The organism is Streptomyces clavuligerus, from assembly GCF_005519465.1.
Classification (GTDB): Bacteria; Actinomycetota; Actinomycetes; order Streptomycetales; family Streptomycetaceae; genus Streptomyces; species Streptomyces clavuligerus.
Window position 1 is genome coordinate 57672 of sequence record NZ_CP027859.1, and the last position, 230686, is coordinate 288357.

Consider the following 230686-nt stretch of genomic DNA (forward strand, 5'->3'; position numbering starts at 1 on the left):
GCCGGGGCGTCGTCCTTCGCGTCCTCGCTCCGTGGGTGCGGGACCGCTTCTTCCGTGCCGACTGTCGCGGTGGTCACGTCCCCGGTGGGCGAGGGGCTTGGCGTGGAACCGTCGTCCTCGACGCTCGTCCGGTCGGAGGATGTGGTCGATGGGACCGTGCTCTCGGTGTCGGGCCTCGCGCTCTGTTCCGGTACGGGTCCGCCATTGCCCTGTTCGGCTTCGGGCAACGCGGTGTCGGTCCCCTCCTGGGCCTGCGCGGGCGCGTCCCCCACGGTGGAGAGCCCGGCCGGTTGCTGCGCGTTGGAGCCCGACGCCGACGACGGCGCCGGGGAGCCCCCTGGGGGCCGGTTGGACTGGTTCGTCTGAGTGTTCTGCGATGTACTCGCGCCGGGCGACTGCCCGCCGGCCGGAGATGGCGAACCGGTGGCGGGTGCGGTGCCGCTGCTCCCCGCAGATGCGGGTGCCGGGCCCGAGGCAGTCATGACCGGCGGGACGCCCGGCTGTCCGTCACCCGGGAGGCCGTCCTCATCCTCTCCGGACGGCGGCGCGTCCTCTTCACCGACGTCCAGATACTGGAGGTCGTCCTCGTCCTCTCCGTACAGCGACGTGTCGTCGTCGCCGACGTCCAGGTACTGGAGGCCGTCCTCATCGGGGCCGTCGTCCGCGGCGGACGAGGAACCGGTCCCGGGGCCCGTTCCGACACCGCCATCGGCGTCCCAGTCCGGCGTGTCCAGGCCCATTTTCAAGCGGGTGTTCATGGCGAGGTTCTCGCCGCCGGCCTCCATCATGGCGCCGAGGCGGCCCTCGACCATGCCGGAGGCGAAGGTGAGTCCGGACGTCTTGAAGGTGTGTTCGTCCGAGAAGATCAGGTTGTACATGCCCTCGGAGACCACGGCATGGGCGCCCTCGAAGACACCGCGGCCTGCACCCTCCACGATGGTGCGCATGATGCTGAGGCCGAGGGCGTCGGAGGCGCCCTTGGTCAGAACCTTGGTGAGGTCGTCTCCCAGCTCGCCCGCGATCGGCTTGAGCGCGTTGCCCAGGTCGTCCGGAAGCCCCTTGGTGCCGGTCTTCTCCAGGAGCGCGCGGGCCCAGTCCTCGCCCGCCTTGCGGGCGATGTCGTCGCCCGCCCCGTCGCCGAACTGCTTCCGGAACGCCTCGCCGACGTCCTTGACGAACTCCTTCTGCACGACCGGTCCGGCGGGCCCGTGGGTGTTCGGGAGGTGCTTGCGGAACGCCTCGGTCAGGTCCCGGCTGAAGGGAGCCGCAGGTGTCGGGGAAGGAGCCTTCTCCGTGTCGGAGTCGTTCTTTGTCGGCTTCGGCGAGGGCTCCGGGGTCTCGGTCCCGGGCTTCGGGGGGTGCGGCGGGGGTGTGGGGCCTTCCGGCTCGGGCTTCGTTCCGCCCGGTGGCGGGGTGGCACCCTCCGGATCCGGCTTTCCGGCGTTCGGCGGCGGGGTGGAGCCGTCCGCGTCCGGATCCGGCTTGTCCTTGGACAAGGGCACGTCCGGATCGGGCTTGTCCTTCGGCAGGGGCACATCCGGATCCGGCTTCTTCAGGACGCCGTCGATCTGCTTGCCGAGGTCGGGCCCGGCGTCGAGCCCGAATCGCTTCGCCAGGAACTTGCCGAAACGGTCACCCAGGAAGTTGAAGGGACCGGCCAGGAAGCCCTGGACCATACCCGACAGGGCCGCGTTCTTCGTGAGATCGGTGTCCCACTCATCACGTGTGCCCTGGTTGAGCTGAATCCACTGGATCATGGAGTCCATCGCGACGCCCATACCGACGTTGATGAACTGATGTGTCAGCAGCGTCAGGATCGCGCGGCCGATCCACGTCTTGATGAGCCATCGGACGATCGCCATCTTCTGCATGTACACGGCTATCGAGGCGCCGAAGAAGAAGGCGGTGGCCGCCGCGAAGGCGGCCTCGATCAGCAGCGCCACCAGCTGGGCGATGATCATGTACTTCATGTACTGGAGCTGGGTGGCGCTCTTGCGGGTGAAGTCGGCCATCAGCTGCGCCTGGTCGCCGACCGCCTTGAAGTAGTCCAGTCCTTCCTGGCCGCCGAGGAAGGTCTTCATCGCCTCCTCGTACATCTGCGCGGCGTCGCCGCCGAATTTGTCCTTGGTGAAGCCGAGAGCGTCGGCCACCAGCGCCTGGAACTCCCCGTTGAGTTTCCCGTTCAAATCCTGGTGCACCTGCGCGAGGGCGAACATCTTGTCCTCGTCGCCGTCGGGCGGGACCTCGCCCGTCAGAATGGCGAACAGCCAGGCACACTCGGGGGGAAACTCGATCGCCATGGGGTCAGCGCCTGCCGCTTGTGTTGCTGTGGATGTCGTCCTGGGTCTTCCGGAAGTTCGCGCCGGTGCGCTTGAGGCTGTTGGCACTGCCCTTCACGGCGGCGCTCAAGGCGTCGACGCCCTCGACGCACGGATCGAGTCCCTCGTAGTACTTCTTGGCGAAGGCCTCGCCGAACTCGCCGGTGCCCCAGCAGCCGCGATAGTGGGTGATCCTGTCGACGTACTCCTCGCGGATGACCTTGAGCTTGTCACCCGCCTCGTCGAGGGCGTCGCCGCCCTTGCCGAGTCCCTCGGGGTCGACGTCGAGTGTGCTCATCGCGTCATCCCGTCCCGTGCCACGGCGTCGCCGTCGGTCTCGTCGTCCACCAGTTCGTCCAGCAGCGCACCGGTCGTGCCCGGCCCGGTGGTGCGCGTCTCGGGCACCTCGATGCCCTCCTCCTTCAGGGGTGCGAGGAGGTCGTCCCAGGAGACCGGGGTGAATCCGGCCTCACTGTCGGCCGACATCCCGGGGACAGGGCCGAAGGGACGGTAGAGATCGAGCAGCTGGGACGCCGCCTCCCGGCGGGCCTGCGAGATGGTGCTCATCAGGACGCCGGAGAGCTCGGCCGGTGCCATCGAGCGGTAGCGCGACGTGGGGAACCGCAGGCTGCGCAGTTCGCCCTGGGCCCCGACGGTGGCCTCCACCGCGCGATCCTTCGAGGTCACCGTCACGGAGATCCGGCCGGCCTCGGCGGAGGCCCGGTTCAACTGCTCCCGGGTCTCCTGGAACTCCGTCATCGCTTCCGCGAGTCGTGCTTCCCACTGGGTGGTCATCGCTCCATGCCCGCCTGTCGTTCTCGTGACTGATACTCATGTGCCGCGCGGAGGCGCGTGGCGCTCCGCTCCCGTACGCCGGGCTCCGTGAACCGTGGGGCGGTCATCTGCCGATCACCCCGGCGACACCGCCCTCGTCGGTGCCCCAGACCTCTTCGTCCTCGCTGATCCAGGTCTGGCGCTCGCGTTCGTCGCTCTGGCCTCCCTGGCCGCCACCACCCATGCCTCCCATTCCGCCCATGGGCGGCATCATGGGCGGCATCATTCCGGGCCCCGGGGTGGACATGGTCGCGGGGCGCCGGCCGACCTCCCCGAGCGACTGGTTCGGGGTGGCCTTGGCGGCACCCGTCCCGTTCCCGGCGAGTGATCCCCCGGCGCCGGGCGGAGGCGGTGGTACGAGGCTGTTGCCGGTGGAGTTGAGGTTGAGGGAGGGGGGCTGCTGACCGCCGGACGGCCCCTGCCAGGACTTGGGGACCCAACGGTTGCCCGAGAGATCGCTGTCGCTGAACCGGCCGGAACCACTGGAGCCGAGGCCGGGCGGGGGCGGAGCCGACGTGCCGCCGGCGACGCTGATGGTGCGGCCGTCCGCGTCGGTGGTGATGACGCGGCCGTCCGCATAGCTGATCTTGCGACGGCCGTCCTTGAACTCCTGGTCGACCGTTCCGTCCGGGTAGCGGGTGGAGGTGGAGCCGTCGGCGTTGTGCGTGGTGATCGCGCCGGCCTTGCCGCCGAGCGGGTTGAGGTGCTCGGTGGTCTTCTTCCCCTCGGCGTCGGTCGTGGTGTACGTACCGTCGGGTCCGAGCCGGGTGGAGGCGCCGTCCTTGTAGGTGGTGACGACCGTGCCGTCCTTCTCGACCTTGGCGACCGAGCCGTCGGCGTACTCGATGGTGGAGGTGGACTGGCCCAGCCGGGCCACGGTCTTCGTGCCGTCGGGGTCGATGGTCGTGACGGTGCCGTCGTTGCCGACCGTGGTCCGGGTGCCGTCGGGGTGGACCGTGGTGGTCGAGCCGCCCTTGTGGTACGTCGTGGTGGAGCCGTCGGGGTTGCGGACGGTCTCCCCCGGTTCCGGGAGGCTGACGGTCTTGTTGCCCTCCGGGTCCGTGGTCGTCAGCGTGCCGTCGGGCGCGCGGCTGACCGTCGTGCCGTTCTTGTACTGCGTGACCGAACTGCCGTCCGGCTTGAAGGTGGTCCTGCTGCCGTCCGCGTAGGTGACGGACTGGCTGCCGTCCCGGTTCAGAACGGTGGTGGACGCGCCGGGGTTGGTGGTGGTCACCGTGCCGTCGCGGCCGACGGTGGTGGTGGCGCCGTCCTTGTGGGTGATCGTGCGCGAACCGTCCTGGTTGTAGGAGGTGGTGGAGCCGTCCGGGCCCTTGACGGTCTTCAGCGGGGGTGAGGGAGGGTTGTTCCCCGGGTTGCCGGGAGTGCCGGGCGGCGGGTTCAACCCCAGGCCGGGGGGCGGCTTGAGGCCGGGGGGAGGGGGCGGCGGGTTCAGCCCCAGGCCGGGCGGGAGGACACCGGGGGGTGTCGTCACCTTGCTGCCGTCGGGGCGCGTGGTGGTGTAGGAGCCGTCGGGGTTGCGCACCGAGACGGACCCGTCGGGGTTGCGGATGACGTTCTTGTCGCCGCCGCCCGGGCCGTTGGGATCGAGGCCCGGCGGGGGCTTGAGACCTCCGGGCCCGCCGACGCCGGTACCGGGCCCCCCGATACCGGTACCAGGCCCGCCGATACCGGTACCGGGACCTCCGACGCCGGTACCGGGCCCGGGTCCGTTGAGGTCCAGGCCCGGCGGGGGCTCGGGAGCCCCTGGGCCACCGATGCCGAGGCCGCCGTCCTTGCTGCCCGCGCCACCCGGGCCGAGTCCCGGCGGCGGCTGCCCGCCCCCGCCGAGCTTCTTCTCCATCTCCTCCTTCTGCCGCTCGGCCTCCCGCTGGGCGTCCGCGGCCTTGCGTTCGGCCTCGCGTACGTCGAAACGGGCCCGCAGGTTCGTGAAACCCGTTGTGAAGGCGTACGCGGAGGGAGTCGCGTTCGCCAGCGCATTCAGGGAGTTGTACAGCCGGATCGCCACTTGGCCGGCCGTCTTGTCCAGTTCGGTGAGGCCGATCGGACCGGCGGCGTTGCCGGTACCCGCCACCCAGCTCTTGTAGGCAGCCTCTCCCAGTTTCTGCCACGCCTCCGGATTGCGCAGATCACCGAAGACCGGATGGGTCACGGAGAAGCCGGGCAGCTTCCCGCGCCGCACGATGGTCTCAAGGCCGAAACCCTGTCCCCACCCGGCGATCCGGCTCACCGACCGGTCGACCGTCTTGGTGATGTTGTTCTCGTTGAGATAGACGGAGACCTCGTCGAGCCAGTAGTCGAGGTGATGGGTCTGCAGATGACCGCCGCCGGGATGGTCCCGCCATGTCCTCCACGCCGTGCAGAGCTCGTCCGCGGCTCTGTGGATCTCGTTCGCGGCCTCGATGAGCATCCTCCCCACGGCGGAGGTCGGGGTGTACGCCGGGGAGACATAGGCCATCAGCGTCGCTGGAGCGCCCGGGGCGGCCGAGAGTTCGGAGACGAGGTTCTTGTAACCGGTGTGTATTCCATCGATGAGTTCCCGGAACGCGTCGGCGCTCGTCCCGCGCCACGCGGCGTCGTCGTCACCGAGTTGCTTCATCCACTCCGCGAGGACCTTCTCCTTGTCGGCGAAGAACTTCAGGACCGCGTCGAACGCCTTCGCGTTGGGCACAAAGGACTTGAGGTCGACACTGTCCATGTCCTTGCCCATATTGCGATGCGGGCTGAAATCCTTGGCCGATCCCGTGTTCACCAGGTGCTCGACGGCCTCCCCGTACCCGTAGTTGAACCGGTTCGCGAGTCCGTTGTCGCTGAAATCCTTGAGGCTCTCCCTGTTCCAGACGGTCGAGAGCGTCACCTGACGATAGGCCGTGATGTCATTCCCGTCCCCCGCGTCGTCGTAGAAGCGGATGGCGCGGTCGGAACTGTAGGCGGGATTCTGGGTCGTCGTGTTGCCACCGAGCGCGTGCAGCGACTGCGGCGGGCTGATCGTGGCGCTCAGCCAGCTCATCCCCTCGCGTCCCGGGGTATCGACCGTGCTGCCGATCCTGCCGACCTCCATACGCGTGGGCCCGGCCAGACCGGTCATCGGCCCCGAGACCTCCTCCCAGACGGCTCCAGTGGTCATGTGCAGACACGTCCTTCGGTCGATCGAGCGGGGTGGAGGCGACGGTTGTCGCGGCGGCGGCGGAGGAGGTCGGTCCCGGTGTTCAGACGCTCTTCGGCGGGACGAGCCCCCTGTCGACGCTCGCCCAGGCGTCGAGGAACTTGCCCGCCTCCACCTCCGCGAGGCTGGAGTCCTGGGCGGACTCCATCTCGGCGATGGTGGCCTGAAGATTCAGCGAGATCCTGTCGAAGAGGATCTGCTGCTGTATCTCGATCCTCGCGAGTTCCCCGGCCGCTCCCTTGTGGACCTCGGGCAGGCGTCCGGCGCTCACCTTGTCGCCTTCCTTCGGGGCACCGAGTCTGCCGAGCTGGAGGGGGTTCAGCACAGGTTTGCCGGCCGGACCGCCGTCACCCCCCAGGATCGCCATGCCGTCAATCGGATCCTGTCCTCCGGCGGGGTCCGCGGGTGAGTTGATCAGGGTCTTGATCTCGTTGATGAACCACTGCACCCCGCTTTCCGTGTTCTGTCTGAACGCGCGGAGGTTCTCCACGTCCAGGTGGGAGAGCTTGAACGGGTCGGTACCACTCATGGTCACTCATCCGTACGACGGGCGGGCGGCTGGCAGGAGGGAGGGACGGCCGGGCCCGGGGGTTTTGGGGCGGCGGCCGTCCGAAGGCGGACGACAGGGGGTACGACGAGGTCAGACGCGGATCGAGCCCCACTCGCTCGCGGACTTGTTCTCGTGCTTGCGGTAGATCTCCACGATCTGCTCCAGTAGACCGCTGTGCCGCTGAAGGATGTCCGCGAGCTGCTTGGAGGCCGCGTTCCACGCCTCCTGCTTCTGGTCGTACGTGACGGCGTCCATGCCCTGCCAGGCGTTGCGCAGGGTGTCGAGCTCGGCGTTGAGGTTGAGCACCGTGTTCTGGATCGCCTTGGTCTGCATGCGCATGTCCTCCGCCGCCATGTGGACGGAGTTGTACTCGACGTGGATGACACCGTCGTTGAGGTGACTGTTGAACGACACGGAGGGCTCCCGCTGGTGCTGTGGGTGGGGTGACGAGGTGACGAGGGTCCGCGAGGCGGTGCCGGGCTACTTGCCGCCCATCAGGGTGCCGTAGGCGGCGTCGCCCAGATGGGCGTGCTGGTTCTTCGCCGCGGTGATCAGTTCCTCGATCTCGTTCTGGGTGCGGTTCTGCGCGAGGCCGGTGTTCCGGAGGGCCTCCATCATCTCGGCCATTCGGGCGGTGATCTGGTCGACCTGGCCGCTCCACTCGTTGAGCAGGTTCTGGAAAGCGCCGCCGTCCTTGCCGCCGTACGCCCTGATCAGGCCGTCCATCGTGGTGCGGACATCCTGCTGGGAGCGCTTGATGCCGGACTCGGCCTGCTGGAGGGCGTTGTGGCCGAGCTGGTTGGCATGCTGGCTGGAGGTCTGGAGGTTTCCGGATCCGGGAGTGCTCACAGCGGGTCCTTTGGTCGGAGCGGCGGGGGACCGCGCACATCCTCCGTTCCGGATACCGGTGGTTCCCGGGGAGCGGTGGGGTGACGCGCGGTGGTTCCGGCGGCTTTCCCGGGCTTCACCGAAGCCCTCGGACATGCCGTCGGGAGCGGAACGAGTCCGTTCCGCCCTTGAGGATATGATGTAACGTCAAGTGGTTCATCCGCAGGGCGGATTTGTCGAAACCGATCGTTGGGCGCCGCCGTTCGCGGCGGCGGAGACGCTGAGTTCGGGGCCGCTGGGCAGCATGTCCAGCAGCCGTGACGGAACCGCCTGGGCGCGCGCGCCCTTCAGTCCGAGCCGCTGCGCCGCGTCCGCGCCACCGATCCTGTGCTTCACTCCCACGTCGGTGACCAGGTATGTGGTGGTGCCGCGGACTCCGCCGCCGGCCCCCAGGGCGACGGCGAGCGCGCCGCCGCCGGGCCGGACGGTGATGCCGTCCACCGGGAGACAGGCGGGGGCGATCTCGGGCCCCCGGGCCGGGGGCGCGGGGCGGTCCCCGGCCGCGGGGACCAGGGCGAGGTGGACCCGGGGGGTGGTGGCCTCGGGACGGATATGGGCGCAGAGCTCCGTACCGGCGGCGACCGGGACCGCCTTCGGGGTGCGGTCCGGCCAGCCCGCCGGGTCCCGCGTGGTGCTGCCGGAAGGTGCCTGACGTGCGGTCAGTCCGTCGGCGGTCAGTGGCAGGGCGATGGGGGCGGTGCCCGGGTACGCCTTCTCTGCGGTGCGCGCGTCGCCCAGGACGAGCGCGGCGGCGAGGGCGCCGAGGGGGCGCAGTCCGGCCTTCTCCAGGAGGAAGTACTGGCTGTGGACGCCGGGTGACCGGAGTTGGAACACCTGGCCGACCCGGGCGTCCGTGGTGCCGATCCGGCCGCCCGGTGTGCCGCGTCCCTCGATCTCGGGGGCCACCAGATCGGGGCCGGCGGGCAGGCCGCTGAGGAAGGCAGCGGAGACGGGTACGGGGTCCGCGCCGGAGTAGCCGAGGGCCTGGAGGGCGCCGTTGCCGCCGATGCGCAGCCGTTGGTCGCCCCAGAGCAGATGCCTGGTGCCGTCGTCGGCCCGGACGAGCACGGCCCGGTCGCGGCCGGGTGCCGTGCCGTCGGCGGACGGGCCCAGCCGCAGGGAGGTGAGGGTCTTGCGCCCGGTGCCGTCGGGGCCGGTGCGCAGGGGTTCGGCGGCGCAGACCTGCCAGGTGTCGGAGCGGAGATCGGTGGGGGCGGGCAGGGCGTCCGGGGCGCCGGGGATGCCGACGGGAGTGCCCCGCCGTTCCCCCTTCAGGGAGGCGGTCGAGACGGTGACGGTGCCGGGTTTCATCTCGGCGATCAGCCGGGCGGACGCGTAGTTGCGGACCGGGCGCAGCACACCGTCGAGGTAGAGATAGCGGGTGCCGGTCTCCTTCTGGACGATGAGCGCGTTGGAGGTGCGCCAGGTCTTCGTACCGGCCGGTGAGATGAGTCCGTAGAGCAGGAAGCCGAGGACGAGGACGACGGCGAGGCCGATACCCCAGGCCAGGCCGCGGTTGGTGCGGCCGGTGGGGATGTCCGGGGAGTCGGGGTCCTGGCGGAGCATGCCGCCGGTGAGCCTGCCCATGACGAACATGTGCGCCTGGACCTGGTCTTTTCTGGACTGCACGGGGTGGTTTCCTCCGCTCTGGTCGGGTGGTCTGCCGGGAGGGGCGGACGGCGGCCGCGGGGGGCGCGCCCGCGTCGGGTCAGCCGGAGATGCCGCGCAGGCGGGCGAAGACGCCGAGCACCCACAGCGCCAGCGGGATCAGGGCGACGGCGGCGCAGGTGTGGAGGATGTCCCCGGCGCGGCCCCAGTGGGGCAGCATCCGGCGGCCGGGCACGGTCCAGGAGGCGATCGCCGCGGCGCCCGCGAGGGCGAGGACGAGGGCGAGCAGGACCGGCCGCCGCTCGGGGGCGAGTTCGGGGGCGACGGTCAGGGCCAGCAGCAGCAGCGCGTACAGGCCGGGCAGGGCGACGGCGGGGCGTTGCAGCGCGTGGCCGATGCCGCGGGAGTGCAGCAGCAGGAGCAGGCCGAGGACGGCGGCGGTGACCCGGGCGGCGGTGCCGGGGTCGTCGAGGAGCAGGGCGGTCAGGACCGCGGCGCACAGCAGGCCGATGGCCGTGTACAGGGCGGTCATCCACTCCTCGGCCAGCGCGGTCCGGGTCACGACCCGCTGGTGCGGGTGCGGGTCGATGCCCTCCTGGAGTTCCTCGGCGTTGGTGGGCAGGACCGGCAGCCGCAGTCCGGAGAGCCGGAAGGAGATGCCGGGGACCAGTCCGCCGAAAAGGACGGCGATCACGGCGACCGCGCCGGCGGCGGGACCGGCTCCCGCGTCCAGGAGCAGCATCAGCGTGCCCCAGAGGGCGCCGCCGAGGGCGAGTACGGCGAGGGAGAGCAGCAGGGGTACGTGGGCGGCGACCGCGGCGACGGCGAGCACGGCCCCGCCCGCGGCGGCGGCTCCGGCCGCGAGCAGCGAGGCGCCGGTGACATACCCGTTCGCGCTCGCGCCACTGGTCGTCAGCAGGGCTCCGGCGAGGGCCAGATAGGGCGGGACGAAGACGCCGAGGGCGGCTCCGGCGGCGGCGTCGCCGACGGCGCGGGAGGCCGCGGCGGCGCCGAAGAGCACCAGCAGTCCGGCGACCGCGGCGACGGCCGCCCGGGTGATGAGCGGGCCGCCGGGCAGGGCGCAGACCACCCAGCCGGTGGTGAGGAGCAGCACGGCGGTGCCGAGCAGCAGCCGGCGGCCGGCGCGGCTGTCCCAGCCGTACGGGCGCTCGCGCATGGTGCTGGAGACGCCGTCCACCAGATCGTCGAAGTGGATCGCGGGCAGGGCCTCCGTGCGGGGGCGCAGATGCAGGGCGTCCCCGTCGCGCAGTCCGAGCGCGTCGGGTGTGTACTCCTCGTCGAGGGGGTCCTCGCCGAGGCGCTGGAGCACCCAGCCGCCGTGCTCGATGCCCTGTTCCGCCAGTCCCTCGCCCGCGTGGTCGAGGAGGGTGGGCAGCAGGTCCGCCAGGGGTACGTCGACCGGGACCGCGAGGTCGAGCAGCCGCCTGGGGGTCTTCACCGTGAGCCGGCACAGGCCGGGGGCCGATGGGCCCGAATTTTCCGACATGTGAGTGACACACCTATCCGAGAGGCCGGGTTTCCGAAGGAGAGGAGGCGCACATTACCTTGACCGGAAGGGCTGTTCGCAGAACCACTTCGCCCGTTGTTCCCTCCTTCTCAGTGCACCCATCCGCCCTGGTTCCGGGTACGGCCGCGGCCGGGGCCCGACGATTCCGAGGAGATCCACCAGCGTGAGCACCGTGCTGTTCCGTCGGCCGGCCCGCCGCCGCGGCCCCGACATGCCCGAGGGCGAACTCAGCCTCCAGGAGCCGCCGACCCTCCCCGAGGCGGAGCCCAACACCTCGGCGATGTGGACCTATCTGCCGATGGGTCTGACCTCGCTGGCGATGCTGATGATGTTTCTGAGGCCCCATCAGGCGACCACCTTCAGCTATATCGCCATCGGTCTCATGCTGCTCTCCTCCGTGGTCATGATCCTGGCCCAGGTGATCCGCACCGCGAGTGAACGCAAACGCAAACTCAAGGGCGACCGCCGGGACTATCTGCGCTATCTGACCCAGATGCGCCGCCGGATTCGGGCCACGGTGGGGGAACAGCAGCGGGCCCTGGCCTGGCGGCACCCGGAACCGGCCGCGCTCTGGGCGCTCGGCGGTACCAGCCGGCAGTGGGAACGGCGGGTGTCGGACGAGGACTTCAGCGAGGTGCGGGTGGCCCTCGGCGAGCAGAGGCTGGCCCTTCGCCTGGCCCCGCTCGCGACCCGTCCGGTGGAGGATCTGGAGCCGCTGTCGGCACATGCCCTGCGCAGCTTCATCCGTGCCTACAGCACGGTGCCGGGGCAGCCGATCGCGCTCTATCTGCGCGCCTGGTCGCGGGTGCTGATCAGGGGTGACGAGGAACGGGCCCGGGCGCTGACCCGCGCCGTCCTGGCCCAGCTGGCCGCGTTCCACGCGCCGGAGGAGCTGAATGTCGCGCTGTGCGTCTCCGACGACCGCCGCGCGACGTGGGAGTGGCTGAAGTGGCTGCCGCACTCCCAGCACGGTTACCAGCGGGACGGGGCCGGGCAGGCCAGGCTGGCGGCGGCGGACCTCCAGTCGCTGGAGGAACTGCTGGGCGCGGACTTCACCCAGCGTCCGCCGTTCGATCCCGACACCCCGCCGACGCGCGAGGAGCCCTTCACCGTCGTCGTGGTGGACGGCGGGGCCGTGCCTTCCGGGCACCGGGTGACGGGCGCCGGGTACCGCAACACCGTCCTGCTCGACCTCAGCGGCGCGCTGGTGTGGAAGTCGGGCCGCGGCACCCTGCGGCTGCGCCTCGACGAGGAGGGTCTGCACCTGGCCCGTACCGATCGCGACCGCAAAGAGCAGTCGACGTTGCTGGGTGAGCCGGACGCGTTCGGACCGGTCGCCGCCGAGGCGCTGGCCCGGCGGCTCTCCCCGTACCGCCTCGGCGGCGGCGGGGCCGGCGCCTCCGAACCGTTCGTCACCGACACGGAGCTGACCGCGCTGCTCGGCATCACGGATCTGCGCCGGCTCGAACCCTCCCGGCTGTGGCGTTTCCCGGTCGAGGGCCGGGGCCGGCTGCGGGTCCCCATCGCGGTCGGCGAGGACGGCACGCCCGTCGAGCTCGACATCAAGGAGTCGGCCCAGGGCGGCATGGGACCGCACGGCATGCTGATCGGCGCCACCGGTTCCGGCAAGAGCGAGCTGCTGCGCACCCTGGTACTCGGTCTCGCGCTCACCCACTCCTCCGAGACGCTCAATCTTGTCCTGGTCGACTTCAAGGGCGGCGCGACCTTCCTCGGCATGGACGAACTGCCGCACACCTCGGCGGTGATCACCAACCTCGCCGACGAGGTCGCCCTGGTGGGCCGGATGCAGGACGCCCTGCACGGCGAACTCGTACGCCGTCAGGAACTGCTGCGCAAGGCGGGCAACTACGCCTCGGTGCTGGAGTACGAGCGGGCCCGGGCCGCCGGAACCCCGCTCGACCCGCTGCCGAGCCTCTTCGTGGTGGTGGACGAGTTCAGCGAGCTGCTGGCCGCGCACCGCGACTTCATGGAGCTGTTCGTGATGATCGGCCGGCTCGGACGGTCGCTCGGGGTGCATCTGCTGCTCGCCTCCCAGCGGCTGGAGGAGGGCCGGATGAGCCAGCTGGAGGGCCACCTCTCGTACCGGATCGGTCTGCGGACCTTCTCCGCCATCGAGAGCCGCGGGGTCCTCGGTGTCCCCGACGCCTACCACCTGCCGTCCCAGCCGGGCAGCGGCTACCTGAAGAGCGGGGTGGAGGCACTGACCCGCTTCCGGGCCGCCTATGTCTCCGGCGCGTACAGGGCGCCCCGGCGCGGCACCGCGCGGCAGGCGCAGATCGCCCGTCAGGTCGTGCCCTGGGGCACCGAGTGGGTGGTGCCGCGGGTGCTGCCCGCGGCTCCCGATCCGGAGCCGGAGAGCGGGCCGGACTCCTCGGAGAGCTCGGAGAACGAGGAGAGCCTGATGGGTCTGGCCCTGGCGAAGCTGCGGGGCAGCGGGCCGCCCGCCCATCAGGTGTGGCTGCCGCCGCTCGGCGCGCCGCCCGCCCTCGACACCCTGCTGCCGCCGCTGACCCCGCATCCGGAGCTGGGGCTCACCGCCGCCGACTGGCCGGAGCGCGGCAGGCTGCGGGTGCCCGTCGGTCTGGTGGACCGGCCGTTCGAGCAGGTACGCGATCTGCTCGCGGTCGATCTGTCGGGCGCGGGCGGCCATCTCGCCGTGGCGGGCGGCCCGCAGAGCGGCAAGAGCACCCTGCTGCGGGCCCTGATCTGCTCGCTCGCCCTCACCCACTCACCCCGTGAGGTTCAGTTCTACTGTCTCGACTTCGGCGGCGGAGCCCTCTCCTCGCTCACCGGGCTGCCGCATGTCGGCGGGGTCGCGGGCCGACTCGACCGGGAACGCGTCGCCCGCACCCTCGCGGAGGTCACCTCCCTGCTCAACCGGCGCGAGATCTTCTTCCAGGAGAACGGCATCGACTCGATGGCGGCGTTCCGCAGACGCCGGGCGCGGGGCGACTTCCCCGAGTCGCCGTACGGTGATGTCTTCCTCGTCGTGGACGGCTGGTCCACGGTGCGCAGCGACATGCAGGACGACGTGGAGCACTTCCAGGGCATCGCCTCCCGCGGCCTCAACTACGGTGTCCACCTCGTCCTGAGCACCGCCCGCTGGGTCGAGGTCCCGTCGTGGCTGCGCGATCAGGTCGGCACCAAGCTGGAGCTGCGCATGGGCGATCCGATGGACTCCACCGTCGACGTCCGCAAGGCGGCCACCGTGCCGGTCAGTCCCGGCCGCGGGCTGAGCGCCGACAAGATGCACTTCCTGACCGCGCTGCCCCGTATCGACGGCCAGGAGCAGGCGGAGGACCTGTCGGACGCGATCGGCGACCTCGTCGAGGCGGTCGCGGAGAGCTGGGACGCCCCGCCCGCGCCCCCGGTGCGGATGCTGCCCACCAGCCTGCCCGCCGCCGAACTCCCCGCCGACCCCGAGCCGCTGCGGATCTCCCTCGGACTCGACCAGGCGGAGCTGGAGCCCGCCCGGCACGACTTCTCCCAGAGCCCGCATCTGTATGTGGTGGGTGACACCGAGAGCGGCAAGACCAGCGCGCTGCGGCTGGTCGCCCAGCGGATCATGGCCACCCACACCCCGGACGAGGCACGGTTCCTCGTCGCCGACTTCCGCCGCGAGCTGATCGGGGCCATTCCGGAGGAGTACCGCCTCGGTCACGCGGTCTCGGCCGATCCGCTGCGGGAGTTCGTCGGCGGGGTGGCGCGCGCGATGACCGAGCGGTCCCCGGGCGCCGACATCTCTCCCGCGCGCATGCGCCGGGCGGACTGGTGGGAGGGGCCGCGGCTGTTCGTCCTGGTCGACGACTACGAACTGATCGGCTCCGGGTTCGACAACCCCTTCGAACCGCTGCTGACCCACATCCCGCTCGGGTACGAGGTGGGGCTGCACATGGTCGTCGCCCGCGCCGCGTCGGGTGCGGGCCGCCAGGACCCGCTGGTGCGCAAGATGCAGGAGGTCAACTCGTCCGTCCTGCTGCTGTCCTGCCCGCCGTCCGAGGGGCATGTGGTGGACGGTGTGCGGTCCCGGATCCTGCCGCCGGGGCGGGCGCAGAGCGTGGTGCGCCGCAAGCCCGGGATGGTGCAGCTCGCCCTGCCCGAGGAGGTGGCCGGGGAGGCCGAGGGGGACGAGGCGCGGGCCTGAGCGCCGGGGCCTCGGCGGGGGCCTTCGCCCTTCGGTGAGCCGCGAGCGCGTGAAGTGAGTGAATGAATGAGTGAGGCGATCGTGCGGGTCGTCCCGTGCGGTCGCCTCCGCCGTTCAGGCCCTCCCCGGACGTGCGGAGGAGCGAGGCGTCGTGCGCCGTCAGGCGCCCGGTCGGTCCGCCGTCTCCCAGCGGCCGGGGCGCCACCCCCGGGCACGGCCCCGGGGCAGGACCACCGCCAGGAACGCCACCAGCACGACCACCCCCACCGAGACGGCCACCACCAGCAGGGCCGTGGACCGCTGCCCCGACGTGTCGGAGGGCTTCGGCAGAGCGACGGGCCGCTCGCCCGCGGGGACGGCCGCCGCCGCGGGCCGGGCCACGCCGGACACCGCGCCGTACGGGTCGAGCGCGGGCAGCACCGTGCCCGGATACGCGCCGGACAGCATCCGCTCCCGTACCTCGGCCGCGCTGAGATCCGGGTGGTACGAGCGGACCAGCGCCGCCGTTCCCGCCGTGAGCGCGGCGGCCAGGGAGGAGCCGGAGGCCGTCCACTTGCCGTCGCCCACCGGGCCGGGCCCGACCAGAGAGCCACCGGGCGCGGTCAGATCGGCCCGGCTGTACGCGGGGGACTCCGCCGCCCGGTCCCCGCGCGGTCCGGTGTCCACCACAGCCAGCGCCCCGGGCGGGGGCACCGGGGCGGGCGGCACCGCCGAGCCGCCCCGCGGCTCGGTGTCGGCGGCGGCCGGGACGACCACGAGACTGTCGTGGCGCGCGGCGGCGGCCATCGCGGCGCGCACCGCCGGATCGGAGCCGTCCAGCGGGGCGGTCACCGTGATGACGTCGGCGCCTTCCTCGGCTGCCTCCTCGACGGCCGCGGCGAGCCGGGCGGGATCGGGTTCGCCCCGCGCGCCCGTGCCGCGCACGGCGAGGATCCGGGCGTCGGGCGCCACTCCGGAGAAGCCCTGGCCCGGCCTGCTCGCCCCGGCGACCAGCCCCGCCTGGAACGTGCCCCGGCCCACGCAGTCCTCCCCCGCCGCGCCGAGCGCCCTGACCCGGCCCGCCAGTACGGCCGGGGCGTCGCTGACCCCGGTGCCGACGACCGCCACTGTCGTGCCGCGCCCTCTGGACAGCCGCCAGACCTGGTCCAGGCCGAGCGCGCGGCGCGTCCAGGGCGCCGCCGAGGTGTCCCGGCCGCGCCGGGTGGTGCAGCCGTCCTGACCCTGGGGAATCCGTTCGGGCAGGCCCGGCAGGGTGGTCACACCGGCCGCCGTTCCTGCGGTGGGGTCGGCTGTGGGACGGGTGGGGTCCGCGAGCGCGACGGGCGCGGGCAGGAACGCGGCGAGTGTGGCCAGACAGAGCAGCGCGGTGGTGCGGCGGCGCACGGGAACGTCCTCGCTTCGGCGGTTCGGGCCCTCCGGCCCGGAGGCGGGGCGGGCGGATGCGCGGTCGGGGTGTGTCGGCGGGCACCCGGTGAGGCCCCGGGCGCGCGGTGCGGGAGCGTGTGGCGCGCGGCCGGGGGGCACCGGATGTCGCAGCGGGCGGACGGGGCAGAGGTGCGGGGGCGGGAACCCACCGGGGCGGTCGCTCCCCGCACGGTCCTGGAGGTCTCAGGAGCCCTGGAGGTCCTGCGGGAGCAGCAGCCGCAGATCGTCGAGTGTCGGCGCGGCGACCGCGCTGAGCCGCCGGGCCTGACGGGTCATCATCGTCTCCAGGGTCTGCCGGGCGAGCCGGGCGTTGCCGAAGGTGTGTCCGCGCGGGATCGTCTCGAAGTGGGTGTGGAGTCCGGCGGCGGTCTCGGGGGCGCAGTCGTAGCCGTTGTCCGCCGCGTGCCGCTGGACGATGGTGACGAGTTCGTCGGAGGAGTAGTTCGGGAACTCGACGGTGCGGGTGAAGCGGGAGGCGAGACCGGGGTTGGAGCCCAGGAAACGGTCCATCTCCCGGGTGTAGCCCGCGGCGATCACCACCACCTCGTCGCGGTGGTCCTCCATGAGCTTCAGCAGGGTGTCCACGGCCTCCTGACCGAAGTCCGACGAGCCCGGCCCACCGGACTCGGGGGTGAGGGTGTACGCCTCGTCGATGAAGAGCACCCCGCCGAGGGCGCGCTGGAAGACCTCCTTGGTCAACTGGGCGGTGTGCCCGATGTAGCGGCCCACCAGATCGGCCCGGGAGACCTCCACCAACTGGCCGCGCGGCAGCACCTCCAGGGAGGAGAGCAGTTCGCCGTAGAGCCGGGCCACGGTGGTCTTGCCGGTGCCGGGCGGGCCCGCGAAGACCAGGTGGTTGCTGATGCGGGGTGCCGGGAGCCCGGCGGCGGCCCGGCGCCGGGCGGTGGCGAGGAGGGTGACCAGATCGCCGACCTCGCGTTTGACGGCCGCCAGGCCGATGAGGGCGTCCAGGCGCCGCAGCGGATCCTCGTCCTCGGCGGCGGGGCCGCCGGCCGCCGAGCCGGCCGGGCCGATGTCCTCGGCCGTCAGCAGCGCGAGGTCCCGCTCGCCGACGTCGGCCCGGGCCGCGAGGCGCGAGGCCTGGCGGTCCACCATCTCCTCGAACACCTTGCGCGCGGTGCGGCCGTTGCCGAAGGAGGCGTCCCGGGGGATGCGCTCGAAGTGGGCGTGCAGCGCGGTGCGGGCGTCGCCGTCGAGTTCATAGCGGTGTGCCGAACACATCCGTTCCACGATGGTGACGAGTTCGCCGGAGGTGTAGTCGGTGAACTCCACACTGCGGGTGAAGCGGGAGGCGAGACCGGGGTTGGAGGCGAGGAAGTCCGTCATCTCCTCGGGGTATCCGGCCGCCACCACCACGACGTCCTCGCGATGGTCCTCCATCAGCTTGACCAGGGTGTCGATGGCCTCACGGCCGAAGTCGGCCCCCGACCCGCCGGAGTCGGAGAGCAGGGTGTACGCCTCGTCGATGAAGAGGACCCCGCCGAGCGCGCGGTTGAAGGTCTCCGTGGTCTTGATGGCCGTGCCGCCGATGATCTGGGCGACGAGATCGGCCCGCGAGACCTCCACCAGATGGCCCGAGGGGAGCACGCCCAGGGAGGCGAGGATGGAGCCGTAGAGCCGGGCCACGGTGGTCTTGCCGGTGCCGGGCGGGCCCGCGAAGACCAGATGGCGGCTCATCGGCGGCACCGGCATACCGAGTTCGGCCCGGCGCTGTGCCATCCGGTTGAGGTTGATCAGGGTGAGCACCTGGTGCTTGACGTCGTCGAGGCCGATCAGCGACTCCAGCTCGGCGACCGGGCCGTCCACGGCCCCGGCCCCGGCCCCGCCGGGGACGGACGCCCCGCCGGGAAGTCTGCCGCCCCCGGCCGCCTCCGCGTCGGCGGCACTCCCCCAGGCGTCGGGGGCGCCGTTGCCGGTGCTGGTCAGACCCTGCGCCACCACCCGGTCGCCGGCGACGGTCTGGCGCAGCCCGCTGCCGTCGTTCTCCAGGACCGCGCAGTCGACGAGGGAGACCGGGCCGGGGCCCTCGACGCGAACACCGTCGCCGCTCGCGCCGGTGACCTCGCAGGAGGTGAGCGAGGCCCGCGCGCCCGCGGCGAGCCGTATGCCGTGTTCGCCGGCCTCCCGTATCCGGGCCCGGGTGGCGGTCAGCTCGCCCTGGTCGTCGACGCGGATGCCGTCGGCGGGACAGCCCTGGACGTCGAGATCGCGGACGGTGAGGGCACCGAGGGCGCCGATGTGCGCGGCGGGGCCGGTGCCGCCGCGGAGTGTGCCCTGGCCGACGTAGAGGCTGCCGTGGCCGGTGACCTGGATTCCGGCGCCGCCGCTCGCCTCGACGAGGCAGTCCTCCATCCTGCCGCGGCCGTCCTTGAGGACCTCGACGCCGTGGCCGCCGGAGCGGGTGACGGTGGTGCGCCGCAGCAGGGGGTTGGCCCCGGTGCGGATGACGATGCCGCTGCCCGCGCTGCCGGTGACCTCCAGTCGGTCGGTCTCGGCCGCCGACTCCTCCTCCAGCAGCACCCCGGTCGACTCACCGTCACGGACGGCGGTGCCGATCAGCGCCGGCGAGGAGGATCCGGCGACGCGGACGGCCGTCTCCCGGGCGTCGGCGAAGACACACTCCTCGACGGTGCCCCGGCTCCGTTCGGTGACCAGCAGCGCGTGCCCGGCGGTGCGTTCGGTGCGACAGCGCCGCAGGGTGGGCGCCGCGCCACCGCCGACGACGAAGCCGTGACCGCCCGCGTTCCGTACGGTCACGTCCTCAATCAGGCTGGCTCCCGTGGAGTTGACGAAGACGCCGACCGCGCAGTCGGTCAGGGTGGAGTGGAGCAGGGTGACGGCGCTCTCCCCCTCGGCGGCGGCGCCGGGCTTGTCGGTGGCCGAGATCTCGCACCGCTCGACCCGCACCTGGGCGCGGCCGTTGGCGAGTACGCCGTTGCCCCGGGCGTCGCGCAGCCGCCCGCCGCGCAGTGAGAGCCGGCCGTCCTCGCCCGCGACCACGGCAGAGGTGCCGAGGTGTTCGACGACACACTCCTCCAGCAGGCTCTCGGGGGCGGAGGTGGTGACCACTCCCGCGCCCTTGGGGTTCTCGATCCGGCACTGGCGGACCGCGAGCGCGCCGTCGGCCCGGGCGTACAGGGCGGCCCAGGACGCGCCGTACACATGGCACCGGTCGAGCAGCAGCTGGCCCCGGGGGACGTCCACGACCGGCAGTTCGTCGTCGTGGCCGCGCAGAACGAGGTCGTTGACCATCGCCGAGTCGCAGGCGAGTGTCAGCGCGGTGCCCCGGCGGGGGGCCAGCTCGACGGTGCCGCGGCCCTCCTGCGCGGTGAGGGTGAGCGAGGTGGTGAGACTCAGGTTCTCCTCGTACCGCCCCGGCCGGACGCTGATCACGGCGCCGGTCCGGGCGACGCGAAGGGCTTCGGAGATGGTGGAGCAGTCGCCCGTCCCGTCCTGTGCGACGGTGAGCAGCTGGCGTGACACGTTCTGACCTCCCGGGCGCCCCGGGCACCGTTCCTCCGTACGGGGTCGGTTCGCTTCCGGGGCGGGTGGAACTGTTCCGCTCATCATGCATGGTGAGACGTCAGACTGGCCACCGAGGTCACACCGGATCTGTCACGCCGGGACGGGAGTGAGGGAATCCCATGACAGGGGACATCTCGGATTTCTCTTGCCGGATCGGGGTCGAGTTGATGAAAGCTCTGTTTCCGATCATCCGTCACATTCACCGACGCGCCCGTCCATTGCTCGTATCCGTCCGTGCGCGGATGTCGGCCCGCACTCGGACGGGGCGGCGTCCGCCCCGGCACGGCCCGCGCTGTTCCACTTACCCCTTCCTGCTGTTGAAATAGCTGGTCAGGGCGGTGTTCGGGGATACTGCGCGGGGTGCGGGGAGGGGCGCGGCCCCGGGGGTTTCCGCAGGCCGTCCACCGCGCGGAACATCCGTGTCCGGATCGGAGGCGAAAATCCGCAACCCGAACGCTCTCAACACCATCAATCCCGGTATTAGTGTGATGATGAGCGGCCCGGTCCCATGGGTCCGGCTCCGCGACGGTGCCGGTACCGGCATGGGCATGGGTGTGGGCATCGGTGTGAACACCGGGCCGGCCCGGAACAGCCCGCCCGGTACGGGCCGGGAGCCGCGCGGGCCGGGCCGGGAGCGCGCGGCGGGTCCGTGCCGGGGAGCCCGCCCGGCGTACGGCCCGCCACACCCGGAGGGGACGGGGCCGGGCCGGGCGGAGAGCCGGGGCGGTCGACCGGTCCGCGCCGGTACGGGGGTTGGGCCCCGGTGGCGCCCCTGCCGCCCCGGGGACGCGCTCAAGCGCCGTTCACCGGCACGGGGGCCGTGTCACGAGGGCGGCTACGCCCCTGCGGGCGGCACGCCATGACCGGATCGTACAAGCGAAGGGAACCAGGACCAGTGGGACACAGCACCCCGCCCGGCGCGGAGGAGAGGCGCGGGATACCGGGGCTGCTGGCACGCCTCGGCCGCCGGACCGCGCCGGACCGGAGCGTCCCGCCCACCGCCGGGGCCGCGGAATCCCCGCACACGGTCCGGGAGGACTTCCCCCACCGGTATCTGCTCAGATCCTCCGCCGACACCGACAGCGCGGTCCGCGAGCTGCTGCGGGAACTGCCCGCCGACAGCCGCCGCCCGGTCGTCGTCGTGGACGTGCCCCCGGCCGCCGCAGGCAATCTCGGCGAGGAACTCGGATCGCTGCTGGCCCGCCTTCGGGACGAGGAACCGCTCGCCGTCCGGCTGGTGATGTCCGGGGCTGCGGCTCCGGCCGGTGCGGCCGGCCCGCTCGCGCAGCGTCTCGCCGACGCCTGGCGGCTGACCCTGGAGGCGCCCGACGCCCCGGCGGTCCTCACCCCCGGGGGCCCGCTGTACGTCGCCGAGCCCGCCGCCCCGGGTGGCGGGTGGTGGCGCTTCGCGCCGGACGCCGCGCCCGAGGCCCTGGGCACCCGGCTGCCCGCGCCGCGCTGGCAGCGTGCCCTCGCCCGGGTCCCCATGGGCACGGTCGGCGGCTGTGTGGCCCGCGCCGTGCCCGCCGGACTGCTGCTGAGCCCGGCGGACGCGGGCGCTCCGCGGCCCGACGCGCCCGCCTACGCGGCGGCCACCCATCCGGAGAGGGTGAGCGTCCTGCTCGGTGTGCCCCGGGCGCGGCCCGTCCCGGCGGACGATGTCGCGACGCTCCTGGCCGGGTTGCCCGCCGAGGCACGGAGCGCCGTCCGGCTCGTACCCGCCGACGGGCGCGAGGCGGTCGTCCTCGCCGAGGAGGTGTGCGACCTGCTCGGCACTGAGCTGGAGGTGACCCTCGGTATCCCCGTGGCGGGGGGTGCGGCCGGTTCGCGGGAGGAGTCCGTACGGCTGGTCTCCGCCGAGGGCGACTTCACCTGGTCCCCGCCGCTCACCTCCCTCACCTGCTTCCCTGCTCGGGCCGACGGCTCGCGCCCCGTACCCCGGCCGCGTTCCTGGGCCCTGCCGGGAGCGCCGGAGGGTACCGGAGCCGAACCGGCCGCCCTGCGGCTGCCGTCCGGGGCGCGGGCCGTCGCCGTGCGCTCCGGACTCTGGATCGGCGACATGCCCGAGCCGCCCGGGGATGTACGCGACCGGCCCGCCGACCCCCGCGCCCTGCGGGTAACGGTCGACTCCGGCTGTCTGACGGACGGGCGGCGCGACGCGCATCTGAAGGGCGTGTCGAACCTCCTCGCGGAGCTGGAACCCACCACCCGCGCGCAGACCGAGATCATGCCGCCCCGGGACGCGTCGCCCGAACTCGTGGCCGCGCTGCGACGGTTCGCGGTCCGGGCGGGCCTCACCCTCGGAGCGGTGCCGGGGCGCGCAACGGTGACGGGCCCCGATCCCGTGACGTCCGCGGGCGGTGCCCCGGCGGCTTCCGGCACCACCACACCGACACCTGCCATGCCGACACCTGCCACACCGACGCCTGCCCTGCCGTCGGCCGCTCCGGTCACGGCGAGCGGACCGTCACGGGACGCCATGGGCGACGAGGGCGCACAGGGCCCCCCGGGCGCCGAGGACGCACGAGCGGGCAGCGGTTCCACGGGCGCCCAGGGCTCTCCCGGGGCGCAGGGTTCACCGAACGCCCAGTGCGCCACGGTCACCACCGGGTCCCCCGTCACCATCGGCTCCGGAGTGGCGGAACCACCGTCCGGTGCGCTCCCGGCCGCGCCGCCGGTCCCGGCGGCCGACTCCACTCCAACGGCCGCGCCCACCACATCCGCCGCGCCTCCCCTGACGGAATCCGCGGAGTCGGCGGTGCACGCGTCCCCGACCGGGGCGCGTGCCACCCCCACCGCCCCTTCCGCCACCGCGACGGTGGCGTCCGGCCGGCCCTTCGCCGTGCCGACACTGACGCCGGACCCGCTCCCCGGCACGTCACGCACCGCCGCACCGCCCGCCCACGCGCCCGTATACGGGGTCCGCTCCACCGCTCCGGCGCCGTCGGTCCCGGGCGGAACCCTCGCACCCGCGGCGCCCGTCACGAGTGAGCCGACCGCGGGCGCCCCCGTACGGCCTCCGACGGCCGGGGAACACCCCCGTTCCGCTCCCCCGGCCCGGCCCACGGCACACCGCTCCCCCGCCCCGGCCCCGCACCGGGCCCCGCCCACGGGTCCCAGTGGTGAGCGTGACCGGCTGGCCTTCCGCGAACTGGCCGCCGATGTGTGGGAGGAACACAGCGGACCCGTCGGGCAGGCGCTGATCAGGCTGCCCGCGCTGCGCGGCACGGAGGCGGAGGGCGCGAGCGTCGATCTGGTCGCCGTGCGGCTCTTCCTCTCCTCCGGGCCCGACGATCCGTTCGGCGCCCGTGCCCTGGCGGCCGATCCGGAGCCGCTGCGCCCCTACGCGGTCTGTCTCGCCTCCGGACTGCGCAGGCTGCCCGCGCTGCGCGGCCCCCTGATACGCGCCGTGCCCCAGCCCGGCATCCCGCGCGAGCTGGTTCCGGGCGCGGTCCTGCGCTGCGACGCGCCGCTGGACGCCGTCCAGGCGGGGCGGCGTGGTGCCCCGCTGCCGCCCGACGCGCTGGTCCGCTACGTGATCCGCTCCGTCACGGCCCGGCGCAGCTCCGTCCTCGCCCAGGACGGGGACAGTCCCGGGGCCCTGTTCGCGGCCGGGACGTCCTTCACCGTCCTGGACCGCCGGGAGCGGGGCGGCGGTCTGCCCGCGCGGGTGCTGCTGGCGGAGGCGCTCCCGGGCGACCCCGCGCGTGAGCCGTCCGCGGAGGCGCTGGAGAAGCTGGACGCCGCCGCCCGCGGCCCGGCCTCCGGCACCCCGCCCTGGCCCGGCCGGTGCACCGGCCCCTTTCTCCAGCACATCCCGTCGGCGCCCTGAGCGGGCCGGGGCCCGCGCCCCGGCCCCCCGCCGGCCCTCACCTTCCCCGTACCAGAAAGGCAGCCCCAGGCATGGCAAGCAGAGAGTCCACCCCGGACAACAGAAGCGCCGCGGCGGGTTCCGTACGGCGGGCGGCGGCCGTGGCGGTTCTGGCGGAGGAGCCGACCAGTGGTCTGTTCCCCGCCCCGGCGCCCGGCGCCGGGGCGGGCGAGGCGGAAGGGAAGCCGGGGGCCGGGCCGTCCGGAGCGCCGGAGACGGCCGGTGCGACGGCGACGGCGACGGCGAGCACGACGGCCGTCCCCACCATCAGCGGTACGGCCTCCTCGGCGGCCTCCCCGACGGTGTCGTCCGCCGCCGCCGCTCCGGCGGAATCCTCCCCGGCGACCGCGGCGGCCGGAGCGCCCGGCACGGAATCGGCGGGTACGGCCGGCACGGGTACGGCCACGACGAGCGCCGCGGACTCGACGGGAACGGGTACGGCAGCCGTGGCCGAGGGAGCCACCCGCGCCGGAACGCTGTCGGCGGTACGCGCGCGTCTCGCCACGGCGGCCCGGGCGTCCGGTCCGGGCTCCGGCCGGAACGAGGACTCCGGGGAGACCCCGCCCGGCAGGCCCAACAAGCCGCTGATCGCCGCCGCCGTGCTCGGCGGGCTGGTGCTCGTCGCGGTGCCGTTCCTCGTCTCCGGATCCGATGAGGAGAAGCCGCGGTCCTCGGTCGCCGAGGGACCGGGCGGCAGCCCGATGGATCCCGACAGCATCGGCCAGGGTCTGGTCCCGGGCGAGGAACGCGTCGCGGCCCCCGGCGCGGCCAAGGGCGCTCCCGCCCGCCCGGGCGCGGCCCCGGCGGGTGCCCCGCGCCCCGGCGGCCCGCCCGCGCTGACCGCTCCCGGTCCGCTCGGCCCGGTGCCCGGTCCCCAGGACGGTGGACTTCCCGTTCCGGGAACCGGGACCGGAGCCGGCGCCCCGAAGCCCGGCGGCGCACCGGCCGACGAGGCACCCGGCGCGCCCGACAGGAAGACCCCGGGGACCAGGGCCCCCGCTCCGGACAAGAAGCCCCCGGCGAAGCCCGCGGAACCTGCGAAGCCCGCCACGCCGAAGCCCGCGAAACCGGCGAAGCCCGCCCCCGCCGTTCCGCCGCCCGCCCCGGCACCCGCCACCTTCTCGCATCTGATCGGACTCGGCTGCGATACGCCCGGCTTCGCCACGGGCGACTGGTACGTCGACAAGAACGAGGGATGGCTCAAGCACTGGGGCAGCACCAAGAGCCACGGCTGCAACGGTCTCTTCTACAGCATGCCGATGTCCGGCAGCTCCACCTCGGACGGCATCTGGGCCCAGTGGAAGTTCTACACCGGCAAGGTCCAGAAGGGGCTCTGCGCGGTCGAGGTGTTCATTCCCGACGTCGGCAACAACGACTACGTCGGAGGCACCCCGGCCCACTACACCGTGTATCAGGCATTCAGCCAGAAGGCGAAGAACGTGGTGGGCACGTTCCGGATCAACCAGCCCTCGCGCCTGGGTCAGTGGGTGTCCGCGGGGACCTACCGGATCGGCGGCAACAAGATCTCCGTCGTGCTCGACAACCGCGGCAGCGGTGCCGACAACCGCCACGCGGCGGCGGGCCCCGTCCGGGTGAACTGCACCGCGTCCTGACCCTCCGGCCACGGGGAAGCGCCCGCCGGACCGAACCCATCGGTCCGGCGCGCCCGGTCCGGCGCGCAGCGCAGTTCTCCGCGTACGGCACCACCGAGGCACTGGGGGCCGTCGGCGCCCCCTTCCGTCACCCGGTCCCGGGCAGATGCGGATCGCCGTGCGCGCGGCCGGGGTCGACCCGTTCGGCCGGAAGCTTCTCAACGGTCTGACGCGCGACTGGACCCGTCCTTTCGCGGGTGGCTGTCTCAGGTCTGTGGCCGGCGGGTTCGTCCGATGCCGGTGGCGAGGGGACCGAGGAGGCGGAGTGGGGCGCCGCGGTTGATCCGGACGGTTGGCGGATCGGTGAGGTTGCCGATTCGCAGGGTGGGTCCGCCGAGGTGGTGGAGGATCATCCGGCTGGTGGGGCGGACGCGGTGGTTGTCCGGGTAGCGGCCGGGCACGGCTTCTGCGGGTTCTTCTGAACGGTCTTGTCCTGTGCCGCTCACCCGGTCCGAACGGGGTCGGCGCGGTCGTCCTCGTGGTCCTCACGTCTCTCGCGGTGCTGCACGGGCGGCCGGGCCGGGAGTGGGTGTCCGTATCGGCGCGGGTGCTGGTGGGGGTGCTGTTGGGGGCGCTGTTCCTGCACGCGGTCGCCGACCGATTCGGGCTGCTGGGCCCGGTGGAGGGCCGGTTCGCGGGCTGGGGGGGACCTCGCCGCCTTCGTCGACTGCGCCCGCGAGGTCACCGCGTTCCTGCCGGGCGGTCTCGTTCCCGCGCCCGCCGTCCTCGCCACGGCCGCGGAGATCGTGCTCGGCGCGGGGCTGCTCCTCGGTGTGCGGGTGCGCCTCGCGGCCTTCGGCGCGGGGCTGCTGAACCTCCCGTTCGCGGTCTCGATGTCCCTCTCGATGCCGCCGCAGGAACAGTTCCACTACGGCGTATTCGTGCCGGCCGCGGGAATGCTGGTGCTCGCGTCCGGTGAACGGCCGCCGCTGCCGGGGCGCGGGGCGGGTGCGGCGCCGGGGGCCGCTTCGCCGCGTCCCGGTTGCGGCGCCGATGTCCGGGGTTCGTGGCTCAGGGAGCCGCCGTGCCGGGCCGGGGAATCCTGTCGCCCGCCTTCGCGGCCGGTTCCGCCTCGCCCACCATGGTGAGTGACGGTGGCGGATCACCGCGTTCCCGGAACGGAGTTCACCGCGGCGCGCCCGTTCGTCGCGGTCCGGGTGCGTGCGGCCGGGCCGTGGCGGGAGCGGGGCCGGGTGAAGGCGTCGCGTTGTCCTGTGCACCCTGTGCATCCTGTGGATCACTCTTCCGGGTGACCCTCAGAGGTGATGTGGACGGTCTAGCCTTTTGTCTCCGCCGGGACGGCGGACGGCGGAGGGTTCCTGCCACGGAGGCCCGGCTGCCCCACGTCCCCGCATGCGGTGCCGCGTCCCGAAAGGCTGTGGTCATGGTGAACGTTCCGGAAGGCTCCGCCCGGGCGGTCGGGGCGGGGCGCCGGGAGGAGGCGCGGGGCGTTCCGGATGGTCTGCCCGCGCCGCCCGTCGCTCCGGGGCGGCTCCCGGTCCTGGGGCATCTCGTCGCCATGCTCCGTGATCCTCTCGGGTTCATGGCGTCCTTGCCGGCCGTGGCCGAGGTGGTCACCATCTATGTCGGGACGCGGCCGGTCCATGTCGCCAACTCGCTCGATCTGGTCCAGTCCATGCTGGTCACCGAGGCCGACAGCTTTCAGCGCGGACTGTTGTTCGAGAAGGCCGAGAAGGTCGTGGGTCCCGGTCTGACCATGGTCGAGGGGGAGGCGCACAGGAGGCAGCGCAAGCTGGTCCAGCCGGCGTTCAGCCCGCGCCGGATCGAGCAGTACACCCAGACGATGATCGAGGCGGCGGAGGCCGGAGTCGGCTCCTGGCGGCCGGGCCGGAGGATGGACGCGGACCGGGTGATGTACGACCTCGGCATGGACGTCTTCACCCGGGTACTGTTCCGCGGCGCGCTCGACGGCGCATCGGCGGACCTGGTGAAGCAGGCGACCTCCGGCATCATGGCCGGGATGGTCGCGCACTCGCTCTATCCGGCGCAGTGGCTGGAGAAGGTGCCGATCCCGCTCAATCGCCGGTTCCGGCGTGGCGACGCGCAGATGACCGAGGTGGTCGACCGGATCATCCACCACTACCGGCAGGGCGGCACGGCCGACCACGACGGGGCGGCGATCCTCGACGCGTTGATGGCCGAGAACGAGCGGGCGAGCGGTCGGCCCCTGGACTCCGTGGAACTGCGGACCGAGGTCATTCATCTCCTGGTCGCCGGCGCCGAAGGGCCCGGCGCGTCCCTGGCCTGGCTGTTCCACGAGCTGAGCCGGCACCCCGACGTCGAACGGCAGCTGGTGGAGGAACTCGACGCCGTCTTCGGGGACGGCCCCCTCACCGTGGCGGGGCTCGCCGGTCTCACCTTCACCCGGGCCGTGGTGAAGGAATCCCTGCGCGTCCACGCCCCGACCTGGCTGCTGACCCGCCGTGCCCTGAAGGCCGTCGCCCTCGGTGGGCACCGCATTCCGGCCGGTGGCGAGGTCGCTTTCAGCCTCACCGCGCTGCACCGCACCGCGCCGCAGTACGACGACCCCGGGCGCTTCGACCCGGCGCGCTGGCTGGACGGCCGGACGGCGCGTCTGCCGCGCAGCGCGTACATGCCCTTCGGAACCGGCAGGCACCGATGCGTGGGCGACCACTTCACCCTCCAGGTGGTCCTGGTCTGTGCCGTGACCATCGCCCGGCGGTGGCGGCTCGTGCCGTGCCCCGGAATCCGTGTCCGGGAGAGGCCGGTGGCGCTGGTGCGGCCAAGTGGTCTCCTCATGGACGTGGCGGCCCGGTAGGGCGGGAGGCGCACGGTATGCCCCAGGACATCGCCGCATTCATCCCCTTTCCCACACGGCTCGGCCCGGGCACCGGCCGGGCCGCCGCCGGTCATCTCCGCCGGCCGCGGTTCTTCGGCCTCCTGCCCCGGACCCACCACCCCACCGCCGAGGACCAAGCACCCCCTGGGTGGCCTGAATCCTCATCACCCTGTGCGAGGTCGACATGTCCCTGAACCACAGCGATCTGATGTTCTACTGCCCTGTGGACGATCTTCCGCATCCGGCGGCGTCGGGTGTCAATGACCGTACGCTCGACTGGGCGTCCGGGCAGGGGATACCCACGGCGGACCGGGACGCGGGCCGGCTGCGGGCGATGGCGCCGGGTCTGCTGGCGGCCCGTATCGCCCCGGACGCCCGGGGCCCGGTGCTGGACGCTTTCGCGGACCACCACACCTGGCTCTTCGCCTTCGACGACGAGTACTGCGACAGGGCCGACGGTTCCGGCATCACCGAGTGGGCGAGCTTCCTGGCCCGGCTGCACCGGGTGGTGGAGACCGGCGAGAGCGCGCTGCTGCCGGGCAATCCCTACGGCCTCGCCCTGCGTGACATCGCCTGCCGGCTCTCCACGTACACGACACCGGCCCAGCTCGCCGAATGGCTCGAAGCCCTGCGGTCCTACTTCGCCGCCCTGGTCTGGGAACGCTCCCGCCGCCGCGACGACGACCGGCTCCAGAGCCTCGACGACTATCTGCTGCTCCGCCTCCGCAACGGCGCGATGCACACCAGCATCACCCTCCTGGACACCGTCAACGGCTACGTCCTGCCACGCGAGCTGCGGGAAACACCGGGCGTACGCGCCCTGGTCGAGATGACCGCGCTTCTCGTCTCGGTGGACAACGACATCCTCTCGCACCACAAGGAGTCCACGAGCGGGACCCGGGAGGCCAATCTCCTCGATGTGCTCGGCCGGACGGGGCACACCACCCCCGGGGAAGCCGTAGCCCAGGCCGTCGCCCTGCGCAATGAGATCATGCGTCAATTCGTGCGCGTGGCCGAACGAGTCCGGACCCCCGCCGCCGTCCCGGAGCTGTACCGTTTCACCACGGGTCTCGCCCGCTGGATACGGGCCAACCTGGACTTCAGCCTCACCACCACCCGCTACACCGGTCCGGTCACCGAACGCGCCGCCCTCAGCCCGCATGAGGTTCCTCCCCTGTCGGGGCAGGGGCCCGCCCCCGCCCGGTCGGACGTGATCGGCTGGTGGTGGCGGATACCGGAGCCCCTCCCCGAGCCGGGCTCCGATGGCGCTGACACGCCGGTGAGGAAACGCCGTGCCGGGGATCGCCCACCCACGGCAGGCAGGGGCGGCGCTCCCCACCACCAGCGGACGGGGCCACCGCCACCCGTTCTCCCGGGCGGAATCACGGCCAGTCGGTCATCCGGGTTGCAGCAGTCGACATGGAGGCGTGAGCACCGGTGAACCCCACCTACACGATGGCGCAGGCGCCGGGCGCGCTGCCCGTGCTCGGCCATGCCGCCGCGTTCGCCCGCCGGCCGCTGGACTTCATCCGGGAGCTGCCCGATCACGGGGACCTGGTGCGGGTCCGGCTGGGCCCGCTGACGGCCCATGTGGTCTGCCATCCCGATCTGCTCCACCGGGTGCTGGCCGAGGACCGTGTCTTCGACAAGGGCGGGCCGGTCTTCGAGACCTTCCGCAAGACCGCGGGCAACGGCCTGCTCGGCTGTCCCGCCCGCGACCACCGCAGGCAGCGCAGACTGGTCCAGCCCGCTTTCCATCGCTCGCGCCTGCCCGGCTACTCGGCCGCCATGGCCGAGGAGATCGCGGCGCTCACCGAGCCCTGGCGGCCCGGCCAGACCCTCGACGTCCCCGCTCTGATGTACCGGCTCACCACCGCCGTGACCACCCGGTGCCTGTTCGCCTCCGCCGCACAGGCGGCCGACCTGCCCTCCCTGCACGAGAGCGTCGACATCGTCACCCAGGGCATCGCCCGGCGTGCCATGCTGCCCGTCCCCGCCCTCCACCGGCTCCCCACCCCGGCCAACCGCCGCTACCAGCGGACACAACGGTACCTGCGGCATCTCACCGACACCCTGATCGACAGCTACCGGACACAAGGCACCGACCAGGGCGATCTGCTGTCGATGCTGCTGGCTCCCCAGGACGACGGCGGACCGGGGCTGACCGGCACCGAGATCCACGACCAGATCCTCACCTTCCTCCTCGCGGGCATCGACACCACGGCCATCCTGCTCTCCTGAGTCTGGCATCTGCTCGGCACCCACCCCGACATCCGCGACCGGCTGCACACCGAGGTCGACACCGTGCTCGATGGCCGCCCCGCCCAGCACGACGACCTCCCCGCGCTCGAACTCACCGGCCGGATCATCCAGGAGACGCTGCGCCTCTACCCCTCCGCCTGGCTCTTCACCCGCACCGTCACCACCGACACCGAACTCGGCGGACACCCGCTGCCCGCCCGCAGCACCATCATGTTCAGCGCCTACCAGATCCACCGCCGCGCCGACCTCTACCCCCACCCCGACCGCTTCGACCCCGACCGATGGCTGAACGCCCCCAAACCCCCACCCGGCACCCACCTGCCGTTCAGCAGCGGCCCCCGTAAATGCATCGCCGAGACCTTCGCCCTCAACGAAACCACCCTCGCCCTCGCCACCATCGCCACCCGCTGGCAGCTCGACCCCACCCCCGGACCACCCGTCCGCCCCGCCCGCCACATCACCCTCCAGCCCAAAAAACTCACCATGCGCCTGCGGGAACGAAGCGGCTCCGGTGCGGGCACAGCGCCGTGACGGCCGCAGGAGACGACGGCATAGGCACCCCCACCAGCGCCCGCAGCGGGTACGGCGCGGGACTCTTCGACCACCGTCGCCGCCTGGAGGTACAGCGGCTGCGTGCCCTGGAGGCATACAACGACCCCGCGACCCAGTCGGTCATCCTGGCCCGGGGTGTCCAGCCGGGCTGGCGCTGCCTCGAACTCGGCGGCGGAGCAGGGTCCATCGCCCGCTGGCTCGCCGCACACAGCGCCCCCGGAGAGGTCGTCGTCACCGACCTCGACACCCGGCTGCTGCCCCGCGGCATACCCAACCTCACCGTCCTGCGCCACGACGTGGTCCACGACGACTTCCCCGCGGCCTCCTTCGACCTCGTCCACGCCCGCGCCCTGCTCGAACACCTGCCCAAACCCACGGATGTTCTCGCCAAAATGGTCCGCTGGACCGCCCCCGGAGGCTGGGTGTGCGTGGACGACCTGATCTCCATACGCCCGCCCGGCGGCCCGCGCGACGCCCATCAGCGCTGCTGGAACGCGCTCGTCACCCTCGCGGAGGGCACCATGCGGATCGACCAGCACTGGGCCGCCACCCTGCCGCGGCTGTTCGCCGCCCAGGGCCTGACCGACATCGGCGTCCACTGCACCCCCGGCCTGGTGGGAGGGAGCGGCAACGCCACCGAGTTCATCCGGATCGCGCTCGAACAGCTCGGAACGACCCTGGTCGAACGGTGCCTCATCACCGACCGTGACCTCGCCGAAGGCCGTGACCTGCTGGCGGACCCGCACTACAGCGACCTGGTCACCATCACCTTCTCCGCCTGGGGCCGACGCCCCAGTACGTAGGACGGGGCTCGACAGCCCCGGGCGGACACCCGCTGATCCCTCCGGAGGTCACACGAAGCTGAGCCCCAGCAGGACGTTGACGTCCGCGAGCGCCGGGATGTCGTGCAGGAGCGGCCGGGGGCCCGCCTGGTCGGGGCGGCTGCTGAAGCCGCCGTCGTCCTGCTGACGGTCGAGCAGATACGCGAGGGCCCGGCCGAGGACGGCGGTGTGCCCGGGGGCGCCACTCAGGGCGATGACGGCGTACGCGGTGCTGATCGGGTCACTCGGACCGCCGGGCTCGTGGCCCCAGCCCCCGTCCGTCTCCTGAGTCTCGGCGAGACGCGCGCGGCAGCGGCGCTGGGTGTTCCGGGCCGCCGACCGCAGCGAGGCGGGCGCGTCCCCGGTGAGCGTGCCGCAGGCGAGCGTGGTCCGGAAGGCGGCGTTGGTGGCGTTCCGGCTCCAGCTGCGCTCCTCGACGGGGCCTGCGGCCACGAGGAAGGCCACACCGCGCTCGGCGGCCCGGCGGTGGCTCGGGGCGAGGGCGTTGACGGCGCCCGCGGTCATGGCGATCTCGGACGGGGTGCCCCGGACGAAGCTGGGGAACCCGCCGTCGGTGTTCTGCTGGTCCAGCAGGTACCGCTCGGCACGCGTGATGGCCTCCCCGTGCCGTCCGGGTGTGACGGCCCGCAGGAACTCCAGCGTGTACGAGGTGTCGTCGATGTCGCTCTGGGTCACACCGGTGGTGAAGCCCAGCCCGCCGTCCGGGTTCTGGTGGGCCGCGAGGGCGTCCGCCATCGCCGTCAGCCGCGGATCGCGGGGGCGGACGCGGGCCAGGGCCAGCCCGGCGACGGCGGTGGCGAAGACGTCCAGACCGGTGACGAACGGAACTCCGCCACCGGGAAGCTGCTCGGCCGCTATCCGGACCAGCGTGCCGCGGACGGCCGGCCGGTGCGCGGGGTGCTTGCGCAGCGCGAACAGAGCGATCAGCCGGGCCAGGTGGTTGGCCTGCCATGCCGGGCCCGGCCGGAGCGCCGGTGCGAGCCGCGTCCAGTCGGCGTCGGTGGCCTCTTCGGGGGCGGTCATCGCCTTGAGGGCGCACATCTGCATCGAGAGCCACACCTGCTGGTCGCCGACCTCGTAGGTGTCGGGCGGCAGGCGGTGCCGGGCTGCCGTGGAACCGGCCACTTCGTGCAGCAGGGTCCGGAAGGTCAGCATCTTGCGTTCCGAGCTGAAGTGCCGGAACGGCGAGAGGGCGGCTTCGACGGCCTGGTCGGCGGCGACGGTGTCACCGAGCGCTGCCTGCGCGAAACAGTGCTGGAGCGGGTCCGGCGGATCGTGGGCGAGCGTGTTCTTGAGGTAGCGGCGGGTCAGTTCCGCCTGCTCGGGCAGGAGGTCTTCGTTGGTGAGCAGGGCCAGCAGCAGGGCGGACTCCAGCACCCGGCTGGTACCGGGGGCGTGGATCAGCCCGCCGGGGCCGATCCGGTTCAGAACGCGGCCGGCGAGCAGGTCACGGCGGACGATCAGGTCGGGACGCATGGAGCCCTCCGGGGCCGGGACGGGCACGGGCTCAGGCGAACAGCCGGTGCAGGACGTCGACCCCGGTGGGGACGAACGGCCGGGGCGGGTCGTTGAGCAGCCGTGCGAGGGACAGCAGTTGGCAGTGGTCGATCTCGGTGCGGTCAGGGCGCAGCAGACCGGTCAGCTCGCCGATGTCGGCCAGGTGCACGGCGAGATGACAGGGGCCGATGGGGGACGGCTGCGGGAGCCGCAACACCTCACGCAGCTCCGGGCGGACACCGAACTCCTCCGCCAACTCCCGCCGGGCGGCCACCAGATAGCTCTCACCGGCCCGGACCGAACCACCGACAAGGACATCGTGGTGACCGGGGAACACCCGCGCGCCAGCGGGACGGCGATAGACCAGGACCCGGTCCGGGCCCGCGGTCAGAACGGTGGCGGCGACCCGGTAGTGCAGACCGGCCCGCTGGGCCCGGCCGCGTGGTCCACGGCTGACGGGACGGTCGTCGGCGTCGACGAAGTCGACCAGTTCCGCAGGTATCCCCATCCCGTCTCCGTCTCCTCCCCGTCGAGCAGGACCCCGTCCATGACGGTACGCGTCCGATACACTACGTCACGCCATCATGGTGATCGCTTGCCGATTGCTCGCTGATCGCTCGCTGATCGCTTGAAACGCGTCAAGGCAGGGGGTCCGCAGTGGATTCTGCACGGTCCGGGACGATTCCCGAACTGGCTCCGGATGCCTTCCTCCGCTGGCGGGAGAGCGGTGCGGAGACGGTCGACCTCCTCGCGCAGGCGCGCCGGCTCGGTCCGGTCAGCGCCTTCCGGATCGGTGAACGCCCCGTGGTGCTGGCCACCGGACCGCAGGCCGTCCAAGAGGTCCTCGCCCGGTGCCCCGAGCGGTATGTCAAACGTTCCCACCGGGCCCGTGTCCTGCTCGGAGACGGGCTGCTGGCCGCGGCCGGAGAACAGTGGCGCCGACAACGACGCGTCCTCCAGCCCCACTTCACCGGACGGGCCGTCCACCACTACGAGCAGCTGATGCACGACTGCGCCGAGGAGACCGCACGGCGCTGGGCCGCCACCGCGGCCCGCAAAACCCCCCGCCGCCTCGACGCCGACCTCCAGCACTACTCCCTCGACGTCATCTGGCGCGCGGCGACCGGCCGCCCGCTCGACGACGCCACCCACCGGGCCCTGCGGGTCGCCAGTGACGTGCTCGCCGCCCTGCCCGCCCTGGCCCCGGCAAACTCCCCGCAACCCGACCTCACCGCCCAGGTCGACGAGGTCGACGCCATCGTCGAACCACTCATCGCCGCCGCCCGCACCGACCCCGCTCCCGGCCTGCTGCGCGTCCTGTTCGACAGCGCCGACCAGCAGCCCCTGTACACCGACCGGCTGATCCGCGACGAACTCGTCACCCTCCTCACCGCCGGCTACGAGACCACAGCCACCACCCTCGGCTGGCTGTTCCTCCTGCTGCACCAGCACCCCGAACAGCGCACCTGGGCCCTGGCAGCAGGCCCCGCCGGCTCACCCGCCCGGACCGAAGCCATACGGGCCCTGGTCAGCGAGACACTGCGGCTCTACCCGACAGCCTGGCTCCTGCCCCGCTACGCCGCCGAGGACGGCACCCTCGGCGGCCACCGGGTCCTGGCCGGCACCACGATCCTCATCTGCCCCTATCTGACCCACCGCGACCCGGACATCTGGCCGGAGCCCGACCGCTTCCTGCCCCAGCGGTTCCTCGACCCCCACCGCCGCACACCGCCCGGCGCGTACTACCCGTTCGGCATCGGCCCCCGCGCCTGCCTGGGCGCACAGTTCGCCGTCCGGGAGATCACCATCCTGCTGGAACGACTCCTGCCCGCCTTCACCGCCGCCTTCCCCGACATACCCGGACAGCGCTTCGGCGTGACCATCCAGCCCGACCGGGAACTGACAGCCACCATCACCACCACAACCTGACAACCGACCCCGCCGGACCCGCCCGGTGACGTCCGTCGACCCCAAGACCAACGCCCCGCCGCTCCACCGTTACGAGCCTTCGGCACAACGACGGCGGCGGACCTCAACGCCGACGGCTACCCCGACCTGGCCGTGGCAGCCGTCGGAGAACGGGTCGGCAGGGCACCAGGTGCGGGTGGCGTACACATCCTGCGCGGCAGTTCCAAAGAAAGGTGCCGTCGTGCCGCTGGCGCACCAGACGGTTCTGGCTCCATTCCCCCAGCCAGGTGCGTACCTGCCGTCCGTAGACGGCGTGCTTCTCCTCTTCCAGCCGACGGAGGAGTGCCGCGGGTGTGATGCCCACCGTGGTATCGATGTCCCGCACGATCTCCAGCGCCCGCTCCTTCGTCGTCTGCGCCAGCGCGTTCTCAACTCTCAGGTCAAGCTGCTACTACTCCTCCTCCGTCTTCCGGAGCCGGTCAGCCCGCCGGAGCCCGGCCGGGGGCCACACCTGCCCACGGCCGCAGGAAACTGAAGGAACTGATCGTGTCGTTGAACCCATGGGAATTGCCCAGATTCGCATAGGAGCCCGATTTCAGCCTGGCCGATCTGCCGCTCTGGAAGCCGTGCTCATGGATGACGATGTCGCAGCTCACGAAGATCTGCATCGAGGTGACCCGGTCGTTCCACCCCTCCGGCGCGTTCTGGTACTGGGGGACGGGGTTGCCCCGGCAGGTGTCGGCGTAGAGGGCCACGGACTCACCCTCGAAGTTGTGGTGCTCGTACAGGACCGCGACCCGGACCGCGTTCGGGGACGCGTCGGCGGTGCCGGCCGTCCCGAGGAGAAGGGCGAGACTCGCCCCCGCCGCCGCCAGACTCGCCCATCTGATCCGCTGGAACACAGCTGTACCTCCACGATCGGTTCGGGTCTTGGAAGGTCGCCCATGTCCACGGACCGGCGGACCACCCGGTTCAGCCCGGGGTGCGGAGGGCCCCGCCCGGGAGCTGTTCGAGGTTCGGATCTTCTTGGTGCTCGGTGGTGTGCTGGGTGGGGCTGGTGGGACTCGATGTGTGGCACGTTGTGATGTGACGGACGCCGGGTGGGCTGGGAACGTTGGGCTGGAGCTGGTCAGTGTGGACCCACGATCGTGCGGGCCCACCATGAATCGGCCGGGCCGGCGGCGGCCGAGGTGCTGTGGTGTTCCCAGCGCGCGAGGACGTACACCTGCGGGCCCGATACCCCAACCGCACGGGTCAAGATCCCTGACGTGGCAGAATCCCACTTCTGACAGGTGACATGTACATAAAGGCAAGGGTGGGGCATGGGGCGGTTGTCCAAAACCGTGGCGGGGACGGTGCTGGTGGGAGCGCTGGTGCTCACCGGGTGTGGTGAGGGGACCGGTGGGAAGTCTGCGTCCTCCGGGGAACGGGAGAGCGCGTCCGCCCAGGTGAAAGGGAAGACCGCGAAGGAGGTCGGTGAGGACTTCCGCGTCTCGGCGACAGGGATGGGTGAGGGGTACATCCCTCACGAGGTCGTCGACCCGGAGTACAAGGACTGCTGGGTGTCCGGCACGGTGCCGGATCAGACGATCCCGGGACGGGCCCAGGTCGAGCAGGTCGTGGAGGCGCTGCGCGAGTTCGGTTGGACCCCCAAGGGCCCGGTCCGCGCATCCGATCAGCGCGACTACCGTGCGCTGGAGAACGGTGTGGACATCACGCTGACGTCCGGCCCCTGGACGGCCCGGGTGTTCGGCGGCCGCCTGGACAAGCAGGGCCGCGCCCTCAACATGGCCAACGGCGCGGTCGAATTCGACGCCTCCGTCCACGGCTGCGGCAGACCCGCCCGGGGGACGCAGAAGTCCGGAGCACCGGGTGATGGAAAGAGGGGAATGGAGGGCCAGCGGTCCGTCACGCTCGTCGAGGACGACCTCCGGACGGCGCTGGAGGGCCTTGGTACCCGATTCGTCCCTGTCGAGCAGACCCCTCACCGGAAAAGCTGCGAGGTGTCCGGAATGATCCTGGCCCCCAAGCCCGTGGGGAAGGCGGATGTCCAGCGGATCGTCGACCGGCTGCGGGCCGCGGGCTGGAAGCCCTCGGGCACGGTCTGGAGCGACGGCGACAGCACCGCGGCCGATATGGAACACGGACGCTGGTCGGCCACCGTCATGGCCAGCCAGGTGCCGGAGAAGGCCGGGAAACCGGTGAACGCGATCACCGTGCACGTCATGGGGTACTGCGGTGGAAGCGGCAACAAGAACGAACGGTGAGCCATACGTCTCCCGGCACACGGCTCTGCCACGAGTGCCGGGAGCGGCGGCCGGAACCGGGGGCAGGCGCTGGTCGTGCTGTGCGGGTCAGATGCTGGTGCTGAGGTCGACGGCCCGCTCCGCCTCGCCGGCCGCCCGCGCCGCAGCCTGGTCCGCACGGTGCGCCGGGATCGTTCCATGGCTGAAGGCCCATCGAGCTCATGCATGGTGGCGGTGAGCCATCGAGGGGTCCGATGGGGCTCTGTCGGCTCCTGGGCTGTCGGTTCGAGTCCGGCGGCGCGGAGCAGGGCGAGCAAGTCGTGGTGGCGGTGGCGGAAGGTGTGGTTCGCGTCGGTTTCCCCGGCTGTGGCCGAGACGCTGATCGGGGTGCCATCCTTCGCGGTGTTCTTGTTGGCGGCGGCTCGCGCGACAGCACCAGGGACTCGGCGGTCGCCCCGAAGACGGTCTGCCCCCACTTCGTCCGGTCCGGGGGCGGCATGATCCACCGGTCATCCGGCAGAACCCGGGTCCGGACACCGTCGAAACGGACCTGTCCCTTGCAGAAGGTGACCGGCGGCAGGCCGTAGTTGTCGCGGACGAGGCTGACCTGCTGCGGGGCGAGCGTCGCCGTCGGGGTGCTCGACGGTTGACCGACCCGTAGGAGGCGGCGCCGCAGGCGTTGTTCCCGGCTAGGTGGCTGAACGCCTTCCGGCTGATGGCCGCGAGTTCGGGGTACGGGGCACCCCGGTCGTCGAGGTGCTGGCCCCGGGCCGGCTCCGGAACGGTATCGGAGCGGGCGCACAGCCGATAGGTACGAAGACTCGCCGGCACGGACGTCGGGGCACAGGCCACGGCGGTCGACCCGCTGGTCCGCCGCTTCGCGTGTGGCGACATCGCCTGCGCGAAACGGGCCTTCGCCGAACAGGTCGACCGGCTCGCCTTCCGCTACGGCCGGCGTACCGTCACCTTGCGACGCCTGCTGGAACGCCTGGCACGCGAACTCGCCGGCCAGGCCGGGAGCCGGATGGCCGAGCAGTTGGCCGTGCCGGTCAGCGGCTCCGCCCCGTTGACGTGCTTCCCCGACCACACATCCGACGCCTTCGCCGCCCGGCTTCGCGAGCACCCGCACGTGAAGCTGGTCTGCCGCGACCGCGGCGGAGCGTTCGCCGATGGTGCCCAGCGGGCTCTGCCCGAGGTCCCGCACGTCGCCGGTCGCTGGGCCGAGATGCACGTCCTCCGCGAGCGCGGCCCGCGGACTCAGGCGATCAGCGCGCGGCTCGGCCCGGACCGGAAGACCGTACGCAGCCGTGAGGCTTCACAGCCGGGTCCGCGCCTGGCGAACGGCGCCAGTTCGCAGAGAGCGACGGTCCTCCTGGAGCGGCTGCGGCACCGGGCTCGGGCACCCCACCGGCCCCTCCCCCCTCTTGAGGCTCAAGCCGCACATGCGCGGGATCGCCCCGGACTTGTGCGGGGGCCGACGGCATGCGGCGGGCCACGACGATCGTTGATCGTCGGCAGCGTTCTTGGGTGGATACGGGCCACGAAGGGGTTCAGTCCGATGTGCCGGGTCGAAGGACGACGGGGAGGGCCCGGTGGCCGTTGGTCAGGAACGACGGCAGCGGGGTGAGGTCGTGGGCGGGGACGGCGAGGGAGAGGGCCGGGAAGCGGGCGTCGAGCATGCGGAGGGCGATGGTGGCTTCGAGGCGGGCGAGGGGGGCGCCGAGGCAGGTGTGGACGCCGTGGCCGAAGGAGAAGTGGGTCTTGTCGGCGCGTGATGGATCGAACCGCTCGGCGGTGGGGCCGTGGAGTGCGGGGTGGCGGTTGGCCGCGGAGTACGCCGGGAGGAGGGCCTGTCCCCGGCGGATGACGACACCGTCGGGGAGGGCGATGTCGGTGGTGGCGTACCGCATCGGGAGGAAGGGCAGGGGCGCCTGCCAGCGCAGGGTCTCCTCGGCGACATCCGGCCAGGAGACCGTGCCGGAACGGGCGGCGGTGTGCGCCGCCGGATGGGTGAGGAGGCCCGTCAGGGACTGGTCGATGAGGTTCACCGTGGTCTCGTAGCCGGCGCTGATCATGAGGAGAAGGGTGTCGCGGAGTTCCTGGGTGGTGAGTCCCCGGCCGTCGCCACCGGCGTCGGTGTCGCGGGCCGCGATGAGGCGGGTGGTGAGGTCGTCGCCGGGTTCTGCGCGTTTGAGGGCGATCAGGGCGTCCAGTGCGCGGTAGAGGCCCTGGGTGTGGGCGGCTGCCTCTCCGGCTGTGAGGTCGGTGGCGAAGACGCCGTCCACGGTTCGGCGGAACTCGGGGAGCAGGTGTTCGGGGAGGCCCATCAGGTGCGCGATGACACGGATGGGGAGGGGGACGGCGAAGTTCTCCCGGAGGTCGACCGTGCCGCCCGGCGGGGTGGCGGCGAGCTTGTCGAGCAGTTCGCGGGTGAAGCGTTCGATGTCGGGTTCGAGTGCGCCGATGGCGCGGGCGGTGAGGGCGGGGGCGATCAGCCGGCGCAGGCGGCGGTGTTCGGGACCGTAGGCGGTGAACATGTTCTCGACGGCGACCCACAGAGTGAGGGGCCAGCCGGTGGTGTGGTCGGGGAACCGGTCCCAGTGGCGGCGGGCGTCCTTGGAGACCCTCCCGTCCAGGAGCAACTGCTTCAGCAGGGCGGGGTCGGTGACGGCCCACGCCTCCTCACCCAGAACATCGACCCTGGTCACCGAACCGCGTGCACGGAGGAGAGCATCCTCGGCAGCGCGGTCGCGCGCCGCCGGGTCCAGCACGTAGGGCTGTGAGGATATATCGGACATGGAAGGCTCCAGACAGTAGTGGGCCGATGAACCATGGAGTGGCTCCCGCAAGCTACCTCCGGGACAGCTGTCCAGTAACTCACTCGTATCGGTGATCTGCGGGAGTTCCGCGCTTGCCGGACCACTCGCGCCCAGGCCACCGCCCCGCCTGGAACGGCCCGTCGGGTCAGGCTTTCGCGGCCGGCGCGTGGGCGGGGAGTTTCAAGGCGTCGACGACGCGGGTCCGGTCCGCGCCGAGTCCACGCAGGGGGCGGGCCGGCCAACTCCGCCGGGGTGCCGTATCAGGCGCTCCCGACGGCCCCCTTCCACCACCGGATCGCAAGGGACCCCCTATACGCGTCGAAATCGCCGTCCTCGCCACCGCCCCCGACGGCCGCCCTCTTCTCGTCCGCGAGCCCGGTACCGCCGCTCAGTGGCGGATGCCCCGAGGCGAGGTCCACGACGGCGTCCTCCTGGGCGACGCCGCCGCCCGCGGCCTCGCCGCGGAGACCGGCATCCGGCTCACGGTCACACACTGCCTCACCCTCGACCAGACCGACACCACCGACATGCTGACCATCGTCTGCGACTGCGGCACCGTCACCGACGACATCGCGGACACCGCGACCACCACCGCCGCCGACCTGCGCTGGGCCCCGGACGGATTCCTGGACGACTACGTCCACCCCGACGAGGAAGCCCGCATCCACGCGGCCACCGAGGCCCGCGAACAGCCCATCAGCATCCGCCTCGACCTCGGAGCATCCGCATGACCGACGGGCAGCAGCTGCTGCGCGCCGGCACCTGGAACATCCTCCGCGGCGGCCTCGGCCCCGACGGCTCGGAGAACCGGCTCCACGAACAGACCGAGATCCTGGCCACCCTCCACCCCGACGTCCTCGCCCTTCAGGAGTGCAGCTACGGGGACCACCAGGGCGAGCGTCGGCTGCTCGGCCTCGCGGACGCGCTCGGGATGACCCCGGTCGCCATGGAACCCTCCCGCGTCGGCGACGGCCTGAACTTCACCACGCTGCTGTACCGGCCGGGCGCGCTGCGGCTCGTCGACCGCCGTCGTCCTGCGGCACAGTTCTTCCACCATGCCCTGATCCGCGCCCGCTTCCGCCCCGTGGACGCCGAGGACGACTCCCGTGACTTCCTCGTCCTCGCGACCCACCTGTCCCACGCGGGCGGCACGGCGCGGCTGGCAGAGGTCAGCAGCTGGCTCACGGACCACGCAGGCGACTTCCCCGGAGCCCCGCGCCGCTCCATCCTGATGGGCGACCTCAACTGCTCCGATTTCCACGATCCGGACCCGGACTGGAACAGCGAGCCTCCCACCCTCTACGCCCGCTACCGGCTCGTGAACGAGGACGGCATCTTTCGGCCCCATGGACCGCCACGCGATCAGAATGCTCCTGGAATCCGGCGGGGAGGAGGACCCGCAGACTCTGCTCGGCGGAGAACGGGCGGCCACAGTCGGCCCCTGGTGCCCCAACGAGTGAACTCGTGGAAGACCTGGCCGCGGGACTCGTCGACACGCACTCCGCCGCCCAGAGCGAAGACCCAGCGTGCCCGACCCGCCCGAAGAGGCCGCCCTCGGCAGGGCGCTCGTCCTCTTCGCCCTAGTCGCGGCCGGGCCGCTCCTGACGCCGGGGCACGGTCGCGGGTACGGGCGCACCGGCCCGGCCACCGGCACCGTCCCGGGCGCCGGGACATCAGGGGATCCTGCGCTCCGCTGCCCGAGCCCACCGCACCATCAGCTGGTGGCCGGTCGCCAGGCCGAGCACACTGCGGGGCGACAGCAGTTCCTTGCTGATGGCGCGCTCGCTGAGGTCGAGCCGCCCGGCGATCTGCCGGCCCTCCCCGGCCTCCATCTGGCGGAGGATCGCGCGCCGCCGTTCCGTGGTCACCGCGTCCGCCGTCGCTGCTCGGGCTTCCTGCCAGGACAGCGACCGGACCCACGCCTCCTCGGAGACATCCGCAGTCCAGGCAACTGCGGCTGTGTCGGTGATGTGCCACCCCGTGTCGCGCTGAGCGGGGCAACGGCGGAACGACCCCCGCGCGGGCGGGGCGGACGCCTCCAGCTCGCTCATCGAGCGTCCTTCCGGGGAACGACCCCGCGCGGGCGGGGCGGATTTCAACCTGGCCTGCTCAGCCACCCGGCGAAGACGCCCACCAGCTCCCGGCCTCGGAGGCGGTGCGAGCCGGGAACCGGGGCTCAGCGGGCCAGCAGGTCCTGGATCGCCGCCGCGATCTCGTCGGGTGCCTCCTCGGCCATGAAGTGCCCCGCTCGGGTCAGCCGGTGGTCCAGGTCCGGCGCCCACGCCTTCCACACCCCGGCGGCGTCGTAGGCCAGCCGTGCGCCCCAGTCCTGCTGGACGACCGTCACGGGCATGGCCAGCTGCGACCCGGCGTCCAGGTCCGCTTGGTCGTGGGTGACGTCGATGCCCGCCGAGGCCCGGTAGTCCGCGACGATCGATGTCACCGCGGCGGCGCTCGCCCGCAGGTACTCGGCACGCACCTCCTGCGGCATGGTGGTCGGGTCGTTGGCCCAGGTGTCGAGGAACGAGCCGAAAAACGTGTCCGCGCTGTTGGCGATCATCGCCTCCGGCAGGCCCGGCGGCTGTGCCATGAGGAAGAGGTGGTAGCCGACCGCCGCCGAGGCGCCGTGCAGGACGTTCCACATGTCGAGCGTCGGCACGATGTCGAGGATGCCCAGGTGCGTGATGGTCTCGGGGTGGTCAAGACCCGCCCGGAAGGCGACCAGGGCGCCCCGGTCGTGTCCGACGAGGGCGAAGCGCTCGTGGCCGAGTGCCGCCGCCAGGCTCACGACGTCGGCGGCCATGGTCCGCTTGGCGTACACATGGGGGTCGGTGGCCGTCGGCTTGTCGCTGGCGCCGTAGCCCCGCAGGTCAGGACAGATCACCGTGTGCTCGTCGGCGAGCCGCTCGGCGACGTGTCGCCACATCAGGTGGGTCTGGGGGAAGCCGTGCAACAGTACGACCGGGCTACCGCTGCCGCCGACGGCGGCGGCCAGCTCCACACCGTCCGTGCCGGGCAGGCTGATGTGGTCGAAGCCGGGAATGGTGAGCGTCATGAAAGGCCCTTTCCTCGGGTCGGGGGATGACGGGATCAGCATGGGCGACGCCGATGAGCAGCCGATCAGTACGGCTGGGCGCAGTGGCCCCGTGGCGCGGAGGATGGGGGCATGAGAATCGATGTACTGGGTGCCGTGCGGGCCCTCCGTGACGACGGCAGTCCGGTCGATCTGGGCGGACCCCGCCATCGTGAGGTACTCGCCCGGCTCGTCGCCGCGGAGGGACGGATGGTCACCACCGATGCCCTTGTCGACGACCTGTGGACCGATCCGCCGACCCGTGCCACGGGTGCTTTGCGTACGTTCGTCGCCGCGCTGCGCCGCGCCCTCGAACCCGACCGGCCGCCCCGCAGTCCGCCGCGCGTACTCGTCACCGAAGGCCCCGGTTACGCGCTGCGCCTGCCGCGTGCGGACGTGGACGTCTATCGGTTCCAGGACACCCTGGCCCGTGCCCGGCGCGACCCCGACGCGGTGACCGACCTCGGCGCGGCGCTCGCGGCCTGGCGCGGACCCGCCTACGCCGATGTGTCGGGCTCCGCGTGGGCGCAGCGCGAGCGCACCCGGCTGGAGGAGTTGAGGCTGGAGGGGGTGGAACTGCGCGCCCGCCTCCTTCTCGACTCCGGGAAAGGGTCGGATCTCGTCGCCGAGCTGGGTGCCCACGTGGCCGAGCACCCGTGGCGCGAGCCGGCCTGGGGGCTGCTTGCCCGCGCGCTCCACCACGCGGGCCGCCAGGCCGACGCGCTGGCCGCCCTCCGCCGCGCCCGCGCGATGCTCGTCGATCAACTCGGGCTCGATCCCAGCGCCGACCTCCAGCGCCTGGAGACGGAGATCCTCAACGGGGGCGCGCTCCTCAACGGCGCACGTACCGCGTGGACCGGCCCTGGTGCCCGGTTCGGCCCGCGCACCACCGTGGACCTGGCCCGCACCCTCGCCCTGGCGGGCGGCGACGCCCTCGTCCTCTCGCGGCGCGACCGCCTCGCCGCCGTCCAGGCGGCGGAACGCACGGGAGACGTCACCCTGACCGCCCGGATCATCGGCGCCTACGACGTGCCCGCCATCTGGAGCCGGGCCGACGATCCCGAGCAGTCCCGCGCCGTCGTCGCGGCTGCCTGGCGCACGCTCGCCGCGCTCGCCCCCGACGGCCCCGCCGACCTGACCGCCCGCCTCCTGGCCACGGTCGCCGTGGAGAGTCGCAGCGCCGATCTGTCCGGGACCGAGCGCAAACGCGCGCAGCAGGCGGCACGGCAGGCCGAGGCGCTGGCACGGGATCTGGACGATCCCGCCCTGTTGGCGTTCGCCCTCAACGGGGTGTTCCTTCAGTCCTTCACCCGCCCCGGGCTCGCAGCGGCCCGGGACGGGATCGGCGCCGAGATCCTCGACCTGGCCACCCGGCACGGGCTGTCGAACTTCGCCGTACTCGGCCGGCTCGTCCGCTTGCAATCCGCCTCGGCCCTCGGCGACCTCGACGCCGCCACCTCGCACGCCGAGGCCGCCGAACAGCTCGCCGCCACCACCGAGGCACCCCTCGTCCCCGTCCTTACCCGATGGTTCGGGGCACGGGCCACAGCCACCCGCAGCATCGACCCCGGCGGACCGACCGCCGCCACGGCCGCAGCGCACTACCGCGCTGCCGAGGACGCCCTCCGGACGGCCGGAATGCCGGGGCTGCACCGCGGCCTGTTCCCGCTCGCCCTGCTGGGACTGCGCCTGCTGCACGACCGGCCCGCGCCGACCGACCCCCACCTGGACTGGGGCCCGTACCGCCCCTGGGCGCGGCCGCTCGTGCTGCTCGCCCAGGACCGGGTCGAAGAGGCCCGTGCCGCCCTCGCCGCAGCGCCCGAGCCACCGCGTGACCACATGCAGGAGGCACTGTGGTGCCTGACCGCCCGCGCCGCCGTACGCCTCGGTGAGCGCGCCATCGCCGCACGCGCCGCGGTTGCCCTGGACGATGCCCGTGCTGAAGACGCCGGCGCCGCCAGCGGAATGCTGACCCTGGGCCCGGTGACGCGGTACCTGGCAGAGGCGGAGGCATGCGCCGGAACAGGGTGAGCGACAGCGATTGCGGACGCTGGCCGGCTGGCGTCCGCGTATCTGCACGACGACGCCACCGGCGGGACCCTCCTGGAGAACAGCCCCGACGGGCTGTGGCGACGGCCGTCGGCGTTCAAGGCGGCCGCGAGCGGGCTCGTCTCGATCGACCACCGCGGACTACCTCGTCTTCGCCACGGCCCTGCTCACCGGCGGCGCCCGCGGTGGCGAACGGATCCTGTCGCGGCCGTCGGTGACGCTGATGACGAGCGACCATCTGGCACCGGAACAGAAGGCGGTCTCCAGATTTCTCTGGCCGCCGGGGTACTTCGCGGACTTCGGCCGGGGGTTCTGCATGGCGGTCCGCACCCGGCGCACGAATCTCGGCCCTTCGGCAGGGAGTTACGGGTGGTACGGCGAGTACGGCACCGCCTGGTCCAACGATCCTGCCGAGGAGATGACGACGATGCTGGTCCTCCAGCGGACGGAGGGCAGCTCGCTGCCGGTCTTCCGCGACTTCTGGACCGCCGCTTATCAGGCGATCGACGACTGGCAGTGATGATGTTCGTGGTGATGTTGCCGGTGGGTTTGACCCATCGGCCGACTGACGCTTCAGCTGTCCTGTTCGGGATTTGTCGGCCTGTCGGCGGCATCACCGCGCACGCGGCCGGACAGGCGTTTGTGACTTCATAGGAGTTCAGCATCCGCGACGGCGGGCCGGGCCGGTGGCGGACGGTCAACGGCCCGGCGGCGCACCGGAGATCGATGGCGGGAAAGGCCCCGGGACTATAGTTACTGCTGTGACGGACACTGACGACGAGGTCACCGCGGATCTGATTACGGAGCTGCTCCGCGATCAGCATCCCGACCTGGCGGATCTGCCACTGACGTTCGGTGCCCGTGGCTGGGACAATCAGTTGTGGCGGCTCGGTGACGACCTCGCGGTCCGGCTGCCCTGGGCCACCGAGGACGCGGACGAACTGCTCCTCAAAGAGCATGCCTTGCTTCCCGCCATAGCGCCGCGCCTCCCCCTGCGGATTCCTGTTCCCCAGCGGCTGGGGCAGCCCTCCGAGCGGTTCCCGCGCCCCTGGATCGTCACGACCTGGGTCCCCGGTGAACCCGCCGACCGCGCCCCCGCGACACGCGGCGCCGAGGCGGCCGACACCCTCGCGGCCTTTCTGTCCGCGCTGCACCGGCCCGCGCCCGCCGACACGCCCGCCGGCCGGCACCGCCGGGGCGGTCCGCTGGCCGACAGCACGGAGAGCTTCGCGTTTTTCCTCAAGGAGGCGACCGAGCGCGGGCTGCTCCCCGATCCGGAGGCCGTGCGCGAGGTCTGGGACGACGCGGTGGCCGCGCCCGCGTGGACCGGTCCTGCTCAGTGGCTGCACGCGGATCTGCATCCGGCCAATCTCCTGACGAAGGACGGCGATTTCTGTGGCGTGATCGACTTCGGTGACCTGTGCGCGGGAGACCCTGCCTGCGACCTGGCTTCCAGCTGGATGCTGCTGCCCGACGGTTTCATCGACCGCTTCCACCGGAGCTATGGGCCGGCCGCAGACGCAGCGACCCTGCGCCGCGCCCGCGGCTGGGCGGTGAGCAAGGCGCTCGCCTGCCTGATCATCGGCGACAACGGCGTCCACGGCCGCCCGGGCGGGAAGCCCACGTGGGGGCCGCCGGCCAAGGCGGCGCTGCGGCGGCTCGTCGCGACACGGCCCTGACCCCCATGGGCCCCGCCCACGGCGTACGGCAAAGATCCCTGGCCAGAGGGTCGGTGTGACCGGGGGGTCCAGGGGTTGAGGCGGGGTTCGGCGGAGGTGACGCCGTACTCGTTCTTGAGCTGTTCCAGGATGGCGTACTGCACGACGCGGCCACGGGTCAGCGCGCTGGGTTCGAGGACACTGGTGAAGTGGCCGAGGCGGTCGAGGGCCCAGGCGACGAAGGGGGAGTTGTCCTCCAAGGTCTCCAGGACGCCGCAGACCGCCCCCCCCTTTCCCGCAGACCGTGCGGCAGCCGCGCTCGCGACCGGCCGCACCGTCCCCGTACAACTCGGTGTCCTCCAGGCCACCGTACTGCTTCCGGAAGGGCTGGGCCGCACTGCCGAGGACGAGACCGTCCGGGACATCGCAAACGCCACGATCGCCCTGCTCCGTACGGCCGCTGAACAGCACCCGGATCCGTTGGCCGCCGCTCCTGGCCGCCCCTGAAGAAACCGTGTGCCGGGGGCCCACCGTGCGCCCGGCCCGGGGAACGCAGCAGGGCAAGCAAGCCTCTGGCCCTCCGACCAGGGTGAGCCTGGCGCCTGGGCCCGGACTCGGCCCAAGCACCATACGAAGCCCGCCGAGATCCCTCCTCAGCTGCGTAGCGCGGCCGCACCGCCCGACGAGGTCTCCCGGGCGCACATCCGGCCAACCGCGTCACCAACTCGGCGACAGCTGGGCGTCCGATGTGGCGCTCGGCCTGCTCGACGGCGTGCCCGTGGCCGTCACCGCCGACTACTTCACCGTGGGTATCTGGGACCTCGGCAACGGCGCACGCCTGCATGAGATCCATCTGCCCGTCGATCCCCACGCCGTCGTCTTCGCCCCCGGCGGCGAACTCGTCATCGGCGCCGGGTACGAGGCGATCGTCCTGGAGCGCTGAGGTCAGGGGCTCAGGAGCACGCCCCGGGTCGCCGCCTGAGCCTCCGGACCCTGCGGCGGCGAAAACCGGTCAAACGACTCTCTCCCCCTATAGATTCCAGTCGAAAAGTATCGAATGCCTCGTGAAGATTCCATGGATGGGCTTGGCTCTGCTGAGCCCCGGCGGGCGCCGGGTGCCATGACTCCGGGGGGAATCCCATGGGTGCGCTCCGCAGAAGAACGGGTGTCCTGGCGGCGGTCTGCGCGCTGACGCTGACGCCTTCCGTCCCGGCCACCGTCACCGCCGCCACACCTGCCGACACCGGCTCCAGCACAAGCACAGGCACGAGCACAGGCACCGGCCGCATCAAGGCGCCGTCCGTCATCCGTCTCACCGAGGGGGCGAACGGGGACTCGGACAACCCCACCATCAGTGCGAACGGCCGCTATGTGGCCTTCAGTTCCCACGCGTCGAATCTGGTGCCGGACGACACCAACGAGAACGCGGACATCTTTGTCCGGGACCTGCGCACCGGCCGTACCGAGCGCGTGAGCACCGACGCCGAGGGCAACCAGCTCCCCCAGGGCGGCATCGGCGCTCCCGCGATCAGCGCCACGGGCCGCTATGTCGTCCACGAGGTGCCGAGCCTCGACCCCTACGAGCAGCGGCCCGGCTTCGTCCGCAAGGACCGGGTCACCGGAGCGGTGGATCCCGTCGCCGGGATCGACGACGTCAAGGGCGGTTTCCGCACCCTGGCGCCCAAGGCCGTCAGCGCCGACGGCAGACAGGTGGCGGTCAGCATCCGTGGCCGGGGCCCGAGGCCGAGCGAGGCGGTGGCTGTACGCGACATGGAGACGGGGGTGCTGAGCGTGCTCAACAGCCGGCTGCTCATCTCGACTCCCACGCTCACCGCCGACGGCCGGTTCCTCGCCCACATGGACCGCGACCGCTACAGCGGTCCGATCGTGTCCATGGCCCGGATGTGGGACCGGGGCAAGGACCGGATGATCCGCCTGGACACAGCCCGGGACGGCACCCCGGCCGACCACCGGACCCTGGACGTGGCCCTCAGCTCCGGCGGCCGGTACGCCGCCCTGGTGTCCCGGGCCACCAACCTGGTCCCCGGCCAGGACGCGAACGGCGACGAGCAGAACGTCTTCGTCAAGAATCTGCGCACCGGCGCCCTCCAGCGGATCGACGCCGTGGGATCCCCGGAAACGGGCTTCACCCACCTGGGCGGCATCAGCGGTGACGGCCGGTACGTACTCTTCATCTCCTATGGGGAGGGCGCCGACGACTGGTATGTGTGGGACCGGACCTCCGGCGAAAGCGTTCTCGCGTACCCGGACACGGCAGGAGGACCGCCCTCCTACTCCTCCCCCGGCCGTGTCTCCCCGTTGGACAGCTACGGGAACCTGGTCTCCACCTACCGTGAGGAGAGCGCCGACCCTGCGGCGCCCCTCCAGCGCCAGCACATCCACCTGCGCCGACTGGGGTGAGCACGCGCCCCGGGGTGCCGTCCGGGTCGAGGTCGGCCGTCGGACCCTGTGTCCCACCCACACCTGTCCGCCCCGGGGAGTGGACAGCAGTTCACGTCCCCGCTCCGGGGTCAGCAGGGGTCCGGGCACAGGGGATCGGCCACCCATCCCAGGGTCGCCAGATGGTCGGGGCCCAGTGGCTGCCATACCCGCCGAGGTACTGGTAGGGACTCGTCTTCAGCCGCCGTCATCACCGACCCCGCCAACACCGGGCGCCTGGGACTGATCGGGAACCGGATCCTGACCCGACTCCTTCCGCCCCGACTGCGGCGGGTCAGTACCCGCAAGGCCATGTCACCGATCTCCCGCCACAGCACCCGGCACGAGGAAGGCAGGCCCGACACCGGCCTCACCCGCGGACTCGGCCCCGGCCTCTGCACCGTCACCACCAGCCGCGGCCACCCCGGACCGCCGTCGCTCCCGTCCCGGACGACAGACAGTCGGGCACGGTGCCAGTGAGCGCGAGGACCGGCCCTTCGGGTCGAGCGCCTGCTCGGATCCGGCACCGGGGGTCACTCTCCGTGGAGGCCCCATGCGTCGAGGCCACCGTAGATATGGGCTTCGAGGCACTGTGGGGCGTCGAGGCCCACGGCTTCGCCCCGGTACAGGGCGATCAGCGAGTCCCTGCCGCGCCACCAGGTGTCGGTCACCCCCTGGATTTCGGGTACCGGCTCGAATCCGCCGAGGTGCAGCGAGTCGACGGCCCTGCCCGTGATCCTGGTGACGGTCCTGGCCCAGCGGCGTGCGTGGGCGGCGAGCGCCAGGGATTCCACCCATCCGTCGGTGCTCGCGTGCAGGGGCGTCCAGTGGTGGGCGTCGATACCGAAGGCGCCGTCGGGGCCGATCATGAATCCGTAGGCCATGGACACCCGGCAGTCCCCTGCCCGGAACGACCAGCCTCCTGCGGGTGCCCGCCCGGGGCGGCGGGCGCCGAGAATGCGCGGTCCGCCCTCGTAGAACGGGGCCGGGGGCAGGGCGAGCCCGCCCCAGCGATCCTGGAAGGCGATGGCCCGGTCGAACTCGGAGGCCGGGATGTGCTGCCCGGTCCACGCGTCGCGGTGTCGCCGGATGTCCTGCCGGTGGACACGGATGCCCTCTGCCTCGACGAACCGGCGGGCCCTGCGGCTCAGTCCGGCGGGCGCGACCGGGACGGGCGATACCGGGACGGGTGCCACCGGGACAGGCGGTACCGGGACAGGCGGTACCGGGGCGCCGGCCGTCACCGCTGCCTGCCGTCGCCGGAGTGGAGGACGGCCGCCGCGATCTCCCGCACGCGGTCCACAGTGATCCCCGTGCGCTGCTCGGCGGCGAGGGGGTGGCCGGTCGGTTCGAGCTCGACGAAGGGGCGCTCACCGACCGGTCGGGTGTGGAGCTTTGTCTTCAGGTTGAGGGTCGTCGGCGAGTAGACCGTCAGGTCGGTGGTGAGCCATCCGAAGTACGGCTCCTCGGACTCCCGGCCCGGGGTGTCCCACAAGTCCACGGCCCGGGAGAAGTTCTCGCGGCTGAGCGAGACCCAGACCCCCCAGGAGAACACCTCCTCGCTGCCGATGACCGGTATCTCGATCAGGCCCTTGACGAAATAGTGCCGCGCGCGGATCACGCACTGGTCCGGCGAGAGCAGGCAGTCCGAGGCGTCGGCCATGGCCGGATCCCACCCGGCCGGAGCCCGGGCCGTGTAGTCCATCGGCAGTTCAGAGTGGTGGTCACCGCAGCACGAGCAGGTGAATCCGGGATCACTGGTCATGGTGCGGAGCCTACTGATCGACACCGGTGGCGCCCCGGACGGGAGCCCCCAACCGCTCTGCGCTGCGGCGTCGGAACCTGATCAGGTTCATGCCGTAGTTGACGACGGGGCCTTGGCCGCCGCCGAGAAGTGGGGCACGGTCGCCTATCGGATCATCGCCACCGTCCACGAACACCAGCACGGCGCCGCCCCTGGCCCCGGAGCCCGTGCTCCAACCCGCCGATGCCCTCACCGCGTCCACCAGTACGGGCTGGATCGTCGGCCACATCAGCGCCTACCGCACCCCCTGGTCCGGCCGCACCCCCACCGTCGGCCTGATCACCACCCACACCAGTCACCTCCGGCACGTCAACGACCTCACCACCGCCCTGGCCTGACCGGTTGAGGGACACCTCCGGCTTCATCGTGACCCCCGCCGCCGGGCCGTCGAGAGTCCGGCCTGGATGATGAACGCCCAGCGGCATGCCCGGTCCTACGAACGGCTCATCCAGCGCTCCGAGACGCTGACCACCTGGGCGGCCACCACCCTCATGACCCGCTGCATCACGCGGCAGCCGGCTTCCGCGCCATCATCTTTCCCGACCTGCGGTGCCGGCCGCCGGAGCCCGGGGTCAGCGCGGCCGGATACCCTCGACCAGGGCTCTGACCGCGCCTGCGACCAGGTCGGATGTGGGTTTCGTTCCTGCCAGACCGTGTCCGGCCACGAACGCGAGCCCGTGCAGCAGTGCGAGGACGGCCATATGGACGGTGTCAGCGTCGGCAGTCGCGATGTCCCCCGTCCCGGCGGCCTGGCGCAGGAGTTCGACCGCCGGAGCGAAGGCCCGGTCGTTCGCCGCAATCAGGTGTCCGGCGTCGGGCCACGTCTTGGAGGAGAGCATCAGGATCATCAGCTCCTCGTTGCGCTGGGCAAAATCGACGTAGGCACAGGCGAACGCCGTGAGTCGCGCGGTGAAGCCGCCGGTGCTGGTGCTGGTGCTGGTGCTGGTGCTGGTGCTGGTGCTGGTGCTGGTCAGAGCCGATTCGATCCGGGCCCCGAGCTGTTCGTAACCCTGCTCCACGAGCGCGGACAGCAGCGCCTGTCTGTCCGGGAAATGTCGGCGCGGGGCACCATGGCTGACGCCCGTCCGACGGGCGACCTCGCGCAGCGACAGGCCGTCGGCCCCTGATTCCGACAGCATCGTCTGCGCCTCCGCGAGGATGGCCGCGCGCAGGTTTCCGTGGTGGTACTCGTTCCGGCCAGTTGGCATGACAGCACCCTATCAGCAATGTTGACAGTGACTACACTGACGATGTAGTCGTTGACTACAACGTGTTCACCATCGACACCCGAAGAGTGCGAGTCACTTTCCCGAACCAGGAGCCGACCCGATGGCCTCGACAGTTAACCCGCGCCACCATCACGTCAGCATCTCGGTCGCTGACCTCGACAGTCAGACGATCTGGTACCAGCAGGTTCTCGGATTCGAAAAGATCATCGAGCAGTACGAAGTGCCTGAGCCGCCAGTGCGCACCGCTGTCCTACAGGCCCGCACGGGAGCCCGCGTAGAGCTCATCGAACGTGCCGGCTCCACCCGCCAGCGGGTCTTCATCGACCCGCTGGACGCCTGCCGAGAGCAGGGCTATGGCCACTGGGCCCTGGAAGTCGACGACCTGGCCGCAGCATTCACCGTCCTCACCGCCGCCGGAGCGCAATCCGTATGGCCACCGGCCGACGCCGTCCAGCCGGGAGCCCGCTTCGCCTACGTCAAAGACCCCGAGGGCAACCTCATTGAGCTCATCCAGCCCCCGGCCGCTACCTGAACCCCGAGACTGAACGACGACCTGATCCACAGGCGGACGGGCCCCGGGTCGCACGGACCATGCCACCGCCCTTCGGGGTCCGTTCCGTGAGATCTTCGGGATCGGCCTGGAGGATGTGTTCGTCGGTGGTTCCGCAGAGGGCGATAGTGATTGGCGGTGTTGTGGTCCGCCGATGCCGAGCTGCCCCCGCCCCGCGGGCGGGGCGGACTTCGTGCGAACGCGAAAGCCCTGTCCTCCGTCGGCTCGGCCGACCTGGTCCTCGGTGACGGTGGTTGCCGGAGCGGGCGGGGCGGGGCGGGTTCGGTGTCTAGGGGCGGGCGTAGAGGTTCACGACGAAGTCGATGCCGTGGCTTCGCTGGCTCTTGAATCTGATCGTCACGGAGTTGTGCCCCGGCCCGCCGTTGAGGATCGAGGCGTAAGCGCCGGTGCCGTCGGTCCGCTGGTCGAGCGCCTCGACCAGGGTGATTCTCTCGTTGTGCGGGGCCTGGAAGGTCTTCGTCTCGGTCACGATCCTCATCCAGGAGGAGTTCTTCACCACGGCCTGGCTCAGGACGAGGCGGTCACCGGGCATCCGGGACCCCACGATCAGGTTGTGCGACTGAGCGGCGGCCCGCTGGGCGTTGGGCACGGTGTCGGCCACCGTGGCCGTCGACGCGGCCGAGGTGGCGGGAAGGGTCACTGCCAGGGTGAGTACGGCGACGGCGAGCATCCGCCCGCCCCGCCAAAAGCGCTGTGTGGTCATGCCTCTCACGCTCCACCGGACCCCGCACGCCCGCACTCCGGCACCGGGCCGCACTCGTCCGAACGTGGCACCCCGCCGGACCCCGAACGGTACCCGCGCAGGGACGAGCTGTCCGAGCTGGTGGACGCGTTGCTGTGTGCGGACGGGTCGGTGAGGACTCCGGTGGACCTGACGCTGTGGCCGAGCACCGCCTCGGTCCGGCCGACGACGCCGAGGTCGGCGACCGCTGGACCTGGATCATCATCGCCGCCCACACCCGCCTCCGCCTCCTCCGCCGGGCCGCCGCTGACCTCCGGCGCCCCTGAGAGAAGCCCGCCGACCCCGGCCGGCTCACCCCGGCCCGAGTCCACCGAGGGTTCAGAAACCTCCGCCCCCACCTCGTCTGCCCGGCCCATGCACCGAAACCTTCACGGCCTGGCTCCGGACGGCCACCCGGCTCGAAGAACCGGCGACCCGCCACCCGCTACGACGTGGGCAAGACCATGAAACGAGCAGAAAGGATCACTGGCCGGGATGTTCCGGCGGGGACGGACCCTGAAGGCCGGTCTCGACCGCGACTCCCTCGCCACGGTTGGCAGGTCGGCGGACCAGCCCCGGGCTCGATCGGGAGTCCGGGACAGGGTCCACCGGCCGGCCGCCGGCGAGTTTGTCCCGGTCTTCAACCCGGGCCCGGCCGAGCGCCGCCCCGCCAAGCACCGCACTCCCCCGCCGGTCGAGGCCGGTATCGTCGATGACGTCCGGGACGAGGGCGAGCGGAACTGGCCCGACCCACGACGAACCCACCCAGCGATTCCACCATCTCGTCCGGCACCTGGCTGAGGACGGCGACCGCTGCGCCGCCGCCTCCAGCCTGATGCACTCACGAATCACCTGCCGCTCAGGCGGCAGACGCCCACCCTGCGGATACCTCATACACCCGGCCTACCGCAACGCTTACCCCCCGTCAGCCTCAACGACACCACAAATACAAGGCCGGTAGAAGATCGGCGGACCACTCGTACAACGAGAGGACTCCTCTCCGGCGCCCTGTAGGTTTCCCCGCTCGTCTCAAGTCTGATGGATATGGACCGGGTTGCAGAGAATGACATTCCCCTCGTTCGGCCGGTGGTCAGCTCCGAGGTTGTCCGTGGCATCGCCGCCCGGTGTCCGCACCTCTATCTCTCAGTGCCTCGATGCCGTCCACCAACGATTGCAGGTGATACCGGATCGCCCGCCCGGCGAGGGAGTTACCCCATTCGTCCTGGGGGTGCCGAGCCGAATCGTTCAGCCACTACATCACGCCAATCCAGATCCTCGACACCGCTTTCCATCAGAAGGTCACGGTAGTCCGTTTGGGCCTCTTCGAAGATCACGCTTACAGAGTGACCCTGAAGACATTTCAGGATGATAGCCGAAGCCATTCTGTCCGGGTCCTCTCGATCGAATATCCGCTGATCCAATCCGGAGAAGCGAATATAGAGATCTTCACGGACCTCCGCATCGAACACACGATCAATCACCCCGGACGCCCATCCAGAGAGGATCATCCACATCACCTTTCACTTTCTTCGCTTCGGCGGAGTCATATAGAACGACCCCCGCGCGGGCGGGGCAGACACTTCGTGACCTGGGGCGTTGTCACGTGATCATGTTGTTTTCCTTTACCTGCATTCGGGACTGGTGCTCCGTTGGCCCGGGGCTGGGCTGGGTGTTCAACGGTATCGGGCGGTGCGGTCGTCGTGGAGGTGTCTGGGTCGACTCCGGTGTCCGGAAGGCGACTTCCCCGGCTCGGGGTGTGGTGGAGTCGGCCGGGTCCGTTGCCGGTTCAGCGGGACGGTGTCTGGCTGGGGAAGCCTGCCCGGTGGTCTTCGAGGGCGGCGTGGAGGGTGCGTACGGCGGTGGTTCCGTTGTTCTGGTTTTCGCGGGCGGCGAGTGCCGCTCGTGCGGCCTGGAACTCCGTGTTCGGCCCGGTCGCCTCACGCCCGGCCTGCTGGGGTCGGGCCCGTGGCCCTTGAGGTGCTGCTGCGCCTGGCGGTCGTGGCGGAGGAGTGCTGCGGCATTGACTCCCGGTGCGGACGATCCGGACGCCGCCGTCCGCGGCCGGTGGCTCCGATGTGGTCACCGACCCGCTGGAGCCAGAGCGGAGCCCCGAGCAGGCGGGGTGCATCTGGTCACCTGGCGCGAGGAGCACGGCATCATCGGACGACCCCGCGCGCGGAGGTCGCTCGGACCCTCGGTGGACGACCGGTCCGTAGCTGATCCACCCCACCCGCGAGGGGAGGACCGGCCAGAGCGACGGGGCGGCCTATGGGTCGTCGGCCCCGGATGTGCGGGGCCGCTCCGCTGGGGGCAACCGCTCACGGCACGCTGTACCGTCTGCCGATGGGCATGGGCGATTGTCCGACTGGCCAGGAACGGATAGGGGCAGCGTGTCACACGGAGTCAGGCTGGCACGGCAGCGACGGGAACGACGTAACCTCTGCGTACGCCGCCGTGCCGCGCCGCCCCCGTCCTCCCTGAAGGATCTGCTGATCATCGGGGCGGGTGGGATGGGTCGCGCTCTCGCACGGATGTGCAGCCAAGCCACCGACGAGGCGGGCGCTCGACGATGGCAGGTGCAGGGCTTCATCGACGAGGACAGGGAGCTCCACGGGACCCGGGTCGATGGTCTGCCGGTCCTTGGCGGACTGGAGGCCGTCGAGCGTTATCCGGGTGCGGATCTGGTGATTTCGATCTGCCATGTCGCTCATCAGGGCGCACGCCGCAGGATCGCCCAGGCACTGGGACTTCCTTCTCACCGGTACCCGACGATCGTCCACCGCACAGCGATCATCGACCCCAGCTGTGCCATGGGACATGGCACAGTGCTGATGCCCATGGTCTGCGTCCTGCCGGGCGTGACGATCGGCAACTACGTGATCGTGCGACCGCAGTCCATGATGGCGGCTGACGTCGTGGTCCAGGACTACGGCACCGTCGCGGCCCAGGTGTTTCTCGGGCGGTGCGCCGTGGTCGAGGAGGGTGCATATGTCGGTGCCGGGGCGAAGGTCAGGGAGTACGCCTCCGTGGGGCCGGGGTCCGTCGTCGGGATGGGATCACTCGTCCTCGACCACGTTCCTGGAGGGGAGATATGGGCGGGAAACCCCCTGAGACGTCTCGCCCCGGGCTCCCGGCTCACAGACCGCGGTCCGACATGACCTTTTGTTCGGCCCGCTCCACGGTGACCCGGCCGGCCGGGTCACCGCCGAGGCGTTCCACGGCACCTCGTACCAGGGCGAGATAGAAGAGGGCCGGCGCGCAGGGTGTCCACAGCGCCTGCGGCTCGTCCGCGAGGAAGCCGAGCACGGACTCCGGGTCGGCGTCCACAAACTCGAACCGGTCGTGCTCCCACTTGTCCGTGATACCACGCGTCCAGCGAAGACGCAGCGTCGGCTCGTCGAGCTCGGGCACCACCGCGCGGAAGAACGCCGCCCACTGGTGGTTGTCCAGGTCGAGCCCGAACCCGAGCAGCTCCACCCTGGGCTTGTCCCCGTCGTGCACGGCGAGTTCCTCGAAGAGGGCGCGGCGCGCCACCGCGTGCAGGCTGATCGGGCTGCCGTCCCGGGGCAGGTCGTGCTGCTGGGCCAGGCCTTCATTGGCGGAGGAGTTCCACCGCGCGCTGTTCGGCCCGGCGACCTGGGCGCTTCGGCGGGAGAACAGCATCTTGCCGTCCTTGCCGGTCTCCAGGGCCACGTTGATGCCGAAGCTGCAGTTCATCCAGGAGGGTGCGTCGGCCGGGTCCCCGCCCTCCAGATACTGCTGGCGCAGCGTGAGCCCGTTGCGCTGTCGCCGGCCGTCCAGGTTGAGCGAGGTGGTGAGGAAGTCGAAGTAGTCGGCGTCCCGCAGGGTGAGGGACACCACAGGCTCCTCGGCCAGATGCGTACGGGTGACCACCACCCGTTCGACCGCGAAACGTGCGTTGTTCCAACGGTGCTGGAGCCCGCAGGCCTCCTTGCGCTCCTCCTCCGCTTCGATGGACCGCCGCCAGGCGGCGATCTCCTGGGGGAACTGCACCCGCTTCGGCGTGTAACTGACGTGGACGTTCTCCTCGTCGATGGGCCGGGTCCCGTCACCCTCGAAAAGGTGACAGCCTGTCACCCGGCCGACTACGGTGAACCTGTCGCGCATCGTCAACTCCACTGATGAATAAACCACTTTGGGTACTCGTGAGGGGGGTCTGCCCGCCATGGTACGGAACAGCTCGGATAACCGGCTGTCATTGCTGAAGGCCGAGCGGCGATCCTCTTCCCTGGTGGGCACGATCGCCGTGCCCGAATACCTCCATCCGGACGTGGAGGAGCGGCAGAGGCTGCGCCGCCCGCAACTGGCTGAGGTGCGTGACCGCTTCACGGGGACGATGCGGGAGGGGCTGGGGTTCGGGAAGACCCTCCGGGTCGACCGGGGCGGGGCGACCCGGCAGCGTTTATGGGCTGGGCTGGAGGAGTTCCTGGCCGACGGTGCCCAGCGGAAGACCCTCTACTGGACAGGGCACGGCGTCCAGCGCGGCGACGAAGGATACTTCCTCGCCTGCGCCGACTCCTGGCAGTCGGGAGAGTTCGACCCCGCCCGCGCCGTCCCCCTGCTGGAGCTGGTGGGCCTCCTCCTGCGCCCGGAGTACGAGGCGGACACCCTGCTGATCATCGACGCCTGCTCCTCGCAGAGCTACAACTCCCTCGGCGAAGCGGTGCGGCACGCCGTGGAGCTGGAGCGGGACCCCGCGGTGATCCGGGCACGGGAGAGCCGGCGGAAGGGCTTCGCCGTCGTCGGCACCTCGGGGGCGGACGCGCAGGTGCTGGCGGGCCGCTGGGTGACATGGCTGGAGGAAGCGCTGGCGAAACCGGACTTCGTGGCCGATGACCAGGCCCGCCCCTTCGAGCCGTCCGCGCTGTATCTGCCACTGCCGTATCTCTGCCGTGCCGTGGACGCGCGTGCCGCGGACGACGGCCTGGACGAACCCGCGCAGCGACCGGACTACCGGGAGATCCGGGCGCTCCCCAACAACTTCCTCGACAACCCCCACTACCATCAGTCCGACCCGCCCGTGTACACGCCGGCCGTATTGACGCGACGGAAGCCCTGGATCGAGGCCGAACAGTTCGGCCTTGAGGAGAACAGCCACCTCAGCCGCCACTTCGCGGGCCGCCGGGACGCGCTGAGCCGGATCGTGCGCTGGATGGACACCCACCCGAAGGGTCTGCTCGCTGTGACGGGCCTGGCGGGCACGGGGAAGACCTCCTTGCTCGGCCGGCTGGCACTCACTTCCCTGCCGAGCTGGCGAGAGACCCTCGGCCTGGACCTCGACCCCGCGACGCTGCCCCGGGCGGGGACCATCCACGCGGCGCTGAGCTGCCGGGGGCAGTCAGCCCGTTCGCTGGCCGCACATCTGCGGGAGGTGCTGGCGGACATCGACGGGGCCCCGTCGATGCCGGAGGAGCCGGTGACGTCGGAGAAGTTCACCGACGCGTTCAAGGAGCTGGTCGGCCGGGCGGGTTCGGTGAACCTGGTTTTCGACGCGCTCGACGAGGCACTCCCGGACCAAGCGCACGTGATCGCCCGGCACGTCCTGGGCCCCTTGGCGAACACGCCCGGTGTCCGAGTGATCGTCGGTACCCGGACGCAGCCCCGTCGGCGCATCACCGCGCCCGCGGAGGAGGAGTCACTCCTGGACGCGCTGGAACTCAGCGTGGAACCGGTGGTCCTCGGGGACGACGAGGAGGCGCGCGCGAGCATCACCGGCATGGTGCTGTCCGTACTGGACACCGGCCACTCCCCGTACCGGGGCGGCGCCCGGCGGGAGGACCGCGACTGGACAGCGGAGATCGTCGCGGTCCAGAGTCGTGGCTCGTTCCTGGTGGCCCGGCTGGTCGCCACCGGACTCGCCCGGCGGGCCACAGTCGCCGCCGAGGCCGAACTGCTGGCGTGGCTGCGTGACGGCGGCACGGATCTGCGCACCCGCCTGGCGGAGGAGACGCGCTACCTGAGCGAGCAGCCCGGCGCGCGGCGAGCCCATGAGGTGCTGCGGGCTCTGGCGGTGGTTCAGGGCCCCGGACTGAATCCGGACGCGGCCTGGCTGACACTCGCCAACGGCCTGCGCGACGCCGGCTCACCGGAACTCACGCCAGAGGATCTGCGGCAGGTGTGCCGGAGCGCCGACGGCGGCATCGTCGCCACCCGGAAGGACAGCACGCGGCGGACGGCCGGGCGGATCCGTCATCAGCTGGCCCACCCGAGTTATGGAGAATTCTTCCTCTCCGACGCCGGACTCACCACCGCGGAGGCACACCGCAGGGTGGTCGACGCGCTGCGCGCCCGTGCCGGCGGCGACTGGCGGGGCGCCGACGAGTACACCCTGGAATATCTGGGCGCCCACGCCGCCCAGGTGGGGCCGGATGCCCTGCGGGAGCTCTTCGAGGACGTGGGCTTCCTGCCGCGTACGAACCCTGATGTCATGCTGCCGCTCGCGGCGGGTCTGGCCCGGGACTGCGACGGCGCCGCGCTGTACGGCAGGGTCGCGAACGCGTTCCCCCGCACGTCCGGCCCGCTGTCGTCGGCGGTCCTGCTGGAGCGGAAGGCCCTGCTCAGCGCGACCGCCTTCGTCAGCCACCGCGCCGGAACCCACCAGACACTGCGGCACACCGAGGGCTACCTGCCCTGGCAGGAGTACTGGACCGATGCCCCGCCGGACCCCCCGGAGTGGCGGCGCACGGCGCCTTCGGGAGGCGCGCGGTCGCTGAGCTGGCGCGCCGGGACCCGGGCGGTGGGGCTGACCCACGCGGACACCCTGACCGCCGGCGGGCTGGGGGAGATCCAGGTCCTGCACCCGGGGTCGGGCGCCCGACTGCTGACCCGTCGGCTGCCCCGGACCGGCGGGGAGCGCGGAAGCCCGCTCAACGAGGTGTGCGAGGTGGGCAACGGCGCCGACCGGGTCACTGTCGCCCGGGACGACCAGGCCGTGTACTTCTGGCGCGGGGGTGCCCGGGTACCCGATCAGGAGTACCGGTGGGGTGGCAGTGTGCGCGCCCTGTCGGTGGCTGAGCTGGACGGCGGACGGGTGGCCCTGGCGGCCGACGGCAACCGGGTGTGGGTGTGGTTCTGGGAGAGCGACACGCGCCTGGACACCCGGCTGAAGGAGGTCCGTACGGCGGATGTGCGACAGCTCGCGGCCCTCACCCTGGGCACGCGGATGTTCGTCCTGACGGCGGGCGAGAAGAGAGTGGAGCTGTTCGAGGCGTACCGCACCCGTAACGGTGACGGCGGTCTGCGCGCCTGCGGTATCGACCTCGGCGTGACCCTCGCGGCACCCGCGCTGGACGCGGCCGTGTTCACGGTCTCGCCCCGGGAGGGCTTCCTCGCCGCGGCTGACGGGACCGCTGTGTACGTCTGGCGCTGCGAGGCCGTGTCCGGTCCGCCGGTTGTGGAGAAGGTGGCGACGTACCCCTCGAACACGCGCGGCCTGACTTTCGGCCGCCACGGTGAGGAAGTGCTGCTCGCCGGATACGAGGAAGTGGCCGTCCGGATCTGGTCCGTCCGCCGGCCCGGACGCGGGGCCACGCTCGTGCTGAACGGCCCCCGGGAGGGCGCCATGGCGTTCGGACCGGACGGTCAGGGACTGCTCGCGGTCGCCGACGGCCCGTATATCCGCGTGGTGGACGTGGTCCCCGCGCTGGAGGCCGGCTACGGCGTCCAGCGGCGGCCGAGCAACGAGCGCCCGGTCCTCGCCCTGGCCGGCGCACCGGACGGTCCGCCGCTGCTGTGCCGGGCCTGGCACGACCGGATCCGGATCTCCCGGCCGGAGCAGGGCGATCCGGCCGGCCTGCCGACGACGGAGCTCGCCCATGACGGGAGCACGGTGACGGCGGTGGCCGCGGTTCGGGCGGCGGAAGGCTGGACGGTGGCCGCCGCGGCCGGCCGGACCGTACGGCTTTGGCGGCTTGACGACACCCTGTCGGTCATCACCCACCGGGACATCCCGCTCAGCGGGGACGTCGGCCAGCCGGCCCGCGCGCTGAGCCTGGTCGGCGACCCGGCCGCCGCCACGCTGCGGCTGAGTGTGGCGGACGGCCGGCGGCTGGTACGCCATGAGCTCCCGTTCGATGTCTCGTCCGCCGGAATCCCGTTGCGCGAGGTCCGGACCGACCGCGGGTTCTGCGGGATCGACACAAGGGTCCTGCGGGACGGCTCGTACTGGATGGCCGGTGATCTGAGCGACCAGTTGCGGGTCTGGGCCGAGGGCGAGCACGGCGTGGAGCAGCGCGTCCTGCTGACCGCTGCCCCCTCATGCCTCGCTCTCGGGGAGCTGTACGACGAGGAGGACGACGCCTCGATGCCCCTGCTGGCCTGGGCGGGTCACGGCAGCGTGTACCTCAAGGACTGCTCCGGCGACGCGGGCATGCACCCCCCGGAACGTTTGCCGGGGGACTTCCCCGACGTGACGTCCCTGGTGTTCGCCGGTCCCGTGGAGCGGCCCGTGCTGCTGCTCTGCACGCCGGAGGCCGTCCCGCGCGCGTGGGACGTCTGGTCCCGGGTGTGGCTCGACGGGCCGGGGATTCCCGGCCGGGGGTACGCCGTGCACGCCGTCCGCAGCGCCATGGACCCGGAGGGTCTCGTGCTGGCCCTGCAGGGGGAGGACCGCTGTGATCTGCTCCGACTGCCGTACACGTACTTCAGCGCCGGGGTATGGGGAGGGTGAGTGGAACACGATCTTGTGGTCTTCGTCCCGGGGTTCCTGGGTACCAGGCTGTACCGGGACGGCGAGGACGTCTGGGCGCGGTGCGGTAGGCGGCTGATGGACTCGGCGCCTGCGGCCCTCAGCGAGGCGGCCCTCCCGTCCGGGCTGGGGGACGCCCCGCCCGAAGGCCCCTTCCGGCTGGACGCCGGCGCGCTGCTGGATGTCCCGGACTCCGTACCCGGGCTGCTGTCCTGCATGGGCTATCCCGATATCCGTGCCGCGCTCGGCGACCCGCTCGACGCGCAGTTCGTGCCGTTCGGATACGACTGGCGGCTGTCTCACCGGCTGGTGGCCCGGCGGCTGAAGGCGCGGATGGGGCGCGAGCTCGACCGGTGGCGTGCGGAGGTCGACACGTACTACCCGGACCGCGCCGACGATCCCCGCGTCCTCCTGGTCTGCCACGCGACGGGCGGTCTGGTCGGTCGCCACTATCTGGAGTGCGAGGGCGGCCGGGAGACCGCCCGGACCCTGGTCACCCTCGGCACCCCGCAGCAGGGGCTGGTCCAGGCCGCCCGGCTGCTGTCGGGTCAGGCGGTCCCCCGCGACGCCGGCCCCGCCGCGGCCGTGACCGCCCGGCTGAACGAGGCTCTGCGCGGCTGGGCGGTCGACCTTCCGGCGGTCGTCGAGATGCTTCCGGTGCACCCCTCGGTGCGGGTCGAGGGAAAGAGCCGTGAGCGGTACATCACCGACAGCCGCCACCCGTTCCCCGGGCTGCCGGGCGGCGCCGTCCGCGAGGCGCTGGCCTTCCAGGAGGAGTTCCGGGCGGCCTGTGACGAGCACCGGAGCGCCGGCCCCCTGCCGTACGCGGTGCACTGCCTCGGCAGTGTCGACTTCCCGAGCCCCGAGGCGCTCCTGCTCGCCTCCGACGCGTCGCGGATCACCGACACCCTGCTGGGCCCCGGCGACGGGACCGTGTCGCGCCGGTCGGCCCTCGCGGACTGGACCGGCACGGACCCCATGCTGTGGAGCGGCTTCCGGAACGCGGACCTGGCGAGCGGCCTCGCGCTCCGGGACGCGATGCTCGCGATCCGTGCGGGCCGCCCGCCCGGCGGCACGCTTGCCGGTGGGGAGGGCATCGCCCTGCACTTCCCCCGGGACCTCGTCGCCGCCGGCCGCCCCTTCGTGATCGAGCTGCTCGGGCACGACCTGCTGCGGCGCAATCTGCGGACGTTCACCTGGCGTTCGGGCCGCAACGACCGGCAGCCCGTCGTCTTCCGGCAGTACGAGCCCGACCGCTACCGGGCGGAGCTGGAAGTGCCGCCCGGGCGATGGGTGGTCGAGGCGCTGGTGGACCGGCCGAAGGGGCGCGACCGGAGGGACGTCACGGTCGTGGCGGTATGAGACACGGCAGTACGAGGCGAGAGCTGGGATGACCGGAACCGACACCCCCGAGTGGCCGCGGTGCGGACACACCGACAGCGGGGAACGCTGCCGGGGGCGCACCGTGGCCGCGTACCCGGCCTGCCTGGCCCATCTGGACGGCACCGAACGGACCGCGTACCTCGCCTCGCTGACCCCCGGAGCCGACCTCGACCATCGGGGCACCCCTTTCACCCAGAGCCTGCTCGACGAACTCCTCGCACCGCTCAGGGAGCCGGGGAGCGGGCGGGTGCGTGTCGGGGAGGCGGCCTTCGACGAGGTGCGGTTCACCGGGGACGCGGAGCTCGAAGGCATCGACTTCGGCGGCTTCTGCTCCTTCGCGTCGGCCGTCTTCGACGGGGGCCTGTACGTCCAGGACGCGTGTGTCGGCGGCGACCTCCGTCTCTCCGCGGCGCAGGTCGCGGGAGACGCCTGGTTCGACGACACCGAGGTGAAGGCCGACGCCTGGTTCTTCAAGGCGCGGATCGAGGGCGCGTTGCGGTTCTGCGTCCGCAGGATCGGCGGAAGCGCGATGTTCAAGGGCATGATGTGCGGGGACGCCTACTTCTCGGGTGCGCGGATGGCGGGCGTCACCTCCTTCAGCGAGGCGGTCGTCGACGGGGAGGCCGCCTTCGACGGAGTGCACTTCGAGCAGGGCGCCGACTTCACGAAGACCCGGATCGCCGGGCGTGCCTGCTTCGACGGCGCCCGTTTCCTGGTGAACAGCGCCCGCTTCGATGGGGCGGACATCGGCGGGGACATGCCGTTCACCGGGGCCTGCTTCGAGGCGGAAGCCAGCTTCGAGGAAACGGCGATCGGCGGTGACCTGTCCTTCTCCGGGGCCCAGCTGGCGGCCGGCGTCGACTTCCGGCGGGCGGTGTTCCGGCGTACCGCCCGGATCGGCCCGCTGATCTGCCCGGGGAGGGTGGACCTCTCCGGCGCCGTGTTCGAGGCCGCGGTGACGCTTGAGGCCGCCGCGCGGGAGGTGCGCTGCCGGCAGACCCGGTGGGCTCGTACCGCCGCGCTGCGGCTGCGGTACGCCCGGGTGGATCTGAGCGATGCTGTGCTGGAGTTCCCGGTGACCGTCGTCGGCCGGTCCCGCCCGTTCGTTTCGCCGGAGGGCGGGGTGATGGCCGAACCGGGGCTCACCGGTTCCCGGGTGCGTGTCACCTCGGTCAAGGGCGTGGACGCCGCATACCTGGTGCTGGCGGATGTCGACCTGACCGGCTGTCTCTTCGTGGGGACGGTCCACCTGGACCAGTTACGGCTCGAAGGCCGCTGCCTCCTCGCGTCACCACCCCCCGGGCCGCGCTGGATACGCCGCCGGACCCTCGCCGAGGAGCAGCACTGGCGAGCGATTCGGTACGGCGGTGGCTGGACGCCCGCGCCATCGGGTGTCGAGACGTATGGACCCGGGGTGCTCGCGCCGGTCTACCGGCAGCTCCGAAAGGCGCTTGAGGACGGCCGGAACGAGCCGGGAGCCGCCGACTTCTACTACGGCGAGATGGAGATGCGCCGTCATGACGCCGCGGTGTCCCGCGGCGAGCGAACGCTGCTGCGGCTGTACTGGGTGCTCTCCGGGTACGGCCTGCGCGCCGTGCGTGCCCTGACCTGGCTGGTCCTGGCGATGACGGCCACCGTGCTTGCGATGATGCTGTGGGGGCTGCCGCAAGCCGCTCCGGACCCGGTGAGCGCGGGGACCGCCGACGGCCGCCGGATAACCCTGACGACCACGAAGCCGGAACCCGTCAATCCGGAAGGGTCGTACGCAAAGCGTCTGTCGTCCGCGAGGTTGGAGAAGTCCATGAGGGTGGTGGCCAACTCGGTGATCTTCCGGGCCTCCGGACAGGATCTGACCACTACCGGGACATACATGGAGATGACTGCCCGCCTGATCGAGCCGGCTCTCCTCGCACTCGCCGTCCTCGCCGTGCGCAGCCGCGTGAAACGATGACGTGGCCGGTCCGCGCCGGGCATGTCCTCGCGTCGCATCAGTGTGCAACCACTCCGTCGGTGTCGATCGGGCCTTGACCCCGGGTTTTGAACATGTCTATGCGGCTTGGGCCAGGGTAGTTGCTGCTGGTGGTAGGTCGTTCTCGTAGGCGATCGGAGATCGCTGGCCGAGGCGGGAGTGTCGGCGGCGGTGTTGTATCGGGTCAGCCGGCGGAAGGCGTCGAATTTTGCCTCGTGCTCGCTCGACCAGGCCTTCCGGCCTTTGAGCGTCTCCCTCTTGAAGGCAGCGTCGAAGGACTCAGCCGCGGTATTGTCGGCGCTGGACCCGATCGCGCGCACCGCGCCCGCCCCGCCGGCCACACCGCGGGGTCCGGCGACACCGGCCCGTCCCAGGGCACCGCGTCGCTGTGCCCGCCGGAGGCCGACCGGATCACCGCCCACCTGATCGCCGCGGCCTCCCCCTGCGCACCACCAGCGAGACCTGCGCCCGGGAGCAGAGCGCGCATTGGTGGACCGCCGGACAGGCCACCGACACCGCCATCGGCTCCCCCGCCGCCCTCCGGGCCACCTCCGCACCTCCGCACCCTGGACATCCGCACCCTGGACATCCTGCGCGACACCGTCGCGACGCGCGGGCGACCGTCTCCACCGGAAAGTTGGCGATCTACCAGATCACCGGCAACCGCCTGACCTGACACTCAACAGCGCCATCGGCCCCACCCCTTCCAGCGGCACCGGGGACGAGGTGCGCGCCTGCGGCGTCCTCGGGCCCGGCCACACCGACGGCCTCCCGCACGACACCCGGTAGGCCCCGCTGTGGTGCAACCGCCATAGCCGTCAGCGCCGGATCCGTCTGCGGCCGGCGCCTGGGCGGGCCCGCAGTCCCGTGATCAAGCTCCCCAGGGGTGCGATGCGATCAGGGCGCGCAGCGCTGCGGCCACGGGGCGCGGGCGTTCTTGCATGGCGACGTGACCGACGCCGGGGAGGGTGAGCAGACGGGCGTCGCGGAAGGCAGCGTGGGCGCGGGAGGCCGTGCGGAAGGGGACGAGGCGGTCGTCGCGACCGTAGACGAGGAGGGTGGGGACGGCGATCCGGCGGGCCTGCTGCCAGGGGGACCCTCCTGGGAGGGGGAGATGCGCGCGGACGACGGCGCGGACGCCCGCCGCGAGCACGGCCGGTGCGTACGGGAGCTGCGCGCGACGCTGTCGTTCCCGCGCCTCGACAGCCCGTTGCCCGTCGCCGACGAGGGCGGGATCGGCGTAGATCAGACGGTAGAGGTCGTCCAACTGGCGCTCGACGCTCTGGCCGGCCAGTAGCCGGGAGGCGCCCGGCAGCCCCAGCAGGGCCACCCGCAGGGCTTGTGGCGTCGGGAGGGCGGGCAGGACGGGCGAGACGAGCGTCAGGGTGGCCACCAGGTCGGGGCGTTCGGCGGCGAGGTGGAGCGCGGCCAGGGCGCCGAGAGAGTTGCCGACCAGATGCACCCGGCGGTGCCCGGCGCGGTCGAGGTGGCCCGCGACGGCCGCGGCCTGGCGCCCGACCGTGACGACGCCGTCGGGCGGGGGCGCCGACCTCCCGAAACCCGGCAGATCCACGGCGAGACAGTGCGCCGTGTCCCGTACGAGGTCGATCAGCGCGGCCCAGTTGTGGGTCCAGCCGCCCAGCCCGTGCAGGAAGACGGCGGTGGCCGCGCCCGGATCGGGGCCGGGGGCGTACACGGTGGAAAGGGGCTGCTGCACGGTGGTCCTCCTCCTCGCGGGGGTGTTGCGTAGCCCGGGCCGGTGGTGCCGATGGCGTTGGAGTGGTTCCCGTGCCCGCTGGGTGGTGGGGCTGGTCGTCGCGGTGCGCCGGGGCCGGGGGGGGAGCGGTCCCGGCGCGCCGCGGGGTCGGCGCCCACTCACGGACCGGCGAATCCGCCCGTCTCGACGATGGCGCGCCGGTAGTGGTCGATGAGCCGGTCGCCGACCGCCTCCCAACTGCGCTCCACCACATCGGCCCGACCCGCCCGGCCGAACGCAGTCCGCAACGCCCCGCTGTCGGCCAGCCGCTCCACCGCCTGCCGGAGACCCCCCTCGTCGTGGGGCGGGACCAGGAACCCGGTGCGCTCCGGACGCACCAGGTCCAGGGGGCCGCCGGCCGCCGGGGCGACTACCGGCAGACCGCTGGCCATGGCCTCCTGGAGGGTCTGGCCGAAGGTCTCGTACGGCCCCGCGTGGGCGAACACGTCGAAGGAGGCGTAGAGCCGGGCGAGGTCGTGACCGGTCCTGCGGCCCAGGAAGACCGCGTGGGGCAGGGCGGCCTCCAGCCGGGCCCTGCAGGGGCCGTCGCCCACGACCACCAGGCGCACGCCGGGTATCCGCGCGACCTGCGCGAGGTGCTCGACCCGCTTCTCCACCGCCAGCCGCCCCACGTACCCCACCAGGACCTGCCCCGGGCCCAGCCGCCGACGCAGGGCCTCGTCGCGGTGGCGGGGGTGGAAGCGCACGCAGTCCACGCCGCGCGGCCACAGGTGGAGGCGGGGCACGCCCTGGTCCCGCAGGGCGTCGAGGGACGCCCGGGACGGGGCCAGCGTCCGGGCGGCCGCGGTGTGGACGCGCCGCAGCCACCACCAGGCCAACCGGGCCCCGGCGGCCCGCGCCACCGGAAGGTAGGTCCTGGCATAGGCGGCCAGGTCCGTCTGGAACACCGCCACCACCGGGACCCCCGCCCGCCCGGCCGCGGCCCCTCCGGCAGCCCCCAGCGCGAGCGGGCCGGCCAGGTGGACCACATGGGGGCGGTGGCGCGCGATGGCGTCCGCCACCCGGCGCCCCGGCAGGGCGACCCGCACCTCCGGATAGCCCGGCAGTGGCACGGAGGGCACCCGCACGACCTCATAGCCGTACGGCCGCTCCCCCTGCGGCGAGGCACCTTCGCCTCCGGTGGCTCCCGGAGCCGGGGCCACCACGAGGGGGACGTGTCCCCGAGCCCTGAGGTGCTCCGCCACCCTGAGCACGCTGTGGGCGACCCCGTTGAGCTGGGGCGCGAAGGACTCGGCGACGACCACCACCCGCAGTTGCCCGCCCCCGCGCGCCGGAGCGTCGACGGCGGCCGGCTCCCGCTCGTCCAGGGCCCCGGTCATCGGGCGCCCCCGACGTCCGCGGTCCGCGCCGCGGCAGGCGAGGGGGCTTCCGCGCAGCGGCCGACCGCGCGCAGGTCCCGCAGGATCTCGCGGAACGAGTCGACCAGACCTGCCTCGGCGTACGGCACCCCCACCTCCGCGCAGTAGGCGCGCACGATGCGGGAAGCCGGGCGCAGCGCCACCACCGGCATCGACGGGAAGAGGTGGTGCTCGATCTGGTGCCCGAGGCCGCCGAAGACGGCGTGGACGAACCGGCCCGCGCGCAGATTGCGGGAGGGCAGCACCTGGCGCCGGAAGTAATCCGCGCGCCCCGCGTCCGGGCCGGTCATCGGCATGCCCTTGTGGTTGGGGGCGAAGACGCACCCCAGGTAGACGCCGAGCACCGCCCCGCACACCCCGGTGAACGCCAGGGCCTGGAGGGGGGTGAGGACGACGAGCAGCAGCGCCGCCACGAGGAGGTAGTGCAGCACGGCCAGCGTCCGCTCCCACCCCGGATGGCGGACCGTGCCCCGCACGAGGGTCACCCCGGTGACGACGGCAAGACCCAGCGCCTGGAGGGAGAGCAGCGGGAAGAACAGCTCCGCCTGGTGGCGGGCGACGACGCGCCGCACGCCCCGGGTCCTGCGGGCCTGCTCGGGGGTGCGGACGAAGAGGAGCGAATCGGCGGCCGGGTCGTACCCCTCGCGGTTGGGGTGCGCGTGGTGGCGGTGGTGGTCGCTCACCCACCATCCGTAGCTCATGCCGACCACGAGGTTCCCGAGCAGCACGCCCGCGAGGGCGGTGGCCCGGCGGCTGGTGAACACCGCGCGGTGGGCGACGTCGTGCCCCAGCAGCGCCAGTTGGCCGAGGAGAAGGGCGAAGAGGGGTGCCAGCAGGAGCTGCCACCAGCTCGCGCCGAGCGCGGCGAACGACCCGAGGAGCAGGGCCAGGGCGATCAACAGCGCCGAGGCCCGACCGGCGTAGTACAGCGGCCGTCTGCGCAGGAGGCCGGCGGCGGCGACGCGGCGGTACAGCTCGGGGAAGTCGCCGCACGCCGGGGCGGCGTCGGTGCTCCATGTGTTCTGACCGGTCATGGCACCGCCCCCTTCCGGGTCCACCGTCCCGGTCCGGGCCTTGAGCGGCGCCGGGGTCCGCGGCGGGCACGCCGGGACGGTCCCGCCGGGCGCCGGCGGACGCAGCCACTATCGCCGCGCAAGCCCCCGCCGGTGGACCCCTTCCGCCGCGGATTCACCCGAAGGGGTGATGGCGTGCGGGGCCTGTCCCCAGATCAGGCCGGTGGCGTCTTCGGCGGGGCGAAGCGGACCCGCGCCTGGAAGCGGGCGGGAGGAGGGATCGGTTTTCCCGGCCGGGTCAGTTGAGGGCGTTGTCGAGGGTGGCAAGCAGGTGCCGTTGGCAGGCTCCGGGGCCGTCGACCAGGTCCACGAAGTCGGCGATGGCTGCGAGTGCGCAGGTCATCGCGCGCGGTTCGCTGCCGGGGATCGGACCGGCACCATCGTGCCAGGCGACTGGGTCGCGCCCTTCGAAGACTTCGGTCACAATCTTGCGCACTATCGGGAGGTCGGACGGCTCGACGGCCTCGGCCCACTGGCCGATCCGTCCGGCTGGATGGCGTCGCTGACGGAATGGCGGCGGGCGGGGTACCGGATCGAGGTGGTGGCCCTGGCGGTGCCGGAGGCGGTCAGCCAGCTCGGTGTACTGGACCGGTGTCTGCGGCTCGCCGAGGATGGGGCGGCCCGGTACGTGTCCTGGGACAGCCGGGGCGCCTGCGCCGCAGCGCTCCCCCGGGCCCTTGAAGCTGTTGAGACTGGGGGGTTGGCCGACCGGGTGACCGTCGTCCGCCGCGGTGCCGGCGTCGTGTACGCCAACGAGCTCGACGGCGGCGGACGTTGGCGACGTCCGGTAGGTGCGGCGGAGGCGGTGGACACCGAGTGGGCACGCCCGTGGAGCGCGGCCGAGACCGGCGCGTTCCGCCGGCGGCTCGCCGACGCCGACCGCCGCGCTCATGATCCGCGGCTCCCCGCAGACTGGGCGCTGGCCATACGCCGTGACGCCGAGCGGGCCGCCGCGCTCGCGGAACCGGTCCGCCGTACCACCCAGCCGAGGCGGGATGCGCCCGGTGCCGACTACCACCGGCTCTCCGCCGAGGAGCACCGCTGGATCTTCGACCACCTGATCGTCCCGGACCTGCTGGAGGGCATCACGCCCCAGGAGAGTCCGATCGCCGTATTCTTCATGGGAAACCCGGTGCGGGACTCAAGCCCGGGATGACGTAGCACCCGCGCGGTGCCCCGGGCGATACCGGGGCATGACCGTACAGCCCCTTCCGTTCCCCGTACCGGACGCGTTCGACCTGTTGCGTCCGCAGTACGCACAGCGGATGCCCGCCCGGCTGGAGGACCTCACCGGCCCGGTGCACGGAACGGTCGACCTGCCGCTGCACGTGGTCTGGTCGGGCCGCCGCTCCTACGGGCTGGAACAGCCCCGCTCCCGGATGGGCCTGTACCGCACCGTCCTGGCCGAGGGACAGCGCCAGGACCTGACCGACTTCCTGAACCGGGATCTCCTCATCGCGCAGTGGCCGGTCCTGTGCACCCTGATCAGCCGTCCGATCCGGGACGCGTGGGAAGCCGCTTTCCCCAGCTCACCACCGCGACGGCCACGGCCGCCGCGTGAACCTCACAGAACGGCACCGCCGGCTCCTGGCCGACGTCCTCGCCATCGGCGCGCCCTATCCGCTCGTGATCACCGGCGGATACGCCGTACAGGCCCATGGTCTGGTCGACCGGCTCTCGCAGGACCTGGACGTCGCCACCGAGAACCCGGCTCCCATCGACGAGATCATCCGCACGGTCGGTGACGGTCTGGCCGAGCGCGGCTGGGATGTCCGGCACATCGAGTCCAGTCCGCTGTCGGGCAGGCTCATCACCACCGACCGCGCCACCGGCGAGACGTGCGAGGTCGACGTCCTCAAGGAAGCCTTCTGGGCGCCACCGACGGTCACCGAGTACGGTCCCGTTCTCGCCCTGGACGACGTGATCGGCACCACGGTCCGCGCACTCGCGGACCGCGGCGCGGTCCGCGACCTCATCGACGTCCACGCCGCGATGCGGCACCGCTCGACCGCAGACCTGGGCACCTGGGCACCTGGGCACCTGGGCACCTGGGCACCTGGGCACCTGGGCACCTGGGCACCTGGGCACCTGGGCACCTGGAATGGTCCACCGACCTCAACACCCGCCTCCACCAGGACGACGACGACAGCGAGTGACGGAGTGGAGGACACGCTGCATGCCATGCCGCCCTGCCAGGGGCTGTCCGGCGGAGATTTCGTGACGCGGCGCCCACCATTCGGGTTCGGACAGCCACTCGCGCCAGGAACCCTCAGGACTCGCCATCACCAGTAAAGCGTCGAAGGGCAAGCCTGGTCAGAGGGTGTACAGCAGCTCGACAGGGTCGCATTCATGCGGCGTTGCTCGGTGAGGAAGCCGTCGGTCTTCTGCTCCAGTGTCCGCTGTGTCCGGAGATCACCGTGGAGAACGGGTTGGAGATCCTCACCCGCGCTGGGGCCGGAGAACGGGCAAAGCGTCACCTCGACGGAACGAGAACACCCTTCGGCCTGCGCCGCCGTCCCGCCCCCACGCCATCCGTCGGGGACGGGGTGGCCCCACGTCTCACGGGCCCAACCGGAGGCTGCCCTGGTCGGATGATGTGGAGCGCAGAGTGCGGCAGCTCGCGGAGAGCGATCTGCCGCACCGAGCGGAGTACGCGGCCATGTCCCGTGCCGACCCGGTGAGAGCGCCGGCCACCGCCCGGGCGGGCGGGACGCTCAACACTCCTGCGGCTTCGTGCTGTACGGGGTGTCTGGGTCAGTACTGGATGAGGACGGCACCATTGCCGCCGCTTTTGCCGGGGTTCCCTGGGACGCCCTGCTGCTGGGGTGTGTTGCCGCCTTTGCTTCCGGCTCCGTAGGCGTTGCCGTCGATCTCGGCTCCGGCTCCGCCCGCCCCGCCGGCTACGGCCGCTCCGCCAGATAGGTGCGTGGCGCCGTTCCCGCCCGTGTTGCCGTCCTCCTCGGAGAGGGACACGGTCACGCCGCCCGCGATCGCGATGCAGGTACCGCCGAGAGGCCCGCCGCCGCCCGATCCGTAGAAGAGGGTCCCGGTCGGATTCGCGCCCCAGCCGCCGTCGCCGGGTTCCAGGCCCCCGCCGTCTCCACCGACCCCCAGTCCGGGGCGGGTCCCGTTGTCGCCGGATCCTCCGCCGCCTCCGCCCCCACCCGGGGCCTGGACACTGATCAGCTCAGTGTCCGAACCGACGGAAGTGGCGCCCCCTCCCCCGCCGCCGCCCGCGCCGGTGAAGTCAGCGGTGCCGCCCGCCTTGCCGTTGCCTTCCAGACCGCCGCCGGCGCCGCCCTTCCCGCCGGGGTTCAACTGCCGGGAGACATTGGACGCACCGGCGCTTCCCGCACCGCCCGCTCCGACGACGAAGTTCAGCACGGTGGGCCGGCTCCCGGCCGGGAGGGACACGGCGCACTGCACACCGACGCCGCTGCCCCCGCCCCCGCCGCTCCCGATGGGAGCACTGTTGATGCTGGAGCCGGAGCCGCCTCCGCCGCCGCCCGCTCCCCAGGCGGTGATGGTCACCTCGGTGATTCCCGCGGGGATGGACAGGGTGCCGGGTCCGGGCGTGGTCACGAGCGTGGTGGTCGACCGGGGCAGCGGGGCGGGAGCGGCCCCGGCGGTGGCGGGCGCGGTCAGCGCACCCCCGCCCGTCAGGACAAGCGCTCCGAGCAGAGCTGGAATGCGGTGAAGGATCGATGACGTGGTCACAGAAGGGCCCTCCCGGAGAAGCGGGACGGGATGGTGCCACGGGTTCCCGCATCCGGCGGGCGCCGCGATGTTGCCCCCGCCCGGGACAAGGACGTCACATCCCTGTGCCTTGTCACACCGGCGAAGGCGGTACACCACCACCCAGCGTGTTCCCGCCATCGGTCCCTTGGGTATCCCTCACACGGGTGCCGTGCGTGCCCGGGCCGGCGTGCGATGCACCGGTGGGGTGTCGGCGGGTGGTCTGCATCGGATGGTTCCGTGGTGTTCCGCAGGTGAGGCGGCCTTCCTCGTGTCATGATCTTCTGCGGCTTTACGTCGATGATGACTGACTGCTCCGAAACGTGGGAGAAGGCATGGCCGAGCGCCAGAACGGCACCGTGAAGTGGTTCAACGACGAAAAGGGATACGGCTTCATCACGCCGGAGTCCGGGGCTGATCTGTTCGTGCATTTCCGGGCGATCGAGGGGAACGGCTTCAAGTCCCTGAAGGAGGGCCAGAAGGTCACCTTCGAGGCTGTCCAGGGCCAGAAGGGGATGCAGGCGGACAGGGTCCAGGTGTTGGCCTAGTAGTGCTTCGTTATGTTCTCGGTGGTCTGTGGCCGGTCGGCGTCACCGTGACCGCGCTGATCGGGGGCTATGACGCGGCTGCTCGGGACCGAGTTCCCCAGCAGACGCAGCGCGTCCGCGACGCCCAGCGCGGACAGGACAGTCCGGCCGCCGCAGCGGGCGGAGCCGACCGCCCCGCGCCGGGCAGCGAGCCGACCCGGTGCGGCGGCCGACAGGTTCACGATCCTCTCGCCGGGGAACGGAGCCATCGCCGGCCCGGCCGGGCGGAGTCCGGTCAGGCGAGCTGGTGCACCAGTTGGCTGGTCAGCTCGTACCGGGCGCCCGTGATCGCCAGCCGACCCGCCGCGATTCGCGGGGCCAGATCGGGTTCCGCCGCGAGCCGCGAGCGCACGCGGCGCACCTGGGCGGAGACCGTCGCGTCGATCCGGGCGTCGCCTTGCACCGAGCGGTCGATGGCGGGTCTGATCTCGGCGGCGATGTACTGGATGTGGGCGGGCAGTTCGGCGCCCGTCTCGTCCGCGTGCACGGCCGCGGCCACCGCGCCGCACGACTGGTGACCGAGCACGACGACAAGGGGGATGTCCAGTTCGAGGACTCCGTACGCGACACTTCCCAGTACCGCCTCGTCCAGCACCTGACCGGCGGAGCGCACGGTCAGCAGATCGCCCAGGCCCTGGTCGAAGACCAGTTCCGGTGGAACCCGGGAATCGATGCAGCCCAGGACGACCGCGAACGGGTGCTGTCCGGAGACCGCTTCGCGCCGGATGGTGTGCGTCTCGTGAGGGTGCTGCTCATGGAAGGTGCGCCAGCGCTGGTTGCCCGCGTGCAGTTCCCGAAGGGCCGCTTCGGGGGTGGCGGGCCGCGGGCCGGTGGACGTACGCGGGACGGCCGACGCGGCCGGGCCGCCGAGTGCCCAGGCGCCGGCCGTGACGGTGCTCCCGATGATCGCGGCGCGGAGCAGCCCGCGGCGCGGACGTGATACCGGGGCCGGCGTGGCACCGCCCGCCGCATGCCGTTCGGAAGGGAAGGTCATACAGAGAAGGTACGGCTCGGCGGCGCCCCCGGTGCCGCCGGATTGCCGAACATGCAGCAGGTTTTTTGCCGCTGTTGAACAAGCGCCGTGATCCTCGCCGTCCATCCCGGTGGCCCGTCCCCCAAGGGTTCCCAACCTCCCTTGTGTCCCTCTGGTCCGACCCGGCCCGGCACCCCTGGGGTGACGCGGTGACGGGGGTGCCCGGAAAGCGATGAGGGCTGACCGCATCCATGTCCATGGGAAGGGAAACGCGACGTCATCGACGCTTTCCGTCGGGACCGGGGAGCCTTCGGTACCGCCGGGGCCCGGACGGAGACGGATGTCCGGGCGCCGGGCCCGGCACGGTGTGCTCGTGGCGGCGGGGACCGTTCCCGCACGGGGCGGAACCCTGGGCACCGCCGCCACGCCCTCGGCACCCGAGGGCCGGACGCACCTGTCTGCGGACGGGACCTGGCAGGTGGACGGCTACGGGACCGCTCTCACCATCAGCGACGGGGTGCTGCGCACCCGGGACACCACGGCCATCAGCTGCCGGCCCGCCCTGACCGTGCGGCAGAGCGCCGTGACCGGCCCCGACGGCACCGTCCGGTTCGCCCAGGACGGCATCGTCACGACCGTATCGCCCCGGACCGCCTCCCTGAGCCACGACTCCGCGATGAGCACCCGGCGGATGCGCCGGATCAGCGCGCTGCCGGCCCTCTCCGGCCGGGAACAGCCGACCGGTCCGGTGGCGAACTTGTACGTCTTCTGGCAGACGTTCAAGGAGAACTACCCCTTCTTCACCGAACGGGGGTTCGACTGGGACGCGTTCATCGAACGGCGCGACCTGGGCGGAGAGTCGCTGGAGCGGTACGCCGACGGCGCGATCGGCTCCGCGGACCTGCCCGGCGGCATCGGCTGTCTGCGGATGAGCCGCTTCGTCGCCTGCGCACCCGGCGCGTACGGGCACGCGACCGACTCGCCCGCGCCGCCCCGGGTTCTGGACCGGATCATCAACCGGGCCCGGACCTCGGGCCCCGGCGCCCGGCGCGGACTGATCATCGACGTGCGGGGCGACATGGGCGGGCTGGACGGTCTGGCGCTACAGATCGCGAACCGGCTCACCAACCGTCCGTACGCCGCCTTCGCCGAGCAGACCCGCAATGACGCGCGGGACGAGACCCGGCTGACCCCGCGCCAGACCATGCGGGTGATCCCGGCCGCCGGCTCGCCCCGCTGCACCGGTCCGATCACGCTGCTGACCGGCGGTTCGACGGTCAGCGCGGGCGAGGCCTTCACCCAGGCGCCGGCCGAACGGCCCGCGCCCACTGTCCGGATCGGCGAGAACACCCAGGGCGTCTTCTCGGACACCCTCTCGCGCTCGCTGCCCAACGGCTGGGAGTCCAGCCTGTCCAACGAGAAGTGCACCACCCCGCGGGGGCACAGCTTCGAGGGCCCGGGGATTCCCCCGCCTCTGCGCACACCGGTCTTCACCGAGGCGGAGTCCGCGGCGGACCACGACGCGGTGTTCGACCGCGCCAGAGCACTGCTCACCGGCCGCCGCCGACCGGACGGCGACAACACCGGCCGCCGCACCCCCTGATCGCGCTCCCCGCGGGACGGTTCCCGCGCGGGGAGCGCGATCCGCTCGCGGACGCCGCCGACCGCCCGAGTGGTGCCGGCGCCGCCCGCGAGAGCGCGGCCCCGGCCGCTCATCGGCCCGCCCGGGGAACTCAGCCGCAGAGGGCGCGCTCCACGAGCCGCTGCACGGCCCGCTCCGCCCGGATCAGCTGGTTGACATCGGCGGTCTTGCCGCTCGCGGTGACGACGACCGACCGGCTGCCGTCGTCGGTGAACCCGGTTCGGACCGTGGTGCCGTCGAGATCGCCGCCATGGCCCCATCGGTGTCCACCGCAGCTCAGGGGCTGTCGCATCAGCCCCAGCCCGTAGCTGAGACCGGGCATCACCTCTCCGAACAGCCCGCCGACGGGCACCGTGCGGCGCATCTCCACGAGCTGAGCGGCGGGCAGCAGCCGGCCGCGGAACAGCGCGGTGTAGAACCGGTCGAGATCGCGCCGGGTCGATATCAGGGCACCCGCCGCATCGGTGGACGTCATATTGAGAACCGTGGTGTCGGTCCAGCGGTCCGAACCGCGGAACTTGTGATACGTACGCGCATGGGGTGCCCGCAGATACGGATCGGCGCCCGGGGTACGGGTGTCGCGCAGGCCCAGCGGGCGGATGACGCGGCGCGTCACCTCCTCGGCCCAGGTACGCCCGGTGGCCTTCTGGATGATCATCCCGGCGAGCAGATAGCCCGGGTTGGAGTAGTTCCACGCGGGCGCGGGATCACCCGGTGCCGCGGGCGGGAAGTCGGGCTTGTGCCGCATGGTGTACGCGATGGACTCCTCGGGCGTGAAACCGTCGAATCTGGTGCGCTCGAAGTCCTCCGCAGTGTCCCCATTGACCTCGACCTGGTCCCAGTTGTAGACGCCGCTGGTGTGCTGGAGCAGATGGCGCAGGGTGATGAGGCGGCCGTCGTTGCCCTGGCCGGTGACCACTCCCGGCAGCCACTTCTCGACCGTGTCGTCCAGTGACAGCCGTCCTTCGGCGACCAGTTGCAGCACGACGGTGGCGATGAAGGACTTGGTGACACTGGCCGCCCTGAACACCGCGTCGCGCGGGGTGGGCCTGCCGGTCCCCAGGACGGCCTCCCCGGCGTCGATGTGGGTGCGGCGCTGTCCATGACGCATCTCCACCGCGATGCCGATATAGCCCGCTTCCTTCAGGGTCCGCTCGATCTCGCGGGTCAGCTGGGCCCGGGTGAGGGGTGCGGCCGGGCGGTCCCCGGCGGTCGCGGCCGGTACGGGCCCGGCGGACGGGGCGGCTGTGGCGGGCACCGCCACCACGCCCGCGAGGAGCGCGGCGGCCACCGCGGCGGTGACGGCCATCCGTGAACGGGTCTTCTTGATCAGTGTGTTCATGACGTTCACGATGCCGAACGGGTGCCGGTACGCCCATGAGGCCAGCCCCCGGACAGAGGTGGGCCCAACCCCCCTGTTCCGGGAGGGACAGCGGGCTCAGGCGGAGATGTCGGTGCGGAGGGTGAGCTCCCTTCCGGTCGGCGCGGGTGCACGCCGTGGCCGGGGGCGACCGGCCTGTCGCAGCCGGCGGCGGCGCTGATCCGGCGGGGCGCTCCTGACGGGAACGTACCGAACGGCCCGGACGGCCCTCGGCGATCCGCCGATCTCCGGCCTTCCCGCCACACCCGGCCCCACCGGATACACCCGCTCGGGCGGCAGCAGCCGCTGGGCCCGGGCCGCGCGGCACGACCGCACCAGCGCGGCGGCCTTGCGGGCCTGCACGGTGATGTCTGCGAGGTCCACCGGCCATTCCTCGTTGAAGCGCTTGATCGGCTCGCGGCCGATGCCGACCTGGATGCTGTAGCGGTTGAGCGCGGAGCCTCGTTGGGTCCGCTCCGGGCCCCACCGCGTCAGCAGCCTCGGGCGAGCGACAACCGTGCGTGAGCTGCAAGTGAGAACCTCCAGGATGACGACTACGGGCACGCCCGGCTGCTGCTCTGGTACGGAGTACGGCACGCCCTGCCGCTCTCCGCCCCCTGCTCCTGCCGGCGGACGACTGGACCCTGCACCGGCCCGCCGGGAAGCGGCCCGTCGATGAGCTGCCGGCCGACGACGCTACGCAGGTCGTGCCGCATCCGAGTCGACCGACGGGGTGAAGTGTGCCCATCGGCCGGACACGGCCGGATTTTCGGTCGATCCTGGTACCGGAATCTCACCATGGGGGCAGCACATGAGTGATCTGTCGGAGGCGGACACGGGGTCCGCCGGCATCACCTTTCCGGCGCCGGGCGCGGCCCGGCTCGTACCGACGAAGAAGATCAAGGTAGAGGGCCGGACGGTGGAACCGCCCCTCGTCAAGGACAAGCCCGCGCACGATCACACCGTGTTGCAGTCGCTCGCCTTCGACAACGTCAACAAGGCGCTCTATCTGGCCCAGTTGACCAATGGCGGAGCGGAAAGCGACAAGAACGGCGACCTGACCATCACCCGGTGGGTGTGGAACGGGTCCGCGACGACACCCGGCTACGCGTACGCCGGGTTCATGCTGCTGACCGGGTTCGGACACGGCGTGAGCATCGGAGTCGATCCCGACCCGGCGACCGGTGTGGCGCACCTGTGGACCGAGGTCGACAACGTGCCCTATCTCCTCCCCGGCACCACCGGCCAGTGGAGCGGACGGGGGAAGAACATCTGCCGCTTCGCATACGCCGACGGGCAGACCCTGACGAACACCAGCGCGCTGCTCCAGAAGCACACGCCGGTGCCGGGCAGCAGCCACAACACGGTGAACATCGATCCGGTCTACGAACGGCTGGTGCACCGCTTCGAGCTCGACGGCAGGATGCGCTACCGCGTCCACGATCTGGGCAAGGCGCGCCAGGGGATCTGGAACGACTACGTCGCCGACGTAGCGGAGCCGAACCCCTTCCCCGGCGTCGGAGGTCCGTCGTTCCAGGGGTACGCGGTGGCCGGAAGCTATCTCTATCTGCTGCACGGGGACTCCTACGACTCTCCCCACTCGCCCCCGGGCGTCGGCAACACCCACCTCACCTCGGTGCACCTCGGCACGGGCGCCGTTGATACCTCGTTCCTCACCGAGGCGGGTGCCTCGCTGACGTACCGGGAGCCGGAGGGGCTCTCCATCCGGGTGCCGAACCGGGCCACACCCCAGGTGTTCGACCTGGGGTTCGGCTTCGCCTGCGGCACCAGCGGTGCCCACACCGTGACCATCTACCTCAAGGACGAACTGACCCAGGGCTGACCCGGGCCGGGTCGTTCCTCATCGCCGCGGCCACCAAGACGCTGCCGAACGTGAACGTGCGCGCCTTGCACGTCCTGGTGCCCACGTATCTGAAGGCCGACCCCGGCACGGCGGCAGCCGACCCCGGCTTGCGACTGGCGGCGCCCGCCGTGCCGGACGGCTTACCGCTGGGCGGTCGAGGCGCACCGCCAAGCCGCCGGGCCGTCCCGAGTGGATCCGGGGGTCGCGGCTGTGGTGGAGCGGCAGACGAAGGCGATGCGGGAGCTCTCGCGCCGGGCGTTCCCCGGTCACCGAGGCAGGTGCGGCGCTCGGAGATGAGGTCACCGACCGTGCGCCGGATCCTCGCCACCGCCCTCAGACGGCGGCGGTTCGGCGGAAGCGGCAGTCGGGGACCGCCCCCGCAGGACTTCGATGCCGCATGCGGCGAAGACCGCGTCGAAGGACTCGGTGTACTTCGCGTCCCGGTCGCGGATCAGGAACACAGTGAGTCGACCCGCACGCCCGGCTGCGGGTGCCGGACCTCCGGACCTCCGGACCTGGCGATCGCCGACGTCGAGCAGGCGGAGGCGGATTCGCCGAGTACCGGTACGAGTGACGGGCCAACCAGCGATTGCTGGACCACCAGCCCGCCAGCCCGCCGGACCACCAGCCCGTCGGACCCCCGGACCCCCGGACCAGCACGTCACAAGGTCGATCGCGGGGCCCGTTGGCAGACGGTTCTTCCGCTGGGGCTGCCATGTGCTCGGCCTTGGACTTCTCATGGGCCGTTGATCCAGTGGAGTACGGTCCATCTCCCCGCTCTCACTGCCCAGTCGTGAGAGCGTCTTTGAGGAAGGCACCGCCCTGGCGGATGGCGGCCTCGGTGGGCGGACTGTCGCGCAGAGCGTTCAGAGACGCGAAGTCGTGGACTGTTCCGAGGTAGCGGACGGCGGTCACGGCCACACCTGCTTGCTGTAGCTGACGCGCGTACTGCTCCCTCTCGTCCCGAACGACGTCGGCCTCGGCTGTGACGACCAGTGCGGGGGCAGGCCCGCCGGCTCGGTGGTTGTTGCCCGTAGCGGGGACGCCGTGGCTTCAGCGAGTTCCCGATCGTCGTCCGTGTACAAGGCCGAGGTGGTGACGGCTTCGTCCCGGTGGACGGCATCGTGCAGGACGGTGGTGGAGACGCGTCCGCTGCGGGGTCAAGGCGAACCGGCCCGCGCACACCACGCTCCCGGTCACCGCCGGCGTCCTGAGGCACGTCGGCAAACCGGCACGGCCGTATCCGGCGCGCACGGTACTGCCGGACATGCTGCGCTTCGACCGCTCCAGGCCCGTGGCCTACTCCAACGGGCGCGTGTCCACCGACGACGTCACCCCTGCCTGGGTACTCCCCACGCCGAACCGGCAAGCCTCCGGCCGGCGACACAGGCCCCACGCTGCCGGAACTCCTGGGGGCCGTCGGTCCTCCGTCGGTCGCGGGGTCGGCCGTCGCCGTCTCTACTGACCCATCGGCCGGCCGGCGGCCCGGCAGGGGGCCGTGCCGACTCCCATGCCGTCGAGGAGGAAGGTCAGGCCGCTGGTGAAGTTGGTGTCCCAGTCGTCGTCGGCGATGTAGTTGTGGGCCGCGACGGTGGGGAAGCGGTCGCGCTTGCCGTGGAGGTACTCCTGGCCCAGCCGGATCTCCTCGGCGGAGAGCCGCAGGTTGGACTGGGCGGCGGTGGCGCCCATGACGTGGTTGTACAGCGCCCAGGTCGCGGCGTTGAGCTGCTGCTCCGTCACCCCGGCACGCAGCAGGGCCGACTGGAGGAACTCCATCCAGACGAGGAAGTTCGGCCCCATGAGCGGCCGTTGGCGTGAGGGGACCTCGGTGGCCCAGGGGTGCCGCAGCATCGCCCGGCGCCAACTGTCGACCAGCGCGGTGATGTCGTCGCGCGGGTCGTCCGAGTGCCGGTCGGGCACCTGGGACTCTCCGAAGATCTCGTCCACGGCGAGGTCGATGACATCGTCCTTGGTCGCCACATGCCAGTAGAGGGTCGTCGCGCCCGCCTGGAGCCGCTCGGCCAGCCGGCGCATCGTCAGCCGGCCCATGCCCTCCTCGTCCAGCAGGGCCACGGCCGCCCGGACGATCCGCTCCCGGGTGAGCGGCGGCTCCTGACCGGCGCCGCGCGCGGGTCTGAGCCACACGTTTCCGACCTTCGCGCCGGACCGAGTCTCCTTGCCCACGACGACGATCACCTCCAGATGTGCCCCGTCCACGGCCCGGTCTCGACCGCGGACGCTCTGCCGAATGCTGAAGAGTCTTACACAGCCGGACCGCTCGCCCGTCCCGCCGTCCGCCCCGGGAAGCAGTGCAGAAGCCGGCGCACAAAGGCTCCTCCCGCGCCACCGGCCGCCCTGGTCCACGGCGGCTGCCTGAAGATTTTTCCCTTCAATATCCCTGTTCAGAGCGGTATTTGAAGCGCGGGGTCGGTATTTTCCCGCTGCCCGGAGCCCGGACCGGGGCGGGGAACTGTAGTAGCGTCGGGCATCACTAGACCAACGTTCCAGTCCCCCGACCATAGTGCGAGTGACCGTGACAGAGACCTGGCAGGACACCCCCGCGTCATCGGCGCGACCCTCGAAGCGCTGGTGGGCATTACCCGTCATCAGCCTTGCCCAACTGATGGTCGTGCTCGACGCGACCATCGTGAACATCGCTCTTCCCTCGATGCAGCAGGACCTGGGGATGACGGACGCCGACCGGCACTGGGCGATCACGGCGTACGCCCTCGCCTTCGGCGGGCTGCTCCTCCTCGGCGGGCGGGTCAGCAGCGCTCTGAGCCACCGTCGCTCCTTCGCCATCGGCCTGGTCGGTTTCGCGCTTGCCTCGGGGCTCGGCGGCGCGGCCGAGAACGCGGGTGTGCTGATCGCCGCCCGCGCCGGGCAGGGCGTCTTCGCCGCGCTGCTGGCGCCGGCGGCACTGTCCCTGCTGATCCTGACCTTCATCGACGCGAAGGAACGCGGGGTGGCCTTTGGTGTCTTCGCCGGTGTCGGCGCGGGCGGCGCGGCGCTCGGCGTCGTCGCGGGCGGCCTGCTCACCGAGTACGCCGACTGGCGCTGGACCCTCTACATCAACATCCCCATGGCCGCACTCGCCCTGGCCGGAGTGACGTTCCTGCTGCGTGACCGCGCCACCGGCAATCTGCGCCATCTCGACATCCCCGGGGTGCTGCTGAGCGCCGCGGGCCTGGTCGCGCTGGTCTACGGCTTCTCACAGGCCGAACCCCGCGGCTGGGGCGACCCGCAGGTGCTGATCCTGCTCACCGGCGGCGTGCTGCTGCTCGTTCTGTTCGTCGTGGTCGAGGCGAAGTCCCGGCAGGCGCTTCTGCCGCTGCACATCGTCACCCACCGGACCCGGGGTGTCGCCTTCCTCTCCGTGTGTGCGATGTTCATCGCGATGTTCGGCTTCTACCTCTTCGTCAGCTACTACACCCAGACGATTCTCGGCTACTCACCGGTCAAGGCAGGTATGACCCTGCTCGTCAACGCCGTGAGCACCACCGTCGGTGCGATGCTGATCGCCGGGAGACTCCAGGGGCGGCTCGCCCCGAACACCCTGATCGCCGGGAGCCTGGTCTCCTCCGCCCTCGGCATGCTGATCCTCACCCAACTGGAGGTGGACAGCTCCCATGTCTTCGCGGTGTTCCTGACCCCGTCCATGATCCTCACCGGCATCGGGCTGGGCTGTCTGCTCGCGGTGGCCACCAACCGGGCGACCGACGAACTGGACTGGGCCGAAGCCGGTGTTGCCTCCGCAACCTACAACACGGTGCAGCAGATGGGCGCGGCCTTCGGTACGGCGCTGCTCAACTCCATCGCCACCAGCGTCACCGCCTCCTACCTCGCCGACCGCGGGAACCGTCCCGGGGACATCTCCGCCGGGACCGTGCACGGCTACGCGGTGGCCCTCTGGGTTGCGTTCGGAACCCTGATCGTGGGCGCCGCCCTCGTCGCGCTCCTCGGCAGCGGCGACGCACGGGGCAGCAAGACCTCCCCCGAGGCGGAGACGTCGACGACCTGACCCCCCATCCCCTCGCGAGAGAAGAGGACAGCGCTCATGCGCGGCACCAAGATGGAAGCCCCGATCGCCAACGGCTTCGTCCCCATCATCGACTTGTCCGCACGTACAACGCCTCCAGGGCGACAGGCGATCGCCGGGGCGATCGACCGGGCATGCACCGGTTCCGGGTTCTTCGTGATCGTCGGTACCGGCTCCGGTCTGAGGTGTCGCCGCCGGGATCGGCTTACATGGTCGTCTCACCGAGGCAGCCGTGAAGCCGATGTCGGGCCTTGCCATCACCCGGCCGCAGCCGATCTGTCTGTTGTCGCCGGCGAGGGCCGAGCGGCGAGTTCGGTGAGGCGGTCCGCCCACGAGGCGGTCGCCCTCCTCGCGTGGGCGGTGGTTTGTCCGCGCAGCCGTTCCAGCCGCGTTGGGAGGAGATGCTCGGCTGTGCGTTCCCGGGCAGTGCTGGCGGCGGCCGTGGCGGCTGCGCGGTCTCGGTGCCGGTTCTCCTCGGTCCGGTATGCCCGGTGGGCCTCCGCGTCGGCCTCCGACGTGCGGCTCAGCCGGTCGAGGGCGCTGCTGTGGTACTCGGGGAGTGCCTGTTCCAGGGTCTGAAGTGCGGTGAAGGCGAGCACGGACGCGGTCTCGTCTGCTTCCTCCGCCAATCCGTCTGGGCCTGCTGCCCGCAGAAAGTCGTCCTGGGCCATGCGGATGGTGGCCCCGAGGCATGCCCGGACGTCGGCGCGGACGGCAGCGACGGCGCCCGGGTGGTCGAGGTCGGCGGCGACGACACCACCGGGGTAACCGCCGCCGATGTGAAGCCCGGCGGTACGCCAACACGCCCTCCTGGCAGCACTGCCCGACCTGATCACCGGGACCTGGCGCACCACCGCCGCCCCGGGCGCCCCGCACTGCGAGCGGCTGGTGGACCTCACCGACTGGTAGCCCTCCAGGGGGCGTGCAGCGGTGGGGCCGGCATTCGCCACCGGCGGGGTGTGGCAGGACACCGCGGCCGCCCCGACTGTCGGAGCCCTCGGCCCTCGTTTGGCCGTCAAGCCTCCGTGAGGGTCCGGCGTCCCGGGTTTGCCGTGGTCGCCGCAGGGTAGAGCGGGACCCACCGCGGTTGATCGCCCGAGGGGAGGGGTCAGGGATGAGTGGGAACCGGTACCGGCCGATGTCACGGACGCACGGTGGAGTCGCACACGGTGAGCCTGTCCGAGGCCAGATGCGACTGCGGCCGACGACCCCACCGAGCACGCCGGGATCGTGGCGATCCGCGTCGCGTGCCGGGCGCTGCCCACAGCCCTCCGCCGTTCCACCCCTGGGCCGACGCGACCCACCGCGTCGACTGCTGACCACCGGGGACTCCGCCCGTACTCGCGCGGCGGCGCGGGTCCCGTCGCCGGCGGCAACCGCCGGACGCACCCGAGAGAAGGAGCATTCATGGTCTCCCACCAGCCGGACCACCGGACACCGAGGACTCGGAGCACACCAACCGCGCCCGGCACCCCCGTGGTGTACGACGACCCGGACTTCTTCGACGCCTACACCGCCTTCCGGGCCGGTTCCGCCGGACGCCTGTCCAACGACGCCCTCGAACACCCCGCCATCCGTTCCCTGATACCCTCACCGGTCGGCCGGGACGTGCTGGACATCGGATGCGGTACGGGCGACCTCAGCCGGTGGTGCGCGAGATCCGGCGCACGCTCTGTGCTCGCTGTGGACCCCTCGGCCCGCATGATCGACCGCGCGCGGGAGCTGACAGGAGAGGACGAGGCCCACTCCATACGCTGGCTCCACCAGCCCGTGGAAACGGTCGAGCTCGACCCCGGCAGTCTGGACCTGGCCGTCAGCTCCCTCGCGCTGCACTACATCGCCGACTACCCCGGACTGCTGCGCCGTGTCCACCGTTGGCTGCGGCCCGGCGGTGTCCTCGTCTACTCCACCGAGCACCCCGTTCACACCGCGACCGCCTCCCAGGAGGAGGGCTGGTGCCTGGACGGGACGGGCGACCCACGGCACTGGAAACTGGACGACTACGGGGTCGAAGGCCCCCGTGACCAGCGTTGGCTCGGCACCACCGTTCCCAAGCACCACCGCAGGATCAGCACCCTGCTGAACGCTCTCACCGGGACCGGCTTCCTCATCGAGCAGGTCCTGGAGCCCCGGCCCGACCCGACGGCGCCCGTCGACCTCCGGATGACCGAGTACACCCGCCGCCCCATTTTCCTCCTGGTTCGCGCCCGCCGCTGAACCCACGGGCATCGGCTGCGGCACCCGGCCAGATCCGGGTTGCCGGGCGGGCCACCCCCGCGCGGGGGTGGCCCGCCCGGCGGGACAGCGCCCGCACCGCGGGCGGCCTGCCGTCCCACCGCCTTCGCGATGCCCGGGTCCGCCAGGGACAGCCGGGCGGCCTGGCGGTGCGCCTCGATCGCGCGGTGGCAGCCCTCCGGCGGTGTCCGGCGTTCCAACGTCACGGCGGACACGGTCGGTTGCGGTGCCGGATTGGCGGTCGTCGTCACGGCGTCGGTGACCGTGCCGGGAGCCAGAACGCCCCGCTGCCTGATTGGCGGCAGCGATGACCCGAGCCGTCTCCATACGGGCCTTTGTCCCCAGGCCGCGGAGACCGGGCGCAGCGTCAGCTCACCGGTGTCCGCGTCGTACTCGACCGCCGCGACATGCCCGGCGAGGTCGGGGACGGCGTCGAAGTCGCCGAGGATGGTGCCACCTGCGGCCGGGGCGACCAGGCCACGCTCGGTCATCATCATCCCGATTGCCGTGCCGAAGGTGAGCGGCTCGCGCCCGTAGCGCCGCATGACGGCGGTGGTGCGCCGCTTCGGCTTCCTGGGGGCGGCGCCGTTCTTCCTCGCCGCCTCCGGGGCCGCGACCAGGGCCTGGCGCGAGGTCGACGCCGCTCAGCCCGCCGGTCATGCGATCACCGCCCCGGTGGCGTCGCCGTCCACCAGGCGGGCGGCGAGCGCTCCGTCCACGGCGCGGCGGTGGCCTGCTCGGTCCGGGCGGCGGCCTGCTCGCGCAGCTGCTTCAGCCGTGCCGCGAGCAGGTACTCGGCAGCGCGCTCGCGGGCGGTGTGGGCGGCCTTGGTGGCGACGGTGACGGCGTCTGCGCCGTGCGGGTTGTGCCGGTACCAGCGCCGCCCCTGCTCGGTCTTGTATGCCCGGCGGGCCTCTGCGTCGGCCTCCGGCGTGCGGCCCAGTTGGTCGAGGGCGCTGCTGTGGTACTCGGGGAGTGACTGTTCCAGGGTGTGGAGTGCGGTGAAGGCGAGCGCGGACTCGGTCGCGTCCGGGTTCTCGGCCAATCCGTCCGGGTCCGCTGCCCGGAGGAAGTCGTCCTGGGCCATGCGGATGGCGGCTTCCAGGCATGCCCGGACGGCGGCGCGGACGGCAGCGACGGCGGCCGCGTCGGTCAGGTCGGCGGCCCAGGCCGCGGCGACCAGTCCGGCCTCCGCGATCAGGGTCTCGGTCCGGCGCCGGTACCCGTATGTCTCGCACAGCCCACCGGCGCGCGGCTGGCCGCAGCCCTCACACAGCAGCGCCTGGCGTACCGTGTCGGCGGCGGCCACGGCCGCGCGTTCGGCCTCCGCCCATTCCGCCGCTGCCGCACGGGCCGCATCCCGGCGGGCCTGCTGCTCACGGGCGCGCTCCCGGCGCCACACGAAGTCCTCCGCCTCAACGGCGGCGTGCTCGCGCAGCCGCTCCTCAAGGACGCACTGCCGCTCGCCGTCGGTCAGGCCGGGCAGCTCCCGGTCGACCTCGGCGCAGGTCCGGGCCCGAAGAGCACGGCGGAGGTGGATGACGTTGCCGCAGTTCTCGCACTCCTCCCCGGTGTCCAGGCGCACTCCGTCGTCGCACTTGCGGTGCGAGCACGTCTGCCGCTGGGGCAGACCTCGGCGGATCAGCCACCCGTACGGCGTGGTGACCAGGGCCTCGCCGCCGGTCTCCCGGAGGCGGTCGGTGAGCCGGTCGGCCAGCAGCCGCGGCGCACCCTCCGACGCCACTCCCACGTCCGTCAGCCGCATCAGCTCTGCCTTCGCGGCGGCCTCGACCTGGTCCTGCTGCCACCCCGACAGCCGCTCCCACAACCAGGAGACCGGCCCCAGCGCCACTCGCAGACGAAGATCAGCCGGAAGGCCCACCCTCCGCTGCTGCTGCGCTGTTTCCCACACCGCGGCTTTCGGCCGGCCACCGGCACCAGCCCCGGCAGCGCGCTGCGCCGCCCACTCGTCGACCGGGGACTCCTTCGGCTGTTCCCCGCGCAGCGGGCCGCCCTCTGCCACCGACGACCCGGTCCCGGCAGCGCCGGTCTCGCGGTCGACGGCCTGGTCCTCGCGCACGCACGCGCGGTCCGGCCGACGGCCGTCAACTCCACGGCCTTCGACGGAAAACCCACCAGAGAGCTCATCAGAACCACTACGGGAGACCACAGGAGGGTGATCAGTGTGAAGGGCTGCCGCAACGTCGGAGTCTGCAACAACCGTCGCATCCGCCACGGGTACACCGCTGACCTGCGGGTCTGTGTCCGTCCCGGGCGCCTCACCAGGCCCTGCCGTAACGTCGGGGTCTGAAAACCCGGGCTCCAGGGCCTCCGCACCGTCCTGCAGAGCGTCGTCGGCCGCGACCGTACGGCCGTGCGCGGCGGCGACCGCCGGCACCACCAGCCGCGACCGGTTCGACAGCCCGGAGCCCGTCCGCAGCCGCACCCGCAGCACCAGCCCCTGGTCCTCCAGGCGTTCCAGCACCCGCTCCCCCGCCGCCGCCGAACACCCCAGCAGCCGCGCCACGGTCGCCGCGGCCCGGCCGCGCCGGGTGTCCACCGCCCCGCCGCACAGCCGCAACCGCCCGGACTCCCGCGCCTCCAGCACCAGCAGCAGCGGGAGACGGTCCGTCGCCGCACCCCGGCCGGTACGCATACCGATCAGACCGGCCGGAGTCACCGAACCGTCCCGGTGCGCCCAACCCGGGCCCATCACCGCCTCCAGCCGCCGCCACAAGGTGGCGTACTCTTTCTTCGACAGGTTCAGCCGATGCCCGAGCACGTCCTGCGCCGCCCACAGCGGCAGCACCTTGCACTTCAGGCCGACGTCCTGTCCGTAGTCGCCCTCCGCCGTGTCGATGGAGACCACGCCCGAGCGGCGCAGCACCGGCACCACGACCGAGGCGACGTACGAGGCGGAGAACCCGAGTCACCGGGCCAGCTCCTCCGTACGGATCACCACCACACCGGTCTCCGAAGGCGTCCTCGACGCCAGCACCAGCACCGCGAGGCGCACCGCGTCCGGCACACCGTCCAGGACCGGCGTGTCCAGCAGCGCGCGCACCGCACCGCCCAGCCGAGCCCGGGCGTCCCGGCCCAGCGCCAGCGGACGGCCCGGCCCCGCACCGGCACCGGCACCGGCACCGGGCCAAGCCGCGTCCGCGCAGGTGCCGGGGACCCGGCACCCGGAACCCGGGCGGGCGGCCACCGCCGCGCTCACAGCGACACCCCATGGCCGCAGCCGCAGGCGGAGCTGCTGCGCGGACACAGACTTCGGCGTCAGGATCGGCACCAGGCGCCCGCTGTACGCGCGGAAGCGGACACCCCCCACCAGAGCTCGAAATGGGTCCCGAGACCTGCGCCTGCGGACCGGCTCTGAGACTGTCGTTCACCGACATCACGCCTGCGGGCCGAGCCGACGTCACCGTCGTGGTCGCCGGGGCGCCCACCGGGCGTCCCTTTACATACGGACCGGTGCCGTCTTCATGGGGGTGCCGTTACGTAGCGAGGACCGCGAACGCCTCGTCGAGGAGGGTGTCGAGGTCGGAGTGCCCGTCGGAGGCGGTCCAGTGGTCGAGGGCGGCGTTGAGGCAGTCCAGAGCGGCTGCCGCCCGGACGGTCTGGGCGAGCGTGCCGGGGCCGGGACTGCCGGAGCGCTCGGCGAGGGATCGGGCCAGGGTCGCCCGCCAGCCGTCCTGCTTCTCCAGGTGCCGCGCGCACAGCGCGGAGGTTTCCCGGACCAGCGCCGCCAGCGCCAGGGAGTGCTCGGGGTCCTTGCGGTAGGGGTCGAGGACGCAGTCCATGGCGCGCCGCAGGGCCGTCCAGTCGTCCTCGGCGGCGGGGCGGTCCCGCAGTGCGGCGGCGAGTTTCTCCCCCTGTGCGTCGAAGGCGCCGAGGACCGCGTCTTCCTTCGTGCGGAAGTAGCGCAGGAATGTGCTGCGCGAGACTCCGGCGGCGGAGGCGAGGTCGTCGAGGGTGACCTTGTCGAACCCGTTCCGGCGGAAGAGGTCGAAGGCCACCTGCGCCAGCTCCGCGCGCACGGCCGCTCGTGCGATGCCCCGGGTGGTGCCTGTGATCGCGCTCGTCATTCCGGCCGTCCTCTCGGTTTGGCTCTCCATCGCGTTAATGGTACAAAGAAACCAATGTGGAACTCAGTGTCAATCATGACACTGGAGTCGAAATGGGAGACCGGCCTTCACGCCGCAGGTCCTCGCACCACCGGCGGCCCGGTCCGGCACCGATGACCCCCACCCCCTGTGAAACGGAGACATGACCATGACCAGAACGCTGGGCATCATCGGCAGCGGAATGATCGGCGGCACGGTCGCCCGCCTCGCCGCCGACGCCGGACTCGACGTGGTCCTGAGCAATTCACGAGGCCCTCAGACCCTCACCGACCTCGTCACCGACCTGGGGCCGCGAGCCCGGGCGGCGTCCGTCACCGAGACCGCCCGGACCGCCGACCTCATCGTCGCGGCCGTCCCCCTGAGCGCCATCGGCCAGCTCCCCGCCGACGCCCTGGCAGGCCGCACGGTCGTCGACGCGACCAACTACTACGCCCAGCGCGACGGCCGCATCGCCGCGCTCGACACCGGAGACCTCACCTCCAGCGCGTACGTGCAGCAGCGCCTCGAAGCATCGCGGGTGGTCAAGGCCCTCAACAACGTCTTCTTCCGCCACCTGCTCGACCTCGCCCGCCCCGCAGGCGCCCCCGACCGCAGCGCCCTGCCCGTCGCCGCCGACGATCCGGGGGCCAAGTCCGAGGTCATCGCCCTGCTGGACACCCTCGGCTACGACGCCGTCGACCTCGGCACCCTCGCCGACAGCCGGCCCGTGCAGCCGGGCTCCGCCCTCCAGGCCCTGCCCTACATGCCCCCGCTCCCCGAGGGACTCGGCGAGCAGGAGATCCAGCAGTGGATCTTCCAGGCCCCCGCCGTCCCCGCACCCGCCCACCGCATCCGGGAACTCCTCGCCACTGCCGCACCCTGAGGCACCAGACCCACCACCTGCCGACACACCGCAGAGGGAACGGGACGCTGCTCAGTGGAAGACGAGCCGACCGCCGGAGGGGCGAAGACAAAACATCTTCGCCCCCGCCGGAGGACTTCGAGTAGCGGGTGCCGTGCAGTCGGTGCTGTCAGCTCCTCATGGTGACGAGGGCGACGGGAGTCATCGCCGACTGCATTTCCCTGATCGCCTTGCGGACGCTTTCACCGGCCCATTGCCCCTCGGATATCCGACGCATTCGCGGAACGACCTCACGCCGAGGCAGACCGGGAAAGGCCAGGCGGTGCAGTCTTGCCCCATGCAGCAGGGCGACGAGGCCGGCCGTGCGGTCATCAGGTTCCTCGTGCCGCAGCACCACGCCTGCGAGCCGTGCGCGCAGTTCGCTCTCGGCCGTTCCATCCACCTCGGGGAACCGCCGCAACGGAAACATCCCGAGTACCTTGCGCTCCTCCTCGCCGACCAGGCCGCGCTCCCTGAGGGACTCGACGGCGGCGTCCAGCGCCTTGCGGTGGTCCTTGGCCAGCCACGCCGTCACTTTCGGCGGCCGGCTCCGCCCCGCGGCCCACGTGCCGATCATCCCGAGCCGGCCGTCGAGCAGCCCGACCCCCGTCGGGGCCGTGCCGTGGACGGTGATCCGGCCGCCGTCCACGGAAACCCGGGCGGCGAACACCAGGTCAAGGACGATTCCGCCCGCGACCGCCCACTGGCAGGCCTGCCGCTCCCGTACCGCCCCGGACCCGTCGTCCAGCGACAGGAGCATGATCTCCTCGGCCAGCGTCACGGACACGCCCGTCCCCCCGTCGGTCGGCTCCACTTACCCAGACGTACGGGACAGGTCATCAGTTCCCCGCACGGCCGTCCGGGTTGCGCGGCCGGTACGAGGATTTCGAGAGCCTGGCCCTGAGGGCCGGTCTCGACCGCGAGGCCTCCGGCTCGCCCTGCGGGACCAAGGGGGTATGGACCCGAACCGCGGTGAGGACGACATGGTCCGCGCCGGGCTGCTCACCGGTGAGCCCCGCGACCTCGGTACCGTCAGCCCGGGACATCGAGGAGGCCGTAGGCCGCGACGACGAGACGGCCGGGGTGTTCCGGCGCCGCCGGACCCTGGGCACCGGCCTCGACCGCGACGCCCTCGGCACGACCGGCGGCCTGGCGGGCCAGACCCCGGGCCAGTCCGAGGCCAGGCACCGGCGGCCGACCGTCGGCGAGTTCGTCGCGGTCTTCAATCCGGGCCCGGCCGAGCGCCGCTCCGCCAAGCGCCGTACTCCCCCGCCGGTCGAGGCCGGTGTCGTCGACGACGTCCAGGACGAGGAGGAGCGGGAGTGGCTCGAACCCCACGACAAACCCGCCCAGTGGTTCCACCGCCTCGTCCGGCACCTGACCGCCGACGGTGACCAGCGCGCCGCGGCGGCCGACCGGAAGGCCCGCCGGACGCTGGCGGAGATGGCCCCCGGCCATGTCCGCCAGCCCCTGCTCACCCCCACCTCCGCCGGTCGTGGGGGTGCCCGATGACCGCGACCCGGATGACCGACGTGCAGCGGAAGAAGCTGTCGGACAAGGTGCGCGAGGTCAACAAGCGGTCCGTGAGCAGGCCGCGGTGAGTGTCCTGGCCCTGATCAGGACGCTCAGGTTCTGGGAGTGCCCGTCGTGCGGGTGCCACAACGACGACGCAGCCGAGGCGTGTGTCTACTGCCTGCCTGACGGCATGTAACCGCTCCTGGGTGTTCAGGGCCGGGAAGTCAGCCCGGACGGTCACCACCAGACGGTGATGACTATCCGGACCGGGACCACCGGCCCCCTTCCCCGCTTCTCCCCTTCTTCCTGTTTTTCTTCCTGCTGTCGTCCACCCCGTGGACGACACGTCCCCTTCGGCCCCGGCTACCCCGTTGTGCGAGGCGACGGCCAGAGCCGTGATCGCCCATACCGAACCCCGCGCGGGCGGGGCGGATGTGACTCGACCACCACGTGTTGCTACCCCTCCTGGGGTGATGACGCCCCGGGCCCGGGGCGGGCCGTTCCCAAGTTTGGGAATGTTGCGACCCCTCCGGGGGTGGTGACGGCGAACGCATCGGCAACGAACTCCGACAATTCACCCCGGAGCCGTTCCACCTCCCCAAGCCTCATACCAGCAGGATGCCCATTACCAGCCGAGATCACCCGACGTAACGAAGCACTACTAGGGTCCTCGTTTGTGACTGACCTTTCCTCGTATCACCGTGCGACAGCTGATGCCTACGATGCCGTCGCTGTTCGCTATGCCGAATTGCCCCGCAATGACCTCCACACTTTTCCGCTGGATCGCGCGGTACTCGGCGCGTTCGCTGAGGATGTGCGGGCCGCCGGCTCCGGGCTCGTCGCCGAGTTGGGATGCGGCCCTGGACCTGTTACTGCGCACCTGCGGGATCTGGGCCTGGACGTCTTCGGCGTCGACCTGTCGCCGGTGCTGATCGGTCTCGCCCGCGAGACATACCCGGACCTGCGGTTCGAGGTCGGTTCCATGGACGCCCTAGACCTGGCCGATGGCCAGTTGCAAGGCATCGTGTCCTGGTACTCGGTCATTCACGCCTCGCCGCAGGACGTGCCACCGTACTTCGTCGAGTTCCGTCGGGTACTCGCACCCGGGGGAACTCTCCTGCTCGCCTTCTTCGAGTCGGAAGGCGAGCCGGCCACGGCGTTCGACCACAAAGTGGCGACGGCCTACCGGTGGCCGATCGACGACCTCGCGGGGCTGGCCGGTGAGGCCGGCTTCACCGAGATCGGCCGGATGCTGCGTGAGCCATGCGACGGTGAGCGCTTTCGCCGGGGGCATCTACTGATGCGCGCAGGGAAGTGACTCAGGTTGCCGCGTGCCGCCATCGACAGCACGCGACAACCTGGACCGCCTCAGCCACGTTGATTCAGAGCCCTGGCCAGGTCCCGGTTGACCTCCCTCGCGGCAACGAAATCGGATCGGGCCTCCTCCAACACGGAGGTCAGTTCGACGCTGCGCTGCTCCAGCCTGCTGATCTCCCGTTGGAGCTCGTCAATGCCCGCTGGAGCACCTCACCCACGCCGCCTACATACACCTGGCCACAATCCGGCGCCGCCCCCGGGCCCCGGCGGACCAGCCCGCCCACACCGCCCTGGTGGCTGCCGGTCAGGGCCGCGCTGCCCGCCGTAGCCCGGGCGAGACCGCAACCGCGTACAACCCCCGCTGCCGCAAGCACCCCTCCACCTCCCTGACCCACCACACCAACATAACGAACAAATCATTTGCAAGCGGGGAGAAAAACCTACTCACGTGAGTAGGTGCTCAGAAGTCGGACGATCTCCGCGAGGGCAGGGTGGACGGGCCAGTTACTTTTCTAGTAACTGGCCCCGGGAGCGACCCCGCGCGGGCGGGGCGGATGGCCCCTTCGGGAGCGAGGCCGAGATAAAGACCGGACCATCCCCGCGCGGGCGGGGCGGATGCTTCGTGACCTGGGGTGTTGTCAGGTGGTCATGCTGTTTTCGTTTGCCGGCATTCCGGGCTGGTCCTTGTGTGGTGCGGTCTGGGTAGGTGCACGGTATCTGCCGGAGTGACCGGCGCGGGGGTGTTCCGGAAGGAAGCCGGCCGCGCACGGACTCCGGATGTCGGGTGAGCTCGGCACGCCCTGTACCGGTTCTGAACAGCCCTCCGCATCACCTCAGCGCGAATGCCCGTGGCCCGGCCGCCGCCCGCCGTAGCGCCCGGGTCGGCTGTTGCCCCGAGGACCACGGGGACGGTCGCACTCACCCGTGCCGCCGATGCTTTTGAAACGCCGGCAGCTCCAGCCCGGCCTCCACCACCTTCTCCAGCGCGATGTTGATCAGATCCGCCGGACGGTTCCGCAAGCCTGCCTCCCGCCGGACCGCCCCTTCCGCGACCCGGCGGGCCTCCGCCTGGTCGTACCGCACCCCGCACCGCTTCCGGACCAGGCCCGGTGGTTCTTCGCGGTCTTCCCCGCCCGGTACACCGCCAGCGTGCCCTCCGGCAGCCCCACCTGGCGCCGCACAAAGTCGGCCACCATCTCCGGCACGTCCTCCAGCTTCGGGAAGCACCCCATGCGCTGGTACGACTTCAGCATCAGAAGCAGAGCGAGCAGATGCCCGTCGTCGTCCGTGGCCTCCGACGCCCACCGGACCTCATCCCGCGACGGCGCGAAGAACAGATGCAGCTCATGCGCGGTGATCAGCCGCTTGACCGCGGATACGCGGTCCGCTCGATCGAGGTCACAACCCACCCCAGCCCCGAACAGTGGTCAACACCACCACCACCGACACTGGGCCGGATGGGTGGCGGGGCCGGGCCGGGCATAAGCACCCCAAGATCATCCTGTGGCCCCTTCTGGGCTCACCTCGGCGATACCCCTGCCTCAGGCGAGGGCGGGCAGCCCGCTCGTCAGCGCGGTCAGCAGTTCGTCGACCGAGTGCGCCGCAGTGCGCTGCCGGGCGGCAGCCCTGCGCTCGGCGGGCGTCAGCCGGCCCAGCGCGCCCGCCCGGCGGACCGCACGGGCCAGCGCGAGCGGATCGTCGGGGCGGCACAGCACCAGGCCCCCGCAATCGGACTCGGGCAGACCGCCCAGGTCGCTGGCCACCACCCGGCAGCCCGCGTGCTGCGCCTCGGCGGACAGTGTTCCGAACGGCTCGATCCACAGGGTGCTGTGACTGGGCATCACCAGCACGTCCTGTGTCACCAGCAGCCGCGCCATTTCCCGCGCGGAGGTACGTGGTGCCACTGCCTCGATCATCGGGTGGGCCCGCACCAGCGGCTCGGCCAGTGCGTAGGCGGCGTCCTGGTCGCCAGCCAGCACCACAGTGAACGCGAAGTCCCCGTCCCCGGCGAACGAGTGCAGCGCCTCGAACAGGGTGTAGATCCCCTTCTCCGGGCCGAGCCGTCCCGCGAACAGGACCCGTACCGGACCCGGCTCACGCTCCGGCTCCGGCTCGTTCGCGAACTCGACACCGGCGAACGGGTGGACGATTCCTATCTCGCCCGGGCTGAGGTCCAGGAAGTCAGCCCACCCCCGGGCGGCGGCCGAGCTGGGCGCGAGCAGCCGGTGACCTGCGTAGCCCTCCCGGTAGAACGCCAGATCCCGGCCGACCAGTGGGAGGTTGTGCATCATCACGTGAGGCACCCTGCTGGTCGACAGGCGCAGCGGCTCGGTGGCCAGCACCACCTCGCCCTCCAGCAGGCCGACGTCGCCAGGGGTCGGGTAGCCGGTGAAACGCACGTCCGGTGCCTGCGACCGGCCGTCCTGCTCACCGAGCCGGAAGGTGACCACCTGGTTGTCGATGCCCCGGCGGGTCAACTCCCGGCACTGCCCCAGGGTGAAGGTTTCCGTTCCTCCGCTGCCCGGCAGTAGCGGGAACGGCGGAGTCCAGAACGAGGAAGGCGTCCAGACGTGGGAAATCACCCGGCAATGATAGGCAGCCAACCTCAGAGATGTCGGCGAACCGTCAAAGACGGAAGGAGCGGCCCGCTGCCCGATGGGGCGGGACAGCAGGTCACCCTGGCCGGCTGACCGCCAGTCTGGCCGTGGAACCGCCGATTTGGCGCGACATCCCGTGGGTTCGTTCCGCTGTCGGCCTGTTCTGCCACAGGTCAACCGGGGAATCGTCGCCTCCACACCCGCCGTGATCATGACGGTTTCTCAGGATTCCCGAAGAACCGTCATGATCAGGCGAGGAGAAACGGCCCGCGTGTCGCGATGCACCTGACCAGACGCAGTATCGAGCCTCGCGAGGCGGGGCGAACCCACGGGATATCGCGCATCCGGCCGGGGACGTGTCCCGAGCCGGGCCGAGAGGCCCGGGATGGACGGCGGGCTTGCTCGCCCCCGGCGCGATGCCGATCGGGACACCAGCCGGGTGGCCCGGCTGACCAGCGGGGCGGGCCGGGCCGCCCGTAACGTTACAGGCGGCCCGCTGCGGCCGAGGTCGGCCGCGTGCGCCGAACACCTGGGCGCCTGCGTCCGCAGCGCTCCAGCGCCTCCGACGGGTTGAGGGCAGCATGCCGTCCCGGACCAGCCATCCGTCCAACCGGCACGGCGTCCTGCACGCGCTGTCTCCGCAACTGCTGCCCCTGGTACGCAGGCTCGGCGACCTGGTCCCGGACGGTGGGTCAGGCGTCTGCCGGCTACCGACGCAGGCGCGAGAGCAGACCGGGCCGCCCGGGCGCCTTCGGATCGGCATCCGGCACGGCGATCCCAGGAGACTGCGCGACGCCGGTTTCGCCGAAGACGGCGTGTCGCACGGCATCCCAGTCTTCGCGGCGCCACCAGTCGAACAGACGCGCACTGCCGATCACCGGGACGGTCAGCACGTCGACGAACGCGCGGTCGGTGTAGACCTCGACGTCCCGCTGAGCGGGTTGGAGCTTGATCTGGTGATTGACCACCAGGACGCCGCCGTCAACAGGCTCGGTCCCGGTCAGACCCGGCCAGGTGTTCAGATGCTTGAGTAGTTTGTCGGGCAGGCTGTGCGGTGGCCGGTTGTTCGCCGACTTCACCTCGACCAGGACTCGACGGCCGCCGTACTCGGCCAGCAGGTCCGCCGACTCGGTGCCGTACACGTCGTCGAGGCGGGTCACCGCGGCACCGGCCGTCACGAGGACGTCGTGCACCGCGTCCTCCAGCGGGCGGCCGGTGCCGAACAGCAGATCGTCGCGCAGCGGATCGGTCACGGCCCGCAGCGCGGCGAGTTGCTGGTGCAGCTCGGTCTGCCGCTGCTCGTGGGCGCGCTGCTCCTCGGCGATCGTGTCGACCAGCCGGGCTTCGGCGTCGGTGGCGAACGCCGGGTCGCGCACCAGGGTCGAGCGGGCGCGGGTCAGCGCGCCGGGCACGTACGCGGGCAGCGCGTGCCGGACCAGCCACTCCACCAGCAGCCGCTGGTCGGTGCCGTGGGGAACCACGAACCACCGGGCACTGCCGCCCGTCGGCATCCACACCCCCGCCACCGGGTCGCCGAGGCCGTCGACCAGAATCGGGCGCAGCTCCCCCTCCCCCGGCGGCGGCCACACCCTGGCAGCTCCGGGGCGCGAGGACCTGGATTCTCTGAGGTAGGTCAGGCGGAACCAGGTGTCCGGGGGACGGTTGAGCAGCCGGGTGCCGAGGTCGTGCTCGGCGTGGTCCAGGCCGTCGGCGAGTTCGGGACTCACACCGGCGGGGAGCGGGTTGGCAGAGATCGATCCGTAGCGGTCGGGCAGGTGGATGCCGGGAGCGACGGTGCCGGAGAAGACGTTGTGGCAGCGTTCGCCCGCACCGGTACAGGCGACGACGAGGGCGGTCTCACCTCGCTGCCGGGCTCCCGCGGCGTAGCGCTTGTAGGGCTCCAGGCCGGTGGCGGGTCCGAGGACGGGGGACAGAATGGCCGCGCAGTCGCCGGTCTCCTGATCTTTCCACCGCGGCTCCGCCCCAAGCGCCGCCCAGTCCACCACTCCCGGCCGCACCGTCGGGGCGGGCCGACGGCCCGCCCCGACGGACGTGCCGATCACGTCGGGGGCCGGGGACGTCAGCGGTTCGCCAGCGATGTGCAGGGGGATCGGGGCGGCGCTCGGACCGGGCGTGCTCATGGTGGACACGGTAGCCGCCCCCAGGGCGTGGGCCCGCGTCAATTCTCCGCGCCGGAGGAAGGATCCGGGCAGTACGGAGGTGTGGTCAAGGTGCCGGTGAGGCCTCGTACGCTGACTTTCCCCACCACTGCCCCGGCGGGTAGGGAACGGACTGCCAGGTCACTACGGAGTGATCGGCGGATCCGTCTGCCGTACGGGGGGTGAGGATTCCGGCGGCCCAGACGCGGGTGGCCTCGGCCTCGACGTCCTCGCCGGCGTCACGGGTGCAGCGCTGGGCGACGGCGGCGCAGAACTCGGAGTCGCACACGACACGCGCCACGGCATCGGCCGATCCGTCGGGGTGCTGGACGAGTTCGACGTCTGCGCCGGGTTGCTGGGCGGTGACGCACTCGGGGACGAGACGTAGACCTGACCGGGCGCTCGCCTCAAGGGCCGCGAGCTGGTCGGCGTCCATCACGGGGGCTTCGCCGGCGCGGCGGTGGGCACGGTGGACGTGGACGGTGCAGATCCGGTCCGGTTCTCCCTGGGCCAGTACGAGGGGGTGTTCAGCAGCATGATGTGGTGGAGTCCTTCTCGGCCCGGGCGGGCCCCGCCGTACGGAGGAGCTGCACCCGGTGGGGCGATCGTGGTGGTGCCGACGAGAGCACCGGCCGCGAGCGCCCGGAGAGAGCTTCCCGTTGTCTTGGTCGTCGTCAGCCTTCCGTTCTCAGTGTTCTCCCGGCACGGCCAGGATGACGGTCCAGGTGCCCGGCGCCGTTTCCTCCTCCGCCGTGGCGGTCGCGCCGCGCAGGTCGTCCTCGTAGTCGTTGTCGACGTACGCGAACAGGCGTTCCTCGGCCTGCTCGGCGGTGTCCGCGTTCAGGATGAACTCGGAGACCCACAGGTCCCGTTCGCCGTCGCGCGGCTCGATGCCCCGGTCGGCTGTCTTCCGGGCGTCCCACCGGTCCTCGGGAACGGTGGGCAGGCTGGTCGGGTACGTCGTGGGCACGGCTGTTCCTCCGGGTGATGGGGTCAGGCGGCGAGGTCGAGGACACCGCGGGTGGTCGCCTCGGCCCAGGTCAGCTTCTTCTCCCGGTACACGTCGAACGCGCTGCGGGAGACACTGTGCCGGGAGTGCAGGGCAACCTTCTCCGCCGGGTGTCCGGCGCCCAGCATCGCCTGCATACAGCCCCGGCGCATGGAGTGCCCGGTGATCCGGCGCACCGCCTGCCGGGCCGCCCACGCAGCGGTGCGCCACGCCTTCAGGATCGTCCCGGCCTCCTCGGCGGTCGGCGCCGCCCCGGCCGCCGCATACGCCTCCTGCTTCGCCGCCGTGGCGGCGGCCTTCTCCTCCGCGGTAGGGGTGGGGGTGAGGTCGGCGGCCCGGGCGGTAGAGGTGACGAGGTCGCTGACCGTCTCGGCAGTGATCCCGCCCCGGCGCAGCGGATCCTTGGTGTGGCGGTCGGCCGCCTTCGCGCCGATGTTGCCGTGCCGGTCGATCCGGCGCAGCAACGGCCTCGCAGCGAGCTGCCCGTCGGCGGCGAACACCTCCAGCCACTCCTCCAGCGCCCAGATCGGGCAGAGTTCGTCGTCGCCGGGGGCCAGGATGCGGATCTCGTGCCCGCGGGCCCGCTGGTCGGCCTTGGAGCGGCGGAGCTTGATGACCAGGGCCTTCACCGGCACCGGCCGCCCGGTCGCGGGGTCGTCGACCTTGACGGTGGTGATGCGGGGCGTCGTGAAGGTTGAGGCGGGCGGGCTCGTGCCGATCTGCCGCAGACCGCGCAGCGTGCTGAAGTGAGCTTCCAGGGTGCCGGTGGGGTGGCCGTGGTCGGCGAGGTCAGCCAGGTGGGAGAGGACCGCGCCGGGCTCCGTGGCGTCCCAGCCGTGCTCGCCGCACCAGGTGGTGAAGGTGCGCCAGCGGCTGGCGCGGGCGTCGTGGCTGTTGCGGGGCACCGAGTCGATGAGGCGGCGGGCGGCGGAGCCGGAGATCTGCATCCCGTCCGCGGTGGTGACATCCGCGTGCGCACGGCGCCGTACGGCCGGTCCGGCCGGGGCGGGGGCGGGGGCAGGGACGAGCGCGGTCATGATGTCTCCTGCTCCTCGCGAACAGCGGTACGGACGGTGGCGCGGCGGGAGGGCGTGGGGCGCTCCCAGATGTGGCCGGTGAGCCGGGACGCGGCGGGCACGGTGGTGAAGCCGTGGCGCCGGAGGAAGCGCTGGAGCCGGGCGCGGTCGGCGCCGAACCGGCTGGTCGGCGTGCACACCACGGTCAGGTCGCGGGCGTCGGCCTCGGCGCACAGCCGGGTCAGGACCCGGGCGGCGTGTCCCTGGCCGCGGCAGAGGAGAGAGACCCGCAGGTACTGGAGCTCCAGCACCGTCTCGGCGGCGGCGAGTTCCAGGCCCAGCGGGGCGCCCGGGGGCATCGGGTCCCACAGCTCCTGGAGCAGGGCGTGGACCCAGATGGCCGGGTCGGCCGACTGGAGTCGGCGCTCCCGGACCGTCCGTGGGCCGGGACCGACCGGCCGTGCGGTGCCGGGCGGTTCGGGCGGGGGAATCGTCGCCGGACCCCTGTCACGATTGACCGTGGGGGTGGTCCGGTGGATCAGCAGCAGTTCCCGGCCGTCCCCCGGGCCGGTCCTGGCTGCCCGGCGGGCGACGTGGGTGGCCTCGTCCAGTAGCAGGGCGGCCGGACGAACCTCGGACGGGTCGGCGGTGTGACCGGCGACCAGGGCGGGGGCGGGCGGGTGAGGGGACGTCACCGCCGCAGGGGCCCGCCCTGGGCCCTGGAGGATCTCGCTCGGCATCTTCCGCCCCTGCTCCCCGGACTCCCCCGGATTCGCTGCCATGTCCGCGCCGGTTTCTGATTCCGGATAAGGAGAGCGGATCCGGAATCAGGGTCCGGGCAGCGCGTCCATCCGCGCGAACCTCTGGTGGTCCGCTGTCCCGTCTCGCTGGGTATTCACCCTGACTCAGGTGACCTTGTTGGATTCGCTGCTGGTCTCGGGTGACGTTGTCGCCGCCGCGCCGTGGTAAGCGGCCAGTCTCAGGTGATGTTGCCTGTCGGACGGGTGCATCTCAGGCTGCGTTGTCACTGATCGCCGCTTTTCACACGTGGTCTTCCCCCCTCTCGGGCGGTTTGAGCCCGTATCGCTGGCGCCCGGTGCCGACTTGGTGGCTTTGCTCGGATCTGTTCCGTGTGATCGGCCTGGGGGTGGGCGGTGGATGTGGGAAGGCTGGGGCGGACTGCGTTCGAGGTGGGGTACGCCGAGAAGGGCCGCGTACAGCGCCGCGAGCCGTTTTCGGCCTGCTGGACGTTGAGGTTCGAGCGGCTGTCGCCGGTGCGTACGGTCAGGCTCCCTCGGATACATGGACAGCACCTACTGTCACCACTTCGCCCAGCTCATGCGCACCGGTCACGCAAGTGACAAACAGGCCGGGTCGCCGACGACCGCGCGCACGCCTGACGGCCGCCACGGGACCGGGGCCCGCCGGTAGAGAGCTCCGAAGAACCCCACCGAATACACATCCCGGGTCCTGTGCGCTGGTGTGGGCCCGTCGGCGACCCCGGCCACACAGATGGTCTTCGCTCCGGGCGGGCAGAGCACCCGGGCGGGAGGAGGCGGTGCGGGGTCCCGTGTACCTCGCCGACTCCCGCGCGGACCGGGACGGTCGGCACGGGAAACGGGGCTGGCCTGCCTCCGTCAAGCCGGAGTGAAAGCATGATCGCCATCTATTCTGGCCTCGCACTCCGTTGATCCACCAGTCTCCAGCCTGGGTGCACGCACTGCCGGTGAGGCCGCGGGATATCGTGCAGAGGGTGGTGGGGCTTGGTGTTCACGTGGGGCTGCGGATGTCAGCTTCTTACCAGGTCGAAAGTGTGGGAGGAGTTCTTGTCTATCCATACTCCGCCGCTGTCATAGGTGTATGTCTTGTTGAGCACCTTCTCAGTGATGACTATTTTCTGGACGCACATGTCCGCAGAGGCGGCGCCACCCGACTGGCGGATCACTGCCTGGCCGATATCCCCAATGTAGGGGATATCGAGCCAGAATGCATAGGTTCCCCCTTGTTCGAAGTCGTTTTCATCTGGATGGTCAAGGGGCCCTATCTCCCAATTCTGCCGGACCCCGTTGACTTTGATGTAGACGTCTGCGTCGGTTCCTGCGCCGTTGGTATTGGCCATCGTGATGCTCGCCGTATATCCCGCCCATGGCGTTGGTGTGCCGAGTGTCCCGTCTACCGTCATGTTGTAGGCGTCGAGGGTTGTCGCGGTGACGTTCAGGATTCCGTTGACGCCGTAGAGCTCGGAGGTCACTTGCAGCTTTTCGAAGCTGGACACTCCTGTGGCTGTGATGCCTTTGTCCGCGGTGACGGCGTCGCCGATGTGCAGCGTGCTGTCCTCTCCCAGAAGTGTGCCCTGGATGTGAGGTTGTTTGATCCAGAGGACTCCATCGCCGACCGGCCCGATCACGCATTGGTCGTTGAACTGCAGGTTGCTGGCGACGGTGATGGGGTCCTGGTCGGCGCCATGGAGGCTTCCGGAGATCTGGGGGGATTCCAGTACAGCTGACTGCACTGAGAAGGTGCCGGATTCCACTGCCCGGATCTGTTTCTGGTCCGCCAGGATCAAGTCACTCTGGAAGTTCGCGTCGCCCTGTACCGTCAGCGAGTCCACCACCAGACTTCTGCTGGTCGCGTGGTCCTTGGTCAGGGCCCGGCTGGTGAGGTACGGCGTGGTCGGCCAGTTGTCGGCCTGAGTGGGCTCTCCGGTGGTGGAGACCTCCTCGATGGAGATCCGGGTGGTGCCCGCTGTGGAGTTGACCGGGATGTCCGCGAGGCGGAAGGCGACACCGTCCGTGGTGAGGGTGAGGTAGTCACCTGATACCGGGGTCGCCTGGTACCGGACCGTGGCCGGGGTGTCACCCACGCCCTGTCCGGTACCGGACTGACGGGTGCCTGTGGCCGGAGCCGGGGCGAAGGTCCAGATACCCGCGGGTATGGCCTCGGTGGACACGGTCTCGGGGCTCTCGGTGAGATCCCGGGCGGAGGAGCCGACGGAGAGCGACAGGACGATGCTTCTGCAGTGAATCGCCTCGCCGCCACCATTGGAGACGATCACATCGATGTCGGCCAGGGCCGGTTCGGAGCTGTCGGAACTCACGTTGAGGGGAGCGGGGTTCGCGCGCACGGCATAGTCCAGCAAGGGCGAAGGGGGTACGTCGGTCGATACGGTCATGATGCCACTCCGGTGGTCGGAAAATCCTGCGCGAAGGCCCGGATCTTTGGAGAACGGGAAGAGGGGGAGCGCGGTTCAACCTGTTCGCGGACGGCTCATCTGAGTTCTCCGTTGACCGTGAGCGTCTCGTCCACTGTTACGTTGTAGGCGTCGAGGGTTGTCGCGGTGACGTTCAGGATTCCGTTGACGCCGTAGAGCTCGGAGGTCACTTGCAGCTTTTCGAAGCTGGACACTCCTGTGGCTGTGATGCCTTTGTCCGCCGTGATGGCGTCGCCGATGTCCAGCGTGCTGTCCTCTCCCAGAAGTGTGCCCTGGATGTGAGGTTGTTTGATCCAGAGGACTCCATCGCCGACCGGCCCGATCACGCATTGGTCGTTGAACTGCAGGTTGCTGGCGACGGTGATAGATTCTTGGCCGGCGCCGGCCAGGGGTCCGGAGATCTGGGGGGATTCCAGTACGGCTGACTGCACTGAGAAGGTGCCGGATTCCACTGCCCGGATCTGTTTCTGGTCCGCCAGGATCAAGTCACTCTGGAAGTTCGCGTCGCCCTGTACCGTCAGCGAGTCCACCACCAGGCTCTTCGCCGTCACCGCGGGTGCTTTGGTGAGCGGGTGGTTCATGGTCCGTGGTGTCGTGGGCCAGCTCGCCGAGGTGTCGGGGTCGTCGGTGGTGGCTGTCTCCTGGATGGAGATCCGGGTGGTGCCCACCTGGGTGTTGACGGGGATGCCGGTCAGATGGAAGGTGACGCTGTCGGCGACCAGGCTGGTGTAGCCGGTGTCCGAGACCGGTGTGGCCCGGTAGTCGGCCGTGGCCGGGCCGGAGGCAGTGAAGGCGGCGTAGTCGTCGGTGGGGACGGCGTAGAGCACTTCGTCCTGGACCTGGACGAAGGCCCACTGGTCGGCGGGGCTGACGGTGATCGCGATCGCGTCGGGGTCCTCGGTGATGTCCTGGGCGAGGGTGCCGACCTTGATGGTGAAGACGAACTGTTTGCAGTACACGGTCTCTTCGCGGCCGTTGGAGACGATGATGTCGATATCGGCCGTATTCGGCGCGTCGCCACTGGTGCTGACTGTCAGGGGCTGCGGCGTGGTGACCACCGCGTAGTCCAGCAGCGGCAGGTCGGGTACGGGTGAGGTCATGAGATTTGACTCCTGCGGATGGGTTTCCCCGTGGATGTGGTGCCCGGGGTCCGCCCGGGGCGGGTGCCGGCCGCCGGGAGGTCCGCCCGGCGGGCGCGGGGGCCGGATGCCGGGGGGGTCGGCCGCTGTGCGCCCCGGTGGGGACTGCTGCAGGGGGCTGCGGTGGATGTCAGCGGGGGGCCTGGTCGGGTGGCGGGGTGAGGGGTTGGTCCAGTTGGAGCATTCCGGCACGCAGGACGGGCGGGGTCCCGGGGAGGTGGGCCGTGGTGTCGGCCGGTGCGGTGGGGTAGGTGGTCCAGGTGAGCGGGGGGTTCTGGGCCGGGGCGGTGGTGGGCTGGGCCCAGCTCCAGTTCTGGGTCTTGTCGATGGGCCGGGGCAGGACGACTGCGCCGGTCTGCGGGCCGGCGTCGCTGGGCGGCTGTTCCGGGGCGAGCAGCGGGTCGGCGCGGAAGGGGATGTTCATGCGCTGGAGGGCGGCCTGGATGAGGTCGGCGGGGATCTGGAAGGCGGTGGTGGGGAGGATGCCGGTGGTGACGTGGACGGGGTTGCGGGGGTCTGTGAGGAGGGTGAGGTTGAGGCCGGTGGTGGTGGGGTCGGCCGTGAGGGTGGGCCAGTTGCCGGTGATGGGGGTGAGATAGCCGGTGGGGGCGGTGAGGTAGTCGGTGAACAGGGTGGTGTAGGTGTCGTCGCGGTAGTAGCCGACGAGTCCGTCGGTTGGCCGGTCGTCGCGGCCGAGACGGATGTTCCACGGGTAGGTGGTGAATTCGGGGGTGGCGGGGGTGAAGGCGTACTGCCAGCCGGGGTCGGTGACCGGTGGGCCGTCGAGTTCTATGGTGAGACGGGAGCGCAGCAGGGCGAGGGGGCGTCCGATGAGTGTGGCCAGCCGTTGGTCGTCGGTGCCGCCGGTGGGATTGATGACGGCGAGCGCGGTGTCGATCACTGTGCGCAGGTCGGTGAAGGCGGCGGGGTCGGGGCCGGTGAGCGGGGCGAGCACGTTGTGGAGGTGGGGGTGGTCGGTGGCGAGGCTGTCGAGGGTGGGGTAGGGGGTGTAGGGCAGGGGGGTCCAGGTGACTCCGGCGGAGGTGGTGAGGAGTTCGCCGAGTGCGTCGCCGGCGGGGCTGTAGATCATGAGGGCGCGGTCGGCGTAGTTGGAGATCACCCAGCCGATGAGGAGGGTGTCGTCGCCGGTGGGTTCGGCGGCCGTGGCACGGGCGGTGTGGGCGGTGCCGGTGCCGGTGTCGGCGGTGAGGCGGGCGGGCTGGAGGAGCCGGGGCGAGAGCTGGACCATCAGGGCGGGCGGGACCCCGTCGACGGCTGAGGCGGTGGCGGTGAGGTCCGGGGCGGTGGTGAAGGTGGCGCCGCTGGTGGCGGGGGTGAGGTCGAGGACGCGGCCGAAGCGGTCGATGATCTGGAGGCCGGTGAGGGTGAACTGGCCGGAGCGGAGCTGCTGGAACCCTGAGGGCGACCAGCCGGTGAAGGGTTCGGGGAGCGGGCCGGGGTTGAGGCCGTAGTGGTAGCCCTGGCCGATGAGGGGGGCGAGGGCGGGCGGCGGGTTGGTGCCGGGCTGGGGGACGCGGAGGGCGAACTGTTCGGTGAGGCCGTCCATGGTCTGGGAGAGGAGGTCGCCCTCGGTTGCCTGGGCCGCGAGCCGGGTGAGGGCGGTTGCGGTGTCGGGGTCGGTGGTGCGGTCGGCGTAGGCGGTGAGCTGGTGGGCGAGGGTGGAGGTGAGCTGGGGGGTGAGGATGCTGCGGCCGAGGTAGGTGCGGGGGGCAGTGGCGGCGCCGGTGCCGTTCCACTGGTAGTCGGTCCCGTTGAAGGTCCAGTCGGGGGTGGTGCCGGTGGTGAAGGGGATGGCGTAGTAGTCGGCCTTCCACATCAGATACAGGGGTGTCCAGGGCTGGGACCAGACAGTGGTGCCGTACGGGGGCGGGGCGCCGTCGGCGGAGTCGTAGAGGGCGTTGTCGGCGGGGTCCGCCATGGCGGTGGCGAGGTCGTCGATGGTGGCGGAGTCGGTCCAGCCCTGGGTGGCGGCGATCGAGGTGGCGTTGAAGCCGTCGAGGAAGAAGAACTCGTCGACAAGGGAGGGGAGTTCGGGGGGAAGGCCGCTGGAGCTGTTGGGGATGGCGGGGATCACCGCGGCGACATCGGCGGCGGTGATGGACTGTTCCCGGAAGGTGATGCCGGTGATCAGCTGGTCGGGGAAGCGGCAGGGCAGGGTGGTGGTGCCGGTCAGGGGTGCCGGGGGCTGGGTGCCCTGGGCGCCGCGGGTGAGGATGACGGGGTCGCCGCTCTGGTAGGAGGCCGTGCGCCCGGCGCGGGAGAGGGTGAGCTGCATCTGGTCGAGGCCGTAGTGCCGGTTGGCGGTGGTGATGGCGGCGGCGAGTTCTTCGGGGGTGTCACCGGTGGGGATGCTCGCCTTGAGGGTGCTGGCCGTGTCGGTCTGGGCGGAGACCTGCTGGGCGAGGGAGCCGTCGGCGGTGGGGTCGAGCTGGTAGCGGAACTGTTCGCGCCGGTACTGCGGCGGGAGCAGCGGCAGGGTGCTCATCCACCAGGTGCAGTACAGCCGCCACTGGAGGGCTGACAGGGTGGTGACGGCGAGGTCGTACTGGGCCTGGGCGGTGTTGAGTTCGCTCAGGGCCTCGGTGATGACGGCCGGGTCGGGGGCCACGGGTGGTGGTGGGGTGGTGGCCGGATCGTGGTTGACGGTCCACAGATTGCCGGACCAGGACTGGCTGAACGCGGCTTCGTGGAGGGTGTCGGTGACCTCGCCGTGGCCGCCGGGGGTGTCGAGGGCCGGCAGGAGGCCGCGCAGCAGGGCCCGTACGGCGAGGGGGTCGGCGGGGGGCGGGGCGAGGGCGGCGAGGGCGTCGTCGCTGCTGGTGCCGATGGCGATGTCGACCGCGTCCGGGGCGGGTCTGGGTGAGGCGGGGGCGGGTCCGGTGCTGTTCCAGGCCAGGTCGAGGACCATGCCCTGGTAGAGGGAGCGGGTGGTGGTGCCGGTGGTGGTGCCGGTGGTGGTGGTGCTCCAGCCGAGTGAGGCGAGGATTTCGGCGAAGGAGGTGCCGGGGGTGACGGCGAGGATGTCCTGGGCGGGGTCTGAGTACCAGCCGGTGACGAGATAGCTGAGGGTTTCCTGTTCCTGGAGGCCGTCGAGGGGGTCGTGGAGGGAGAAGACGTTCTCGTTGTAGGGCTGGTAGACGGAGAAGGTGTCAATGCCGGGACCGAGGACGGTCAGATACAGGGGGCCGCGTCCGGTGGGTTCGCTCCAGGAGCCGTCGGCGAGGTTCACCTTGCGTCCGGCGCGGGTGACGGTCATGGCCGCGCCGGGTTCGGCGGGGGGTTGCAGAAAGGGGCTGGTGCCGTTCTGACGGTCGAGGTAGTCGCTGTCGACGACCCAGGCGTCGGCGCTGCGGCCGGTGGCGGGGCCGCTGTAGCGGACGACGAGCCAGCGGTTGGGGACGAGGGGCAGGGCGGTGGTTCCGGTGAGGGTGTCGTAGGTGCCGTGCCGCAGGGCCTGCGGCATGCGCCACTGGAGGTAGGCGCCGTTGTTGCCGGTGGTGGTGGCGAAGTCGGGATCGGTGCCGGAGAACGGGCGCGGTTCGGGGGACACATTGAGGCCGAGGGCGTAGAAGTTCAGCTTCCAGCGCGCGAACTCGTGCGGTGCGGTGCGTACGGCGTCGTTGATGACGAGGGCGTCCACCTCGACGGGGACGACGAGGGCGGGGTCGGAGTCGGCGGCGGGGCTGCTGGCGGCCATGGGCTTCCTTACGCGGAGGCGGGCGGCCGGAAGGACTGCCGCAGGGGGGTTTGGACCATTTCGATGGCGAAGCCCGCCGGGGTGAGGCCCTCGGCGGGCAGATGACCGTCCAGTCCCTGGGTCAGGGCGGGAAGCAGCGGGGTGCCGCAGGTGGTGTCGGTCAGGTTCAGGACGCGGGCGGTGTTCCCCTCGGGCGCGGGCCGCAGATAGGCGGTGAAGCCGGGTCCGCCGGACAGGCCGGTGCCGAGTGCCTGGCCGATGTCGCCGGTCAGGGCCCGCAGTTCGATGAGGCCGTCCCCGTCGGTACCTTCCTCGATGCCGAAGGCGAGGCCGTGGTAGGGCTCGGCGAGGGTGACGGTGTCGGGGACGCCGTCGAAGACGCAGAACAGGATCTGGGGGTCCAGCAGCGCGCGCCGCAGCAGGGGCAGGGGGCTGCCCGCGGCGGTGGCCCGGACGTCGAGGTCGGGCCAGCCGGAGATCAGGGCTGAGCGGATCAGCAGGCCGCCGCGGAGCGGGGGGACGGGGACGGTGGTGGCGATGACGGCGGAGAGTTCCTGGTCGAGGCTGTGGGCGGTGGCGATGCTGAGGGCTCCGTCGCTCAGGCCGATGATCCAGGTGGGGTCGACATAGCAGAAGCGGAGGGTTTCGGGCGGGAGGAGGTCGGGGTGGCCGATCAGGGAGGTGAAGGGGACGGTGGCCAGGGTGTGGAGGCGGGTGAGCCAGTCGGGTACGCCGGGTTCGGCGGCGGCGAGTTCGGCGGCGAGCGCTTCGCGGACCGCCGGGACGCCGGTGAGGGCGTGGAGCGTGGCGGCGAGTGCCGCGCCGGCCGGGTGCCCCGGAGCGCTTCCCGGTGGGCTCGTCAGCGGGGGCGGCGTGTCCGGGGCGGGCGTGTCCGGGGCGGGCGGGCGGACGAGGGAGCGGAGCCAGGCTTCTCCTCCGCCGGAGGCGGCGAGGGTGTCGAAGGCGTGCCGGGCGGGCTGGGACTGGAGCAGGGTGGTGAGGCAGGCCGGGGTGAGCCGGTCGGCGGTCAGGCCGGTCGCGGCCATGCGCTGGGCCAGGGTGGTGAGCCAGGTGCGGGCGGTGCGGCGCAGCCGGGTCAGGGCGGTGCGGAATTCGGTGTCGGCGAGTGCGGTGAGGCGGCCGAGGGTGAAGGCGGCGGCGACGCCGGTGTCGTAGACGCCCCACTGTTCGTCGTAGACGAGGGCTCGGTCGGCGGACGGCAGGGGTGTGCCGGTCAGGTCAGCGGGCCAGGGCGCGGGCGGGACGGGGGTCAGCGGGCCGCGGTACCAGGCGAAGGTGGTCTCCCCGGTGCCCGTGGTGTAAGGCAGGGGGACATGGCCGGCGTTGAGGCGGTCGGTCGCGGCGCTGGTCGCGTCGTCGGGGGCGGGTGGTGCCGTGGTGGGGGTCAGCCTCAGCAGCAGGGCGTCCGGGTCGTCGAGGCCGGGGGCGACGAGTGCGGCCATGAGGTCGGCGAAGCTCTCCCCGGGGCCGGTCTGTGAGGTGAAGGACCAGGTCCACAGGGATACCGCGCGGACATCGCGTCCGGGCGGGGTGCCGCCGGGGAGAGCGGCGGTGAGCCCCTCCACGGAGATCAGGTGGACGGTGCAGCGTCCCGTCCCGGACGGGGGGAGGCGGTTGCCGACCACCACCGCGTAGGAGCCCGCCGCCGTCTCCTCGCCCCGGGGGGCCGCGGGAGCGGGGGCGATCTCGCGGGCGTGGGCGAGGGCGGGGAGTTCGTCGGCGCGGGGCAGGACGCGGGTGAAGGTCTGCGCCGGGATGCGGATCGTGGCGCAGGAGCTCTGGAGGATGTCCGCAGGGACGGTGGCGGTGTCGATGGCGGGGACCTGGACATCGCCTTCGGCTCCGGCCAGCAGGTACTGGACCGTCATGGTGTCGACCGCGCCGCGGGCCAGCGGGTCGTTGGGGAGTTCGTGCTCGGCGAAGACGGCGACGGCCAGCCACGGCATTCCCGCCGCCCCTGATCCGCTGGGCCGCGCCCAGGGCAGGAATGGGACGGTGAGGGTGATGTGGGGCAGTACGGAGGTGTAGTCGCCGGTGCTGCCGTCCGCGGGGAACACGGCGCGGACATCGGCGGGGTCGAGGGCGAACTGCGGGGCCCGTACCTCGATGTCCTGGGCGGCGGTGAGCGCGTCGCTGTCGTTGACGCCGGACAGGACCTGGCTGACGCCGATGCTGTAGGTGCCCGGGGCCAGGTCCGGCACCTGGTTGTCGTGGAAGGCGATGGTCAGGCTGTCTGCGGTGTCACCGGTCGGATCGGGCATGCGGGTGTCCTCCGCGTCGGTCGGGTTGCCTTCCCGGGCCCCCAGGGGCTGGTCGCGAGCGGCAGGGTCAGGGGGCCGGCAGGAGCAGGGGGTCGTCCAGGAGGACGGCCCCGGTCTCGGCCGCATAGGTGTCCAGGGTGCCGTCGGCACCCGGGCCGGGGCTCCGGCCCAGTGCGCCGAGCGCGTCGTAGAGGCTGGTGCGGGCGGTGACGGCGGTGCCGGCCGCGATCTCGGTGCCGATGAGTGCGGCGGTGCCCGGGGTGTCCACCGGTGAGGGCTCGGGTGCGGGCGCGCCGGGGGTCAGCGGGCAGGCGGCTTCCGGTTCGAGATCGGTGGCGGCGAGCAGGCTCTCGGCCACCGGGCCGGGAGAGAAGCCCGGTACCGGCGGCGGAACCGTGATTTCCAGTCCGGTCGTCCGGGCCAGCAGTTGCTGGCCCGGATCGGGGACCTGCGGCGGGCCGGGCGGGCCCCACAGAGCGGCCGGCACGCTCCCGGAGACGGCCGACACCTGCCAGGAGGACACGTCCGGGGTCTGTCCCCCGGTCGTGACGGTGACGGTCTGGGTGGAGGCGATGGCACTGAGGCCCATGGGACGCACATCGACCGGTTCCCCCGTGGCCGCGGTGGCCCCGCAGAACACCGCCGTCGTCACCGGGGCCGCCGACTGAGTGGTGAAGGTGAAGCCCGCCGGGCTCACCCGCCAGGCGCTCACGGTGTCCGCGTCGGCGGGCAGCAGCCCCGCCACCGGCGTGAGTGCCACCGGCGACGGCGGCAGCAGGGCGAGGAACGCGGCCCAGTCGACAGGGGGCGGCGGAGCGGCCTTCGCCGCGCCGAAGGACACGGTGAACGACAGGAACCACAGATGCACCGTCACTGTTCCGCCGGTCGGCGGGCCGAACAGGTGCACCTCCGCCCCCAGCTCGACCTTCAGGGTGGTGTGGATGAACCACCAGTCGATCCGGTACGACACCCCGACGGTGACGCCGACCGCGACATCGAAGGCGAACGGGGCCCACTGGAGCAGCAGGTCAGCGTGGGCCGTGAACCAGGCGCGCAGCCCGCCGGTGTGGAACACCACATCGAGTGCCCCGCCCGCCATGACCGCGCCGGGGGTGAGGGCCGCGTACGCCTTTCCCGACACCGTCACCGTCGAGTCGACGGTCCAGGAGAACCCGACCCGGGGCAGCACCGGATACCAGGCGGGCACCCGGAACGCCGGATGGTAGCCACCGGCGGTCATCACGAAGTCTCCCGCGTGTCCGCTGCCGTCGAACCACAGGAAGAAGGCGAATCCGCCGCTGAGCACACAGGCCCGGTCGATCAGGAAGGAGTCGGGGGTCAGATCGGCGCTGATCGCCAGCCGTGCCTGGGACTGGCGGTACACGGCCTCCAGTTGCAGACCGACCTTCGCGTACGCCTGGTCGACGGCCGCGTTCTGCGGGAACGTGGCCTCTCCGAGGCCCAGCAGCGCCAGGGTGAACTCGTCCCCGAACTCCAGCAGGACCAGTGCCCGGGAGCGGATCCACTGGAACGAGGTGAAGTCGGCGCCCGCCGCCAGCCAGATCTCACCGGGCCGGGGCGTGATCCAGGGGTCGCTGCCCTGGATGAGGGAGGTGAGGACGGACAGGGGGGTTCCGCCGGACGTGCTCCACACCTCGGGGTTGAGCAGGGGGAAGTCCGCGACCTCGGTCCGGTCCGGGACCCGTACGGCTCCGTTCATCCCGAATCCGGCGGCGAACCCGGTCAGGACGAACGGTGCCGGCCCGACCGCCGCCACCGAGGCCCGGGCGAAGACGAACAGCAGGGGCGAGCCCGCCACGGGGTGCTCGTACATGCCCACCGCGCGGGCCGAGAAGCGGCGGGTGGACAGGGCCAGCGCGCCGCCGACCGACAGGTCGTATCCGTCGTCCGGGGTCATGGTCACCAGTGCGCCGCCGATCTCGACCGGCGGGCGGCGGAAGTCGACACCCAGGCCGTCCAGCCGGAACGAGGGCACCACCGTGTCGCTGGTCAGCGGGAAGCCGATGCCGAGCCCCTGCACCGCCACGGCCAGCCCGTCGACCCGCAGGACGCCGTCGATCAGCACCCACACGTCCGGATCGGCGTATCCCAGCCCCAGCCGCTGCACCGAGATCGGTCCGAAACTCCGCTGGATGGGCACCCACAGCACCAGCGGGACCGCTGTCCCTGCCACCGCGCCCGGGACCGGGTCGGCGGGGGGCTCGGTGTCACCGGTGGTGAACGCGGCCACCATCGCGGGCTGCGGGGTGCCCGCCACGGTGTAGAACACGGACACCACCAGCCCGGCGGGCAGTTCCTGAGCGGGGAACAGCGGCCACTGTGAGCCGAACGCACTGATCATCGAGTTGAAGCCGCTGATCTGATCGGCGGTCAGATCCTGTGCGGCGGCGACCGTCTGCACTCCGGTGAGGCCCAGATCGGCCGAGTCGGGGATCAGCCCCGCCAGCAGCGGCAGATCCGACAGCCGTACGGAGACGGTCGCGTTTATCAGCCCCGCGTACGCGAACGAGCCGTCCGTGCCCCGGGCGGCGGTGAACACGGCCTGCACGCTCTGGGTCGCCCCTGTCACCACCAGCAGACCCCGCGCGCTGTCATAGGCGCAGCCGATCTGGGTGAGGACCGGGACGAACGCCTCCGGTATCCCGGACAGGTCCAGGCCGAACACCTTCGCCAGGTCGGCGAAGGACACCCCGGGGTCGGCCTCGGCGGACGCGGTGAAAACCGTCGAGGTGGCATCCTGGGCGAAGGCGACCGTGAAGTTCAGCACGCTCTCCTGCCCTGTCACCGATGACGTGTACGGCAGGGTGAGCACGCCGGTGAACGAGGGGTCGTAGCCGTCGGCTTCGTTGTGGTCCAGTGCGGCGGTCACGGTGAGCCCGGCTGTCACTCCGGCCAGCGGGAAGGCTCCGGAGACGGCGAACTCGAAGTGCTCCCCCTCCGAGTCGAAGGCCAGGGCGAGCCCCCGCAGCGTCAGGCTCGCCACCGGGGCGGGTACCTGAGCGCTGAAGACATCGGCCAGGACGGTGTCGAAGTCGCTGATCGAGAGCGTGTATCCGGGGATCAGTTCCCCGCTGAACTGCCAGCTCTGCCCGGCCGTGTAGAGCGCGGAGAGGCGGACGGCGGCCTTTCCGATCATCCACAGGGTGAGGACGTCGACCTGGTCGGGGGGTGCGTCGGTGCCCGCGGCCTCGATCTGGACCGCGTTCAGGGAGAACGACGGGATGATCTGCCAGGCGCCGGTCAGGTCGATCTGCATGCCGTAGCCGCGTGTGGGCACATCGAGCCAGCACGCCAGCTCCTTGATCTCCAGGTCGGGCAGTCCGGCACCGGCCAGGCCCAGGGCCTCCCAGATCGCCGACAGCCTGATGGTGTCGGCCAGCCGGATGTCCATGGACTGCACGGAGGCCACCGTGCCGTTCCGGGCGAGCTGCAGACCGGCGTTCCACCGGGCGCCGCCCAGGGTCATGCCCGTCACCAGCGCGGTGTCCACATCCGTTCCGCGTACGGAGTAGCGGGCGCGGATGTCGTTCAGCTCGAACAGCCCCGGGATCAGGGTGAGGGAGTCCGCAATGCGGACCTCGGACCAGGACACCGTGATGCTGCCCGGGGCGGCGGGGGCCAGGGTGTAGGCGAGGTCCGTCAGCGCCAGTGGGAGGACGGGGGTGATCCCGGGGGTCCCGAAGGCGGATTCGGGCGGTCTGGGAGTGATCTCCGGCAGGTCGCTGGTGTTTGGCAGGGTGATCCCGGGTGCCCCGTCGGCGATCAGCTGCACCCCCGCCGACACGCCCGCGCTGCCCGGCACCGGGAACCCGCGCAGATACAGCAGGTGGGAGGGGTCCCAACTCACCGCGAGCCAGGCGCCGATGCCCGCGTTGCCCGTGCCCTCGATGCCGCCCCAGATGGGTTCGATCGACAGGGCGAGGGCCAGGCCGGTGATGTCCGGCTGCCAGTCGTGCAGGAATGTCAGATCCGCTCCGTCCCAGGCCGCCGGGAGCACCCAGCCCGTCAGCCCGGCGTCGGCGCGGAAGCCGGTGACATCGACGCCGGAGGGGTCGGCGAAGAACTCCACCGTCCCGGTGCGGGACGCGTCCGCGAAGACGATCGAGCCGGAGAAGGAGAGCGCCGTCGTGTCGATGTCCTGGACGTCGGTGACTGTCAGTGTGCCGCTGCCCAGATATGCGGTGAACAGATCGACAGCGGGCGGAAGGTCCAGTTCCGAAGCGGAGAGGGTGAATTCCCCGCCCGGCGGCGGGAACTTCTCGCGCAGGGCGTCAACCGTCAGTGCCACAGCCGTACACTCCTCGCGTCCGGGTGGATCAGGGGTTGCCGGTCTGGGTCAGGGTGTATTTCCCCGTGCCGTCGAAGCTGAGCACCACATGGCTTCCCGGCCAGGCGGGCGGTGTCTTCTTGGGCACCGGGGCCGAACCCGGGTCCCTGAACGCCGTCGTATAGAGGTCGCCCGAGTAACCGGGGACGATCTCGTACAGGTTGTAGTCGGCGGCGAGAGGTGCCTCGGAGCTGCCCGCGGGGCCTGACTTCTTCGGACGGTCGTACTGCATGTAGTCATGGGCCGGCGCCTGACCCAAAGTGACCGACGCCGTGCTCAGAATGGAGTCCAGCGTCGTTTTGTCGGGAAGGCCGTGCGAGGAGTTCGTCGCGCTGACGATGAGCCCGGTGGGACCGATGGTCTTGATCCAGTCCGAGCCGGAGGAAGTGGGACTGCCGTGATGGCCGACCTTGAGCCATTTCCCGGCGGCGGCGGTGGGGAACATCCAGGTGTTGCCCTGCGCTCGCGCCAGGATCTCCCGTTCCGTCTCCGTGGTCGCGTCACCGGTCAGATAGACGCAGTGGTTCAGTGAGGGGTTCGCCGGGTCGGTCTGGAGCAGCAGGACAAGACTGCGGCCGTTCCTGTCGAGCGCGGTCGGGCCCTTCAACGTGCCATTGGCCTTCCGCTTGTTCGAGGACTGCACGGGGTTGCCACGCTCGTTGACACCGAGCAGGGAGACGGTGGCCGTGCCCACCGTGATGGTGTTCTGCCGTGTCGTACCCGGCAGGAACGTGGCGCCGGTCCCGGCCCGTACCCGCTGGTCGAGGAAGGCTCCGGTGTTTGGGCCGTATTCGAAGCTCTCGCCGCCGTACCAGACCTGGTTGATCTGGATGGTGGGGACGATCGGCGGGGAATCGACGAAGGCTTCCTCCTCCAGGACCTCGGTGGGAGGCCTGAGGGCGAGCAGCTTGTACAGCTGGTTGTAGTGATCGACATGCCCATGGGTGAGAAAGAGATGGTCCAGCACATAGGGGCCGCCGGTACCACCGCTCGCCTTGTCGAGATACTCCTGAAAGACCTTCAGGACCTCCGGATATGTTTCCGCCGAGCCTTTTGTCGATCCGTAGTCGATGAGGATCAGTTTTCTGGTGGCCGGGCTCGCCTGATCGTCGAGGTAGACCAGGATTCCGTCACCCTGGCCGACATTCATGAAGACAACATCGACGAGCACACTCCCCACCCCTCCACGAAAGATGGCCGCAGCGCAGGGTCTGCCGGGCCCGGCTGTCCCCCAGTGTTCTCGCGAGCACCTGGCACGTCGGCATTCCCCTGTCCGGCGCGCACGCCCCGCCCGGACACGAGTACACCCGGGCGGATGCCACGATGAAATACCGCTGACGCTCTGAACAATCCCGCGCGCGGGAAAAATGGGAAGCCAGGACCTCGAAGGTCCCGCCCGAGGAATTCCGCTCGGGACGAGGCCTCTGACTGCACTTGACAAGGCTGCGAGGCCCAGCCCTGTCAGGATGTGGGACTCAGTACGCGCGCTGTATATGACGGATGCCTGTGCGAAGGTATCAAACCGGCGATGGGCAGGGCTGTCAATGGGACCAGTCCAGCCCCGTCCCCGGGGTCGGGAACGCATGGTGCACCCGGCCACTCTTGAGGTGGCCGAAGAGGCGGACAGACCCGGCCCGTCGGTATGCGTTCCCGCCCGGACGCGAGTGTGCCGGGGCCAGGTCCTGAGCCCCCGGGGCGTCCGACCGAGCCGCTGCAGTGGGCCCGTCTGCCTGTTCCCAGGAGGAGGTACACCCCGGCCCGGGCCACCCACCCGTGAGAGGAGGAAGGATCACCGTGACCCCCTACACGGCCGCCCGGCTCCGGGGCGGTCAGGACCGTCCAGTGCGACACCCCCGCCGTCCGGGCCTGGGGCCGCGCCGCCACCGAGCGGCTGGCCCGGACCGCCGCCGAACACGGGGACGCGGGGACGGGCCTGCGCGCCGAACACCACCAGTACACGCGTGAACCCGCCCGCCATCCCGAGCACGGCACAGACACCTTGCCGGTCGTCGCCGTCCATATCCCGGCGGGCTGCTGTCGGCCGACCCGGGGACGCCCGCGCGTATCTCCTCCTCGACGGGGCGCTGCGTCTGGTCACCGAGGACCACAGCGCACCCCTCGTCCACAACGCGTCTTCCTCAACTGCACCAGCAGCGCGCTGCGGACCTGAGGCGACGGCGCCCAGAAGGCACCGCCTGCCCGGGCCGAGAGAACAAAACCCGGTGGCCCGGGACATGAGCACGGCCCCGCTCACCTCCGAGGTGGAAACCCAGATCTGAAATCGGGTGACGGGGACTTCGGCCACCGGCTCATCCGGACCAGGTATTGATCAGAAACCCAAGGGGTTCTCGCCCAAGGCGTAGCGGACGTGGGGACCGGCGAAGTAGCCACGGACGATGTGGGGCTGACGCTGGCGCCTGTGGAAGAATCTGCGGGTTTCGGCGGCGAGTTCGGTCTGGTTCCTGGCCCTGTGGGTGTGGGGCAGGCTGCGTTTGAGGTCGGCGTTGACCAGCTCGTCCGGGTTCAGTTCGGGTGAGTACGAGGGCAGGAAGTGCAGCTCGATCTCGTTCTTGTGGCCGTCGAGCCAGGCCCGGACGGTCTTCGAGCGGTGGGCCGGGTGCCGGTCGACGACCAGGTGGACCTTCCGCAGGTGGACCTTCCGGTCGAAGTGCCCGACGATCCGGGCAAGGAAGCGGCACATGACCTTCGCGTCGAACGTCTCGGTGAAGACCATGAAGTGCATCCGGCCACGAGTGCTGATCGCGGACATCGCGTTCACGGAGAAGCGGTTCCCGGTGCGGAGGACGACGGGAGTCGCGCCTTTGGCGCCCCAGGTGCGGCCGGTGACCTGGTCCGATCGGACCCCGACCCGGTCGCCGAAGAGAACCTCGGCGTTCTCCGCCTTCGCCTCGGCCCGAATCGCCGGCCAGGTCTCCTCGTGCCAGACACGGACCGCTTCCACGTCCTGCTCGACCGCCCGTTTGTCCGGACGCTGGAAGGTCGGCCCCCAACGCTTGAGGTACTTGCCCACCCCGGGCTCGGTGAAGCGGATCCGGTACAGCTTGAAGACCAGCTCGCCTATCTGCCCCGTGTCCACAACTGACCGGAAAGTCCCAGCCCGGAGGGGATGTGATCGAGGACGGCCTGCCGGACCGCGGCCTGTTCGGCCTCCGACAGGACCTGATGCCCACCCGCACGGCGGCCTCGCGGGCGCGACAGCAATGCGTCCCGTCCGCCTGTCTGCCACTTGCCCCACCAGTTGTCCACAGCCCTGACCGACACCTTGAACAGGGCGGCAACCTCCATCCGGTCCCGCCCCTCCACCAGCGCCGACACCGCCAGCAACCGCACAGCCTCCTGCGCATCCGGCGACCAGGCCCGCGCGTCCCCCACCAGATCACTCACACCCCATCAACGAGCCTGAACTCAAAGCATTTCGGATCAATAACGCTCCGCAGTGAACGCGCGCTTGCTGGCCGCGGTCCCCATCGTGGCCGATGGGGCGCCGGTGGAGTGGGGACCTGCATCCGTGCGGCGTGCCGCGGTTTCCCACGAAATCCGGTGGAGCCTCAGCGGCCGGAAGTGGTTGGGTCCTGCTCAATGCTTCGCTGATACGGCCCGGCACAGTGCGAGGCGCAAGGTCAGTATCGCAGGCGCGGTCTAGCCCGAGTGTCGTCGAGTGATGGAGGTTATCGCGGTGGCTGGTTATGGGGCGCTTTCTGACGTATACGAGTGGCTGATCGGGGACGACAGGTTGACCCCCGCCAAGGCAGCCGCGGTTTACTACAGCGATGTCGTGGGCTCTCTGCCGCCCAACGCGCGCGTCCTCGACTGTGCGTGTGGAACCGGTCAGCTCGCCGTTGGTCTCGCGAGTCTTGGCCTTGACGTGGTCGCCGCAGACGCCAGCAGTGGGATGGTTCGCCGGGCCGAGAAGGCCGCCGACGAGCAGGGTGTCTCGCTTCGAGCCCTCCGCGCGAGCTGGGACGAGTTGCCCGACCACCTGGAGGAGTCCACGTTCGATCTGGTGTTCTGCGTCGGCAACTCGCTCGGGCACGCCAAGGGCGCAGCCGGGCGTCTGACCGCACTGGAAGCGATGTCGCGGCTGCTGAATCCGGGCGGACGCCTTGTGCTCCACTCGCGCAACTGGGAGCTCGTGCGCTCCGCCAGCTCACGGGTAGACGTCCGTGATCGACTCATCCGCCGCAACGACCGCGATGCGGTCGTCAGCTACTACTGGCAGATCGAGCAGCGCTGGGAGCAGGAACACTTTCTCGAGATCGTGGTCGCCCAGATCGAGCCGGATGGGGCAGTGCGAGCCTGCTCGGAGCGGTTGTCCATCTGGCCCTACCGGTACGAGGACCTCGTGGCGCAGTTGCGGTGCGTCGGGCTCACGGTGCAGTCCACCACCTACGACCCCGAGAGCGATGGATACCTGGTGGTCGCCAGCCGCGACCAGGCGCAAGGCACGTCTGAGCCGACGCGCTGATCCGCCTGGCGTCGTTGTCGTTGCCGACCTGCCAGCTCGCGACCGCCTGCAGCGCTTCGCGAAGTGTTGAGAGCTTGAAGCTGTTGCTGCGGGCGCGGTCCTCACCCTGCATCTGACCTGGTCAAGCTGAGGCTGGAAACAGCTCACGATCTCCCTCACCGTCAGCTCACTTCAGTAGCTGGGAAATTACGTGAACTTCCGCCTGGGGAATTTCGCGATCGTCCACACCCGCGGCTTTCTTGCCGGTCGCGGAGCCCTGGCCCTCTGATCCGGTACCGGAGCTGCTCACACGTGCCTACGCGGTATCGGTCAGGGCCGGAGGGACTATCTCCTCCCGGGTTCTCAGTGCACATCTGAACCAGGGCAAGCAGATTCACACGAATGCCTCGTTGATGGGTCAGGAGCTGGTCGGGCTGCTGCGGGAAGCCGGCGTCGGCCGGCCTCACCACGGAAGGGTCCCGAACCCCTCCGGTGGTGCGGTGGTCATGGGTTTCACTGCCGGGACTCCGGGCCGCGCGATCACCGCGTATGAAGCCCGCGCGGTCCTGCCCGTGTCTCGTGAAGCGGAACCGGGCGCGGTCTGATCACACCGGCGTCCCGGCCGTACGCGGGGGCGGCCCGTTCACCGCCGACGACCGGACGATGAGTCTGACATGGCCTGCGACCGTGCTTCGGCTCGCGAACGGCCAGCCCGCATCGGTATACCGCAGTCGGGCTGATGGGGTACGGGGGCTATCGTTTTCGGGCGCCTGCCCTTCACCCTCCCGAAAGCGGAATCATCGATGACCTGTGTTCCGAAGCCGTTCCGCCCCTTCCGGCACCGGTGGCCGGCCGCCGTGCTGAGCGCGGCCGTCGTGCTGGCGTCCGCGGCGGGCTGTGCCCTGCCGTCGGCAGAACGGGGCGGTTCCCCGGAAGCACCGGCGTCGGCGGCGGCGATCCCGTCCGGGGAGGCTGAGGACGACCGTCGGCTCGGGAGGCTTGCGGCAGCCGCGGTCCGCAACACCGCACGGGTGTCGTCCCTGACAGCTCGTGGCGACGACGGGGCGGGGCGGACGAGCGTGGTCCGTCTGGACCGCGAGGGCCGATGCTCGGGCATTCACCACAAGGAGGAAGGCCGGGTCGACGTCCTGCGGTTGCGCGGGGCCTTCTACATCCGGCTGAACGCCGCGGAGATCCGCAGGAACGGCCGCGCCGACTGGTCCCCCGCTGTCGCCGAGGAGAAGGTCGGCAGGTTCGCCGGCCGCTGGATGGAGATGAACCCCCAGGCGGGCCCCTTCCAGGGGCTCGCCCGTGCCTGCGACCCCACCCATTTCAGCGGCCGGCTGGAGGAGATGGCACGCGGCCTCGAAGAGGGGCGGCCGGGCTTCCGTGAGCTGCGGCGGGAGCCCGCCGATCTGCGGGGCGAGCCCGTCATCAGGGTGACCGCCCCCCAGGGCCCGGCTGTGCTCTCGGTGTCGACCGGGCGCAAGCCCTACCTGGTGGCCCTGGACGAAGGTCCGCGGGTCCGGGCCTCCTTCGAGGACTTCGGCGAGCCTGTGGTGGCGGAACACCCCGACCCGGCGGACCTGGAGAGCTTCCTGGACTTCATCGGCCAGGCCCGGGACACCGGCCCGGCCAGAACCGCCGGAGCCCGCCACGCCACAGCCATCACAAAGTGACCGCCGCAAGCCGCACCGATCGCGGGGCCGGTGACCGGAACGACCACGGCCGGGGCGTGAGATCAGCATCGGCATCCTCGTTCCTGCCTGCCACGCTCGGAGCGAAGACCATCCGTGGGCCGGGGTCGCCGACGGGCCCACACCAGCGCACAGGACCCGGGATGTGTATTCGGTGGGGTTCTTCGGAGCTCTCTACCGGCGGGCCCCGGTCCCGTGGCGGCCGTCAGGCGTGCGCGCGGTCGTCGGCGACCCGGCCTGGTTGGGCCTCGACCAGGCTGCCCGCGGCGATCGCGAAGTACATGCCGTGCCACCACTGCTCCATGATCAGTGCCACGACCGGCTCGGTGAAGGAGCGTTCGAAGTCACTTGCGTGACCGGTGCGCATGAGCTGGGCGAAGTGGTGGCAGTAGGTGCTGTCCATGTATCCGAGGAAGCTCGCGGGGGAGATTCTGCCCTCGCTCAGCAGCCAGGGGACGACGAACTCGTAAGTGACGATGTCCATCGGCAGGACGTCGTCGGCTACGGCGTCGCAGATCGCGGTGTGCAGTCCGACGGAGCCGGTGTGGCGGGTGCCGTCGATCTCGACGCTGAACGGCAGGTCACGGCGGGGGACGTGGACGCGGGGCCTGCCGGGCGGCAGGGTCGGGGTCAGATCTTCGGTGTAGCAGTCGGCGAGCTGGCCGGAGGCGTACAGGTCCCGCTGCCGCGCCGCGGCGCACAGGTCGGCGGCGAGGGAGTAGTACCGCCATACGTCGTGGCGGTGGTTGCCCAGCAGCCAGGGCCCGACGGCCAGGACGGCCATGCACGCGGCGTGGCGCTCGGCGCGGATGCCGCCTTCCTCGGTCCAGTGGGTGTTGAACATCCAGACGGTGCGCTCGTAGCAGGCCAGCAGGTCCGGCATGGTCACCGAGCCGCGGGTCAGCGCGAGAACCGACTGGCCGCTTTCCTGGAAGCGCAGGTCCGGTCCGATGTCGGACCAGTCGGCGACCAGGCCGGTGAGCATCATGTCGTCACGGCCGCGGGTACCGGGCAGGAAGGAGAGGTAGTAGGTGAAGTAGCCGCTGTCGCAGGCTTTGAAGTCCCGCCACAGGTCACGGTCGCGGTAGACCCAGGCGGCCAGGCCGCTGGTGGACCGGTCGTGGACGTCGGCCTCGTCGCGTCGTTTCCTGTCGAAGAAGGCGAGGTCGGCCGCGACCTGTGCGCGCCGTGCCCGCAGGTCCGGAGGGAGGCCGGGCATGTCCCACAGGGCCAGGATCTCGTTCTTCAGCCGGTTTTCCGCCCCTCCGTAGGCGGTGTCGATGTTGTACTCCAGGTAGAAGCCGTAGATGAGCATGGCGACGTAGTCCTGGCGCCAGTCGTCGTAGGTGTCCGGCATCAGGCCGCCTCCCCAGCAGCCGGCCGCGAAGTTCGGGTACTCCCCGACCCCCTGGAGTCCGAACTTCTGCCTGACGGCGGTCCACCTCGGGTCGCCGCAGGGGGCGAGGTTCGACTTGGTGGAGCGTCCCCCGTTCTCACCCAGCAGGGCCCGGCCGACCAGCGCCCCCACACGGTCCGCGCCGATCCTGAGCGGGACCAGGCCGACCCGGCCCGAGGCGCTCACGCCGACGTCGGCGCCGCGCACACCGCGGATCTCGCCGAGCAGCAACCGGCCCTGCTCGACCATCTCCGCGCATTCCCTCATCCACGGCGCGTACCGCTCCCCCCAGGCGGCCGGATCGCGTCTCATCGTGGCCAGGGTTTTCTCCGGGTCGTAGACCCAGCCGCCGGGACCGGGAGACACCGGGCCGAGGGCCAACCGCCCGCGTACCTCCGCGACGTGGGCCGCCAGGGCCGAACCGGCCGCGCGCCTGCGGACCCACAGCACATCCAGACGGGCGGGCGTATCGGGCGGGGAACATGGCGGTGCGAACAGCCGCGCGGCGGAAGTGCCCAGGCCCGTGGGGCCGAAGCTGCGGCGGTCTGCCGTGCGGTCCGCTCGCCGGTCATCGGACGCGTGGACGCGCTGCTCCAGCGGATCGAGGCCGTCACGCCCGGACTCCGGGGCTGTCGCACCGGCCGACCGGAGGCCCGGGCCCTGGGGCAGCCCGCCCGCCATACGCCCGGTCCGGTGCGGTGGGTAAAGGGCATCGGGGTGGGGTGTGCTGACACGAAGCCTCCCAGCGCCGGCACCAGTGGTGGCCGGCGCCATCCGATCACGTGGCGTCGACGAGGGACTGCCGGACCAACCGGGTGCCGGGCCGACGGATAGACGGGAGCTCGCCCATCCCGGCACGTCAGGCAACGCGGCGTGCTTCACGCTAGGTGTCCCCGGCCGCGCGCGACAATCCCTCACAGGAGTGAGGAAGGTCGGCGCTTCTCGACCTGCAGCCACACCGATGCCCGGGTGACCTGCGAGAGCAGTGGATGTGAACCTTCGGACCGTTCCTGACCTGCCGTAATTGCCCGACACACCACGAACGCGCCCGTTGCGCGCCGTCCCGGAGCCGGGGGCTCGTGACGGACCCCGGCGGGGCGTACTGGCACACCGCCGCCCGTCCAGGTGATTCCGTTGACCGGACGTGCGATGCCCCGGCCCGGCGGGTCGCGGCCCACCGTGTGGGTGGTGCCCCGCGTGTTCGCCCTGCCCACCTCCGCGCGGACCGGCCGGGAGCGTGACAAGGACGGCCCCGCCGGCGGTGATCGGGCCGGGCATGGCGGCAAGGCCCGTCGTAGACGTCCCGCAGCACGGCCGGGGCCCGCCGCCGCGAGTGGCCGCCACGCACGCCACGGCAGTGTCCTCGTGCCGGCCGGTCACCCGCCCCGCCAGGACGACTTCGACGGCGCCGCCCTCACCGACTGGACCCAGTTCCTGGACACTGCCGACGGCATCCGATCCGCCCGCGTCCGCGCCGGCGCCCCGCAACTGACCGGTACACGGCGGTACGTCGCGATGGCCTTTCTCGTTGACCCGGAGGGAATGTGGTGCGCGGTCGGAGGGGGCGAAGTCGCGCAGGGTGCTGTAGGCGCAGCGGGCACCACGTTCTTGCAGCTCACGGTGGAGGATCGACAGATTCGTGCAGCCCTCGGCAATCCGTTGTTCCAGGTAGGGCCGGTAGCGGTCGAGTTTGCTGATCCGGTCTTGCCACTGGCCGTGCAGCATCGCCTCCGGGCTGGGGCGCGAGCGTACTTCCGCACCGTATTCCGGCCCAGCCCGAGCCGGCGGGCGACTTCGCGCAGGCTCATACCCTGCTCGACCTGGGCCCGGACCGCGGCGTGGGTGTCGCGGAGCCGGTCGAGGAACTTCCCAGCAGGATAGGGCTCGGATGGCTCCTGGTCGGCGGAGGCCGGCACAGGCCCCGCCTCGGGTCGGGCGAAGGCTCCGGCTCGACGAGGTCGCGGAGAAGGGAGCGTTGGTGAGAGACCATGCGTTCGACGGCTTCGCAGAGGTTGTGCCATACATACCATTTGTCTGCGCAGTGCTGGGCCTGCGGGGCGCCAGCGCGGGCGCCTTCGGCGAAGAACGCCGCGCGGTCGCGGCAGACGATCTCGACGCCAGGGTGCTCGCGTAGCCATGCGGCCAGCGTCTCGGCCTCGCGGTCGGGTAGCAGGTCCAGGGGCTGGTGGGTCTCGCAGTCGATCAGGATGGTGCCGTGGCGGCGGCCCTTCCTGGTTGCGAACTCATCCACTCCCAGCACTCACGGCACCGCCCAGGCCGGCTCCGGCAGCGTCGTCCGTAGCGGCTGTGCACCCGCATCGACGATGCGCCGCAACCAGGACAGGCGACCGCTACCCCGTCCCTCGTGTCGCCGCGATCCGCAGCACGCCGCTCTCCGCCACCACACGTTCCACCAGCACCGTCACCAGGTGCGGGAACACCAACTCCAGCAAGTTCTCACACGACCGAAAAATGATGCCCAGAATGACGGAGCGTAACCGGCGCACGGCAGCACGATCCACTTCACGGAATCCGTGCCTGAACCCGTTCACCCCGCCGAAAACACCGGCGGCGAGCCGCCACCAGAACTGCACGGAATCGGTGTGTCCGGTGAGTCCGGAGCACCGGTTGCGGACGAGGCCCACGAGCCCCTGATCCGGCAGACCGACAACACCCCGCGCCCACCTCCCGTCCGGCACCGGGAGAACGGCTTCGCCGCAGAGCCCCGGCCGAGCGTACGGATCGGCAGGTCACGGCTGTTTCCCCCTGACCGCGCCACCTACATGCCCTCATGTAGGTGAGGTGTAGGCGCGTCGGGAAGGCTGGGACCTCCAAGCCCGCCGGACTGTCGCCGGGGGCCGATCCCGGGAAAATCGGAAGGTGTCGTCAATGAGAACAGTGGCTCGTACGCTCCGGAACATCACCGCTGTCTTCGCCTTCGCTGGCGCAGCCGTCTCCCTGGCCGTACAACCCGCCGCTGCGCACAGCGGCTATTTCTACAAGAGCCGCAACGGGTGTGTGTACACGGGCGGGCTCTCGGCCATCCACAACTACGCCTGGACCGTGAAGGACTCCGGCGGCTGTGCCGGTCACGCCTGGCTGCAGGTCAGGTACTCCAATGGAGTCTGGTCCGACCCGATCCACGCGGCGGGCAGGGTCAGCATCAGTACCGGAACCAATGGGATAGCCGAAGCCTGGCACAAGACCCAGTCCGACGAGAACTGGGTACGGTCCCACCCCTGAGGCTCGGTGCGGAGGGCGGGGGCCCGGCGGGTCGGGGCCGGGCTGCGGGTCGGCCCGGCCTCGGCCGCTCGGTGGCCTACAGCGCCGTGTCCCCGTCGAGAATCCGTTTCCGCAGCTCCCTGAGCCGGGCCCCGAGGTCCAGACCAAGATCCTCGGCGAACATCCTCTCGGTCGAACGGCACTGCTCCAGGGCCTCCGCCGAGCGTCCCGTGCGGTACAGCGCCAGGGTCAACTGCTCGTGGAAGCGTTCCCGGTAGGGGTGTTCGGCGAGCAACAGCCTCAGCCTGCCGACGAGGTGGACGTGATCGTGCAGCGCCAGGTCGATGTCGATCTGCTGCTCGATGGTCTCCAGCCTGAGTTCGGCGAGGTACTCGGCCGCGTCGCGGAGCATCGGATGATCGGCGAAATCGGCGTACGCCGGGCCGTGCCATTCGGCCAGCGCCTCACGGCTCAGCCGTGAGGCGCGCGTCAGATCGCCCCACTCCACGGCGTGCCTGATCTCGGGCAAGGAGGTGACGAAGCGCCCTGCGTCGAGTTCGCCGGGCGCGATCTCCAGCACATATCCGCACCGGCCCGAGTTCACCGGCCGGCCGGGTCCCAGCGCCCTCCGGATCCGGTGGATATGAAGATGGACGTTCGCGGTCGCGGAGGCCGGTGGGAAGTCTCCCCACAGCGCGTCCACCAGCCGGTCGGTGCTGACGGCCCGCCCGGCGTGCCGGACGAGAACCATGAGAACCAACCGCTGCTTGGGCGGCCCTAGATGAACCTGCCGCCCGGTCACTGCTCCTTCGAGCCTGCCGAGAATCCGTAAGTCCAACATGTCAGGCACCAGTCCCACTCCCCCGACCCTCGTGTCATCACCTGTCACCCGGAGCGGCTCGCGCTACAACCCTCGACTCCTGCCTCTCCGGACAGGCGACCGGTCGCGACGAACCGGGTTCACTCCGGGCGTTGCGGCCTGCTGTATGCCGGACCGGACACTCGAGGACCCCCGCCGATGACCGGACGCACCCTGTCCGAAACCCGGAAACGACTCTGGCGCACACCTGTCTCATCTGCCATTGTTCAGGAGCGCAGTGATTGTTGACGCTCAGTGCAGCGGGACGAAGCGCAGCTCGGCCGGTTCCGCCAGCAGGTCCAGTTCACCCCGACCGGGCCCCGGTCCTTGAGTGCATGCAACACAGTGCCCAGTTCATGGACCTGGTCGCGGCCTGTGCACAGTTCGTCGCCACCGTCGGGCGGATCGTCCCCGGGCTGAAGGGCGAGCAGTACGACGGCGCCGAAGGCGACTCCGTCGAGCGGGGCCTGCGCCCAGCTCGGCTGCCTGGATCAGCTGGCCGTCGTCTCCCCCGCGGTGAGCCGGACCCTGATCCGCATCATCGACAACGTCGGCCTTTACCACGACCGCCCGGCCCGGCTCCTGGAACGCCATTCCGAGCACCGCCGGGTCCAGGCTCTGGCCGCCCTTGCCCCCCGCTGCGCGGGAGTAGTTGACTAGCCGGCCAGGGCGTGTTGACATGGTTTCAGGTTCACTTGTTCGGTGGCTATCTGGTTGGCGTAGGGCTTCTTCTCGTACTCGATCGGGCTGAGGTAGCCGAGCTGTTCCTGGACGCGGCGGGGATTGCAGAAACCGTCGAGATACTGGAAGAGCGCGAGGTTCGTCTCGGCACGTGTGGCGAAGACGCTGCCGCGGACGCACTCGGTCTTGATGAACGTCCACAGGTTCTCCGCGAGGGCGTTGTCGAACGAGTCGCCGACCGAGCCCATGGACGCCTGGACCCCGGCCCCGGCCGCCAGCTCTCACCCACTGCCGTACGTCATTCGCCGGCGCGGGCCGAGCGGCTGCTGGCGCGGGTCCAGCCCGAGAGGGCTCCCTGGGTCTGCACTGCGCTTCCTGCAACTTCTTGCGAAGGAAACCGGCGGCGAACCGCTGCACGAGGGCGGCAGCCAGGTGCACGGCCATATCCGCTTACTGCTGTGTTTCGAGTTTCGTGGGGTTCTGTGAGCCGTGCCGAGATGTCTGTCCTTGGGATAGACGCCTTCTGATCGGCCGGGCGGTCGCTTGTCGGCATGGCCTGTGATGGTGAGGCTGGCAGGAGACACGTCGTGCCCAGCATTCAACGGGGGTCGAGGCCGTGAGTTTCACCGTGCTGCACAGTGCTGTCGTAGAGCCAGAGCACCGATTCGAATGGTGGCGCGACCTGATCAGCCAGGATGTCGCGCCCACTCGGATCACCACTGACCACGCCAAGGACTTCCCGGCCACCGCAGGTATGGCGCAACTTGGGGCTGTACAGCTCACCACCATGTCGTTTCCCGCTATCAGATCGGAGCGCACCCCCGCGCTCATCCGGTACTCCGACCCCGAGGACTACCAGCTCACGCTGATCCTGGGCACGGAGATGTGGATCTCCCAGGCCCGTAACGAGGCCAGGATGGCGGCTGGCGACCTGGTGCTGTGGAGCACCTCATTGCCGTTCGACGGAAGGGGTCTCGCCGGTTCGCACAACGGCATCTCCAAAGCCATCATCCTGCACCTGCCGCGCACCGGTCTGCCTCTTCCCACAGCCAAGGTGGACCACCTGCTGGCGAATGCCGTACCCGGCCGTACCGGCATAGCGGGAATCCTCGCCCGCCACCTCCTCGGCGTTGCTGAGGAGGCATCTCACCTGGAGGGACCCGCTGCTGCCCAGGTGGGCATCGCGACCTGGGAACTCGCGACCGCGTTCCTCGGGCACTGGGCCGACGCCCGTGACCGGGTGCCGCCCGAGTCCCGCGACCGGATGCGGCTCGCTCGCATCGACGCCTTCATCGACGCCAACCTCTCCGACCCGCACCTCACTCCGGCGGGGATTGCCGCGTACCACCATCTCTCGGTACGCACCCTGCATTGGCTGTTCCGTGACCGGGAGCAGACCGTCTCGGCCACCATCCGGCGCCGCCGCCTACGCCGATGCTGCGCCGAGCTCACAGCCGCTCGCTACGCGGCGCAGCCGATCCATACCATCGCGGCACGGTGGGGGTTCACCAACGCGGCGGCCTTCAGCCGCATCTTCAGGACGGAGTACGGGATCACCCCCGGTGAGTTCCGTTCGACGGCGGGCGGGGGAAGACTCTGAGTGGGCTTGATCCAAGGCCGGGTAGTTGAGGGCTTGCCGATCAATAACTCGCTGTTTTGATCTCTGGTGTGGGGATGCTGAGGTGTGTGGCGAGGCTGGTGAGTTCGACCAGGATGGCCAGGTGTGTGCTGGAGGGTTCGATGGTGTGCCCGATGTCGTGGAGGAGTCGGCGGGTCTGGCTGATGGCGCGGTTGAGGGTCACAGGTGTCACGGCGAAGAGCGGGGTGATGACGATCTGGGGGAGCTTGAACCGCTGGTAGAGGATGGTAGCCAGGAGGCGGTCGACGAGGGTGAGGCCGGGGCGCCGGCCGGTGTAGAGGCCGGCAGCGGGAATCTTCGTGTCGGTCGCCGCCTCGCCGCTGGGGGAGGTCTTCTTCCCGCTGGGCTGTGCGGGCCACCGCCAGCTCGGTGACCAGCACGTTCCATTACTCCTGCGGGATGCCGGTGAGGGCGGGGTGTGTGTCAGCCATACACGGCCGGGGCCGGGTTCGTGCTGGGGCGGGATCGGCGGGATGCCGTCCCGACGGTGTTCCTCGGGGCGGAGGGTGTAATTCCACTCCCCGTGCCAGTCGTGGACGTCCAGTGGCAGCGCCTTGAGCTGGCCGTCACTGATACGGACACCAGTGGCGTAGAAGGCGGTGTCGAGTTCGGCGCGGGTGGTCAGCCCGGTGCGGGTGGTGGTCGCGGCAATGCTGTTCACGATGACGTCGTGACTGGTCAGTGGCCTGCCCCGCCAGTTCATCGCGATGTGGGAGAACAGCCGGTGCTCGATTCTGTTCCATTTACTCGTACCGGGAGGAAAGTGGCATACGGTGATTTCCGTTCCTGTCTCGACAGCCAGGGCCGCGAGTTCGAACTTCCAGGCGCGGGTGCGGTAGCCGTTGGAGCCGCCCGCGTCCGCGGTGATCAGCAGGCGGCGGGCGTGCGGGTAGGCGGTGCGGCCGGCCGCGTGCCACCAGCGGCGGACCGAGGAGACGGCGAAGGCGGCGGTGTCGTGGTCGGTGCCCACACTGACCCAGCCGGTATCGGCCGTCAGGTCGTAGATCCCGTACGGGATCGCCTTGCCCAGCTCCGCGTCGGGGAAGTCGTGGGTCCGCACCCGGACCGGATCACCAGCACGGTGCCATTCGAGGCCGGCGTTCTTGTAGTTGCCCACCAACTCCTTCTTTTTGGTGTCCACGCTGACCACCGGGTTGCCGACCGCCTGGAACTCCTTCGCCCGCTCGTTGATGTACCGGAACTGCGCGTCCCGGTCCGGGTGCTGGGCACCCCCGATCGTCTTGGCGTTGCCCTGGAGACTGAAGCCCTCCTCCCTCAGCAGGCCGGCAACCGTGTCCGCCGAGACCCGATGCCCGGCCCGGGTCAGCTCTGAAGCGAGCCTGCGTGTCGATTTCGTCGTCCACCGCAGTGGCGACATCGGATCCCACGCACGTCCGGCTCGACCAGCGCCAGCAGCGCCGGCCGCAGCCCCGGGTGCAGGTCCGCCAGACGCTTACGGCCGCCGCCTTCCCGGCTCACCAGCCCCAACGGTCCCTCGCCGGACTCCAGCTCCGCCACCCCGCACGAAACGGTCCCCGCCCGCACCCCGGCAGCACGGGCGACAAGCCTGATCCCACCGTGCCCCAGCGACCGTGCCTCCGCCGCCATGGCCAGACGGCCCTGCCGCTCGTCCAGATGCGGGAACAGCGTCTCGAACTTCGAGGTCAGGGCCGCCTCGATCCCCTCCGGTCTCCCCGTATCACAACAACGAATCACGGAGCCAAAAGCGACGCGTTATTCTCCGGCAAGCCCTTACTGACTTCGGTTTATCAAGGTGATGCGGGTGTGTCGAGGGTCAGGCCGGTGCCAGCCATGTTGAGGTCGGGCGAGTAGGAGGGCAGCAGGAACACGGTCAGCCACTCACGCTCGGTGAGTAGCTCGCGTATAGCATGGGAGACCTGGGTGTTCAGACGGTCCCAGACCAGTACGATTGGCGCCTTGACAAGCTGGTGGACACCGTCGACGAGCGTGATGAAGTCCCGCTCGCCCATGCTGCGGCGCGCGCCTTTGCCTGCTCGGTGGGTGCGCAGTCGGTTGCACAGCCGTGTCCGCGAGCCCGGCGGCATCGCGATCAGCCCCGCCACCGACGGGCGCCCCGAGCGGCGCCCGCTGACGGTCACAACCGGAGTACGCCCGCGCCGGCCCCAGGTTCGTCCTCGGGGTGGTTTTCGGGTGAAACCTGCTTCGTCCTCGAAACAGATGTAGCCCCCGCAGGCCGCCCGGGCCCTTCTACCTCCGCCCAGGTCGCCTCCTTCCACACGGCGACGGCCTGCTCGTCGCGTTCGGCGACCCGCCGGGCGGGGACCTGCGGGCTGAAACCGAGCCGGTGCATCAACCGCGTGGCACCGGAGACGCTGTAGGAGACGTGGAACTTCCTGCCGATCAGCGTGGCCACCCTCACCGCGGTCCACACCTGGTCCTCCACCCAGCCGTGAGCGGCAGGCCCCTCATCGAGGTACACGGCCAGCTTCTCCAGACAGCGCGGGGACAGCCGGCACCGCGATCCGCTCCGACCACGGGAGACCAGAGCCCGCACGCCGCCGTCCCGCCACAGCTGATGCCACTGGCAGGCCGACTTCCGGCTCACCCTCAGGCGCCGTGCGACCTCCAACGGCTTGATCTCCCGCTCGAACAACCCGGCCGCCTGCATCCGTACCGATTCCCGGCGCCGACGCCCCGCAGCGGTCAACCCGCCACCATCGCCATATCTCACACACCACGGGATACAGCCACCGCGCCAGGCCCAGCAGGAACTTCAGTAAAGATCACCCTGACGAGCCGAAGTCAGTAATGAGGCCTGATCCCTTGCAACAGGGCAGGGGGATTACCCCAGGACAGGTCCACAGGCTGGCCGGATGGTGCCGACCCGCGACCGTGCCTAGCCTCGAAGCCGACAGACACCGGTGATCTCCTGGGAGCAGCATGCGGTCGAACGGTCCTTACATCAGTAGGCGTTTCGGGCTGGCAGGAGTGGCGGCGACGGCAGTGACGCTGGTGACCGCAGTTGGTGGGCACGCCGCTCCGCTGCCCCGGTTCGGCAGCGCCCTCCAGGCCGATGTCGACGCGATCCGGGCCACCGGCACCACGGGCGTGCTGGCGGAGGTGCGTTCACCCCGCGGTCGGGCCTCCGCCCGGGCTGGGGTGGCGGACCTGGAGCACGACGGACCGGTGCCCTGGAACGCCTACTACCGGATCGGCAGTGACACCAAGACGTACACCGCCGCGCTGGTCCTGCAGCTCGTGGGGGAGGGACGACTGCGCCTCACCGACACCGTCGAACGGTGGCTTCCAGGCATGGTCCGGGGCAACGGAAACGACGGCTCCAGGATCACGGTCGCCAATCTGCTGCGTCAGACCAGCGGCCTCAACGACTATCTGTCGCTCTCCGGCGGTTCCCCGTTCACCCCCAATGCCTACCGACGGAACCGATTCCGCCCGGGGATCCCGCAGAAGCAGGTGATGGCCGCCCTGAGCAAACCACCGCTCTGGGTGCCGGATGCCGCAGATCCTGCGGAGGAGCGGCGTTGGGGGTACTCCAACACCAACTACGTCCTGGCCGGAATGATCGTTGAACGGGTGACAGGCAACCCCTGGGCCCACGAGATCCACGAACGGTTCATCCTTCCGCTCAAGCTGCGCAACACCCTTGTCCCAGGCACTTCGTCCTATGTCCCGCAGCCCACTGCGGTGGCCTACACCCAGTTCCCCGGCGCCACTGGTCTGACGGACACGACTGTCGCATCGGCGGGCGCTGCGGACGGCGGAATCATCAGTACGCCACACGATGTGACGGTCTTCCTCCGCGCCCTGTTGAGCGGCCGGCTGCTGGCTCCGGCCCAGATCGCCGCCATGAAGCGGACGGTCCCGGCCGCCGACTACGGCCCGCCGGGCACGGGTTACGGACTGGGGCTCGCCTGGCGTCCGGGCGCAGGCGGTTCCGGCGTATGGTTCCACGGCGGTACGCACCTGGGTGTGGTCTCAGAGACGGGGGTGACATCGGACGGTGGCACCGCGGTCGCCGCCGCTCTGTTCACCCTGCCAACCGAAGCAGCCCAGGCGGACGCTCAGTCCCGGGCAGCACAGCGGCTGGTCGACCGGGCACTGGGGTAAAGCAGGACAGAGGTGTTCGCCGGCGATCCCCGCCCGTACGGCTCCCGGGGCCACGCGAACTGCAGGAGGGGCGGCGGCGGGCCGAGACCGGCATGACCCACCAGCAGCAGGCCCGGCTCCAGCGGGCGAAGTCGTGCGCGAGTGCCGGGCATCGTGGGAGTGGTGCGGTGCCGGACGCGGTGACGCACCATCACGGTGCGCACCATGGGGAGTCCATCGTCATCCGGTGCACCGGAGTGGAGTCCGCTCGACGGAGTTCACTCGGTGTTCTGTATCCGGTGGCGATGCGCGACATCGGGTGGACTCCACCCGGTGGGTGGGCGATGCCCGGCATCGTCAACACCGCCACCGTGTTCGGCAACGATCCGGATCCGGACCCCGGCAACAACTGCCCACCACGCGGCGACGACCCCCGCTGCACCACCGAGGCACGATCAAGCCCAAGGACAAGGGAGACAAGTAGCGACAGGCGGGGAAGACCGGGTCTCCCCGGGGCCCCCAGCTGCGGTTCCGCCGGACCAGCGGAACCGCAGCTGAGCATCCATTCACCGCCGGTCCCGGTCGCCACGGCACAACGCACTCCGTTCAGCGCTCTGTTCGGATCCCCTGGAACCGGGGCCAAGACCCCGGCGAGCCTTGGAAACCCCTTGCCGGGGTAACACCGGTCCCTGTGCCGAGACCGGCTCGTCGGGGCCTCACCCCGGCACCGCAGCCGGGGCCAGGGACGGATAAGAGCTCGGGCTCGTCGTCCACGCCGAGACGGCACCGAGCCCTGGACACGGCACCGATCACAGGCACAAGCTCGTCGTCCGGGTCCAGATGCCGCCGGGCTCGGACCACGGCGTCGGCCACGGGCGCGAGCGGCCCGTCCAGGCCCTCGACCCGGGCGAGCGCGGCGGCAAGGACCTCGATCGCCTCCAGCGCGTCATCCGCGGCGCCCCGGCTCCAGCCGGCCACCGCCACGGCGTCCGTGAGATCACACGCGGCCACCAGCGTCGTCTCCGCCTGGCCGTCGACGCCCTGTATCCCCTCCGGCAGCTCCATACTCATATCCAACGACACCACCGGCGCTCGGGGTCGGTGTCCGGGCGAACTCGGGCGAGGAGATCCGTCGTGCCAGGCGGTGGTGCCCGACAGCATCGCTATCGGTCAGGGGACCGTACCCGTCCATCGTGCCAACAGCAGCGCGGGGACGGCCCCTCCCCCGAAGCGGAGAGGTCCCGCTGGCCCGGCTGGCTACCGAACAGGCCGCGGCTCTTCTTCGTCGTGGCGTCGGCCGCCGCGTGGGCGGAGACTTCCTCCTCCTGGCGGCGGGCGCGGCGTTCGGCTTCGGCGCGGGCGAGGTCCTCCTGCTCGAACGGTCCGCACAGGTGGTCCCGCTCCCCGGGCCGCCCACGGGTCCGGACCTGCTGCCAGCGGTCGTCGCTGAACCGTCTCCCGCAGCCGACGCACACGGGCCGCCGCGCTTCCCGCTCGGCGGCCTCGCACTCTGTACGGCGCCGACGGACCGTTGAGCTGGATGGCGTAGAGCCGGTCGCCGTCGGGGTTGTCCAGGGTCTCGGGCAGCGCCCGGTGGTCGTCGACCGCCGTGACGCCCTCTCCCCCGCCCTGATACGGGACACCGGCGAAGAGAGGGCGCGCCGCCTGCTCCAGGCTCCGCATCCGGCTCTCCCGCTGCGCGGCCATCCGTCCGAGTGTCCGGTGAACAATGAACGCCACCAGCACATAACCCTCACGGCCGGTCGCCGGGTAGAGGCGCGACCACAGCCGGAACCCGTGCACCTCCGCGCCCTGGGCCGGCAGCTGCACCCCTGCAGCAAAGAACACAAGTCTCCGCCTGCGCCCTCTCTCCCGTCAGGGCGCGGCGCAGAGTAGTCACGGCCCCTCGGCTTGCCGGTTTCCGCGTTGTCGGTCAAGCCCGATGTTGCGGCGTCATCCGGACGGTGGGATGAGGGCGCTCGGAGCACCGGGCGGGGCGGGGGTGTCCGTAGGGTGGCGGTTATGACGGAGAGCAGTTTCCCCATCGCCGAGGCCGGACATCGTCTTGGCGTCCTCGTGCGCGAGGTCGGTGCGTCGGGTGAGCCGGTCGCCCTGACCGAGGAAGGCCGGACCGTCGCGGTCCTGGTCAGTGCGGCTGACTTCCTCGAGCTTCAGGAGCTGCGGGCCCTGGCCGCCTACCGCGAGCGCCAGGCGCTGGGTGAGGAGGGGGCAGGTGTGCCGCACAGCGAGGCCGTACAGCGCGTCTTCGGCGGGGACGGCACGTGAGCGCGGTGTACGAGGTCATCTGGGAGCCGGAGGCCTTGCGGCAGGCGGAGCGCCTGGCGAAAAACGATCCGTCCGGTGTGCGGCAGGTGTTCACCGCCGTCGACCGCCTCGCCCGCGACCCGAGACCCCGGGGTGCTTTCGGCAGCGCGGATCTGCTGCGGATCCACGTCGGGCCGTACCGGGTCCTCTACGAGATCAGCGCCCACCGGATCCGGGTCAGCGTCATCCACCTCGGCCGCCTGGCCTGAGGCTATCGCGGCCACCCGGCGGCCGGAGACAGCACTGGCGCGATGCTGACCACGATCCCGCACCGACGTCTGGCCCGACGCCGCAGCCGGGCGCCGTGTACAGGCGATCGGCCAGCGATACAGGACCATCGCGGAACAGTTCCTGGTCCACCTCGCCCAGCACGTGCGGCCGGTCGACGACGTCGACTACGACCAGGTCCCCACCGAGCGCCTTCCGGTTCCACCGAAGTCGGTGGTCCGCGAGGTCCTCGGGGAGCACTGGCCGTCGGGCTGGATGCTGGCGAAGGGTGCGAGGGCGCCCGGCACGCGGGGTGCTGCACGTGCCGGAGCACTGGGAGGAAGCGCCGCAGGGCGCCCCGCTGCTCGGTGTGGAGCAGGCGCTGAACGTCGCGGAGACCGGCCACGACCCTTTGCTCACGGGCGGGCTCCGAGAACCTGCTCCAGGTCGATGCCGTCGGAGTCGTCCCGCCCCGCAGCGCAGAAGGTGTCCACAGTCGGCGCCGCGGCGAGCCTCACCTGCCAGGTCCATGCGCCATGCCATGACGCCAGTGGGAAACCGGATACCCAACACTGAGCAACACGGGCACCCCGCGTGCGGCGCGGTCGACGGTGGGAACGGCTGAGGGCCGGGGAACGTGTCCCCGGCCCTCAGCAGGCTCCTTACGTCACCGGTTCAGACACCGGCGGACATCATCGCCATCAGGCAGGCGAACAGACCGCAGCCCAGGACGGCCCAGGCACAGACCCTCAGGGCCCGCTCCCAGGACAGCCCCTTGGCCCGCCCGGCCACCAGGGCCCCCGGCCCCGCGAGGAACGGCAGTACCGCCGCCCCCAGCAGGGCGAGCCCCCACCCGAGCGAGGGCGAGGCGCCCTCCGGCAACTCCGCCCGGCCCAGGGCACCCAGGGTGTACTGGGCACCGTTGAAGGTGAGCGGGAGGACCGCCAGCAGGGCCGGCAGGAAGGCAAGACAGACCAGCGCCACCGCGCCCGCGAGGCTGCCGCCCCGAGATTCTGTCGTGCTCTGATTCATGTCCATCTCCTACCAGCGTGGCACGTACAGGCCAATATTCTTGGCAAAGAGTCCCCAGATCGCCTTGGCGAAGATGTTGTTCGCCTTGGAGCAGGGCCTGCTCCTGTTGCACCAGGTGTTGTCCGGACCCCATGCCCGTACATGCAGTTGCAGGATGCCGTACTTTTTGCCGAACCAGAACTTGATCTTCTTGTTCTCCCAACTGCCTCTCAGGTCGCATCCCGTATCTCCCAGCTGTCTCCCAGCCCGCAGCCCGGGCTGTGTCCGGACGGTGGTCAGCCGGCACGTCGGGCGATGGCCCTCACCCCGACACAGCGGCTTGGACGACCCGCGGGCTGCGGTTGACGGGCCACACCGTCGCGGAGCAACTGGAAGCCTGGAAAGCGCACCCTGACACCTGGCGCCCATCGGAAACCACGGTGAGGGGCCGATCCATGGCCTGGCGCCAGGCAAGCGAGGCGTTGCACAGCGCGAGAGACCCACAAGAGCGGCTGAAGAAGGCAGCTTCCTTCCTCCAAGCACCCTGGTGGCCACTGAAGTCATTCGTGCAGGCCGTGAATATAACAGGGGGCAAGCGATGAGCATGGACGAACCAGAAAGGTCGACTGAGCAAGAGACTCTGGAGGCTGAGACATCGGACCACGGTTTCTCGCAGGACGATGATCGGCCCGGCCACACCACAATGGATGATATTGATGCCGCCGATTCCTCCCGCGGTGGCGCAGAAAGCGAGGACGCCACTGATGGCACACCGGAGGATCTGGAAGAGCTGGCCGACGGCGACCGAGAGACGGAGAAGCCGGAGGCCGACGGCGACGGTGTGTCGGCGGAGCCGATCGGCAGCGAGTCCCCAGACCACGATGAAGCGGGGCACGCGGCGGCAGGGGACATGGATGCCTTAGGTGACGCTGATGATGACGCTCACGGCGGTGATATATGGGACCGTCCGCGGACACCGGGGGACCTACTGTCCGCCCCTACAGACGATGAATCCGCCATCAGGGGAGACCTGCACGAACAGGGCAACCCCGGCAAGCCGTCCGCTGAAACCGCGGTTGCCGATGAAGGGGCCCCTCTGCCGGAGACCGCGGGTGCCGAGGAGCCGACCGCGTCGGAAGAGGCGACGGATACGACCCCCGTGAGGGCGAAGAGGGTGTACCAAGCAAGCCGGCTGAAGAACCGAACGGCTCTCACAAGAACAGTGAAGAACCCGCAGAACGTCCGGGGCCGGATGATGGCTCCGCAGATGTACGCGGCAGGAACAACTCCGCTGAAGATCCGCGCCCGGAGAAGCCCCCACCACCGACGAGCAGGAAGCGGCTGTCGAGGCTCCTGAGGAGAAGAGGGATTCTGCGGACACGTCCAGAGAGACCGGGGGGCAAGCCGAAAGCCCCGCCATGGACACGGGCGGGCATCGCGACGACCTGACCGGCGGCGGCCACGGTGGAGAAGAGTACGAAGACCACGCTGACGATCATTCCGGTGGCCAGAAGGGCGACGGTGAGGCAGAGGATGCGAACGAGCCTGACGTACCGTCGGAGAAGGACGGCGAGGCCGATCCGAAGACGGGGGAGCAGCCGGAGAACCCGCTGGCCGACGTGGCGGAGGCCCTCGGCGAGCGGCATCCCGAGGTGGCCTCGGTGATCACTAAGCTCGGTGCGGACGGTGCGAACAGGCTGAACGTGATCGAGAACTTGAAGGACCCCGTGGGCGGGGGCGAACGGACCCTGGAGATCATTCAGGAGCTCGCCGAGGGAGGGATCCTGGAGGGACGCTCCTTGGAGGAGTACAGGTCCGAGAACCCCGGCCGCGGCCCCCTGTTCGAGCCCGTGGAACATGAGGTGAACTACGAGCCCGACGGGACGTCCCGCAAGAACGCGTACGTCGAGCAGACCAAGGTGGACGACCCGGTGCGAGCTCTCGGAGCCTCCATCGAGGACAGCGACCGCGACGCCTTGGACGAATACGGCAAGAGGCTCAAGAACGAGGTGGAGTCGGCCGCCTACGAAGATGTGACGAGTCTCCTTGAGGAGGTCGGCGGCGCCGACGATGCCGAACTGAGCATCCGCACGAAATACGCAGACGGACTGGTCGACAAAGTGAACCGAATGACGGAGGGGAGTGAGGGCCGAAAATCTCGTCCGGATTACCAGATCGGGGATGTCATCGATGCTGTGGGCGCGAGAATTACCGTCGAGGATACTGCCCGGCTCGAAACTCTTCTCGAAAAAGCTAAGGAGTACTTCGGTACCGGAGAAGGCGGGCGCCTGCTGGAGGTCGAGAACATGTACGCCGAGCCAAAGAGTGGTAATCCGAGCTACCGCGTTATTCCCATGATCGTAGCCATCGAGGTCGACGGAAAACCGTACACATACGAACTCCAGCTCACGACAGAGCGGGCTTCCGTGGCTGCTGACCTTGAGCACAACACCGTGTACAAGTCGCATATCGAAACGACCTCGGAGGAGCGCGATGTGATGCGTACAATGCAGGCAGAAGCGGCGGCGTTGGACCAGGAAGAGACTCGCAGGAGGTACCCGTGACAGATGAGACCGGACCGAGGTTCGTTATGATCTCGACGTTCCGCAGAAAGACTGAGGACGGGTTCATGCTCGCGGCTTTCGTCGTCGACGAGAGGGAGTGTGAATCTCCTGCGGAAATGAAGTCGATCACGAACGAAGCCCTCACCGAGCTCCAGCGTCGGCGCATCGTCGGGGAGGTCGAGACCCGCAGGGCGAAGGTCGGCGAGTTGCCGTCAACCCTGCCTCGGTGGCCGGAGTACAAGAGGAAACTGGAAGCTGAGGATCAGGAGTCGTGATGACCCATCGGGTGTTCGGCGCGTGGCACGACTGGGACACCGCGCGCCGGCAGTTGGCGGTGCTCGCTCCGGAGGTTTCGGCGCAGCGTCTCGGGGAGGCCGTCTCGTTCGCCGAAGAGGCCCATGGGGATCAGAAGAGGCCCGCCGGTGAGCCGTATGTGGAGCACCTCCTGGAGGTGGTGGAGATCCTCGTGTCGGGCGCGGGTGTCCGCGATGAGGACTTGCTGGTCGCGGCCGTACTCCACGACGTTGTGGAGGACACCGACCGCACGGCCGGGGAGGTCGGTGAGCGGTTCGGGCCCCGGGTCGAGGAGTGGGTGGGCTGGGTGACGAAGCCACGCCCCGAGGCCCACGAGGAGCCCGCAGAGGTGCGAGACCGCTACCTCCTGAGCCTGCGTTCCGCCCCTCCAGAGGTCCTGCTGCTCAAGCTGGCGGACCGGTTCAGCAACGTGCAGCGGCTCGACACGCACCCGCGGCCCGAGAAGCGGCGTTCCTACTACCGCGAGACGTGCCGCCACCTGGTACCCCTCGCCGCGGGGGTCCCATGGTTCGAGGCGGCCTTCGAGGAGTGGCGGGAGTTCTACCGCCACTTGGAGGACGGGGTGGCCGCAGCGACGGCCTGACCCCGCCATCGGTGCGGGTGCCCGGGCGCGGGGCCGCCGCGCTGCTGGATGCTGTCCGCCTGGACCGCGGGGGACACTCGGTTTCCGCCGCTGGGGATGTCCACTCGGTCGCCCTTCGGGATCGGCCTGGAGGGCGTGTCCGGCGGTGGTTCCGCAGAGGGCGATAGTGATTGGCGGTGTTGTGGTCCGCCGATGCCGAGCTGCCCCCGCCCCGCGGGCGGGGCGGACTTCGTGCGAACGCGAAAGCCCTGCCGTCCGTCGGCTCGGCCGGCCTGGTCCTCGGTGACGGTGGTTGCCGGAGCGGGCGGTGCGGGGCGGGTTCGGTGCCTAGGGGCGGGCGTAGAGGTTCACGACGAAGTCGATGCCGTGGCCTCGCTGGCTCTTGAATCTGATCGTCACGGAGTTGTGCCCCGGCCCGCCGTTGAGGATCGAGGCGTAGGCGCCGGTGCCGTCGGTCCGCTGGTCGAGCGCCTCCACCAGGGTGATTCTCTCGTTGTGCGGGGCCTGGAAGGTCTTCGTCTCGGTCACGATCCTCATCCAGGAGGAGCTCTTCACCACGGCCTGGCTCAGGACGAGGCGATCACCGGGCATCCGGGACCCCACGATCAGGTTGTGCGACTGAGCGGCGGCCCGCTGGGCGTTGGGCACGGTGTCGGCCACCGTGGCCGTCGACGCGGCCGAGGCGGCGGGAAGGGTCACTGCCAGGGTGAGTACGGCGACGGCGAGCATCCGCCCGCCCCGCCAAAAGCGCTGTGTGGTCATGCCTCTCACGCTCCACCGGACCCCGCACGCCCGCACTCCGACACCGGGCCGCACTCGTCCGAACGTGGCACCCCGCCGGACCCCGAAGAGGACCCAGCCCCGTCGGGAAAGCCCGCCTGGTGGTCTTCGAGTGTGGCGTGGAGGGTGCGTTCGGCGGTGGTTCCGTAGAGGGCGACGGCCTGGTCGTGTCCGGCGAGCTGTCCGTAGCTGCGTACGAGGGGGGCCGGGTCGAGGCTGGCGTTGGCGGGTACGGGCCGCGTGGTCCTGCAGGTCCTCGGGTGCCTCCTTGAAGGTGAGGTGCTGCTGTGTCTGGCGGTCGTGGCCGAGGAGTGCTGCGGCGATGACCCAGTGTGGATGATCCGGACGCCGCCGCCGACGGTCACCGGCCCTGATGTGGTCACCGGCACGCTGGAGCGCGGGCGGGGCGGATGGCGAGTCGGGTCTGTGCATCGCAGAGCGCGCCGAACGACCCCCGCGCGGGCGGGGCGGGTACTTCGTGACCTGGGGTGTTGTCACGTGATCATGCTGTTTTCGTTTACCTGCATTCGGCCGGAGATGGCTCCCGGTCATGTCCGCCAGCCCTTCCCCACCCTCACCCCCACCAGTCGTGGGGGTGCCCGATGACCGCGATGGCGATCGGGTTGACCGACGAGCAGCGCAGGAAGTTGTCGGAGCGGGTTCGTGAGGTGAACAAGCGGTCTGTGAGCAGGCCGCGGTGACCGGGCTCCGCGCCTTGCCCGGGCTGCTCCGGTATTGGGTGTGCCCGTTGTGCGGGTGTCACGACGACGACGCTGCTGAGGCGTGTGTCTACTGCCTGCCCGACGACATTTGAGTTTCGGGCGTTCGGGGCCGGGAGGTCAACCCGGGCAGTCATCACCGCCTGGCGGTGATGGCCACCCGGACCGGGACCACCAGCCCCCTTCTTCTCCTGCTGCCGCTCGCACTGTGAACGGCAGAGCCCCCTCGGGCCCCCGACGCCCCGTAACGCCAGACGACGGCCGGAGCCGTGACTGCTCATACCGAAAACCCCGCGCACGGGGAGCCGGTTCTCGGAGCCGTCGGGGTCGAGGTCGCCGCGGAGGGTGTTCCAGGTGTTGGCGGGCAGTTGCTGCTGCCCGTTGGTCATGAGGATGCTCCGGCTCCGAGGCGCAGCGGCAGGGTGCCGTGTGTCTGGGCGTGGTAGGCGGTGTGAATCCGGGTCTCCTCGGTGTCGGTGACGTAGTCGCCGACGAATCCGAAGGGAATCCAGCGCACCTTGGTCACGGTGGTTGCGCTGTCCGGGACGGCTGCTGCTTCGCGTTCGGTGGAGGTGAGCCGTCCGCCGTCGCAGACGAGGACCACGTGCTCCTCCCCGTCGGCGTCGTCGTCGGCGGCCGGTGTGTGGTCGATGGTGAGGATCGTGGTGACCGGCCGGTGGAGGTCGGTCTCCGCGGCGAGGGCCCGGGTGGGGATCTGGCCCAGGGGGTGTGTGTCGGTGTGGGTGGCGGCGGGCAGGCGCCAGCGGGTGCCGGTGCCCGGGTGGACGAGGAGGACGTGGTCGTCGGCGTCGGTGACGAGGACGGAGATGTCGATACGCACAGGTGTGTATCCCTTGCGATCCGGTGGTGGAAAGGGCCGTCCGGGGCGCCCTGGTTCCGGAGCGCCTGGTACGGCACCCCGGCGGAGTTGGCCAGCCCGCCCCCTGCCGGGTCGGACAGGGAGGTGTCTCCGGCAGAGGGCGGGCCGTTTCCCGCCCGGGCGGGGGGCGGGGGCGGGGGCGTGTGGCCCGGCCCAGGGCAGGGCGGGGGTTCAGCGTTGCTCGGGCCGGTGGCACCGGCAGTCACAGCGCGGGGTGACGTCGACGGGGCAGAATTCACAGGCGTCCATCCGGCACTCGGGCCCGACCTCGACCTGCTCGCCCGGCTCGGGCCGTCGGGGCCAGGTGGTGCCGGTGTACTCGTGGACGTGATCACCGTCGTGCGCCGGGCTCTGCTCGGTGCAGAAGGTCTTCGCGTGCTCCGGATGCAGCTCGCCGCAGAGGCTGAGCACCCGGCCGTACCCGGTGGCCTCGGTCAGCCGGGGCACGACGGCTTCTCCGCGGGCCCCGCCAGGTCGGCGTCGACGGGGCCCGTGTGCAGGAGTTCGGTGGTGACCTGCTGGAAGTTGTGGTGACCGGTCGCCGCGGCGTGGCCGAAGGCCCAGCGGGCGAAGTCCGCCAGCGGCGGCCCGAACGGCGACCGCGCGTCGCACTCCGTGCACTCGACTATCCGGGTCGTGGGCGCACCTTCCACCCGCGTGAGTAGTGAGCCAGAAGGGCTGGGGGAACCTTCAGGGGTTGCCGTCATGCCTATTCCCCGATCTGTGGGCGACACGGCATGACGCTAGGGAGCGAGTGTGCGTGAATACCAGTGATGTTCACGAATGTTCAACAGGTCACCCTGGAGCAGTACGCCGGTCTGAAAGTCCTTGACCGCAACCCGAAATCCGCGCCATGGTGTCGAACATCCACGCACATCAGGTGAGTTGGAGGCGGCTATGTCCGTAGTCTTCGTAGGAGTCGACCCGAGTTCGAAGAACGGCGAGAGTGCCACCGTGTGGCTCAGTACCGAGACCGGGGAGCTGTTCGTTCAGTCGTACCGGGCCACCGACGAGGAGATCCGCGAGTGCAAGGAAGCCGGCTCAGGGCCTGGCCACTCGACTGAGGTGCCCCCGCACGAGACGATCATCCGGATTCCCGTCAGTGTGCTCCAGATCCTTCAGGAGGCGTGCAGTGCATCAGGTCCCCACCTGGGATGAACTTCTCGGGTCCGCTCAGGTGTCCGCTGTCCATCTGGAGATGCGCGACGCTTACGCCGTCGACTACGAGCAGGGTGCGTTCGCCGACTGGCGTGCGGGGCAGCGGAGTGACCCGGATGACCGCGCGTCCTGGTGGGAGCCCTGGCACACTCTGATCGCCGACACGCTGGCGCGAGGCGTCGTTATCCGCAGGGCGCGGATCGTCTCCGAACCAGTGAGCGAGTACACCCGCTTCCTGCACTACGAGACCTACACCAACATCGTCGCCGGAGAACAGGTCCGGTGGCTGCCCCGACGGCAGGCATCCGCCATCGCCCTCCCGGGCAATGACTTCTGGCTCATCGACGACCGGCTCATCCGCTGGAACCACTTCACGGGCGAGGGTGCGTCGGGGGGCGGGGAGGTCAGCGGAGATCCGGCAGCAGCCCGTCTGTGCGCCGAAGCGTTCGAAGCTGTGTGGGAACGAGCCACCCCGCATGGCGAGTACAAGATCCGATAGCACGAGATCCGGCCAGCTCATGCCCATCTCACCGTCTTCGTCGGCGCACGCAGCGCGCCAAACCGTCGCGCAACGCCTTCGTGACCTACGCCGCGACGCCGATTTGACCGGAAGTGAGCTGGCCAGGATCTGTGGGTGGACCCACCCAAAGACCTCCCGGATCGAGAACGCCAAAACGCCGCCGTCCCCCGACGACATCCGGCGCTGGTGCAATGCCTGCGGCGTACCGGATCAAGCTCCCGACATCGTGGCGCAGTCACAAAACGCCGAAGCCATGTACGTCGAGTGGAAACGGAAGACGGCGGCCGGACTGAAGCAGCTCCAGGAGAGCTACGTTCCGCTCTTCCAGGCCACCCAGGTCTTCCGCGTCTATTCCGGTACCGTAGTCCCCGGTTTCCTCCAGACCGAGGGATACGTGCGGGCCCTCCTGGGCTCCATCTCTTCGTTCCACGAGGTCCCGAATGACGTAGAAGCAGCGGTCGCCGCACGTCTGGAGCGCTCTCGCATCCTGCACGAGCGGACCAAGCGGGTGCTGCTGCTGGTGGAGGAGTCGGTCCTGCGTCACCAGATCGGTGACGCAGACGCCATGGCCGCGCAGCTCGGCTGTCTCCTCACAGCCGGTGCGCTTCCGACCGTCTCGCTCGGGGTGATACCCAGTGCGCGGCGGGACCGCAGTATCTGGCCGATGGAGACGTTCCACATGTACGACGACACCCTGGTGTCGGTGGAACTGCTGTCAGCCCGGGTGACGGTCACGCAGCCGAGCGAGATCACGCTGTATCTGCGCGCGTTCGAGGATTTGCGGTCGATGGCGGTGTACGGGGCGGAGGCCCGCGCGCTCATCGTGCGGGCGATCGAGGCGCTGGCGGCCGAGTAGCCGCCCCGCCTTCCGCTACGACAGCTGATCAGCGCCGATGACGATCACAGTGGCGTCGTCTCGGTATCCGTCTGTCGAGGTCGCTGCCCCGACGATCGCGTCCGCCAGCAACCATGGCTCACCCTTCGGGGTCGGGTCCGTGCTCCTCGAGGTGCTGCTGCATCTGGCGGTCGTGGCGGAGGAGTGCTGCGGCGATAGCCCGGTGCGGACGATCCGGACGCCGCCGCCGGCGGTTACCGGTCCCGATGTGGTCACCGACACGCTCGAGCCAGAGCGAAGCCCCGCGCGGGCGGGGCGGATGGACCTGACGTTGGCCCCGTATGCCCTAGTTCATTCCGTTTTCCATGCCGGGTCGGGCTGCCGTCGTCCCGGCGGCACGTCCCGAGCAGTTGTCGGGTCTGACGCGGGGGGCGCCGGTCGGGTACCGTGAAAGCCAGGAGGGCCCCCGCCAAGGCCGGATACCGAGACGGGAGCCCCTGCAGATAGCCGAGGGTTTCGGCCTGAGCCTCATATGACGGGGCTCAGGTCAGCCCTTGAGCCACCTCCCCAGCTTCCGCGCTGCTCGGACCAGTAGGTCTTCGATGCGCTGCCGCAAGGTCGGTTTGGGCTTTCCGCGACGCCCCATGGGCGCCTCCCCTCAGAACAGTCACCAGTGGTTCCCGGCTGGTGACCTTCTTTTGGGTTCGGGCCGGCCCCGAGGGCGGGGGCCCGGACGCGAATCGTTGAGGGGAGGCGCCACGAAGCGCACCGGTACTCTACCCCCGGCGCCCAGTCGTACGGTCCGTTCCGTCAACTCCCGTACACGAACGTGCTACTTCCGCAGCCCCGGCCCGCCAGGCCGGTGCCGGAACAGACCCCGGGACCGAGCCACTCCCGCTCAGTGAAACCCCGCCCGGGGAAGACGCGAGGTCGTCCTCGAGAGCAACCTGGGTGATGCGTTCGGCGGTGGTTCCGCAGAGAGTGATGGCCGCATCATGTCTGGCGACTCGTGCATGGCTCCGGACGAGAGCCGGATCGCCGCTGCCGAGTGACCCCCGCGCGGGCGGGGCGGATTCGGGCATCCGTCCTCCTGTGGTGGCTCACCCCGGACGATCCCCGCGCGGGCGGGGCGGATCTACGCGTCCGATCCGAAGCAGTCCCCGATGTAGGACGATCCCCGCGCGGGCGGGGCGGATACTTCGTGACCTGGGGCGTTGTCACGTGATCATGCTGTTTTCGTTTACCTGCATTCGGCTGGGGCTCCGTTGGTCCGGTGATCTGTTGGCCCGGGGCTGGGCTGGGCGGGGGCTGGGTGTTCAACGGTATCGGGCGGTGTGGTCGTCGTGGGGTTGTCTGGGTCGATTCCGGTGTCCGGAAGGCGACTTGCCCCGGCTCGGGCTGCGGTGGAGTCGGCCGGGTCCGCTGCCGGTTCAGTGGAACCCCGCCTGGCCGGGGATGCCTGCCCGGTGGTCTTCGAGGGCGGCGTGGAGGATGCGAGCGGCTCGGGTTCCGTAGAGAGCGACCGCCTGGTCGTGGCCCGCGTGGCGGGCGTAGGCGAGGACGAGGCCAGGGTCGGTCTCGGCGTCGGCGCGCACGGCCGCCCGGTCCCAGGCGTCCTCGGGCGCGGTGTCGACGGTGGGGTATTCGACGAGGTCGAGGTCAGTGTTCTGGTTTTCGCGGGCGGTGAGGGCTGCCCGTGCGGCCTGGAACTCGGGGTTCGGCACGGTCGCCTCACGCTCGGCCTGTCCGGGGTTGGGTCCGTGCTGTTCGAGGTGCTGCTGTGTCTGGCGGTCGTGGCGGAGGAGTGCTGGCGGTGACCCGGTGGGCCTGGTCGGGGCGCCGCCGTCCTGCGGTCAGCCGTGCTGATGTGGTCACCGGCACGCTGGAGCCAGAGCTGCACCCCGCGCGGGCGGGGCAGACAGCCACGGGAACGGGGCTCCGTCCACGGTGATCGAACGATCCCCGCGCGGGCGGGGCAGAGACCGCAGCGTCTTTACCGTCGCCGGGGGGCGCCACGAACGACCCCCGCGCGGGCGGGGCGGATTGATGAACACCTCGTGCTCATGCCTGCTGAGGTGAGCGACCCCCGCGCGGGCGGGGCGGGTACTTCGTGACCTGGGGTGTTGTCAGGTGATCTTGCTGTTTTCGTTTACCTGCATTCGGCTGGTGTTCCGTTGGTCCGGGGCTGGGCTGAGGTTCAACGGTATCGGGCGGTGTGGTCGTCGTGGGGTTGTCTGGGTCGATTCCGGTGTCCGGAAGGCGACTTGCCCCGGCTCGGGCTGCGGTGGAGTCGGCCGGGCCCGCTGCCGGTTCAGCGGGGCGGTGCCCGGCCGGGGAAGCCCGCGCGGTGGTCTTCGAGGACGGCGTGGAGGATGCGGGTGGCGGTGGTTCCGTAGAGAGCGACCGCCTGGTCGTGGCCCGCATGGCGGGCGTAGGCGAGGACGAGGCCCGGGTCGGCCTCGGCGTCGGCGCGTACGGCCGCCCGGTCCCAGACGTCCTCGGGCGCGGTGTCGACGGTGGGGTACTCGACCAGGGTCGGTCCGGCAGTCTGGTTCCTGCGGGCGGTGAATGCTGCTCGGGCGGCCTGGAAATCCACGTTCGGCACGGTCGCCTCACGGCCTGTTCGGGGTCGGGTCCGTGCTGCTCGAGGTACTGCTGCATCTGGCGGTCGTGGCGGAGGAGTGCTGCGGCGATGACCCGGTGGGTGTGGTCCGGGTCCTGGAGGATCGGACGACTGCGCGCGGGCGGGGCGGACCCCCGGCTTCCCTCCGGACTCGGGAGAAACCTGAGAACGACCCCCGCGTGGGCGTCGTCCGCCCGCGTGGGGGTGGTCCGCGGGCGAGGGCCCGGCCGGGGGTGGCCTCTTGGGGTGGGTTGGGCATACTGGGTCAGCCCGGCCCGGGCGTGTCTTCTTCGGTCTGCTGGGCCTCGGCGGCGCGCAGTCGGTCCGCGATGCCCTGGCCGAGGTCGGCGACGAGCTGGCGGACGTCGTCCGGCAGGGTTTCGTCGGCTGCGGCGGTCGCCGCGGCGCCCAGGCCGATGAACCTTCGGAGGAAGACCTCGTCATCGTCTTCGGTGTCGGGCATGTGCGGGCCTTTCTCGGGTCAGGTGCCTTCGGGGTGGTCTTCGGTCTGGGTCCAGCCGTGGTCGGGGGCCACGATCTCGATGGGTTCGGCCGCGGCCTGGTCCCGGAGGACGATCGCGGGGGCGGCGAGGCCGAGCAGTGCGAGGAGTGCCAGGGCCCGGCCGAGGTGGTCGTGGTCCCGCCGGTTGCCGGTGGTGCTCATGGGAGTACCGCGTCGAGGATGACGGGCAGGTGATCGGACGCCTTGCGGGTGGCGGGGGTATCGATCGTCCGGTACGCCAGCGGCGTGAAGTGCCTGGTGGTGAGGATGTGGTCGAGCCCCAGCGGGGTTTTCTCGTTGGGGTACCAGTGGCCGCCCGTTCCTCCCTGAGGCGGGCCTGGGGGTCCTCCCAGCCGGAGTCCAGGAGCATTCTGATCGCGCGGCGGTCCATGGCGCCGAAGGTGCCGTCCTCGTTCACGAGCCGGCAGCGGGCGTAGAGGGTGGGAGGCTCGCTGCTCCAGTCCGGGTCCGGATCGTGGAAACCGGAGCAGTTCAGATCGCCCATCAGGATGGAGCGGCGCGGGGCTCCGGGGAAGTCGCCTGCGTGGTCCGTGAGCCAGCTGCCGACCTCTGCCAGCCGCGCCGTGCCGCCCGCGTGGGACAGGTGGGTCGCGAGGACGAGCAAGTCACGGGAATCGTCCCCGGCGTCCACGGGGCGGAAGCGGGCGCGGATCAGGGCGTGGTGGAAGATCTGTGCCGCGGGACGGCGGCGGTCGACGAGCCGCGGCTTCTCCCGCCGGTACAGCAGGGCGGTGAAGTTCAGGCTGTCACCGACGCGGGAGGGCTCCATGGCGACCGGGGTCATCCCGAGCGCGTCCGCGAGGCCGAGCAGCCGACACTCGCCCTGGTGGCCCCCGTAGCTGCACTCCTGAAGGGCGAGGACGTCGGGGCGGAGGGCGGCCAGGACCTCGGTCTGCTTGCGGAGCCGGTTCTCCGAGCCGTCGGGGCCGAGGCCGCCGCAGAGGATGTTCCAGGTGCCGGCGCGCAGCTGCCGCCCGTCGGTCATGAGGACACTCCGAGGTCGAGGCTGAGGCGGATGCCGTTGGACTGTTCGCGGGCCCGGGTGGCCGCGTGGATGCGGGCTTTCTCGTCGGGGTGGACGTAGTCGTCCAGGAATCCGTCCGGGACCCAGCGCAGGTCGGCGGGGGTCGTGGTCGCGGTGTCCGCGATGTCGTCGGTGACGGTGCCGCAGTCGCAGACGATGGTCAGCATGTCGGTGGTGTGGGCCTGGTCGAGGGCGAGGCAGTGCGTGACCGTCAGCCGGATGCCGGTCTCCGCGGCGAGGCCGCGGGCGGCGGCGTCGCCCAGGAGGACGCCGTCGTGGACCTCGCCTCGGGGCATCCGCCACTGAGCGGCGGTACCGGGCTGGCGGACGAGGAGGGTGCGGCCGTCGGGGGCGGTGGCGAGGACGGCGATTTCGACGCGCATAGGGGGTCCCTTGCGATCCGGTGGTGGAGGGAAAGGGGGGCCGCCGGGGGTGCCACGGTTCCGGAGCGCCTGGTACGGCACCCCGGGCGGAGTTGGCCAGCCCGCCCCCTGCCGGGTCGGACAGGGAGGTGTCTCCGGCAGAGGGCGGGCGGTTTCCCGCCCGGGCGGGGGGCGGGGGCTGTGCGGCCAGGCCCGGCCCCGGGCCGGGGACAGGTGGCGTGGGGCCGGGCGGGTACCCGCCCCGGGGGGAGGCGGGGGTTCAGCGCTGCTCGGGCCGGTGGCACCGGCAGTCACAGCGCGGGGTGGCGTCGACGGGGCAGAATTTGCAGGCGTCCATCCGGCACTCGGGCCCGACCTCGACCTGCTCGCCCGGCTCGGGCCGTCGGGGCCAGGTGGTGCCGGTGTACTCGTGGACGTGATCACCGTCGTGCGCCGGGCTCTGCTCGGTGCAGAAGGTCTTCGCGTGCTCCGGATGCAGCTCGCCGCAGAGGCTGAGCACATGGCCGTACCCGGTGGCCTCGGTCAGCCGGGGCACGACGGCTTCTCCACGGGCCCCGCCGGATCGGCGTCGGCAGGGCCCGTACCCGTGTGCAGGAGTTCGGTGGTGACCCGCTGGAAGTTGTGGTGACCGGTGGCCTCAGCGTGGCCGAAGGCCCAGCGGGCGAAGTCCGCCAGCGGCGGCCCGAACGGCGACCGCGCGTCGCACTCCGTGCACTCGACTATCCGGGTCGTGGGCGCACCGTCCACCGGGGTGAGCAGGGTGTCCGGCGATTCCGGGCGCGCAGAGAGGGGCGCAGCCATGATGGCCTCCGAGGGTTCCGAGGGTCAGAACGTGATTGACCTTAGGGAGGCAGATTGCGCATCCGCATGCGGATTGCGCGGAATTGCGCGGACAGTGAGATTAGTGCGCCGGATTGCTCACGCCGGCCCGAGGAAGTTTCGGGCCCGGTCGATCACCCGCTGAGCCCGTCTTCCGAATACCGCCGACTCGGCCATCCAATCCCAGGCTCGCCCATATGTTCGGATTGATTCCTCGTCGTCCAGCCACATCTCGGTGGAGATCGTCTCCACGATCACGAGGCGCTGGTCGTAGATCCAAAACCCGTGGCTCGGAGTGCGCCGTAGTTGCGCGTCGAACGGGACGATCCCCAATTCCACTGTGTCCAGGCCGATCAGGGAGACAAGACGGTCCATCTGGGCAGCATGGACTCCTGCTGGGCACGTCCGCACGTACAGCGCACCTTCCCAGAGCAGGAACCTGAACCGCTTTCCGGGCTCGTACAGGGCCTCCTGGCGACGGATTCGGGCCCGCACCGCAGCCTCTACGTCCGTGGGGATCTGCCGGAACTCGCTGGACGCTTCGAAGCCGTAGCGGGCGTACTCCGCAGTCTGGAAAAGGCCAGGTACCCGGGTGACCTCGGCTCCTCGGATCGTCTGCGTTGCGCGGGTCTCGGTGATCGCGGCTTCCTGCCGCACACGGTGTCCGCCCGCGAGTTGGCGCCGCCAGGACCTGTACTTCGTGTCCAGCCCAGCCAATCGGCCCTTCAGCTCCGCCGCGACCTCGGCGTGACCCACAGCCGCCGCCCACGCAGTGAGGTCGGCGGCAGCCGGGGTCTGTTTGCCGTTCTCCAGCCGGCTCACCTTCGACGGCTGCCAGCCGAGGCGCTCTGCCAAGTTCCTGCCCGTGAGCCCGGCTTCGAGGCGCAGCTCGCGGAGTCGAACGCCGAGGGCGAACCGGGCGGTCTGAAAATCTGTGGTCACATCGTGGAACGTACCTGGCACGCCGGGCCGGCGGTACGGGCGGCGTAGTGCCAGGCGGCGTCCCGGGCCTGGCAGGCCGCGACAACCTCCGTCGGTTCCTCGGTGACGTACACACCAAGGGTCGTGTCGTCCTCGTCGAACGCGAACCGCGCGAGGATCTTCGAGTCGAACAGCCAGAAGTCGTGGTCCGGGAGGCGCAGGCCGGTGGCCCGAGCCCGAGTCATGTACCGGATGTCCTCACCGGCACGGACGTTACCGGGCGCACTGGCGAGTAGAAACCGCTGCCCCTCGGTGACTGGCTCATCGAGCAGGCGGACGCGTTCGAACCGCTTTCCCGCGCCGGTCTGCTGCCTCACGTTCTCCAGCCACTGGCTCGATCCTTCGGCGATGTCGTCCCCTGCTTGCCAGCGCTGCCACTTGGGGCTCTTGCGGTCGGAGGCGTAGCCGCGGCGGGTCTCCAGCCTCCACGCGGTGTGTCGGAACTCCCGGAACAGATGGGCGATCGTGCTGAACGGGCGGAGTTCAGGAGTCTCCGACCGTGGGGCGTAGCGGGTGAGCAGGCTGCGGGGCACGCGGACGAACGTCTCCGTTTCTTTGACGTCACGTAGCTGCGCGAGGTGGCTGGGGTTGGTCTCACGGTCTCCTTGGACGAGGATCTCGTCCGTCTCCGGGATCTCGTACAGGGTGGGGCAGTCGCCTTCGTCGCTGGTTGTGCCGAGAAGTCTGAGCACCATGCGAGGTCCTCCGTTGAGAAGTCGGGACTTCAGAATGCTGTGGATAGCTGCGGTGCATCTGGCAGTTGCGGCAGGTTGCGGAATTCCAACCGGCTCTTGGTGTTGCGCGCAACTAGCCGTGGCCCAGCACGATGATCACCGCAGTGGCGTCATCGCGGTATCCGTCTGTCGAGGTTGCAGCCCCGACGATCGCAGACGCGAGTGCCTGCGGTTCACCCGCCGCGTGCTCCCGCACCAGCGCCTCCAGCACCCCGTGCGGCGCCTGGTCGACGACGCCGTCCGACACCGGCAGCGTCTGCCCGGCCGGGACGGCTGCGACGGCCACGGTCGCAGCCACTGCCGTCGAGAGGTCTGCGGTCAGCCAGTTGGTGTCCAGGGGCGTCCGGTCGACGTCCCCGTTCCGCGTGAGGTACGACGCCGTGTTCTGCGGCGTGGTCCGGGCGTGCAGGGCATGGACGGCCCCGTCCCACGAGTATCTAGCGGCATCGCCGACCCAGGCGAGTACCGTGTCCTCCCCCTCCTCCAGCACGGCCAGGACGGCGGCCCCGGTCGGCTGCCCCGGGTCTGCGACCTGGCGCCCGGCGGCCGTCAGACCCGCGCGGGCGCCGTACAGGGCGCCGTATCGCACGGCGGTCCGCGCGCACAGCAGCCCGACCGTCGGCGCACCGGGCTCGTGCCCGGAGATATCGACAACACACAACCACCCCTCCGGCCGCCGGCCAGAAGACGGAGCGGCTGCCGGCACTGTTCCGTGGGTTGGTGCCCTGACGGCTGACCGCGACGACGATGACGGCCGTGGTGGTCATGGTCTCCCCTGGCGCCGGTGTGACCGCCGACCGTAGCCAGGGAGGTGTATGCACTCGACCCACAGTGTCATCGCGAGAACCACCCCCGCACGGGCGGGGCGGATGTCCTCGCGCCGAAGGCGGGGAAGTGGGACGCCGAACGACCCCCGCGCGGGCGGGGCGGATGAGGGTGCGCAGGCGCTGGGCGGCTGCGCGGAGGAACGACCCCCGCGCGGGCGGGGCGGATAAAGAAGGGCCCCTCATCTCCGCCCCCTCTCGGGAACGATCCCCGCGCGGGCGGGGCGGATACTTCGTGACCTGGGGTGTTGTCACGTGATCATGCTGTTTTCATTTACCTGCATCTGGGGCTGGGGCTCCGTTGGTCCGCGGCGGGGGCTGGGTGTTCAACGGTATCGGGCGGTGTGGTGTCGTGGGGTTGTCTGGGTCGGTTCTGGTGTCCGGAAGGCGGCTTGCCCCGGCTCGACTCGATCGGGGTGTGGTGGAGTCGGCCGGGTCCGCTGCCGGTTCAGTGGAACCCCGCCTGGTGGGGGATGTCTGCCCGGTGGTCTTCGAGGGCGGCGTGGAGGATGCGGGTGGCGGTGGTTCCGCAGAGGGCGACGGCCTGGTCGTGCCCGGCGAGCTGCGCGCAGCTGCGGACGAGTGCCGGATCGGCGTGGGCGTCGGCGCGTACGGCCGCCCGGTCCCACAGGTCCTCGGGCGCTTCCTCGACAGTCGGGTGCTCGACAAGATCGAGTCCGGCAGTCTGGCTTTTCGCGGGCGGTGAATGTTGCTCGGGCGGCCTGGAACTCGGGGTTCGGCACCGTCGCCTCACGCTCGGCCTGTCCGGGGTCGGGTCCGTGGCCCTTGAGGTGCTGCGCCTGGCGGCCGTGGCGGAGGAGTGCCGCGGCATTGACTCCCGGTGCGGATGATCCGGACACCGCCGTCCGCGGTCGGTGGCTTTGATGTGGTCACCGACCCGCTGGACCCAGAGCGGAGCCCCGCGCGGGCGCGGGCAGACAGGGCGAAGGTCCAGACCGACATGGCGACCCCGGGGACGACCCCCGCACGGGCAGGGCGGATAGCCACGCGGCGGCGCGGGTGACGAGGCTTGGCGAACGACCCCCGCGCGGGCGGGGCGGATACGGCGCCCAGCTCCCGGAGGACGTCGACCTCAGAGCGACCCCCGTGCGGGCGGGGCGGATCGGCGCGCGCGGCACCGCGACCCTCCCGCCCTCGGACGATCCCCGCGCGGGCGGGGCGGGTGTCGAAGGTGGCGCGGAACTCTGCCACTACCGGGGACGATCCCCGCGCGGGCGGGGCGGGTACTTCGTGACCTGGGGTGTTGTCACGTGATCTTGCTGTTTTCGTTTACCTGCATTCGGCTGGGGCTCCGTTGGTCCGGTGATCTGTTGGCCCGGGGCTGGGCTGGGGTGGGTGTTCAACGGTATCGGGTGGTGCGGTCGTTGTGGGGTGTCGAGGCTGGTGTCGTCGATGATGTCCGGGACGAGGAGGAGCGGGAGTGGCTCGAACCTCATGACGAACCCGTCCAGCAGCTTCACCGCCTGGTGCGGCATCTGCTCGCCGACGGTGACCGGCGCGCGGCGGCGGACGGCGGGAAGGCGCGGCGGACGGTGGCGGGGATGGCTCCCGGCTACGTCTGCCAGCCCCTGCTCACCCTCACCTCCACCGGCCGTGAGGCTGTGCGGTGACCGCGATGGCGATCGGGGTGACCGACGAGCAGCGGAAGAAGCTGTCGGCGAAGGTCCGTGAGGTGAACAAGCGGTCCGTGGGCAGGCCGCGGTGAGTGTCCTGGCCCTGGTCAGGGCGTTCTGGTATTGGGTGTGCCCGTTGTGCGGGTGTCACGACGACGATGCTGCTGAGGCGTGTGTCTACTGCCTGCCCGACGGCATGTGAGTTTCGGGCGTTCGGGGCCGGGAGGTCAACCCGGGCAGTCACCACCGTCTGGCGGTGATGGCCGCCCGGACCGGGATCACCAGCCCCCTTCTTCTCCTGCTGCCGCTCGCGCTGTGAACGGCAGAGCCCCCTCGGGCCCCCGACGCCCCGTAACGCCAGATGACAGCCGGAGCAGTGACTGCTCATACCGAAAACCCCGCGCGGGCGGGGCGGGGCGGATCCAGATGGTCCGCAGACCGGCCTGGCGTCCACCGAATGTCTGGCGACTCGCGCATGGCTCCGGACGAGAGCCGGATCGCCGCTGCCCAGCTACCCCCGCGCGGGCGGGGCGGAGGTGCTGCTGGTGATCGAGGAGCGACCCCCGCGCGGGCGGGGCGGATGACCCCGACTCGGTCACCGCTCTCCAGGAGTGGGAGCGACCCCCGCGCGGGCGGGGCGGATGCGTAGGGCACGGTCGGGCTGGTGGTCACTCGGGAGCGACCCCCGCGCGGGCGGGGCGGATCCGGGCAGAAGCCGAAGCCTGCGCCCCCGCCGTGAGCGACCCCCGCGCGGGCGGGGCGGATACTTCGTGACCTGGGGTGTTGTCACGTGATCATGCTGTTTTCGTTTACCTGCATTCGGCTGGGGCTCCGTTGGTCCGGTGCTGGGGTGGGTGTTCAACGGTATCGGGTGGTGCAGTCGTTGTGGGTGTGTGGTCGGCTCCGGTACACGGAGCGTGCCATGTCCCCGGTGTGAGGTGAGGTGAGGTGGGGTGTCTGGGGTCTTCGGACGATGACCGGTTCAGTGGAACCCCGCCTGGCCGGGGATGCCTGCCCGGTGGTCTCCGAGGACGGCGTCAAGGGTGCGGGTGGTGGTGGTTCCGCAGAGGGCGACGGCTTGGTCGTGGCCGGCGAGCTGCGCGCAGCTGCGGACGAGGGCGGGGTCGAGGCTGGCGTCGGCGCGTACGGCCGCCCGGTCCCACAGGTCCTCGGGCGCTTCCTCGACAGTCGGGTGCTCGACGAGATCGAGTCCGGCAGTCTGGCTTTTCGCGGGCGGTGAATGCTGCTCGGGCGGCCTGGAACTCCGCGTTCGGCACCGTCGCCTCACGCTCGGCTTGTTGGGGGTCGGGCCTGTGGCCCTTGAGGTGCTGCCTCCACCCGGATCGTCCGAGGAGAGCACCCTGATCCAGGCGGTGGAGTTCGAGGGGGTGATCAGTCCCGGTCGGCATGTGACACTGCCGCAGGGACAGAGCCTGAAGTTCAGCACGACCCTGGTCGGCCGGACCGTCACGGTTTGGGTCAGCCACCGCACCGTCCACGTCCTGCTCGACGGACAGCTCATCCGGACCCGCTCGATGGCCTTCACCGACGCCGACCTTCAGTGGCTGATCATGCGGGGCGGTCGGCCCGGCGGGCCCGAGCCCCGGGGCGGCGTCAGCGCGGACAAACCCCTGGCGCCCGCAACGGTGGTCGAGGTCGAGCGCAAGGCGTCCAAGGACGGCATGGTCTCGCTCGGGCAGACCTCCGTTGCCCTCGGCTCCGAATTGATCGGCAAGCGCGTCACCCTGCGCTTCGACGGCAGCATGATGTACGTCATCCACGCCGGACTCCTGGTCAAGACGCTGCCTGCCCCCATCCCTCACCAGCGACGTGCCAGACTCACTGGTGCCCGGGTCGCCACCACACCGCTGCCAGCGCCCCCGTCCCAGCCACGGCGGGCCATCCGGCGCGTCGGAGCCGACGGCACCTTCGTCGTCGCGCGGCAGAAACTCCGTCCCGGCATCGCACACGCCGGCAAGACCGTCACCGTGGTGATCGAAGAGACCTGCTTCCGTGTCCTCGACGGCGAGGTCGAGATCTCCAGCCACCCACTCAAGGGCAACCCCGTAACCCGCTACCGGGCAGACGCGCGCTGACCCGTCAACCATCACCTGCAACCGTCAAGGATCATGCGAGACACCGTCAAGTAAGTCCCGAGACTGAACTGTCAAGCATCTCCCGGGACCTCACACAGTGCACGGAACAACTGGCCGCCACCGGGGAACACAAATGGCCGTTGACACCCACCCCCGTCGAGCACCCGACCGTCGACACCGCGCCCAAGGACCTGTGGGACCGGACGACCGTACGCACCGACGCCGAGACCGACCCGGCACTCGTCCTCGCCTACGCCCGCCATGCGGGCCACGACCAGGCGGTCGCTCTCTACGGAACCACCGCCACCCGCATCCTCCACGCCGTCCTCGAAGACCACCGGGCAGGCTTCCCCGGCCGGGCACCGCCCCGCTGAACCGACAGTGGACCCGGCCGACTCCACCACACTCCGTACCAGGGCAAGTCGCCTTCCGCACACCGGAACCGACCCAGACAGCCCCACGACGACCGCACCGCCCGATACCGTTGAACACCCAGCCCCCGCCGCGGACCGACGGAGCACCAGCCCCGGATGCAGGTAAATGAAAACAGCATGATCACCTGACAACACCCCAGGTCACGAAGTATCCGCCCCGCCCACGCGGGGGTCGTCCCCGAGGTCGTCATGTCGGTCTGGACCTTCGTCCTGTCTGCCCGCGCCCGCGCGGGGCGCAGCTCTGGGTCCAGGTCGGTGACCATGTCGGAGCCGCCGACCGCGGACGGCGGCGTCCGGATCGTCCGCACCGGGTTATCGCCGCGGCCCTCCTCCGCCACGACCGCCAGACACAGCAGCACCTCGAACAGCACGGACCTGATCCCCAGCAGGCCGAGCGCGAGGCGGCCGTGCCGAACACGGAGTTCCAGGCCGCCCGAGCAGCATTCACCGCCCGCGGGAACCAGACTGCCGGACCCACCCTCGTCGAAAACCCCATGGCCGAGGAGCGCCCGAGGACCTGTGGGACCGGGCGACCGTACGCGCCGATGCCGAGGCCGACCCGGCACTCGTCCGCGCCTACGCCCGCCACGCAGGCCACGACCAAGCGGTCGCCCTCTACGGAACCACCACAAACCATGTCCTCGACGCCATCCTCGAAGACCACCACGCAGGCATCCCCACCCAGACACCGCCCCACTGGACCAACAGCGGACCCAGCCGACTCCATCACACCCCGAGCCGGGGCAAGTCGCCTTCCAGACACCGGAAGGCGACCAGACACCCCACAACAACCACACCGCCCGATACCGTTGAACCCCACCCCAGCCCCGGGCCAACAGAGCACCGGACCGACGGAGCCCCAGCCGGATGCAGGTAAATGAAAACAGCATGATCACGTGACAACACCCCAGGTCACGAAGTATCCGCCCCGCCCGCGCGGGGGTCGTCCGACGCCGACGTCGGTACGGGCGGCCTGCTCCAGATCCGCCCCGCCCGCGCGGGGGTCGTCCCCGGATCCGCTCCATCTCCCTCCGCCCCCGGAGATCCGCCCCGCCCGCGCGGGGGTCGTCCTTTTTGGGTGGGGCGCGGCGGTAGCTCGGTCCACGTCGTCGACGGGGACTCCACCAGCCAATCCGCTCCGCCCGCGCGGGGTGCAGCTCTGGCTCCAGCGTGCCGGTGACCACATCAGCACGGCTGACCGCAGGACGGCGGCGCCCCGACCAGGCCCACCGGGTCACCGCCAGCACTCCTCCGCCACGACCGCCAGACACAGCAGCACCTCGAACAGCACGGACCCAACCCCGGACAGGCCGAGCGTGAGGCGACCGTGCCGAACCCCGAGTTCCAGGCCGCACGGGCAGCCCTCACCGCCCGCGAAAACCAGAACACTGACCTCGACCTCGTCGAATACCCCACCGTCGACACCGCGCCCGAGGACGCCTGGGACCGGGCGGCCGTGCGCGCCGACGCCGAGACCGACCCTGGCCTCGTCCTCGCCTACGCCCGCCACGCGGGCCACGACCAGGCGGTCGCTCTCTACGGAACCCGAGCCGCTCGCATCCTCCACGCCGCCCTCGAAGACCACCGCGCGGGCATCCCCGGCCAGGCGGGGTTCCACTGAACCGGCAGCGGACCCGGCCGACTCCACCGCAGCCCGAGCCGGGGCAAGTCGCCTTCCGGACACCGGAGTCGACCCGGACAACCCCACGACGACCGCACCGCCCGATATCGTTGAACACCCAGCCCCCCGCCGCGAACCAACGGAGCACCAGCCCGGAATGCAGGTAAAGGAAAACAGCATGATCACGTGACAACGCCCCAGGTCACGAAGTATCCGCCCCGCCCGCGCGGGGGTCGTTCCACCCATGCGTCGTCCGGCCGCCCGGACCGACGGTCCGCCCCGCCCGTGCGGGGGTCGTCCCCGGGGTCGTCATGTCGGTCTGGACCTTCGCCCTGTCTGCCCTCGCCCGCGCGGGGCTCCGCTCTGGGTCCAGCGGGTCGGTGACCATGTCGGAGCCGGTGACCGTCGTTGGCGGCGTCCGGATCGTCCGCACCGGGTCATCGCCGCAGCACTCCTCCGCCACGACCGCCAGGCGCAGCAGCACCTCGAACAGCACGGACCCAACCCCCAACAAGCCGAGCGTGAGGCGGCGGTGCCGAACGCGGAGTTCGAGGCCGTCCGGGCAGCCCTCACCGCCCGCGAAAACCAGAACACTGGCCACACCCTCGTCGAGTACCCCACCGTCGACACCGCGCCCGAAGACGCCTGGGACCGGGCGGCCGTACGCGCCGATGCCGAGGCCGACCCGGCACTCGTTCTCGCCTACGCCCGCCACGCAGGACACAACGCAGCCGTCGCCCTCTACGGAACCACCGCCACCCGCATCCTCCACGCCGCACTCGAAGACCACCGCGCGGGCATCCCCGGCCAGGCGGGGTTTCACTGAACCGGCAGCGGCCCTTCCGCAGGCCTGCTCCGGTACTCGCCTGGCGGGCCGGGACTGCGGAAGTACCCGTTCGTGTACGGCCTTGGTACTGGTGGGCTCGCCTATTCAACTGTCGCCAGTTCCGCCTGGGGCCAGCCTGCTGGTGACCGTACGTGGTCGTCGGCGTAGCGACTCCAGTCTTCTCCGACCTCGGATGCGAGGCGGGTCGCGATGACGTCGTGGTAGCCGAGGGCGTCGACGACGGGGCGGGCATCTCCAGGACCCACTGTGGCGGATCGCTCCGGTCCAGGTGGCGGCTGTGGGGACGCCGAGGTCGTTGAGCTGACCGGAGAGGGCAGCCGTTCTTCACGGTGGCGTCGGCGAGGGCGAGCCAGGCCGACATCGACGCCGCGGGCTCAACGAGTCACCCCGGCAGGTCGCGACACCTGGTTGCGGCACTAACCTGCGGTGGTGACCGGAACCGAGCTGGATGAGTTGATCGTTGCCGACGGCGCGGCGCTGCGCGCGTGGCTGCTGGACAACCACACCGCCTCTCCTGGCGTGTGGCTCGCCCTGACCAGGAAGGGCGGCACCGTTACCACGCTGACCTGGCAGCAGACGGTCGACGAGGCACTGTGCTTCGGCTGGATCGACGGGCAGGCCCGCAAGCGCGACGAGGAGAGCTCTTGGCGGCGGTTCACCCCGCGCCGGCCCCGTAGCGTCTGGTCCCAGCGCAACGTCGCCAATGTGGCCCGGTTGGAGGCGGCTGGCCTGATGCAGCCCGTCGGCCGCGCCGCGGTCGACGCCGCGAAGGCCGACGGGCGGTGGACGGCCGCCTATGCGCCGTCATCGGAAGCGGAGGTGCCGGCCGACCTGTGCGTCGCGATCGCCGCCGACCCAGCGGCGCAGGCGATGTTCGAGGTACTCACCAAGACCAACCGCTTCGCCCTCATCAGCCGGGTCAATGCCGTCAAGCGGGCCGAGACGCGAACCCGGAAGATCGCCGAGTGCGTGGCGATGCTGGTCCGGCACGAGACGGTCCACCCGCAGAGAGCCAGGCCAGAGGACCCGCCGGCGTTGTGACCGGGCTCCTGCCGGAACGGACAAACCCAGCCTATTGAGCGGAACTTTTCTCGAAGCCCTGCCTCGTCCGCTTCAAGACGGGTGAAGGTCTCCGCTGGTGCGCGGTCGGCCGTATCGTTCGACGAGGGCGTTGCCGATCGAGGCCAGGCGGTCTCGGACCCTCGGAGGGCCGGTCACCTCGACCCATTCGACCAGCCCGGAGAGCTCGCCGGCGAGGATGGACTCATTGGGGCCGCGGATCACGACCTCGATGCGGCCATCGGTCGTGGAACCTCCCACGTCGAGCCGGTCGCCGAGCGCCATCCGGAGTATGCCTATTCCGTCGGGTGTGCATACCGCCTGGACCTCCAGCGGAGTTCGTTTGCGATCGACCTCTTTGGCGGTCTCATTCCAGCTCTCGGCAAGGTCGAAGTCCCCGGGGCGGTGCACAGGGTCGCCGGTCGGGTCGGCGGACGACACGCGGTCGATCCGGAAGACCCGTCGGCCGGTCTCGGTGTTGGAGACGAGGTACCACACAGGACCTTTGGCGACGATGCCCAGCGGGTGGACGGTTCTCCGGGTTTCGACGCCTTTGCTGTCGACGTAGCCGAGCAACACCTGGACACCGCTGATCACCGCGTCCTGGAGTTCGTCGAGGAAGCGAGGCGGCCGGTGCTCGATCCGGCTCGCCCCCCATCGCTGCGGGTCTACGACCAGCGACGCCGCCGCTGCCTCGGCCTGCACCTGGAAGGGCTTCGGTAGAGCATGGACGAGCTTGCGCAGAGCTGCCTTCATCGCCGGCGTCGCATCCGAGGCCGGACCGACAGCCAGGAACAGGGCGCGTGCCTCACTGGCGGTCAACCCGGACAGGTCGGTACGAGCACCGCCCACCAGGCGCCAGCCGCCACCTCGGCCCTGCACGGAGTACACGGGCACCCCGGCCATGGCCAGGGCGTCGAGGTCACGGCGGGCGGTGCGCTCGGAGACGTCCAGCTCTCGGGAGACCTCCGCGGCTGTCACCTGCTCGCGCCGTTGGAGCAAGAGGAGTATGGCCACCAGCCGATCGGATCGCATACCGACAAAACTCTCATAAAAACTGGTCATGAGGTGACCGGTTTGGGGAGCAAGCTGGCGACATGGCCTCATCGAGGAGGTCGACCGCCAGCGAACGCCCCCAGAGAGAGGAAATGCAGTGTTCAATCAAGCAGAATTTCCTGAGCCCACCCTCATCCAGGTCAACGGTGTGGAGCTCGAAGTCTTCGAGGCAGGCCGGGAGAACAAGGGCAAGCCCATCGTGCTCTGCCACGGCTGGCCGGAGCACGCCTTCTCCTGGCGTCACCAGATGCCCGTCCTCGCAGCGGCTGGCTACCACGTCATCGCACCGAATCAGCGGGGTTATGGCAACTCATCCCGCCCGACCGAGGTGACGGACTACGACATCGAACACCTGACGGGTGACCTCGTCGCGCTCCTGGACCACTATGGCTACGAGGACGCCACCTTCGCCGGCCATGACTGGGGTGCGTTCGTCGTCTGGGGACTGACCCTGTTGCACCCCGACCGGGTGAACAAGCTGATCAACCTGAGCCTGCCTTACCAGGAGCGCGGAGAAACGCCGTGGATCGAGGTCATGGAAACCTTCCTCGGCGGCGACTTCTACTTCGTCCACTTCAACCGGCAGCCGGGCGTCGCGGACGCCGCATTTGATGCCAACACCTCTCAGTTCCTCCGCAACCTTTACCGGAAGAACGTGCCCCCCGCACCCCCTGAGCCGGGCATGGCATTTATCAACCTCGCCGAGGCGGAAACACCACTCGGTGAGCCCATCATGAGCGACAGCGACCTGGCCGTCTACGTCTCCGCGTTCGAGACGTCTGGATTCACGGGCGGCATCAACTGGTACAGGAACCTCGACCGCAACTGGCACCAGCTGGCGGACGCGGACCCGATCATCAAGCAGCCCGCCCTCATGATCTACGGCGACCAGGACTTCGCGATCCCGAGATTCGAAAGACTGGCAGAGTTCGTGCCCAACGTGGAAGTGGTCGGCCTGGACTGCGGTCACTGGATCCAGGAGGAAATGCCAGAAGAAACCAACCAGGTGATTTCGGAATGGCTGGAACGGATCCGCCCCGCCCGCGCGGGGGTCGTCCGGCAAGGGCGTCACCTACAAGGACCGCCGCCCCGTCTGCCCCGCCCGCGCGGGGGTCGTCCCTGCAGGCCGGCACCATCGCGGCGATTCTCGTGATCCGCCCTGCCCGCGCGGGGGTTGTCCGTTGTGTTGGTGTGGGTGGGTCAGGAGGTGGAGGGGCGCTTGCGGTAGCGGGTGGCGTACGCGGTTGCGGTCTCGCCCGGGGTCGGGGCGGGCAGCGCGGCTTGGACCGCGGCCGTCAGGGCGGTGTGGGCGGGGCCGGGCCGCCGGGGTCAGGGGGCGGCGCCGGATCGTGGCCAGGTGCTGTAGGCGGCGCGGGTGAGGTGCTCCAGCGGACATTGACGAGCTCCAACGGAAGATCAGCAGGCTGGAGCAGCGCAGCGTCGAACTGACCTCCGCGTTGGAGGAGGCCCGATCCGATCTCGATGCCGCGAGGGAGGCCAACCGGGACCTGACCAGGGCTCTGAACCAACGCGGCTGAGGCGGTCCAGGTTGTCGCGTGCCGTCGATGGCGGCACGCGACAACCTGAGTCACTTCCCTGCGCGCATCAGCAGATGCCCCCGGCGAAAGCGCTCACCGTCGCATGGCTCACGCAGCATCCGGCCGATCTCGGTGAAGCCGGCCTCACCGGCCAGCCCCGCGAGGCCGTCGATCGGCCACCGGTAGGCCGTCGCCACTTTGTGGTCGAACGCCGTGGCCGGCTCGCCTTCCGACTCGAAGAAGGCGAGCAGGAGAGTTCCCCCGGGCGCGAGTACCCGACGGAACTCGACGAAGTACGGCGGCACGTCCTGCGGCGAGGCGTGAATGACCGAGTACCAGGACACGATGCCTTGCAACTGGCCATCGGCCAGGTCTAGGGCGTCCATGGAACCGACCTCGAACCGCAGGTCCGGGTATGTCTCGCGGGCGAGACCGATCAGCACCGGCGACAGGTCGACGCCGAAGACGTCCAGGCCCAGATCCCGCAGGTGCGCAGTAACAGGTCCAGGGCCGCATCCCAACTCGGCGACGAGCCCGGAGCCGGCGGCCCGCACATCCTCAGCGAACGCGCCGAGCACCGCGCGATCCAGCGGAAAAGTGTGGAGGTCATTGCGCGGCAATTCGGCATAGCGAATAGCGACGGCATCGTAGGCATCAGCTGTCGCACGGTGATACGAGGAAAGGTCAGTCACAAACGAGGACCCTATTGATCCGAAATGCTTTGAGTTCAGGCTCGTTGATGGGGTGTGAGTGATCTGGTGGGGGACGCGCGGGCCTGGTCGCCGGATGCGCAGGAGGCTGTGCGGTTGCTGGCGGTGTCGGCGCTGGTGGAGGGGCGGGACCGGATGGAGGTTGCCGCTCTGTTCAAGGTATCGGTCAGGGCGGTGGACAACTGGTGGGCGAGGTGGCAGGCCGGTGGACGGGACGCATTGCTGTCGCGCCCGCGAGGCCGCCGTGTGGGTGAGCATCAGGTCCTGTCGGAGGCCGAACAGGCCGCGGTCCGGCAGGCCGTCCTCGATCACACGCCCTCCAGCCTGGGGCTTTCCGGTCAGCTGTGGACGCGGGGGCAGATAGGCCGGCTGGTCTTCAAGCTGTACGGGGTCCGCTTCACCGAGCCCGGGGTGGGCAAGTACCTCAAGCGCTGGGGACTGACCTTCCAGCGTCCGGACAAACGGGCCGTCGAGCAGGATCCGGAAGCGGTCCGGACCTGGCACGAGGAGACCTGGCCGACGATCCGGACCCGGGCGAAGGCCGAGAACGGCGAGATCCTGTTCGCCGACCAGGTCGGGATCCGATCGGACCAGGTCACCGGCCGCACCTGGGGCGCCAAAGGCACCACTCCGGCCGTCCGCCGCACCGGGAACCGCTTCTCCGTGAACGCGATGTCCGCGATCAGCACCAAGGGCCGTATGCACTTCATGGTCTTCACCGAGACCTTCGACGCGAAGGTCATGTGCCGCTTCCCTGCCCGGCTCGTCGGCCACTTCGACCGCAAGGTTCACCTGATCGTCGACCGGCACCCGGCCCACCGCTCGAAGACCGTACGGGACTGGCTCACCGCCCACGAAGACGAGATCGAGCTGCACTTCCTGCCCTCGTACTCACCCGAACTGAACCCGGACGAGCTGGTCAACGCCGACCTCAAACGCAGCCTGCCCCACACCCACCGGGCCCGGAACCAGACCGAACTCGCCGCCGAAACCCGCAGATTCTTCCACAGGCGCCAGCGTCAGCCACACATCGTCCGTGGCTACCTCGCCGGTCCCCACGTCCGCTACGTCTTGGACGAGAACCCCTTGAGTTTCTGATCAATAGTAGTGCTTCGTGACGTCGGGTGATCTCGGCTGGTAGCGGCATCCTGCTGGTATGAGGCTCGGGGAGGTGGAACGGCTCCAGGGTGAATTGTCGGAGTTCGTTGCCGATGTGTTCGCCGTCATCACCCCCGGAGGGGTAGCAACCGGCAGCAGGAAGAAGAAGGGGAGAAGAGGGGGCTGGTGGTCCCGGTCCGGGCGGCCGCCACCACCTGGCGGTGGTGACCGCCCGGGCTGACCTCCCGGCCCCGAGCGCCCGAAACTCACATGTCGTCGGGCAGGCAGTAGACGCATGCTTCGGCGGTGTCGTCGTTGTGGCACCCGCACAGCGGACACACCCAGAACCGGGGCGCCCTGACCAGGGCCAGGACACTCACCGCGGCCTGCTCACAGACCGCTTGTTCACCTCACGCACCCGCTCCGACAACTTCTTCCGCTGCTCGTCGGTCAACCCGATCACGGTCGCGTTCACCGCACAGCCTCACGGCCGGCGGAGGTGGGGGTGAGGAGGGGCTGGCGGACATGGCCGGGGGCCATCTCCGCCAGCGTCCGTCGGGCCTTCCGGCCGGCCGCCGCCGCACGCTCGTCACCGTCGGCGGCCAGGTGCCGCACCAGGCGGTGGAAGCGGGCCTCGAACTCCGACTCGTCGCTGTAGCCGGTGCCGTCACGGCCGCTGGCGTCCTCCTCGTCCTGGACGTCATCGACGACACCGGCCTCGACCCGCAGGGGAGTACGCCGCTCGGCGGGACGGCGCTCGGCCGGACCCGGGTTGAAGACCGGGACAAACCCATGCAGCCCCGCAGCGGTCGGCCGCCGGTCCCCGGACCAGGACTGGCCCGTCGACCCCCCGGCCGTGCCGAGGGTGTCGCGATCGAGACCGGCGCCCAGGGTCCGTCCCCGCCGGAACACCCCGGCCACCCCTTCGCCCAGGACGTCTACGACATCACCCACCTGCGCCCGGCCCCCGACCGCCTCACCCTCCACCTCGCCGAGCACTCCTGGATCGACGTCCTGGACCTGCTGCTCCCCGAACCCGACGACCTCGACGCCCTGCTCCCCGTCGGCGAGGCCCTGGCCGTGGCCGGTGTCCCCGGACTGCGCGCCCGGCCCATCCACCGGGGAGCCGAGCTGTACCGGCCGGGCCTGGCGGCTACCGTCGCCGTGTACGTCCCGCCGGGTGACGTCCCCGGACTCCACCGTGTCCTCGCCGAACGGGCCCACGGCCCGTGCTCGGCCCCGACTGGACCGCCCATGCGCCACTGCTCGCGCTTGCGGTGCCAGTAGACGAGGTCGGTGCCGGCCACCGAGTACGTGCCTCGGTGTGGACCCGGTGCCCGGGTGGTGCGGTGTCAGAGGAGGGTGACAGTTCCGGCTGCCTGGGCGGGGGCGAGGTTAGTGATCCCGTTGGCCTCGGCGGGGGTGAACACGGCCTGGTAGCCCGCAAGGAGTTCGCCGATGCTCTGGACGAGGCCGTCGGTGTCGCAGGAGGCGTGGCCGGTGCCGTCGGTGACCGCGGAGCACAGTGGTTGGCCGGTGACGGTGGTGAAGGCGATGGTGGCGTCCGGGACCGGGCGGCCGCCGGTGAGGGTCAGGGTCGCGGTCAGGCCGCTGACCCCCGGCGGCAGGGGCAGCAGCCGCAGCCGGGCGGTCCCCGCGGCCAGGCCCGTCGGTGCCTGGCGGACGTTGGCCGGGTAGTCGCAGAGATCGGCATCGACCCGGTAGAGGAGGCCGGCGGGGCAGGGCGAGACGACGGTGGTGCCCCCGGCACAGGTCTCGAAGTTCGCGGGGGTGCTCCCGTCGGCCGTGCGGGTCCAGCCGCCGCACGGATATCCGGCGGACCGGCCACCGGCGGATGTGGCCGGGGCCGGGCCCGCTGCGGCGAGGACGATCGCCGCTGCGGCGAAGAGGACACCGCCCCGACGGCGGATACGGCAGATCCCTGTCATCAGCGCGCTCCTCATCATCCGGCCTGCACCACGGGCACCTTCCGCTCCCAGACTTACTCCCGGGCGCCCTCCGGTGCCTGTTGCAGGCAGCACCCGGGTGATGGGTCCCGGCCGGCCGGGAGGCCGCCGGCCCGCAGGGGGAAAAGACACGTCCGCCACCGGGCAGGCGGGGGCTGCCCCCTGGGGGGCCTGTCGGAGCAGGCCATTGGCCGATACCGCCCTTCCCGTGTCCGTCCGCTGCTTCCCGGAACCCAGGGCGTCTGCCGCCCCGGGAGGAGCCAGGCGCCTTCCTACCAGGCGATGACGACGTGGCCGCCGCTGCCGTCCTGCCCGCTGCCGCCGGGGGCGCTGCTGCTTCCCGGGAGGGCGTCGGTCTTGGGGTACTCGTCGCCGGAGCGTTCGACGACCGCCCCTTCGCCGCCCCTGCCACCGCTTCCTCCGGTCCCGCCGCCCTGGCGCAGCCTGCGCGGGAGCCGGTACTCGATGTTCCCGGGGAGGGTCACGCTGATGACGCTGACCGGGGTGCCGGTCCCCGCGGCGCCGCCGGTGCTGTGGTCACCGCCCCGAGGTTTCTGGCCGGGGCTACCGTCGGTGCCGCCCGTGCCGGGGGGCGGCGTCGATTCCGTCGCGGGCCTCCTCACCGGAGCCCCGGCACAGGTTGACCGCCCCGCCCAACCCTCCATAACCGCCGGCAGCGCCCGCGCCGTACGGCGGCGCGCCGGTGATCCCGGTCCGGGTGGCCGCCACCGCCTGGTGGTGACCGTCCGGGCTGGCCTCCCGGCCCCGAGCGCCCGAAACTCACGTGTCGTCGGGCAGGCAGTAGACACACGCCTCAGCAGCGTCGTCGTTGTGACACCCGCACAGCGGGCACACCCAGAACCACAGCGCCCTGACCAGGGCCAGAACACTCACCGCGGCCTGCTCGCGGACCGCTTGTTGACCTCACGGACCCGCTCCGGCAGCTTCTTCCGCTGCTCGTCGGTCAACCGGGGCACGGTCGCGGTCATCGGGCACCCCCACGACCGGCGGAGGTGGAGGTGAGGGTGAGCAGGGGCTGGCGGACATGACCGGGGGCCATCTCCGCCAGCGTCCGCCGCTCCTTCCGGCCGGCCGCCGACGCGCGCTGGTCACCGTCGGCGGTCAGGTGTCGGACGAGACGGTGGAGCTGCTGGGCGGGGTCGTCGTGGGGTTCGAGCCACTCCCGCTCCTCCTCGTCCTGGACGTCGTCGACGACACCGTCCTCGACCCGCAGGGGAGTACGGCGCTCGGCGGGACGGCGCTCGGCCGGACCCGGGTTGAAGACCGGGACAAACCCGCCGACGGCCCGCCGGTGGACCCCGGCCCCTGACTGGGGCTGGTTCTGGCCCGCCGACCCGCTGGCTGTGCCGAGGGTGTCGCGGTCCAGACCGGCGCCCAGGGTCCGGCGGCGCCGGAACACCCCGGCCGCCTCGTCGTCCCGGGCGACCGCCTCCTCGATATCCCGCGCCTGAGCGGTACCGAGCTCACGGAGCTCACCGGCCAGCAGACCGCCGCGGACCATGTCGTCCTCACCCCGGTTCAGGTCCATCCCCTCCAGGTCCCGCAGCGCGAGCCCGCAGCACGCCGCCCGCGCAGGACACGACCGGCAGACCTGCAGCAGTACGGGCGTACGGGCCTTCCAGGCCGCGTACGGCTCACACTCACCACGAAACCACTCCACCCGGCCCGCACCAGAAGCAGGAGCACCACACAGGCACTCCTCCGCCTCGCCCGCCAGCGCGTCAGCGTCCTGTTCGCCATGCTCCGCGACGGAACCTTCTACGAGTCCCGAACCCCCACCGCCGCCCTCGCCGCATAACCACCACAAACACCTATACACCCGGCACCACATCCTTGACGAAGGACATAGAGACACCCCCCGCGACGGTCACTCCGGCAGATACCGTGCACCTACCCAGACCGCACCACACAAGGACCAGCCGCGAATGCAGGTAAACGAAAACAGCATGATCACCTGACAACGCCGCAGGTCACGAAGTGTCTGCCCCGCCCGCGCGGGGGTCGCTCGCTGGGCGAGTCCGAGCGGATCTGTCTGGGGATGTCTGCCCCGCCCGCGCGGGGGTCGCTCTGCTCCAGGCAACCGTCGAGACACCGGGGTTCGGTCTGCCCCGCCCGCGCGGGGGTCGCTCCAAGGAGACCCGGTGAGCGAGCCCGAGCACGACATCCGCCCCGCACACGCGGGGGTCGCTCCCGTGTCCCGTGCCGTTCAAAGAGCTACGGCGGGCGGCGGGCGGGCCGCGGTCATCGGGCACCCCCACGACTGGTGGAGGTGGGGGTGGGGGTGAGGAGGGGCTGGAGGACATGGCCGGGGGCCATCTCCGCCAGCGTCCGCCGGGCCTTCCGGCCGGCCGCCGCCGCGCGCTGGTCACCGTCGGCGGCCAGGTGCCGGACGAGACGGTGGAACTGCTGGGCGGGGTCGTCGTGGGGTTCGAGCCAGTCCCGCTCCTCCTCGTCCTGGACGTCGTCGACGACACCGGCCTCGACCGGCGGGGGAGTACGGCGCTCGGCCGGGCCCGGGTTGAAGACCGGCACAAACCCGCCGACGGTCGGCCGCCGGTCCCCGGACCCGGACTGGGGCTGGTTCTGGCCCGCCGACCCGCTGGCCGTGCCGAGAGCGCCGCGGTCGGGTCCGTCCCCGCCGGAACACCCCGGCCGCCTCATCGTCCCGAGCGACCGCCTCCTCGATATCCCGCGCCTGAGCGGTACCGAGGCCGCGGAGCTCACCGGTCAGCAGCCCGCCACGGACCATGTGATCCTCACCCCGGTTCAGGTCCATCCCCTCCAGGTCCCGCAGGGCGAGCTCACGGCACGCCGCCCGCGCCGGACACGACCGGCAGACCTTGAGCAGTACGGGCGTCCGGGCCTTCCAGGCCGCGTACGGCTCACGCTCACCACGAAACCACTCCACCCGGCCAGCACCAGGAACAGGAACGGGGGCGCTGGCGCAGGCGGCACCGGCATCCACCCGCGCCTGAAAAACCGGACGCCGGGTGATCCGCGCGAGAACAGGAGAGTCGGGGTCCGGCCGCAACCAGTCAGGCGTGCTGTCGTGCGCAGGCTCGGGTTCGGCGGCGTCACCGCCGGACGGAACCGGATGTGTGAGAATCACGGACACAGGTGTTCCTTTCACGAGGTAGGGCCTGTGATCGCGCCGCCCGGAGGGTCAGAGTTTCGGGCGGCGCACCTCCATGTTCAGGGGCATCCTGCAGTCCCACACCCACCACCAACACGACCCCCGTACAGGCGAGTTGATGACGGATGGGCAGCACAGGAGCACAGTCAGAAGCACGGACGGTGCGGGTGAGTACGACTGTCCCCGTGGCTCTCGGGGGCAGCAGCCGACCCTGGAGCACGGCGGCCGACGGCCGGGCCGCGGGCGTTCACACCGAGGCGGCGCAGGGACCTGTTCAGAACCCGGTACAGGGCATGCCAGGCCCAGCCAGACATCCGGAGATCCGTGCACGGGCGGCTTCCTTCCGGAACACCCCCCGCACTGGTCATGCCGACGGATACCGTGCACCTACCCAGACTGGACGACACAAAGGCCGGCCCGGAATGCAGGTAAACGAAAACAGCATGATCACCTGACAACACCCCAGGTCACGAAGTATCCGCCCCGCCCGCGCGGGGATCGTCCGTCGTTTTCGGTTCCTTGCTGGCTTCCCTTGCCATCCGCCCCGCCCGCGCGGGGATCGTCCAGAAGGGCCTCTTCGCTATCGCCCTGTTGCTGTATCCGCCCCGCCCGCGCGGGGATCGTCCCCCTCCGGGACTGACAAGGGACCCGGGACCCTCATCCGCCCCGCCCGCGCGGGGGTCGCTCGCGTCCTCTTTGGAGCGGCCTGGCTGGCCGCGTATCCGCCCTGCCCGTGCGGGGGTCGTCCCCGGGGTCGCCATGTCGGTCTGGACCTTCGCCCTGTCTGCCCGCGCCCGCGCGGGGCTCCGCTCTGGGTCCAGCGGGTCGGTGACCACATCAAAGCCACCGACCGCGGACGGCGGTGTCCGGATCATCCGCACCGGGAGTCAATGCCGCGGCACTCCTCCGCCACGGCCGCCAGGCGCAGCACCTCAAGGGCCACGGACCCGACCCCGGACAGGCCGAGCGTGAGGCGACGGTGCCGAACCCCGAGTTCCAGGCCGCCCGAGCAACATTCACCGCCCGCGAAAAGCCAGACTGCCGGACTCGATCTTGTCGAGCACCCGACTGTCGAGGAAGCGCCCGAGGACCTGTGGGACCGGGCGGCCGTACGCGCCGACGCCCACGCCGATCCGGCACTCGTCCGCAGCTGCGCGCAGCTCGCCGGGCACGACCAGGCCGTCGCCCTCTGCGGAACCACCGCCACCCGCATCCTCCACGCCGCCCTCGAAGACCACCGGGCAGACATCCCCCACCAGGCGGGGTTCCACTGAACCGGCAGCGGACCCGGCCGACTCCACCACACCCCGATCGAGTCGAGCCGGGGCAAGCCGCCTTCCGGACACCAGAACCGACCCAGACAACCCCACGACACCACACCGCCCGATACCGTTGAACACCCAGCCCCCGCCGCGGACCAACGGAGCCCCAGCCCCAGATGCAGGTAAATGAAAACAGCATGATCACCTGACAACACCCCAGGTCACGAAGTATCCGCCCCGCCCACGCGGGGATCGTTCGGACTTTAACGCGCTTTCCATTCTTCTCAGCATATCCGCCCCGCACGCGCGGGGATCGTTCGCTGCGTGAGCAGCGGGAGGCTCATGGGCTGACACCCGCCCCGCCCGCGCGGGGGTCGTCCCCGGTGGATGACCGACTGCCCGAACTGCGGCTCATCCGCCCCGCCTGTGCGGGGGTCGTTCTGCTCGCGCTCCCAGCCGGGGCCACCACGGTGCGTCTGCCCCGCCCGCGCGGAGCCGGTTCTCGGAGCCGTCGGGGCCGAGGCCGCCGCGGAAGGTGTTCCAGGTGTTGGCGGGCAGTTGCTGCTGCCCGTTGGTCATGAGGATGCTCCGGCTCCGAGGCGCAGCGACACCACGCCGTTGGTCTGGGCGTGGTAGGCCGTGTGAATCCGGGTCTCCTCGGTGTCGGTGACGTAGTCGCCGACGAATCCGAAGGGAATCCAGCGCACCTTGGTCACGGTGGTCGCGCTGTCGGGGACGGCTGCTGCTTCGCGTTCGGTGGAGGTGAGGCGCCCGCCGTCGCAGACGAGGACCACGCGCTCCTCGCCGCCGGTGTTGGTGTCGGCGGGTGTGTGGTCGATGCCGAGGATCGTGGTGACCGGCCGGTGGAGGCCGGTCTCCGCGGCCAGGGCCTGGGCGGGGATCTCGCCCAGGGGGCGTGTGTCGGTGTGGGTGGCGGTGGGCAGGCGCCAGCGGGTGCCGGTGCCCGGGTGGACGAGGAGGACATGGTCGTCGGCGTCGGTCACGAGGACCGAGATGTCGATACGCACAGGTGTGTATCCCTTGCGATCTGGTGGTGGAGGGAAAGGGGGCCGCCGGGGCGCCCCGGTTCCGGAGCGCCTGATACGGCGCCCCGGGCGGAGTTGGCCAGCCCGCCCCCGCGCCGGACCGGGGTACTGGTCGGCGCGGGGGCAGGCCCTTCCCCCCGGACGAGGGCGGGGGCTGTACGGCCCGGCCCCGGGCCGGGGACAGGTGGCGCGGGGCCGGGCGGTCCCGCCCCGGGAGGAGGCGGGGGTTCAGCGCTGCTCGGGCCGGTGGCACCGGCAGTCACAGCGCGGGGTGGCGTCGACGGGGCAGAATTCGCAGGCGTCCATCCGGCACTCGGGCCCGACCTCGACCTGCTCGCCCGGCTCGGGCCGTCGGGGCCAGGTGGTGCCGGTGTACTCGTGGACGTGATCACCGTCGTGCGCCGGGCTCTGCTCGGTGCAGAAGGTCTTCGCGTGCTCCGGATGCAGCTCGCCGCAGAGGCTGAGCACCCGGCCGTACCCGGTGGCCTCGGTCAGCCGGGGCACGACGGCTTCTCCGCGGGCCCCGCCGGGTCGGCGCCGGCGGGGCCCGTACCCGTGTGCAGGAGTTCGGTGGTGACCCGCTGGAAGTTGTGGTGACCGGTCGCCGCGGCGTGGCCGAAGGCCCAGCGGGCGAAGTCCGCCAGCGGCGGCCCGAACGGCGACCGCGCGTCACACTCCGTGCACTCGATCATTCGGGTCGTGGGCGCGCCGTCCACCGGAGCGAGGTTCAGATCACGGATTTGCGTGTCCTGGTGCCCCTTCAATGGGGTTCCCATTTCCATGCCCACGACGGTAGGAAGAGCGGGCCCCGGCGTTCCACGGAGTTCTACGAGATTCCACGGATTCACCCGAGGGATCGACGTGCCTCTGTGATCAGGTCACGGGCATCGGAGCCGTAGGCAGCGTGTTCGGCCAGCTCAGCGAAGGTTTCGCCGTACATTGCTATCTCTCGCGGCTGAGTGATGGTGAGGTAGCCGGAGACCAGTTCTACGTTCACCTGGGCTGTGTCGAAGATCCAGAATCCCTCTACGGGTGTTCTCGTCCGGTCCGGGCTCATCCGAACGATGCCGAGGCTCACCGACGGGAGCGCCGCTGCTGTGGCCAGATGGGTGAGCTGGGCGGCCATCACGTCTCGCCCGCCGGGTCCCGACCTCAGGACGGACTCCTCCAGCAGGAAGGCGAAACGAGCCCCTGTGTGGAGCACTTTCTGGCGGGCCATGCGTGCCTCTACGGCGGCGTCGACATCGTCAACCTTCACGCGTCGCTGCTGTACGGCCCTGAGAACTGCCTCGGTGTACTCCCTGGTCTGCATCAGGCCGGGCACCAGCCACGACGAGTAGGAGCGGAAGCGGCGGGTGCGCTCAAAAAGGGGCAGCCGCGCTTCCTGGGCAGCGCGAAGACCGGTTCGCTCCATCCGCTGCCACTCCACCCACATCCCTTCCACGGCTCGCAGAGAGGCCACCAGGTCTTCAGCCTGGTTCTGCGCTCCGCAGGCGGTACACCACGCCGAAATATCGGCGGCGGACGGCGGGTTCCGCGCGTTCTCGATGCGAGAGACCTTGGACGGGTACCAGCCGCACGCCTCTGCCAGATCGCGCCCGGTCAGCCCGGCATCCCGGCGGATCTCGCCGAGACGGGAAGCGAGAATCTGCCGGGCCTGCTGGGCACTTGATGATGCAGAGACAGCCATGGACTATGCGGGCTGGTACTCCGCGTGCGGAATCGCGCGCTCCCATGCTGTCTCGTACGCTTCGGTGTACCGTCGTGCCAGCTCAGGGTCGTGGCGGACCTCCATGCGGGGTCCGGTCCACTGACCGTCACCGCTGAAGTGGTGGAGGATCACCGTCTCGCTGTCGAAGACCCAGCCGTCGAGGACGGGGAGAAGCAGGCCCCGTGCCTGCGAGCGCGGCAGCCAGCGGACCTCTTCGCCCGCAGCCACGTTGGTGAAGGTTCCGTCGAACTCGTACCGGATGTAGTCGTGTACCGGCTCGGACACGACCCGCAGGCGGCGCATGGCCACCCCGCGAGCGGTCGTCTCCGCCACGACATCGAGCCAGGACCGCCACCAGGATGCGCGGTCATCCGCGTCGTAGCGGTGCCCGGCCTGCCAGCGGATAAACTCCGGGTCATCCAGCATGTAGCTGTCCCGCATCTCCAGGTGGATGGCCGAGCGCTGCGCCCGGGCCAGCTGCTCACGTACCGCTGTTGCCACCGGTGTCCTCGCTGTTCTGGGGTGGGCGGGGGATGAACTGGATCATGTTGGCGGGCAACCGGAACACCCCCTCGTGCGGCGGGATATCGGTCGTGTGTCCAGGCACCGAGCCGACCTCCTGCGCCTGCCGGATGGTGGCCTCATCAGCCAGCCACGACTGGATGATCAGGTCGCCCGTCTCCTTCTCCTGCCAGATGGTCGGGGACCCGTCGTCCGGCGTGTTCGGCCAGATACCCAAGAACTCCAGGGCCACTGCTGTCTCCTTTGACCAGTGGATTCCACGGTGTTCCACGACTCTTTCGGCGACCGGGACCGCAGTCAAGGGCACGCCGAGATGACAACCACCTGCATGTGACGCCTCACGGCCCCGGGCGGCCTCGCCGGACGTAGTGCTGGTCGGCAGGGTGATCGGGCCGGACCCAACCGGTGACCAGATCCATGACCGAAACGACCCCCGCGCGGGCGGGGCGGATGTCCAGGGCGGCGGAGAGCGGGTCGTTCCACCAGAACGACCCCCGCGCGGGCGGGGCGGATACTTCGTGACCTGGGGTGTTGTCAGGGATCTTGCTGTTTTCGTTTACCTGCATTCGGGGCTGGTGTTCTCTTGTCCGCGGTGGGGGGTCGGGTGTTCAACGGTATCGGGCGGTGTGGTCGTCGTGGGGCTGTCTGGGTCGATTCCGGTGTCCGGAAGGCGGCTTGCCCCGGCTCGGGCTGCGGTGGAGTCGGCTGGGCCCGCTGCCGGTTCAGTGGAACCCCGCCTGGCCGGGGATGCCCGCGCGGTGGTCTTCGAGGGCGGCGTGGAGGATGCGTTCGGCGGTGGTTCCGTAGAGGGCGACGGCGGCGTCGTGGCCTGCGTGGCGGGCGTAGGCGAGGACGAGGGCCGGGTCGGTCTCGGCGTCGGCGCGTACGGCCGCCCGGTCCCACATGTCCTCAGGTGCGGTGTCGACGGTCGTGTACTCGACCAGGTCGAGGCCAGTGTTCTGGTTTTCGCGGGCAGCGAGTGCTGCCCGGACGGCCTCGAACTCCGCGTTCGGCACCGTCGCCTCACGCTTGGCCTGCTGGGGATCAGGTCCGTGCTGCTCGAGGCGGTGTTTCTGTTCGCGGTCGTGGCGGAGGAGTGCTGCGGCGATGACCCGGTGCGGATGATCCGGACGCCGCCGCCGGCGGTTACCGGTCCCGATGTGGTCGCCGAGGCGCTGGAGCCAGAGCTGGGCCTGGGCATCCGACCAGTCGAGGGCGGCCATGTCGAGCATGACCCAGGACAGTTCGTTCAGCCGGGCTCCCTGAATCCAGTTCACCAGCGGCCTGAGGGTGGCGGCCATCTGGCGGGCGCGGTCGATCCGGGCCGGGGTGATCTTGTGGCCGAGGATCGTCAGTGTCCGCTTCGCCCTCGGCTTCCCCGTTCGCACCGTCCGCGCCACTCGTGACCGGGGTCGTGCCGGGTGTCCGCAGGACCCCCTCGGCGCCCTGGGCCCGTTCCCAGTACCCCGCTTCGCTCCCCCGGTGTCCGGGTTGTCGCCTTGGGTGTGGATGACTGGTGGGGCTGTCCGCGTGTGCGCGGTAGAGGTTCCTTCACCACCCACTACCTCAGCCTGACCCACCTCTCTCAGCCAGGAGAGGGAAGGGGTCTCAAGCGACCGCGAACCACGGTTATCCACAGGCGAGTTATCCACAGAACCGGCACCCACACCACCCTGGTGCTCCACGCCGTTCTGCCCCCGGACGCGACTGCCGACCGGTCCAGTGGGGGTGCTGGTGGCCTGGCCCGGGACGGTGGCGGTCGGGGCCTCGGCGGACCGGGACCGCGCGCGGGTGAGACGGGTGGTGAGGTGGGTGGCGGGCCGGGAGGGAACGGTCGCCGGGCCGGTGCCGGGGACTGGTGCCGCCGCCGAGCTGGAGTTGGTGTCCGCCGCGGAGATGATGTCCGCCGCCGGGCTGGAGTTGGCGTCCGTCACGGGGACGTCGTCCGTCGCCGGGCCGGGGTCCGAGGCCGGGCTCGCGGACACGCCGGCCGGTGCCGGTGCCGGTGTGGTCCGGGGAGCCGGGATGTGGTTTCGGTGGTCGATGATGATGCGGGCGGTGTATCCGGTGCCGATGACGGTGTGGCCCATGGCCTGGTCGAAGACCGGCGGGATCACCGCGGCGTACACGGTCGCTGTTCTCGCGTAGCCGTCGGTGCGGCCCTGGGTTCGGTGGGCGTTCGTGCGACTGCCCCGTTCGGCCCAGGCGAGGGAACCCATCTCCCGCAGGACGGCGACGTGCCGGCAGACCGTCGCCCGCGACAGACCCAGCCGGACCACCATGCCGTCCAGGCAGTACCGCACCTGCCCGGTCGTGTAGTCCATCCGCCCCGCCAGATCCTCCGCCACCCGCACCGTCACCGCCGACGCCCGCGGATGCACACCCGCCCCCACCAGCCACACAACCGACCGGCTCCACGCCCGTGGACCCGACCGCCGCGACCGCGTCCCCGACACCGTCTGCTCCCCCACCGGGACCAGTGGCATCGGCCACTCCGCAGACGGAGACGCGGCGGTCGGTCGCACCTGCGTGCGCGTGGTTCCAGGCTGGGGTGGCACCCCGGTGCCCGGGGTGGCGGGTCCGGTTGAGGGCAGGCCGATGTCCCCGTGCCCGGTTCCGGGCGCGGGGTATGCGGGCAGGGCGGAGCGGTGCACGGCGGTACTCCCCAAAGGGGTACAGGGAGCCGTGACCGGTCAGTGACCGTAAATCTGACAATGGCGGCGCTGCCCTCTGCATGACGGGGGAGGGCACGTATTCTGGGCAGCGGTGGTCGCCCGCTGGGAGGCTGCTGCGGTGAGATCGTCAGAGGTCACGCCGGACACGACTCGGAGTGTGAGAGCTGGCGAGTCGGTTTCAGGGGCCGTTCCCTCCCTGGCCGGAGGGGGCGGCTCCGTCTCTTGTCAGAGGCTGGCGCCGCTACGCGGCATCCGTGTTCCGGACGGTGGCGTCTGTCAAACCGTGAGCACTGTTCAGGACGGCGGGGCGTTGTGCGAGCCAGCCCGCGACGCCCGCGCCCCCTACTCCTCCGCCTTCGACGGTGCGTACGTGCCGGAAGCCGTTGTCGAGGTAGTAGTGCTGGAGGCCGTGGTTGTGGGTGGTGGCGTTGATCCGGACCCACCGGCCTCCGTTGCGGGCGGTGAGGTCGCCGGCCCAGTCCAGGATGCGGCGCCCCAGACCGACCCCGCCGAACTCCCTCAGGACGATGAGCTTGTGAAGGTGCAGGCAGGGTTCGGCCAGTTCTGCGTCGGACCACAGGTCGGGCTCGGGCTCCGAGTCCAGAGTGACCGTGGCCGCTGTCCGGCCCTTGAGGGTGCGGACCATGAACACGGTGCCGGACGCGATGCTTGCAGTGATGTGGCCGGCGGGGAACGCGTTGCGCCACTGGTCGACGCCCCGGTCCGCCAGCCATGCCGACGCCTCATTGCGGTATCTGAGGAGATCCACGAGATCGTCGGGCACGGCCCGGGTGATGATCATGACTGGTCCTTGCCGTCGAGGGCGGAGAGGTCGCCGAGGTCGTAGGTGATTCTGTTCAGGTCGCCGCGGAAGGTGGTGAGAGTGCAGCGGACGGGCCGGTCCCGGGTGTGGCCGGTGCGGGTCCAGACCAGCACGGACACCCCGGGGCCGATCTGGAGTGCCCGGGCCTCGTCCGGGGTCGGTGGCCGGGACATCCACTCGTCCCGCTGGCCGACCTGCTCGACACCATGGTCCGCGAGGTACCGGGTGGTGCCCTCCGAGATGTCCCGGGGCTCGGCGAGTCGCGGATGCCGCTCCACCAGTGCCCGGGGGTAGTACGTGGCCTGGGTGGACCAGGGGACGTCGTCGACAAAGCGCAGGCAGTACCGGAGTGTGACGGTCTCGCCGGGCTCGATCCAGAGCCGGTCGGCGATCTCCGGGGGTGCCGGGACCAGTTGGACCTGGAAGTCCTGCCGGGGGATACGTCCGGAGGCCAGCACGTCGTTGTCGTAGGAGTCGCCGTCCTCGGCGGTGGAGTAGCGGAGGTCCTCGAACCTGGAGGCGTTGAGCGTGAAGATCTCCTGTTTGCGCACCTGGTAGGGGCGTCCCTGCGAGGAGACGACCAGCCCTTCGGCGACCAGGGTCTGCAGTGCCTGGCGGATGGTGTTCCGGGAGGCGTCGTACCGGGACTGGAGTTCCCGCTCGGACGGCAGGTCCATGCCCGGGGTGTAGCCGCCGGACGTGATCTCTGTTCGTAGAGCGTCGGCTACGCGTCGATACAAAGGCGTGGTCATGTGGTCATCCTGCCCCACTGAACCAGCTTGTTGGTACATGGTGGCGCCCCCCTCTTGACTCGTCGCTGTGTGTGGGTACAGGATCACCCTACAGCTTGTACCTACAAGGGGTGCAAGAGGGTCAGTACGTATTACTCCACATAGACCCCTTGGCCTTTTCGGTTGGTGACGGCTGCAGCACGGAAGTCCCTCCCGCTCGGAGGGCCTGAAGAAAGCGCTTGTTCCTTCTCAACTGAATCAGCGAAACATCCGGCGCTACGACTAGCCGACGCTCCCGAGCAAGAGATCTGCGGAGGGGTGTCACCAGGTGAGTCCTCTGGTTGCACCGGCCCCGTCCGCAGGGGATGCGGACCGCCGGCCCGCGGCGTGATGCGGGACAGGCAACTGCGACAAGCCAGCCCTGCCGCGTGCGCAGAGATTTGCGATCAGGCTTCCACAGCACTTTTTCCCATGCCGTCCTGCACCGGGCGGACAAGGATCCACGCGCGGTGAAACAAGGCAGATATCGCGGGCCCCGTAGGCAGACAGACGACCGGTTCGAGTCCGGTCCGGGGCACTGCGCGGTACACACGCGCTGCTACAAGCGCCGCCCGGAAGGTGAGAGCTCCGGGCGGCGCGATCACAGGCCAACCCCAACGAAAGGAACACCTGTGAACGTGATTCTCACACATCCCGTCCCGTCCGGCGGTGACACCGCCGAACCCGCGCCGACGCCCGTGCACGACAGTGGCACCGACTGGCTGGCCCCGGGCTTCGACTCTCCGGTTCTTGCGCGGATTTCGCGTCGTCTGGTTCTTCAGGCGCGGGTGGATGCCGGTGCCTCCTGCGCCAGCGCCCCCGCTCCTGGTGTGGGCCGGGTGGAGTGGTTCCGTGGTGAGCGTGAGCCGTACGCGGCCTGGAAGGCCCGGACACTCCTGCTGCTCAAGGTCTGCGGCGGGTGTCCGGCGCGTGCCGCGTGCCGCGAGCTCGCCCTGCGGGACCTGGAGGGGATGGACCTGAACCGGGGTGAGGACGACATGGTCCGTGGCGGGCTGCTGACCGGTGAGCTCCGTGACCTCGGTACCGCTCAGGCGCGGGACATCGAGGAGGCGGTCGCCCGGGACGACGAGGCGGCCGGGGTGTTCCGGCGGCGCCGGACCCTGGGCGCCGGTCTCGACCGCGACACCCTCGGCACGGCCAGTGGGTCGGCGGGCCAGACCCTGGTCCAGTCCGGGTCCGGGGACCGGCGGCCGGCCGTCGGCGGGTTTGTCCCGGTGTTCAACCCGGGTCCGGCCGAGCGCCGTCCCGCCGAGCGCCGTACTCCCCCGCCGGTCGAGGCCGGTGTCGTCGACGACGTCCAGGACGAGGAGGAGCGGGACTGGCTCGAACCCCACGACGACCCCGCCCAGCAGTTCCACCGTCTCGTCCGGCACCTGGCCGCCGACGGTGACCAGCGCGCGGCGGCGGCCGGCCGGAAGGCCCGGCGGACGCTGGCGGAGATGGCCCCCGGCCATGTCCGCCAGCCCCTCCTCACCCCCACCCCCACCCCCACCGGCCGTGAGGCTGTGCGGTGACCGCGATGGCGATGGCGACCGGGCTGACCGACGAGCAGCGGAAGAAGCTGTCGGAGCGGGTCCGTGAGGTGAACAAGCGGTCTGTGAGCAGGCCGCGGTGAGTGTTCTGGCCCTGGTCAGGGCGCTCCGGTTCTGGGTGTGCCCGCTGTGCGGGTGCCACAACGACGACGCTGCTGAGGCGTGTGTCTACTGCCTGCCCGACGACATGTGACCGCGGGGCCGGGAGGTCAGTCTGGGTGGTCACCACCGCCGGGTGGTGACCAACTGGACCGGGATCACCGGCCCCCTTCTCCCCTTCTTCTTGTTCTTCTTCCTGCTGCCGCCCTTCGTGGACGGCAGCCTCTTTCGGCCCCCGGCTGCCCCGACGAGGGCGGTCGGGGGCCGCTCCCCTCTGTCTTTTCACCATGGTCTGGAGATCCTTGTGCCTGCTCGTGTCGTGCCCCTGGTACATGTGCTCGACGACTCCCGCCTCGCCCCCGGCCCGGTGGGCGGTGCCGCTGTCCGCTACGTCCGGGCCCTGAAGACCGCCCTCGACGATGCCACCCTGGTGTGGGCCGCGTTCACCGCCGCCCGCACGCGGATGGACCAGGCGTTCGCGGCCCTGGCCGGCACTCCCGACGGGATGTGGTCCTCGGCCGTATCACGCCTCGTCGCCGCCCACACCACAGCCCTGGCCGCGGCCGAGAGGTGGGACACCGCCGCCTACCGGATCGCGGCCGTCCACGAGCGCCACCGCCAGGCCAGTCTGGCGGTGGAGTGCGCGCTTCAACTCGCCGGAGCAGTGACCGAGTCCGGGGGCGCGGGGTGGATCGTCGGCCACATCAGCGCCTACCGCAACCCCTGGTCCGGCTACACCCCCGCTGTCGACCTGGTCACCGCCACGATCACGCTCCAGAGCGGTCACGTGCGGCGGGTCAGCGATCTCACCGGCACTCGGGGCTGAGACCCGTCGGGGCCGCCTCCGGGTTGTCCCGGCGCCGCTGCCTTCTTCCTCATCTTTTCCTCGGTGGTGCCGCTCTGGCCACCCCCGCCCGGCGCCGCCCCCCCTTTCCTGCACCGGTCCCGGCGCTGGGCCGCGCCCCCCTCCCGTCTTCCCCTTCTCCTTCTTCCTTGGAGGTTCCCGTCATGCGTGGCGACATCATCCGCACTACCTACGCCCCCACCAGCCTGCCGGCCGGTATGGACTGGCGGCACAACGCGACCTGCCGCGAAGAGGACCCCGACCTCTTCTTCCCGATCGGCAACAGCGGCCCGGCACTGCTCCAGATCAAGGAGGCCAAAACCGTGTGTGCCCGCTGCCCCGTGATCGAGCACTGCCTCCAGTGGGCCATGGAGTCCGCCCAGGCCCACGGTGTCTGGGGCGGCCTGGACGAGGACGAGCGCCGCGCGTTGAAGCGCCGCGAAGCCCGCCGCCGAGCCCGGGGCACCTCGACCTCCGCGGCCTGACCGGTCTGGCGGTTGCCTGATCCACCCGTCTCCCGCAGTCCGGGGGCCGGGTGGTGAAGGGGAGCCGGGCAGCCCGGAATCCACCCTCACCCAATGGAGAACGGAGATCTGATGACGCTCACCTTCACTCTCGCCGAGGCCCAGGGGCTCGCCGAGCAGACTCGTGCCCACCACCACGAGCACTTCCAGGGCGTGGTGGCGGACGGTCCGGACCGGGTCCGGTTCGTGTTCGGGCCGTTCACCGGGCAGGAGACGCCGCCGTACCAGCCGTTCCCGGTCCACTCGGACGAGAGCCTGTCCCCCGCGGCCCGGGCCCTGCTCATGGAGGAGTACCGGCAGGCCGAGCGCCTGTGGCGGACCGCCCAGTACGTCCGCCTGCTGAAGCAGGCCACCAGCGGCGCAGCCGCGGCCTGGGCCGCGTACACCGCCGCGCGTGCGGAGATGGACGTCCGCTTCACCGCTCTCGACACCACCCCTGATGGTGCGTGGCGTTCGGCCGTGCACCGGCTGGTCACCGCCCAGGAGACCGTCCGCGCCGCCGCCAGGGCCTGGGACAAGATCGCCGCGAGGATCGCCACGGTGCACGATCACCGGCAGAAGTCGGCCGGGATCAGCCGCGACGAGGCGTACACGCGGGCGGGGCTGGACCCTGTCGGGTCGGGGTGGCTGATCGGCAACGCGGCCGACTACCGCACCCCCTGGCGCGAGGACACCCCGCTCCTCGGCCAGGCCGCCGAGGCCATCGACACCCAGCGCACCCGCCTCCGCACGGTCACCACCCTCTGCGGCAGCACCGGCGCCGTCGGGCAGTCGTCCTGACCTTGCTTTCTGAGGAGAACAGTCACGTGGAACACACACAGTTGGAACCCGCGCAGAACGAGCGTGAGCGTGAGCTGACGTGGGGTCAGGTTCTGATCCTGGGGGCTGCGGCTGTCCCGATGCTCGCCGTCGGCGGCCTCGGCGGGTGGGGCACGTTCACGAACATCAGCCGCAGGTTTCCGGAGGATGCGACGGCGCTCGGTGTGGTCGCCGCCGGTGAGGGCGCGACGCTGGTACTGGCGCTGGTCATGGTGGGTCTGACTCTGCTGGGTCAGTCTTCCCCGGGGGTGGTGCGGCTGGGGTTGTGGGTGCTGCCCGCCGTCGCCTCCGCCACCGGCGCGATTGTCGCCAGCGGTATGAAGGAGGCCGTCGTCAACGCGGTCACGCCTTTGGCGATGTCCGCTTCGGCGGAGGGGATCGGGCTGCTGGCCCGCCGGATCGTGGTCTATCGCACCGGCGTCGACATCGAGGCCCGGCGCCGCAACGCCGCCACCGTTCAGCGGATGGCCGTGCTGCGGGCCCTGGCCGCGAACCATCCCAGGAAGTACTCGCGGAAGCGGGCGGAACTCGCCTCGTGGCGGCTCGCCCGCAAGGTCGGTGTCGGTGACGACGAACTCGGCACCGGGCTCGTCACGGTGCAGCGGGCACGGATGACCTCCGGCGCGGACACCGCCCTCGCCGCCATGTTCACCCCGCCGCCCACCGTCACACCCGCCCTCCCCGCACCCGTCACACCTTCACCGGCCGCCGTCACGTCCTTCTCCGGGTCCGTCACACCCGCCTTCGGAACAGCAGCAGACCGTGCCGGTTCCGTCACGGGCACGCTCAACGCGGGCCCGGGCCGTGCCGGAACCGTCACGGGCACCGTGACGGGTACGACAGTCCGTCACACCGGCGTCACGGCCCCGCCCGTACCCGTCCCGACCGGTGTCACGCAGGTCAGCGCCGACTCGGACGGCATTGCGTCACGGCCCGGCGGAATCGTCGCACTCCCTGCCCGTGACGCCGTCTCGGACACCGGCACACGGTCCGGCACGCAGAGCGTGACGGATACGGGAACCGTCACAGCCCCCGGCACACCCGCCGTGACGGAAACCGTGACGGGCCCGGTGGCTGTCACGCGTCCTGTCACGGAGACCTGCGCCGGCACGGACTGGACCGTCACGCCGTCACGCACCGCCGTGACGGCCGTGACGGCCGTGACGCTCCAGGAGATCGCCACCGTCGCGGGTGTGCCGGTTCCCGAACGGGGTGAACGTCTCACCGGCACGCAGCTCGTGGTGGTGCTGCGGCACCTGCGCTACCGCGAGGACCCGCCTCTGTCCTACCGCCAGGCCGTGGCCGCCTTCCGGGAGGCCGGTTTCGTCGGCGGTGAGGAGCGCATCCGCCGTACCTGGGCCGAGCTGACGGCCCAGGAAGGGGGCAGCTCCGGTGAAACCGGTGGCCCTTCCGGGGACACCGGCAGCGGCGATGGGACCGACACGGACCGGCAGGACGAGGAGGAGGCCGCCCCCCGGCCCTGACCCCCCTTTTTTTGCCTCCGGCACCACCGGTGAAGGCCAGCCCCACCCCCCATTTTTTGCAGGGCTGGCCTTCGCCGCGACTGCCGGAACCACACACGCAGTCACAGCAGCGCAGTGGCAGACCCGGCCCCCGGCAGACCCGACGAGCACCCCCAGGCCAGCGGACAGCACCGTCCGCAGAACCCTCTGGGGTGCAGACCCGGCGAGCGACCCGGCGCGCCCCGCACTCATACGAAACCAGGCCAAAATGCCTCTGCTCAGGGAGTAGTTCATGGGTGACAACCACATGCCCCGCACCAGCACCACGGTGAGCACGGAGACCAGTACCGTCAGCACCGAGGCCACCGGGCGGAACCACCGCGGTCCGGACACCATGACGGTCCGGGTTCAGCCCGTACACGACCAGCCCCCGGTGCCCGCAGTGGTGGTCGGCGACCGGCCCGTCGTTACACCGCTCGCGACCGCGTCGCACACCGCCGTGTCATCGCTCGCCGCCTGACCGGCCGCGTATGAGCCGGGGGTGCGCCGGCCCGCTGTCCACGCCCGGCCGGCGCACCCATTCTTCATTCCGCACTCCGAAGTCGCTTCAGGAGGCACTTCACCATGGCCTTTTTCGGCCTGATCGGCAACGACCGCCACATGGCGGACACCGCCTACAGCGGGCGGGAGTCCGCCAGCGAGAAGGCGTCCCGGCTGCGCCGTGCCGCCCACCACCGCGCCGCCGCTGCGGCGGACCGGCAGGGGCAGGCATGGGAGGACCGCGAGCGCCGCCGCCAGGACCACTCCGCCCGATGGCGCACCCCGTGACCACTGCTCAGGACCCGTCCCAGGCCGGTGACGACACCGCTTTGAAGACCGCCGTGGCCCGCCGTGCGCGGCGGGCCCGTCGGGCGGTCCGCACCGTCGTCCCGGCCGTGCGCGGCGTCGCCGCGTGCACCGGCCGCTGGAAGCTGTTCGACGCGGCGGAGAACACCAACCCGCCCCCTGCCGTCCGGATCGAGGCCGCCGCCATCTGCGCAGCCTGCCCACTGCGTGCGACCTGCGGATTCCGCGTCACCGTGCGCGCCCGGGACCTGCCGCCCACACCCTGACCCTCCCCTTCCCTGGCCCTGGTCTCCCCGGGCTCTGCCCATCGTGGCGGAGCCCGGGCCGGGCCTCTCCACTTTTTCCGGGAGTCCACTGTGTTCGCCCGTTTCTTCATCCGCAGGCCCCGGCGCCTGCGGCACCTCCGCCGCCTCGCCGCCACTGCCGCGACCGCGCCTGCCACCCTCACCCGCCTCCCCCACCGCACCGCCATACCGGCCAGTACCACCACGTGGCCGTGCCTGCCTCACCCCGCTCCTGCCAGGCCTGACCCGGAGGAACTGCGGGTGCGGGCCTGGCTGCACCACCAGCAGTACGGCCACACCCCGACCGCCACCCACGGCGACTGACGAGCCTGTGAACCGGACCAACATCGCCAGGGCGGTCCGGGCCGAGGGCGGCTCCATCGCCACGGACCGCGCCGGACAGACCGCCGTCAAGCAGCGCACGGTCCGCTGACCGGACCGCCCCGCACCACGCCCTGCCGCTCATGGTCGCCACCAGCCCCTGTCCACCCACTCGCCTGCGGGCGGGTGGGCGTGAGGGTTCCGGTGACGGCCACGGCCGGCAGGCCGAGTCCACCCCCGCGGCCCCGCCCCTGGCGGGACTCGCGACGCCCACGGGCGGAGTCCGGCACGGCCCCGGGGGGGGGTGCACTCGCACACCCCGGTCCCCTGCACAGGATCTCCGCCCCGGGGCACCGCCAGGCCAGACCCCTGCACCGGAGGAGAACCCGCTCGTGAACCACCCCAGCCCCGAACCCACCTCCGGCTCCCGCTCCGGCCCGGCCGGCGCTGCGCCGCTCCACGACGTCGCCCTCTCGGTCGAGGCGACCGCCCGCTACCTCGCCGATCTCCAGCGCGTGGTGCGGGACATGGCCCGGCACCTCGCCACCCTCCAGACCGAGATCCAGGTCGTCTGCCGCGACACCCACATCGAGGGCGACCGTTTCTACCACGCCCGAATGCGGGCCCGCCCCGTCGAAAAAGCTTTCAGCGCCGCGCTCCACGACGCGGAAAAACTCGCCGCCGATCTGGAAAAAGCCGCGTTCACGCGCCGCGACTTCGCGGACAAGGTGAAAAGGCTCCCCGGAGAGCGAAAGCAGAAAGAAATTGACAAGGCCCGGAAGAAGAACCCCGCCATCCGGCCCGCCGGTCCGCAACAGCCCGTAGACACCCCCCAGCCCGGCGGCTATGCTGCTCCCGCGCAGTCGATTTACGACCTCCGCGGACAGGGGCGTGAATCCGCATGACCGGTCGGCCGCTCCTCAAAAGCGAGTTGAGGACCCAGAGGTCCCGCGAATACCTGATGAATCAGCAGCAGGATTTCATCAACCGCCACGGCGAAGACCTCGGCGCCTTCTACTTCCTCCTCATGCTGCTCCAGACGCACGGGAAGAAGGCGCACCGCCGGGGCGACGTCCAGACGCTGCGGCTCCTGGCGCACGAGCTCCACGCCACCTACCTCAAGCACACCCAGCAGCAGTAGTACCGGACCCCGTGGAGGGGCCGGCCGTCCTCCGGTCGGCCCCTCCACGGGGTCCCCAACGCCCAGGCGCCCACACGCCCACTCGCCCAGGCGCGCGCACGCGCGTACGCGAGGCTCCGCACCCCTGTCAAGCACCCGGAGAACACCGTGTCCGACGACACCGACGCCCCTGGCGGCGCCGCCCCCGGAAAGGCCCCCGGGAAGCTCATCAACTTCCCGGTCGGAAACGACATTCTCAACCGGCCCCCGGAACTGGCCGACCCCGGCCGTCTCTTCCCCCAGCAGTCCGCCGCACCGCCGGAATACCCGGAGGACACCACGGAACTCCCCACTATCCGGGAGCCGATGAGCCCCGAAATGGCACTCGCCGATGATCCCGAATCCGAAAACGAGGAAGACGGCGACGAAGAAGAAGAGGAAGAATACGAGGATGAAGAGGAGGAATACGAATATCCCCGGACCCTGACGGAGCGTCTGGGTGACTGGCTCGAATACCGAATCGACCGCGGTCGGGCACGGATGGCGGCCGAGGCCCCCTACCGTGAAGCGGAAATCGCGGCGAAAGTCGCCGCGCTGAAAGCGGAATCCGACCGCGATATCGCCCTGCTCAAAGCGCAGAACAGTCTGCGTGCTGCGCAGGCGCAGGCTCAGGCGGACAAAACCGCGGCCAAAGGAAAAGGCGACGCCGTCGCGATGAAATCCGGTGGCACGAGCGGTGGTTCGGGGGCGGGCCGGTCCGGCTCGGGCGGCGGTTCCGGCGGTGGGCGTGGTGGCGGGCGCGGTGGTTCGGGCCTGGGTGCCGACAAGGGCGGCCGGTCGAAGTCCGGTGGCGGCTCGGGCGGTGGTGGTGGCTCCGGGAAGAACTCCGGCGGCGCCTCGGGCTCCGGGTCCGGTGGTTCCAGGGGCGCCTCGGGCCGCGGCGACAGCCGGGGCCGGTCGGACGGTACCGGCGGGAAGGGCTCCCAGGGCAGCCGGTCGGACGGTACCGGCGGGAAGGGCTCCGGCGGATCCGGATCCGGGTCAGGTGCCGGTGGCGGCACGGGATCCGGCCGTTCCGGGGCCGGCGGATCCCGGGATGAGAAGAAGGGCTCCGGCAGCCGGGGTGGGAGTTCCGGCGCCTCGGGCTCCGGGTCCGGGTCCGGGGCCGGGTCTGGTGGTGGTGGGAAGGGCCCGGGGAAGGGCCCTGGGAAGGGCCAGGGCGGCGGCACGGGCAGGGGGTCCGGCAGCTCCGGTGCGGCCGGTCCGTCTCCGCGTCAGGACCGGCGCAGGGACCGGCAGGGCCGCCGTGAGGACCGCGCGGACCAGCGCCGGCGCGGTAAGGACGACCGGACTGCCGCACGCCAGGAGCGCCGCGACAACGGACGCAACGAGCGGGCCGCGGCACGGCAGGAACGGCGGCACGACCTGCGGGCCGGGCTCCGGGGCAAGCGGCTGGACGCCGATCTGGCCGACCGGACCAAGGACCGCGACCAGGCCCGAACCAACCAGCAGACCCTGTGGGAGAAGAAGCGGAAAGCCAAGGACGAGCAGGCGGCGGAGAAGAAGCGGTCCAAGGCCGGGCGGACGGCCGCCCGCAAGGCCAGGCGTGAGCGGCGCAAGAAGGCGCGGGCGGAGAAGCGGGCGGCCGGTCCGGGCAGGGTGACGCTCGCGGCGGCGGTCGTGGAAGAGGCGCAGCGCCGGTTCGACGAGCGCCGCAAGCAGGCCGAGGGCGAGGAGACGCCGGACGGCGGGAAGGAGCTCGACAAGGAGGCCGGCAAGGAGGCTGGCTCGGAGGTTCCCGGCGAGGGTTCCCCTGATGCCGGAAAGGGTCCTGAGGGTGCTTCTGAGGGGCCCGGTGACCCGTCTGTGTCTGAGGCCCCGGAGGGTGCAGGAGCGGGCCCTCACGAGCCGTCCAGTGGCCCTGATGGGGCGCGGCAGTCGGGTTGGTGGGGGCGCTGGCGGAAGTCCGGCAAGCGGCGGCCCCGGGGCCGCCGCCGGGCGGGCGGGGACGACGCGGCCTCCAGTGCCCGGTCAGCCGGTCCGTTCGGGCCTGAGACAGCGGAGTGGCCGGGACACGAGACACCTCCGCGGAAAGCCGCCCCGGGCGGCGAGGACGACGATGACATTCCGGACGCCGTCATCATCAACGGCGCCGCTCTGACGGCAGGCCAGCCGCGCCGGTACCCTCCGCGGCCCGGTACCAGCAGGCCCCCCGCCCCGGACCCCGCTCCCCCACCGTCCCCGCCCGCCCCGCCTGCCCCGCCTGCCCCGCCTGCCCCGCCTGCCCCGCCACCGGCTCCGGCCGGACCCGAGCCCACCCCACCCGAAGACAAGGAGCACAGCCACATGATGGACGGTCAGCCCCCCGCCAAACCCCCCGCACCTGTACACGGCAGCGGCAGCGGCAGCGGCGTGCAGCATCTCGACGCCCGGCACCGGACCGACATCACTCTCGGCCAGTACCTGATGGACATGACCAACGTCGCCCTGCGGGCGCAGCACTGTGCGGACGCCGCGGAGAAGGCGGAACACCGTCTCGGGGTCATCGCGGACGCCATCGGCAAGCTCGCACCCGTCTTTGAGCGGGGGCACGCGCTCGACCGGCGGCTGATCGAGCAGTTCGAGCAGACGGGGCAGCGGATCGAGCAGGCGCAGCGCTGTGCTCGCCAGGCCTCTGTGGACTGCCAGGCCGCCGCCGAGGGCGCGCGGCTGGCCGCGATGGCGGTCGGCAGGGTCTACGGCGAGGACCAGGACGCCAAGGAGGAGGCCGGTCTCGACCACGCCTCGGCGGCCGTTCACCACGAGGGGCACTGATGGACATGGACCTGGAGTGCTCTGTCCCCTACCCCATCGCCTCTGCCGGCGCCTCTCCCTACCAGGCGTTTCAGCAGGCCCTGCGCAACGTCGACCGCGAACTCAGCACTATGGCGGACGACCTGGCCGTGGTGGAGCGGGCGATGCGGCGTGACGCCCAGGCCGTGGAAGGCACGGCGGAGGCGATCGCCCGCGCCGGACTCGACGACCGGTTCGTGCGGATGACGCAGGAGGTCGCCATCCTGCTGGGCGGCACGGCCCGCGGCCTGGGCCTTTTCCAGCAGGCGGCCCAGGAAGCGGCGGACGACACCGCCGCGACCGCCCGTCTCCACACCTCCCTCTACGGCCGCCTCGACGAGATCCGGTCCGGCCGTAAGGAGAAGACCCCGAAGCCCGGGTTCTTCACCGACTGACAACCCCTCCCCCGGGGACGGCCCGCGCGCGAGTGCGGGGCCGCCCCTCGAGCCCTCCCCCACGCACAACCGGAACCTGACCGGCCGGTCTTATTCACCAGCAAGGAGCCCCCTGTGTCCGTCCCCCGCGGCGTCGCCCTGGAGCGCGCGCTCTACGTCCTGGCCGCGCCGGTGATCGCCGCGGCACCCAACCTCTCCCCCACCGGCGCCGTCAACACGGTCGTCGTCCTCGCCGGAGCCGCGGGAACCGCCTCCCTCCTCCACGCCGTCACCAGCCCTACCCCCGGCACCGGACAGCGCATCCTGCGCGCCACCCCCCTCGCCCTGGCCGCCGCCGTCGACATCGCCGCCCTGCACACCCCCGGCTGGGGCCCCTGGAACGCGGACGCCCTGACAGCCGCCGGGTGGGCGCTGCTGTGCGGGGCACTCGCCCCCTGGACACGGACCCGCCGCAGCCACCACCGCCCCCCGACAGCCATCACCCTGCCCCCCACCCCAGAACCGGTCCTGGAGCAGGCCGCCCCCGAGGAACCGCTGCCCCCGGACGACAATGCCGACCACCTCACCCGGCAGGCCCGCCGCATGTGGGAACGCGCCGGATCCCCGGGCGAGACCCAGATCGTCACCGCCGTCCCCCACGAAGGGACCCGGCACGACATCACCCTGCTGCTGCGCATGCTCCAGCCCGGACGCCCCATCAGGGCCCTGACACTGGAGGCGGTGGCGGCGGTGTTCGCCGTGCCCGCCACCCCTGACACGGTGCGGATCGAGCCGGTGGCGCAGCAGCCCGGCGCACGGCAGGGCGGGCCCGGCTGGGCGGAGGTCCACATCACCCCGGACGCGGCGGCCCGCCGGGCGACGGCCCCCACGGACGCGGAGCGGTGGGCGGACCGGATCGGCGGGCCCCGCGGCGGCGCCCCCGGGTCCCAGCTGGTCGCCGTCACCCGGGACCGGGAGCGGGGGGTGACGTTCTACCGGGCCCGGATGACCGACCCCACCGAGACACCCCGCGTCGACCTGAACAAGGTCTGCCGGGGCCTGGGGATCCCGGAGGACGACTCCTGCGTCTTCGTCCTGCTCGACGGGGCCGAGTTCCTGATCAGCGTCTTCGATCAGCCGCCGCTCTCCCAGACCTTCCCCGCCACCCGCGACCTTCTGACCCCGGACGCGAAGGGCATGTTCGTGTGCGGGTACACCATCACCGGCCAGCCGGTGAAGAACATGGTCTGGCAGCACGACAAGAACGCCCCGGCCCACGGCCTCATCCTCGGAGTGTCCCGGTCCGGGAAGACGCAGTACTTCGCCATCCAGATGGCGGCGGAGTCCCTGGCCGGAGCCGTGGTGTGGCTCTCCACCGTCCGCCACGACGAGAAAACATCCGTCCTCTGCCGGCACATCGACCGCCAGGGCTCCACCGCCCAGTGGATGTACCGCCAGCTACGGGCCGCCACGGCGCTGTGCGAGATCAGGGCGGAGATGCCCTGGGACTACGACGGGCAGCCCCACGACTACAAGCCGGGCGATCCCCGGTGCCCCTTCCCCATGCTGTCCGTGTACGCGGACGAGTTCATGACCGCCGCCCAGAACACCGTCTACGGGGAGGACATCCAGTCCCTCGGCGACAACCTCACCGTCACCGGCCTCAAGTACGGCATCGGCTTCAAGGCCGCCGGGCAGAGCCCGTTCGCGCACAACGGCTTCTCCACCGAGATGAAAGACAACCTCCGACAGAACTCCCGCGCGGTCGTCTTCAACATGGGCTCCCCCATGGCCACCCACAAGGCGGTGGAAGGCACGATGACCGACGCATACAACGTGCCGACCATCCCCGCCCGCTACTCCCGCAGCGAAGGGTCCGCCATCGAGCGGGCCATGCGGGGGGAGGCCGACCCGGAGAACGGCGTCAGCACGGGCGGCGTCGCGGTCATCGTCCTCGACAACGGCCGCGCCGTCCTCATGCGGTCGCTCTACGCCGACTTCGACACCGACCTCTCCGGCCTGTTCCCCGACGAGACCCCCCGGCTCACCGCCCACGAGATCAGCGAGCTGACCAAGCGCGGCCTGTGGTTCGACTGGACCGACCCCACCCCCCGCCCAGGCGAACCCGGCGCCCCCAAGAGCGACGGCGAATCCGGCACCGGCGGCACCGGCCGGACCGTGCCGGTCGCACCCCAGCCCTCCCAGGCCACCACCCCCCAGGACGCCCTGGCCGCCCTGAAACACCTCACCAGCACCTGACCAAACCAACCAAGCACCGGGCCCGGCCAACCCATCGGCCGGGCCCGGCCCGTTCCCGAAAGGAATCCGTTGTGGTCGTCTCCCTCTCCCTGGTCCTGCTCCTGACCGTCGTCCTCGCGACCGTCCCCGGACGGGACCTCCCCAGCCACTCCGCCCTGCTGATCGGCACGGGCGCGCTCGGTCTGGCCGCCGCGGTCGTCGTCGTCCTGCTCGTCGTCCGCCCGTCGCTCTCCGGCGCCCCGCACGGCACGTTCCTCCACTGGGCCACCTGCACCCCTCAGGAAGTCGCCGCCGACCTCGCCACCACCGGCACCGGCACCGGCCCGCAGACATCGTCCGCCTCTCCCGCATGACCCGCCGCAAATACCGCGGCATCCGGTGGGCCATCGACCTCACCGCCCTCTCGATCCTCTCCATCACGGCCGGCCTCCTCACCGCCCTGTGAACCACACACCCCCGTCCCCGTCTCTGACGGCTGCCCGACCCGCCCAGACCGCGAACCACCGCGGCCTGGGCGGTGAAGGGGAGCCGGACAGCCCACCGGCCCCTGCGTCACCCATCACGAATGGAGAGACCGTGCACCACAACGACCTCGACCTCGACACCGATCTCGTCCGCGACTTCACCACCCGGCTCGGCGTCTCCGAACCCACAGCCCGTACCGTCGTCGACGAGGCACTCGAAGCCCAGCAAACAGTTACTCGTCTTCGCTGACACCCACCGCCCTCGATGGCGGCGGACTCAGACGGGCCACGGTCGGCTTCGAGCCCGTCCACACACTGACAACATCGCCGTGCATGTCGCACCTGAGGCAATGCTCGACGGGAGCCGTCGCTCAGCCGCGAGCCAACGCCATGAGGAACTGGGTCTCGGCGTCGTCCCGACCCGCACAGAGCCTGGAGGCCGCATCCATGACAGCAACAGCACGGCACCAGGCCAGCACGCGAGCGGCAGTTTGGCCGGGAACCAGCGCCGCCAATTCCTCGGCCCTCCGCTCCAGCTCGGCGAACTCTTCCACTCCCGCCATCACCCAGTCCACAGCGTCGAAGTCGGGGTCACCCAGCGCAGGCCGGGGGTCGATCGCGACCATGTGCTGTCCGGGCCCGGACAGCACGTTGACCGGATGAAGATCACCGTGCACGAGTCCCGTCGTGTCGCCGCTGGCGAGATCCAGGGCGGCTGCGCGCGCCCGGTTGAGCACCGCCGGGGCAAAAACCTCGTTCAGACCGGCACCCGCCAGCCGGCGGCCGGTCAGCTCGAAGAGGAAGTCCACTCGGTGCGCAAGCGGCTGCAGCACAGAACCTTGTCCGCGAGCCGGGGAAGGAATGCGAAGTTCCCGCAGCAGGGCTGCGACCTCCGGCAAACTCCAGCTGAGCCGCCTCATCGGGACTCCCGGCTTCACGTCCTCCAGCAGCAGAGCCCCGACGACAAGATCCTCCGCCAGCAGTTTGACGACCCACGGTGTGTCGGCCCATGCGTGCAGTGCCTCTGATTCCGCGGAAGCGATCTCGAGGTCAGGGGTGAGCTTCAGCCACACAGTTGCCCCGTCACCTTGTTGGATGCAGTGGAACACCCGTGACGTGCCACCTCCGCCCTCCGCGAGGACAGTCAGGTTCCAGCGGGCCGCCAGCTGATCCACCAGGACTGGCAGTTGATCACACCAGCCCAAAACTTCCGGTCCGAAGCGCACGACAAGCCGGTTACGCACCTCCGGCGGTACAAAAGCTATCCCGTCCACCGCATCCCCGTTCGTCGCAGCAGGTCACAGAACGTATCAGGAGCGTCCACAACCTCGCCCAGCACTCGGGCGGCCTCCCCATCGAAGGCTCCACCGTCTACACCCTCTGGCAACTCGCCGGCATCACCGGCCTGGTCCTCGGCTACCTCTCCCGGAACAACGGGGTCCGAGCCCTGTGGGCCGGGCACGGCGCGGCCACCGTGTCCATGGTCTGGGCGGCCACCCCGCAGCCCGGCCGCCCCGTCGCGGCCGGGCTCGCCGTCCTCGCCTTGACGGTCCTGTCCGCGCTCGCCCGCGCCGCGGCGTCGTTGTCGGCCGCCCGGCCAAGGCCACGGTCCGGCCCGAGATCCACGTCCCGGTACCCGTCGCACCAGCCGACGACCGCCCAGTCAACTGCCCCGCCTGCACCTGATCCGGCCGCCCGCATCGATCGAAGGGACTGCCCCGTGAAAATCCGACTGCCCCGGACCACCCACCGCACGGACCGGGCCCGCTGGGCCACCGCCCGCACCATGACCGACCTCGGCCACCTCACCGCCGACTGGCTGGAAGGCACCCTCCGCCACCACCCCGCCTACCGGGGCACCGGCCCGAACCCCAGGACCTCGCCAGTCGTACCCGTACTCGCACGCCTCAACCGCACAGGCCTCGTCACCGCCAACAGCCAGCCTGGCCACTCCCCCACCCGCCGCTGGAACCGCACCGTCCGCACACAGCGGGCGGCCGTCGACGGCTGGACCACGGACCAGGCCCTCCTCCACGCACTGACCAGGACAGCCCAGGCCCACGACCTCCACCTGATCCTCAACCCGCCCGGAACCACAGCCGACCGCGGACCCATCCCGGTCACCTGCCGCAACGGGACAGCCGACCATCTGGTTCGGCGACCCCTACCACCCGGACCACCTCACACAGCTCTGGACCGGAACCCACCCCGACGCACTCACCGCCCTCACCGGAGCCACCCACATCACCCTCACCGACACCACCTGGGGCCCCTCCACACACCTCTGGACCACCCTCACCACCACCCAGACCACCGGAACACCCCCATGCTGCCCCGCCCACACACCACCCTGCTGCTGCTCGCCGTCCCGTTCGCCGCGGTGACGGTCGCCGTCGTGCTCAACGCCTGCCGCCTCAAGCTCTACGCCGACCGGCACCGCATCGAGATCGCCGCCCGTCCCCGGCCCGCCTGCCCCCAATGCCACGGAAACGGCGGCTGGTGGACAGACGGAGCCTTCCCCGACATGGAGGCATGCGGCTGCTGGGCGAAACGGCGCGAACTACGCATCCGACTCCTGCCCTCCCCCGCCTGGAACGAGCCACCGTTCTGACAGCTCATCGGTGAACCCGAGCCCGGAAACGCCCAGGGCCCGCCGACCTCACCGCCACGTATCCCGCACGAAAGGGTCCGTGCCCCGGAAGCCGAGCTCGGCTTCCGGGGCACGGACCCTTTCGTGCGTTTCCGGGCCACGCTGCAGCTCGTACCTCCCGTTGCCCTTGCCGCCCCGAAATTTCACGCCGTGAAAATCCTGGGGGAGGATCTACGGCCGGGCTGCCGTCCCCCGCACCTCGGCATACCCGACATCCGATGCGGCACCGGACCAAGCAGCGCCGGCGTTGGGAGGTCCTTCCCCTCGGATCGGCCCTAGGCTTCGCGGATGGCGTACGAAGAGTTGTGCTGGGAACCGGTAGCGGCGCTCCCGGAAGGCGAGCCCGAGACGTCCTTCGGCGGGCGTTGGGAGGACCGGCTCTGGCTGAACGTTCCCGGCCCCTTCTACACCGGCATCGCCGACAACTGCTGGACGGGCCGGCTGCACGCACCGCGTCGTGTGCTCTACGGCGGCGAGCACTTCAGTGAGTACGTGTATCGCCAGCCGGCGACCACGGCCGAGGTCCTGAACCTGGTGACAGCGGCCCAGGTAGATCCGTACCGCGGCTACGCCTGCGACGGCGACAGCCGATGGACACCCGAGGCCGTCCGGGGCTGGTGGCACGACCGCGGGCGGGTCACCGGGCACCTGGAGTCCCTCCTGCCCAGATGGTCGTCCAGCGACAGGACCGACGAGCGGGAAGCCGCGGAGGGGCTGAGGGACTTCGCCGCCTACATCACCGAAGGGCTCGGCACGGACCTCCGGAAGTACCTCTTCCGGCTTGAAGAAGGCTGCTACCCGAAAACCCCCGGACCACTGCCTGAGCTCCGATGAGCAAAGACGGCCACGAGGTACTCGGTACTCCCGCACCCGGACACCCGTGAAGTGGGTTCAGGCTCAAGGTCGCGCGACCCCGATGCCGGACCGCTCGGTCCTGCCGAGGGCGATGAAGGCCCCGGTGGTGGGAGATCACGTCCCGCGGGCAGATCGCTGATGGTGGAGGCGGGAATGGGAACTGCCGGGACGCCTCACCCGGTGTGGACCCAGACGGTGAACTCGTCGACGAGCCCTGGCGGGTCGGCCGCCCGGTCCGGCGAGCGATTTCCTCGTAGTACTCCAGCTCGTGGAGGATCACCGGCACCGGCCTGCCGATGGCGCTCTGGATGACTCCACTGTGGTGGGGTTGCCGGTGACCGTGAACTCGTTCTGCAGCCAGAAGGCGCAGGCCCTGTGTCCCCGGTCGCAAGGGGTCTGTGGCAATTATCGGGGGGCTGTCGGGTGGGTCGGTCGGGCACAATGCGGCCATGGTTGATCATGTTCGAGATGCTTCGCGCCCGGATTTTCTCAGCAAGCCGTCGCTGGGCGGGGAACAGGTACTGCTCCGGCCGGTCACGGCCGATGACATGCCTGCGCTGATGCCCATGCTCATGGACGCCGAGACATCACGGCTGACCGGCAGCCATGACGACGGGCCACTCGATGAGAGGCGCATACACGCCTGGTACGAAAGCCGCCGGCAGCAGGACGACCGGCTGGACCTGGCGGTGGTCGAGCTGGCGACGGGGAGCATCGTCGGCGAGGTGGTCCTCAACGGGTGGGACCCGGGCAACGAGAGCTGCAGCTTCCGCATCTGTCTGGTGCCCGGGACTTATGGATCCGGTCTGGGGACGGAGGCGACCCGTCTGACCGTCGGCTACGGCTTCGAGAAGCTGGGGCTGCACCGCATCTCGCTGGAGGTCTACGCGTTCAACCCGCGAGCCCGCCGCGCCTACGAGAAGGCGGGGTTCGTCGCCGAGGGCGTACTGCGTGACGCACTGCTCTGGGAGGGCGAACGGGTGGACGCGACGGTGATGTCGATTCTGGCGCCGGAGTGGTTCCAGCACGGTGGACGTCCGGCAACAGCCGGCCACACGGCGGGCTGACCGTGCTGCTGGCGCGAGGCCGCCCGTTGTTCCGTTCATGATGCTGAAGTCTCTGCTGCCGGTGAGCAACAAGCAGGTGCGGCCGGTGGCGGGACCACCGGCAGGTGTTCAACGACAGGAGTTCGCCCGCCTCATCGTCACCACCGGGACGGAGAGGGGCGAGACGGTCGGCTGCACCACGCGCCTGGTGGCGGCCTGGGAGGACGGGGACATCGGGCTCCCCCGCGCGGTCTACCGACGCATCCTCACCCGCCTGACCAGGCGCGCCCCGGACACCCTCGGGTTCTGGACCGGCCATCCGGCCCCGGCGGCGACCGCCGCCCCGTGCGGAGCCGTCCCGTGCGGAACGGAGGACAGCGTGGACCTCCGGGGCTTCCTCGCCGACGGCGCGGGCGCGGCGCTCGGCCTCCTCCCCCTCCGGGCAGCCGGACCGGGGCGGATCGGCTCGGTTCTTCTGGACTCCGTGTGAAGAAGCACGAGCAATCAAACTCCGCAGCGAACCTCCTGGGCCAACCCGACCGCACGATGCGGACCCGTGCCCTCCACCGCTACCTGCACTGGCGCAACGCCAGCGCCCGCCACCCCGACGGTCCTTACCCTCCAGCGCCGAGAACACACCCGCATCCGCAGCGAGGGGGTATCCGCCGGGACGGACACCCCCTCGCGACCGCAGCCTGATCAAGCGATCCGGTACAGAAACGTCAGATCCCCGTACTACGGCCGATGCGGTACAGCACATTCGGACGCAGCGGTCCTTCGGGCACGGTGGGGTCGTCGAAGTCGTCGGCCGGGTTCCGGGTCATACCGATCCGGCGCATCACCGCTTGCGAACGGAGGTTGGTGACCGTCGTCACAGCGACGATCTCAGGAAGCTCAAGAACGTCGAAGCCGAAAGCCAGGACCGTCAGCGCGGCCTCGGTGGCGTAGCCCTGGCCCCAGGCCGAGCGGGCGAGCCTCCAGCCGATCTCCACTCCCGTGAACGGCATGCCGTCATCCACCTGGTCCAAGCCCGCGAAGCCGATGAACCCGCCCGTGGCCCGCACCTCGACAGCCCACCACCCGTACCCCCGCCGGTCGAAATCGGCCTGGAACCGTGCCACGGAGGCATCACTCTGTTCGCGGGTCAGCAGACCGCCCAAGTGCTCCCGGACCTCGGGGTCGGCATTCACCGCCGCCCACGGTTCAAGGTCGGAGTCACGCCACCGGCGGAGAGTGAGGCGATCGGTACGCAGTTCAGCCATGCTGCCCAGCCAACGTGAGCTCTGGCCTCAAAGCAATCCCTTTTCGTCAGGGCGACACCGTCACGCAGAAGAGAGCATGCACGACTGGACAAAGCAGCGACCACCGATGCGGTCACAGCACGGCCTCCGGCTTACCGACGCCATGCGCACCGTGCGCTCCAGCACGCCGTCGGCGCGTCGGTGGTGTCGTTGGATACGGGTATGGAGCTACCGGAGCGGGAGACCGTGGTGGCCAGGTGTGATCTCGCGGACTCCGCCATGATGTCCGGCTGAAGCCAGGGTGCGGTCGATGACGGCCTGGAGGCGGTCGAGGTCCTGTCCGTCGCGCTGGGCCGGATCGAAGGCCCCGTAGCCGGTCGTGCGTACGGGGTCCGCTGGAGGTCTTCTCCACAATGTCTCCGGCCGGAGCGGGGCATCGCCGCCGGGCGGGTGCGGCTTCTCTGCCTCGCCCACGGGACCGGGCCCACGGGGTTCTCCGTGGAAGCGGCGTGAACCGGGCCGCTGCTGTCAGCGCCAGTCGCCGGTCAGCCAGGCCACCAGGCGGGGGCGCGGGGTCTCCGGAGCGCACGGGGCGATGGCGGCGCTGGAGAAGACCTGCATGGTCACAACGCCCTCGACGTTGCGGTACACCCGGGAGATGTCACCGGAGACGTCGCCGGGTTCACCGACTTCCACCGGGCTCTCGGACGCGGTCGCGGGGCCGGAGGGGTTGCAGCCGACCTGAGGGAGTGGTTGGCCGAGATACCAGCCGCCGATGAACACGGCGTACAGGGCGGCTGCTGTGCCTAAGCGACGAGGAGTCATCCAGGTGGGCATCCGCAGAGTATTCCAGGAAGCGTCACCGGACAGCACCCCCGTCACAACCGGATGTGCGGCGCATCGGTGGAGAGATCTTTCCCGACACCCTGTCCGAGTACCAGTGTGCGAGGGACGCGGTCAGGCTGGCGCCGAGGACGCTGGACGAGCTGGTCAGGCCGGTGCTCGAAAGCTGTGAGTACCACGGCACCATGCCGTGGCAGCTCTTGTCCCGGGAAGTCGACCGGTACGTCGCCGGAGTGGGCAAGCGGGCCGCATCACCGAGGAAACCGCCATGCCCCCCACATCAACGCCGCCCGCCCCGAGCGCACCGGTGCGCTGCCCCGCTGATGCCATGACTCGGATCGGCCTGTCAGCCTCGGTCTGGCTGATTGCGAGTGCGGTACCGCCGCAGGGCGAACAGTCGATGATCATGCTCAGAGAATTCATTGAGCGGTCCGACCCGCTCGTACGCCCACTCGGCTCTCGGGTCGTCGCGGCAGGCGAGCGCGAAGGCCGCCTCCAGACGCAGATCCTTGTCATCCTCGTCGAGGAGCGCGACGAGGGCATGCAGAGTCGGGGGCGTCCGGTCATCGGAGGCAGACAGGGACTCGGCAGCGTGGCGCCGCACCCCGAGGTCATCGTCGCGAAGCAGGACGAGCAGAGCGTCCCGGATCCCCGGAACGAGCTCGTTGTCGGGAGCGAACCGCGGGTTGAGTACTTGCGCCACAGATGCTCTGACGGCCGGCTCGGAGTCGACGGCCATGCCGAGCAGTGCGGATGTGACCGCCTCGCTGCGCGCGGTCCGCTCCCGGCTCATGCAGAACGCCGCTTCGCTGCGGACGCGGGGGTTCGGATGGTCGGCGTACCGCAGACCGATGGCCATCTCGTCCGAGTGCTCCGCGCAGTGGTGGTTGTAGACGTCCAGAACCGCAGCGAGCACCTGCCCATCGGGCTCGTCCTGCGCCCAGGACGCCAGGAAGTCGGCATCCTCGGCAGTGTCCGACGCGCGGTCGACCGTAGTGTGGAAGCACCGGTGCCACAGGACCGAGGCCAGGAAGCGGCGGTGCACGGGATCGGGATCCCGGCGCAGAGCGGTCAGCTCCGACCAGATACGCGGGCCCCTCCTCTGACCCAGGAAGTAGGCGGCGGCGAACCAGTTGCTGTCCTCGTCCTCCGCGTGCGCGACGGCGCGTGCCATCAATTCGGTGACGGGCGGCATGACACCGAAGTGCCACTCGAGCTGGGTGAGGATCGCGCCGTGCCCGGCCCGCGCGGTGAGGCCGCCGAGGGAAACCTCGTCGATCGTGTCGGCAGTCGGCAGGACGTCGATGCGGCGTGTGACGGCGGGCCCGGCAGCCCCGGTCCGGCGGCGCAGCTCCTCGACCACGCCGACCTCGTACCAGTGCCGGGCCAGATCGAGCAGTCGCTGTCGGTGTGCCGCGGGAAGGCGGAGCCGAGGAGCTTCCCCCAGGATCATGGTGACCAGCGTGGGAGAGCCGGTGTCGACGGCTCGCAGCAAGGGGGTGCTGCCATCCTGAAGTACGAGGTCCTGGTTGGCACCACCATCGACCAGGACCTCGGCGGTGAGGTCATCGAACCCGGCCACCGCGGTACACAACAAGGGCAACCCGTCGGAGCCCAAGGTGTCCGGATCCGCACCCTGTTCCAGACAGCCCCGCACGGTGACGGTGTCCCTGGCGAGCACTGCGCTGACCAGTCGGTCGGTCAGGTCCGACGACAGCCCGATCAAGAATCCTCCTGATGATGTGTTCAAAGAGAGCAATGTACCCGGACCAGCGGGACAATGCTGATGTACGGCGGCCTGAACCACGGCCGGGTCGACGTCGGCCGACTGCGGACGCTGCTCAGCGGTGAACCCGAGTCCGGAAGCACAAGGGCCCGCTGACCCCGCCCAAGCCCCCACGCTCCCGCTCCGAGGAGACCACCGTGGACATCCGTCCCCTATCCGATATCGAGGCCCACGACGAGGCCGAGGCCCGCCGGATCATCACTGCCGCCCACCATCCCGGGAACACCCCCGCGCCCGTGGCCCAGCCCGGAAGACCATCCGTGTCCCGGCTCGCAGCGGACATCGCCGGAGTGCTGACCGCCGCCGCAGTCGCCGCCGTCCGATCGACGGCACGGGAACGCTGGTCATCCGGACACGGGGCGGAGTCGACCCCGCCGCATTCGCCATCGCGGGCGCCACCCCGGTCGCTCTGGTCGCTGTCGTCGGCGTCACCACCCGCATGATCAGCCGCGCCGTCCGGGACGGAGCCTCCAGGCTGCCGAGGCCGACCCACATCACCGCCACCGACCCGGCCCGCATCCAGCACACCGAACTGCACACGACGACCCGGGGGCAGCGGATGCGTGAATTCTCGCGATGAGTTCCTCGTCGCTCAGAGCCGGGGTGGACTCGAGGTCGAGCCGAGGAGCGCGTGCAGGGATTCACGGAGTACCTCGGAGGCGTCTCGCTCGCATTCATTCCGGTGCCTGATCCCGCATATCCTCATATCCTCACTCATGACTCAACCCTCGCGGTGATGCGGCTCTCCCTCCGGTGCAGACGGTCGCCGTGTCCCGTCGCTCACCCGGGGATGAGAGGGATCTGGAACCCGGGTGGCATGATCGGGGTCATGAATGACCGCATTGTCGCCGCCGCCGATGGATCGTCCAAGGGAAATCCCGGCAGAGCCGGATGGGCGTGGGTGGTCGCCGATGCGCACGGTGTGCCGCAGCGCTGGGAGTCCGGCCCCCTGGGCACCGCCTCGAACAACGTCGCCGAGCTCACCGCACTCCTGCGCCTTCTGGAATCCACACCGCCGGCGACTCCCCTGGAGGTGCGGATGGACTCGCAGTACGCGATGAAGGCCGTCACCCAGTGGCTGCCCGGCTGGAAACGCAACGGCTGGCGAACCGCGAGCGGCGGCCCGGTCGCCAACCGGGACCTGGTCGAGCGGATCGACGCCCTCCTGGCGGGGCGTGATGTCACCCTCGTCCACGTCCCCGCGCACCGGCAGGACGGTGACCTCCTGAACGCGATCGCCGATCAGGCCGCCAGCGACGCCGCCGCGACCCAGAACCCGGGCGGCACCGCCCACGGTCACCACGACCTCCCCACCCCCGCACCCGAACGCGCGCGGCCCGCGGGTGGCGCGCGGTCGGCGCCCGGGCGGCAGAAGAAGACCCTCAGCCCCGCGAAGGGCGGGACCCGGACGATCGCCGCCAAGTTCCCGGGCCGGTGCCCCTGCGGCGGCTCCTACCCGGCCGGAAGCAAGATCACCAGAGTCGGCACAGGATGGGGCCACCCCGGCTGCCGGACACCCTCGGGGACCACCGGACCCTGAACAGCCCGACCCTGAACAGCCGGGCCGTGAACAGCCGGGCCGTGAAGCCGCTCAGCGCGGACCGTCCGCGGATCTGAGGAAACGGTGTCCGATCCCGGGGCTTGCAGTTCGAGCATCCGAGCCCGTACGGGCCCCTGTTCACGGGCCCGCACGCCGGCCCGGACTACGCGTAGCGGTGCGAGCAGGTCAGCCGGCACCGGGCAGTCGGCTCGATCGCGATAAAACGTTGCGCGCCTGCCGCGCGGCCGTGACCCGGTACACCGTCCGCCTGCGCGCTTGTGGACCGGGAGCGTTTCCGGAGGCATGAGGACGCCCGGGCCGAGGGCGCGGCGGGAGCCGGCCGTCCGGGGCCGTGTGCCGGGATGGCCTGTCGGTAGGGGTGAGGGTCACCGGGCTCCGATGGTTGCCGTCCAGCCGCTGCGGTTGAGGTGGCAGGTGCCGTCGGGGTCGATGGTGACGGCTGCTCCGGCGACGGGCAGGTCGCCGTCGATGACGAGCCAGGTGCGGATCTTGTCCAGTTCGTCCCACAACCGGCGGGGCCCGCCCTGGTGGACGGTCGGCAGGTCCCGGGGCCCGGCTGCCGCGGCGCGGGCCCAGGAGCCGTCCGGGTGCAGCATGTAGGCGGTGCGGGCGCCGCCTGGGCTGTCGTCCATGCGGTGCTCGACGCCGGGGACCATCAGTTCAAGGGTGGAGCGCACGTCCCAGGCGTCGTTCACGCGCATCACCGGGTAGCGGCCCGTGGTGACGCTGTCGCCCTCGGCGGTCCGCGCGGTGGTCCACAGGACGGTGTTGTCGGGGCCGGGAGGGTAGTCGTCGCCGTGACGGGTGCTCATGAAAGCCGCCGCCTCCGGGGCGACCTGGCCGGTGGCGCCCCCGTCAGCAGTCTTGTCCGCGACGATGACCAGCCCCGTCCTGGCCAGCGTGGTCACCAGCCGGCCGCCGGGTGCGAGCGCCGTGAGCCAGGAGGCGGGGATCGTCTCCACCGAGACGGTGGAGACGATGCGGTCGAAGCTGCCGGGAAGCTCGCCCGTCACATCGCAGACCTCCAGCCTCGGCCGGTGCCCGATGGCGTCCAGCCGTTCACGGGCCGCCTGGACGAGATACGGGTCCACGTCGACGCTGGTGACACGATCGGCTCCCAGACGCCGGCAGGCGAGCGCGGTGCCGTACCCGCTTCCGCAGGTCACCAGGGTGCGGGAGTCATCGGCGATGACCGCGTGCCGGTACATCTCCACGACCAGCCGGGGCAGCGTGGACGACGAGGTGGGCCGCGTCTCGGGGATCAGGGTTCCGGGAGTGGCGTGGTCCGCGTGGTGCCGCCCGACGCGCGTGGTCAGGGTGGTGTGCCTGTCGTAGGCGCTGTTCATCCATGCCTCGGGTGCGCTGGGCCCGTCGTGCAGCTCGTAGGCCCATCGTCCCTCCCGTTCGCTGTGTGTCCATGTCCACCAGCGGGGCACGAACAGGTGCCGGGCGGTCGTGGCGAGGGGGCGGTGCCAGCGGGACTCGGGCCGTACGGTCGCATCGGCCATCCGGGCGGCATGCCGCTCCCAGTCCGGTGATGTCCGGTGCATGAATGCAGGCTCTCTTTCAGGGACGGGCGGGCCGCCCGGCCGGGTCGTCCGGTGGTGTGGATCAGCCCAGGGGGCCGCAGGGTTTGGCCTTGGCGGGCGCGCAGGAGTCGGAAGCGGAAGGTTCGCAGTCGGGGGCGCAGGGGTGCGCGCCGGTGCGGCGCGGGACACTCGCGGTCGTCGCGGCCCACCGGCCGGAGCCGAGGACCGACGCCAGGCTCGCGCCGCCGGCGACACTTCCGGCCGTCAGGTGCCGGCCCATCTCGCACACGGCCACCTGCCCGTCGGGGAGGACCGCCGCCCTCTGGTCCCCGCACCGCCCGCACAGGGCCGACGCGTCCGGCGGCGACGCCCCGGCGGCGTTGCCGAAGGGCCGGACCCGGTCGACGTGGACCTCGCGGACGCCCAGGTTCTCCATCTCGGCGCGGGCCCGTTCAGCGCGCTCGTGGTCGCCCGCGTCGAGGATGGCGACCCTCAGCCGGACGCCCCGCTGGACGGCCTCGGCGATGTTGGCGCGCGTCGCCCGGTGAGAGCCCTCCCGGCCGGTGGCCTTGTCGTGCTCCGCGGCAACGCCGCTGTAGTACGAGCAGGCGACGCTGACCCACGAGCGTTCGAAGAGCCGCCAGTGTTTGTCACGCACCCGCACGAGATTCGTGTAGACGCGCACGCGCAGGCCCGCCCGGAGCGCGTGTTCGGCGATCTCGATGACGTCGGGGCGGAGCAGGGGCTCTCCGCCGATCAGCTGGATCGTGGTCGTGCCGAGGGCAGCGGCCTCGTCGACCATCCGGTGCCAGTCCCCGGTGGCCATCGCACCGTGTCCGAGAGTCGGCCCGGCTTGGGCATAGCAGTGGCCAGGGCAGGTCAGCTGGCACCGGGCGGTGATCTCCAACGAGAGGAATCGCAGAGGTGTGGCGGGCGCCTCCGCAGCGATCGTCATAGAAGAAAGGGTAGGCGCAGGGGATGCGTCAACCACCCTGATTTTGCGGGAACTTGGTGGTGCGACGGGGTGAGCAGACAGGGGGCGCGGCCGGATCGCCCACGACCCTTGGCCGGCGGGGGACCGGAACGCCGACCGGTGGGACGGGGTCAAGACCACCCCTCGTCCGGATCCTGACGCTGCCCCGTTCGACACAGCGGAGGCCGGACCCGGGCAGCAACGAGTCCACCACCACGACGACTGTGACCGGCCGGCCGGGCCTGACCATCGCCAAGAAGCAGAACGGCCCGGCGACCGTGAAGGCCGGGGCCACGGTCGAGTACACGATCACCGTGACCAACACCGGCGCCACCGCCTACCCGGCCGCCGGACCGGCCTCGTTCACCGATGATCTGAGCGAGCTGCTGGACGACGTCCGCTACAACGGCGACGCCACCGCCACCCGCGGTACCACCACCTATGACGAGCCCGTCCTGACCTGGAGCGGAGCCCTCGCCCCCGGGGAGAACGCCACCATCACCTTCTCCGTCACCACCAACGCCCGTACCTTCGGTGACCTCAAACTGATCAACACCGTGGTCTCCGACACCCCCGGCAACAACTGTCCGGCAAGGAGCGTGTGCCACCCGAGGGGAACCGGTCAGAGTGGCACCGGGCCCGTCCCCGCGCGGGGACGGGCTCAGCACACCCTGAACGACTTGAACGTCAGATTCGCCGAGGCACCCGGGGCGAGGGTGGTCTCCGGGCCGAAGAAACCGGGGTTGGGATAGGCGCAGTAGGTCAGCAGGGTGTTGTTCGACCAGGACTGGAAACGGTCGTAGGGCTTCACCCAGCGGTTTCTGAGCCGGCTGACATCCGCCACATCGACTCCGGGCAGCAGCGCGAACGACGCGTACCGGTAGTCGGAGGTCTCAAAGACGCACAGCCAGCCGCCGGGGCAGCCAGGACCGTACTCGACCTCCTCGTTGAGGATGTGGATACCGGGCGGGTTGAGCTGGGGCGGTGGCGGAGGCTGGGCGGTGGTCGTCCCGGCGCAGGTGAAAGCGGCGGTGAGGACCGCGGCAAGGACAGCGGCGCGCGACCGGATACGGCGGGCGGTCATGAGGTGGTCTCCAGGGCGGGCAGGGGTTCGGCCCACAGCGCCTTGCCGACACCGGGGGCCGATTCGCTGACCAGACCGGTGCTCTGGTAGCGCTGCTGGGGGGTGTCGCAGCCGAGGATGCGCTCGTAGTAGCCCCGGGTCGTCACGGTGTTCAGACCGATGTAGTAGATCGCTCCGGTGCCGGGGTTGGCGGTGTAGCGGACCTCGGTCTGTTTCTCGACCGTGTTCTCCTGGGCGGCGGTGAAGCCGAACTCCGCGGAGAGCATGGTCTCCACGCTCACGAACCAGGCGTTGAAGCTGGCGGTGGCGCTGATGCCGAGGTTGGTCGAGTTGCTGAAGGAGCGGGTGAAGGTCTCGCTGACCCGCTCGGTGTACTCCATCGGCTCGGTCCCCTTGCGGTTGTCGAAGAGGAACCGGTCCGCGACCACCCGGGTGATCTCCGGCTCGCCCACCTGGACGAAGTGCCACTGACCGTCGCACTGCACATTCCAGGGATCCGCCGCCGCGGCCGCGCCAGGTGCCGCCCCGCCGACGGCCAGTACGCACACACCCGCCACCACGCCCGCCCGGCGTCGGATCCCCTGCCACGGCCGGCTCATGACAGGTCCGCCAGTTGGAGTGCCGTCGCCTGGGTGTCGGGGTCCGCGGTCCAGTACACAAGAGGGCCCAAGGGATTCTTCAGCTGGAGGTCCGCCGACACACTCTCCTTCGACCGCACCTGCCGCCACTCGATGGTGTAGGTCGCGACCGGCGGGTCCTGACATTTAATGCCCGGGTTGAAGACAGCGCAGTCGTAGACGACCACGGACAGATCGCGGCGGGCCCGCCCCGGGTTGGTGAAGGTGAGCCGCTTCACCGCCTGGGTGCCGGCCGCGGCATCGCACAGCGACAGGGTTCCCCCGGTGACCGTCGCGTCCAGACACACCTCCGCCACCGGTGCCGCCCCGGCCCGGGGCGGCTGAGCACTCGCCTGGGCGGCCGGTGCAGCGCCACCGGCCACGAGGGCGAACAGCGGTACCGCCAGCACCGCCACGCGCCGGTTCCGCCGTCTGGGTCCGGACATGGGCTTCTCCTCACACAGCACAACGCGCACAGCCCCGGTGGGACGCGCACCTCCACCGCCCCGACCCGGTACGAGCCTTTACGGGCCCTCCGGATACGGGTCCCTTCCAGTACGGACCGGATCCGGTACCAGGGTCCGGTACCGGGGATTCGCAGGCCGTTTTCCCGTCGCCACCCGCTCTGTCACGCCGCCGCACCGCAGCTGCACCCGCACGGACCACATCATCCGGCCACCTGGGTGTCCCAGGCCCGGCGCCCCGTACCGCAAACCCACTCCCCCGGTGACCCGATGGTGTGATCTTCCGGCCGGGCGGGGCGGGTTCCCGACACCGGGGTGACCGGCTCCCGCACACTCGGCCCGTACCCATCCCCTGTGCCCCACCACGCTGGAGGAGCAACGGTGACCACTTCACCGGACAGCGCACCACGGCGGCCCGCCCGCCCACGGTGGCGCCGCGCGGCCGCCCTCGGTGGGGCCGCCCTGACGGGTGCCGCCGTGTTCGGTGTCACCGGGGCGACGGTCACCACCCCGGCCGCCGCGCCGAACCGGTCTCCCATCACGGCGCCGGGTCCCGCGCTGAGAGCCGGCACCGGCTACGAGTACATCTGGGCGAGCGCCCAGCCCAACGGGAACATCGCCCAGCTGACGGATCTCGGCGCGGACGGCTGGGAGGTCGTCGCCCCCATCTCCCAGGCCAACGGCGGCTACTGGATCTTCCTTCTGCGCCGCCCACTGGCCTAAGGTCCTGCTCACGCGACGGGGTGAAGTCGACGTCCTGCTTCGGGCCGTACGCCTCGGGCCGGAGGCCAAGCTCGTGCGTGGAGTACTCGCTGAACCGGTTGATGTGCTCCGTCAGGTACGGCGAGATATGGGCCAGGTCCTCCGGGGACAGGTGTGGCGGAGCCGGTACCGGCGGGCGGCACGCTCCTGGAGCAGGCCCTGGCTGTTCGCTGCGCGGGGGGGGGCCATGCCGGGGCAGAGGAGCACCAGTTCGGCGGACCGTGGGGCCGGGGGTGCGGTGGCGGAGTCCGGTAGGGACGTCGGGGCAGCGGCGGCCGGTCGCACGGGCGATCTCGCAGGCACGATGCTGAGATGGTCGTTGCCGGTTTTGGTCACGGTCGTCTCCACAGCGGGGTCTCCCACACTTCCCGCCGGACGTCGCGTACACGGTGCCGGGCAGAAGGGGTCTCTGCTGGTGATCTGCGCGGGACCCTGGTGCGGTCCTTGTCCGGCGGCGTCGCCCGGGTGCGGCGTCCGCGCGGGGTGACAGCGAACATCGGCGGTTCGCGGCATGCCGACGTGTGCGGGGATCGCTGTAGCGGCCCGGGGTGAGCACGCGGAGGAGGATCACGCACCCCGGCCGGGCAGCGTGTGCGGGAACCGCGCGCCCGGCTTCGGGGGCTTTCCGGGGTCCGCGGGGTCTTGCCCGTCGGGGGCAACCCGCCCGTCGGCTGCGGAAGCCGGCCCAGGGCCGTCCCTGATGCCCGTCCGGGACCGGACCGGTCTGCTCATCGTCCGGCGGACGCGGTGTCAGAGGAGTTGCATAGATCGCTGACCGGGATTCACCGGATATACCGGGATGAGAGCTGAAGGTCGGGGTCGGGGTGCACGGGTGGAACACGGGACAGCGGGCGCGGTGGGTGCTTGATCCGCTGGTGGGGGTGGGGCCGCTGCGGTTCGATGAGCCCGGACCGGGTCGCGGACGCGGTGGGCGGGGCCGTCGCGGAGCGGTCGCGGGGCGGGGTGTGGGAGGAGTACGGCGAGACGGGCGTGACCGCGCTCTACGGGCCGGGCCCGCGGCCGGGACTGGTCACGGTGGCGGTCGCCGCGCAGGGCGGGCCGCCGGTGCGCCTCGGAGGTGTCGAGCTGGTCGGCCGGGTGCCGTCCGAGGTGTACGCGGATCTTCACGGCCTGGCGCGCCGGGAGGCCGTGACCGTGCGGGTGAGCCGGGGCGGTGATCCGCGGGCCACGGTGTGGGGGCTGTCCCTGGGCGCCGGGCAGGAGTGGGAGGTGATGCCAGGCGGGTACCGGCAGCGGACGGACCGGGTGCTCACCAATGCCCTGTTCACCGCTCCCGGCCTGGCGGCAGATCCCTGCGGGGCGGAGCCGGTCCGGCGGTGGCGACAGGACCGCAGGCCGGAGCCGGATACGGGGGCGGGGTAAGGGCCCGTGCCCGGTGACCGGGAGCGGTCCCGCTGGGACTGGACGCCGCTGGAGCGTGTGCGGCCCGCTGCGGTTCGGGATGCGGCCGCACGAGGTGGCGGCGTCCCTGGGCGGCGCGGTGCCTCACGCCCGTGCCGGCCACGGTCCCTGGTGGTGGCGCGCCGAGGCCGGGACGTGGAGGGTGACCGGGGAGCGCTTCGCGGACTGCTTCCAGATCCACGTCCTGGACGAACGGTCCGAAGGCGACTTCGGCGGCGTGTGGACCCGTCAGACCGTCCTGGACGGACTCGCCGTGCTCGACGACGCCCTGGCCATCGGTACGGCGGTCAACGACACCGTGGCGGTCGGCGTATACGTCCTCGCCCACCGGCCGGACAACGACAGCGACGAGTTCGACCACGTCGTCGAGGCGAGCCTCCACACCCCCTTGGGACAGCTCCTCGTGATGGGCTGCACCGACTGCCTGGACGACGCGGCCCGGTTCGACGCGCCTGCCGGCTGGAGCCGGGTCCGCGCCTCGCGCCGGAACATCGCCGCCGCCGTCCGCTGGTCCGAGTCCGACGAGGAGCCCGAAAACCACCGCGGAGGTCCGGCTCCAGACCTGGCCGGCCCCGTACTCCGGGCCGCGCATCGTCAAGCGCTGGACCCCGGCACAGAGCTGACCCACTGCGGCGCGCTCCGACGTGCTCACCGCGCCACCGCACACCCCACGGCATCAGCCCTCCCCCGGCGTCCCCGCCGGGACTGCCGCCGCGCCCCGCGCACCCCGCCCGAAGCACGGCCGTACGCTCCCCTGCCCCTACTCGGGTCCCGTCACACGGTCGAGCCGGACAGCCTCGGCCCAGCGCGTTGGGCCGCCCGCTGAGGATTGCGGACCTTCGCCCGCCGGAGCCAAGTCAGCAAGCGACCGGTGTGCCGGGGCCGGTCCGGCTCGCGGCCCGCAACCCCACCTACGCCCCGTTCCCCGCCCAGGACGCCGTCATCCCCGTCAACGCCATCGCTGTCCTGCACGCCCTGTGCCGCTGTGCCGGGCACGACGCACAGCCTGGGCAGAAGTCCCCGCCTCCCGGCGGGCCGGAGAGAAGCGAGCACGGTGCACGATCACGGGGCAACCGGACCCGACACACCCGTCTGCCTCCGGCTGGTGTCCGAGCACGGCGACGCCCTCACGGAGGTGTGCCGTGCCGCTGAGCACACCCGCCAGGTGGCCGCCGACGTACTCGGCCCCACCCGCCCCGCCGCAACGCGTCCGGGGCACAGTGGTGCACGCTGCGGAAGAACCGGTCGAGCACCGGGACTTGGGGGGCGTCTGTCCACGCCGGACGGTGGGTGAAGCCGAACACGGCGCGCGCAGCGGCGGCCACCCGCCCGCGGGTCCGCGTCGACGGGGGGTGCGGCCGAGGCGAGGCGGAGGAGTTCACTCCGGACGTGTTCGCTCCGGACGTTCTGGGGAGCCCGGTCCCGTTCTGGACGGAGCCCGCCGGGCGCCTGGCGCAGGAGGGCACCGGTGCTCGGCTCCGCCCGGAGGCGGTGTCCTCGCCGGAGAGCGCCGTTGTCGCTGTCTCCGGGCTCGCCGGGCGCAGCTTCCAACTGGACCTCAACCAGGACCTCGTGCACGAGCTGTGCCGCACCCCCACCTGCCCCCGCCGGATGGTGATCTGAGCCCTCACCCGGTGCGAGGCGCACCTCGCCGACTGCTCCCCGGACGCCCTCTGCTCCATGGCCCAGGCGTGGGGGCGCGCTCAGTACGACGAGCACAGCCGGGGCAATCCCGCCGTCCTCGAAAGCATCCCCACGCCGACCTCCTGGTCAGGGCAGCCGTCGCCCACGGCGCGTACGGGACGGTCTCCACCGCCCTGCTCCACGCGCTCTTCGAGGACCCCGGCCTGATCGACAAGGTGTACGGGAACCCCGAGGAGGCCCTGGCCGTGCGGGACTCCATGGACCGCGAACGGCAACGGCTCGACTCCGTCGCCACCGCGGAGGCACGCCGGATCCGGAAGGAGACCGGAACCTGCCCGGCCTGCCGCCGACCGCTCCCCTCCCGCGGCGGCGTGCCCTGCTTCCCGCCGCGGTACTGCTCGAAGGAGTGCGTGCCGGTGCCGTCCCGCCCGGCGGTGCGGCGCGGCCCGTGGAGCCCCGCACCGCAGTGGTGCCCCGTCGTGGCGGGCACGTCCTGTCCCCGGCCACGCCCCGCGGGGGCGCACAGTCCACCCCCGCGGGGCACTCCCCCTGCCCTGCGCGGCCTGACCACGGGGCAGGGCGGCCCGGCCGGTATCCGTGCACCGGCGGTCCGGCGGGGGAAACCCCGCGAGAGCACGGGGCGTGATCAAGGCGACCGGAAAGCGTCTTTCACGGCCAGGCCACGAAAGGGGAAGCTCACCGTGTTCATGTGACTACTGATGGGAGTTCCTGTGCGGTTCCACCGGACCCTCTGGCCCGCCGCCGTGCTCGCCCTGTCCGCGGCGCTGCTCGCCCCGGCGGCCCCGGCGGCGGCTGCCCCGCCGCCGATCCTGGGCGGGAAGACGGTTGCCATCAAGGACGCGCCCTACACGGCGTTCATCCGGCTCAACGGCCTCGACTGGAAGCGGTGCGGGGGAACGATCGTCGCCCCGCGCAAGGTCGTCACGGCGGCCCACTGCGTCCGCGCGGCCGACAACGGCGCCGCGAGCCTTGAGGTGATCACCGGCCGTACCAAGCCGGTCAAGGACACCGGAGGCAAGCTCGCCAAGGTCACCCGGGCCTGGATCCACCCCGACTACGGCAAGCTCCCCAACCCCCAGAACAACGACATCGCCGTCCTCACCCTCGACAGCGACGCCTCGGGCACCGCTCTCGCCCTGCCCAAGCAGGGCGAGACCGCCTTCACCGCCGCCGGTACGGTCGGCACCCTCTACGGCTGGGGCATGACCAGCGACGGCGACCCGCTGACCGTCTCCGAGAGCCTGCGGACACTGAACGAGACCATCCTCCCCGCCGCCGACTGCACCAAGGCCGAGAAGATCCACGACGCGAAGACCATGCTCTGCGCCTCCTACACCGCCAACTCAACCGGCTTCTGCAGCGGCGACTCCGGCGGCCCCCTGGTCATCGGCGGCAAACTCGCCGGAGTGATCTCCTTCAACAGCGCGATGGGCTGCTCGGCCCCGGACAGGGCCGACTTCTACATGCGCGCCTCCGCCTACACCGACCTGATCAAAAAGCAGATCGACACCCCCTGACGACTGATCAGGTCCGGCACTGCGGGTCTGTCCAAGTGGTCGGCCAACGGGCGGGGAGCAGCCCGGTCAATCGTTCAGGGAACTGCTCCCCCGTCGGACCCGCCCTGCTCGCCCTCGTCGTCCTCGCCCTCCGCGGCCGGGTCGAACGCTGAGGCGGCGGGCCGTCACAGCACGTAGACGCGGTCCTTGAGGGCGCGGACGCGCGCGTAGTCCGCGAGGACCGCCTCCTGGGTCGGCCCGGTCAGATGGACCCGCATCGTGCAGGTGGCCAGGTCGACCGTGGGCCGGATGCGCTGCCCCGGCGCCAGGTTCAGCACCGTCCGGCGCACGGTCGGCAGGGCGCCGATCCGGGCCACGACCTCCTCGTCGACGGCCCGGACGACACCGTCCGCCGTGGTCGCGACGGTGTATCCCATCGCGGCCTGGCGGGGGCGGTAGCTCCGTCCCGCGTAACGCCGCCGGAACTCCCCGGGATCCGTGTGGGCGAGGACCGTCAGATCCGCCTGGTTCTGCCCGAGGCACAGGTCGTGCACCTCGGGGAGCATGCCGCCGCTGAGCCGGGCCCCGGTCTCCACGAGCGCCGGCCCCCGGGAGGTCATCTTCACCTCGCTGTGCGCGGGCCCGTGGCGGATGCCCAGGGCGTCCAGGGCCTGGCGCACATAGGCCATGAGCTGGGGCGCGGGCGCGTCGCCGGGCGGTACGAGGATGTCCTTGTCGTAGAGGTTCCGGCCGTCGACGAGGGTCTTCTCGTACTTCCAGACGCTGCTGACGAAGTGTTCCCCGTCGCGGCTGACGGTGTCGACGATGTACTCGTCGCCGTCGAGGTAGGACTGGACGAGGACTTCGGTGTTCGGCGCTCCGAAGGCGTCCCGGCTCGTCAGCACCTGTTCGGCCGCCCGCCGGACCTCGTCGGCCGTGGCGCAGACGGTGACCCCGTCCGTGTTGCACGAACGGAGCGGCTTCAGCACCACCGGGTAGCTCCCCCGGGCCCGGACCCAGGCGACGATCTCGTCCGCCCGGCCGCTGCGGAACTGGTCCGCGCAGCACAGCCCGGCCGCGCGCAGGGCCTCGGCCATGGCGTACTTGTCCCGGCGGGCCCCGGACAGCCGGGTGCCGTTCGTGGGCAGCCCCAGCGTCTCGCTGAGCCGGTCGGCCAGCGGCACCCCGGGCTCCTGGCCCGCGATGACGCAGACCGGGTCGTACTCCTTGAGCCGCCGCACGGTGGAGGCGTCGTCGGTGTGGACGATGTTCTCCCGGTAGACCGAGAGGTCCGGCGGGGTCCAGGAGGGGATCGGCTCCGGTGTGCTCTGCACATGCACGACGGAGAAGCCCCGGCGGGCGAAGGCAGGCGGCAGCGAGGCGGCGTTGTAGTAGCCGTCCACGACGACGGCGGTGGGTGCGCTCGTGGGCATGGCATTCCTCAGTGGATCGCGGGATCGGAGGATCGGGGGGCGGATCGGGGTCGGAGGATCGGGGGGCCGGGCTCCGTGGCCGGGAGGTCTGTCCGCGGGCCGAGGGGCCGGGCTCAGCCCGCGGTGTGGACGGCGTCGCCGCGCCGCGCCCCGGGCAGGGCGCCGGGGTCCGCCGGGTCCTGGCCGAGCGTGGCGACCCGGTTGTGCTCGTCCACGAAGACGACGCGGGGCTCCTGCTCCCCCGCCGTGGCCTCCGGGCACATCCGGTAGGCGATGACGATCACCAGGTCGCCGACGCCGATCAGCCGGGCGGCGGCGCCGTTGATGCCGACCACACCGGACCCCTTCGGCCCCTTGATCACATAGGTCGAGAGCCGGTTGCCGTTGTCGATGTCGACGATGTCGACCTTCTCGCCGGGGAGCAGACCGGCCGCGGTCATCAGCTCCTCGTCCAGGGTCAGCGATCCGACGTAGTGCAGATCGGCCTGGGTGACGGTGGCCCGGTGGATCTTGGACTTGAGCATGGTCAGATACATGGCGTCCTCCTCGTTCGCGGAGCGTTCGGGTCGTTCGGGGCGCTGAGAGCGGTGCGCTGAAGGTGGTGCGCCGGGGGCGGGGCGCTGGAGGCGTTCGCCGGCGCTCAGGTCCGGTCCGACTGGCCCGACTGGTCCGTCCTGTCGGCGAGGCACCACTCCAGGACGCTCATCGCGCCGTGGAGCTTGTGCGCCGCCTGCTGGAAGGCGACGCTGCGGTCGCCGTCCAGGACCTCGGCGTCGACCTCCTCGCCCCGGTGCGCGGGCAGGTCGTGCAGGAAGACCGCGCCCGGGTAGCGCTTCATGAGGGCCGCGTCCACCCGGAAGGGGGCGAACGTCTCCCGCCAGTCGGCCGTGTGCTTGGCGGTCCCGGTGGTCTGCCACCGGGTGGTGTAGACGACGTCGACATCGTCCGGCAGCCCGTCCATGTCGTGGCGCTCCTCGACCAGCGCCCGGTGCGCCGCGGCGTACGTCCCCGCCCGGCCCAGCGCGGGCTGCGGCAGTCCGTACCCCGGGGGTGTGCGCAGATACAGCTCGGTGTCCCGGTAGCGCGGGAGGGCGAGCGCGAGCGCGGCGGCGGTGTTGTTGCCCTCCCCCACGTAGAGCACCCGCAGGCCCTCCAGCCGGCCGAGGACGGTGAGCATCGCCGACAGGTCGGTGACCGCCTGGGTGGGGTGCTCGTCCTCGGTCATCGCGTTGACGACGGACATGGAGTTCCAGGAGGCGATCGTGCGCAGTTCGGCGGCAGCGGACGAGGTCCGCGCGACCAGGCCGTCCAGCATCAGCCCGAGCACCCGGCCGGTGTCGTCGGCGCTCTCGCCGGTGTTCTCCTGGAGGTCGCCGGGGCCGTAGGCCACCACCCGCGCGCCGAGCCTGAGTGCGGCGACGGAGAAGGCGGTGCGGGTGCGGGTGGAGGTGGTGCGGAAGTAGGTGCCCACCACCCGTCCGGCGAGCGGTTCCGCGCGGGGAAGGGTGCCCCGGGCGTACGCGTGGGCGCGGTCGACGAGGGTGTACAGCTCCTCGTCGGTGAGGTCGTTGAGGGACAGCAGGTGCCGTACGGGGGCGGGGTGGTGCCGCATGGCGCTCTCTCCTGGATCGGTGGACGGACGGCGGACGGCGGACGGACGGCGGACGGCGGGCGGTGGCCCGGGTGCCGCCGGGCTACGGAGTGGTGGAGTCCTGCGGAACGGGGAACGAGGAGCCGGCGGGCGAAAGGGAGCCGGGCGAGGGGGCGGTGCGCGAGGGGGCGGCGAAGACATTGCCGTGCAGCCGGGGTGCGCACAGGTCGAGGGCGCGGCCCCGGCCGGCCGCCACGCTGAGGCCCGTCGGCCGCAGGGCCAGCTCGATCGCGGTCAGCCGGCCGAGGGCGTCCAGCCGGGCGAACCGGTCCCGCAGCGCGGGGGGCACCAGCTCGGGCCCCTGGCAGCACAGATACGGATCGTCCTCGACGTTCGCGAGGTCGATGAACCTGCTGCCGCCGTCGGTGTTGACGCCGAAGGCCGCCGCCCAGTCCAGGGGGAGCCCGTCGCACAGGGCGGCCACGTCGCGGAAGCGGTAGGCGTGGACGACGGGGTGGAGATAGGCGTCGGCCTCGGCGACGGCCCGCACCTCGTCCCGTTCGGTCCCCGCGGCCGACCCGGTCCCGTAGCGCTCCTCGGCCAGGGTCAGTCCGAGCGCCCGGACCGTCTCCAGGCCCGAGCCGCGGCTGTCGTCCGGGCGCAGCAGCCGGACGAGTTCCCGGTCCAGCAGCCGCTGGTGCTCGCCGAGCGCGTGGTAGAGCCACAGATACAGCAGCCCGTCGGGGCCGAGCCGGTCGCTGAGCCAGCGCATTCCCGCGCGCGGGTCGGGCAGATGGTGCACCAGGCCGGTGCAGACCACGAGGTCGTGGTCGGTGGGCAGGTCGAGCTGCGGCAGCAGCCCTTCCACGAAGCGGACGTTGCGGGCGCCGTGCCGTTCGGCGAGGCGGCGGGCGACGGCCAGGGAGGCGGCCGAGCCGTCCACGCCGGTGAAGTGCGCCCGGGGGTAGCGCAGCGCCATCCCCAGCAGCCGGTGCCCGGTGCCGCAGCCGACGTCGAGGACCTTCCAGCCGTCGAGTTCACCGTCCTCGACGAGGAAACCGAGGCCGTTCGCGACGTCCTCGATGAGGGCCGATTCGGCCGTGGGCGAGGGGTAGGGGAACTCCTCGTAGAGCAGCTTCACATCGGCGGAGTCCATCGTCGTCACCCTTTCCGCGGGGAACGGGCGGCCAGCCGGGCGAGGAGTCCCCGTGCGGCGTCGCCGACGCCGGGCGCCCGCATCATGTCGTAGTGGTCGGCGGCCACCGTGGCCTCGGTCCACGGGCCGGAGGTGAAGCGCCGCCAGTCGGTGCGCGCGACACTGCCGTCGCGGAGGCTGGGTTCGGCGTACACGGCGTGCAGCGGGGCGCGCAGCGGTACGGGTTCCCAGCCCCGGAACAGCTCGGTCTGGTGGCGGATCACCTGGAAGTGCCGGGGTAGCGCGGCGTTGTCGGCGGGGGTGCCGAGGGTCCGGGTGCGTTCCCGGACGAGGCGGACGGCGCTCTCGTCGAGCCGTTCTCCCTCGGCGACCCCGGCGAGGACCGTGGTGATGAGCGGCGCGTGCCGCAGCAGCGCGCCGGGGCCGTAGGCCGCCCGCAGCGCCAGGCGCAGCGACTCGCGGTCGCCGAGGGGTTCCTCGGTGCCGACCCCGCAGTCCCAGATCTCGGCGAAGTCGATCCGCACGCCGCGTTTCTCCAGTTCGGCGGCGACCGCGAGGGCGATCAGACCGCCGAGTGACCAGCCGAAGAGCGCGAGACGGGGGGCGGGGACCCGGCGGACGACCTCCTCGGCGTACCGCGCCGCGAGGCTCGCGACGTCCGGTGCCTCGGGTCCGGTCTCGGCGGCGGTGGGTGAGCGCACGCCCCACACGGCCGTGGTCGGGGGCAGCAGGCCGAGCAGCGGCTGATAGGGGAAGAGCGTTCCGCCGAGGGGGTGGAACACGACGAGTGGAACGGGGTCGTCCGCGGCTGTGGGGGTTCGTGCCGGGCCTGTGGCGGGGCCTCCGGCGAGGGGGACGACGAGGCCGTCGGCCCCGGCGGGGGCCTCCCGGGCCGTCGCGGCCTCCAGCGCCTCGGCCATCGCCGCCAGGGTGCGCCGGCCGAAGACGGCGCCCAGCGGCAGCCGGACGCCGAACTCGGTCCTGACCTCGCGGACGAGCCGGCCGGCCAGCAGCGAGTTCCCGCCGAGGGCGAAGAAGTCGTCCCCGGGCGCGATGCTCTCCCGGCGCAGCAGCCGGGCCCAGAGGGAGGCGAGACGTCCCTGGACGCCGTCGGCCTCCGGCACGTCCGGGACGGGGGTGTCCGGGCACGGCGGGTCCTGGCTCTCCGCCCCGGCGGCGAGTGCGGCCCGGTCGAGCTTCCCGGCGGCGGTACGGGGCAGCCCGGGCAGCACGGCGAAGGACGAGGGCACCATGTACGCGGGCAGCCGGGCGGCGGCGAAGGCACGGACCTGGTCGGGTCCGGCCGCCGGAGCCGCGGGAGTCACGGAGCCTGCGGGGGTCGGAGGGTCCGCGGGGGGCGCGGGATCCGTGGGAGTCCCAGGATCCACCGGAATCGCCGAGTCCGCGGGAGTGGGAGGGCCCGCGGGAGCCGGAGAAGCCGTGGGACCCGTGGGAGCCGTCTTCGGGTCCTCCAGGACGAGGGCCGCGTGCAGGGCCGCCGTGGGGGTGCCGGGGCGGACCAGGACGACGGCGGCGTCCGCGACGCCGGGCGCGGACCGCAGCACCGCGGTGATCTCCGCCGGTTCGATCCGGTGGCCCCGCAGTTTGACCTGGTCGTCGGCCCGGCCGAGGAACGCGAGCCGCCCGGTGCCCAGGACGCGGACCACGTCGCCCGTCGCATAGCCGCGCGTTCCGTCCGGCGCCTGCGGGAAGCGCTCGGCGGTCAGCTCCGGCAGACCGAGGTAGCCGACGGCCAGCTGCGGCCCGGACAGGTGCAGTTCGCCGGGGAAGCCGACCGGTACGGGGCGCCGCAGCGGATCGAGGACCCGCGCGGTCACCCCGGCGAGCGGGCGGCCGATGGTGGGCCGTGCCCCGGTGTCCTCGATGGGGCAGCCGGTGGCGTTCACGGTGAACTCGGTCGGCCCGTAGACGTTGAACGCCCGGGTGGGGGCCGCCGCGAGCCGCCGCCACAGTCCCGGCGGCACGGCCTCGCCGCCGAGAACCAGACAGGAGGGGATGTGCGCGGACGGGTCGAGGAGACCCGCCTCGACGAGCGAGGCGATATGGGTGGGGGTGCCGTCCAGGACGTCGACGGCGTGCTCGCGGAGGAAGCCGACCATGGCCTCGGGGTCCGCCCGGACCTCGTCGGGCACGGGGTGGAGGGTATGGCCCGCGCGCAGCAGTTGGGTGCCCTGCCAGGAGGCGTCGAAGGAGAACGGCGCGTTGACCGCGACCCGCGCGGGCTCCGGCAGTTCTCCGAAGGCCAGGCGGTCCATGGCCGCTCCGAACGCCGCGAGGCTGAGATGCCGTACCGCGACGGGCTTGGGGAGGCCGCTCGTTCCGGAAGTGAAGATCACATAGGCCACGTCCTCGGGGGTGACCTTCTGCACCGGGGGCCCCACGGGGGCGGCGTCCGCGGTGTGCGACGGGGAGCCGAGGTCCCGCAGCCGGACGGTGCGTACGCCGCTGAAGGCCGGGGAGTGTTCGGCGCCCGGGTCCACGACGACGACGCGGATGCCCGCCGCCCGCATCATCGCGCCGAGCCGCGCGGCCGGGAGCGCGGGGTCGAGCGCCGCGCAGGCGGCCCCCGCCGACCAGGCGCCGAACAGCGCGCAGATCTGGTCGGGCGAGCGGCGCACCGCCACGCCCACGATGTCGCCGGGGCCGGTTCCCGCCGCGGCGAGGGCGGCGCCGATGCGGTCCGCCCGGCGGACGAACTGCGCGTAGCCGAGGACGTCCGCTCCGAGGACGAGGGCGGGCCGGTCGGGGTGGAGCGCGGCGCGCTCGCGGACGGCGTCGGGCAGCGGGACCGGTTCCCGGGCGAGGGCCGGACCGCTCGCCCCGGGCCCGGCGCAGTCCGGTCCGGCGCCCTGCCCACCGCCCCCGGCGCCCGGTCCGCCGGCGCCGGCCGGGAGCCGGTCCGGGACTCCGCCGACCTGTCCACCGCTGTCGGCCGGGAGCCGGTCGGCGTACCCGTCCCGGAGTCCGTCGGAGTACCGGTCCGCGTGCTCGTCGGAGTACCGGTCCGGGTGCCCGTCGGAGTACCGGTCCGGGTGCCCGTCGGCCGGGAGCCGGTCCGGGGCGCTCTCCCGCGCGTCCACGAGCGGCAGTTGCTCCAGCGGCGCGTCCCCGGCCGCGCACAGCCGCTCCAGGAGGGTGCGGAACGCCCGTGCGAGGGCGTCGGCGGTCGCCGCGTCGTGGAGCTCGGTCCGGTACTCGACATGGCTCAGGGCCCCCGGCGCGGCACCGAGGTGGAAGGTGACGTCGAACTTCGCCGTCCCGGGGTCGAGCGCGAGCGGCACGGCCGACACGCCCGGAAGCCGCAGCTCGCTCGCGGCGTAGTGCAGTTCCAGGGCGGCCCGGAAGGCCGGGGCCCGGCCGCCGCCGGAGCCGCCGGGCGCGGCCAGGATCTCGTCGTACTCGACGGCCGTGTGCTCCATCGCGCCGAGCACCGTCTCCTGAGCCTGTCGCAGCAGACCGGACACGGGCGCGGACCCGTCGATCCGCAGCCGCAACGGTACGGTCTTCATGAAGTAGCCGACGGCGTCCTCCGCGTCGGCGTCGGCGCGCATGTTCACGGTGGTGCCGAGGAGGACGTCGTCGGTGCGGGTGAGCCGGGACAGGACGACGGAGAGCGCGGAGGCGACGACGGCGAACGGCGAGACCCGCGCCGCCGCCGCGGCGGCCCGTACGCGGTCGAACCAGCCCTCTTCCAGCGGCAGGGGGCAACTGCCGCCGGGGCGGCCCTGATCGCCGGGGTCGCCGGGATGGCCCGGGTCCTCGTCGGGGGCGCATCCGGCGGCCGGGGGTGCGAAGGCGCCCTCCAGCCGGTCGCGCCAGTACTCCAGATCGGCGCGGATCCGCTCGTCCCCGGCCGTGTCCCGCAGCAGCCGCTGGGCCCCGACGGGGTCCGGGTGCGGCGCGGGGAGGGCGTTTCCGCCGTAGAGCGCGCCCAGTTCGGCGAAGAGCGTACGGAAGCTGTCGCCGTCGCAGACGAGATGGTGCAGTACGAGGACGAGCAGCCACTCCTGCTCGCCGCAGCGGATCAGATGCGCCCGCGCCATCGGGCCGGACGCGGGGTCGAAGACGGTACGGGCCGCCTCGGCCGCCGCCCGCTCCGCCGCCGCGGCGGCGGCCCGTTCCCCGGGGTGCTCGCGGAGGTCGAGCTCGGTGAGGGGGAAGGGCCCCACGGGCAGGAAGCGCACCCGGGGCCGGTCGGCGGCGTCCGCCGTGACCACGGTGCGCAGGGCGGGGTGGCGGGCGTACAGCGTGTCCAGGGCGCGGATCAGCGCGGTCCTGTCGACCGGGCCGGTCAGCCGGAAGCCCTCGGCCTCGGTGTAGACCGGCAGACCCTGGGTGATCCGGTCGGCGGTCCACAGCGGGCGCTGGATCGACGGCAGCGCGTGGGTCTCCTCGGCCTCGCCGCTCTCGGGTGCGTCGCGCGTGTCTTCGGTGGTGGGCATGGTTCACCGCCTCTGGGGGTGGGGGGCAAGGGCGTTAAGGCTGAGGGACCGGTTCCGGTCCGGGTCCCGGTCGCGGTCCCGGCTTCTGGGCCGGAAGCGGCCGGTCCGATTCCGAGCCGAGTTCCGGCGCCGGGCCGGGCTCCGATGCCGAGTCGGGCTCGGATACCGAACCGGGCTCCGGTGCGGGGCCGGGCCCCGGCACCGGCTCCCGACCGGGGCCCGGTGCCGGCTCCCCGGTGGCGGCGGTGACAGCGGCCCGTACCAGCGCCGCCTGGCCGGCCAGGCTCTCCGCCCGCATCATCCGCACCGCGTTCACCCGGACCCCGAAGCGGACCCGCACGCTCTTGACCACGCGCGTGATGTCCAGCGATGTACCGCCCAGGGCGAAGAAACCGGCCTCAGGGCCGGGCGGTGCCGCCGTGCCCAGGACGTCCTGCCAGATGCCCGCGAGCACGCGGACGGTCCCGTTCGCCGGGGCCGCGTCACCGCCACCGTCCGGCTCGTCCGGCCCGTCCGGCCCGTGTGTGCCGCCTGCCGTCGGGGGCGGGGCCGGGGTGACCGGCTCCGGCAGCGCCCGCCGGTCGATCTTCCCGTTGGGGGTGCGCGGCCAGGTGTCGACCGTGACGTACGCGGCGGGCAGCATGGGGCGGGGCAGCCGGAGCGCCGCGTGCTCCCGGAGCCGGGCCTCCGCGCAGACAAAGCCGCGCCTCGGCCGTACATAGGCCACCAGCCTCAACTGCCCGCCGTCCGGCCGGGGCAGCACCACCGCCTCCGCCACGGACTCCTCCTCCGCCAGCCAGCTCTCGATCTCCCCGGGCTCCACCCGGTGTCCGCGGATCTTCACCTGGTGGTCCGCGCGGCCGAGGAGTTCGAGCGCTCCGCCGGGGCCCTGCCGCCCCAGGTCGCCCGTGCGGTAGAGCCTGCCGCCCGGCGGGCCGAAGGGGTCGGGCACAAAGCGCTCGCCGGTCAGCTCCGGCCGTCCCGCGTAGCCGCGGGCGACACCGCCGCCGCCGATCCAGACCTCCCCGCGCTCCCCCGGGGCGACCGGCCGGCGCTCCTCGTCCAGGAGGTGGACGGTGGTGTCGGGCAGCGGCAGCCCGACCGGGACGGTGCTCCGGTCGGCGGGGGTGACGGGGTGGGCGGTCGACCAGATGGTGGTCTCGGTCGGCCCGTAGATGTTCCACACCCGGTCCGACCTGCGGCACAACTCGGCCGCCAGCGCGGGCGTGAGCGGTTCCCCGCCGCACAGGGCGACGCGCAGGGTGCCGCGCCACCCCCCGTCGACGATCATGCTCCAGACCAGCGGGGTGGCCTGGAGGACCGTCGCCCCGCTGCTGTCGAGCAGTTCGCCGAGCGCCGCTCCGTCGAGGAGCTGGTGCTCCTCCGCCATGACCACGGACCCGCCGGTGACGAGCGGAAGGAAGAGGTCGACGAGAACGGGGTCGAAGGAGGCCGACGTCAGCGAGAGCCAGATGTCGTCCGGCCCGGGGCGGACCGGGGATGCCATGGCGAGCACCCCCTTGACCAGGCAACGGTGGTCCACGGCGACCGCCTTGGGCCGGCCCGTCGAGCCGGAGGTGTACATCAGATAGGCGAGGTCGTCCGGCCCGGCGCTCCGGAGCGGTGGCGCCGGGGGCGCGCCGTCCGCCGGGGTGTCCGGTTCCGCCTCGTCCAGAACGAGGATCCGGTCCGGGGCGGGGATCGCGTCCGGGCCGAGGGCCGCGTTCGGGGCCGGGGCCCCGTCCGGGACGGGTGTCCCGGGGGCGCGGAGCGGGCCGGCGTACCGGCTGGTGGTGACAGTGAGCAGCGCGCCCGCGTCCCGCAGCATGTCCTCGCGCCGCTGCGCGGGGTAGGCCGGGTCGACGGGGACGAAGGCGGCCCCCGACCGGAGTACTCCCAGCAGGGCCACGGGGAGGTCGGTCGAGCGGCCCACGCTCACGGCGATCCGGTCGCCGGGGCCCGCGCCCCGCCGGAGCAGCCGGTCGGCGACCGTCTGCGCGGCGTCGACGAGGTCCCGGTAGCTCAGGGAGCGCGGTCCGCAGCGCACCGCTTCCCGGCCGGGGGTGCGGTCCGCCTGGCGGGCGATCAGTTCGTACAGGCCGCATGACGGCCACGGTGGCCCGGTGGGCACGTACGGCATGGCGCATCCGTTTCTTCTGGTCGGGGTCGTGGTGGGAGAAGGGGCACGGACCGGGCGGGAGCGGCGTGCGGGACGGCCCCGTACGCGGGCCCGGGCGCGGGGCGCGGGCGCCGGGCGCGGGGGTCCGGCGCGCTGGCACGGGACCCGGAGGGCGGGGTCTGGTCGCGGCTCGCGGGCGTGCCGCGGCGTCGGACGGCTCGCGGACGGGCCACCGCGTCAGGTCACTCCGCGGCGGCGGAGACGGCGAAGGAGCCGGTCCGGGAGCCCGCGGGCGAGCCGTCCGGGGCATCGGCCGGGGCTCCGGACCGGGAGCCGGTGGGGGAACCTGTGGCGGAGGCGGTGGTGGAGCCGGTGGTGGAGCCGGTCCGCCCGTCGGCGGGGAAGGAGTCCCGTGGGGAGGGCGTGAGCGCGTCCGGGCCGTAGTGCTCCCGGACCCAGCCGGGGTCGTAGACCGAGTCGAGATAGCGTTCCCCGAGGTCCGGGGAGATGGCGACCGCCGTGCGCGGCCGGTCCTGCGGATGTTCGGCGAGCCACCGTACGGCGCCGCGCACCACCGTTCCCGTGGAGCCTCCGAAGAGATAGCCGTGCGAGGCCAGGTGGTGGCAGGTCCGGACGGTCTCCGCTTCCGGCACGAGCACGACGTCGTCGACGAGGTACTCGTTCAGCAGCGGGGGCCGTACCCCGGCGCCGAGGCCGGGGATCATGCGCCGGTCGGCGGGGCCGCCGAAGGAGACCGAACCGACCGAGTCGACCGCCACGACGGTGACCTCGGGCCGCTTCCACCGGAAGTAGCGGGCGCAGCCCATCAGGGTGCCGGTGGTGCCCGCGCCGACGAAGAGCACGTCCAGCCCGGGGAAGGCGCCGGCGAGAGCGGGGGCGGTCCGCCGGTAGTGCGTGACCCAGTTGTTGTTGTTCGTGTACTGGTTCAGCCAGACATAGCGGCTGTCGGAGGCGCACAGCTCCCGGATGCGGTCGAGCCGGGCACCGAGATAACCGCTCTCGGGGTGGGGGGTGTCCACGGTGTGCACCTGGCATCCGAAGGACTCCATCAGCTGACGGGCCGAGGTGGTGCACCGTATGTCGGTCACACACAGAAAGCGGTAGCCGCGGCTTGCCGCGATCATGGCGAGCGCGATCCCCAGATTCCCGGACGACGATTCCACGACAATGGAATCCTCCGTCAGCCGGCCCTCCCGCTCGGCGGCGTCCATCATTTCGACGGCCGCTTTCAGCTTGATGGATCCCGCGAAATTCATTCCCTCACATTTGAGAAAGAGCTGCTGCGGCAGAACCGCGCCCAGGTCGACATACAGATCTTCCATGTGGAACTGGTCCGGACTGGTGACGATCGGCACGCCATACCTCTTTTCACACAGGGAAACCCGACGGCGATCCGGATGTCATCCACAGGTCATCCGTAGCGGCGCAATTCATCGAAGAAGCTGTCGACAACGGTCAGCTCCCCCCGTTCGCGGGTCTTCTCCCACACATGCCGGCCCACCGCGAGATCGAGTACTCCGAGGCCGAACGGGGAGAAGACGACGGGCCGGTCGCCGGGGATCCGGACGGTGCCGCGGATCACCTCGCACAAGGTGCCGTCGATGAAATCGCGATGTCCGGTCCGCTGTTCGGCGAGGTGCGGCGAGGTGTCCGCCTTCAGACAGTGCTCGACATCGTCGACCACGTTGACCGACCGCAGAATGACGTCCGGCGACAGATCGCGCAGCGAGAGATGCAGGACCAGCGGGGCGTGGTCGAACCACGCGGGCTCGTGGACATGCGGGGTGGCGGCGACGGTGGCGAAGACCACCAGGTCGGACGCCCTGATCAGCTCCTCCGCCCCGCCGTGGACGACGATCTCGCCGGTGGCCCCGCTCCGCCGCACGGCGTCGCGGAACCCCTCGGCGTGCTCGGCGGACAGGTCGTGGATGCCGACGGTGTCGAAGTCCCAGCCGTTGCCCACCAGATAGGTGTGGACATAGCGGGCGATCAGCCCAGTGCCGATGAAGCCGATCCGCCGGGGCCGCGCCCCGCCCCGGCTCCGGGTGATCCGGTCCGCGGCGAGCGCGGCGGACGCGGCGGTACGCGCCGCGCTGATGACGGAACTCTCCAGGCAGGCGAAGGGATAGCCGGTCCCGGGGTCGTTGAGGATCAGTACCGCCGAGGCCCGCGGCACCCCTTTGACAACGTTTTCCGGGAAGCTGGATATCCACTTGACGCCGTCCACCGCGGCCTCGCCCCCGAGGGAGGCCGGCAGTGCGATGATCCGCGCGGACGGCCGGTCGGGAAAGCGGAGGAAGTACGAGGGCGGGTTGACCGTCCGGCCGACGCCGTGCAGGAGGTAGGCGGCCTCGACGAGTTCCGTGACCTCCCTCTCGTGCCCCGTCAGCACCTTCTTGACCTGCGCACCGGACACCACGCTGAACGCCGGGACTCCCGCACCGTCCGAAGACCGCGCCATCGGTTCCCGTTCCGGTGAATCACTCATCTGTCACACCCTTCCTCGCACAGGATTTCTGCCGTCGAATCCCTCCGGGGATCCGATAATTCGGCATCGCACACATCACCTCGAAGGTCGGCGTCCAAACTTCCCTTCAGGATCTCCCAAAGGGTCATCGAAGGACGCCGAGGTGAACACAAGAAGAACGCAGCACATGGGTAGTTGTCTTCGACATCTAACTCCGCGGACAACTGTCTCTTGATCTTCGACAATCAGCAAGTGTGACGTACCTCACAAGCCCATTCCCTACCGTGATCTCCGACCTGGGGCGGAGCCCGTCTGGCCGATTTCACCGCCTGCGCACCGACACCCGGCCGAATCCGGTTCGATCATGCACCGTTCTTCCTGCACAAACGAAGGAGAGCCCTGTGGCCCACATCGTTCGGCGATTGGCCGAAAACGCCATGCAGGGTGAGGTGTTGACATCGGGAAGGGAATTCGGCATTCCCTCGGAATGCTCCGCCGAAACACGCGGTTCCGCGGCCCCGGGGGCCGGCCGACGGGCGCCCCGGGGAGCGGCAGTCCGGTGTGTTCCCGCTGTTCGTCGGCGTCGGCGGCGACACCGAGCTCCGCCTCGGCCGCGCGGTAGTGGGGTTCGAGGTCGTCGTAGCCGATCGGCCAGCGCCGTCCGTAGCCGAAGGGCTCGGTGTCGAAGTCCTCGGGCAGCATGCGCGGCGCGAGTCCGGTCCAGACGTTGCCGGTGCCGCCGTTGACCCGCAGATAGCCGCTGCCGTAGGGCAGGGGGCCGTTCTGGAGCAGATGGCCCGTCATCCGGAAGCCGGGGGGTCCGGCGGTGCCGGTGAGGTCGGTCATCGCGGGCCAGGAGGCGGCGGGGTGCGGCCGGTAGGGGGCGTCGGGGCCCTTGACCGGCGCGGTCAGATAGGCGGTGAACGGGTCCGGTTCGCCCCGGCCGGGGTCGGCGGCGTCCACCCCGGCCTCCAGGACCAGGACCCGGCGGCCGCGCCGGCCCAGCCGGTGCGCGACGAGCGAGCCCGCCACCCCCGCGCCGACCACGATCACGTCGTACCGGCTCACCGTCCACCCACCCCCGCGGGCGGCCCGGCCCAGCTGCCGTGACCCGGCCGGCCGGTCCCGGGAGCGGCCACACCGACCGCCTTCCACACCAGCCCCTCCGCGTAGGCACGCGGCGACACCACCTGCGGCGGCGAACCGGGCCAGCTACCCGTGTACCAGAGGAAGACCAGCGCACGGGCCGCCGACGGGAGTTCCCCGCCCGCGGCTGCGTCCGGCGGCCCTGTGCAGCGGGGCCCCGACCGGCGCGCCTTCGTCCTGCGCGTCCGGGATCGCGGCGGGCCGGCTCAGATACCCGCGGCGGACCGTCTGCGGGCGACCTCCTCCGCGAGTGCCCGCCGGTCGGTCTTGTCGGTCGAGGTCCTGGGCAGTTCGTCGAAGAACTCGAAGCGGTCCGGCACCATGTACCGGGGCAGCCGATTGCGGCTGTCCCGGGCCAGGCGTGCGGCTTTCACCTCTCCCGCAGGCACGACGCAGGCGACCAGTCGGTGCGTCACCAGTTCGTCGGGAACCGCGATCACGGCACACTCCGCCACCGCGGGCTGCGCGTTGAGCGCCGCCTCCACCTCTCCGAGTTCCACCCGGTAGCCGCGTGTCTTGACTTGATGATCGCGGCGTCCGAGGAAGGTGAGGTTTCCGTCCGTCCCCACTCGGACCAGATCTCCCGTCCGGTAGGCGAGCGGCCGGATGAACCCTTCGGGAGCGGGCACGAGCACCTCGTCGGTGCGCTGGGGGTCGCCCCAGTAACCGCGCATCACCGTGGGCCCGCTGACCAGGAGTTCGCCCACTTCACCCGGCCCCGCCACACAGCCGGTGTCGGTCACGGCGGCCGTTTCGACACCCTCGATCGCCCGTCCGATGGGGAGGGACCCGTCCGACGCGGGCGGTTCCGTCACTTCGTACCAGGTACAGACGTTCGTTTCGGTGGGGCCGTACAAATTGACGAATCGGGCCCCGGGGAGGAGCCCCATCACCTCGCGCAGTACCGGGCTGGGGAAGACCTCGCCCGCGAACAGCACCAGGCGCAGATCGGGGAAGCAGCCCTCGGTCAGCCCGCCCTGGCGCAGCAGGAGGGTCAGCGCCGACGGCACCGAATACCAGACGGTCAATCGGTTTCGACGGATGAAATCCGTCAGTTCCACGGGGAACACCGCGGCACGGGAGTCCACGAGCACCAGAGTCGCCGCACCTGCCGCCGCACCGAAGACGTCGAACACCGACAGGTCGAAGTGCAGGGGCGCGTGGCCGGACAGCCGGTCCTCAGGCGTCAGTCCGAAGGCGGTCACCGCCCAGTCGACAAAGGCCAGCGCGTTCCCGTGCGTGAGTGTGACGCCCTTGGGCCTGCCCGTGGAGCCCGAGGTGCAGAGGATGTAGGCGAGGTCTTCCGGGCCTGCCGTTCCCGCGGGCCGCTCGGTGACCGGTCCTGCCGACGTGCCGTCGCGGACTTCGTCGACTGTCAGGTCGATCACGGCCTTCAGCCGGGGAAGACCGGTCAGACCGGCCCCGCCGACGCGTCGAGGACCGGTGAGCAGCACCGTGATCCCGCAGTCCTCGGCGATGACGCGCAGTCTGCTCTCGGGCGCCTGGGGGTCGAGCGGCACATAGCAGGCGCCCGCCTTCAGCGCCCCGTAGATCCCGACGATCGCCTCGAATGACTTGTCGAGGTGAAGACCCACCCGGTCGCCGGGGCCGACTCCGGTCCGCTCCAGCAAGGCCGCCAGCCGGTCCGATCTGTCGTCGAGTTCGGCGTAGCTGTACTCACGCGGCCCGTCCACCACGGCGAGGCGCGCCGGGTGGGCCGTCGCCGCCCTCCGAAGGAGCTCGTGCAGGGCGCCGGGTGCGGCCTGGGCACCGGTGCTCATGTCCGGGAACCACGCCGGACGAAGGCTTCGATCGCATCGAGGGTGTCGAAGTTGGCGGCGGTCATGTCCGTGTCCTCGACCGTGAATCCGAAGCGGTCCCCGATCCAGAGGCCCAGTTCCATGAGGCTGAGGGAGTCGATGACTCCGAAGTCGATCAGCGAGGCGCCGTCCTGGAGGTGCTCCTCTGGCCCCGACCACTCCAGTTCCTCCCGGATGAACGTGCGAACCGCTTCCTTGACGTCGGTGCCCGTGGTCTTCTCCATGTCCTCATCCCTTTCCCTGTGGGTATCCGTGCCGGTGTGCGTGTCCGTGTGCATGACTAGTTCTTCCTTCCGGTTGGTCGTCGGCCGGTGGTGCGTGTGGTGAGCCCCATGTGATGAGCCGCGAGATTCCGCTGGATCTCGCTGGTGCCCGAGTAGATGCGGGAGGCGAGGGCGTCCCGGAGATCGCGTTCCAGCTCGTACTCGGTGGTGTAGCCGTAGCCGCCGTGGATCTGGACGGCGTCCAGGCCGGACTGGACGAATGCCTCACTCACGAAGACCTTGGCCAGCGCGGCTTCCACCTTGGTGGGCCGATCGTTGTCGATCTGCCAGGCCAGTCGGTGCAGCAGCAGCCGTGCCGCGTCGAGCCGCATCCGCATGTCGACGATGCGGTGGGACACCGCCTGGAACGAACCGATCGGCCGGCCGAACTGGCCGCGTGTCCGCGCGTGGTCGACACAGCGCTCCAAGTCGCGCCGCATGGTGCCCAGCGC

General features: G+C 71.2%; 195 protein-coding genes, 11 pseudogenes and 2 CRISPR repeat arrays (2 of these 208 only partly in view). Of the genes and pseudogenes, 90 read left to right on the top strand and 116 right to left on the bottom strand.

Annotated elements, in window-relative coordinates:
• The 9 genes from CRV15_RS28370 to eccD form a co-directional block, all read right to left on the bottom strand.
• Positions 1-2300 carry the start of a WXG100-like domain-containing protein gene (locus tag CRV15_RS28370; protein ID WP_003955938.1) on the bottom strand. The gene continues 4690 nt to the left of window position 1, outside the view, so 2300 of the gene's 6990 nt are visible here — the first part of the coding sequence; it begins with the start codon at positions 2298-2300; the stop codon falls past the left edge of the window.
• Between the two features lie 4 nt (positions 2301-2304).
• Complete coding sequence (locus CRV15_RS28375) at positions 2305-2616, bottom strand: hypothetical protein (RefSeq protein ID WP_003955937.1); 312 nt, start codon at positions 2614-2616, stop codon at positions 2305-2307.
• Complete coding sequence (locus CRV15_RS28380) at positions 2613-3113, bottom strand: YbaB/EbfC family nucleoid-associated protein (protein WP_003955936.1); 501 nt, start codon at positions 3111-3113, stop codon at positions 2613-2615. The genes CRV15_RS28375 and CRV15_RS28380 overlap by 4 nt, the downstream gene beginning before the upstream one ends.
• A gap of 103 nt (positions 3114-3216) precedes the next feature.
• Positions 3217-6297 carry an AAWKG family protein gene (locus tag CRV15_RS28385; protein ID WP_003955935.1) on the bottom strand — a complete coding sequence of 1027 codons (3081 nt, stop codon included), beginning with the start codon at positions 6295-6297 and terminating at the stop codon, positions 3217-3219.
• A gap of 82 nt (positions 6298-6379) precedes the next feature.
• Positions 6380-6865, bottom strand: coding sequence for a type VII secretion system-associated protein (locus CRV15_RS28390; protein ID WP_009998850.1), 486 nt, complete (start codon positions 6863-6865; stop codon positions 6380-6382).
• 111 nt (positions 6866-6976) lie between these two features.
• Positions 6977-7300: a WXG100 family type VII secretion target gene (locus CRV15_RS28395; RefSeq protein ID WP_003955933.1), complete on the bottom strand. Its 324-nt coding sequence runs from the start codon at positions 7298-7300 to the stop codon at positions 6977-6979.
• A gap of 66 nt (positions 7301-7366) precedes the next feature.
• On the bottom strand, positions 7367-7735 hold the full coding sequence (locus CRV15_RS28400) for a hypothetical protein (protein ID WP_003955932.1): 369 nt from the start codon (positions 7733-7735) through the stop codon (positions 7367-7369).
• Between the two features lie 195 nt (positions 7736-7930).
• Positions 7931-9403 (bottom strand): type VII secretion protein EccB, encoded by a 1473-nt coding sequence (eccB, locus tag CRV15_RS28405; RefSeq protein ID WP_003962907.1) that lies wholly within the window; start codon positions 9401-9403, stop codon positions 7931-7933.
• A gap of 79 nt (positions 9404-9482) precedes the next feature.
• Positions 9483-10889 (bottom strand): type VII secretion integral membrane protein EccD, encoded by a 1407-nt coding sequence (gene eccD / locus CRV15_RS28410; protein WP_029183217.1) that lies wholly within the window; start codon positions 10887-10889, stop codon positions 9483-9485.
• 184 nt (positions 10890-11073) lie between these two features.
• Here eccD and CRV15_RS28415 point away from each other — a divergent pair, with 184 nt between their 5' ends.
• The gene (locus CRV15_RS28415; protein WP_003962908.1) at positions 11074-15075 is read left to right on the top strand and encodes a type VII secretion protein EccC; all 4002 of its coding nucleotides are present in this window, start codon (positions 11074-11076) and stop codon (positions 15073-15075) included.
• 159 nt (positions 15076-15234) lie between these two features.
• Here the strand turns inward: CRV15_RS28415 and CRV15_RS28420 are convergent, their stop codons facing one another.
• Together CRV15_RS28420 and CRV15_RS28425 are read right to left on the bottom strand one after the other, a co-directional pair.
• Positions 15235-16458, bottom strand: a complete 1224-nt coding sequence (locus tag CRV15_RS28420) for a S8 family serine peptidase (protein WP_009998853.1) — start codon at positions 16456-16458, stop codon at positions 15235-15237.
• Between the two features lie 225 nt (positions 16459-16683).
• Positions 16684-20004 carry a right-handed parallel beta-helix repeat-containing protein gene (locus tag CRV15_RS28425; RefSeq protein WP_009998854.1) on the bottom strand — a complete coding sequence of 1107 codons (3321 nt, stop codon included), beginning with the start codon at positions 20002-20004 and terminating at the stop codon, positions 16684-16686.
• 937 nt (positions 20005-20941) lie between these two features.
• On the opposite strand from CRV15_RS28425, the gene CRV15_RS28430 reads away from it, so the two are divergent.
• The 6 genes and pseudogenes from CRV15_RS28430 to CRV15_RS28475 all read left to right on the top strand — a co-directional run bounded on the left by CRV15_RS28430 (position 20942) and on the right by CRV15_RS28475 (position 32007).
• Positions 20942-23878 carry a hypothetical protein gene (locus tag CRV15_RS28430; protein WP_009998855.1) on the top strand — a complete coding sequence of 979 codons (2937 nt, stop codon included), beginning with the start codon at positions 20942-20944 and terminating at the stop codon, positions 23876-23878.
• A 71-nt stretch (positions 23879-23949) separates the two neighbouring features.
• Positions 23950-25530 carry a hypothetical protein gene (locus CRV15_RS37500; RefSeq protein WP_003962913.1) on the top strand — a complete coding sequence of 527 codons (1581 nt, stop codon included), beginning with the start codon at positions 23950-23952 and terminating at the stop codon, positions 25528-25530.
• Between the two features lie 1423 nt (positions 25531-26953).
• Positions 26954-28369, top strand: coding sequence for a cytochrome P450 (locus CRV15_RS28460; protein ID WP_009998888.1), 1416 nt, complete (start codon positions 26954-26956; stop codon positions 28367-28369).
• 205 nt (positions 28370-28574) lie between these two features.
• Positions 28575-29831, top strand: a complete 1257-nt coding sequence (locus tag CRV15_RS28465; RefSeq protein WP_003956090.1) for a (2E,6E)-farnesyl diphosphate cyclizing (+)-T-muurolol synthase — start codon at positions 28575-28577, stop codon at positions 29829-29831.
• A gap of 14 nt (positions 29832-29845) precedes the next feature.
• Positions 29846-31183 (top strand): annotated as a pseudogene (locus tag CRV15_RS28470) (cytochrome P450).
• Positions 31180-32007 (top strand): class I SAM-dependent methyltransferase, encoded by an 828-nt coding sequence (locus tag CRV15_RS28475; RefSeq protein ID WP_003956088.1) that lies wholly within the window; start codon positions 31180-31182, stop codon positions 32005-32007. The pseudogene CRV15_RS28470 and the gene CRV15_RS28475 overlap by 4 nt, the downstream one beginning before the upstream one ends.
• A 48-nt stretch (positions 32008-32055) precedes the next feature.
• On the opposite strand, the gene CRV15_RS28480 is transcribed toward CRV15_RS28475, so the two are convergent.
• Positions 32056-33522 (bottom strand): prenyltransferase/squalene oxidase repeat-containing protein, encoded by a 1467-nt coding sequence (locus CRV15_RS28480; protein WP_009998890.1) that lies wholly within the window; start codon positions 33520-33522, stop codon positions 32056-32058.
• Positions 33523-33553: 31 nt separating this feature from the next.
• A complete protein-coding gene (locus CRV15_RS28485) occupies positions 33554-34051 on the bottom strand; it encodes an NUDIX domain-containing protein (protein ID WP_003956086.1) in 498 nt (165 codons plus the stop codon).
• 149 nt (positions 34052-34200) lie between these two features.
• Between CRV15_RS28485 and CRV15_RS28490 the strand changes: the two genes are divergently transcribed.
• Together CRV15_RS28490 and CRV15_RS28495 are read left to right on the top strand one after the other, a co-directional pair.
• Positions 34201-35472, top strand: a complete 1272-nt coding sequence (locus CRV15_RS28490; RefSeq protein WP_003956085.1) for a cytochrome P450 — start codon at positions 34201-34203, stop codon at positions 35470-35472.
• A gap of 132 nt (positions 35473-35604) precedes the next feature.
• Entirely contained in the window at positions 35605-35808 is a 204-nt protein-coding gene (locus CRV15_RS28495) for a hypothetical protein (protein ID WP_372461454.1), read from the top strand.
• Between the two features lie 122 nt (positions 35809-35930).
• Here the strand turns inward: CRV15_RS28495 and CRV15_RS28500 are convergent, their stop codons facing one another.
• A complete protein-coding gene (locus tag CRV15_RS28500) occupies positions 35931-36353 on the bottom strand; it encodes a beta/gamma crystallin family protein (RefSeq protein WP_003956081.1) in 423 nt (140 codons plus the stop codon).
• A 420-nt stretch (positions 36354-36773) separates the two neighbouring features.
• On the opposite strand from CRV15_RS28500, the gene CRV15_RS28505 reads away from it, so the two are divergent.
• Complete coding sequence (locus tag CRV15_RS28505; RefSeq protein WP_003956078.1) at positions 36774-37718, top strand: hypothetical protein; 945 nt, start codon at positions 36774-36776, stop codon at positions 37716-37718.
• A 1529-nt stretch (positions 37719-39247) separates the two neighbouring features.
• Here the strand turns inward: CRV15_RS28505 and CRV15_RS28510 are convergent.
• Positions 39248-40495, bottom strand: a complete 1248-nt coding sequence (locus CRV15_RS28510; protein ID WP_003962918.1) for a cytochrome P450 family protein — start codon at positions 40493-40495, stop codon at positions 39248-39250.
• A 113-nt stretch (positions 40496-40608) separates the two neighbouring features.
• On the opposite strand from CRV15_RS28510, the gene CRV15_RS28515 reads away from it, so the two are divergent.
• A complete protein-coding gene (locus tag CRV15_RS28515; RefSeq protein ID WP_230864354.1) occupies positions 40609-41247 on the top strand; it encodes an NUDIX hydrolase in 639 nt (212 codons plus the stop codon).
• Positions 41244-41831, top strand: a pseudogene (locus tag CRV15_RS37760) (endonuclease/exonuclease/phosphatase family protein); the annotation flags it as partial. The gene CRV15_RS28515 and the pseudogene CRV15_RS37760, both read left to right, overlap by 4 nt.
• Positions 41832-42189: 358 nt before the next feature.
• On the opposite strand, the gene CRV15_RS28525 reads toward CRV15_RS37760, so the two are convergent.
• Together CRV15_RS28525 and CRV15_RS28530 are read right to left on the bottom strand one after the other, a co-directional pair.
• Complete coding sequence (locus CRV15_RS28525) at positions 42190-42567, bottom strand: hypothetical protein (RefSeq protein WP_003956072.1); 378 nt, start codon at positions 42565-42567, stop codon at positions 42190-42192.
• Positions 42568-42692: 125 nt separating this feature from the next.
• Positions 42693-43571 carry an alpha/beta fold hydrolase gene (locus CRV15_RS28530; RefSeq protein WP_003956071.1) on the bottom strand — a complete coding sequence of 293 codons (879 nt, stop codon included), beginning with the start codon at positions 43569-43571 and terminating at the stop codon, positions 42693-42695.
• Between the two features lie 111 nt (positions 43572-43682).
• Between CRV15_RS28530 and CRV15_RS28535 the strand changes: the two genes are divergently transcribed.
• The 3 genes from CRV15_RS28535 to CRV15_RS28545 all read left to right on the top strand — a co-directional run bounded on the left by CRV15_RS28535 (position 43683) and on the right by CRV15_RS28545 (position 47317).
• Positions 43683-45620 carry an AfsR/SARP family transcriptional regulator gene (locus CRV15_RS28535; protein ID WP_003956070.1) on the top strand — a complete coding sequence of 646 codons (1938 nt, stop codon included), beginning with the start codon at positions 43683-43685 and terminating at the stop codon, positions 45618-45620.
• 241 nt (positions 45621-45861) lie between these two features.
• Positions 45862-46158: a hypothetical protein gene (locus CRV15_RS37765; RefSeq protein ID WP_323806379.1), complete on the top strand. Its 297-nt coding sequence runs from the start codon at positions 45862-45864 to the stop codon at positions 46156-46158.
• Positions 46159-46399: 241 nt separating this feature from the next.
• On the top strand, positions 46400-47317 hold the full coding sequence (locus CRV15_RS28545; protein WP_003956067.1) for an aminoglycoside phosphotransferase family protein: 918 nt from the start codon (positions 46400-46402) through the stop codon (positions 47315-47317).
• A gap of 62 nt (positions 47318-47379) precedes the next feature.
• Here the strand turns inward: CRV15_RS28545 and CRV15_RS36975 are convergent.
• Positions 47380-47580: pseudogene (locus tag CRV15_RS36975) on the bottom strand (hypothetical protein); the annotation flags it as partial.
• Positions 47581-48044: 464 nt separating this feature from the next.
• On the opposite strand from CRV15_RS36975, the gene CRV15_RS36980 reads away from it, so the two are divergent.
• The gene (locus tag CRV15_RS36980; RefSeq protein WP_009998899.1) at positions 48045-48239 is read left to right on the top strand and encodes a hypothetical protein; all 195 of its coding nucleotides are present in this window, start codon (positions 48045-48047) and stop codon (positions 48237-48239) included.
• A 197-nt stretch (positions 48240-48436) separates the two neighbouring features.
• Entirely contained in the window at positions 48437-49717 is a 1281-nt protein-coding gene (locus CRV15_RS28555) for a TolB-like translocation protein (RefSeq protein WP_003956064.1), read from the top strand.
• Positions 49718-50268: 551 nt separating this feature from the next.
• Here CRV15_RS28555 and CRV15_RS28560 read toward each other — a convergent pair.
• Both CRV15_RS28560 and CRV15_RS28565 read right to left on the bottom strand, forming a co-directional pair.
• A complete protein-coding gene (locus tag CRV15_RS28560; RefSeq protein ID WP_029183219.1) occupies positions 50269-50931 on the bottom strand; it encodes a hypothetical protein in 663 nt (220 codons plus the stop codon).
• 44 nt (positions 50932-50975) lie between these two features.
• A complete protein-coding gene (locus CRV15_RS28565) occupies positions 50976-51500 on the bottom strand; it encodes a DUF2199 domain-containing protein (protein ID WP_003956059.1) in 525 nt (174 codons plus the stop codon).
• Between the two features lie 206 nt (positions 51501-51706).
• Here CRV15_RS28565 and CRV15_RS36085 point away from each other — a divergent pair, with 206 nt between their 5' ends.
• On the top strand, positions 51707-51877 hold the full coding sequence (locus tag CRV15_RS36085) for a hypothetical protein (protein WP_003956057.1): 171 nt from the start codon (positions 51707-51709) through the stop codon (positions 51875-51877).
• A gap of 234 nt (positions 51878-52111) precedes the next feature.
• Here the strand turns inward: CRV15_RS36085 and CRV15_RS28575 are convergent, their stop codons facing one another.
• Complete coding sequence (locus CRV15_RS28575) at positions 52112-52747, bottom strand: TetR/AcrR family transcriptional regulator (RefSeq protein WP_003956055.1); 636 nt, start codon at positions 52745-52747, stop codon at positions 52112-52114.
• Between the two features lie 121 nt (positions 52748-52868).
• On the opposite strand from CRV15_RS28575, the gene CRV15_RS28580 reads away from it, so the two are divergent.
• Positions 52869-53300: a VOC family protein gene (locus CRV15_RS28580; protein ID WP_003956054.1), complete on the top strand. Its 432-nt coding sequence runs from the start codon at positions 52869-52871 to the stop codon at positions 53298-53300.
• 307 nt (positions 53301-53607) lie between these two features.
• Here the strand turns inward: CRV15_RS28580 and CRV15_RS28585 are convergent, their stop codons facing one another.
• Positions 53608-54042, bottom strand: a complete 435-nt coding sequence (locus CRV15_RS28585) for an MBF2 family protein (RefSeq protein ID WP_009998902.1) — start codon at positions 54040-54042, stop codon at positions 53608-53610.
• Positions 54043-54254: 212 nt separating this feature from the next.
• On the opposite strand from CRV15_RS28585, the pseudogene CRV15_RS28590 reads away from it, so the two are divergent.
• Positions 54255-54557, top strand: a pseudogene (locus CRV15_RS28590) (NF041680 family putative transposase); the annotation flags it as partial.
• A gap of 711 nt (positions 54558-55268) precedes the next feature.
• On the opposite strand, the gene CRV15_RS28600 reads toward CRV15_RS28590, so the two are convergent.
• Positions 55269-55568, bottom strand: a complete 300-nt coding sequence (locus CRV15_RS28600; protein ID WP_003956049.1) for a hypothetical protein — start codon at positions 55566-55568, stop codon at positions 55269-55271.
• Positions 55569-56555: 987 nt separating this feature from the next.
• On the opposite strand from CRV15_RS28600, the gene CRV15_RS28615 reads away from it, so the two are divergent.
• Positions 56556-57218 carry an acetyltransferase gene (locus CRV15_RS28615; RefSeq protein WP_407830117.1) on the top strand — a complete coding sequence of 221 codons (663 nt, stop codon included), beginning with the start codon at positions 56556-56558 and terminating at the stop codon, positions 57216-57218.
• Here CRV15_RS28615 and CRV15_RS28620 read toward each other — a convergent pair.
• Complete coding sequence (locus CRV15_RS28620; RefSeq protein WP_009998906.1) at positions 57196-58188, bottom strand: hypothetical protein; 993 nt, start codon at positions 58186-58188, stop codon at positions 57196-57198. The two genes, CRV15_RS28615 and CRV15_RS28620, sit on opposite strands and share 23 nt — an antisense overlap.
• A gap of 124 nt (positions 58189-58312) precedes the next feature.
• On the opposite strand from CRV15_RS28620, the gene CRV15_RS28625 reads away from it, so the two are divergent.
• From CRV15_RS28625 to CRV15_RS28635, 3 genes are read left to right on the top strand one after another with little or no spacing between them, the layout of a single operon-like run.
• The gene (locus CRV15_RS28625; protein WP_009998907.1) at positions 58313-62749 is read left to right on the top strand and encodes a peptidase C14 caspase catalytic subunit p20; all 4437 of its coding nucleotides are present in this window, start codon (positions 58313-58315) and stop codon (positions 62747-62749) included.
• Positions 62750-64129, top strand: a complete 1380-nt coding sequence (locus CRV15_RS28630) for a lipase family protein (RefSeq protein ID WP_003956043.1) — start codon at positions 62750-62752, stop codon at positions 64127-64129. It abuts the gene before it with no gap.
• Between the two features lie 28 nt (positions 64130-64157).
• Positions 64158-66101, top strand: a complete 1944-nt coding sequence (locus tag CRV15_RS28635; RefSeq protein ID WP_003956042.1) for a pentapeptide repeat-containing protein — start codon at positions 64158-64160, stop codon at positions 66099-66101.
• Between the two features lie 889 nt (positions 66102-66990).
• Here the strand turns inward: CRV15_RS28635 and CRV15_RS28640 are convergent.
• The 3 genes from CRV15_RS28640 to CRV15_RS28650 all read right to left on the bottom strand — a co-directional run bounded on the left by CRV15_RS28640 (position 66991) and on the right by CRV15_RS28650 (position 70288).
• Positions 66991-67836 (bottom strand): alpha/beta fold hydrolase, encoded by an 846-nt coding sequence (locus CRV15_RS28640; protein WP_009998909.1) that lies wholly within the window; start codon positions 67834-67836, stop codon positions 66991-66993.
• A gap of 158 nt (positions 67837-67994) precedes the next feature.
• Positions 67995-69149: a glycosyltransferase family 4 protein gene (locus tag CRV15_RS28645; protein WP_044972757.1), complete on the bottom strand. Its 1155-nt coding sequence runs from the start codon at positions 69147-69149 to the stop codon at positions 67995-67997.
• Positions 69150-69211: 62 nt separating this feature from the next.
• The gene (locus CRV15_RS28650; RefSeq protein WP_003962931.1) at positions 69212-70288 is read right to left on the bottom strand and encodes a fatty acid desaturase family protein; all 1077 of its coding nucleotides are present in this window, start codon (positions 70286-70288) and stop codon (positions 69212-69214) included.
• A 310-nt stretch (positions 70289-70598) separates the two neighbouring features.
• On the opposite strand from CRV15_RS28650, the gene CRV15_RS28655 reads away from it, so the two are divergent.
• The 3 genes and pseudogenes from CRV15_RS28655 to CRV15_RS28665 all read left to right on the top strand — a co-directional run bounded on the left by CRV15_RS28655 (position 70599) and on the right by CRV15_RS28665 (position 72483).
• The gene (locus CRV15_RS28655) at positions 70599-71483 is read left to right on the top strand and encodes a zeta toxin family protein (RefSeq protein WP_230864353.1); all 885 of its coding nucleotides are present in this window, start codon (positions 70599-70601) and stop codon (positions 71481-71483) included.
• A gap of 37 nt (positions 71484-71520) precedes the next feature.
• A pseudogene (locus CRV15_RS37770) lies at positions 71521-71853 on the top strand (transcriptional regulator); the annotation flags it as partial.
• A 31-nt stretch (positions 71854-71884) separates the two neighbouring features.
• Positions 71885-72483, top strand: a pseudogene (locus CRV15_RS28665) (nucleotidyl transferase AbiEii/AbiGii toxin family protein).
• 598 nt (positions 72484-73081) lie between these two features.
• On the opposite strand, the gene CRV15_RS37505 reads toward CRV15_RS28665, so the two are convergent.
• A complete protein-coding gene (locus CRV15_RS37505; RefSeq protein ID WP_009998914.1) occupies positions 73082-74044 on the bottom strand; it encodes a hypothetical protein in 963 nt (320 codons plus the stop codon).
• Positions 74045-74397: 353 nt separating this feature from the next.
• Here CRV15_RS37505 and CRV15_RS28675 point away from each other — a divergent pair, with 353 nt between their 5' ends.
• Positions 74398-74610, top strand: coding sequence for a cold-shock protein (locus CRV15_RS28675; protein ID WP_003956031.1), 213 nt, complete (start codon positions 74398-74400; stop codon positions 74608-74610).
• Here the strand turns inward: CRV15_RS28675 and CRV15_RS28680 are convergent.
• Entirely contained in the window at positions 74607-74858 is a 252-nt protein-coding gene (locus CRV15_RS28680) for a hypothetical protein (RefSeq protein ID WP_003956030.1), read from the bottom strand. The two genes, CRV15_RS28675 and CRV15_RS28680, sit on opposite strands and share 4 nt — an antisense overlap.
• A gap of 26 nt (positions 74859-74884) precedes the next feature.
• Positions 74885-75643 carry a carbonic anhydrase gene (locus CRV15_RS28685; RefSeq protein WP_003956029.1) on the bottom strand — a complete coding sequence of 253 codons (759 nt, stop codon included), beginning with the start codon at positions 75641-75643 and terminating at the stop codon, positions 74885-74887.
• Between the two features lie 319 nt (positions 75644-75962).
• Here CRV15_RS28685 and CRV15_RS28690 point away from each other — a divergent pair, with 319 nt between their 5' ends.
• Entirely contained in the window at positions 75963-77225 is a 1263-nt protein-coding gene (locus tag CRV15_RS28690; RefSeq protein ID WP_009998915.1) for a S41 family peptidase, read from the top strand.
• Positions 77226-77355: 130 nt separating this feature from the next.
• Here the strand turns inward: CRV15_RS28690 and CRV15_RS28695 are convergent, their stop codons facing one another.
• Together CRV15_RS28695 and CRV15_RS28700 are read right to left on the bottom strand one after the other, a co-directional pair.
• The gene (locus CRV15_RS28695) at positions 77356-78606 is read right to left on the bottom strand and encodes a serine hydrolase domain-containing protein (RefSeq protein WP_009998916.1); all 1251 of its coding nucleotides are present in this window, start codon (positions 78604-78606) and stop codon (positions 77356-77358) included.
• A 96-nt stretch (positions 78607-78702) separates the two neighbouring features.
• The gene (locus CRV15_RS28700; RefSeq protein WP_003962934.1) at positions 78703-79188 is read right to left on the bottom strand and encodes a DUF4291 family protein; all 486 of its coding nucleotides are present in this window, start codon (positions 79186-79188) and stop codon (positions 78703-78705) included.
• Positions 79189-79435: 247 nt separating this feature from the next.
• On the opposite strand from CRV15_RS28700, the gene CRV15_RS28705 reads away from it, so the two are divergent.
• Positions 79436-80467 carry a hypothetical protein gene (locus CRV15_RS28705; RefSeq protein WP_009998918.1) on the top strand — a complete coding sequence of 344 codons (1032 nt, stop codon included), beginning with the start codon at positions 79436-79438 and terminating at the stop codon, positions 80465-80467.
• A gap of 801 nt (positions 80468-81268) precedes the next feature.
• Here CRV15_RS28705 and CRV15_RS28715 read toward each other — a convergent pair.
• Positions 81269-81570: pseudogene (locus CRV15_RS28715) on the bottom strand (alpha/beta hydrolase); the annotation flags it as partial.
• Positions 81571-81946: 376 nt separating this feature from the next.
• Positions 81947-82705: a TetR/AcrR family transcriptional regulator gene (locus CRV15_RS28720; protein WP_009998919.1), complete on the bottom strand. Its 759-nt coding sequence runs from the start codon at positions 82703-82705 to the stop codon at positions 81947-81949.
• 406 nt (positions 82706-83111) lie between these two features.
• On the opposite strand from CRV15_RS28720, the gene CRV15_RS28725 reads away from it, so the two are divergent.
• Positions 83112-84509 (top strand): MFS transporter, encoded by a 1398-nt coding sequence (locus CRV15_RS28725; protein WP_009998920.1) that lies wholly within the window; start codon positions 83112-83114, stop codon positions 84507-84509.
• A gap of 275 nt (positions 84510-84784) precedes the next feature.
• On the opposite strand, the gene CRV15_RS28735 is transcribed toward CRV15_RS28725, so the two are convergent.
• On the bottom strand, positions 84785-85477 hold the full coding sequence (locus CRV15_RS28735) for a hypothetical protein (protein ID WP_230864351.1): 693 nt from the start codon (positions 85475-85477) through the stop codon (positions 84785-84787).
• A 457-nt stretch (positions 85478-85934) separates the two neighbouring features.
• On the opposite strand from CRV15_RS28735, the gene CRV15_RS28740 reads away from it, so the two are divergent.
• Positions 85935-86744: a class I SAM-dependent methyltransferase gene (locus CRV15_RS28740; protein ID WP_003956016.1), complete on the top strand. Its 810-nt coding sequence runs from the start codon at positions 85935-85937 to the stop codon at positions 86742-86744.
• A 682-nt stretch (positions 86745-87426) separates the two neighbouring features.
• Here the strand turns inward: CRV15_RS28740 and CRV15_RS28745 are convergent.
• From CRV15_RS28745 to CRV15_RS28755, 3 genes are all read right to left on the bottom strand, one after another.
• Positions 87427-89655 (bottom strand): hypothetical protein, encoded by a 2229-nt coding sequence (locus tag CRV15_RS28745; protein ID WP_230864349.1) that lies wholly within the window; start codon positions 89653-89655, stop codon positions 87427-87429.
• A gap of 36 nt (positions 89656-89691) precedes the next feature.
• Positions 89692-89982, bottom strand: a complete 291-nt coding sequence (locus CRV15_RS28750) for a hypothetical protein (RefSeq protein WP_230864347.1) — start codon at positions 89980-89982, stop codon at positions 89692-89694.
• A 277-nt stretch (positions 89983-90259) separates the two neighbouring features.
• Positions 90260-90850, bottom strand: coding sequence for a TetR family transcriptional regulator (locus CRV15_RS28755; RefSeq protein WP_003956011.1), 591 nt, complete (start codon positions 90848-90850; stop codon positions 90260-90262).
• A 181-nt stretch (positions 90851-91031) separates the two neighbouring features.
• Between CRV15_RS28755 and CRV15_RS28760 the strand changes: the two genes are divergently transcribed.
• Positions 91032-91751, top strand: a complete 720-nt coding sequence (locus tag CRV15_RS28760) for an NADPH-dependent F420 reductase (RefSeq protein ID WP_003962944.1) — start codon at positions 91032-91034, stop codon at positions 91749-91751.
• 148 nt (positions 91752-91899) lie between these two features.
• On the opposite strand, the gene CRV15_RS28765 is transcribed toward CRV15_RS28760, so the two are convergent.
• On the bottom strand, positions 91900-92583 hold the full coding sequence (locus CRV15_RS28765) for a GOLPH3/VPS74 family protein (RefSeq protein ID WP_003956008.1): 684 nt from the start codon (positions 92581-92583) through the stop codon (positions 91900-91902).
• 158 nt (positions 92584-92741) lie between these two features.
• Here CRV15_RS28765 and CRV15_RS28770 point away from each other — a divergent pair, with 158 nt between their 5' ends.
• Both CRV15_RS28770 and CRV15_RS28780 read left to right on the top strand, forming a co-directional pair.
• A complete protein-coding gene (locus CRV15_RS28770) occupies positions 92742-93281 on the top strand; it encodes a hypothetical protein (protein ID WP_238546010.1) in 540 nt (179 codons plus the stop codon).
• A gap of 679 nt (positions 93282-93960) precedes the next feature.
• On the top strand, positions 93961-94602 hold the full coding sequence (locus tag CRV15_RS28780) for a class I SAM-dependent DNA methyltransferase (protein WP_003956005.1): 642 nt from the start codon (positions 93961-93963) through the stop codon (positions 94600-94602).
• A gap of 994 nt (positions 94603-95596) precedes the next feature.
• On the opposite strand, the gene CRV15_RS28790 is transcribed toward CRV15_RS28780, so the two are convergent.
• From CRV15_RS28790 to CRV15_RS37955, 15 genes are all read right to left on the bottom strand, one after another.
• The gene (locus tag CRV15_RS28790) at positions 95597-96010 is read right to left on the bottom strand and encodes a DUF4158 domain-containing protein (protein WP_003958598.1); all 414 of its coding nucleotides are present in this window, start codon (positions 96008-96010) and stop codon (positions 95597-95599) included.
• Positions 96011-96142: 132 nt separating this feature from the next.
• Positions 96143-97183, bottom strand: a complete 1041-nt coding sequence (locus tag CRV15_RS28795) for a glycosyltransferase family 4 protein (protein ID WP_230864346.1) — start codon at positions 97181-97183, stop codon at positions 96143-96145.
• Positions 97184-97905: 722 nt separating this feature from the next.
• On the bottom strand, positions 97906-99339 hold the full coding sequence (locus tag CRV15_RS28800) for a hypothetical protein (protein WP_009998931.1): 1434 nt from the start codon (positions 99337-99339) through the stop codon (positions 97906-97908).
• Between the two features lie 85 nt (positions 99340-99424).
• Positions 99425-99793 (bottom strand): hypothetical protein, encoded by a 369-nt coding sequence (locus CRV15_RS28805; RefSeq protein WP_009998933.1) that lies wholly within the window; start codon positions 99791-99793, stop codon positions 99425-99427.
• A 252-nt stretch (positions 99794-100045) separates the two neighbouring features.
• Positions 100046-100327: a hypothetical protein gene (locus CRV15_RS28810; protein ID WP_003958593.1), complete on the bottom strand. Its 282-nt coding sequence runs from the start codon at positions 100325-100327 to the stop codon at positions 100046-100048.
• 23 nt (positions 100328-100350) lie between these two features.
• On the bottom strand, positions 100351-101403 hold the full coding sequence (locus CRV15_RS28815; RefSeq protein WP_003962948.1) for a site-specific integrase: 1053 nt from the start codon (positions 101401-101403) through the stop codon (positions 100351-100353).
• Complete coding sequence (locus tag CRV15_RS28820) at positions 101400-102164, bottom strand: GNAT family N-acetyltransferase (RefSeq protein ID WP_003962949.1); 765 nt, start codon at positions 102162-102164, stop codon at positions 101400-101402. Before CRV15_RS28820 ends, CRV15_RS28815 begins: the two co-directional genes overlap by 4 nt.
• 1007 nt (positions 102165-103171) lie before the next feature.
• Positions 103172-104554, bottom strand: coding sequence for a PLAT/LH2 domain-containing protein (locus tag CRV15_RS28825; RefSeq protein ID WP_003958589.1), 1383 nt, complete (start codon positions 104552-104554; stop codon positions 103172-103174).
• Positions 104555-104649: 95 nt separating this feature from the next.
• A complete protein-coding gene (locus CRV15_RS28830; RefSeq protein WP_003962950.1) occupies positions 104650-105693 on the bottom strand; it encodes a hypothetical protein in 1044 nt (347 codons plus the stop codon).
• A 169-nt stretch (positions 105694-105862) separates the two neighbouring features.
• A complete protein-coding gene (locus tag CRV15_RS37510; protein WP_003962951.1) occupies positions 105863-109450 on the bottom strand; it encodes a hypothetical protein in 3588 nt (1195 codons plus the stop codon).
• A gap of 8 nt (positions 109451-109458) precedes the next feature.
• Positions 109459-111732, bottom strand: a complete 2274-nt coding sequence (locus CRV15_RS28840; protein WP_003962952.1) for a hypothetical protein — start codon at positions 111730-111732, stop codon at positions 109459-109461.
• A 67-nt stretch (positions 111733-111799) separates the two neighbouring features.
• Positions 111800-116041, bottom strand: a complete 4242-nt coding sequence (locus CRV15_RS28845) for a DUF6603 domain-containing protein (protein ID WP_003955436.1) — start codon at positions 116039-116041, stop codon at positions 111800-111802.
• A gap of 28 nt (positions 116042-116069) precedes the next feature.
• Entirely contained in the window at positions 116070-117251 is a 1182-nt protein-coding gene (locus CRV15_RS28850; protein ID WP_009998938.1) for a ComEC/Rec2 family competence protein, read from the bottom strand.
• Positions 117252-118409: 1158 nt separating this feature from the next.
• Positions 118410-119177 carry an IS630 family transposase gene (locus tag CRV15_RS28855; protein ID WP_003955439.1) on the bottom strand — a complete coding sequence of 256 codons (768 nt, stop codon included), beginning with the start codon at positions 119175-119177 and terminating at the stop codon, positions 118410-118412.
• Entirely contained in the window at positions 119159-119485 is a 327-nt protein-coding gene (locus CRV15_RS37955; protein WP_003955440.1) for a helix-turn-helix domain-containing protein, read from the bottom strand. The genes CRV15_RS28855 and CRV15_RS37955 overlap by 19 nt, the downstream gene beginning before the upstream one ends.
• A 277-nt stretch (positions 119486-119762) precedes the next feature.
• Here CRV15_RS37955 and CRV15_RS28870 point away from each other — a divergent pair, with 277 nt between their 5' ends.
• Positions 119763-120566, top strand: coding sequence for a class I SAM-dependent methyltransferase (locus CRV15_RS28870; RefSeq protein WP_003962953.1), 804 nt, complete (start codon positions 119763-119765; stop codon positions 120564-120566).
• Positions 120567-121348: 782 nt separating this feature from the next.
• Positions 121349-122224, top strand: coding sequence for a hypothetical protein (locus CRV15_RS28880; RefSeq protein WP_003955443.1), 876 nt, complete (start codon positions 121349-121351; stop codon positions 122222-122224).
• A gap of 223 nt (positions 122225-122447) precedes the next feature.
• Here the strand turns inward: CRV15_RS28880 and CRV15_RS36090 are convergent, their stop codons facing one another.
• The 3 genes from CRV15_RS36090 to CRV15_RS28895 form a co-directional block, all read right to left on the bottom strand.
• The gene (locus CRV15_RS36090; protein WP_157849243.1) at positions 122448-123950 is read right to left on the bottom strand and encodes a hypothetical protein; all 1503 of its coding nucleotides are present in this window, start codon (positions 123948-123950) and stop codon (positions 122448-122450) included.
• 1492 nt (positions 123951-125442) lie between these two features.
• The gene (locus CRV15_RS37960) at positions 125443-125898 is read right to left on the bottom strand and encodes a transposase (RefSeq protein ID WP_003955445.1); all 456 of its coding nucleotides are present in this window, start codon (positions 125896-125898) and stop codon (positions 125443-125445) included.
• A 91-nt stretch (positions 125899-125989) separates the two neighbouring features.
• The gene (locus CRV15_RS28895; protein ID WP_230864345.1) at positions 125990-126232 is read right to left on the bottom strand and encodes a hypothetical protein; all 243 of its coding nucleotides are present in this window, start codon (positions 126230-126232) and stop codon (positions 125990-125992) included.
• 295 nt (positions 126233-126527) lie between these two features.
• Between CRV15_RS28895 and CRV15_RS28900 the strand changes: the two genes are divergently transcribed.
• Positions 126528-126881, top strand: coding sequence for a hypothetical protein (locus CRV15_RS28900; RefSeq protein WP_003955447.1), 354 nt, complete (start codon positions 126528-126530; stop codon positions 126879-126881).
• A gap of 76 nt (positions 126882-126957) precedes the next feature.
• On the opposite strand, the gene CRV15_RS28905 is transcribed toward CRV15_RS28900, so the two are convergent.
• On the bottom strand, positions 126958-127701 hold the full coding sequence (locus CRV15_RS28905) for an AfsR/SARP family transcriptional regulator (protein WP_230864375.1): 744 nt from the start codon (positions 127699-127701) through the stop codon (positions 126958-126960).
• 374 nt (positions 127702-128075) lie between these two features.
• Between CRV15_RS28905 and CRV15_RS37965 the strand changes: the two genes are divergently transcribed.
• Positions 128076-128375, top strand: a complete 300-nt coding sequence (locus CRV15_RS37965) for a DUF6192 family protein (protein ID WP_222644917.1) — start codon at positions 128076-128078, stop codon at positions 128373-128375.
• Here CRV15_RS37965 and CRV15_RS28910 read toward each other — a convergent pair whose 3' ends face one another.
• Positions 128376-128648: an IS3 family transposase gene (locus CRV15_RS28910; RefSeq protein WP_003962955.1), complete on the bottom strand. Its 273-nt coding sequence runs from the start codon at positions 128646-128648 to the stop codon at positions 128376-128378.
• Positions 128649-129016: 368 nt separating this feature from the next.
• On the opposite strand from CRV15_RS28910, the gene CRV15_RS28920 reads away from it, so the two are divergent.
• Entirely contained in the window at positions 129017-130000 is a 984-nt protein-coding gene (locus CRV15_RS28920; RefSeq protein ID WP_003955452.1) for an AraC-like ligand-binding domain-containing protein, read from the top strand.
• Positions 130001-130040: 40 nt separating this feature from the next.
• Here CRV15_RS28920 and CRV15_RS28925 read toward each other — a convergent pair.
• Together CRV15_RS28925 and CRV15_RS37970 are read right to left on the bottom strand one after the other, a co-directional pair.
• Positions 130041-131647, bottom strand: a pseudogene (locus CRV15_RS28925) (ISAzo13 family transposase).
• A 161-nt stretch (positions 131648-131808) separates the two neighbouring features.
• A pseudogene (locus CRV15_RS37970) lies at positions 131809-132752 on the bottom strand (IS630 family transposase).
• 209 nt (positions 132753-132961) lie between these two features.
• On the opposite strand from CRV15_RS37970, the gene CRV15_RS28940 reads away from it, so the two are divergent.
• On the top strand, positions 132962-134149 hold the full coding sequence (locus CRV15_RS28940; protein ID WP_003955457.1) for a serine hydrolase domain-containing protein: 1188 nt from the start codon (positions 132962-132964) through the stop codon (positions 134147-134149).
• A 585-nt stretch (positions 134150-134734) separates the two neighbouring features.
• On the opposite strand, the gene CRV15_RS28950 is transcribed toward CRV15_RS28940, so the two are convergent.
• On the bottom strand, positions 134735-135199 hold the full coding sequence (locus CRV15_RS28950; protein WP_230864343.1) for a hypothetical protein: 465 nt from the start codon (positions 135197-135199) through the stop codon (positions 134735-134737).
• A gap of 951 nt (positions 135200-136150) precedes the next feature.
• On the opposite strand from CRV15_RS28950, the gene CRV15_RS28960 reads away from it, so the two are divergent.
• Complete coding sequence (locus CRV15_RS28960) at positions 136151-136414, top strand: type II toxin-antitoxin system prevent-host-death family antitoxin (RefSeq protein ID WP_003955461.1); 264 nt, start codon at positions 136151-136153, stop codon at positions 136412-136414.
• The gene (locus CRV15_RS28965) at positions 136411-136662 is read left to right on the top strand and encodes a type II toxin-antitoxin system RelE family toxin (RefSeq protein ID WP_003955462.1); all 252 of its coding nucleotides are present in this window, start codon (positions 136411-136413) and stop codon (positions 136660-136662) included. The genes CRV15_RS28960 and CRV15_RS28965 overlap by 4 nt, the downstream gene beginning before the upstream one ends.
• A 673-nt stretch (positions 136663-137335) precedes the next feature.
• Here CRV15_RS28965 and CRV15_RS28975 read toward each other — a convergent pair.
• Positions 137336-137692: a hypothetical protein gene (locus CRV15_RS28975; RefSeq protein ID WP_009998956.1), complete on the bottom strand. Its 357-nt coding sequence runs from the start codon at positions 137690-137692 to the stop codon at positions 137336-137338.
• A gap of 577 nt (positions 137693-138269) precedes the next feature.
• Between CRV15_RS28975 and CRV15_RS28985 the strand changes: the two genes are divergently transcribed.
• From CRV15_RS28985 to CRV15_RS29000, 4 genes are all read left to right on the top strand, one after another.
• Positions 138270-139028 carry a hypothetical protein gene (locus CRV15_RS28985; RefSeq protein WP_230864342.1) on the top strand — a complete coding sequence of 253 codons (759 nt, stop codon included), beginning with the start codon at positions 138270-138272 and terminating at the stop codon, positions 139026-139028.
• Between the two features lie 61 nt (positions 139029-139089).
• Positions 139090-140235, top strand: a complete 1146-nt coding sequence (locus CRV15_RS28990; protein ID WP_003955468.1) for a hypothetical protein — start codon at positions 139090-139092, stop codon at positions 140233-140235.
• Positions 140232-140510 (top strand): hypothetical protein, encoded by a 279-nt coding sequence (locus CRV15_RS28995; protein WP_003962960.1) that lies wholly within the window; start codon positions 140232-140234, stop codon positions 140508-140510. The genes CRV15_RS28990 and CRV15_RS28995 overlap by 4 nt, the downstream gene beginning before the upstream one ends.
• On the top strand, positions 140510-141133 hold the full coding sequence (locus CRV15_RS29000) for an HD domain-containing protein (protein WP_009998958.1): 624 nt from the start codon (positions 140510-140512) through the stop codon (positions 141131-141133). Before CRV15_RS28995 ends, CRV15_RS29000 begins: the two co-directional genes overlap by 1 nt.
• 327 nt (positions 141134-141460) lie before the next feature.
• Here the strand turns inward: CRV15_RS29000 and CRV15_RS29005 are convergent, their stop codons facing one another.
• From CRV15_RS29005 to CRV15_RS29030, 4 genes are all read right to left on the bottom strand, one after another.
• Positions 141461-141895, bottom strand: a complete 435-nt coding sequence (locus CRV15_RS29005) for an MBF2 family protein (protein WP_009998959.1) — start codon at positions 141893-141895, stop codon at positions 141461-141463.
• Positions 141896-143017: 1122 nt separating this feature from the next.
• Positions 143018-143473, bottom strand: a complete 456-nt coding sequence (locus tag CRV15_RS29020; RefSeq protein ID WP_003955476.1) for an NUDIX hydrolase — start codon at positions 143471-143473, stop codon at positions 143018-143020.
• A 210-nt stretch (positions 143474-143683) separates the two neighbouring features.
• Positions 143684-143959 carry a hypothetical protein gene (locus CRV15_RS29025; RefSeq protein ID WP_003955477.1) on the bottom strand — a complete coding sequence of 92 codons (276 nt, stop codon included), beginning with the start codon at positions 143957-143959 and terminating at the stop codon, positions 143684-143686.
• Positions 143947-144219, bottom strand: a complete 273-nt coding sequence (locus tag CRV15_RS29030; protein ID WP_044955425.1) for a DUF7848 domain-containing protein — start codon at positions 144217-144219, stop codon at positions 143947-143949. Before CRV15_RS29030 ends, CRV15_RS29025 begins: the two co-directional genes overlap by 13 nt.
• Positions 144220-144644: 425 nt before the next feature.
• Here CRV15_RS29030 and CRV15_RS29040 point away from each other — a divergent pair, with 425 nt between their 5' ends.
• Both CRV15_RS29040 and CRV15_RS29045 read left to right on the top strand, forming a co-directional pair.
• Entirely contained in the window at positions 144645-145169 is a 525-nt protein-coding gene (locus CRV15_RS29040; protein ID WP_003955480.1) for a DUF6879 family protein, read from the top strand.
• Between the two features lie 19 nt (positions 145170-145188).
• Positions 145189-146046 carry a helix-turn-helix domain-containing protein gene (locus CRV15_RS29045; protein ID WP_003955481.1) on the top strand — a complete coding sequence of 286 codons (858 nt, stop codon included), beginning with the start codon at positions 145189-145191 and terminating at the stop codon, positions 146044-146046.
• Between the two features lie 1409 nt (positions 146047-147455).
• Here the strand turns inward: CRV15_RS29045 and CRV15_RS29070 are convergent.
• The 11 genes and pseudogenes from CRV15_RS29070 to CRV15_RS29115 all read right to left on the bottom strand — a co-directional run bounded on the left by CRV15_RS29070 (position 147456) and on the right by CRV15_RS29115 (position 153773).
• Positions 147456-147749, bottom strand: a complete 294-nt coding sequence (locus CRV15_RS29070; protein ID WP_003955485.1) for a hypothetical protein — start codon at positions 147747-147749, stop codon at positions 147456-147458.
• 587 nt (positions 147750-148336) lie between these two features.
• Complete coding sequence (locus tag CRV15_RS29075) at positions 148337-148621, bottom strand: hypothetical protein (protein ID WP_230864340.1); 285 nt, start codon at positions 148619-148621, stop codon at positions 148337-148339.
• Positions 148622-148913: 292 nt separating this feature from the next.
• The gene (locus CRV15_RS29080; protein ID WP_003955488.1) at positions 148914-149111 is read right to left on the bottom strand and encodes a hypothetical protein; all 198 of its coding nucleotides are present in this window, start codon (positions 149109-149111) and stop codon (positions 148914-148916) included.
• Positions 149112-149129: 18 nt separating this feature from the next.
• Positions 149130-149312 (bottom strand): hypothetical protein, encoded by a 183-nt coding sequence (locus CRV15_RS37005; protein ID WP_029183224.1) that lies wholly within the window; start codon positions 149310-149312, stop codon positions 149130-149132.
• Between the two features lie 133 nt (positions 149313-149445).
• Positions 149446-150156 (bottom strand): annotated as a pseudogene (locus tag CRV15_RS37780) (endonuclease/exonuclease/phosphatase family protein); the annotation flags it as partial.
• On the bottom strand, positions 150153-150578 hold the full coding sequence (locus tag CRV15_RS29090; RefSeq protein WP_009998964.1) for an NUDIX domain-containing protein: 426 nt from the start codon (positions 150576-150578) through the stop codon (positions 150153-150155). The pseudogene CRV15_RS37780 and the gene CRV15_RS29090, both read right to left, overlap by 4 nt.
• Positions 150579-150837: 259 nt before the next feature.
• The gene (locus CRV15_RS29095; protein ID WP_003955491.1) at positions 150838-151113 is read right to left on the bottom strand and encodes a hypothetical protein; all 276 of its coding nucleotides are present in this window, start codon (positions 151111-151113) and stop codon (positions 150838-150840) included.
• Positions 151101-151379 carry a DUF7848 domain-containing protein gene (locus CRV15_RS29100; protein WP_003955492.1) on the bottom strand — a complete coding sequence of 93 codons (279 nt, stop codon included), beginning with the start codon at positions 151377-151379 and terminating at the stop codon, positions 151101-151103. Before CRV15_RS29100 ends, CRV15_RS29095 begins: the two co-directional genes overlap by 13 nt.
• A 117-nt stretch (positions 151380-151496) precedes the next feature.
• Positions 151497-152339: a helix-turn-helix domain-containing protein gene (locus CRV15_RS29105; protein WP_003955493.1), complete on the bottom strand. Its 843-nt coding sequence runs from the start codon at positions 152337-152339 to the stop codon at positions 151497-151499.
• A complete protein-coding gene (locus CRV15_RS29110) occupies positions 152336-153073 on the bottom strand; it encodes a DUF6879 family protein (RefSeq protein ID WP_003962971.1) in 738 nt (245 codons plus the stop codon). Before CRV15_RS29110 ends, CRV15_RS29105 begins: the two co-directional genes overlap by 4 nt.
• 112 nt (positions 153074-153185) lie before the next feature.
• Positions 153186-153773 (bottom strand): hypothetical protein, encoded by a 588-nt coding sequence (locus tag CRV15_RS29115; protein WP_009998966.1) that lies wholly within the window; start codon positions 153771-153773, stop codon positions 153186-153188.
• A gap of 647 nt (positions 153774-154420) precedes the next feature.
• On the opposite strand from CRV15_RS29115, the gene CRV15_RS36355 reads away from it, so the two are divergent.
• The 6 genes from CRV15_RS36355 (at position 154421) to CRV15_RS29165 (ending at position 159721) form a co-directional block, all read left to right on the top strand.
• Positions 154421-154642 carry a hypothetical protein gene (locus CRV15_RS36355; RefSeq protein ID WP_158692575.1) on the top strand — a complete coding sequence of 74 codons (222 nt, stop codon included), beginning with the start codon at positions 154421-154423 and terminating at the stop codon, positions 154640-154642.
• Between the two features lie 670 nt (positions 154643-155312).
• Positions 155313-155567, top strand: a complete 255-nt coding sequence (locus CRV15_RS29140; RefSeq protein ID WP_230864339.1) for a hypothetical protein — start codon at positions 155313-155315, stop codon at positions 155565-155567.
• A 511-nt stretch (positions 155568-156078) separates the two neighbouring features.
• Positions 156079-156335: direct repeats of the CRISPR family, unit length 28 nt; unit sequence GAGCGACCCCCGCGCGGGCGGGGCGGAT.
• 208 nt (positions 156336-156543) lie between these two features.
• On the top strand, positions 156544-156810 hold the full coding sequence (locus CRV15_RS36360) for a hypothetical protein (protein ID WP_157849246.1): 267 nt from the start codon (positions 156544-156546) through the stop codon (positions 156808-156810).
• Positions 156811-156868: 58 nt separating this feature from the next.
• Entirely contained in the window at positions 156869-157666 is a 798-nt protein-coding gene (locus tag CRV15_RS29150) for a helix-turn-helix domain-containing protein (protein WP_137986986.1), read from the top strand.
• 140 nt (positions 157667-157806) lie between these two features.
• Entirely contained in the window at positions 157807-158040 is a 234-nt protein-coding gene (locus CRV15_RS29155) for a hypothetical protein (RefSeq protein ID WP_003955503.1), read from the top strand.
• 1387 nt (positions 158041-159427) lie between these two features.
• Complete coding sequence (locus CRV15_RS29165) at positions 159428-159721, top strand: hypothetical protein (RefSeq protein ID WP_003955485.1); 294 nt, start codon at positions 159428-159430, stop codon at positions 159719-159721.
• Between the two features lie 202 nt (positions 159722-159923).
• Here CRV15_RS29165 and CRV15_RS29170 read toward each other — a convergent pair whose 3' ends face one another.
• The gene (locus CRV15_RS29170; protein ID WP_137986987.1) at positions 159924-160232 is read right to left on the bottom strand and encodes a hypothetical protein; all 309 of its coding nucleotides are present in this window, start codon (positions 160230-160232) and stop codon (positions 159924-159926) included.
• 21 nt (positions 160233-160253) lie between these two features.
• Between CRV15_RS29170 and CRV15_RS29175 the strand changes: the two genes are divergently transcribed.
• Both CRV15_RS29175 and CRV15_RS29180 read left to right on the top strand, forming a co-directional pair.
• Positions 160254-160547, top strand: a complete 294-nt coding sequence (locus CRV15_RS29175; RefSeq protein WP_009998975.1) for a hypothetical protein — start codon at positions 160254-160256, stop codon at positions 160545-160547.
• 450 nt (positions 160548-160997) lie between these two features.
• On the top strand, positions 160998-161609 hold the full coding sequence (locus CRV15_RS29180; RefSeq protein ID WP_003955508.1) for a YdeI/OmpD-associated family protein: 612 nt from the start codon (positions 160998-161000) through the stop codon (positions 161607-161609).
• 72 nt (positions 161610-161681) lie between these two features.
• On the opposite strand, the gene CRV15_RS29185 is transcribed toward CRV15_RS29180, so the two are convergent.
• Positions 161682-162662 (bottom strand): helix-turn-helix transcriptional regulator, encoded by a 981-nt coding sequence (locus tag CRV15_RS29185; protein ID WP_009998976.1) that lies wholly within the window; start codon positions 162660-162662, stop codon positions 161682-161684.
• 118 nt (positions 162663-162780) lie between these two features.
• On the opposite strand from CRV15_RS29185, the gene CRV15_RS29190 reads away from it, so the two are divergent.
• Positions 162781-163836 (top strand): alpha/beta fold hydrolase, encoded by a 1056-nt coding sequence (locus tag CRV15_RS29190; protein ID WP_003955510.1) that lies wholly within the window; start codon positions 162781-162783, stop codon positions 163834-163836.
• 435 nt (positions 163837-164271) lie between these two features.
• Here CRV15_RS29190 and CRV15_RS29195 read toward each other — a convergent pair whose 3' ends face one another.
• Positions 164272-164913 (bottom strand): class I SAM-dependent DNA methyltransferase, encoded by a 642-nt coding sequence (locus CRV15_RS29195; protein ID WP_029183226.1) that lies wholly within the window; start codon positions 164911-164913, stop codon positions 164272-164274.
• Between the two features lie 123 nt (positions 164914-165036).
• Between CRV15_RS29195 and CRV15_RS29200 the strand changes: the two genes are divergently transcribed.
• Together CRV15_RS29200 and CRV15_RS36100 are read left to right on the top strand one after the other, a co-directional pair.
• A complete protein-coding gene (locus tag CRV15_RS29200) occupies positions 165037-166029 on the top strand; it encodes an IS630 family transposase (RefSeq protein ID WP_428844009.1) in 993 nt (330 codons plus the stop codon).
• A 525-nt stretch (positions 166030-166554) separates the two neighbouring features.
• Complete coding sequence (locus CRV15_RS36100; RefSeq protein WP_003955515.1) at positions 166555-167316, top strand: hypothetical protein; 762 nt, start codon at positions 166555-166557, stop codon at positions 167314-167316.
• A 65-nt stretch (positions 167317-167381) separates the two neighbouring features.
• Here the strand turns inward: CRV15_RS36100 and CRV15_RS29215 are convergent, their stop codons facing one another.
• From CRV15_RS29215 to CRV15_RS37025, 12 genes are all read right to left on the bottom strand, one after another.
• Entirely contained in the window at positions 167382-167978 is a 597-nt protein-coding gene (locus tag CRV15_RS29215; RefSeq protein ID WP_009998983.1) for a chitin-binding domain-containing protein, read from the bottom strand.
• A gap of 290 nt (positions 167979-168268) precedes the next feature.
• Positions 168269-168481 (bottom strand): hypothetical protein, encoded by a 213-nt coding sequence (locus CRV15_RS37010; protein WP_230864338.1) that lies wholly within the window; start codon positions 168479-168481, stop codon positions 168269-168271.
• A gap of 500 nt (positions 168482-168981) precedes the next feature.
• Positions 168982-169545, bottom strand: coding sequence for a hypothetical protein (locus CRV15_RS37015; protein ID WP_009998986.1), 564 nt, complete (start codon positions 169543-169545; stop codon positions 168982-168984).
• 713 nt (positions 169546-170258) lie between these two features.
• Entirely contained in the window at positions 170259-170549 is a 291-nt protein-coding gene (locus CRV15_RS37020; RefSeq protein WP_230864337.1) for a hypothetical protein, read from the bottom strand.
• A gap of 1077 nt (positions 170550-171626) precedes the next feature.
• Positions 171627-171898: a CRISPR direct-repeat array (repeat unit 28 nt; unit sequence ATCCGCCCCGCCCGCGCGGGGATCGTCC).
• A 268-nt stretch (positions 171899-172166) separates the two neighbouring features.
• Positions 172167-172388 carry a hypothetical protein gene (locus tag CRV15_RS36375; protein WP_158692575.1) on the bottom strand — a complete coding sequence of 74 codons (222 nt, stop codon included), beginning with the start codon at positions 172386-172388 and terminating at the stop codon, positions 172167-172169.
• Between the two features lie 599 nt (positions 172389-172987).
• A complete protein-coding gene (locus tag CRV15_RS29250; RefSeq protein WP_003955526.1) occupies positions 172988-173440 on the bottom strand; it encodes an NUDIX hydrolase in 453 nt (150 codons plus the stop codon).
• A gap of 246 nt (positions 173441-173686) precedes the next feature.
• Positions 173687-173962 carry a hypothetical protein gene (locus tag CRV15_RS29255; RefSeq protein WP_003955527.1) on the bottom strand — a complete coding sequence of 92 codons (276 nt, stop codon included), beginning with the start codon at positions 173960-173962 and terminating at the stop codon, positions 173687-173689.
• Positions 173950-174240, bottom strand: coding sequence for a DUF7848 domain-containing protein (locus CRV15_RS29260; RefSeq protein WP_003955528.1), 291 nt, complete (start codon positions 174238-174240; stop codon positions 173950-173952). Before CRV15_RS29260 ends, CRV15_RS29255 begins: the two co-directional genes overlap by 13 nt.
• A 62-nt stretch (positions 174241-174302) precedes the next feature.
• On the bottom strand, positions 174303-175148 hold the full coding sequence (locus CRV15_RS29265; RefSeq protein ID WP_003955529.1) for a helix-turn-helix domain-containing protein: 846 nt from the start codon (positions 175146-175148) through the stop codon (positions 174303-174305).
• 3 nt (positions 175149-175151) lie between these two features.
• Positions 175152-175670, bottom strand: coding sequence for a DUF6879 family protein (locus CRV15_RS29270; RefSeq protein WP_003955530.1), 519 nt, complete (start codon positions 175668-175670; stop codon positions 175152-175154).
• Complete coding sequence (locus tag CRV15_RS29275) at positions 175651-175923, bottom strand: hypothetical protein (protein WP_003955531.1); 273 nt, start codon at positions 175921-175923, stop codon at positions 175651-175653. The genes CRV15_RS29270 and CRV15_RS29275 overlap by 20 nt, the downstream gene beginning before the upstream one ends.
• Positions 175924-176413: 490 nt before the next feature.
• Positions 176414-177079: a hypothetical protein gene (locus CRV15_RS37025; RefSeq protein WP_009998988.1), complete on the bottom strand. Its 666-nt coding sequence runs from the start codon at positions 177077-177079 to the stop codon at positions 176414-176416.
• 412 nt (positions 177080-177491) lie between these two features.
• On the opposite strand from CRV15_RS37025, the gene CRV15_RS36105 reads away from it, so the two are divergent.
• Positions 177492-177839 (top strand): hypothetical protein, encoded by a 348-nt coding sequence (locus tag CRV15_RS36105; protein WP_157849248.1) that lies wholly within the window; start codon positions 177492-177494, stop codon positions 177837-177839.
• Positions 177840-178607: 768 nt separating this feature from the next.
• Here the strand turns inward: CRV15_RS36105 and CRV15_RS29295 are convergent.
• Entirely contained in the window at positions 178608-179168 is a 561-nt protein-coding gene (locus CRV15_RS29295; RefSeq protein WP_003955534.1) for a GNAT family N-acetyltransferase, read from the bottom strand.
• Positions 179165-179980, bottom strand: a complete 816-nt coding sequence (locus CRV15_RS29300; protein ID WP_044955428.1) for a GntR family transcriptional regulator — start codon at positions 179978-179980, stop codon at positions 179165-179167. The genes CRV15_RS29295 and CRV15_RS29300 overlap by 4 nt, the downstream gene beginning before the upstream one ends.
• 611 nt (positions 179981-180591) lie before the next feature.
• Here CRV15_RS29300 and CRV15_RS37030 point away from each other — a divergent pair.
• From CRV15_RS37030 to CRV15_RS36110, 17 genes are all read left to right on the top strand, one after another.
• The gene (locus CRV15_RS37030) at positions 180592-181494 is read left to right on the top strand and encodes a hypothetical protein (protein WP_009998991.1); all 903 of its coding nucleotides are present in this window, start codon (positions 180592-180594) and stop codon (positions 181492-181494) included.
• Between the two features lie 436 nt (positions 181495-181930).
• Positions 181931-182437 carry a hypothetical protein gene (locus CRV15_RS29310; protein ID WP_009998994.1) on the top strand — a complete coding sequence of 169 codons (507 nt, stop codon included), beginning with the start codon at positions 181931-181933 and terminating at the stop codon, positions 182435-182437.
• A 236-nt stretch (positions 182438-182673) separates the two neighbouring features.
• A complete protein-coding gene (locus tag CRV15_RS29315) occupies positions 182674-182940 on the top strand; it encodes a WhiB family transcriptional regulator (protein ID WP_003955539.1) in 267 nt (88 codons plus the stop codon).
• Positions 182941-183033: 93 nt separating this feature from the next.
• Positions 183034-183759, top strand: coding sequence for a hypothetical protein (locus tag CRV15_RS29320; RefSeq protein ID WP_003962992.1), 726 nt, complete (start codon positions 183034-183036; stop codon positions 183757-183759).
• 26 nt (positions 183760-183785) lie between these two features.
• Complete coding sequence (locus CRV15_RS29325) at positions 183786-185282, top strand: hypothetical protein (protein WP_003962993.1); 1497 nt, start codon at positions 183786-183788, stop codon at positions 185280-185282.
• Between the two features lie 271 nt (positions 185283-185553).
• Positions 185554-185781 (top strand): hypothetical protein, encoded by a 228-nt coding sequence (locus tag CRV15_RS29330; protein WP_003955541.1) that lies wholly within the window; start codon positions 185554-185556, stop codon positions 185779-185781.
• A gap of 104 nt (positions 185782-185885) precedes the next feature.
• Entirely contained in the window at positions 185886-186089 is a 204-nt protein-coding gene (locus CRV15_RS29335; RefSeq protein ID WP_003955542.1) for a hypothetical protein, read from the top strand.
• A complete protein-coding gene (locus tag CRV15_RS29340) occupies positions 186086-186373 on the top strand; it encodes a hypothetical protein (RefSeq protein WP_003962994.1) in 288 nt (95 codons plus the stop codon). The genes CRV15_RS29335 and CRV15_RS29340 overlap by 4 nt, the downstream gene beginning before the upstream one ends.
• Positions 186374-186463: 90 nt before the next feature.
• Positions 186464-186715, top strand: coding sequence for a hypothetical protein (locus CRV15_RS29345; RefSeq protein ID WP_003955544.1), 252 nt, complete (start codon positions 186464-186466; stop codon positions 186713-186715).
• A gap of 389 nt (positions 186716-187104) precedes the next feature.
• Positions 187105-187617 (top strand): hypothetical protein, encoded by a 513-nt coding sequence (locus tag CRV15_RS29350; protein WP_003955545.1) that lies wholly within the window; start codon positions 187105-187107, stop codon positions 187615-187617.
• Positions 187618-187673: 56 nt separating this feature from the next.
• Positions 187674-187853, top strand: a complete 180-nt coding sequence (locus tag CRV15_RS29355; RefSeq protein WP_230864336.1) for a carbohydrate ABC transporter — start codon at positions 187674-187676, stop codon at positions 187851-187853.
• A 147-nt stretch (positions 187854-188000) separates the two neighbouring features.
• Entirely contained in the window at positions 188001-190646 is a 2646-nt protein-coding gene (locus tag CRV15_RS29360; protein ID WP_003955547.1) for a hypothetical protein, read from the top strand.
• On the top strand, positions 190646-191059 hold the full coding sequence (locus CRV15_RS29365) for a hypothetical protein (RefSeq protein WP_003954525.1): 414 nt from the start codon (positions 190646-190648) through the stop codon (positions 191057-191059). Before CRV15_RS29360 ends, CRV15_RS29365 begins: the two co-directional genes overlap by 1 nt.
• A gap of 114 nt (positions 191060-191173) precedes the next feature.
• Complete coding sequence (locus tag CRV15_RS29370) at positions 191174-193297, top strand: hypothetical protein (protein WP_003962996.1); 2124 nt, start codon at positions 191174-191176, stop codon at positions 193295-193297.
• A gap of 71 nt (positions 193298-193368) precedes the next feature.
• Positions 193369-193650, top strand: coding sequence for a Pycsar system effector family protein (locus CRV15_RS29375; RefSeq protein ID WP_003954527.1), 282 nt, complete (start codon positions 193369-193371; stop codon positions 193648-193650).
• Positions 193647-193742 (top strand): hypothetical protein, encoded by a 96-nt coding sequence (locus CRV15_RS38035; RefSeq protein WP_003954528.1) that lies wholly within the window; start codon positions 193647-193649, stop codon positions 193740-193742. The genes CRV15_RS29375 and CRV15_RS38035 overlap by 4 nt, the downstream gene beginning before the upstream one ends.
• Positions 193743-193873: 131 nt before the next feature.
• Entirely contained in the window at positions 193874-194011 is a 138-nt protein-coding gene (locus tag CRV15_RS36110; protein ID WP_003954529.1) for a hypothetical protein, read from the top strand.
• Between the two features lie 121 nt (positions 194012-194132).
• On the opposite strand, the gene CRV15_RS29380 is transcribed toward CRV15_RS36110, so the two are convergent.
• Positions 194133-194870, bottom strand: a complete 738-nt coding sequence (locus CRV15_RS29380) for an aminoglycoside phosphotransferase family protein (RefSeq protein ID WP_003962998.1) — start codon at positions 194868-194870, stop codon at positions 194133-194135.
• A gap of 677 nt (positions 194871-195547) precedes the next feature.
• On the opposite strand from CRV15_RS29380, the pseudogene CRV15_RS37975 reads away from it, so the two are divergent.
• The 5 genes and pseudogenes from CRV15_RS37975 to CRV15_RS29410 all read left to right on the top strand — a co-directional run.
• Positions 195548-195841, top strand: a pseudogene (locus CRV15_RS37975) (DUF6919 domain-containing protein); the annotation flags it as partial.
• A gap of 246 nt (positions 195842-196087) precedes the next feature.
• A complete protein-coding gene (locus CRV15_RS29390) occupies positions 196088-196372 on the top strand; it encodes a hypothetical protein (RefSeq protein ID WP_003954531.1) in 285 nt (94 codons plus the stop codon).
• A 327-nt stretch (positions 196373-196699) separates the two neighbouring features.
• Positions 196700-197245, top strand: coding sequence for a hypothetical protein (locus CRV15_RS29395; protein ID WP_003954532.1), 546 nt, complete (start codon positions 196700-196702; stop codon positions 197243-197245).
• A 470-nt stretch (positions 197246-197715) separates the two neighbouring features.
• Positions 197716-198333: a GNAT family N-acetyltransferase gene (locus CRV15_RS29405; protein ID WP_003954533.1), complete on the top strand. Its 618-nt coding sequence runs from the start codon at positions 197716-197718 to the stop codon at positions 198331-198333.
• 37 nt (positions 198334-198370) lie between these two features.
• Complete coding sequence (locus CRV15_RS29410; RefSeq protein ID WP_003963000.1) at positions 198371-198802, top strand: hypothetical protein; 432 nt, start codon at positions 198371-198373, stop codon at positions 198800-198802.
• Positions 198803-199034: 232 nt separating this feature from the next.
• Here CRV15_RS29410 and CRV15_RS29415 read toward each other — a convergent pair whose 3' ends face one another.
• The 3 genes from CRV15_RS29415 to CRV15_RS29435 form a co-directional block, all read right to left on the bottom strand.
• On the bottom strand, positions 199035-199574 hold the full coding sequence (locus CRV15_RS29415) for a GNAT family N-acetyltransferase (RefSeq protein ID WP_003963001.1): 540 nt from the start codon (positions 199572-199574) through the stop codon (positions 199035-199037).
• 507 nt (positions 199575-200081) lie between these two features.
• The gene (locus CRV15_RS29425) at positions 200082-200390 is read right to left on the bottom strand and encodes a hypothetical protein (RefSeq protein WP_003954537.1); all 309 of its coding nucleotides are present in this window, start codon (positions 200388-200390) and stop codon (positions 200082-200084) included.
• Positions 200391-200742: 352 nt separating this feature from the next.
• Positions 200743-202122 (bottom strand): HEAT repeat domain-containing protein, encoded by a 1380-nt coding sequence (locus CRV15_RS29435; RefSeq protein WP_009999011.1) that lies wholly within the window; start codon positions 202120-202122, stop codon positions 200743-200745.
• 877 nt (positions 202123-202999) lie between these two features.
• Between CRV15_RS29435 and CRV15_RS29445 the strand changes: the two genes are divergently transcribed.
• Positions 203000-203722, top strand: a complete 723-nt coding sequence (locus CRV15_RS29445; RefSeq protein ID WP_003954542.1) for a ribonuclease H family protein — start codon at positions 203000-203002, stop codon at positions 203720-203722.
• Positions 203723-204108: 386 nt separating this feature from the next.
• Here CRV15_RS29445 and CRV15_RS29450 read toward each other — a convergent pair whose 3' ends face one another.
• Positions 204109-205293: a methyltransferase domain-containing protein gene (locus tag CRV15_RS29450; protein ID WP_003963006.1), complete on the bottom strand. Its 1185-nt coding sequence runs from the start codon at positions 205291-205293 to the stop codon at positions 204109-204111.
• A gap of 61 nt (positions 205294-205354) precedes the next feature.
• Positions 205355-206227 (bottom strand): radical SAM protein, encoded by an 873-nt coding sequence (locus CRV15_RS29455; RefSeq protein ID WP_003954546.1) that lies wholly within the window; start codon positions 206225-206227, stop codon positions 205355-205357.
• A gap of 242 nt (positions 206228-206469) precedes the next feature.
• On the opposite strand from CRV15_RS29455, the gene CRV15_RS29460 reads away from it, so the two are divergent.
• The gene (locus CRV15_RS29460) at positions 206470-206997 is read left to right on the top strand and encodes a DUF7927 domain-containing protein (RefSeq protein ID WP_009999015.1); all 528 of its coding nucleotides are present in this window, start codon (positions 206470-206472) and stop codon (positions 206995-206997) included.
• Here the strand turns inward: CRV15_RS29460 and CRV15_RS29465 are convergent.
• From CRV15_RS29465 to CRV15_RS29475, 3 genes are read right to left on the bottom strand one after another with little or no spacing between them, the layout of a single operon-like run.
• Positions 206907-207329: a hypothetical protein gene (locus CRV15_RS29465; protein ID WP_003963007.1), complete on the bottom strand. Its 423-nt coding sequence runs from the start codon at positions 207327-207329 to the stop codon at positions 206907-206909. The genes CRV15_RS29460 and CRV15_RS29465 overlap by 91 nt on opposite strands.
• Positions 207326-207877 carry a hypothetical protein gene (locus CRV15_RS37035; RefSeq protein WP_230864335.1) on the bottom strand — a complete coding sequence of 184 codons (552 nt, stop codon included), beginning with the start codon at positions 207875-207877 and terminating at the stop codon, positions 207326-207328. Before CRV15_RS37035 ends, CRV15_RS29465 begins: the two co-directional genes overlap by 4 nt.
• Positions 207878-207924: 47 nt before the next feature.
• Positions 207925-208392 carry a hypothetical protein gene (locus CRV15_RS29475; RefSeq protein ID WP_009999019.1) on the bottom strand — a complete coding sequence of 156 codons (468 nt, stop codon included), beginning with the start codon at positions 208390-208392 and terminating at the stop codon, positions 207925-207927.
• Positions 208393-208791: 399 nt separating this feature from the next.
• Between CRV15_RS29475 and CRV15_RS29480 the strand changes: the two genes are divergently transcribed.
• From CRV15_RS29480 to CRV15_RS29500, 5 genes are all read left to right on the top strand, one after another.
• A complete protein-coding gene (locus CRV15_RS29480; protein WP_137986989.1) occupies positions 208792-209133 on the top strand; it encodes a hypothetical protein in 342 nt (113 codons plus the stop codon).
• A 939-nt stretch (positions 209134-210072) separates the two neighbouring features.
• The gene (locus CRV15_RS29485; RefSeq protein WP_009999021.1) at positions 210073-210555 is read left to right on the top strand and encodes a hypothetical protein; all 483 of its coding nucleotides are present in this window, start codon (positions 210073-210075) and stop codon (positions 210553-210555) included.
• 181 nt (positions 210556-210736) lie between these two features.
• Positions 210737-211420, top strand: coding sequence for a hypothetical protein (locus tag CRV15_RS29490; RefSeq protein WP_230864334.1), 684 nt, complete (start codon positions 210737-210739; stop codon positions 211418-211420).
• Positions 211421-211983: 563 nt separating this feature from the next.
• Entirely contained in the window at positions 211984-212217 is a 234-nt protein-coding gene (locus CRV15_RS29495; RefSeq protein ID WP_230864333.1) for a hypothetical protein, read from the top strand.
• Between the two features lie 740 nt (positions 212218-212957).
• Entirely contained in the window at positions 212958-213776 is an 819-nt protein-coding gene (locus tag CRV15_RS29500) for a S1 family peptidase (RefSeq protein WP_003954560.1), read from the top strand.
• 164 nt (positions 213777-213940) lie between these two features.
• On the opposite strand, the gene CRV15_RS29505 is transcribed toward CRV15_RS29500, so the two are convergent.
• The 12 genes from CRV15_RS29505 to CRV15_RS29565 all read right to left on the bottom strand — a co-directional run.
• The gene (locus CRV15_RS29505) at positions 213941-215188 is read right to left on the bottom strand and encodes an ATP-grasp domain-containing protein (RefSeq protein WP_003963012.1); all 1248 of its coding nucleotides are present in this window, start codon (positions 215186-215188) and stop codon (positions 213941-213943) included.
• 113 nt (positions 215189-215301) lie between these two features.
• Complete coding sequence (panD, locus tag CRV15_RS29510) at positions 215302-215724, bottom strand: aspartate 1-decarboxylase (protein ID WP_003954562.1); 423 nt, start codon at positions 215722-215724, stop codon at positions 215302-215304.
• Positions 215725-215828: 104 nt separating this feature from the next.
• Positions 215829-216800 carry an ornithine carbamoyltransferase gene (locus CRV15_RS29515; RefSeq protein WP_003954564.1) on the bottom strand — a complete coding sequence of 324 codons (972 nt, stop codon included), beginning with the start codon at positions 216798-216800 and terminating at the stop codon, positions 215829-215831.
• Between the two features lie 82 nt (positions 216801-216882).
• The gene (locus tag CRV15_RS29520) at positions 216883-217935 is read right to left on the bottom strand and encodes a class I SAM-dependent methyltransferase (protein WP_009999026.1); all 1053 of its coding nucleotides are present in this window, start codon (positions 217933-217935) and stop codon (positions 216883-216885) included.
• Positions 217936-217940: 5 nt separating this feature from the next.
• On the bottom strand, positions 217941-222398 hold the full coding sequence (locus CRV15_RS29525; protein WP_003963014.1) for a non-ribosomal peptide synthetase: 4458 nt from the start codon (positions 222396-222398) through the stop codon (positions 217941-217943).
• 34 nt (positions 222399-222432) lie between these two features.
• A complete protein-coding gene (locus tag CRV15_RS29530) occupies positions 222433-224538 on the bottom strand; it encodes a non-ribosomal peptide synthetase (RefSeq protein ID WP_003963015.1) in 2106 nt (701 codons plus the stop codon).
• Between the two features lie 221 nt (positions 224539-224759).
• On the bottom strand, positions 224760-225893 hold the full coding sequence (gene sbnA, locus CRV15_RS29535) for a 2,3-diaminopropionate biosynthesis protein SbnA (RefSeq protein WP_003954570.1): 1134 nt from the start codon (positions 225891-225893) through the stop codon (positions 224760-224762).
• Between the two features lie 56 nt (positions 225894-225949).
• A complete protein-coding gene (gene sbnB, locus CRV15_RS29540; RefSeq protein WP_003963016.1) occupies positions 225950-227026 on the bottom strand; it encodes a 2,3-diaminopropionate biosynthesis protein SbnB in 1077 nt (358 codons plus the stop codon).
• Between the two features lie 258 nt (positions 227027-227284).
• Entirely contained in the window at positions 227285-228073 is a 789-nt protein-coding gene (locus CRV15_RS29545; RefSeq protein WP_009999028.1) for an FAD-dependent oxidoreductase, read from the bottom strand.
• Between the two features lie 284 nt (positions 228074-228357).
• Entirely contained in the window at positions 228358-229932 is a 1575-nt protein-coding gene (locus tag CRV15_RS29555) for an amino acid adenylation domain-containing protein (protein WP_003954573.1), read from the bottom strand.
• Entirely contained in the window at positions 229929-230195 is a 267-nt protein-coding gene (locus tag CRV15_RS29560; protein ID WP_230864332.1) for an acyl carrier protein, read from the bottom strand. The genes CRV15_RS29555 and CRV15_RS29560 overlap by 4 nt, the downstream gene beginning before the upstream one ends.
• A gap of 56 nt (positions 230196-230251) precedes the next feature.
• Positions 230252-230686 carry the end of an acyl-CoA dehydrogenase family protein gene (locus CRV15_RS29565; RefSeq protein WP_003954575.1) on the bottom strand. The gene runs 753 nt beyond the window's last position, so only the last 435 of its 1188 coding nucleotides appear in the window; its start codon lies beyond the right edge, outside the window — the gene reads right to left on this strand; its stop codon occupies positions 230252-230254.

Excerpts from the sequence above, each read along its gene's own strand:
- CRV15_RS28375 (WP_003955937.1), bottom strand. The coding sequence starts at position 2,616 with ATGAGCACACTCGACGTCGACCCCGAGGGACTCGGCAAGGGCGGCGAC.
- CRV15_RS28380 (WP_003955936.1), bottom strand. The coding sequence starts at position 3,113 with ATGACCACCCAGTGGGAAGCACGACTCGCGGAAGCGATGACGGAGTTC.
- CRV15_RS28385 (WP_003955935.1), bottom strand. The coding sequence starts at position 6,297 with ATGACCACTGGAGCCGTCTGGGAGGAGGTCTCGGGGCCGATGACCGGT.
- CRV15_RS28390 (WP_009998850.1), bottom strand. The coding sequence starts at position 6,865 with ATGAGTGGTACCGACCCGTTCAAGCTCTCCCACCTGGACGTGGAGAAC.
- eccD (WP_029183217.1), bottom strand. The coding sequence starts at position 10,889 with ATGTCGGAAAATTCGGGCCCATCGGCCCCCGGCCTGTGCCGGCTCACG.
- CRV15_RS37500 (WP_003962913.1), top strand. The coding sequence starts at position 23,950 with ATGGCAAGCAGAGAGTCCACCCCGGACAACAGAAGCGCCGCGGCGGGT.
- CRV15_RS28460 (WP_009998888.1), top strand. The coding sequence starts at position 26,954 with ATGGTGAACGTTCCGGAAGGCTCCGCCCGGGCGGTCGGGGCGGGGCGC.
- CRV15_RS28465 (WP_003956090.1), top strand. The coding sequence starts at position 28,575 with ATGTCCCTGAACCACAGCGATCTGATGTTCTACTGCCCTGTGGACGAT.
- CRV15_RS28480 (WP_009998890.1), bottom strand. The coding sequence starts at position 33,522 with ATGCGTCCCGACCTGATCGTCCGCCGTGACCTGCTCGCCGGCCGCGTT.
- CRV15_RS28485 (WP_003956086.1), bottom strand. The coding sequence starts at position 34,051 with ATGGGGATACCTGCGGAACTGGTCGACTTCGTCGACGCCGACGACCGT.
- CRV15_RS28505 (WP_003956078.1), top strand. The coding sequence starts at position 36,774 with ATGGGGCGGTTGTCCAAAACCGTGGCGGGGACGGTGCTGGTGGGAGCG.
- CRV15_RS28510 (WP_003962918.1), bottom strand. The coding sequence starts at position 40,495 with ATGTCCGATATATCCTCACAGCCCTACGTGCTGGACCCGGCGGCGCGC.
- CRV15_RS28525 (WP_003956072.1), bottom strand. The coding sequence starts at position 42,567 with ATGAGCGAGCTGGAGGCGTCCGCCCCGCCCGCGCGGGGGTCGTTCCGC.
- CRV15_RS28530 (WP_003956071.1), bottom strand. The coding sequence starts at position 43,571 with ATGACGCTCACCATTCCCGGCTTCGACCACATCAGCCTGCCCGGCACG.
- CRV15_RS28535 (WP_003956070.1), top strand. The coding sequence starts at position 43,683 with ATGAGAATCGATGTACTGGGTGCCGTGCGGGCCCTCCGTGACGACGGC.
- CRV15_RS37765 (WP_323806379.1), top strand. The coding sequence starts at position 45,862 with ATGACGAGCGACCATCTGGCACCGGAACAGAAGGCGGTCTCCAGATTT.
- CRV15_RS28555 (WP_003956064.1), top strand. The coding sequence starts at position 48,437 with ATGGGTGCGCTCCGCAGAAGAACGGGTGTCCTGGCGGCGGTCTGCGCG.
- CRV15_RS28565 (WP_003956059.1), bottom strand. The coding sequence starts at position 51,500 with ATGACCAGTGATCCCGGATTCACCTGCTCGTGCTGCGGTGACCACCAC.
- CRV15_RS28575 (WP_003956055.1), bottom strand. The coding sequence starts at position 52,747 with ATGCCAACTGGCCGGAACGAGTACCACCACGGAAACCTGCGCGCGGCC.
- CRV15_RS28580 (WP_003956054.1), top strand. The coding sequence starts at position 52,869 with ATGGCCTCGACAGTTAACCCGCGCCACCATCACGTCAGCATCTCGGTC.
- CRV15_RS28585 (WP_009998902.1), bottom strand. The coding sequence starts at position 54,042 with ATGACCACACAGCGCTTTTGGCGGGGCGGGCGGATGCTCGCCGTCGCC.
- CRV15_RS28600 (WP_003956049.1), bottom strand. The coding sequence starts at position 55,568 with ATGATCCTCTCTGGATGGGCGTCCGGGGTGATTGATCGTGTGTTCGAT.
- CRV15_RS28620 (WP_009998906.1), bottom strand. The coding sequence starts at position 58,188 with ATGCGCGACAGGTTCACCGTAGTCGGCCGGGTGACAGGCTGTCACCTT.
- CRV15_RS28635 (WP_003956042.1), top strand. The coding sequence starts at position 64,158 with ATGACCGGAACCGACACCCCCGAGTGGCCGCGGTGCGGACACACCGAC.
- CRV15_RS28650 (WP_003962931.1), bottom strand. The coding sequence starts at position 70,288 with ATGACCGGTCAGAACACATGGAGCACCGACGCCGCCCCGGCGTGCGGC.
- CRV15_RS28675 (WP_003956031.1), top strand. The coding sequence starts at position 74,398 with ATGGCCGAGCGCCAGAACGGCACCGTGAAGTGGTTCAACGACGAAAAG.
- CRV15_RS28680 (WP_003956030.1), bottom strand. The coding sequence starts at position 74,858 with ATGGCTCCGTTCCCCGGCGAGAGGATCGTGAACCTGTCGGCCGCCGCA.
- CRV15_RS28685 (WP_003956029.1), bottom strand. The coding sequence starts at position 75,643 with ATGACCTTCCCTTCCGAACGGCATGCGGCGGGCGGTGCCACGCCGGCC.
- CRV15_RS28690 (WP_009998915.1), top strand. The coding sequence starts at position 75,963 with ATGTCCGGGCGCCGGGCCCGGCACGGTGTGCTCGTGGCGGCGGGGACC.
- CRV15_RS28695 (WP_009998916.1), bottom strand. The coding sequence starts at position 78,606 with ATGAACACACTGATCAAGAAGACCCGTTCACGGATGGCCGTCACCGCC.
- CRV15_RS28705 (WP_009998918.1), top strand. The coding sequence starts at position 79,436 with ATGAGTGATCTGTCGGAGGCGGACACGGGGTCCGCCGGCATCACCTTT.
- CRV15_RS28725 (WP_009998920.1), top strand. The coding sequence starts at position 83,112 with ATGGTCGTGCTCGACGCGACCATCGTGAACATCGCTCTTCCCTCGATG.
- CRV15_RS28740 (WP_003956016.1), top strand. The coding sequence starts at position 85,935 with ATGGTCTCCCACCAGCCGGACCACCGGACACCGAGGACTCGGAGCACA.
- CRV15_RS28755 (WP_003956011.1), bottom strand. The coding sequence starts at position 90,850 with ATGACGAGCGCGATCACAGGCACCACCCGGGGCATCGCACGAGCGGCC.
- CRV15_RS28760 (WP_003962944.1), top strand. The coding sequence starts at position 91,032 with ATGACCATGACCAGAACGCTGGGCATCATCGGCAGCGGAATGATCGGC.
- CRV15_RS28800 (WP_009998931.1), bottom strand. The coding sequence starts at position 99,339 with ATGAGCACGCCCGGTCCGAGCGCCGCCCCGATCCCCCTGCACATCGCT.
- CRV15_RS28805 (WP_009998933.1), bottom strand. The coding sequence starts at position 99,793 with ATGGACGCCGACCAGCTCGCGGCCCTTGAGGCGAGCGCCCGGTCAGGT.
- CRV15_RS28815 (WP_003962948.1), bottom strand. The coding sequence starts at position 101,403 with ATGACCGCGCTCGTCCCTGCCCCCGCCCCCGCCCCGGCCGGACCGGCC.
- CRV15_RS28820 (WP_003962949.1), bottom strand. The coding sequence starts at position 102,164 with ATGGCAGCGAATCCGGGGGAGTCCGGGGAGCAGGGGCGGAAGATGCCG.
- CRV15_RS28825 (WP_003958589.1), bottom strand. The coding sequence starts at position 104,554 with ATGACCGTATCGACCGACGTACCCCCTTCGCCCTTGCTGGACTATGCC.
- CRV15_RS28830 (WP_003962950.1), bottom strand. The coding sequence starts at position 105,693 with ATGACCTCACCCGTACCCGACCTGCCGCTGCTGGACTACGCGGTGGTC.
- CRV15_RS37510 (WP_003962951.1), bottom strand. The coding sequence starts at position 109,450 with ATGGCCGCCAGCAGCCCCGCCGCCGACTCCGACCCCGCCCTCGTCGTC.
- CRV15_RS28840 (WP_003962952.1), bottom strand. The coding sequence starts at position 111,732 with ATGCCCGATCCGACCGGTGACACCGCAGACAGCCTGACCATCGCCTTC.
- CRV15_RS28870 (WP_003962953.1), top strand. The coding sequence starts at position 119,763 with ATGGAGGTTATCGCGGTGGCTGGTTATGGGGCGCTTTCTGACGTATAC.
- CRV15_RS28880 (WP_003955443.1), top strand. The coding sequence starts at position 121,349 with ATGACCTGTGTTCCGAAGCCGTTCCGCCCCTTCCGGCACCGGTGGCCG.
- CRV15_RS36090 (WP_157849243.1), bottom strand. The coding sequence starts at position 123,950 with ATGAGACGCGATCCGGCCGCCTGGGGGGAGCGGTACGCGCCGTGGATG.
- CRV15_RS28900 (WP_003955447.1), top strand. The coding sequence starts at position 126,528 with ATGAGAACAGTGGCTCGTACGCTCCGGAACATCACCGCTGTCTTCGCC.
- CRV15_RS28905 (WP_230864375.1), bottom strand. The coding sequence starts at position 127,701 with ATGTTGGACTTACGGATTCTCGGCAGGCTCGAAGGAGCAGTGACCGGG.
- CRV15_RS37965 (WP_222644917.1), top strand. The coding sequence starts at position 128,076 with ATGGACCTGGTCGCGGCCTGTGCACAGTTCGTCGCCACCGTCGGGCGG.
- CRV15_RS28910 (WP_003962955.1), bottom strand. The coding sequence starts at position 128,648 with ATGGGCTCGGTCGGCGACTCGTTCGACAACGCCCTCGCGGAGAACCTG.
- CRV15_RS28940 (WP_003955457.1), top strand. The coding sequence starts at position 132,962 with ATGCGGTCGAACGGTCCTTACATCAGTAGGCGTTTCGGGCTGGCAGGA.
- CRV15_RS28950 (WP_230864343.1), bottom strand. The coding sequence starts at position 135,199 with ATGAGTATGGAGCTGCCGGAGGGGATACAGGGCGTCGACGGCCAGGCG.
- CRV15_RS28960 (WP_003955461.1), top strand. The coding sequence starts at position 136,151 with ATGACGGAGAGCAGTTTCCCCATCGCCGAGGCCGGACATCGTCTTGGC.
- CRV15_RS28975 (WP_009998956.1), bottom strand. The coding sequence starts at position 137,692 with ATGAATCAGAGCACGACAGAATCTCGGGGCGGCAGCCTCGCGGGCGCG.
- CRV15_RS28985 (WP_230864342.1), top strand. The coding sequence starts at position 138,270 with ATGAGCATGGACGAACCAGAAAGGTCGACTGAGCAAGAGACTCTGGAG.
- CRV15_RS28990 (WP_003955468.1), top strand. The coding sequence starts at position 139,090 with ATGGACACGGGCGGGCATCGCGACGACCTGACCGGCGGCGGCCACGGT.
- CRV15_RS29000 (WP_009998958.1), top strand. The coding sequence starts at position 140,510 with ATGACCCATCGGGTGTTCGGCGCGTGGCACGACTGGGACACCGCGCGC.
- CRV15_RS29005 (WP_009998959.1), bottom strand. The coding sequence starts at position 141,895 with ATGACCACACAGCGCTTTTGGCGGGGCGGGCGGATGCTCGCCGTCGCC.
- CRV15_RS29030 (WP_044955425.1), bottom strand. The coding sequence starts at position 144,219 with ATGACGGCAACCCCTGAAGGTTCCCCCAGCCCTTCTGGCTCACTACTC.
- CRV15_RS29045 (WP_003955481.1), top strand. The coding sequence starts at position 145,189 with ATGCCCATCTCACCGTCTTCGTCGGCGCACGCAGCGCGCCAAACCGTC.
- CRV15_RS29080 (WP_003955488.1), bottom strand. The coding sequence starts at position 149,111 with ATGCCCGACACCGAAGACGATGACGAGGTCTTCCTCCGAAGGTTCATC.
- CRV15_RS37005 (WP_029183224.1), bottom strand. The coding sequence starts at position 149,312 with ATGAGCACCACCGGCAACCGGCGGGACCACGACCACCTCGGCCGGGCC.
- CRV15_RS29090 (WP_009998964.1), bottom strand. The coding sequence starts at position 150,578 with ATGCGCGTCGAAATCGCCGTCCTCGCCACCGCCCCCGACGGCCGCACC.
- CRV15_RS29100 (WP_003955492.1), bottom strand. The coding sequence starts at position 151,379 with ATGGCTGCGCCCCTCTCTGCGCGCCCGGAATCGCCGGACACCCTGCTC.
- CRV15_RS29110 (WP_003962971.1), bottom strand. The coding sequence starts at position 153,073 with ATGGTGCTCAGACTTCTCGGCACAACCAGCGACGAAGGCGACTGCCCC.
- CRV15_RS36360 (WP_157849246.1), top strand. The coding sequence starts at position 156,544 with ATGACCGGTTCAGTGGAACCCCGCCTGGCCGGGGATGCCTGCCCGGTG.
- CRV15_RS29185 (WP_009998976.1), bottom strand. The coding sequence starts at position 162,662 with ATGCGATCCGATCGGCTGGTGGCCATACTCCTCTTGCTCCAACGGCGC.
- CRV15_RS36100 (WP_003955515.1), top strand. The coding sequence starts at position 166,555 with ATGGCCGGGGGCCATCTCCGCCAGCGTCCGTCGGGCCTTCCGGCCGGC.
- CRV15_RS29215 (WP_009998983.1), bottom strand. The coding sequence starts at position 167,978 with ATGACAGGGATCTGCCGTATCCGCCGTCGGGGCGGTGTCCTCTTCGCC.
- CRV15_RS37015 (WP_009998986.1), bottom strand. The coding sequence starts at position 169,545 with ATGGACCTGAACCGGGGTGAGGACGACATGGTCCGCGGCGGTCTGCTG.
- CRV15_RS29260 (WP_003955528.1), bottom strand. The coding sequence starts at position 174,240 with ATGGAAATGGGAACCCCATTGAAGGGGCACCAGGACACGCAAATCCGT.
- CRV15_RS29265 (WP_003955529.1), bottom strand. The coding sequence starts at position 175,148 with ATGGCTGTCTCTGCATCATCAAGTGCCCAGCAGGCCCGGCAGATTCTC.
- CRV15_RS29295 (WP_003955534.1), bottom strand. The coding sequence starts at position 179,168 with ATGATCATCACCCGGGCCGTGCCCGACGATCTCGTGGATCTCCTCAGA.
- CRV15_RS29300 (WP_044955428.1), bottom strand. The coding sequence starts at position 179,980 with ATGTACCAACAAGCTGGTTCAGTGGGGCAGGATGACCACATGACCACG.
- CRV15_RS29315 (WP_003955539.1), top strand. The coding sequence starts at position 182,674 with ATGGACTGGCGGCACAACGCGACCTGCCGCGAAGAGGACCCCGACCTC.
- CRV15_RS29320 (WP_003962992.1), top strand. The coding sequence starts at position 183,034 with ATGGAGAACGGAGATCTGATGACGCTCACCTTCACTCTCGCCGAGGCC.
- CRV15_RS29330 (WP_003955541.1), top strand. The coding sequence starts at position 185,554 with ATGGGTGACAACCACATGCCCCGCACCAGCACCACGGTGAGCACGGAG.
- CRV15_RS29335 (WP_003955542.1), top strand. The coding sequence starts at position 185,886 with ATGGCCTTTTTCGGCCTGATCGGCAACGACCGCCACATGGCGGACACC.
- CRV15_RS29355 (WP_230864336.1), top strand. The coding sequence starts at position 187,674 with ATGAATCAGCAGCAGGATTTCATCAACCGCCACGGCGAAGACCTCGGC.
- CRV15_RS29365 (WP_003954525.1), top strand. The coding sequence starts at position 190,646 with ATGGACATGGACCTGGAGTGCTCTGTCCCCTACCCCATCGCCTCTGCC.
- CRV15_RS38035 (WP_003954528.1), top strand. The coding sequence starts at position 193,647 with ATGACCCGCCGCAAATACCGCGGCATCCGGTGGGCCATCGACCTCACC.
- CRV15_RS29390 (WP_003954531.1), top strand. The coding sequence starts at position 196,088 with ATGCTGCCCCGCCCACACACCACCCTGCTGCTGCTCGCCGTCCCGTTC.
- CRV15_RS29395 (WP_003954532.1), top strand. The coding sequence starts at position 196,700 with ATGGCGTACGAAGAGTTGTGCTGGGAACCGGTAGCGGCGCTCCCGGAA.
- CRV15_RS29405 (WP_003954533.1), top strand. The coding sequence starts at position 197,716 with ATGGTTGATCATGTTCGAGATGCTTCGCGCCCGGATTTTCTCAGCAAG.
- CRV15_RS29410 (WP_003963000.1), top strand. The coding sequence starts at position 198,371 with ATGATGCTGAAGTCTCTGCTGCCGGTGAGCAACAAGCAGGTGCGGCCG.
- CRV15_RS29415 (WP_003963001.1), bottom strand. The coding sequence starts at position 199,574 with ATGGCTGAACTGCGTACCGATCGCCTCACTCTCCGCCGGTGGCGTGAC.
- CRV15_RS29425 (WP_003954537.1), bottom strand. The coding sequence starts at position 200,390 with ATGCCCACCTGGATGACTCCTCGTCGCTTAGGCACAGCAGCCGCCCTG.
- CRV15_RS29445 (WP_003954542.1), top strand. The coding sequence starts at position 203,000 with ATGATCGGGGTCATGAATGACCGCATTGTCGCCGCCGCCGATGGATCG.
- CRV15_RS29450 (WP_003963006.1), bottom strand. The coding sequence starts at position 205,293 with ATGCACCGGACATCACCGGACTGGGAGCGGCATGCCGCCCGGATGGCC.
- CRV15_RS29455 (WP_003954546.1), bottom strand. The coding sequence starts at position 206,227 with ATGACGATCGCTGCGGAGGCGCCCGCCACACCTCTGCGATTCCTCTCG.
- CRV15_RS29465 (WP_003963007.1), bottom strand. The coding sequence starts at position 207,329 with ATGACCGCCCGCCGTATCCGGTCGCGCGCCGCTGTCCTTGCCGCGGTC.
- CRV15_RS29475 (WP_009999019.1), bottom strand. The coding sequence starts at position 208,392 with ATGTCCGGACCCAGACGGCGGAACCGGCGCGTGGCGGTGCTGGCGGTA.
- CRV15_RS29485 (WP_009999021.1), top strand. The coding sequence starts at position 210,073 with ATGAGCCCGGACCGGGTCGCGGACGCGGTGGGCGGGGCCGTCGCGGAG.
- CRV15_RS29500 (WP_003954560.1), top strand. The coding sequence starts at position 212,958 with ATGGGAGTTCCTGTGCGGTTCCACCGGACCCTCTGGCCCGCCGCCGTG.
- CRV15_RS29505 (WP_003963012.1), bottom strand. The coding sequence starts at position 215,188 with ATGCCCACGAGCGCACCCACCGCCGTCGTCGTGGACGGCTACTACAAC.
- panD (WP_003954562.1), bottom strand. The coding sequence starts at position 215,724 with ATGTATCTGACCATGCTCAAGTCCAAGATCCACCGGGCCACCGTCACC.
- CRV15_RS29515 (WP_003954564.1), bottom strand. The coding sequence starts at position 216,800 with ATGCGGCACCACCCCGCCCCCGTACGGCACCTGCTGTCCCTCAACGAC.
- CRV15_RS29520 (WP_009999026.1), bottom strand. The coding sequence starts at position 217,935 with ATGGACTCCGCCGATGTGAAGCTGCTCTACGAGGAGTTCCCCTACCCC.
- CRV15_RS29525 (WP_003963014.1), bottom strand. The coding sequence starts at position 222,398 with ATGCCCACCACCGAAGACACGCGCGACGCACCCGAGAGCGGCGAGGCC.
- CRV15_RS29530 (WP_003963015.1), bottom strand. The coding sequence starts at position 224,538 with ATGCCGTACGTGCCCACCGGGCCACCGTGGCCGTCATGCGGCCTGTAC.
- sbnB (WP_003963016.1), bottom strand. The coding sequence starts at position 227,026 with ATGAGTGATTCACCGGAACGGGAACCGATGGCGCGGTCTTCGGACGGT.
- CRV15_RS29555 (WP_003954573.1), bottom strand. The coding sequence starts at position 229,932 with ATGAGCACCGGTGCCCAGGCCGCACCCGGCGCCCTGCACGAGCTCCTT.
- CRV15_RS29560 (WP_230864332.1), bottom strand. The coding sequence starts at position 230,195 with ATGGAGAAGACCACGGGCACCGACGTCAAGGAAGCGGTTCGCACGTTC.